Origin of the sequence: Microbacterium sp. LCT-H2, from assembly GCF_001866135.1 — a bacterium.
Classification (GTDB): Bacteria; Actinomycetota; Actinomycetes; order Actinomycetales; family Microbacteriaceae; genus Microbacterium.
Window position 1 is genome coordinate 397,467 of the sequence record NZ_MODW01000002.1, and the last position, 225,708, is coordinate 623,174.

At 70.2% G+C, this 225,708-nt stretch carries 218 protein-coding genes, 3 tRNA genes and 1 other RNA gene (2 of these 222 running past the window's edge); 148 read left to right on the forward strand and 74 right to left on the reverse strand.

Annotated elements, in window-relative coordinates:
- On the reverse strand, positions 1-625 hold the 5' portion of the coding sequence (locus BK819_RS06285; protein WP_083391684.1) for a hypothetical protein. 2 nt of this gene lie to the left of the window's left edge; 625 of the gene's 627 nt are visible here — the first part of the coding sequence; it begins with the start codon at positions 623-625; its stop codon straddles the left edge of the window (only 1 of its three bases is visible, at position 1).
- An 81-nt stretch (positions 626-706) separates the two neighbouring features.
- Here BK819_RS06285 and ispG point away from each other — a divergent pair, with 81 nt between their 5' ends.
- Both ispG and BK819_RS06295 read left to right on the forward strand, forming a co-directional pair.
- Complete coding sequence (gene ispG / locus BK819_RS06290; protein ID WP_025103167.1) at positions 707-1,837, forward strand: flavodoxin-dependent (E)-4-hydroxy-3-methylbut-2-enyl-diphosphate synthase; 1,131 nt, start codon at positions 707-709, stop codon at positions 1,835-1,837.
- Positions 1,838-1,850: 13 nt separating this feature from the next.
- Positions 1,851-2,717, forward strand: coding sequence for a hypothetical protein (locus BK819_RS06295; protein WP_071328385.1), 867 nt, complete (start codon positions 1,851-1,853; stop codon positions 2,715-2,717).
- Positions 2,718-2,807: 90 nt separating this feature from the next.
- Here BK819_RS06295 and BK819_RS06300 read toward each other — a convergent pair whose 3' ends face one another.
- Positions 2,808-3,500 carry a nucleotidyltransferase domain-containing protein gene (locus tag BK819_RS06300; RefSeq protein ID WP_071328386.1) on the reverse strand — a complete coding sequence of 231 codons (693 nt, stop codon included), beginning with the start codon at positions 3,498-3,500 and terminating at the stop codon, positions 2,808-2,810.
- Positions 3,501-3,598: 98 nt separating this feature from the next.
- Positions 3,599-5,014 carry an RNB domain-containing ribonuclease gene (locus BK819_RS06305; protein ID WP_071328387.1) on the reverse strand — a complete coding sequence of 472 codons (1,416 nt, stop codon included), beginning with the start codon at positions 5,012-5,014 and terminating at the stop codon, positions 3,599-3,601.
- Between the two features lie 78 nt (positions 5,015-5,092).
- Between BK819_RS06305 and BK819_RS06310 the strand changes: the two genes are divergently transcribed.
- Both BK819_RS06310 and BK819_RS06315 read left to right on the forward strand, forming a co-directional pair.
- The gene (locus BK819_RS06310) at positions 5,093-5,863 is read left to right on the forward strand and encodes an isocitrate lyase/phosphoenolpyruvate mutase family protein (RefSeq protein ID WP_071328388.1); all 771 of its coding nucleotides are present in this window, start codon (positions 5,093-5,095) and stop codon (positions 5,861-5,863) included.
- 39 nt (positions 5,864-5,902) lie between these two features.
- Entirely contained in the window at positions 5,903-7,663 is a 1,761-nt protein-coding gene (locus tag BK819_RS06315) for a proline--tRNA ligase (protein WP_071328389.1), read from the forward strand.
- A gap of 18 nt (positions 7,664-7,681) precedes the next feature.
- Here the strand turns inward: BK819_RS06315 and BK819_RS06320 are convergent, their stop codons facing one another.
- Positions 7,682-8,185: a pyridoxamine 5'-phosphate oxidase family protein gene (locus BK819_RS06320; protein WP_071328390.1), complete on the reverse strand. Its 504-nt coding sequence runs from the start codon at positions 8,183-8,185 to the stop codon at positions 7,682-7,684.
- A gap of 135 nt (positions 8,186-8,320) precedes the next feature.
- Between BK819_RS06320 and BK819_RS06325 the strand changes: the two genes are divergently transcribed.
- From BK819_RS06325 to BK819_RS06345, 6 genes are all read left to right on the forward strand, one after another.
- Complete coding sequence (locus BK819_RS06325) at positions 8,321-9,361, forward strand: TIGR00730 family Rossman fold protein (RefSeq protein ID WP_071328391.1); 1,041 nt, start codon at positions 8,321-8,323, stop codon at positions 9,359-9,361.
- A 188-nt stretch (positions 9,362-9,549) separates the two neighbouring features.
- Positions 9,550-10,533, forward strand: coding sequence for a transcription termination factor NusA (gene nusA, locus BK819_RS06330; protein WP_071328392.1), 984 nt, complete (start codon positions 9,550-9,552; stop codon positions 10,531-10,533).
- A gap of 61 nt (positions 10,534-10,594) precedes the next feature.
- A complete protein-coding gene (locus BK819_RS16335; RefSeq protein WP_083391685.1) occupies positions 10,595-10,849 on the forward strand; it encodes a YlxR family protein in 255 nt (84 codons plus the stop codon).
- 94 nt (positions 10,850-10,943) lie between these two features.
- Positions 10,944-13,664: a translation initiation factor IF-2 gene (gene infB / locus BK819_RS06335; RefSeq protein ID WP_071328393.1), complete on the forward strand. Its 2,721-nt coding sequence runs from the start codon at positions 10,944-10,946 to the stop codon at positions 13,662-13,664.
- Between the two features lie 105 nt (positions 13,665-13,769).
- A complete protein-coding gene (rbfA, locus tag BK819_RS06340) occupies positions 13,770-14,195 on the forward strand; it encodes a 30S ribosome-binding factor RbfA (RefSeq protein WP_060923633.1) in 426 nt (141 codons plus the stop codon).
- A gap of 160 nt (positions 14,196-14,355) precedes the next feature.
- Positions 14,356-16,407 (forward strand): helix-turn-helix transcriptional regulator, encoded by a 2,052-nt coding sequence (locus tag BK819_RS06345; protein WP_071328394.1) that lies wholly within the window; start codon positions 14,356-14,358, stop codon positions 16,405-16,407.
- A gap of 4 nt (positions 16,408-16,411) precedes the next feature.
- Here the strand turns inward: BK819_RS06345 and BK819_RS06350 are convergent, their stop codons facing one another.
- The gene (locus tag BK819_RS06350; protein WP_371259817.1) at positions 16,412-17,305 is read right to left on the reverse strand and encodes an A/G-specific adenine glycosylase; all 894 of its coding nucleotides are present in this window, start codon (positions 17,303-17,305) and stop codon (positions 16,412-16,414) included.
- A 52-nt stretch (positions 17,306-17,357) separates the two neighbouring features.
- On the opposite strand from BK819_RS06350, the gene truB reads away from it, so the two are divergent.
- From truB to BK819_RS06380, 6 genes are all read left to right on the forward strand, one after another.
- Entirely contained in the window at positions 17,358-18,251 is an 894-nt protein-coding gene (truB, locus tag BK819_RS06355) for a tRNA pseudouridine(55) synthase TruB (protein WP_071328395.1), read from the forward strand.
- Complete coding sequence (locus tag BK819_RS06360) at positions 18,248-18,616, forward strand: hypothetical protein (protein WP_071328396.1); 369 nt, start codon at positions 18,248-18,250, stop codon at positions 18,614-18,616. Before truB ends, BK819_RS06360 begins: the two co-directional genes overlap by 4 nt.
- Positions 18,617-18,671: 55 nt before the next feature.
- The gene (locus BK819_RS06365; protein ID WP_083391686.1) at positions 18,672-19,109 is read left to right on the forward strand and encodes a hypothetical protein; all 438 of its coding nucleotides are present in this window, start codon (positions 18,672-18,674) and stop codon (positions 19,107-19,109) included.
- Positions 19,106-20,056, forward strand: coding sequence for a bifunctional riboflavin kinase/FAD synthetase (locus tag BK819_RS06370; protein WP_071328398.1), 951 nt, complete (start codon positions 19,106-19,108; stop codon positions 20,054-20,056). The genes BK819_RS06365 and BK819_RS06370 overlap by 4 nt, the downstream gene beginning before the upstream one ends.
- 201 nt (positions 20,057-20,257) lie before the next feature.
- Positions 20,258-22,402: a DEAD/DEAH box helicase gene (locus BK819_RS06375; RefSeq protein WP_071328399.1), complete on the forward strand. Its 2,145-nt coding sequence runs from the start codon at positions 20,258-20,260 to the stop codon at positions 22,400-22,402.
- Positions 22,403-22,606: 204 nt separating this feature from the next.
- Entirely contained in the window at positions 22,607-23,635 is a 1,029-nt protein-coding gene (locus BK819_RS06380; protein ID WP_025103187.1) for a 6-phosphofructokinase, read from the forward strand.
- Positions 23,636-23,894: 259 nt separating this feature from the next.
- Here the strand turns inward: BK819_RS06380 and BK819_RS06385 are convergent, their stop codons facing one another.
- Complete coding sequence (locus BK819_RS06385; protein ID WP_256209405.1) at positions 23,895-24,545, reverse strand: endonuclease domain-containing protein; 651 nt, start codon at positions 24,543-24,545, stop codon at positions 23,895-23,897.
- A 491-nt stretch (positions 24,546-25,036) separates the two neighbouring features.
- Positions 25,037-27,130, reverse strand: coding sequence for a S9 family peptidase (locus BK819_RS06390; protein WP_071328401.1), 2,094 nt, complete (start codon positions 27,128-27,130; stop codon positions 25,037-25,039).
- 154 nt (positions 27,131-27,284) lie between these two features.
- On the opposite strand from BK819_RS06390, the gene BK819_RS06395 reads away from it, so the two are divergent.
- The 4 genes from BK819_RS06395 to BK819_RS06410 are packed head-to-tail and all read left to right on the forward strand — an operon-like array spanning position 27,285 to position 31,474.
- Positions 27,285-28,649, forward strand: a complete 1,365-nt coding sequence (locus tag BK819_RS06395) for an inorganic phosphate transporter (RefSeq protein ID WP_071328402.1) — start codon at positions 27,285-27,287, stop codon at positions 28,647-28,649.
- Positions 28,646-28,981, forward strand: coding sequence for a hypothetical protein (locus BK819_RS06400; RefSeq protein WP_025103191.1), 336 nt, complete (start codon positions 28,646-28,648; stop codon positions 28,979-28,981). Before BK819_RS06395 ends, BK819_RS06400 begins: the two co-directional genes overlap by 4 nt.
- Positions 28,982-29,032: 51 nt before the next feature.
- Positions 29,033-29,962 (forward strand): phosphodiesterase, encoded by a 930-nt coding sequence (locus BK819_RS06405; RefSeq protein ID WP_071328403.1) that lies wholly within the window; start codon positions 29,033-29,035, stop codon positions 29,960-29,962.
- A 51-nt stretch (positions 29,963-30,013) separates the two neighbouring features.
- Entirely contained in the window at positions 30,014-31,474 is a 1,461-nt protein-coding gene (locus BK819_RS06410) for an aspartate ammonia-lyase (RefSeq protein WP_071328404.1), read from the forward strand.
- 64 nt (positions 31,475-31,538) lie between these two features.
- Here the strand turns inward: BK819_RS06410 and BK819_RS06415 are convergent, their stop codons facing one another.
- On the reverse strand, positions 31,539-32,408 hold the full coding sequence (locus BK819_RS06415; RefSeq protein WP_071328405.1) for a fumarylacetoacetate hydrolase family protein: 870 nt from the start codon (positions 32,406-32,408) through the stop codon (positions 31,539-31,541).
- An 89-nt stretch (positions 32,409-32,497) separates the two neighbouring features.
- Between BK819_RS06415 and BK819_RS06420 the strand changes: the two genes are divergently transcribed.
- The 3 genes from BK819_RS06420 (at position 32,498) to BK819_RS06430 (ending at position 35,115) form a co-directional block, all read left to right on the forward strand.
- Positions 32,498-33,799 carry a PrsW family intramembrane metalloprotease gene (locus BK819_RS06420; RefSeq protein WP_083391688.1) on the forward strand — a complete coding sequence of 434 codons (1,302 nt, stop codon included), beginning with the start codon at positions 32,498-32,500 and terminating at the stop codon, positions 33,797-33,799.
- 214 nt (positions 33,800-34,013) lie between these two features.
- Positions 34,014-34,382 (forward strand): FKBP-type peptidyl-prolyl cis-trans isomerase, encoded by a 369-nt coding sequence (locus BK819_RS06425; protein WP_071328406.1) that lies wholly within the window; start codon positions 34,014-34,016, stop codon positions 34,380-34,382.
- Between the two features lie 178 nt (positions 34,383-34,560).
- A complete protein-coding gene (locus BK819_RS06430; RefSeq protein ID WP_025103197.1) occupies positions 34,561-35,115 on the forward strand; it encodes a YceI family protein in 555 nt (184 codons plus the stop codon).
- A gap of 29 nt (positions 35,116-35,144) precedes the next feature.
- Here the strand turns inward: BK819_RS06430 and BK819_RS06435 are convergent, their stop codons facing one another.
- The gene (locus BK819_RS06435; protein WP_071328407.1) at positions 35,145-36,440 is read right to left on the reverse strand and encodes an MFS transporter; all 1,296 of its coding nucleotides are present in this window, start codon (positions 36,438-36,440) and stop codon (positions 35,145-35,147) included.
- A 185-nt stretch (positions 36,441-36,625) separates the two neighbouring features.
- Between BK819_RS06435 and rpsO the strand changes: the two genes are divergently transcribed.
- A complete protein-coding gene (gene rpsO, locus BK819_RS06440; protein WP_017203073.1) occupies positions 36,626-36,895 on the forward strand; it encodes a 30S ribosomal protein S15 in 270 nt (89 codons plus the stop codon).
- 99 nt (positions 36,896-36,994) lie between these two features.
- On the opposite strand, the gene BK819_RS06445 is transcribed toward rpsO, so the two are convergent.
- Positions 36,995-37,999 carry an isopenicillin N synthase family oxygenase gene (locus tag BK819_RS06445; RefSeq protein WP_071328408.1) on the reverse strand — a complete coding sequence of 335 codons (1,005 nt, stop codon included), beginning with the start codon at positions 37,997-37,999 and terminating at the stop codon, positions 36,995-36,997.
- A 152-nt stretch (positions 38,000-38,151) separates the two neighbouring features.
- Between BK819_RS06445 and efeU the strand changes: the two genes are divergently transcribed.
- Genes efeU through efeB form a run of 3 tightly spaced genes read left to right on the forward strand, consistent with a single transcriptional unit; the run spans position 38,152 to position 41,649 of the window.
- On the forward strand, positions 38,152-39,090 hold the full coding sequence (gene efeU, locus BK819_RS06450; RefSeq protein ID WP_071328745.1) for an iron uptake transporter permease EfeU: 939 nt from the start codon (positions 38,152-38,154) through the stop codon (positions 39,088-39,090).
- Positions 39,087-40,319, forward strand: coding sequence for an iron uptake system protein EfeO (gene efeO / locus BK819_RS06455; RefSeq protein ID WP_071328409.1), 1,233 nt, complete (start codon positions 39,087-39,089; stop codon positions 40,317-40,319). The genes efeU and efeO overlap by 4 nt, the downstream gene beginning before the upstream one ends.
- A gap of 25 nt (positions 40,320-40,344) precedes the next feature.
- Entirely contained in the window at positions 40,345-41,649 is a 1,305-nt protein-coding gene (efeB, locus tag BK819_RS06460; RefSeq protein WP_071328410.1) for an iron uptake transporter deferrochelatase/peroxidase subunit, read from the forward strand.
- 7 nt (positions 41,650-41,656) lie between these two features.
- Here efeB and BK819_RS06465 read toward each other — a convergent pair whose 3' ends face one another.
- Positions 41,657-42,544 (reverse strand): serine hydrolase, encoded by an 888-nt coding sequence (locus BK819_RS06465; protein WP_071328411.1) that lies wholly within the window; start codon positions 42,542-42,544, stop codon positions 41,657-41,659.
- Positions 42,541-43,671, reverse strand: a complete 1,131-nt coding sequence (locus BK819_RS06470) for an acyltransferase family protein (protein WP_071328412.1) — start codon at positions 43,669-43,671, stop codon at positions 42,541-42,543. Before BK819_RS06470 ends, BK819_RS06465 begins: the two co-directional genes overlap by 4 nt.
- A gap of 111 nt (positions 43,672-43,782) precedes the next feature.
- Between BK819_RS06470 and BK819_RS06475 the strand changes: the two genes are divergently transcribed.
- Complete coding sequence (locus BK819_RS06475) at positions 43,783-45,009, forward strand: LLM class flavin-dependent oxidoreductase (RefSeq protein WP_071328746.1); 1,227 nt, start codon at positions 43,783-43,785, stop codon at positions 45,007-45,009.
- 1 nt (position 45,010) lies between these two features.
- Positions 45,011-45,655, forward strand: a complete 645-nt coding sequence (locus BK819_RS06480; RefSeq protein ID WP_071328413.1) for an FMN reductase — start codon at positions 45,011-45,013, stop codon at positions 45,653-45,655.
- 71 nt (positions 45,656-45,726) lie between these two features.
- Here BK819_RS06480 and BK819_RS06485 read toward each other — a convergent pair whose 3' ends face one another.
- Positions 45,727-46,416: a response regulator gene (locus BK819_RS06485; protein ID WP_071328414.1), complete on the reverse strand. Its 690-nt coding sequence runs from the start codon at positions 46,414-46,416 to the stop codon at positions 45,727-45,729.
- Positions 46,413-47,693, reverse strand: a complete 1,281-nt coding sequence (locus BK819_RS06490; RefSeq protein ID WP_071328415.1) for an ATP-binding protein — start codon at positions 47,691-47,693, stop codon at positions 46,413-46,415. The genes BK819_RS06485 and BK819_RS06490 overlap by 4 nt, the downstream gene beginning before the upstream one ends.
- 142 nt (positions 47,694-47,835) lie before the next feature.
- Between BK819_RS06490 and BK819_RS06495 the strand changes: the two genes are divergently transcribed.
- On the forward strand, positions 47,836-49,272 hold the full coding sequence (locus tag BK819_RS06495) for a cation:dicarboxylate symporter family transporter (protein WP_071328416.1): 1,437 nt from the start codon (positions 47,836-47,838) through the stop codon (positions 49,270-49,272).
- Positions 49,273-49,323: 51 nt separating this feature from the next.
- On the opposite strand, the gene BK819_RS06500 is transcribed toward BK819_RS06495, so the two are convergent.
- Positions 49,324-49,503, reverse strand: coding sequence for a DUF5302 domain-containing protein (locus tag BK819_RS06500; protein ID WP_071328417.1), 180 nt, complete (start codon positions 49,501-49,503; stop codon positions 49,324-49,326).
- A gap of 226 nt (positions 49,504-49,729) precedes the next feature.
- On the opposite strand from BK819_RS06500, the gene BK819_RS06505 reads away from it, so the two are divergent.
- A complete protein-coding gene (locus BK819_RS06505; protein WP_256209406.1) occupies positions 49,730-51,631 on the forward strand; it encodes a GDSL-type esterase/lipase family protein in 1,902 nt (633 codons plus the stop codon).
- Positions 51,632-51,644: 13 nt separating this feature from the next.
- Here the strand turns inward: BK819_RS06505 and BK819_RS06510 are convergent, their stop codons facing one another.
- Positions 51,645-52,955 (reverse strand): UDP-glucose/GDP-mannose dehydrogenase family protein, encoded by a 1,311-nt coding sequence (locus tag BK819_RS06510; protein ID WP_071328418.1) that lies wholly within the window; start codon positions 52,953-52,955, stop codon positions 51,645-51,647.
- Positions 52,956-53,314: 359 nt separating this feature from the next.
- Between BK819_RS06510 and BK819_RS06515 the strand changes: the two genes are divergently transcribed.
- From BK819_RS06515 to BK819_RS06535, 5 genes are all read left to right on the forward strand, one after another.
- On the forward strand, positions 53,315-55,588 hold the full coding sequence (locus BK819_RS06515) for a polyribonucleotide nucleotidyltransferase (protein ID WP_071328419.1): 2,274 nt from the start codon (positions 53,315-53,317) through the stop codon (positions 55,586-55,588).
- A gap of 214 nt (positions 55,589-55,802) precedes the next feature.
- Entirely contained in the window at positions 55,803-56,831 is a 1,029-nt protein-coding gene (locus BK819_RS06520) for an aldo/keto reductase (RefSeq protein WP_071328420.1), read from the forward strand.
- Between the two features lie 73 nt (positions 56,832-56,904).
- Positions 56,905-57,507 carry a histidine phosphatase family protein gene (locus BK819_RS06525; protein ID WP_025103212.1) on the forward strand — a complete coding sequence of 201 codons (603 nt, stop codon included), beginning with the start codon at positions 56,905-56,907 and terminating at the stop codon, positions 57,505-57,507.
- A 55-nt stretch (positions 57,508-57,562) separates the two neighbouring features.
- Positions 57,563-58,303, forward strand: a complete 741-nt coding sequence (gene dapB / locus BK819_RS06530) for a 4-hydroxy-tetrahydrodipicolinate reductase (protein WP_071328421.1) — start codon at positions 57,563-57,565, stop codon at positions 58,301-58,303.
- A 23-nt stretch (positions 58,304-58,326) separates the two neighbouring features.
- Positions 58,327-58,737 carry a hypothetical protein gene (locus tag BK819_RS06535; RefSeq protein WP_371259820.1) on the forward strand — a complete coding sequence of 137 codons (411 nt, stop codon included), beginning with the start codon at positions 58,327-58,329 and terminating at the stop codon, positions 58,735-58,737.
- A gap of 12 nt (positions 58,738-58,749) precedes the next feature.
- Here the strand turns inward: BK819_RS06535 and BK819_RS06540 are convergent, their stop codons facing one another.
- The 3 genes from BK819_RS06540 to BK819_RS06550 form a co-directional block, all read right to left on the reverse strand.
- Entirely contained in the window at positions 58,750-59,175 is a 426-nt protein-coding gene (locus BK819_RS06540) for an OsmC family peroxiredoxin (protein WP_071328423.1), read from the reverse strand.
- Positions 59,176-59,259: 84 nt separating this feature from the next.
- Positions 59,260-59,832 carry a DUF4395 family protein gene (locus BK819_RS06545; RefSeq protein WP_071328424.1) on the reverse strand — a complete coding sequence of 191 codons (573 nt, stop codon included), beginning with the start codon at positions 59,830-59,832 and terminating at the stop codon, positions 59,260-59,262.
- Entirely contained in the window at positions 59,832-60,254 is a 423-nt protein-coding gene (locus BK819_RS06550; RefSeq protein ID WP_071328425.1) for a thioredoxin family protein, read from the reverse strand. The genes BK819_RS06545 and BK819_RS06550 overlap by 1 nt, the downstream gene beginning before the upstream one ends.
- A gap of 113 nt (positions 60,255-60,367) precedes the next feature.
- Between BK819_RS06550 and BK819_RS06555 the strand changes: the two genes are divergently transcribed.
- Genes BK819_RS06555 through BK819_RS06565 form a run of 3 tightly spaced genes read left to right on the forward strand, consistent with a single transcriptional unit; the run spans position 60,368 to position 62,411 of the window.
- Entirely contained in the window at positions 60,368-61,177 is an 810-nt protein-coding gene (locus BK819_RS06555; RefSeq protein WP_071328426.1) for a thymidylate synthase, read from the forward strand.
- Positions 61,174-61,650, forward strand: coding sequence for a dihydrofolate reductase (locus BK819_RS06560; protein WP_071328427.1), 477 nt, complete (start codon positions 61,174-61,176; stop codon positions 61,648-61,650). The genes BK819_RS06555 and BK819_RS06560 overlap by 4 nt, the downstream gene beginning before the upstream one ends.
- On the forward strand, positions 61,650-62,411 hold the full coding sequence (locus BK819_RS06565; protein ID WP_071328428.1) for an SDR family oxidoreductase: 762 nt from the start codon (positions 61,650-61,652) through the stop codon (positions 62,409-62,411). The genes BK819_RS06560 and BK819_RS06565 overlap by 1 nt, the downstream gene beginning before the upstream one ends.
- A 9-nt stretch (positions 62,412-62,420) precedes the next feature.
- Here BK819_RS06565 and BK819_RS06570 read toward each other — a convergent pair whose 3' ends face one another.
- Positions 62,421-62,774, reverse strand: coding sequence for an NUDIX domain-containing protein (locus BK819_RS06570; RefSeq protein WP_071328429.1), 354 nt, complete (start codon positions 62,772-62,774; stop codon positions 62,421-62,423).
- Positions 62,775-62,853: 79 nt separating this feature from the next.
- On the opposite strand from BK819_RS06570, the gene dapA reads away from it, so the two are divergent.
- From dapA to dapF, 13 genes are all read left to right on the forward strand, one after another.
- A complete protein-coding gene (gene dapA / locus BK819_RS06575) occupies positions 62,854-63,831 on the forward strand; it encodes a 4-hydroxy-tetrahydrodipicolinate synthase (RefSeq protein ID WP_071328430.1) in 978 nt (325 codons plus the stop codon).
- Positions 63,832-63,884: 53 nt separating this feature from the next.
- On the forward strand, positions 63,885-65,561 hold the full coding sequence (locus tag BK819_RS06580) for a ribonuclease J (RefSeq protein WP_071328431.1): 1,677 nt from the start codon (positions 63,885-63,887) through the stop codon (positions 65,559-65,561).
- A 91-nt stretch (positions 65,562-65,652) separates the two neighbouring features.
- A complete protein-coding gene (locus tag BK819_RS06585) occupies positions 65,653-68,373 on the forward strand; it encodes a DNA translocase FtsK (protein WP_071328432.1) in 2,721 nt (906 codons plus the stop codon).
- Positions 68,373-68,948, forward strand: a complete 576-nt coding sequence (gene pgsA, locus BK819_RS06590) for a CDP-diacylglycerol--glycerol-3-phosphate 3-phosphatidyltransferase (protein ID WP_071328433.1) — start codon at positions 68,373-68,375, stop codon at positions 68,946-68,948. Before BK819_RS06585 ends, pgsA begins: the two co-directional genes overlap by 1 nt.
- Positions 68,945-69,433: a CinA family protein gene (locus tag BK819_RS06595; protein ID WP_071328434.1), complete on the forward strand. Its 489-nt coding sequence runs from the start codon at positions 68,945-68,947 to the stop codon at positions 69,431-69,433. The genes pgsA and BK819_RS06595 overlap by 4 nt, the downstream gene beginning before the upstream one ends.
- Positions 69,434-69,574: 141 nt before the next feature.
- Complete coding sequence (locus BK819_RS06600; protein WP_025103227.1) at positions 69,575-69,883, forward strand: helix-turn-helix domain-containing protein; 309 nt, start codon at positions 69,575-69,577, stop codon at positions 69,881-69,883.
- Between the two features lie 18 nt (positions 69,884-69,901).
- Complete coding sequence (locus tag BK819_RS06605; protein WP_060921072.1) at positions 69,902-70,126, forward strand: DUF3046 domain-containing protein; 225 nt, start codon at positions 69,902-69,904, stop codon at positions 70,124-70,126.
- A gap of 260 nt (positions 70,127-70,386) precedes the next feature.
- Positions 70,387-71,433 carry a recombinase RecA gene (recA, locus tag BK819_RS06610; RefSeq protein WP_025103229.1) on the forward strand — a complete coding sequence of 349 codons (1,047 nt, stop codon included), beginning with the start codon at positions 70,387-70,389 and terminating at the stop codon, positions 71,431-71,433.
- A gap of 389 nt (positions 71,434-71,822) precedes the next feature.
- Positions 71,823-72,296 carry a regulatory protein RecX gene (locus BK819_RS16970; protein ID WP_256209408.1) on the forward strand — a complete coding sequence of 158 codons (474 nt, stop codon included), beginning with the start codon at positions 71,823-71,825 and terminating at the stop codon, positions 72,294-72,296.
- 49 nt (positions 72,297-72,345) lie between these two features.
- Entirely contained in the window at positions 72,346-73,890 is a 1,545-nt protein-coding gene (gene miaB, locus BK819_RS06620; RefSeq protein WP_071328436.1) for a tRNA (N6-isopentenyl adenosine(37)-C2)-methylthiotransferase MiaB, read from the forward strand.
- Positions 73,887-74,798 (forward strand): tRNA (adenosine(37)-N6)-dimethylallyltransferase MiaA, encoded by a 912-nt coding sequence (miaA, locus tag BK819_RS06625; protein ID WP_071328437.1) that lies wholly within the window; start codon positions 73,887-73,889, stop codon positions 74,796-74,798. The genes miaB and miaA overlap by 4 nt, the downstream gene beginning before the upstream one ends.
- A 34-nt stretch (positions 74,799-74,832) precedes the next feature.
- On the forward strand, positions 74,833-75,381 hold the full coding sequence (locus BK819_RS06630; RefSeq protein ID WP_071328438.1) for a dihydrofolate reductase family protein: 549 nt from the start codon (positions 74,833-74,835) through the stop codon (positions 75,379-75,381).
- Positions 75,382-75,390: 9 nt separating this feature from the next.
- Positions 75,391-76,263 (forward strand): diaminopimelate epimerase, encoded by an 873-nt coding sequence (gene dapF, locus BK819_RS06635; RefSeq protein WP_071328439.1) that lies wholly within the window; start codon positions 75,391-75,393, stop codon positions 76,261-76,263.
- Between the two features lie 21 nt (positions 76,264-76,284).
- Here dapF and BK819_RS06640 read toward each other — a convergent pair whose 3' ends face one another.
- On the reverse strand, positions 76,285-76,926 hold the full coding sequence (locus BK819_RS06640; RefSeq protein ID WP_071328440.1) for a class I SAM-dependent methyltransferase: 642 nt from the start codon (positions 76,924-76,926) through the stop codon (positions 76,285-76,287).
- 66 nt (positions 76,927-76,992) lie between these two features.
- Between BK819_RS06640 and hflX the strand changes: the two genes are divergently transcribed.
- A complete protein-coding gene (gene hflX / locus BK819_RS06645) occupies positions 76,993-78,504 on the forward strand; it encodes a GTPase HflX (RefSeq protein ID WP_071328441.1) in 1,512 nt (503 codons plus the stop codon).
- 10 nt (positions 78,505-78,514) lie between these two features.
- On the opposite strand, the gene BK819_RS06650 is transcribed toward hflX, so the two are convergent.
- Entirely contained in the window at positions 78,515-79,177 is a 663-nt protein-coding gene (locus tag BK819_RS06650; protein WP_071328442.1) for an SIMPL domain-containing protein, read from the reverse strand.
- 140 nt (positions 79,178-79,317) lie between these two features.
- On the opposite strand from BK819_RS06650, the gene ssrA reads away from it, so the two are divergent.
- Positions 79,318-79,687: a transfer-messenger RNA gene (gene ssrA / locus BK819_RS06655) on the forward strand.
- A gap of 211 nt (positions 79,688-79,898) precedes the next feature.
- Here ssrA and BK819_RS06660 read toward each other — a convergent pair.
- Entirely contained in the window at positions 79,899-80,243 is a 345-nt protein-coding gene (locus BK819_RS06660) for a hypothetical protein (protein ID WP_071328443.1), read from the reverse strand.
- 194 nt (positions 80,244-80,437) lie between these two features.
- Here BK819_RS06660 and BK819_RS06665 point away from each other — a divergent pair, with 194 nt between their 5' ends.
- On the forward strand, positions 80,438-80,752 hold the full coding sequence (locus tag BK819_RS06665) for a hypothetical protein (protein ID WP_071328444.1): 315 nt from the start codon (positions 80,438-80,440) through the stop codon (positions 80,750-80,752).
- 56 nt (positions 80,753-80,808) lie between these two features.
- On the opposite strand, the gene BK819_RS16775 is transcribed toward BK819_RS06665, so the two are convergent.
- From BK819_RS16775 to BK819_RS06675, 3 genes are all read right to left on the reverse strand, one after another.
- The gene (locus tag BK819_RS16775; protein ID WP_158698530.1) at positions 80,809-80,985 is read right to left on the reverse strand and encodes a hypothetical protein; all 177 of its coding nucleotides are present in this window, start codon (positions 80,983-80,985) and stop codon (positions 80,809-80,811) included.
- A gap of 90 nt (positions 80,986-81,075) precedes the next feature.
- Positions 81,076-81,627: a hypothetical protein gene (locus BK819_RS06670; protein ID WP_071328445.1), complete on the reverse strand. Its 552-nt coding sequence runs from the start codon at positions 81,625-81,627 to the stop codon at positions 81,076-81,078.
- 15 nt (positions 81,628-81,642) lie between these two features.
- Positions 81,643-82,440, reverse strand: coding sequence for an inositol monophosphatase family protein (locus tag BK819_RS06675; RefSeq protein WP_071328446.1), 798 nt, complete (start codon positions 82,438-82,440; stop codon positions 81,643-81,645).
- 155 nt (positions 82,441-82,595) lie between these two features.
- Between BK819_RS06675 and BK819_RS06680 the strand changes: the two genes are divergently transcribed.
- A tRNA-Lys gene (locus BK819_RS06680) sits at positions 82,596-82,668 on the forward strand.
- 199 nt (positions 82,669-82,867) lie between these two features.
- Here BK819_RS06680 and BK819_RS06685 read toward each other — a convergent pair.
- The 8 genes from BK819_RS06685 to BK819_RS06720 all read right to left on the reverse strand — a co-directional run bounded on the left by BK819_RS06685 (position 82,868) and on the right by BK819_RS06720 (position 87,753).
- Positions 82,868-83,143: a hypothetical protein gene (locus tag BK819_RS06685; protein ID WP_071328447.1), complete on the reverse strand. Its 276-nt coding sequence runs from the start codon at positions 83,141-83,143 to the stop codon at positions 82,868-82,870.
- A gap of 28 nt (positions 83,144-83,171) precedes the next feature.
- Positions 83,172-83,441, reverse strand: coding sequence for a hypothetical protein (locus tag BK819_RS06690; protein ID WP_143049257.1), 270 nt, complete (start codon positions 83,439-83,441; stop codon positions 83,172-83,174).
- A gap of 64 nt (positions 83,442-83,505) precedes the next feature.
- Positions 83,506-83,847 carry a hypothetical protein gene (locus BK819_RS06695; protein WP_025103253.1) on the reverse strand — a complete coding sequence of 114 codons (342 nt, stop codon included), beginning with the start codon at positions 83,845-83,847 and terminating at the stop codon, positions 83,506-83,508.
- Positions 83,848-83,991: 144 nt separating this feature from the next.
- Positions 83,992-84,684: an SOS response-associated peptidase gene (locus BK819_RS06700; RefSeq protein ID WP_071328449.1), complete on the reverse strand. Its 693-nt coding sequence runs from the start codon at positions 84,682-84,684 to the stop codon at positions 83,992-83,994.
- A gap of 82 nt (positions 84,685-84,766) precedes the next feature.
- The gene (locus tag BK819_RS06705) at positions 84,767-85,249 is read right to left on the reverse strand and encodes a YbaK/EbsC family protein (protein WP_071328748.1); all 483 of its coding nucleotides are present in this window, start codon (positions 85,247-85,249) and stop codon (positions 84,767-84,769) included.
- A 22-nt stretch (positions 85,250-85,271) separates the two neighbouring features.
- Positions 85,272-86,495, reverse strand: coding sequence for an MFS transporter (locus tag BK819_RS06710; protein WP_071328450.1), 1,224 nt, complete (start codon positions 86,493-86,495; stop codon positions 85,272-85,274).
- On the reverse strand, positions 86,492-86,929 hold the full coding sequence (locus BK819_RS06715) for a MarR family winged helix-turn-helix transcriptional regulator (protein ID WP_071328451.1): 438 nt from the start codon (positions 86,927-86,929) through the stop codon (positions 86,492-86,494). Before BK819_RS06715 ends, BK819_RS06710 begins: the two co-directional genes overlap by 4 nt.
- 35 nt (positions 86,930-86,964) lie before the next feature.
- The gene (locus BK819_RS06720; RefSeq protein ID WP_071328452.1) at positions 86,965-87,753 is read right to left on the reverse strand and encodes an IclR family transcriptional regulator; all 789 of its coding nucleotides are present in this window, start codon (positions 87,751-87,753) and stop codon (positions 86,965-86,967) included.
- A gap of 103 nt (positions 87,754-87,856) precedes the next feature.
- On the opposite strand from BK819_RS06720, the gene BK819_RS06725 reads away from it, so the two are divergent.
- From BK819_RS06725 to BK819_RS06735, 3 genes are read left to right on the forward strand one after another with little or no spacing between them, the layout of a single operon-like run.
- Positions 87,857-88,630, forward strand: a complete 774-nt coding sequence (locus tag BK819_RS06725) for a CoA transferase subunit A (RefSeq protein ID WP_071328453.1) — start codon at positions 87,857-87,859, stop codon at positions 88,628-88,630.
- Position 88,631: 1 nt separating this feature from the next.
- A complete protein-coding gene (locus BK819_RS06730; protein WP_177173802.1) occupies positions 88,632-89,300 on the forward strand; it encodes a CoA transferase subunit B in 669 nt (222 codons plus the stop codon).
- Positions 89,293-90,477, forward strand: coding sequence for an acetyl-CoA C-acetyltransferase (locus BK819_RS06735; protein ID WP_071328454.1), 1,185 nt, complete (start codon positions 89,293-89,295; stop codon positions 90,475-90,477). Before BK819_RS06730 ends, BK819_RS06735 begins: the two co-directional genes overlap by 8 nt.
- Positions 90,478-90,498: 21 nt before the next feature.
- Here BK819_RS06735 and BK819_RS06740 read toward each other — a convergent pair whose 3' ends face one another.
- A complete protein-coding gene (locus tag BK819_RS06740; RefSeq protein WP_025103262.1) occupies positions 90,499-90,798 on the reverse strand; it encodes a hypothetical protein in 300 nt (99 codons plus the stop codon).
- A gap of 206 nt (positions 90,799-91,004) precedes the next feature.
- Here BK819_RS06740 and BK819_RS06745 point away from each other — a divergent pair, with 206 nt between their 5' ends.
- The 8 genes from BK819_RS06745 (at position 91,005) to BK819_RS06780 (ending at position 101,140) form a co-directional block, all read left to right on the forward strand.
- Positions 91,005-92,261 carry an MFS transporter gene (locus tag BK819_RS06745; RefSeq protein ID WP_071328455.1) on the forward strand — a complete coding sequence of 419 codons (1,257 nt, stop codon included), beginning with the start codon at positions 91,005-91,007 and terminating at the stop codon, positions 92,259-92,261.
- A gap of 65 nt (positions 92,262-92,326) precedes the next feature.
- Positions 92,327-93,733 (forward strand): trehalose-6-phosphate synthase, encoded by a 1,407-nt coding sequence (locus BK819_RS06750; RefSeq protein ID WP_071328456.1) that lies wholly within the window; start codon positions 92,327-92,329, stop codon positions 93,731-93,733.
- A 42-nt stretch (positions 93,734-93,775) separates the two neighbouring features.
- Complete coding sequence (gene otsB, locus BK819_RS06755; RefSeq protein ID WP_083391691.1) at positions 93,776-94,573, forward strand: trehalose-phosphatase; 798 nt, start codon at positions 93,776-93,778, stop codon at positions 94,571-94,573.
- Positions 94,574-94,582: 9 nt separating this feature from the next.
- The gene (gene ilvD / locus BK819_RS06760; protein WP_071328457.1) at positions 94,583-96,301 is read left to right on the forward strand and encodes a dihydroxy-acid dehydratase; all 1,719 of its coding nucleotides are present in this window, start codon (positions 94,583-94,585) and stop codon (positions 96,299-96,301) included.
- Between the two features lie 70 nt (positions 96,302-96,371).
- Positions 96,372-98,171, forward strand: a complete 1,800-nt coding sequence (locus BK819_RS06765) for an acetolactate synthase large subunit (RefSeq protein WP_071328458.1) — start codon at positions 96,372-96,374, stop codon at positions 98,169-98,171.
- Between the two features lie 3 nt (positions 98,172-98,174).
- A complete protein-coding gene (ilvN, locus tag BK819_RS06770) occupies positions 98,175-98,684 on the forward strand; it encodes an acetolactate synthase small subunit (protein ID WP_025103268.1) in 510 nt (169 codons plus the stop codon).
- A 59-nt stretch (positions 98,685-98,743) separates the two neighbouring features.
- On the forward strand, positions 98,744-99,772 hold the full coding sequence (ilvC, locus tag BK819_RS06775) for a ketol-acid reductoisomerase (RefSeq protein WP_025103269.1): 1,029 nt from the start codon (positions 98,744-98,746) through the stop codon (positions 99,770-99,772).
- 102 nt (positions 99,773-99,874) lie between these two features.
- The gene (locus BK819_RS06780; protein WP_071328459.1) at positions 99,875-101,140 is read left to right on the forward strand and encodes an alpha-L-fucosidase; all 1,266 of its coding nucleotides are present in this window, start codon (positions 99,875-99,877) and stop codon (positions 101,138-101,140) included.
- Positions 101,141-101,159: 19 nt separating this feature from the next.
- On the opposite strand, the gene BK819_RS06785 is transcribed toward BK819_RS06780, so the two are convergent.
- Complete coding sequence (locus tag BK819_RS06785; RefSeq protein WP_071328460.1) at positions 101,160-102,311, reverse strand: ROK family transcriptional regulator; 1,152 nt, start codon at positions 102,309-102,311, stop codon at positions 101,160-101,162.
- Positions 102,312-102,510: 199 nt separating this feature from the next.
- On the opposite strand from BK819_RS06785, the gene BK819_RS06790 reads away from it, so the two are divergent.
- The 6 genes from BK819_RS06790 to BK819_RS06815 all read left to right on the forward strand — a co-directional run bounded on the left by BK819_RS06790 (position 102,511) and on the right by BK819_RS06815 (position 109,553).
- The gene (locus BK819_RS06790; protein ID WP_071328461.1) at positions 102,511-103,770 is read left to right on the forward strand and encodes an ABC transporter substrate-binding protein; all 1,260 of its coding nucleotides are present in this window, start codon (positions 102,511-102,513) and stop codon (positions 103,768-103,770) included.
- A gap of 43 nt (positions 103,771-103,813) precedes the next feature.
- Positions 103,814-104,719: a carbohydrate ABC transporter permease gene (locus BK819_RS06795; protein WP_071328462.1), complete on the forward strand. Its 906-nt coding sequence runs from the start codon at positions 103,814-103,816 to the stop codon at positions 104,717-104,719.
- Positions 104,709-105,623 carry a carbohydrate ABC transporter permease gene (locus BK819_RS06800; RefSeq protein WP_071328463.1) on the forward strand — a complete coding sequence of 305 codons (915 nt, stop codon included), beginning with the start codon at positions 104,709-104,711 and terminating at the stop codon, positions 105,621-105,623. Before BK819_RS06795 ends, BK819_RS06800 begins: the two co-directional genes overlap by 11 nt.
- Positions 105,620-106,594 carry an ROK family protein gene (locus BK819_RS06805; RefSeq protein ID WP_071328464.1) on the forward strand — a complete coding sequence of 325 codons (975 nt, stop codon included), beginning with the start codon at positions 105,620-105,622 and terminating at the stop codon, positions 106,592-106,594. The genes BK819_RS06800 and BK819_RS06805 overlap by 4 nt, the downstream gene beginning before the upstream one ends.
- A 65-nt stretch (positions 106,595-106,659) precedes the next feature.
- Entirely contained in the window at positions 106,660-108,207 is a 1,548-nt protein-coding gene (locus tag BK819_RS06810; RefSeq protein ID WP_292791018.1) for a M81 family metallopeptidase, read from the forward strand.
- The gene (locus tag BK819_RS06815) at positions 108,204-109,553 is read left to right on the forward strand and encodes an alpha-L-fucosidase (RefSeq protein ID WP_071328466.1); all 1,350 of its coding nucleotides are present in this window, start codon (positions 108,204-108,206) and stop codon (positions 109,551-109,553) included. The genes BK819_RS06810 and BK819_RS06815 overlap by 4 nt, the downstream gene beginning before the upstream one ends.
- Before the next feature lie 57 nt (positions 109,554-109,610).
- Here the strand turns inward: BK819_RS06815 and BK819_RS06820 are convergent, their stop codons facing one another.
- The gene (locus tag BK819_RS06820) at positions 109,611-112,445 is read right to left on the reverse strand and encodes an FAD-binding and (Fe-S)-binding domain-containing protein (protein WP_071328467.1); all 2,835 of its coding nucleotides are present in this window, start codon (positions 112,443-112,445) and stop codon (positions 109,611-109,613) included.
- A gap of 74 nt (positions 112,446-112,519) precedes the next feature.
- Between BK819_RS06820 and BK819_RS06825 the strand changes: the two genes are divergently transcribed.
- Positions 112,520-113,182, forward strand: a complete 663-nt coding sequence (locus BK819_RS06825; protein ID WP_071328468.1) for a GntR family transcriptional regulator — start codon at positions 112,520-112,522, stop codon at positions 113,180-113,182.
- Positions 113,183-113,184: 2 nt separating this feature from the next.
- On the opposite strand, the gene BK819_RS06830 is transcribed toward BK819_RS06825, so the two are convergent.
- Positions 113,185-114,135: a hypothetical protein gene (locus tag BK819_RS06830; protein ID WP_071328469.1), complete on the reverse strand. Its 951-nt coding sequence runs from the start codon at positions 114,133-114,135 to the stop codon at positions 113,185-113,187.
- A gap of 83 nt (positions 114,136-114,218) precedes the next feature.
- Here BK819_RS06830 and BK819_RS06835 point away from each other — a divergent pair, with 83 nt between their 5' ends.
- From BK819_RS06835 to serA, 3 genes are all read left to right on the forward strand, one after another.
- Positions 114,219-114,689 (forward strand): hypothetical protein, encoded by a 471-nt coding sequence (locus BK819_RS06835; protein ID WP_071328470.1) that lies wholly within the window; start codon positions 114,219-114,221, stop codon positions 114,687-114,689.
- Entirely contained in the window at positions 114,686-115,021 is a 336-nt protein-coding gene (locus tag BK819_RS06840; RefSeq protein ID WP_071328471.1) for a hypothetical protein, read from the forward strand. Before BK819_RS06835 ends, BK819_RS06840 begins: the two co-directional genes overlap by 4 nt.
- 131 nt (positions 115,022-115,152) lie before the next feature.
- Complete coding sequence (gene serA, locus BK819_RS06845; RefSeq protein ID WP_071328472.1) at positions 115,153-116,757, forward strand: phosphoglycerate dehydrogenase; 1,605 nt, start codon at positions 115,153-115,155, stop codon at positions 116,755-116,757.
- A 73-nt stretch (positions 116,758-116,830) separates the two neighbouring features.
- Here serA and BK819_RS06850 read toward each other — a convergent pair whose 3' ends face one another.
- Positions 116,831-117,373, reverse strand: a complete 543-nt coding sequence (locus BK819_RS06850) for a TetR/AcrR family transcriptional regulator (protein WP_071328473.1) — start codon at positions 117,371-117,373, stop codon at positions 116,831-116,833.
- Positions 117,374-117,469: 96 nt separating this feature from the next.
- Between BK819_RS06850 and BK819_RS06855 the strand changes: the two genes are divergently transcribed.
- From BK819_RS06855 to BK819_RS06900, 10 genes are all read left to right on the forward strand, one after another.
- A complete protein-coding gene (locus BK819_RS06855; RefSeq protein ID WP_071328474.1) occupies positions 117,470-119,005 on the forward strand; it encodes an MFS transporter in 1,536 nt (511 codons plus the stop codon).
- An 82-nt stretch (positions 119,006-119,087) separates the two neighbouring features.
- Positions 119,088-120,131 (forward strand): 3-isopropylmalate dehydrogenase, encoded by a 1,044-nt coding sequence (locus tag BK819_RS06860; RefSeq protein WP_071328475.1) that lies wholly within the window; start codon positions 119,088-119,090, stop codon positions 120,129-120,131.
- A gap of 62 nt (positions 120,132-120,193) precedes the next feature.
- Complete coding sequence (locus BK819_RS06865) at positions 120,194-121,294, forward strand: branched-chain amino acid aminotransferase (RefSeq protein ID WP_071328476.1); 1,101 nt, start codon at positions 120,194-120,196, stop codon at positions 121,292-121,294.
- A 196-nt stretch (positions 121,295-121,490) separates the two neighbouring features.
- Positions 121,491-122,471 carry a hypothetical protein gene (locus BK819_RS06870; RefSeq protein ID WP_071328477.1) on the forward strand — a complete coding sequence of 327 codons (981 nt, stop codon included), beginning with the start codon at positions 121,491-121,493 and terminating at the stop codon, positions 122,469-122,471.
- A 115-nt stretch (positions 122,472-122,586) separates the two neighbouring features.
- Complete coding sequence (locus tag BK819_RS06875) at positions 122,587-123,366, forward strand: fumarylacetoacetate hydrolase family protein (RefSeq protein ID WP_071328478.1); 780 nt, start codon at positions 122,587-122,589, stop codon at positions 123,364-123,366.
- Positions 123,363-124,622 (forward strand): MFS transporter, encoded by a 1,260-nt coding sequence (locus BK819_RS06880; protein WP_071328479.1) that lies wholly within the window; start codon positions 123,363-123,365, stop codon positions 124,620-124,622. Before BK819_RS06875 ends, BK819_RS06880 begins: the two co-directional genes overlap by 4 nt.
- Positions 124,619-125,383: a class I SAM-dependent methyltransferase gene (locus tag BK819_RS06885; RefSeq protein WP_071328480.1), complete on the forward strand. Its 765-nt coding sequence runs from the start codon at positions 124,619-124,621 to the stop codon at positions 125,381-125,383. The genes BK819_RS06880 and BK819_RS06885 overlap by 4 nt, the downstream gene beginning before the upstream one ends.
- Positions 125,384-125,412: 29 nt before the next feature.
- On the forward strand, positions 125,413-126,918 hold the full coding sequence (gene gltX / locus BK819_RS06890) for a glutamate--tRNA ligase (RefSeq protein ID WP_071328481.1): 1,506 nt from the start codon (positions 125,413-125,415) through the stop codon (positions 126,916-126,918).
- Positions 126,919-127,018: 100 nt separating this feature from the next.
- Positions 127,019-127,093: transfer RNA gene (locus BK819_RS06895), tRNA-Gln, on the forward strand.
- A 122-nt stretch (positions 127,094-127,215) separates the two neighbouring features.
- Positions 127,216-128,100 carry a hypothetical protein gene (locus BK819_RS06900; protein ID WP_071328482.1) on the forward strand — a complete coding sequence of 295 codons (885 nt, stop codon included), beginning with the start codon at positions 127,216-127,218 and terminating at the stop codon, positions 128,098-128,100.
- 40 nt (positions 128,101-128,140) lie between these two features.
- On the opposite strand, the gene BK819_RS06905 is transcribed toward BK819_RS06900, so the two are convergent.
- Entirely contained in the window at positions 128,141-128,992 is an 852-nt protein-coding gene (locus BK819_RS06905; protein WP_071328483.1) for a class II glutamine amidotransferase, read from the reverse strand.
- A gap of 89 nt (positions 128,993-129,081) precedes the next feature.
- Positions 129,082-129,873, reverse strand: a complete 792-nt coding sequence (locus BK819_RS06910) for a hypothetical protein (RefSeq protein ID WP_071328484.1) — start codon at positions 129,871-129,873, stop codon at positions 129,082-129,084.
- Between the two features lie 75 nt (positions 129,874-129,948).
- Between BK819_RS06910 and BK819_RS06915 the strand changes: the two genes are divergently transcribed.
- From BK819_RS06915 to pepN, 4 genes are all read left to right on the forward strand, one after another.
- Positions 129,949-131,235 carry an MFS transporter gene (locus BK819_RS06915; RefSeq protein WP_349680467.1) on the forward strand — a complete coding sequence of 429 codons (1,287 nt, stop codon included), beginning with the start codon at positions 129,949-129,951 and terminating at the stop codon, positions 131,233-131,235.
- A 9-nt stretch (positions 131,236-131,244) separates the two neighbouring features.
- Positions 131,245-131,751 (forward strand): hypothetical protein, encoded by a 507-nt coding sequence (locus tag BK819_RS06920; protein WP_071328486.1) that lies wholly within the window; start codon positions 131,245-131,247, stop codon positions 131,749-131,751.
- 73 nt (positions 131,752-131,824) lie between these two features.
- A complete protein-coding gene (locus tag BK819_RS06925) occupies positions 131,825-132,835 on the forward strand; it encodes a DNA topoisomerase IB (RefSeq protein WP_071328487.1) in 1,011 nt (336 codons plus the stop codon).
- Positions 132,836-132,884: 49 nt separating this feature from the next.
- Positions 132,885-135,368 carry an aminopeptidase N gene (pepN, locus tag BK819_RS06930; RefSeq protein ID WP_071328488.1) on the forward strand — a complete coding sequence of 828 codons (2,484 nt, stop codon included), beginning with the start codon at positions 132,885-132,887 and terminating at the stop codon, positions 135,366-135,368.
- A 22-nt stretch (positions 135,369-135,390) separates the two neighbouring features.
- On the opposite strand, the gene BK819_RS06935 is transcribed toward pepN, so the two are convergent.
- The 3 genes from BK819_RS06935 to BK819_RS06945 form a co-directional block, all read right to left on the reverse strand.
- A complete protein-coding gene (locus BK819_RS06935) occupies positions 135,391-136,314 on the reverse strand; it encodes a trypsin-like serine protease (RefSeq protein ID WP_071328489.1) in 924 nt (307 codons plus the stop codon).
- A 99-nt stretch (positions 136,315-136,413) separates the two neighbouring features.
- On the reverse strand, positions 136,414-136,956 hold the full coding sequence (locus tag BK819_RS06940; protein WP_256209409.1) for a GNAT family N-acetyltransferase: 543 nt from the start codon (positions 136,954-136,956) through the stop codon (positions 136,414-136,416).
- The gene (locus BK819_RS06945) at positions 136,953-137,591 is read right to left on the reverse strand and encodes an MBL fold metallo-hydrolase (protein ID WP_071328490.1); all 639 of its coding nucleotides are present in this window, start codon (positions 137,589-137,591) and stop codon (positions 136,953-136,955) included. Before BK819_RS06945 ends, BK819_RS06940 begins: the two co-directional genes overlap by 4 nt.
- 151 nt (positions 137,592-137,742) lie before the next feature.
- On the opposite strand from BK819_RS06945, the gene BK819_RS06950 reads away from it, so the two are divergent.
- Positions 137,743-137,815: transfer RNA gene (locus tag BK819_RS06950), tRNA-Glu, on the forward strand.
- 61 nt (positions 137,816-137,876) lie between these two features.
- On the opposite strand, the gene BK819_RS06955 is transcribed toward BK819_RS06950, so the two are convergent.
- From BK819_RS06955 to BK819_RS06970, 4 genes are all read right to left on the reverse strand, one after another.
- On the reverse strand, positions 137,877-139,118 hold the full coding sequence (locus BK819_RS06955) for an MFS transporter (protein ID WP_071328491.1): 1,242 nt from the start codon (positions 139,116-139,118) through the stop codon (positions 137,877-137,879).
- On the reverse strand, positions 139,118-139,666 hold the full coding sequence (locus tag BK819_RS06960) for a helix-turn-helix domain-containing protein (RefSeq protein ID WP_071328492.1): 549 nt from the start codon (positions 139,664-139,666) through the stop codon (positions 139,118-139,120). Before BK819_RS06960 ends, BK819_RS06955 begins: the two co-directional genes overlap by 1 nt.
- A gap of 64 nt (positions 139,667-139,730) precedes the next feature.
- Positions 139,731-140,819, reverse strand: coding sequence for a DUF4349 domain-containing protein (locus BK819_RS06965; RefSeq protein ID WP_071328493.1), 1,089 nt, complete (start codon positions 140,817-140,819; stop codon positions 139,731-139,733).
- Positions 140,816-141,373, reverse strand: a complete 558-nt coding sequence (locus BK819_RS06970; RefSeq protein WP_071328494.1) for an RNA polymerase sigma factor — start codon at positions 141,371-141,373, stop codon at positions 140,816-140,818. The genes BK819_RS06965 and BK819_RS06970 overlap by 4 nt, the downstream gene beginning before the upstream one ends.
- Before the next feature lie 266 nt (positions 141,374-141,639).
- Between BK819_RS06970 and BK819_RS06975 the strand changes: the two genes are divergently transcribed.
- A complete protein-coding gene (locus BK819_RS06975; RefSeq protein ID WP_071328495.1) occupies positions 141,640-142,647 on the forward strand; it encodes a TerC/Alx family metal homeostasis membrane protein in 1,008 nt (335 codons plus the stop codon).
- 27 nt (positions 142,648-142,674) lie between these two features.
- Here the strand turns inward: BK819_RS06975 and BK819_RS06980 are convergent, their stop codons facing one another.
- On the reverse strand, positions 142,675-143,988 hold the full coding sequence (locus BK819_RS06980) for an LLM class flavin-dependent oxidoreductase (RefSeq protein ID WP_071328496.1): 1,314 nt from the start codon (positions 143,986-143,988) through the stop codon (positions 142,675-142,677).
- Positions 143,985-145,280 carry an O-acetylhomoserine aminocarboxypropyltransferase/cysteine synthase family protein gene (locus BK819_RS06985; protein WP_071328497.1) on the reverse strand — a complete coding sequence of 432 codons (1,296 nt, stop codon included), beginning with the start codon at positions 145,278-145,280 and terminating at the stop codon, positions 143,985-143,987. The genes BK819_RS06980 and BK819_RS06985 overlap by 4 nt, the downstream gene beginning before the upstream one ends.
- Positions 145,281-145,467: 187 nt before the next feature.
- Between BK819_RS06985 and leuC the strand changes: the two genes are divergently transcribed.
- The 6 genes from leuC (at position 145,468) to BK819_RS07015 (ending at position 151,828) form a co-directional block, all read left to right on the forward strand.
- The gene (leuC, locus tag BK819_RS06990) at positions 145,468-146,904 is read left to right on the forward strand and encodes a 3-isopropylmalate dehydratase large subunit (RefSeq protein WP_071328498.1); all 1,437 of its coding nucleotides are present in this window, start codon (positions 145,468-145,470) and stop codon (positions 146,902-146,904) included.
- A gap of 2 nt (positions 146,905-146,906) precedes the next feature.
- Entirely contained in the window at positions 146,907-147,527 is a 621-nt protein-coding gene (gene leuD, locus BK819_RS06995; protein ID WP_071328499.1) for a 3-isopropylmalate dehydratase small subunit, read from the forward strand.
- Positions 147,528-147,588: 61 nt separating this feature from the next.
- Positions 147,589-148,956 (forward strand): UDP-N-acetylglucosamine 1-carboxyvinyltransferase, encoded by a 1,368-nt coding sequence (murA, locus tag BK819_RS07000; RefSeq protein WP_071328500.1) that lies wholly within the window; start codon positions 147,589-147,591, stop codon positions 148,954-148,956.
- 5 nt (positions 148,957-148,961) lie between these two features.
- Entirely contained in the window at positions 148,962-149,717 is a 756-nt protein-coding gene (locus BK819_RS07005; protein WP_071328501.1) for a 1-acyl-sn-glycerol-3-phosphate acyltransferase, read from the forward strand.
- Between the two features lie 7 nt (positions 149,718-149,724).
- Complete coding sequence (locus BK819_RS07010) at positions 149,725-150,846, forward strand: NAD(P)H-dependent glycerol-3-phosphate dehydrogenase (protein WP_371259824.1); 1,122 nt, start codon at positions 149,725-149,727, stop codon at positions 150,844-150,846.
- A complete protein-coding gene (locus BK819_RS07015; RefSeq protein WP_071328503.1) occupies positions 150,746-151,828 on the forward strand; it encodes a D-alanine--D-alanine ligase family protein in 1,083 nt (360 codons plus the stop codon). The genes BK819_RS07010 and BK819_RS07015 overlap by 101 nt, the downstream gene beginning before the upstream one ends.
- Positions 151,829-151,849: 21 nt before the next feature.
- Here BK819_RS07015 and BK819_RS07020 read toward each other — a convergent pair whose 3' ends face one another.
- A complete protein-coding gene (locus BK819_RS07020) occupies positions 151,850-152,332 on the reverse strand; it encodes a DUF3515 domain-containing protein (RefSeq protein WP_071328504.1) in 483 nt (160 codons plus the stop codon).
- 23 nt (positions 152,333-152,355) lie between these two features.
- On the opposite strand from BK819_RS07020, the gene thiL reads away from it, so the two are divergent.
- On the forward strand, positions 152,356-153,351 hold the full coding sequence (gene thiL / locus BK819_RS07025; RefSeq protein WP_071328505.1) for a thiamine-phosphate kinase: 996 nt from the start codon (positions 152,356-152,358) through the stop codon (positions 153,349-153,351).
- Here thiL and rsmD read toward each other — a convergent pair.
- Positions 153,321-153,935: a 16S rRNA (guanine(966)-N(2))-methyltransferase RsmD gene (gene rsmD / locus BK819_RS07030; protein WP_071328506.1), complete on the reverse strand. Its 615-nt coding sequence runs from the start codon at positions 153,933-153,935 to the stop codon at positions 153,321-153,323. The two genes, thiL and rsmD, sit on opposite strands and share 31 nt — an antisense overlap.
- A gap of 60 nt (positions 153,936-153,995) precedes the next feature.
- Between rsmD and BK819_RS07035 the strand changes: the two genes are divergently transcribed.
- The 6 genes from BK819_RS07035 (at position 153,996) to mutM (ending at position 159,101) form a co-directional block, all read left to right on the forward strand.
- On the forward strand, positions 153,996-156,170 hold the full coding sequence (locus tag BK819_RS07035; RefSeq protein WP_071328507.1) for an ATP-dependent DNA helicase RecG: 2,175 nt from the start codon (positions 153,996-153,998) through the stop codon (positions 156,168-156,170).
- Positions 156,171-156,201: 31 nt separating this feature from the next.
- The gene (coaD, locus tag BK819_RS07040) at positions 156,202-156,699 is read left to right on the forward strand and encodes a pantetheine-phosphate adenylyltransferase (protein WP_025103318.1); all 498 of its coding nucleotides are present in this window, start codon (positions 156,202-156,204) and stop codon (positions 156,697-156,699) included.
- Positions 156,700-156,835: 136 nt separating this feature from the next.
- Entirely contained in the window at positions 156,836-157,330 is a 495-nt protein-coding gene (locus BK819_RS07045) for a DUF177 domain-containing protein (RefSeq protein WP_025103319.1), read from the forward strand.
- A 2-nt stretch (positions 157,331-157,332) separates the two neighbouring features.
- Positions 157,333-157,542, forward strand: coding sequence for a 50S ribosomal protein L32 (gene rpmF, locus BK819_RS07050; RefSeq protein ID WP_013586329.1), 210 nt, complete (start codon positions 157,333-157,335; stop codon positions 157,540-157,542).
- Positions 157,543-157,552: 10 nt separating this feature from the next.
- Positions 157,553-158,245: a ribonuclease III gene (rnc, locus tag BK819_RS07055; RefSeq protein ID WP_071328508.1), complete on the forward strand. Its 693-nt coding sequence runs from the start codon at positions 157,553-157,555 to the stop codon at positions 158,243-158,245.
- The gene (mutM, locus tag BK819_RS07060; RefSeq protein ID WP_071328509.1) at positions 158,238-159,101 is read left to right on the forward strand and encodes a bifunctional DNA-formamidopyrimidine glycosylase/DNA-(apurinic or apyrimidinic site) lyase; all 864 of its coding nucleotides are present in this window, start codon (positions 158,238-158,240) and stop codon (positions 159,099-159,101) included. Before rnc ends, mutM begins: the two co-directional genes overlap by 8 nt.
- Positions 159,102-159,149: 48 nt before the next feature.
- Here mutM and BK819_RS07065 read toward each other — a convergent pair whose 3' ends face one another.
- The 4 genes from BK819_RS07065 to BK819_RS07080 all read right to left on the reverse strand — a co-directional run bounded on the left by BK819_RS07065 (position 159,150) and on the right by BK819_RS07080 (position 162,734).
- Entirely contained in the window at positions 159,150-160,469 is a 1,320-nt protein-coding gene (locus BK819_RS07065; RefSeq protein WP_071328510.1) for an FtsX-like permease family protein, read from the reverse strand.
- Positions 160,466-161,161, reverse strand: a complete 696-nt coding sequence (locus BK819_RS07070; protein ID WP_071328511.1) for an ABC transporter ATP-binding protein — start codon at positions 161,159-161,161, stop codon at positions 160,466-160,468. Before BK819_RS07070 ends, BK819_RS07065 begins: the two co-directional genes overlap by 4 nt.
- Positions 161,162-161,260: 99 nt before the next feature.
- Positions 161,261-162,340 (reverse strand): GNAT family N-acetyltransferase, encoded by a 1,080-nt coding sequence (locus tag BK819_RS07075; protein WP_071328512.1) that lies wholly within the window; start codon positions 162,338-162,340, stop codon positions 161,261-161,263.
- A gap of 109 nt (positions 162,341-162,449) precedes the next feature.
- Positions 162,450-162,734, reverse strand: coding sequence for a hypothetical protein (locus BK819_RS07080; RefSeq protein WP_071328513.1), 285 nt, complete (start codon positions 162,732-162,734; stop codon positions 162,450-162,452).
- A 520-nt stretch (positions 162,735-163,254) separates the two neighbouring features.
- Here BK819_RS07080 and smc point away from each other — a divergent pair.
- Positions 163,255-166,800 carry a chromosome segregation protein SMC gene (gene smc / locus BK819_RS07085; RefSeq protein WP_071328514.1) on the forward strand — a complete coding sequence of 1,182 codons (3,546 nt, stop codon included), beginning with the start codon at positions 163,255-163,257 and terminating at the stop codon, positions 166,798-166,800.
- 123 nt (positions 166,801-166,923) lie between these two features.
- Here the strand turns inward: smc and BK819_RS07090 are convergent, their stop codons facing one another.
- Positions 166,924-167,601, reverse strand: coding sequence for a hypothetical protein (locus tag BK819_RS07090; RefSeq protein WP_071328515.1), 678 nt, complete (start codon positions 167,599-167,601; stop codon positions 166,924-166,926).
- A gap of 28 nt (positions 167,602-167,629) precedes the next feature.
- On the opposite strand from BK819_RS07090, the gene ftsY reads away from it, so the two are divergent.
- Both ftsY and BK819_RS07100 read left to right on the forward strand, forming a co-directional pair.
- Complete coding sequence (gene ftsY, locus BK819_RS07095) at positions 167,630-168,502, forward strand: signal recognition particle-docking protein FtsY (protein WP_071328516.1); 873 nt, start codon at positions 167,630-167,632, stop codon at positions 168,500-168,502.
- Positions 168,503-168,545: 43 nt separating this feature from the next.
- Positions 168,546-169,046, forward strand: a complete 501-nt coding sequence (locus tag BK819_RS07100; RefSeq protein ID WP_071328517.1) for a DUF2004 domain-containing protein — start codon at positions 168,546-168,548, stop codon at positions 169,044-169,046.
- 10 nt (positions 169,047-169,056) lie between these two features.
- On the opposite strand, the gene lipA is transcribed toward BK819_RS07100, so the two are convergent.
- The gene (gene lipA / locus BK819_RS07105) at positions 169,057-170,046 is read right to left on the reverse strand and encodes a lipoyl synthase (RefSeq protein WP_025103330.1); all 990 of its coding nucleotides are present in this window, start codon (positions 170,044-170,046) and stop codon (positions 169,057-169,059) included.
- Complete coding sequence (gene lipB / locus BK819_RS07110) at positions 170,043-170,693, reverse strand: lipoyl(octanoyl) transferase LipB (RefSeq protein WP_025103331.1); 651 nt, start codon at positions 170,691-170,693, stop codon at positions 170,043-170,045. The genes lipA and lipB overlap by 4 nt, the downstream gene beginning before the upstream one ends.
- A gap of 87 nt (positions 170,694-170,780) precedes the next feature.
- On the opposite strand from lipB, the gene BK819_RS07115 reads away from it, so the two are divergent.
- A complete protein-coding gene (locus BK819_RS07115; protein WP_071328752.1) occupies positions 170,781-171,368 on the forward strand; it encodes a TetR/AcrR family transcriptional regulator in 588 nt (195 codons plus the stop codon).
- Positions 171,369-171,516: 148 nt separating this feature from the next.
- Positions 171,517-173,079 (forward strand): signal recognition particle protein, encoded by a 1,563-nt coding sequence (gene ffh / locus BK819_RS07120; protein WP_071328518.1) that lies wholly within the window; start codon positions 171,517-171,519, stop codon positions 173,077-173,079.
- Between the two features lie 12 nt (positions 173,080-173,091).
- Here the strand turns inward: ffh and BK819_RS07125 are convergent, their stop codons facing one another.
- Positions 173,092-174,000 carry an EamA family transporter gene (locus tag BK819_RS07125; protein WP_071328519.1) on the reverse strand — a complete coding sequence of 303 codons (909 nt, stop codon included), beginning with the start codon at positions 173,998-174,000 and terminating at the stop codon, positions 173,092-173,094.
- Between the two features lie 78 nt (positions 174,001-174,078).
- Here BK819_RS07125 and BK819_RS07130 point away from each other — a divergent pair, with 78 nt between their 5' ends.
- Positions 174,079-174,954: a LysR family transcriptional regulator gene (locus tag BK819_RS07130; protein WP_071328520.1), complete on the forward strand. Its 876-nt coding sequence runs from the start codon at positions 174,079-174,081 to the stop codon at positions 174,952-174,954.
- A 161-nt stretch (positions 174,955-175,115) separates the two neighbouring features.
- Here the strand turns inward: BK819_RS07130 and glpK are convergent, their stop codons facing one another.
- The 3 genes from glpK to BK819_RS07145 all read right to left on the reverse strand — a co-directional run bounded on the left by glpK (position 175,116) and on the right by BK819_RS07145 (position 179,224).
- Positions 175,116-176,630: a glycerol kinase GlpK gene (gene glpK / locus BK819_RS07135; protein WP_071328521.1), complete on the reverse strand. Its 1,515-nt coding sequence runs from the start codon at positions 176,628-176,630 to the stop codon at positions 175,116-175,118.
- Positions 176,631-176,666: 36 nt separating this feature from the next.
- On the reverse strand, positions 176,667-177,422 hold the full coding sequence (locus BK819_RS07140; protein ID WP_071328522.1) for an MIP/aquaporin family protein: 756 nt from the start codon (positions 177,420-177,422) through the stop codon (positions 176,667-176,669).
- A gap of 92 nt (positions 177,423-177,514) precedes the next feature.
- Positions 177,515-179,224, reverse strand: coding sequence for a glycerol-3-phosphate dehydrogenase/oxidase (locus BK819_RS07145; protein WP_071328523.1), 1,710 nt, complete (start codon positions 179,222-179,224; stop codon positions 177,515-177,517).
- A 102-nt stretch (positions 179,225-179,326) separates the two neighbouring features.
- Here BK819_RS07145 and BK819_RS07150 point away from each other — a divergent pair, with 102 nt between their 5' ends.
- The gene (locus BK819_RS07150) at positions 179,327-180,298 is read left to right on the forward strand and encodes a sugar-binding transcriptional regulator (protein WP_071328524.1); all 972 of its coding nucleotides are present in this window, start codon (positions 179,327-179,329) and stop codon (positions 180,296-180,298) included.
- Positions 180,299-180,310: 12 nt separating this feature from the next.
- Here BK819_RS07150 and BK819_RS07155 read toward each other — a convergent pair whose 3' ends face one another.
- Positions 180,311-181,462, reverse strand: coding sequence for a glutamate--cysteine ligase (locus BK819_RS07155; protein WP_071328525.1), 1,152 nt, complete (start codon positions 181,460-181,462; stop codon positions 180,311-180,313).
- A gap of 208 nt (positions 181,463-181,670) precedes the next feature.
- On the opposite strand from BK819_RS07155, the gene rpsP reads away from it, so the two are divergent.
- Genes rpsP through BK819_RS07185 form a run of 6 tightly spaced genes read left to right on the forward strand, consistent with a single transcriptional unit; the run spans position 181,671 to position 184,930 of the window.
- The gene (rpsP, locus tag BK819_RS07160) at positions 181,671-182,108 is read left to right on the forward strand and encodes a 30S ribosomal protein S16 (protein ID WP_071328526.1); all 438 of its coding nucleotides are present in this window, start codon (positions 181,671-181,673) and stop codon (positions 182,106-182,108) included.
- Between the two features lie 6 nt (positions 182,109-182,114).
- Positions 182,115-182,345, forward strand: coding sequence for an RNA-binding protein (locus tag BK819_RS07165; protein WP_025103341.1), 231 nt, complete (start codon positions 182,115-182,117; stop codon positions 182,343-182,345).
- Positions 182,329-182,946 (forward strand): ribosome maturation factor RimM, encoded by a 618-nt coding sequence (gene rimM / locus BK819_RS07170; protein ID WP_071328527.1) that lies wholly within the window; start codon positions 182,329-182,331, stop codon positions 182,944-182,946. The genes BK819_RS07165 and rimM overlap by 17 nt, the downstream gene beginning before the upstream one ends.
- 19 nt (positions 182,947-182,965) lie before the next feature.
- Positions 182,966-183,670: a tRNA (guanosine(37)-N1)-methyltransferase TrmD gene (trmD, locus tag BK819_RS07175; RefSeq protein ID WP_071328528.1), complete on the forward strand. Its 705-nt coding sequence runs from the start codon at positions 182,966-182,968 to the stop codon at positions 183,668-183,670.
- 46 nt (positions 183,671-183,716) lie between these two features.
- Entirely contained in the window at positions 183,717-184,451 is a 735-nt protein-coding gene (locus BK819_RS07180) for a class I SAM-dependent methyltransferase (RefSeq protein WP_071328529.1), read from the forward strand.
- Entirely contained in the window at positions 184,448-184,930 is a 483-nt protein-coding gene (locus tag BK819_RS07185; protein ID WP_071328530.1) for a pyrimidine dimer DNA glycosylase/endonuclease V, read from the forward strand. The genes BK819_RS07180 and BK819_RS07185 overlap by 4 nt, the downstream gene beginning before the upstream one ends.
- On the opposite strand, the gene map is transcribed toward BK819_RS07185, so the two are convergent.
- Positions 184,893-185,675: a type I methionyl aminopeptidase gene (map, locus tag BK819_RS07190; protein WP_071328753.1), complete on the reverse strand. Its 783-nt coding sequence runs from the start codon at positions 185,673-185,675 to the stop codon at positions 184,893-184,895. The genes BK819_RS07185 and map overlap by 38 nt on opposite strands.
- 109 nt (positions 185,676-185,784) lie before the next feature.
- Here map and BK819_RS07195 point away from each other — a divergent pair, with 109 nt between their 5' ends.
- The 9 genes from BK819_RS07195 to BK819_RS07235 all read left to right on the forward strand — a co-directional run bounded on the left by BK819_RS07195 (position 185,785) and on the right by BK819_RS07235 (position 192,823).
- Positions 185,785-186,273, forward strand: coding sequence for an MFS transporter permease (locus BK819_RS07195; protein ID WP_071328531.1), 489 nt, complete (start codon positions 185,785-185,787; stop codon positions 186,271-186,273).
- 169 nt (positions 186,274-186,442) lie between these two features.
- Positions 186,443-186,793, forward strand: coding sequence for a 50S ribosomal protein L19 (gene rplS, locus BK819_RS07200; RefSeq protein WP_025103348.1), 351 nt, complete (start codon positions 186,443-186,445; stop codon positions 186,791-186,793).
- Positions 186,794-186,912: 119 nt separating this feature from the next.
- Positions 186,913-187,638: a signal peptidase I gene (gene lepB / locus BK819_RS07205; protein WP_071328532.1), complete on the forward strand. Its 726-nt coding sequence runs from the start codon at positions 186,913-186,915 to the stop codon at positions 187,636-187,638.
- Positions 187,635-188,294 carry a ribonuclease HII gene (locus BK819_RS07210; RefSeq protein WP_071328533.1) on the forward strand — a complete coding sequence of 220 codons (660 nt, stop codon included), beginning with the start codon at positions 187,635-187,637 and terminating at the stop codon, positions 188,292-188,294. Before lepB ends, BK819_RS07210 begins: the two co-directional genes overlap by 4 nt.
- Before the next feature lie 56 nt (positions 188,295-188,350).
- The gene (locus BK819_RS07215; protein ID WP_017204525.1) at positions 188,351-188,677 is read left to right on the forward strand and encodes a DUF2469 family protein; all 327 of its coding nucleotides are present in this window, start codon (positions 188,351-188,353) and stop codon (positions 188,675-188,677) included.
- Between the two features lie 111 nt (positions 188,678-188,788).
- On the forward strand, positions 188,789-189,151 hold the full coding sequence (locus tag BK819_RS07220; protein WP_071328534.1) for a YraN family protein: 363 nt from the start codon (positions 188,789-188,791) through the stop codon (positions 189,149-189,151).
- Complete coding sequence (locus BK819_RS07225) at positions 189,148-190,677, forward strand: YifB family Mg chelatase-like AAA ATPase (RefSeq protein WP_071328535.1); 1,530 nt, start codon at positions 189,148-189,150, stop codon at positions 190,675-190,677. The genes BK819_RS07220 and BK819_RS07225 overlap by 4 nt, the downstream gene beginning before the upstream one ends.
- Positions 190,674-191,864, forward strand: coding sequence for a DNA-processing protein DprA (gene dprA, locus BK819_RS07230; protein WP_071328536.1), 1,191 nt, complete (start codon positions 190,674-190,676; stop codon positions 191,862-191,864). Before BK819_RS07225 ends, dprA begins: the two co-directional genes overlap by 4 nt.
- A 56-nt stretch (positions 191,865-191,920) precedes the next feature.
- On the forward strand, positions 191,921-192,823 hold the full coding sequence (locus tag BK819_RS07235) for a tyrosine-type recombinase/integrase (protein ID WP_071328537.1): 903 nt from the start codon (positions 191,921-191,923) through the stop codon (positions 192,821-192,823).
- Positions 192,824-192,844: 21 nt separating this feature from the next.
- Here the strand turns inward: BK819_RS07235 and BK819_RS07240 are convergent, their stop codons facing one another.
- Positions 192,845-193,390: a peptidoglycan DD-metalloendopeptidase family protein gene (locus BK819_RS07240; RefSeq protein WP_071328754.1), complete on the reverse strand. Its 546-nt coding sequence runs from the start codon at positions 193,388-193,390 to the stop codon at positions 192,845-192,847.
- Positions 193,391-193,756: 366 nt separating this feature from the next.
- On the opposite strand from BK819_RS07240, the gene rpsB reads away from it, so the two are divergent.
- The 9 genes from rpsB (at position 193,757) to BK819_RS07280 (ending at position 200,522) form a co-directional block, all read left to right on the forward strand.
- Positions 193,757-194,698 carry a 30S ribosomal protein S2 gene (gene rpsB / locus BK819_RS07245; RefSeq protein WP_025103356.1) on the forward strand — a complete coding sequence of 314 codons (942 nt, stop codon included), beginning with the start codon at positions 193,757-193,759 and terminating at the stop codon, positions 194,696-194,698.
- 41 nt (positions 194,699-194,739) lie between these two features.
- Entirely contained in the window at positions 194,740-195,567 is an 828-nt protein-coding gene (tsf, locus tag BK819_RS07250) for a translation elongation factor Ts (RefSeq protein ID WP_060922803.1), read from the forward strand.
- Between the two features lie 90 nt (positions 195,568-195,657).
- Positions 195,658-196,374, forward strand: coding sequence for a UMP kinase (gene pyrH, locus BK819_RS07255; protein ID WP_060922802.1), 717 nt, complete (start codon positions 195,658-195,660; stop codon positions 196,372-196,374).
- Between the two features lie 67 nt (positions 196,375-196,441).
- Entirely contained in the window at positions 196,442-196,996 is a 555-nt protein-coding gene (gene frr, locus BK819_RS07260; RefSeq protein WP_071328538.1) for a ribosome recycling factor, read from the forward strand.
- 5 nt (positions 196,997-197,001) lie between these two features.
- A complete protein-coding gene (locus tag BK819_RS07265) occupies positions 197,002-198,147 on the forward strand; it encodes a phosphatidate cytidylyltransferase (protein WP_071328539.1) in 1,146 nt (381 codons plus the stop codon).
- Between the two features lie 20 nt (positions 198,148-198,167).
- The gene (locus BK819_RS07270; protein WP_071328540.1) at positions 198,168-198,749 is read left to right on the forward strand and encodes a DivIVA domain-containing protein; all 582 of its coding nucleotides are present in this window, start codon (positions 198,168-198,170) and stop codon (positions 198,747-198,749) included.
- A 49-nt stretch (positions 198,750-198,798) separates the two neighbouring features.
- A complete protein-coding gene (locus BK819_RS07275) occupies positions 198,799-199,506 on the forward strand; it encodes a transglycosylase SLT domain-containing protein (RefSeq protein WP_256209412.1) in 708 nt (235 codons plus the stop codon).
- Between the two features lie 9 nt (positions 199,507-199,515).
- The gene (locus BK819_RS16975) at positions 199,516-199,803 is read left to right on the forward strand and encodes a hypothetical protein (protein ID WP_082750107.1); all 288 of its coding nucleotides are present in this window, start codon (positions 199,516-199,518) and stop codon (positions 199,801-199,803) included.
- A 2-nt stretch (positions 199,804-199,805) separates the two neighbouring features.
- Entirely contained in the window at positions 199,806-200,522 is a 717-nt protein-coding gene (locus tag BK819_RS07280) for an alpha/beta hydrolase (protein WP_071328756.1), read from the forward strand.
- Between the two features lie 18 nt (positions 200,523-200,540).
- Here the strand turns inward: BK819_RS07280 and BK819_RS07285 are convergent, their stop codons facing one another.
- Positions 200,541-201,602, reverse strand: coding sequence for an AI-2E family transporter (locus tag BK819_RS07285; RefSeq protein ID WP_071328541.1), 1,062 nt, complete (start codon positions 201,600-201,602; stop codon positions 200,541-200,543).
- 178 nt (positions 201,603-201,780) lie between these two features.
- On the opposite strand from BK819_RS07285, the gene BK819_RS07290 reads away from it, so the two are divergent.
- A complete protein-coding gene (locus tag BK819_RS07290; RefSeq protein ID WP_143049260.1) occupies positions 201,781-203,724 on the forward strand; it encodes a glycosyl transferase in 1,944 nt (647 codons plus the stop codon).
- Between the two features lie 5 nt (positions 203,725-203,729).
- Positions 203,730-204,656 (forward strand): tetratricopeptide repeat protein, encoded by a 927-nt coding sequence (locus BK819_RS07295; protein WP_371259836.1) that lies wholly within the window; start codon positions 203,730-203,732, stop codon positions 204,654-204,656.
- Positions 204,657-204,704: 48 nt separating this feature from the next.
- Here the strand turns inward: BK819_RS07295 and glgB are convergent, their stop codons facing one another.
- From glgB to glgX, 3 genes are all read right to left on the reverse strand, one after another.
- A complete protein-coding gene (gene glgB, locus BK819_RS07300) occupies positions 204,705-206,906 on the reverse strand; it encodes a 1,4-alpha-glucan branching protein GlgB (RefSeq protein WP_143049261.1) in 2,202 nt (733 codons plus the stop codon).
- Positions 206,903-208,972, reverse strand: coding sequence for an alpha-1,4-glucan--maltose-1-phosphate maltosyltransferase (locus tag BK819_RS07305; protein WP_083391693.1), 2,070 nt, complete (start codon positions 208,970-208,972; stop codon positions 206,903-206,905). Before BK819_RS07305 ends, glgB begins: the two co-directional genes overlap by 4 nt.
- A gap of 64 nt (positions 208,973-209,036) precedes the next feature.
- A complete protein-coding gene (glgX, locus tag BK819_RS07310; protein WP_071328545.1) occupies positions 209,037-211,109 on the reverse strand; it encodes a glycogen debranching protein GlgX in 2,073 nt (690 codons plus the stop codon).
- Between the two features lie 101 nt (positions 211,110-211,210).
- Here glgX and BK819_RS07315 point away from each other — a divergent pair, with 101 nt between their 5' ends.
- From BK819_RS07315 to ligA, 3 genes are read left to right on the forward strand one after another with little or no spacing between them, the layout of a single operon-like run.
- A complete protein-coding gene (locus BK819_RS07315; protein WP_071328546.1) occupies positions 211,211-212,386 on the forward strand; it encodes a cysteine desulfurase family protein in 1,176 nt (391 codons plus the stop codon).
- 9 nt (positions 212,387-212,395) lie between these two features.
- The gene (gene mnmA, locus BK819_RS07320) at positions 212,396-213,493 is read left to right on the forward strand and encodes a tRNA 2-thiouridine(34) synthase MnmA (RefSeq protein ID WP_083391694.1); all 1,098 of its coding nucleotides are present in this window, start codon (positions 212,396-212,398) and stop codon (positions 213,491-213,493) included.
- A 38-nt stretch (positions 213,494-213,531) separates the two neighbouring features.
- Entirely contained in the window at positions 213,532-215,847 is a 2,316-nt protein-coding gene (gene ligA, locus BK819_RS07325; protein WP_071328548.1) for an NAD-dependent DNA ligase LigA, read from the forward strand.
- Between the two features lie 3 nt (positions 215,848-215,850).
- Here ligA and BK819_RS07330 read toward each other — a convergent pair whose 3' ends face one another.
- Genes BK819_RS07330 through BK819_RS07340 form a run of 3 tightly spaced genes read right to left on the reverse strand, consistent with a single transcriptional unit; the run spans position 215,851 to position 219,937 of the window.
- The gene (locus BK819_RS07330; RefSeq protein WP_071328549.1) at positions 215,851-216,330 is read right to left on the reverse strand and encodes a GNAT family N-acetyltransferase; all 480 of its coding nucleotides are present in this window, start codon (positions 216,328-216,330) and stop codon (positions 215,851-215,853) included.
- 11 nt (positions 216,331-216,341) lie between these two features.
- Entirely contained in the window at positions 216,342-218,189 is a 1,848-nt protein-coding gene (locus tag BK819_RS07335) for a DEAD/DEAH box helicase (protein WP_371259827.1), read from the reverse strand.
- A gap of 47 nt (positions 218,190-218,236) precedes the next feature.
- Positions 218,237-219,937 carry a long-chain-fatty-acid--CoA ligase gene (locus tag BK819_RS07340; RefSeq protein WP_071328551.1) on the reverse strand — a complete coding sequence of 567 codons (1,701 nt, stop codon included), beginning with the start codon at positions 219,935-219,937 and terminating at the stop codon, positions 218,237-218,239.
- 64 nt (positions 219,938-220,001) lie between these two features.
- Between BK819_RS07340 and gatC the strand changes: the two genes are divergently transcribed.
- From gatC to BK819_RS07370, 6 genes are read left to right on the forward strand one after another with little or no spacing between them, the layout of a single operon-like run.
- Positions 220,002-220,301: an Asp-tRNA(Asn)/Glu-tRNA(Gln) amidotransferase subunit GatC gene (gatC, locus tag BK819_RS07345; protein ID WP_025103377.1), complete on the forward strand. Its 300-nt coding sequence runs from the start codon at positions 220,002-220,004 to the stop codon at positions 220,299-220,301.
- The gene (gatA, locus tag BK819_RS07350) at positions 220,298-221,815 is read left to right on the forward strand and encodes an Asp-tRNA(Asn)/Glu-tRNA(Gln) amidotransferase subunit GatA (protein ID WP_071328552.1); all 1,518 of its coding nucleotides are present in this window, start codon (positions 220,298-220,300) and stop codon (positions 221,813-221,815) included. The genes gatC and gatA overlap by 4 nt, the downstream gene beginning before the upstream one ends.
- Positions 221,815-223,329 carry an Asp-tRNA(Asn)/Glu-tRNA(Gln) amidotransferase subunit GatB gene (gatB, locus tag BK819_RS07355; RefSeq protein WP_071328553.1) on the forward strand — a complete coding sequence of 505 codons (1,515 nt, stop codon included), beginning with the start codon at positions 221,815-221,817 and terminating at the stop codon, positions 223,327-223,329. Before gatA ends, gatB begins: the two co-directional genes overlap by 1 nt.
- Before the next feature lie 48 nt (positions 223,330-223,377).
- Complete coding sequence (locus BK819_RS07360; protein ID WP_071328554.1) at positions 223,378-224,634, forward strand: DNA polymerase IV; 1,257 nt, start codon at positions 223,378-223,380, stop codon at positions 224,632-224,634.
- Between the two features lie 37 nt (positions 224,635-224,671).
- The gene (locus BK819_RS07365) at positions 224,672-224,989 is read left to right on the forward strand and encodes a hypothetical protein (protein ID WP_071328758.1); all 318 of its coding nucleotides are present in this window, start codon (positions 224,672-224,674) and stop codon (positions 224,987-224,989) included.
- The gene (locus BK819_RS07370; RefSeq protein ID WP_083391695.1) at positions 224,973-225,554 is read left to right on the forward strand and encodes a hypothetical protein; all 582 of its coding nucleotides are present in this window, start codon (positions 224,973-224,975) and stop codon (positions 225,552-225,554) included. Before BK819_RS07365 ends, BK819_RS07370 begins: the two co-directional genes overlap by 17 nt.
- Positions 225,555-225,560: 6 nt before the next feature.
- Here the strand turns inward: BK819_RS07370 and BK819_RS07375 are convergent, their stop codons facing one another.
- Positions 225,561-225,708: the 3' portion of a DUF2017 family protein gene (locus BK819_RS07375; RefSeq protein ID WP_071328555.1), read on the reverse strand. The gene runs 350 nt beyond the window's last position; only the last 148 of its 498 coding nucleotides appear in the window; its start codon lies off the right edge, out of view — the gene reads right to left on this strand; it ends in the stop codon at positions 225,561-225,563.

Consider the following 225,708-nt stretch of genomic DNA (forward strand, 5'->3'; position numbering starts at 1 on the left):
ACCAGAGAGAGCCGCCGGTTCCCGCTTCCTCGTCGTCGAGGCAGTGATCCACGAGCAGGCGCACGCCGCGCGCGATCTCCTCGTCGTCCAGGTGTGGAGCGCCGGCCGGCGCGGTGCTGCGGGACCAGGGCAGATGGACGAAGCCGGCGGGCACGTGCGCGGGGACGGCGGAGAGCGCCGTGTACAGCACGTGGTTGCACACGTACGAGCCCGCGGAGAGCGAGAGGCGTGCGGGGAGACCCGCATCGGCGAGCAGGCGCACGAGGCGCTTCACGGGGAGGGTGGCGAATCGGGCGGCCGGACCGTCCGGATGGCTGTGCTGGTCCACCGGTTGCACGCCGTCGTTGTCGGGGATCCGCGCGTCGATCAGGTTCAGCCCGACGCGCTCGACCGCGACCCGATCGCTTCCGCCGGCGAGGCCCGTGCACACGACCGCGTCGGGGGAGTGCTGGGCGATCCGCTCCCGCAGGAGCGCGGCCGATCGGGCGAACGACACCGGCAGCGTCGCGACGACCAGGTCGTGAGGGCCGTCGTATCCGGCGGCGACTGTCTCCACGGCCTCCGTCGAGGGATTGCGGGCTGCGCCGTCGAAGGGATCGAAGCCGGTGAGGAGGATGACCGCCATGTCCTCAGCGTAAGCGCCCGCATCCAGCCCTTCTGCATCCTGGCGGCGTAGGCTGGGATCGTGCCAGCAGTGAATCTTGGGATGCCGAAGGTCCCCGAAGTCCTCGCCCCGCGTCGCAAGTCCCGCCAGATCAAGGTGGGCAAGGTGCTCGTCGGCGGCGATGCGCCCGTCAGCGTGCAGTCGATGACGACGACGAAGACGACCGACATCAACGGGACGCTGCAGCAGATCGCGGAGCTCACCGCCTCGGGCTGCGAGATCGTGCGCGTCGCCGTTCCCTCGCAGGACGACGCCGATGTGCTGCACATCATCGCGAAGAAGAGCCAGATCCCGGTCATCGCCGACATCCACTTCCAGCCGAAGTACGTCTTCCAGGCGATCGACGCCGGGTGCGCGGCCGTGCGCGTCAACCCGGGGAACATTCGCAAGTTCGACGATCAGGTCGGTGAGATCGCGAAGGCCGCCAAGGACGCGGGCGTCTCGCTCCGCATCGGCGTGAACGCGGGCTCGCTCGACCGTCGCCTGCTCGAGAAGTACGGCAAGGCCACGCCGGAGGCCCTGGTCGAGAGCGCGGTCTGGGAGGCGTCGCTGTTCGAGGAGCACGACTTCCACGACTTCAAGATCTCGGTCAAGCACAACGACCCGGTCGTCATGGTCAAGGCCTACCGTCAGCTCGCCGAGCGGGGCGACTGGCCGCTGCACCTCGGCGTGACCGAGGCGGGCCCGGCCTTCCAGGGCACGATCAAGAGCGCGACCGCCTTCGGCATCCTGCTGGGGGAGGGCATCGGCGACACCATCCGCGTGTCGCTGTCCGCCCCGCCGGCCGAGGAGGTCAAGGTCGGTCACCAGATCCTCCAGTCCCTCAACCTCCGGGAGCGCAAGCTCGAGATCGTTTCGTGCCCGTCGTGTGGTCGGGCGCAGGTCGACGTGTACACGCTCGCGGAAGACGTCACCGAGGGGCTCAAGGAGATGACGGTGCCGCTGCGCGTCGCGGTCATGGGCTGTGTCGTGAACGGTCCGGGCGAGGCGCGCGAGGCCGATCTCGGCGTCGCATCGGGCAACGGCAAGGGACAGATCTTCGTCAAGGGCGAGGTCATCAAGACCGTCCCGGAGGCCGACATCGTCGCCACGCTCATCGAGGAGGCGAACCGCATCGCCGCCGAGATGGGACCGGACGCTCCGCTCGGTACCGCCCAGGTCGTCACCGCCTGATCCGAGGAGCGCCATGCCCACGCCCACGATCGTCACCTTCCCGGACGGCAGCCTCCGCGGAGACGCCGTCGTGACCCGTGTGACGGACGACGCGGACGGGACGGTGATCGTCGTCGACGGCACCCCGTTCCACCCCGTCGATCACACCTGGCCCGATCAGCCCGGCGATGCCGGCGCGATCTCCGGCGAGGACGGGTCCGTCCGCGTGACCGAGGCGCTCATGGCTGCGGTCTCGGACGACGGCGAGTTCGCCGTGGGCAGCGCGATTCCTGTCAAGCGCGGGACCGAGGGCTGGACCTGGCTGGTCGCTCACCGGCTGGAGGACGCGGCGCCGGCGTGGCTCGCAGAGGGGACTCGCGTGGTGCTCTCGGTCGACGGGGCACATCGTGCCGGCCTCAGCCGCGGTCACACCGCGTGCCACCTCGCCTCCCTCGCCCTGGATCTCGCGGTCGCCGACCTCTGGCGCAAGGACCCGGGGGAGGATGCGCTGGGAAACCCGGACTTCGAGGGACGCGCGAACCAGTCCAGCCGCATCCACGAGGGCGGTGCGGTCGACGAGTACCGGCTCGGCAAGAGCCTGCGCCGCGCGGGCTTCGACACCGAGACATTCGCGGCCACGCTGACGGACCGTGAGCAGCGCATCAACGCGCAGCTCGCCGCGTGGGTCGCCTCCGCTGCCGCGAGCCGCATCGAGGTGGACGGACCGACCATCGTCGACCGGCGGCACTGGCACTGCGACCTCCCCGAGGGTGAAGCCGTGATCCTCTGTGGCGGCACCCACGTCCGTTCCCTCGCGGAATTCGCCGCCATCACGGTGACCCTGGATCTGTCCGACCCGCAGCTCCTCGTGATGACGACGACCGCGACTCCCGCCGCCTGAGCTGTCGCCCGCCTCAGGCGCTCGCGCGAGGACAGGCGCCAGTCGCCGGTGTCGCCTGTTGTCGCGTGACTGCCTGTTCCCGCGACGTGGTCAGCGCTCGAACCCCGCCTGCACCCGACCCCCCGCGAGTTCCAGTTCCTCGCCGACCCGCGCCGCGAACCCCGGGATGTCTCCGGCGAGCAGCGGAGCGCTGAGCTGCTCCGCGCGCTCGGGACTCCACGCGCGCAGACGTCGGGGGAGCCACTTCCCGGAGCCGATCCACTGCCCGTCGGCCAGCAGCATCAGCTCTGCCATGCGCTCGAACAGCAGGCCTGCGACCACGCGCTGTTCGAGAGGATCCGTCGCGTCGCCCAGGTCGTCGAGGAGATCGGTGATCACGTACCGCCGGAACCGTGACTCGCGGTCTTCCATTGTGGGGCCGGCGGCGAGCACGGCGCCCCACCGGGCCCGCAGGTCGTCGAGCCCAGGCCCGGAGCGCACAGGCACGCCCTCAACGAGCATGCGCACGATGACAGGTCGGTGCTGTGCGACGCCGCGGTTCGCCCATGTCTCGAACCCTGCCGCCGTGTAGGCGAACACCTCGAAGATCTCGCCCTCGAACTCGAAGGTGGCGGCCTCGCTCGCCTGGGCGTCGTCGGCGAAGAGGTCGTCGTCGATGAGCAGGAGGTCGATGTCGCTCGTGTGCGTGCGCTCGTCGCGGGCCGTGCTCCCGGCGACGATCGCGGTGCGTGCGCGCGGATACCGCTCCACGAGGAAGCGCTCGACGCGCTCGGCCTGATCCATCTCGACAGGGTATCCGGCGGGGACACAGGCGATCGCGGCGACACAGGCTCTGGTGCCGGTAAGCGCCTGATCCGGCGTCCTCGCCTGACCCGGCGGAGTCAGACGGCGAGCTCGATCTCGCCCGCGGCGATGTCCACGCGCACGACGCGCAGCCGCACCACATCGCCGGGCTTCGTGTCGGGGGTCACCGGCGCGGTCGTCGTCACCGCAGGCTCCGCGATCTGGACAGCAGCCCGCTCGCCTCGGAGCTCGATGACCGTCGCCTCGACCGACTGTCCCACCAGAGGTGTGAGCAGCGCGGCCTCGACGCGGTTCACGGTGTCCGCGTCCAGCTGCGACGCCCGTCGGCCCGAGGCCTGCATGAGCGCGGGGAGGTCGCCGAGGGAGGAGCGCACCCACTCCGGCACCGGCTGTCCCGTCGACACGGCGAGGCAGATCGTGAGGACCCAGCGGTCGACGAGCCTCCGGAGGGGAGCGGTCGCGTGCGCGTACGGGGCTCCGATCGCGGCCTGCACGGCGTCGGCGGGCGGCTCCCCGTCGAACACGAGGTACCCGGCACCGCGGAACAGCGAGGCGGCGGCTTCCAGCACCGGCAGGGTCATCGGGTCGGAGCGGTCGAGGCCGCGGAGGTACTCGCCGTAGGTGCCGCCGGTCCATGGCCGCCCGAGCGCCTCCGTCTGGTGCCGGAAGGCCGCGAAAACCGTCTCGTCGGGTTCCGGCATCGTGCGGAGGATGCCGGCGCCCGCGTCGATCATGAGCGCCGCGGCCGCCATCCCGGTCATGAGCGACAGCTGCGCGTTCCACTCCTCGACGGGCAACGGGCTACGACGCTCGATCGCGTAGGAGCCGTCCTCGGTGCGCACGACCTCCTCGTCCGGGACGTTGAGGCTGGCTCCGCCCCTTCGGCGCTCCTGCTCGAGGCGGAGGGCACCGATCTCCGGCAGCAGCGCCGCGTGGCCGCCGTCGCCCCGGTCCAGCGCCTCCTGGGTGGAGGCGTAGTCGAGCTGAGCACGGGACCGGATGAGGGCGCGCTCCAGCCGGAAGTCGGTCACGGTGCCCGCGGCGTCCAGCGCGAACGTCCACACGAGTGCGGGACGGTCGACATCGGGGAGCAGGGAGACGCGGTCCTCGCTCAGCACCGGCGGATGCAGCGGGATCGTGCCGTCCGCGGCGTACAGGGTCTGTCCCCGTCGGCGGGCCTCCGCGTCCACGGCACCACCGGGGGTGACGAAACCCGGCACGTCCGCGATGGCGTACCGCACCCGATAGCCGTCGCCGTCGCGTTCGAGGTGGAAGGCCTGGTCGAGGTCACGGGCGCCCGTCGGGTCGAGGGTCGCGAACGGGATGTTCGTGAGGTCGAGATCCGGGGTCGTCGCCGAGGCCGCCTCCGCCTCGGCGAGCACGTCGGCGGGAAACGCGGTCGGTGTGTCCAGGTTCTCCCGGAGCGCCGAGAGCGCCGCGGCGAGGTCGGTCTGGGCGGCGGAGGGGGCGACATGCGAGCGGCGCTGGGGCATGCCGCCAGCCTAGGTCGACCGCCGCCCCGATCCGGGGCATCCGGCCCGCGTGCCCGCACCGGCCGCTAGCGTGGGGACATGACCACTGCTGCCAAGGCCCAGACCCTCGTCGGACTCTATGACGCCCCGGAGATCCTCCGTGTGGTGAACGTGTGGGATGTCGTCTCCGCACGCGCCGTCGCCGCGCTGCCGGAGACGAAGGCGATCGCCACCGCCGGTCACGGCATCGCCGCGTCGTTCGGCTACGACGACGGCGACACCCCGCGTGACGTCATGATCGACATGGTCGGCCGGATCGCGGCGGCCGTGTCGGTCCCCGTCACCGCCGACCTGGACGACGGGTACGGCGACGCGGGGGAGACCACCCGCCTCGCGATCGCGGCCGGCGTCGTCGGCGCGAACGTCGAGGACCGCCTCAAGCCGCTCGACGAATCGGTCGCCGTCGTCGAGGCCATCGTGAAGGCTGCGGAGGCCGAGGGCGTCCCGTTCGCCCTCAACGCCCGTACCGACGCCTTCGTGCGTGCCGGGTCGCGCCCCGTGGAGGAGAGCATCGCGGACGCGATCCAGCGCGGGCGTGCGTTCCTCGATGCGGGTGCCACCGCGGTGTTCGTCCCCGGCATCCTCGACGCGAACGTCACCCGTCAGCTCGTCGAGGGGATCGGCGAGCGCAAGGTCAGCGTGATCGGCATCCCCGGCGCGCTCGCCGCCTCCGAGTACGAGAAGCTCGGCGTGGCCCGCATCTCCTACGGTCCGCTGCCGCAGCGCGTGGCGCTCACGGCTCTGCAGGAGCTCGCCGAGAGCCTCTACGGCGGCGGTGTCGTGCCGCAGGGACTCCCGGCCCTCAACTGAGCGACGAGGCGGGTGACCGCGGCTCACTACACTTGAGCCGTGGTCACTCGTCTTTCGAACTTCTTCCTCCGTACGCTCCGCGAAGATCCTGCCGGTGCCGAGGTCGCCAGTCACAAGCTGCTGATCCGCGCCGGGTACATCCGACCGCAGGCGGCGGGCATCTTCGCGTGGCTGCCGCTGGGTCTGCGCGTCAAGGCGAAGATCGAGACCGTCATCCGCGAGGAGATGGCCGCCGCGGGTGCCCAGGAGGTGCACTTCCCCGCGTTGATGCCGCGCGAGGCGTACGAGGCCACCGGCCGCTGGGACGAGTACGGCGATCTGCTGTTCCGCCTCCAGGACCGCAAGGGCGGGGACTACCTGCTGGCGCCGACGCACGAGGAAGCGTTCACGCTGCTCGTGAAGGATCTGTACTCGTCGTACAAGGACCTGCCGCTGACGATCTTCCAGATCCAGGACAAGTATCGCGACGAGGCCCGGCCCCGCGCCGGGCTCCTCCGCGGCCGCGAGTTCACGATGAAGGACGCCTACTCCTTCGACTCCTCCGACGAGGGGCTGGACGCGAGCTACCAGGCGCAGCGGGACGCGTACGAGCGCATCTTCCAGCGGCTGGGCCTCGAGTACGCGATCGTGCAGGCCGACGCGGGGGCCATGGGCGGTTCGCGCAGCGAGGAGTTCCTGCACCCGACCCCCGTGGGCGAGGACACGTTCGTCCGCAGCGCCGGCGGCTACGCGGCCAACGTCGAGGCCTTCAGCACGCCCGTCCCGGCTCCGGTCCCGTTCGACGCCGACGGCGCCCCCGTGATCTTCGACTCGCCCGACACCCCGACCATCGAGACGCTCGTGGCGCACTGCAACCGTGAGCTCGACGGCGGGTACACCGCGGCCGACACGCTCAAGAACGTCGTCCTCGCCCTGAAGCACCTCGACGGCACCCGTGAGCTCGTGATCGTCGGCATCCCCGGCGACCGCGAGGTGGACGAGAAGCGCGCTGAGGTGGCGTTCGCCCCGGCGGAGGTCGAGACCGCCACCGCGGACGACTTCGAGAACAACCCGCTGCTGGTGAAGGGCTACATCGGTCCGTGGTCGCCCACGGGTGCCGTGCTGGGCGAGGAGTCCGCCACGGGCATCCGCTACCTCGTCGACCCCCGCGTGAGCGAGGGCACGAGCTGGGTCACCGGCGCGAACATCGACCAGAAGCACGCGCACTCGGTCGTCGCCGGGCGCGACTTCGAGGCGGACGGCATCGTGGAGATCGCGAACGTGCGTGCCGGCGACCCGGCGCCCGACGGCTCCGGTCCGGTCGAGCTCGCCCGCGGCATGGAGATCGGTCACGTCTTCCAGCTCGGGCGGAAGTACGCGGAGGCGCTCGGCCTCAAGGTCCTCAACGAGAACGGCAAGCTCGTCACGGTCACCATGGGGTCGTACGGCATCGGCGTCACCCGGATCCTGGCGATCATCGCGGAGCTGAACAACGACGACAAGGGCCTGATCTGGCCGGCCTCGGTCGCGCCGTTCGACGTGCAGGTCGTCGCCGCCGGTCGCGACCAGGTCGCCTTCGACGTCGCGGAAGACCTCTCGGCTCAGCTCGAGGCCGCAGGGCTCGACGTGCTGTACGACGACCGTCCGAAGGTGTCACCGGGGGTCAAGTTCGGCGACGCCGAGCTCGTCGGGGTCCCGAAGATCGTGATCGTCGGTCGCGGTGCCGCCGACGGCCAGGTCGAGTTCTGGGACCGTCGCACGGGGGAGCGCGAGGCGGTCTCGGTCGCCGAGGCCGTGGAGCGGCTCTCCGCCACGCGCTGAACCGGCGCTCCCGGTCGCTCAGCAAGTGACGCGGCCGTGGTTCATGATGTCGTCGTCCGGGGTGTCTCGGGTCACCAGCGCCTTGAGCGCCCCGGCGGCCATCGCGACCTTGCCCTTCGCCGGCTCCCAGAACTCGGCGACGACCGGGGTGACCGCGAGCAGGGCGATGCCGGGGGTCTCCAGCCCGTCCTCGAACCAGATGTCGAGGGAGGGGGAGTAGAGCTCCTCCATCTTCGCGCGATCGTGGACGACCTCGGCGGTGCCGGCGACGGACACATAGCGCATGCCCTTGGCGTCGCAGTACGCGAGACCGACATCATGGTGGCGGCGCGCCTCCTCGACCTTCTCCGTGTCCTCCGCGGTGAAGAACCAGATGGCACCCGCCTCGTCCATCTGCCTGGTCGACATCGGCCGGCTGACGAGGTTCCCGTCCGGGTCGGTGGTGGTGAGCATGGTGAAGTCGATGTCCTCCACGAGTTCCTTGATGCGGGCGAGGGCCTCGGGTCCGGTGATCTCTGTCATGTCGCCATGGTGGCGCCACCGCCGACCGAAGGCACGGGCGTTGACACCGCGTCCCGGCCGTGCTGCGGAGCGCGGGCGCGCGGATCCTCGGCGTTGCGTCCCGCCGCCTTGGTGCCGCGTGGGACGCTGGGGGGCATGACCGAGGAACCGCTGCCGGCCGCTCTGAGCGACGAGATCAACCATGTGCTCGACGAAGCGGGGGTGTCCTCGGACCGTCGGCTCGTGATGCGGATGCTCCGCACGGCGCTGCTCCTCGGTGAGGACGACACCGACCGCCTCGACCTCAAGATCGCCTCCGCCGCCCTGGCCGAGATGCGCGACGCGTTCCGCCTCTTCGCCCCGTTCCGCGGGGTGCCGAAGGTGACGGTGTTCGGGTCCGCGCGCACCCTCCACGACGACCCGCTGTACCTGCAGGCGCGCGATGTCGCCGCGGCGCTCGCGAACGACGGCTGGATGGTGGTGACGGGCGCCGGCCCCGGGATCATGCAGGCCGCCGCCGAGGGGGCGGGGCCCGCGCTGTCGCTCGGCGTCTCCATCCGGCTCCCCTTCGAGGAGAGGGCGAACAGTCTCGTCGCGGGAAGCGATCAGGTCGTCGCGATGAAGTACTTCTTCACCCGCAAGCTCATGCTCATCAAGGAGTCGAGCGGCTTCATCTGCCTTCCGGGCGGGTTCGGCACGCTCGACGAGATGTTCGAGCTGCTCACCCTGCAGCAGACGGGGAAGGCCGAGCCGACGCCGATCGTGCTGCTCGACGAGAAGGGCGGATCGTTCTGGCAGGGGATGCGGCGCTTCGTCGACGAGCACCTCGCGCCGATGGGGGTGATCTCCCCCGGGGACTTCGATCGCGTCGTCATCACCGACTCGGTCGAGGAGGCCCGGGCCGAGATCACCGGGTTCTGGCGCAACTACGACTCGCTGCGGTGGGTGGGGGACACGCTCGTGCTGCGACTCAAGGCCGAGCCGACGGACGCAGAGATCGAGGAGCTGAACACCGCCTTCGCGACGCTTCTGTCCTCGGGGCGCATCGAACGGACGGCTCCGCGTTCCCCGGAGGTGGCCGACGACGACCGGCTCGACCTCCCGCGCCTCGCCCTGCACCTGGATCAGCGTCAGGTGGGCAACCTCTTCCGCCTCATCGGCGCCCTCAACGCTCTCCCGTCCGCGCCGAAGGCCTGACCCCCGCGGGTTCTCACGACGCAACAGGCGTCCGCGCGGAGACAGGCTTCTCGCACACGGAGCGCGTGGTGTCGCGGGACTGCCTGTGCCCGCGAGGACTGGATGGCCCGGGGGTGCGGCACACGGTATCGTTGTACGGATGTCGCGCGTGCATTCGGGCGCGACGAGAGCTGAATAGGGAGGCCGTCATGGACATCGAACTGAGTCTGCTGCGAGGGATCGAGAAGGAGAAGGCGATCCCGTTCGACGAGCTCGTCGCGATCATCGAGCAGGCGATCCTGACCGCGTACTCCAAGCACGTCTCGCCCGACGGTGCCACGCCCGAGGGTGTCCGCGTGCACCTCGACCGCAAGACCGGCCACGTCGCCGTCCTCCAGGTCGTCCGCGACGACGAGGGCGCGATCATCGGCGAGGAGGAGACGACCCCGGACGACTTCGGTCGCATCGCCGCGTTCGCCGCCAAGCAGGTGATCAGCCAGCGCCTCCGGGACATCGCCGATGACGCCGTCCTCGGGGAGTTCAAGGGCAAGGAGGGCGACATCGTCGCCGGCGTGATCCAGCAGGGGCCCAACCCGCGCATGATCCACGTCGACCTCGGCACCGTCGAGGCGATCCTCCCGCCCGAGGAGCAGGTACCCGGCGAGGAGTACACGCACGGGTCTCGTCTCCGCGTCTACGTGACCAGCGTCGCCAAGGGGCTCAAGGGCCCGCAGATCACCGTCTCGCGCACGCACCCGGGTCTGGTCCGCAAGCTCTTCGCGCTCGAGGTGCCGGAGATCGCCGCGGGGCTCGTCGAGATCGTGGCGCTCGCGCGCGAGGCGGGCCACCGGACCAAGATCGCTGTCAAGGCGAACGACCCGGCGATCAACGCCAAGGGTGCCTGCATCGGTGAGATGGGCCGCCGTGTGCGTGCTGTCACCGAGGAGCTGGCGGGGGAGAAGATCGACATCGTCGACTACGACGCCGACCTGCCGACGTTCGTGGCGCACGCGCTGTCGCCCGCGAAGGTCACGAGCTCGTTCGTGCTCGATGCGAGCACCAAGGCCGTCCGCGCCCTCGTGCCGGACTACCAGCTGTCGCTCGCCATCGGCAAGGAGGGCCAGAACGCGCGTCTGGCTGCCAAGCTCACGGGCGCCAAGATCGACATCCAGCCGGACAGCGTCCTCGACTGATCCCTGTCCGTCCTCGCGCCACGCCCGGCGGCGGCGAGGACGGACGGAACGCAGGTGTAAGATGGAACCCGTACGAACGTGCGTCGGTTGCCGCACGCGTGCTCCCCGGTCCACTCTGCTCAGGGTGGTTGCCCAGAACGACACTCTCATCCCCGATGAGCGTGCTGTCCTGCCGGGGCGCGGCGCGTGGGTGCATCCGACACCCGAGTGCATGGAAGCCGCTCTGCGGCGTCGAGCTTTCGGAAGAGCACTGCGTGTGACCACTCAGCTGGACACACGGACCTTCGAACAGCACCCACCAAGAAACAAAGGCTGAACAGCTATGGAAACAAAGTGAACGGCTCGAAATGAGACCCGTCCGCGACTAGTGGTCTGCCCTGTCTGGGCAGACCGACCCAGACAGGAGAATTGTGGCTGGTAAACCACGCGTACATGAGATCGCCGCCGAACTCGGCGTCGACAGCAAGGTCGCTCTTGCGAAGCTCAAGGAACTCGGCGAGTTCGTGAAGAGCCCGTCGTCGACGGTCGAGCCCCCGGTGGCGCGCAAGCTGCGCGCCGCGATCGAGGCCGACCCGTCGCTCAAGGCGGGGTCTGAGCCCGCTGCCGCGAAGCCCGCGGCGAAGCCGGCACCGAAGTCCTCGGCGCCCACCCCCGGTCCGAAGCCCGGCCCCAAGCCGGGTCCCGCGGCTCCTGCCGCTCCGGCACCGGCACCCGCTCCCGCGGCGGAGAAGGCTCCGGCGCCCGCGAAGCCGTCGGCTCCGGCTCCGGCCGCACCGTCCTCCGGTGACGGCAACGCGCCGAAGCCCGGCGCGCCGCGTCCCGGCAACAATCCGTTCTCGTCCGCGCAGGGCATGGGCCAGCGTCCCGCCGGTCCTCGTCCCGGCAACAACCCCTTCGCCTCCGCGCAGGGGATGGGCCAGCGGCCGACCCCCGGCAACATCCCGCGCCCGCAGGCGCCCCGTCCCGGCGCTCCGCGCCCGGGTGCCCCTCGTCCCGGCTCGCCGCGACCCGGTGCACCCCGCGGCGGTCAGGGTGGTCGTCCCGGTGCTCCGTTCCAGCAGCGTACGGGCGGCCCCGGTCGTCCCGGCGGTGGTGGCGGTCCCGGTGCAGGTCCCCGTCCCGGCGGTGGTTTCGCCGGTCGTCCCGGTGGCGGCGGTGGCCGTGGCCGCGGTCCCGGCGGTGGTACCGCCGGCGCCTTCGGCAAGGGCGGTGGCAAGAGCAAGCAGCGCAAGTCGCGGCGGGCGAAGCGGCAAGAATTCGAGATGCGGAGCGCCCCGGTCGTCGGTGGCGTCAACGTCACCCGCGGCAACGGGGAGATCATCCGCATGCGTCGTGGCGCGTCCATCGCGGACTTCGCCGACAAGATCGAGTCCCTGACCGGCTACACCGTGCAGCCGGGCACCCTCGTCACGATCCTCTTCAACCTCGGCGAGATGGCCACGGCCACCGAGTCGCTGGATGAGGCCACGTTCGAGGTCCTCGGTGAGGAGCTGGGCTACAAGGTCCAGATGGTCTCGCCTGAGGACGAGGACAAGGAGCTCCTCGAGGGCTTCGGTCTCGACCTCGAGAAGGAGCTGGAGGAGGAGAGCGAGGACGACCTCGAGATCCGTCCCCCGGTGGTCACCGTCATGGGTCACGTCGACCACGGTAAGACCCGCCTTCTCGACGCGATCCGTCAGACCAACGTGATCGAGGGTGAGGCCGGCGGCATCACTCAGCACATCGGTGCCTACCAGGTCTGGACCGAGCACGAGGGCATCGAGCGGGCGATCACGTTCATCGACACCCCCGGTCACGAGGCGTTCACCGCCATGCGTGCCCGTGGTGCACAGGTCACCGACCTGGCGATCCTGGTGGTCGCGGCCGACGACGGCATCATGCCGCAGACGGTCGAGGCGCTGAACCACGCTCAGGCGGCGAACGTGCCGATCGTGGTCGCGGTGAACAAGGTCGACAAGCCCGAGGCCAACCCGGCCAAGGTGCGTCAGCAGCTCACCGAGTACGGTCTGGTGGCCGAGGAGTACGGCGGCGACGTCATGTTCGTCGACGTGTCGGCCCGGGCCAACACCGGTATCCAGGAGCTCCTGGACGCGGTGCTGCTCACGGCGGACGCCGGTCTCGACCTCACCGCCAACCCGAACAAGGCCGCTCGCGGTGTCGCCATCGAGGCGAAGCTCGACAAGGGCCGCGGTTCGGTCGCGACGGTGCTGATCCAGTCCGGAACCCTCCGGGTGGGCGATGCGATCGTGGCGGGCACCGCTTACGGCCGCGTCCGCGCGATGATCGACGAGAACGGCGAGATCGTCGAGGCGGCCGCGCCGTCTCGTCCGGTCCAGGTGCAGGGTCTGAACTCCGTGCCGCGCGCCGGCGACGTCTTCATCGTCACCGAGGAAGACCGCATGGCCCGTCAGATCGCGGAGAAGCGCGAAGCCGTCGAGCGCAACGCCCAGCTGGCCAAGGCCCGCAAGCGCATCTCGCTCGAGGACTTCACCCGTGCTCTCGAAGAGGGCAAGGTCGAGTCGCTCAACCTCGTCATCAAGGGTGACGTCTCCGGTGCCGTCGAGGCGCTGGAGGAGTCGCTCCTCAAGATCGAGGTCGACGACTCGGTGCAGCTGCGCATCATCCACCGCGGTGTCGGTGCGATCACCGAGTCCGACGTGAACCTGGCGACGATCGACAACGCGATCATCGTGGGCTTCAACGTCCGCCCCGACACGAAGGCGCGCGAGCGCGCCCAGCGTGAGGGTGTGGACATCCGCTTCTACTCCGTCATCTACAACGCGATCGAGGAGATCGAGAGCTCGCTCAAGGGCATGCTCAAGCCGGAGTACGAAGAGGTCCAGTCGGGTGTCGCCGAGATCCGCGAGGTGTTCCGCTCCTCGAAGTTCGGCAACATCGCCGGTGTCATCGTGCGGTCGGGGACGATCACGCGCAACGCCAAAGCCCGCGTCATCCGCGACGGCGTCGTCATCGCCGATGGCCTGGCCATCGAGTCGCTGCGTCGGTTCAAGGACGACGTCACCGAGGTGCGGACGGACTACGAGGCCGGTATCGGCCTCGGCAAGTACAACGACATCCAGGTCGGCGACGAGATCGAGACGACCGAGATGGTGGAGAAGCCGCGCGGCTGATCCGCACGACTGCGGCGGCTGCCTCCTCCTCCCGTGACGGGGGAGGGGGCAGCCGCCTCCGCGGTTCGCTGGGAGCCGCGATGCACAGAGGTGGGAGAAGGAACTATGGCTGGTGAACGACAGGCCCGACTCGCGGATCGCATCCGCGTGATCCTCGCCGAGCGCTTGGAGAAGGGGCTGCGCGACCCGCGTCTCGGCTTCGTGACCATCACCGACGTGCGTGTGAGTGGTGATCTGCAGCACGCCTCCGTGTTCTACACGGTGCTCGGTACCGAGGAGGAGCGCCTCGCCAGCGGTGCCGCGCTCACGTCCGCGACCGGAATGCTGCGCAGCGAGGTCGGACGACAGCTCAGCACTCGACTCGTCCCCACGCTCGAGTTCATCCCGGACGCGCTCCCGGAGAACGCCGATCACATCACCGCTCTGCTGCGCGAGGCGCAGGAGCGCGACGCGGAGGTGGCCAAGCTGGCCTCGTCCGCGACCCACGCCGGTGAAGCCGACCCCTACCGGTCGGACGACGACGAGGACTGATCCCGTCTGATACCCTCAGGTCCGCGGCGGGACAACCGGTGGATCTGGGGGGATCGACATTCAGCCCACGAGCACGCCCGCGGGGCTCTTCGTCGCGCCTGCCGTCGTCGAGCCGTTGCTGGATGAGCTTCGACGGCGCGACCTGTGTTGCGCGCCGCACGTGGCGGCGCAGCTCGCGGCTTCTCTGCCCGAGGACGTCGACGCCGTCCTCGCGGTGGCCGCCGGCCTGACGCCCGAGCAGCGCCGCGGACTGAGTCGGCTCCCGTGGCCGCTGCCGTCTGCGGCGGTCCGGGCAGGCATCCGAGGGCTGGCGAGCCCCGACCGGCTGCTCCTGCTCACGGTGGTATTGGCGCTGGAGGACGAGCTGGAACCGATCCTCGCGGCCGCTGGGCGCAGTGTGGAGGAAGTGCGCGCGAGCGCCGCCGCGCCGCATCTGACGATCCACGCGGGCTCCATCCGGCTCACGGACCCGCGCACGGCCGTGGAGGTGCACGAGGCCGCGTCGCCGGCGGAGGTCGTGCTCGTGCACAGACGACTGGCCGACGTCGCGGTCGTCCGCGGAGATCGGACCGGCGCGGCGTGGCATCGCGCGCGGTCGTGTGCCGTGCGAGACCGACGAGCCGCTGTGCTCTTGACGGCCTGCGCCCGCCTCGCGGCCGACGCGGGGCTCACCGAGCGCGCGCTGCTCCTGGCCGCTGAGGCCGCCGCGCACGCGACCGGCGCCGTCGGCGAGGAGGCTCGGGTGCTCGCCGGCAGCGCGGCGCTCGCCTGCGGCCACGCCGCGGATGCCGAGGCGTGGCTGAGCGGTCTGTTCCCGGGCGCCGCGGAGCATCGACGGGTACGGGCGCTCGGCCCCTACCTCGCCGCCCGCACCCTTCGGCACGGCCACGTTCCCGCTGTCGATCCGCGGCGGCTCGCCTCCGGCTCCGATACCGACGCCACGGCCTGGGCACGATCCGCGGGGCTCGTCGCGATCCTGTGCGCGGAACGTCGCGACGGCGGGGCGGAGTGGCGCTGGCTCGCCCAGGTCCGCGAAGCCTCCCGCGCGGGGACGGACCGTGCGCTGCGTGATGCCGTGGTGGGGGTGTGCGCTCTCCTCGCCGGCGACGTCATGCCGGCTAGCGGGACCGCGGGCCTCGGGGGGCTCGGCGGCGTAGCGGCGGCGCTGCACACGGCATGCGCGGGCGACATCGACGAGGGCCTGCGGCTGCTGCGGACGGGAGGACTCCCCGGGGCGGAGGGGGATCCGGTGTTCCCCGGCTTCGAGAGCAGCCCGGTGGTGCGGGCCTACCGCGCCGTCACCGAGGTGCTGCTCCTCGTCTGGCGCGGAGACATCGGTCCGGCCAGGGAACTGCTCCGGCACGCGGCAGTGGAGCTGCCCGTCGCGATCCCGTTCGCCGGTCTCGGCGTCGTGCTGGCGCGACGGCTCGACCTGGCCGTCCTCGGCGCCCTGGGACCGATCGCGCGCGCTCTCACCGACGTGCTCCCTCCCGCCGTGGAGTCGGACGTGCTGGTCGATCGCGCCGTCGAGGCCTTTCTGGACGGGTCTTTCGAGGCGGCCGTCGGAGCCATGGGGCTGTGGCGGGACCGCGGCGCCCCGCAGCCGCTGTTCGCGGTGCCGGGAGTCGACGAGGCCGTGCTCTGGGTGCCGGGGGGATACCGGCCGGGGACCGTGCGCCCGCCGGAGAGCGAGGTCGCCGCGGCGTTGCGGCGGGCGGTCGTCGGTTCCGCCGGTCCCACATGGCGCACGGACCAGGAGGAGCTGCGGGCGGTAGCGAGCCGGCTTCGGTCTCCGTTCGCCCGAGGGCGGGTCGAGGCGCTGCTCGGGGTCCGATCCGGGCTGCACGGAGACGTGGTCTCGGCACGCGGGCACCTCGCGCAGGCCGAGCGGCTGTTCGAGGTCGCCGGAGCGCGGGCCTGGGAGCGCGCGGTGCGACGACGGCGGGAACGGCTCGAGGCGTCCGGGACCACGGCGGACGGGACGGCGGCCCTGCCCGCCTGCCGGAGCGCCTGGGGTCAGCGACTGACGCCCCGGGAACTCGAGGTGGCGATGCTCGCGGTCGGAGGGACGGCGAACCGCGCGATCGCGGAGCGGCTGTCGGTCTCCGTCCGCACGGTCGAGGTGCACCTCGGACGCGCGTTCGCCAAGCTGCACGTCCGCAGCCGCGTCGAACTGACCGTGCTGGCCCATCGCACCGAACAGCTCCTCTGAGCGCTCACCGTGGCAGGGAGAGGCCCTCCCCGTCGGCTTCCGCGAGCCCGTCGGCGATGAGGGAGTCGATCGCTCGATCCCGCTGATGCGCGTCGGGCCAGTCCGGGAGGACGGCGGTGAGCGGGACCGTGGCGGGGGCGGCACGCAGAAGCCGGAGCACGGCGCCGCGGGCCTGCCGGTCTGATCCCTCGTACGCGGCCTGTCGTCGCCTCCCATCCCCGGTGTCGGGCCGGCCGGCCGCGAGCCAGGCGCAGGCGTCCGCCAGCGGGCAGCGCTCGCACTGCGGTGCTCGGGAGGTGCAGACCGTCGCACCGAGTTCCATCGCCGCGGCGTTGATGACGGATGCGGCGACGGGGTCCTCGGGGAGTATCGCGGCCATGAGCGCGAGGTCGCGGCGGGAGGGAGACCCCGGTTGCGCTCGTCCCTCGATCGCCCGGGCCAGCACGCGCCGGGTGTTGGTGTCGACGACGGGATGACGGTCGCCGTACGCGAACACGGCCACCGCACGGGCGGTGTAGTCGCCGATCCCGGAGAGGGCGAGGAGGGCGTCGACGTCACGCGGCACGACGCCGCGGTGGCGCTCGACCACCTCGACGGCCGCACGGTGCAGCCACAGGGCGCGCCGTGGATAGCCGAGGTTCGCCCATTGCTGCACGACCTCCGCCGGAGAAGCGGCCGCCATCGCGCGGGGTGTGGGCCACCGCGTCAGCCACGCGTCGAGGTGCGGGATCACGCGGCTCACGGGCGTCTGCTGCAGCATGAACTCGCTCACCAGCACGCCCCAGGCACCGAAGGCTGCGTGGAAGTCCGGACGGCGCCAGGGGAGGTCGCGGGCGTGTTCGGCATACCAGCCGTGCAGGGGCGTCATCGTCGCGGGAGACGGTGCGGGCGCGGCCATCCCTCCACCCTAGGCGAGCGGGTACCGCTCCCGGTCTCGGTAGGCTGGAGGGATGGCGACCCCCGGCATCCTCCTCGTCGACAAGCCCGGCGGGCTGACCAGTCACGACGTGGTCGCCCGCACCCGACGGGCTTTCGGGACCCGCAAGGTCGGTCACGCCGGGACCCTCGACCCGATGGCCACCGGACTGCTCGTCATCGGCATCGAGGGCGCGACCCGCCTCCTCACCTACATCGTGGGAGCGGACAAGACCTACGAGGCGACCATCCGGCTCGGTGCCGTCACGTCCACCGACGACGCCGAGGGGGAGACACTGCGCCGCGCGGATCCCGATGCCCTCGCTGCGATCGCGGACGCGACGATCGACAGGGGAGTGGCCGCGCTCACGGGGGCGATCTCCCAGGTCCCCAGTGCGGTGTCGGCCATCAAGGTCGACGGCCGCCGCGCCTACGATCGTGTCCGTGCGGGCGAGGAGGTCGTCCTCGAACCGCGGGATGTCGTCGTCTCCCGGTTCGACGTCGTCGCGCGACGTCGCGACGACCACGCGATCGACCTCGATGTCGTCGTGGACTGCTCGTCCGGAACGTACATCCGCTCGCTGGCCCGCGATCTGGGCGCCGCCCTCGGCGTGGGTGGTCACCTGACCGCCCTCCGCCGCACCCGCGTCGGCCCGTTCGCCGTGCGCGACGCCGTGACGATCGACGCCCTGGAGGGCGCCCCCGTGCTCACCCCCGGCGAGGCTGCCGGCCGCGTCCTCCCCGTCCTCCGCGTCTCGGCGGAGGAGGCGCGTGATCTGCGACACGGCAAGCGATTGGCCGGCGTCGCTGCGCGGCTGGACGGCCCGCTCGCGGCCGCCATCGAAGACGACGGCGGCCTGGTGGGGATCGTCGAGAAGCGCGGCGCCGATGTGAAGAGTGCCATGAACATGCCGGAGGTCTCCCGATGATCCTGTGGTTCACGATCGTCCAGATCGTCGTCGCCCTCGCCGCGGGGCTCTTCTGCCTCGGCGCGGGATTCGCCGGTCGGCGCCCCAGTGACTTCTCCGTCGGAGCGCTCGCTCTCGTCGAGGTGCTGCTGATCGTGCAGATCGTCGTCGCCATCGTCGCGCCGCTCGTGGGGAACCCACCCACCGGGGACCTGCTGGAGCTCTGGGTGTATCTCGTCTCGGCGGCCCTGCTGCCCGTGGGCGCGGTGCTCTGGGCCCTCATGGAACGCAGCCGGTGGAGCACGGTCGTCCTCGGCGTGGCCGCCCTCGCGATCGCGATCATGCTCTGGCGCATGCAGGTCATCTGGACCGTGCAGGTCGCCTGAGGAGCACCCGGAGCGGACGCCGCGGAGCCCACTCGGCTCTAGGATGGAATGCGCTATGAGCTCCACCGCCCCCTCCACTCGGATGACTGGTATCGGTCGTGTCCTGGTGATCGTCTACGCCGTGATGGCGCTGGCGGCCACCGGGCGCAGCTTCGTGCAGATCGTCCGTCGGTTCGACGAGGCCCCGTTGGCCTACAGCCTCTCGGCGCTCGCCGCGGTCGTGTACGTCCTGGCGACGCTCGCGCTCGTCTTCGCGCGTCGTCGCGGCTGGTACACCGTCGCGTGGGTGGCGATCGTGTTCGAGCTCACCGGTGTGCTGGTCGTCGGCGCGCTCAGCCTCGTCCTGCCCGACCTCTTCCAGCACGAGACCGTCTGGTCGCTGTTCGGGCGCGGCTACCTCTTCATCCCCCTGGTCCTTCCGATCTTCGGGATCTGGTGGCTGCGCACGCACCGGCCCGTCGACGCCGCGCCTCCGGTCGAGGTCGCCGCGTGATCGTGTTCCGGAGTCCGGACGAGGTGCCGGAGGACTTCGGGCCCAGCGTCGTCGCCATCGGCAAGTTCGACGGCGTGCACGAGGGGCACCGCGCCGTCATCCGCCGCCTGGAGGAGGCTGCCGCGGCCTCGGGGAGCCGGGCCGTCGCCGTCACGTTCGACCGCAACCCCCTCGCCGTGATCCGCCCCGACCGGTGTCCCGAGAACGTCGTGACCGTCGACCGCAAGCTGGAGCTCCTGGGCGAGCTCGGGCTCGACGCGACCCTCGTGCTGACCTTCGACGAGACGCTTGCGGCCCTCAGCGCGGAGGACTTCGTCGCCGATATCCTCGTCGGCGCGCTGCACGTGTCCACCGTCCTCGTGGGCGCCGACTTCCGCTTCGGACACCGGGGCGCGGGCACCCCCGACCTGTTGCGCGATCTCGGTCCCCGGTACGGCTTCACCGTCGAGGTCGTCGACGACGTCTACCTTCCGGGGTCGAGCCGCCGGGTCTCGTCGAGTTGGATCCGCGAGCTCCTGATGGCCGGCGATGTCGTGGAGGCGACTCGCGCCCTCGGGCGGTATCCCGACGTGCGCGGCGTCGTCGTCCACGGGCTGAAGCGCGGACGCGAGCTCGGGTTCCCGACTGCCAACCTCTCCACGATCGTCGATGCGTTCGTGCCGGCCGACGGCGTCTACGCCGGCTGGCTCGTCGACCACGACACGGGCATCCGGCATCCGTCGGCGATCTCGGTGGGCACGAACCCGACGTTCGACGACGTGCTCGTGCGGCAGGTCGAGGCGCACGTGCTGGGGGAGACCGGACTCGATCTCTACGGTCACGACGTGACGGTGGAGTTCGTCGCGCGGCTGCGCGGCATGGTCGCCTTCGAGGGCATCGAGAAGCTGATGACCCAGATGGCCGCCGATGTGACGCAGGCCGCGACGATCCTGGACGTGTCCGCGTAACACGACGGCGCCGCGTTCCTGCGGCCGGTGCTCGCGATGACATAGAATGGGATCAGGCTCCCGCCGGTCCCGCACTCATCGCGTGCTCCGGAGGGAACACCGATCCACAGTCCGCACGGTCCTGGCTCACGCCACACGCGGACGACGAGAACGGCTCGCGGCTCCCCGGAGGCGCCGGAGCCCTTCAGGCTCAGGAGGAGCATGCCGACCACGGCAACCGCCGCCCCGCGGCGTAAGAAGACGTCCCGTCGCGACGACGAGGCACCGCTCATACCGATCCTCGCGCGCAAGGTGCGCGAGATCGAGGCGAAGTCCCAGCGCGGCAAGCTGGGCCCCACGAACCGCACGAAGTTCCAGGTGATCGCCTTCCTGGTGCGCGAGGAGCGCGCCCGCGTGAAGGCCGATCCCGAGATCACCGACGCGGCCCGTGCCGAGCTGCTCAAGCGCCTCGACGGCGTCGCGACGATCCTCGCGAAGACGGCCGCACGGGACACCTCGCTCATCCAGCTGCTCGAAGCAGACCAGGCCACGTCGCCCGTCGCGAAGCGGATGCGGCGCGACTGGCTGCTCGAGTCCGGCGCGGAGCTCCCGCCGGAGGAGCTCATCATCGCCGACCCGGCGCCCGTGCAGACGCCCGTGGTGCCCGCGGCCATCGCGGAGCGTCAGGTCACCCCGCCCTCGGTGGAGGCCCGTCAGCTCGCCAACCCGTTCCTCGCGCCCGACCTGACCCCGCGACCGGCCAGCACGCCCCGCCGCCGCCTCGATGGCTGGGAGCTCATGGGGCCGCTGTACAAGGCCTTCGAGACCGGCGCGGGCGGTGCGGCGGCCTCGATGGAGCTTCCGCCGGCCCCGGAGTTCGACCACATCTCGCCCAAGGGGCGCGAGGTCATGGTGCACCAGTCGCGTTTCCTCGAGGCTGTGCGCGCCGGCCACCGCAGCTTCCTGCTCGCCGACGAGCCGGGCCTCGGCAAGACGGCGCAGTCGGTGCTCGCGGCCTCCGTCGCCGGCGCCTATCCGCTGCTCGTCGTCGTGCCCAACGTCGTGAAGATGAACTGGGCGCGCGAGGTCGAGCGGTGGACGCCGCAGCGTCGTGCCACGGTCATCCAGGGCGACGGCGACGACATCGACGCCTTCGCCGACGTGTTCATCGTCAACTACGAGATCCTCGACCGTCACATGTCGTGGCTCGCGTCGATCGGCCTGCGCGGCATGGTCGTCGACGAGGCGCACTTCATCAAGAACCTCTCGTCGCAGCGTTCCCAGAACGTGCTGTCGCTCGCGGCGCAGGTGCGTGAGCGCACCCCGGGGCATGATCCGCTCATGCTCGCCCTCACGGGTACCCCGCTCATCAACGACGTCGAGGACTTCGACGCCATCTGGCGTTTCCTCGGCTGGACGAATGGGGAGAAGCCCGGACCCGAGCTCATGGAGAAGCTCGACGCGACGGGACTCACGCCGGCGGACAAGGCCTTCTACCCGGAAGCCCGCGACGCGGTGATCTCGATGGGGATCGTGCGACGGAAGAAGAAGGACGTCGCCGCCGACCTGCCCGACAAGCTCGTCGCCGATCTGCCGGTGCAGCTCGACGACGAGTTCGGCCGCAGCATCCGCCAGGCCGAGCGCGAACTGGGGGAGCGGCTGGCCGCCCGCTACCGTCGCATCATCGAGGCGCGGGGCGACCGAGGACTCGCGCCGGGAGAGATCGACGACGACATCGTCCGCCTCGTGGCGCAGAACGAGCTCGAGGAGTCGAAGGCCGCTGGGACCGGGGGAGACAACGTCTTCACCATGGTGCGCCGCATCGGCCAGGCCAAAGCCCTCCTGGCGGCCGACTACGCCGCGCAGCTGCAGCGGTCGGTCGGCAAGGTCGTGTTCTTCGCGAAGCACATCGACGTCATGGACCAGGCGGAGGCGCACTTCGCCTCGGCGGGCATCCGCGCGGTATCCATCCGCGGTGACCAGACGAGCACGGCGCGGCAGCAGGCCATCGACGATTTCAACGGCGACCCCGAGGTCGGCATCGCGGTGTGCTCGCTCACGGCGGCCGGCGTCGGACTCAACCTGCAGGCGGCGTCGAACGTCGTCCTCGCGGAGCTGTCGTGGACGGCGGCCGAGCAGACGCAGGCCATCGACCGTGTGCACCGCATCGGGCAGGACGAGCCGGTCACGGCGTGGCGGATCATCGCTGCCCACACGATCGACACGAAGATCGCGGAGCTCATCGACCAGAAGCAGGGCCTTGCGGCCCGCGCCCTGGACGGCGAGGCGACGGAGGAGGCGGCGAGCGAGTCGGTGCAGCTGGCGGCGCTCATGCATCTTCTTCGCGAGGCTCTGGGCGGCCGCTGAGACGGCGTCAAGAACGCGGCTTCTTAACGTCGTTCCGCCCGCGACATCCTGTCGCGGCGCGAACTTCGACGGAATCGCTCGTCGTGGCCGTCAAGATCGCCGGTTTTCGACGCGCTCGAATGGCCACGCGAGGGGGCGGCGCGCTAGTGTCGATCGCAGGCACTGTCGCCTCACCCCCATCCCTCGACCTCCGAAGGCAGCAGCATGAAGATCGGCATCCTGACGAGCGGCGGCGACTGCCCCGGACTCAACGCGGTCATCCGCGGCATCGTGCTCAAGGGCACCACGACCTACGACCTCGAGTTCGTCGGCATCCGTGACGGGTGGCGCGGCGTCGTCGAGGGCGACTTCATGCCCCTGACGCGGCATGAGGTGAAGGGCCTGTCCAAGGTGGGTGGCACGATCCTCGGCACATCCCGCACCAACCCGTACGAGGGGGAGCGCGGAGGTGCAGACAACATCGCGAAGACCCTCTACGGGCACAAGATCGACGGCATCGTCGCCATCGGCGGCGAAGGGACCCTCGCCGCGGCGGACCGCCTCGCGAAGGACGGCATCAAGGTGCTCGGCGTCCCGAAGACGATCGACAACGACCTCCGTGCCACCGACTACTCGTTCGGCTTCGACACCGCCGTGAACATCGCCACGGACGCCATGGACCGGCTCCGCACTACGGGCGACTCCCACCAGCGCTGCATGGTCGCCGAGGTCATGGGTCGTCACGTCGGCTGGATCGCCCTGCACGCAGGCATGGCCGCCGGTGCGCACGTCATCTGCATCCCCGAGGTGCCGATGTCGCTGGACGAGATCACTGCTCTGGTCACGAGCGCCCACGATCGCGGTCGCGCACCGCTCGTCGTCGTCTCCGAGGGCTTCAAGCTCGCCGGCATGGACGAGGCCTACAGCGACAAGGGTCTGGATGCGTTCAACCGCCCGCGGCTCGGCGGCATCGGCGACCTGCTCGCCCCCGAGATCGAGCGGATCACGGGCATCGAGACGCGCGCCACGATCCTCGGGCACATCCAGCGCGGCGGCTCGCCGTCGGCGTTCGATCGCGTCCTCGCGACTCGGCTGGGACTGCACGCCGCGGACGCGATCGTCGACGGCGCCTGGGGGCAGATGGTCGCGATGCAGGGCACCGATATCGTCCGCGTTCCGTTCGCCGATGCTCTGGGTGAGCTCAACACCGTGCCCCGCTACCGCTACGACGAGGCCGCCGCCCTCTTCGGCTGACCGCCTCCCGGCTTCAGGCTGACCCGCGGCTTCAGGCTGACGCGTGGCTTCAGGCTCTCGCTCACGTCGCGCAGCTTCAGGCTGACGCGTGGCTTCAGGCATCGTGCTGTCTTTCGTGCCTGAACTCCCGTGAGAGCCTGTGTCCGCGCGGCCGCCTGTTCTCACGGCCCGCGCTGTGTGAGGCCCTCGCGTGGCCTCAGGCATCCTGCTGTCTTTGTCGCCTGAACTCGCGCGAGTGCCTGGGCTTGTGCTCGATCTGCTACCAGCGAGCCGCCGGACGGCTCGCGCGATGGAGGCCCTGCGCGAGCGCGGCTAGGACGGTGTCCTCGACATGACTGTCGTCGACCATGACCTGGTGGTAGTCGAAGCGCAGGACGGTGTAGCCGCGGAGGGCGAGCCTCGCGTCGGCAGCGAGGTCTCGTCGCCGGTCGGCCGCAGCGCTGTGGTGGCGGAAGCCGTCGATCTGGATCGCGAGCCGTTCGCCGATGACACCGTCGAGCGGATGGCCGTCCACCCACACCTGCTGTCGCACGTCGATGCCGATCGCGCGCATCCGTTCGATGAAGACCGTCTCGGGGCCGGAGTCGGACCGGCCGCGGACGGTTCGAGCGAGGCGTTTCGCGGCGTCGCATCGCCATCGCACCCGCGCGAGCGTATCCAGCTCCACCGCCCCGTGGCGGATGGCGGATTCCCAGATCGCGCGGGCCTCGACGGGCGGCCGACATCGCGCGACCTGGAAGAGGACATTCAGGACGGGATCGATCGCCGCGTGCGGATGCGCCGGCACAGGCCCCTGGGCGCAGTGCACCTGGACGCCGCCGCGGTCGAACCGAGAAGCGGTACGGGGGAGGGCGACGTGTACGTCCGTGGCCCCGACATCCCACCATCCGGCGAGAGCCGCAGCGCTCACACAGGTGACTCTCCCGCCAACCGAAGCAGCCGCCCGGCGCCGTGGATCGACATCGGGGATGAGGAGCCACGACCGGCGCACGCGCTCGAGTGTGCCTTCCTGCACCGCGCGACGCATCTGGTACTCGGTGAAACCCGCCTCACGTACGCGCGACGAATGCGCGGATCCCCCCTGCTCTCGAACCCAGCTCTCGACCCTCGTGCGTCTCACCCCTCCACCCTGAGCACTCGCCCGGCCCCCTTCACCGCCGCACCATGCATGGGGATGAGCTTCGCGGGATCCTTGCCCTGTGCAGAACCAGTGGTCGCGTGTGGTCACCACAAGTCGCCGGGATCAGGCAGCGACAGCCCCTCGCGACTGATGTCGCGCGCTTGCCTGAGGCCGCGCGGAAGCCTGAGCCGACGCAGGACGCGTGAGCACAGGCGTCCGCGCGAGATCAGGCCAGGAGAACCGCGAGTGCCTGATGCCGCGCGAGGGCCTGATGCCGCGGGTCAGGCGAGGTGGAGGGTGTCGAGCAGCCAGGCGAGCTCGAACGCGCGCTCGCGCCAGGAGTTGTACCGCCCGCTCACGCCCCCGTGCCCGGCGACCATCTCGCACTTGAGCAGCACATCCTTCGCACCGGCCTCTCGCAGCCGGGCGACCCACTTCGCCGGCTCCACGTAGAGCACGCGGGTGTCGTTCAGCGAGGTCACCGCGAGGATCCTCGGATACTCCACGCCGTCGCGCACGTTCTCGTACGGCGTGTACGACTTCATGTACGCGTACACCTCGGGGTCGTGCAGCGGGTCGCCCCACTCGTCCCACTCGATCACCGTGAGGGGGAGCGAGGGGTCGAGGATCGTGGTCAACGCGTCGACGAACGGCACTCCCGCGAGGATCCCGGCGAACAGCTCCGGCGCGAGGTTGGCGACCGCGCCCATCAGCAGACCGCCCGCGCTCCCGCCTTCCGCGACGAGCTGGGCCGGGGTCGTCGTGCCCTGGTCCACGAGGTGCCGGGCGCAGGCGACGAAGTCCGTGAAGGTGTTCCGCTTGTGCAGGAGCTTGCCCTCCTCGTACCACTGCCGGCCCATCTCGCCGCCGCCGCGCACATGCGCCACGGCGAAGACGACTCCGCGATCCAGTTCCGAGAGTCGGGCGACGGAGAAGCCCGGGTCGATGGAGTGCTCGTACGAGCCGTAGCCGTAGAGGTGGACGGGCCGGGGCGTCGCGCCGGGCTCTCCGAAGGAGCGCTTCCAGACGAGCGAGATCGGCACGCGCGTGCCGTCCTCCGCCGTGGCCCATTCCCGCCGCTGTCCGTAGTCGGCGGGGTCGTAGTCGCCGAGCACCGTCACCTGCTTGCGCAGCACGAGCTCCCGCGTCGCGAGGTCGAGCTCGTACACCGTGCCCGGCGTGACGAACGACGTGTAGCCGAGACGCAGGAATGGGGCGTGCCACTCCGGGTTGCCGCTGACACCGGCGGAGTAGAGCGGCTCGTCGAACCGCAGCTCCTCCACCGCGTTCGTCGCGTAGTCCAGCAGTCCGACGCGTTCGAGGCCCTCGCTGCGGTACTCCACCGTGGCGAAGTCGCGGAACGCGTCCACCCCGAGCAGTCGTCGTCCCGGCTGATGCGCGACGACGACGCGGCGCTCGCCCTGCGGGTCGTCCGCCGCCACGGAGACGAGCTCGAAGTCGAGGGCGTCGTCGTTGTGCAGGATGAGGAGCCGGTCCTCGCCGTCGACCACCGCGTGCTCGAGCGAGTACTCCACGCCTTCGCGTCGCGGCCACACCGTGCGCGGCTCCGCGGTGATGTCGCCCGCGAGATCGACGAGGTACTCCTCGCTCGTGATGCTGGACCCCACGCCGATCACGAGGTAGCGACGGCTGCGGGTGATCCCGGCACCGAGCCAGAACTTCTCGTCGGGCTCGTGGAAGAGCGTGATGTCGTCCGACACCGGGGTCCCGAGCCGGTGCAGCCACAGGGTGTCCGGACGCCAGGCGTCGTCGCGGGTCGTGTAGAGGATGCCGGTGCCGTCCGGGGTGAAGAACGCGCCCCCGGTGTTCGGGATCTCGTCGTCGAGGGTGACGCCCGTCTCCAGGTCGCGGACGCGCACGGTGTAGAGCTCGTCGCCCTCGAAATCGGTCGACCACAGCAGCTTCGTCGCATCGTCGGAGGTGTCGAACGCGCCGAGCGAGAAGAACTCGTGCCCCTCCGCCTCGACGTTGCCGTCCAGCAGCACCACCTCGCCGGGCACCGGCACCCCCGGCTCGAGGCGCGGCGGCGTCCAGTCGCCTTCGACGGCGGCGGCGCGGCAGTGGATACCGTACTGCGCACCCTCCTCGGTGCGGCTGTAGTACCACCAGTCTCCGCGTCGCGTCGGCACGGAGAGGTCCGTCTCCTGGACCCGGCCCTTGATCTCCTGGAACAGCGTCTCCCGCAGATCGGCTAGGTGTGCGGTCTCGGCCTCGGTGTGCGCGTTCTCCGCCTCCAGGTGCGCGATGACCTCGGGGGAGTCCTTCGCGCGCAACCACTCGTACGGGTCGTCGACCGTGTCGCCGTGGTGCGTGCGGAGGGTGGAAAGGCGGGCGGCGATCGGGGCGTCAGTCACCGTCCCACGCTATCCCAGGTCGAGTTGACCGGCACGGGGGACGGTGGCAGGATTTACCGGGGCCGGTAAACGGAAGTCAAACCCACGGTGAACTCTTCGTTCGTCACGTCGATCCCGTCGACATCTCCCTCTTCCTCAAGACCGAAAGCGAACGGTGGAAACCGCAGCCCTCATCGTCGTGCTCGTCATCGCGCTGGCACTCTTCTTCGATTTCACGAACGGGTTTCACGACACCGCGAACGCGATGGCGACGCCCATCGCGACCGGGGCGCTCAAGCCCAAGACCGCGGTTCTCCTGGCCGCCCTGCTGAACCTCGTCGGCGCCTTCCTGTCGACGGAGGTGTCCAAGACCATCTCCGGCGGCATCATCCAGGAGGATGCGATCATCGCCGCAGGGGCGGAGTTGTTCCTCTCGCTGATCTTCGCTGGACTCATCGGCGCGATCACCTGGAACATGCTGACCTGGCTGCTCGGCCTTCCGTCCAGCTCCTCCCACGCCCTCTTCGGCGGTCTGATCGGCGCGACGCTCGTGGGTGCCGGCCTCGGGGGCATCGATTTCGGCGCCGTGCTGTCCAAGATCGTCCTCCCCGCTCTCATCGCCCCGATCACTGCCGGCATCATCGCGTACGTCGCGACGAAGATCGCCTACTCGGTCACCCGTCGTTATGACGGCAAGCCCGACGGGCGCGACGGCTTCCGCTGGGGGCAGATCTTCACGTCCTCTCTCGTCGCCCTGGCGCACGGCACCAACGACGCGCAGAAGACGATGGGTGTCATCACCCTCGCGATGATCACGATCGGCTGGCAGTCCGGTGCGCACCATGAGCCCGAACTCTGGGTCATCGTCGCCTGTGCCTTCACGATCGCCCTCGGCACGTATCTCGGTGGCTGGCGCATCATCCGCACGCTGGGCAAGGGCCTGACCGACGTCAAGCCGGCACAGGGCTTCGCGGCCGAGAGCTCGACGGCAGCGACGATCCTCGCCTCCAGTGCCCTCGGCTTCGCCCTCTCCACCACGCAGGTGGCCTCGGGATCGGTCATCGGATCGGGTCTCGGTCGCCGCGGCTCGACGGTCCGCTGGCGGACGGCCGGCCGCATCGGCGTCGGCTGGCTGCTGACACTGCCCGCAGCCGGAGGCGTCGGCGCCCTGGCGGCGCTGCTCGTCGTCTGGCTCGGTCCCTGGGGCGTGGCCATCGACGCCGTGCTCGCCGTGGTGATCATCCTCGGGCTGTACCTGCGTTCCCGGAGGAACGCCGTCACGCCGGCCAATGCCATGAGCGACGTCGCCGAGTCCCACCTCGCCGTCGAGGTCCCCGACACCCCGCCCCCCACGCGTCGTCAGCAGCGCATCGCCCAGGCGAAGGCCGAGGCGAAGGCCCGCGCCGAGGCCAAGGAGAAGGCGAAGGCCGAGGCCAAGGACAAGGCGAAGAAGAAGGCCAAGGCCAAGGCCGACGCGAAGGCCGCGAAGACCGGCAGCGTCTCCTCGTCCGATACGTCGCAGAACGGGGACTCGGCATGAACGTCACGATCGACTGGATCGCCTTCCTGCAGGTGTTCGCCGCCGCGCTCATCGGCGCCGCCGCCATCGTCACCTTCTACGCCCTGGGTCTGCGTCTGCTCGTGCGCAGCGGGCGAGCGCCCGTCGTGAGCCCCGCGGAGTTCACCGACGCCATCACGGTGATCTCCGAGAAGGAGCTTAAGCGGGCCGCCAAGCAGGCGGCGAAGGCGGCGAGGAAGAGCCCGCTCACCGAAGGGCAGAAGACCCTCGCCCTCGTGGGCGCCTACGGCTGCTTCGTGCTCTGCGGGGCCGCGGTCATCGCCGGCATCCTGCTCATCGTCGTCGGACACTGAGCGTCCGGCGCGCCAAGGAGGAGCGTCGGCGCCCGCCCCTAGGCTGAGGGCATGTCCGCACTCAACGGAACGCCCCCGGTCTTCGGCCGGTACGCCCCCGCGTCGCATGTCCTGATCCATGTCAGCGACCCGCACTTCCTGGCCGGCGGTGCCGCGCTGGGGGGACGGTACGACGTCGAGCGCACGTTCGCGCGGACGCTCGAGGCGATCCGCGCCGTGCATCCCGCTCCCTCCGCCATCGTGATCACCGGGGACCTCGCCGACCTCGGCGAGCCGGATGCGTACCGCCGGCTCCGGGCCGCGATCGAGCCGGTCGCCGCCGAACTCGGCGCACCCGTGGTCTGGGTCGCGGGCAACCACGACGAGCGTCCGGCGCTGCGCGAGGCCCTCCTCGACGCCGAGCCCACCGAGGAGCCGGTCACCGGGGTGTGGGATCTCGACGGGCTGCGCCTCGTGGCCCTCGACACCAGCGTTCCGGGCTGGCACCACGGCGACCTCGATCCGGCGCAGCTCGGGTGGCTCGCCGAGGTCCTCGCCGAGCCTGCGCCGCACGGCACGATCCTGGCGATGCATCACCCGCCGCTGCCCAGTCATCTGCCGCTGTTCGACATCCTCGAGCTCCGTCATCAGGACGAGCTCGCCGCCGTCATCCGCGGCACCGACGTCCGTGGCATCCTCGCCGGCCACCTGCACTACTCCGCACACGGTCTGTTCGCCGGTGTCCCGGTGAGCGTGGCGTCCGCGACCTGCTACACGATGAACGTCGCCCGTCCGGCGGCGGAGGTGAACGGCATGGACGCCGCCCAGGCCTTCCAGCTCGTGCACGTGCGGCCGGAGACCCTCACGCACACGGTCGTCCCGGTGGTCGACGCGCCGACCGGCGACTACTTCTCGGAGGAGTGGATCGCCCGGATGGCGGCGTTGACCCCGGAAGAGCGCCTGGAGGCGTTCTCCCGGAAATCCCCGCAGGGACCGGCGTAGACTGGTCGCATCCCCCACTTTTCCGTTCGCCACGACCCACGAGGATGTGACATGGCTTCTGCCGCGCCCGCCAATACACGCACTGAGACCGATTCGCTGGGGAGCATGGAGATTCCCGCCGACGCGTACTGGGGGATCCACACCGCCCGCGCCGACGCGAACTTCCCGATCACGAAGCGCCCCATCTCGGTGTACCCCGAACTCGTGATCGCGCTCGCGATGGTGAAGCAGGCCAGCGCCAGGGCCAACAAGGAGATCGGCGTCCTCGACGCCGAACGGGCCGACCTCATCGACCGCGCGGCGCAGCGCGTCATCGACGGCGAGTTCCACGACCAGTTCACAGTCGGCGTCATCCAGGGCGGCGCCGGCACCTCGACGAACATGAACGCGAACGAGGTCATCACCAACATCGCCCTCGAGATGGCCGGACGCGAGAAGGGCGACTACGCCTTCCTCTCTCCGATCGACCACACGAACCGCAGCCAGTCGACCAACGACGTCTACCCGACCGCGGTCAAGATCGGCCTTTCGCTGACGCTGCGCTCGCTGCTCGACGAACTGGACGCGCTGCGCGTCGCGTTCCTCGGGAAGGCGGGGGAGTTCCACGACATCCTCAAGGTCGGCCGCACGCAGCTCCAGGACGCCGTGCCCATGACGCTCGGCCAGGAGTTCCACGGTTTCGCCACGACCCTGGGTGAGGACCACAGCCGCCTCACCGAGAACGCCTCCCTCATGTTCGAGATCAACATGGGTGCGACCGCCATCGGCACCGGCATCACGACCCACCCCGACTACGCGCCGGCGGTGCTGAAGCACCTGCGCGAGATCACCGGGCTCGACCTCGAGACGGCGACCGACCTCGTCGAATCCACGAGCGACACGGGCGCCTTCATGTCGTTCTCCTCGTCGCTCAAGCGGAACGCCATCAAGCTCTCGAAGATCTGCAACGACCTGCGCCTGCTGTCGTCGGGTCCGCAGGCGGGCCTGGGCGAGATCAACCTGCCGGCGCGGCAGGCCGGCTCCAGCATCATGCCCGGCAAGGTCAACCCGGTGATCCCGGAGGTCGTGAACCAGGTGGCGTTCGCCGTGGTCGGCGCCGACATGACCGTGACCATGGCCGTCGAGGGCGGTCAGCTCCAGCTCAACGCCTTCGAGCCCGTCATCGCGCACTCGATCTTCCAGTCGATCACCTGGATGCGTCAGGCCATGTGGACGCTGCGCGTGAACTGCGTCGAGGGCATCACGGCCAACCGCGACCGCCTGGGCGCGATGGTCGGCGCGTCGGTCGGCGTCATCACGGCGCTCACGCCCTTCATCGGCTACGCGGCGGCCGCGGCTCTGGCCAAGACCGCTCTGCTGACCAACCGCAACGTCGCCGACCTGGTGGTCGAGGCCGGGCTCATGTCGCGCGACGAGGTGACCAAGCAGCTCTCTCCCGCCCGCCTGTCGGGGCTGGAGGCGGTCACCGCGGCCATCCCGATCGTCACCCCCGACGACCTCATCCAGATCTGAGCGTCGACCGGATACGCGAAGGGGACGGGAGCGCGCAGCTCCCGTCCCCTTCGTCGTGTCCGGGTCAGTCGAGGATACGGCAGTGCGTCGTGAGCTCGCCGATCCCGTCGATGCCGACCGTGACGGTCGAGCGGTCGCGGAGGAAGATCTGCGGATCGCGGGAGTAGCCGGCCCCGCCGGGGCTGCCCGTCGAGATCAGGGTGCCGGGCAGCAGCGTGAGCGACTGGGAGAGGTGGGCGATGAGCTTCGCCACCGAGCGCACCATCTGGTCGGTACTGGCGTCCTGCACGGTGTGTCCGTCGACGACGGTCCAGATGTGGAGGTCCTGCGGGTCGGCGATCTCGTCGGCGGTCACCACGAACGGGCCGGTCGGGGTGAAGCCGTCGAACGACTTGCAGCGGGACCACTGCGCCTCGGAGAACTGGATGTTCCGCGCGGTGATGTCGTTGACCACCGTGTAGCCCCATACGTGCGTCAGGGCGTCGGCCTCCGGGACGTCCTTCGCGGGGGTGCCGATGAGCACGCCCAGCTCGGCCTCGTAGTCGACGGCCTCGCTGAGGCTCCGGGGCCAGGAGGTCGTCTGGTCGTGCCCGGTGAGCGAGTTGGGCCACAGGGTGAAGACCGTCGGCGCCGCGTCGGTCTTCAGGCCGAGCTCACTGGAGTGCGCGGCGTAGTTGAGGCCGACGGCGAGCACGGCGGGCGGGCCGATCACCGCGGAGGCGAAGCCCCAGCCGTTCAGAGGGTGACGCGGAGCGTCGCCGTCGCGCAGGGCCGTGCGGAGCTCGTCGAGTCCGGCGTCTCCCCGCTCGATCAGCTGCTGCAGGGTGGCAGGCGTGTCGGACAGGAGATCGGAGACGAGGATGGCGTCCGAGCCCTCCACCACGGCGAGAACCGCACGAGGGGAGTCTGGACGGCGCAGGTGAGCGAACCGCATGCTTCTACGCTACCGGGTGCGTGCGGCTCGTCGGGTGGAGGAAGGCCCCAGAGCCCGGCGCGGATGCTTGTGCCCCATAAGCTTTGACCATGACCTTCGGAGGACCGTCCGACCCCCACCAGCCCGAGCGGTACACGCCCCCGTCCGCGCCACCCGCGCAGCCGAGCGCGTACTCCGCCGCGCAGTACGCACAGTCCCCGTACCTGCCGCCGTCGTTCGGACAGCAGCCGGGCTACGCCTCTGCGCTCGCGCAGCCGACGCCCTACACGCCGCCGGCCCCGGTCGCGCCGTCGCCCGCGGAGTCGCTCCCGGCTCTCCCGGTGCCGAACAGGAAGGGCCGCACGATCTCGCTGTGGCTGTTCGGCTTCCTCGGGTTCCTCCTTCTCGCGCTCATCGGCTACTTCGGCTGGGCGCTCGGACCGACCGCCTCGGTGATCGGGCTCGTCCTGGCGTTGATCCCGCTCACCGTCGTCTTCCTCGGGGTGCGCATGATCGACCGCTGGGAGCCGGAGCCCAAGCGACTGGTCGCGTTCGCGATCGCCTGGGGTGCCGTCGCCGCCGTCGGTCTCACGCTCCTCGTCGACATCGGCCTCACGATGCTTCTCGGCATCCGCTCCGAGGAGTTCTCGGCGGTGATCCAGGCGCCCATCGTCGAGGAGTTCTGGAAGGGCCTCGGGGTCTTCCTCATCTTCCTGCTCGCGCGACGGTCCTTCGACGGTCCGGTCGACGGCGTCGTCTACGGGGCGCTCGTCGGTGCGGGCTTCGCGTTCACCGAGAACATCCAGTACTTCGCCATCAGCCTGATCGAGGGCGGCGGAGAGCAGCTCGGCGTCACGTTCATCGTCCGGGCGGTGCTGTCGCCGTTCGCCCACGCGATGTTCACCTCGCTGACCGGGTTCGCCATCGGCCTCGTCGCCCGCCGTCATGCGTCCGCGGGTGCGGCGGCCGGAGCCGGCCTGCTCGGCATGGTCGGAGCGATCCTCCTGCACGGGTTGTGGAACGGGTCGGCGACCTTTGCCGACTTCTTCGGGCTCTACTTCACGCTGCAGGTGCCGCTGTTCATCGGCTTCATCCTCGGGATCATCGCCCTGCGCCGGGAGGAGGCCCGGCTCACCCGGGCGCGCCTGGCCGAGTATGCCGCCGCCGGCTGGTTCACGCCGGAGGAGGTCACCATGTTGGCGACGCCGTCCGGACGCAAGGCGGGGCTCGCCTGGGCGGCACAGCTGCGTGGTGATCGCCGGCCGCTGATGCGCGAGTTCATCAAGGACGCGACGGCTCTGGCCGCCGTCCGCCAGCGGGCGATCACCGGTCGTGACCCGCTCGCGGTCGAAGACGAGCGTGCCCTGCTGATCCGGACGAGGGCGACACGAGCGGCGCTGCTGGCCTACTGAGCGGCACGCCCGGAGACAGACTCAGCGCCCGGTGCTGCGGCGATGCCTGCATGTCTCCCGGGCGCTGAGTTGATCTGCCACCAGGGTGCACCCGGCCCCGGGGATGTGTCAAGAGCCTCCGCGCCGGGGCGGTGGAGGCGGCTCGACGAGGTGTTCGCTGTGAGCAGGTGCGGTCGCGTTGACCGCGCGCGCGACGGTCGGGTTGGATGGAGCCATGACTGATCGCACAAAGCCCGAGTTCGACGCCCCGACCGGCCCTGCGCCCGCAGAACTGGTCATCCGCGACCTCATCGAGGGTGACGGTGCCGAGGCCAAGCCCGGCGACACCGTCACCGTCCACTACGCCGGTGTGGAGTTCGAATCCGGCGAGGAGTTCGACTCGTCGTGGGGTCGCGGCGAGACCATCCAGTTCCCGCTCCGCGGCCTGATCCAGGGCTGGCAGGACGGCATCCCCGGCATGAAGGTCGGCGGTCGTCGCGAGCTGATCATCCCGCCGCATCTCGCCTACGGCCCGGCCGGGGGAGGGCACTTCCTCTCCGGCAAGACGCTGATCTTCATCATCGACCTCGTCGCCGTCGGCTGACGGCCTCGTTCGGAAGCGCCCCGCACCCTGTGGTGCGGGGCGCTTTCGATGTCTCCGGACTTTCTGCTCGACACGGGAATACATGCGAGTGAATGTATGTTGTGGGAAGGGTGCCGCGGACGATCGCGGCGCCATCCCTTTCGCCGCCACCGCGGCCGACGACTCCTGAGGAGCATTCATGAGCAGCATCGACATCCCCGGTTACCGCCCCGGCACCTGGGTCCTCGACCCGTCCCACAGCGAGGTGACCTTCAGCGTCCGTCACATGATGATCTCCAAGGTGCGCGGCACCTTCGGCGTGAAGAGCGCGACGCTCGTGGCCCCGGAGAACCCCCTCGACGCCAAGGTCGAGGCTTCCGTCGACGTGACCTCCGTCGACACGAAGGACGAGGGCCGTGACCAGCACCTGCGCTCCGCCGACTTCTTCGACACCGAGAACTTCCCGACCATGGACTTCGTCTCGACCGGCGCGCGCGTCGAGGGCGGCGACTTCCTCGTGGACGGCGACCTCACCATCCGCGGCATCACCAAGCCCGTCACCTTCGAGCTCGACTTCGGCGGCTTCGGCAGCGACCCGTGGGGCAACTACAAGGCCGGCGCCTCCGCCAAGACGGTCATCAACCGTGAGGACTTCGGCCTCACCTGGAACGCCGCGCTGGAGACCGGCGGCGTGCTCGTCGGCAAGGACGTCACGATCACGCTCGACCTCCAGGGTGCGCTGCAGCAGGACTGACGCGCAGACCTCTCCGAACCCCGGGCCCGTCAGGGCTCGGGGTTCTCTGCGTCGTAGGCGCGGAACCGGGGGTGTCGTCGGGCGAGGAGCGCGACGAGGGCGATCACCAGGATCCCGCCGAGCAGCGGGGGGAACCACAGCGAGGTCAGCGTCGCGAGCGTCCCGGCGTACAGGGCGCCGACGCGCGGACCTCCGGTCACCACCACGACGAACAGGCCCTGCAGGCGTCCGCGCATGGCGTCCGGTACCGCCGCCTGCATCATGGTGTTGCGGTAGATCGAGCTCACGTTGTCCGAGGCCCCGGAGAGGGCCAGCGCCATGCAGGCCGCGACGATCAGTGCGACGTGCGGCCGGTCCTCGCCGGCGGGTGTCCCGGAGAAGGCGCCGATCAGGAGGACGAGGCCGAACAGGGCGATCGCGGCGCCGTAGGCCTCGATCGCGCGGGCGATCCCACGGCCGTGCCACCGGTACTGCACCACACGGCCGGAGAACAGGCTCGAGGAGAAGGTGCCGACGGCGACCGCCGCCGTGAGGATGCCGGTCGTGAACGCCCCGCCGCCCAGGATCACGGTGCCCAGCGCCGGGAAGAGGACGAGCGGCTGCCCGAACGTCATGGCAGTGATGTCCATCACGTACTGCATCCGGATGTTGCCCGCCCGGCGGAGGAAGCGCCAGCCGTCGACGAGCGAGGCGAGGCCGGGGCGCACGATGTCGCCCTCGGGGCGCAGAGCGGGGAGGGTCCACAGGCCGAGGAACATCGACAGCATGAGCACGACGTCGATCGTGTAGGTCCAGCCGTATCCGGTGAGGGCCACGAGGAGCCCGGCCAGGGCGGGGCCGGCCATGACCGTGAGTCCGAAGGCGACGCCGTTGAGCGCGGACGCGGCCGCGAGCATCCGGCGGGGGATGAGTCGGGGGACGATCGCCGTCCGCGTGGCCATCCCGACGGAGTTCGCCGCCGAGTTCACGATGCTCAGCGCGTACAGCCACCAGATCGTCTCCGTCCCCGTCCACGTGAGCGCGGCGAGGAGCGCGGTGGAGGCGAAGGTCACGGTGGCCGCGATCAGCGCGACCCGCCGGCGGTCGAACGCATCGGCGAGCATGCCGCCGTAGAGGCCTGCGAGGACCATAGGGAGAAGGCCGGCGACGGCGATCATCGAGACGGCGAACGTGCTCGCAGTCAGATCGAACACGTGCAGCATCACGGTCACAATGGTGAGTTGACCGCCGATGCCGGCGAGGGTGGAGCCGATCCACATCCGGGCGAAGGCCGGACTCGCCTTCAGCGGGGTGAGGTCGATCAGATGGCCGCGGCGGGAGCTCACAGGGCGATCTTCTTCTGCACATCCCGAGCCTAGTTGACCGGTGCGCCTCGCTCCGGACCCCGTGTCCCGCCGTGGTCGTTCGGGCTGGTAGACTCGTCAGGTTGCCGTTCGATCGGCCGCGGATAAAGAGAGCTCACGCATCAGGCGTCGGGCGCCGCGCAACAAGCAGAGAGGGGATCGAATCTATGGCACTGGAAGCAGACGTCAAGAAGGCGATCATCGAAGAGTACGCGACGCACCCCGGTGACACCGGATCCCCCGAGGTGCAGGCCGCGATGCTGACGCAGCGCATCAAGGACCTCACCGAGCACCTGAAGGAGCACAAGCACGACCACCACTCGCGTCGTGGTCTGTTCCTGCTCGTGGGTCAGCGCCGTCGTCTGCTCGGCTACCTCCAGAGCGTCGACATCGAGCGCTACCGCTCGCTGATCGCACGCCTTGGTCTTCGCCGATAAGGCACCACGGACCCAGCGTTCAATCGCGCAGAACATTCTTGAGAAGGCCGCCCCACGGTGTGGGGCGGCCTTCGTCATTTACGCGCGGTGTGGATCCGCTCAGGCGGTCGTCTGCACCAGGTCGGGGTGGTGGATGGCTGCCACGTCGGGGTGCGCCCGCAGGCGGGACTTCATGGCGTTCTCGCCGTAGGTCGCGTGGATCGGATTGCTCGGGTCCTCGGTGACGCCGGTCGCCTCGGCGGCGAGCTCGGCGGGGAGCTCGAGGAGCGGCAGCTGCTGGTCGAGTGCGGGGTTGAAGAAGAACGGGATCGAGATCCGCTCCTCCGGCGCCCGCGGTGAGATCACGCGGTGGTTCGTGGCCTTGAGGTATCCGCCGGTGGCGTACTCCAGCAGCTCGCCGATGTTGACCACGAAGGCGCCGGGCACCGGGGGAGCCGACACCCACTCGCCGTCACGCTCGACCTGGAGTCCGCCCTTGCCGGGTTCGACCCAGAGCAGCGTCAGCACACCGGAGTCCTTGTGCGCACCCACCCCCTGCTGCGGCTCCGGCTCGTTCGTGCCCGGGTACCGCACGATCTTGATCAGGGTCGACGGCTCGCGGAACGGCTCGTCGAAGTAGGTCTCCTCCGCTCCGAGGGTGAGAGCCCAGGCGCGCAGGAGCTTGCGGGCGATCTCGGTCAGGGCGTCGTGCCACTCCGTGACGATCTCCTTCAGCTCCGGCTGCGCGGCGGGCCAGAGGTTCGGGCCGGTGAGGCGGTTGAAGACGGGCCCACCCTCGACCGGCTCACGTTCGGGGCCGATGTCGATCTGTTCGCGCCAGTCGACCTTGCCCTGGGTCCGCTCGCCGCCGATCCGGGTGTAGCCCCGGAAGTGCGGGCTGTTGACGTTCTCGATCGCGAGCTTGTCCTCCTCCGGCAGTGCGAAGAAGTCGAGGGCGGCCTGGTGCAGCCGCGCCTCCAGCTCCGGCGAGATCCCGGTGCCGGTCAGGTAGAAGAAGCCGACGTCGTGGGTGGCCGCGCGGAGGTCGTCGCGGAAGCGCGCCGCGGCCTCGGGGCCGTCGTCGAGCTGGGACAGGTCGAGGATGGGGAGCGAGAGTTCAGCCATGGACCGAGGCTATGTCGCGGATGAGCCCCGAGGATGCTCTGTTGCACTCCATTACTTCGGTCTGCGGTGTCGGGCGAGGGTCGGTCGCAGTGCTATAGTCTCGGTGGTAAGGGATGCCTTACCTCAGTCGCCCGTCAGAGAGTGTGTCTCCCGTGCTCGCCACTTTCCTCATCGGACTCCGCGAGGGTCTCGAAGCCGCGCTCGTCGTCGGCATCCTCGTCGCCTACCTCCGCCGGCTCGGGCGTCGCGACGCGCTGCCGCGGATGTGGGCGGGCGTCGGCCTCGCGATCGCTCTCGCCTTGGGCATCGGGGCGGTCCTGACCTTCGGGGCCTACGAACTGACCTTCCAGGCCCAGGAACTGATCGGCGGCGGTCTCTCGCTGGTCGCGGTGGCGATGGTGACGTGGATGATCTTCTGGATGCAGCGCGCCGGCCGCACCATGAAGGCGACGCTCGAGGGCGGCATCGACCGGGCGCTGACGGCCGGCGGACTCTGGGCGCTCGTCGCGATCGGCTTTGTGTCCGTCGCTCGCGAGGGCATCGAGACGACCCTGCTGCTGTGGTCGATGGTGCAGTCCTTCGGCGACGCCCCCTCGGCCCTCCTCGGCGCGCTCCTGGGACTCTCCGTGGCCGTCGTGCTCGGCTGGCTCATCTCCCGCGGGGCGCTGCGCCTGGATCTGCGGCGCTTCTTCGCCTGGACGGGAGGCTTCCTCGTGATCGTCGCGGCCGGCGTCCTCGCCTACGCGCTGATGGATCTGCAGGAGGCGGGCGCGCTTCCCGGCCCGTTCACCGCCGCCGCTCCGCTCGACCCGGTCACCGGCGCCGTCGCCGTGGGCGCGGCCGGCTTCCCGTTCGGCTGGGCGTTCGACGTGTCGGCGGCGATCGCTCCCGGCGGCGCGCTGGCCTCCGTCCTGCAGGCCACGGTCGGCTTCATGCCTGCCATGACCTGGCTGCAGGTGCTCGCCTGGGGCCTCTACCTCCTCGTCGTGGGCGGGCTCTACCTCCGCGGCCTTCGCTCGGCACGCCCTTCGACGCGCGGCGCCTCGGCCGCCACCCCGACCTCCTCCCTCACACAGCAAGGAGCAGCATGATCACCTCGCACCGGGTCCTCGCCGCGGCCGCCGCCGCTGGTACCGCCGTCCTCCTCCTCAGCGGCTGCGTCGCGAAGAGCGACGCCGCGGCGACCGGGGCGTTCGACGTGTCGTCCACCGACACCGATTGCGCCGTCTCGGGCTCCACCGCGAAGAGCGGCACGTTGACGTTCGACGTGAAGAACGACACCGACCAGGTCTCCGAGTTTTACCTGCTGGCCGAGGACGGTCTGCGCATCGTGGGCGAGGTGGAGAACATCGCCCCGGCCGCGTCCCGCACACTGACGGTCGTCGCGCAGCCCGGAGACTACTTCACGCTCTGCAAGCCGGGCATGGTCGGCGACGGGGTCGGCCGGGCCTCTTTCACGGTGACCGGAGACCGGGTGGCGGTGGACGGCCCTGATGCCGAGCAGAAGCAGAAGGCCGTCGATCTCTACGGGGCTTTCGTGAAGGATCAGGTCGGGCAGCTCGTACCGGCCGTGGAAGACCTCGTGGCCGCGTACGAGTCCGGTGACGACGAGGCCGCGCGCACGCTCTTCCCGCAGACGAGGGCCTTCTACGAGCGCATCGAGCCCGTCGCCGAGGCGCTCGGGGACCTCGACCCGCGGATCGACTTCCGAGAGGTCGATGCGGTCGCGGAGGGGCTGGACTGGACCGGCTTCCACCGCATCGAGAAGGACCTCTGGGTGCCGGCGAAGGACGCGTTGAACGCCGACGGCGAGACGCCGGCGTGGCAGGACTGGGCGCCGTCCACGCCGGCGGAGCGTGCCGACTACGGCGACCTGCTGCTGGCCGACGTGCAGGAGCTGTACGACTACGTGCACTCGGACGACTTCACCACCGCGCTGGCTGACCAGGGGATCGGCGGCATCTCCAACGGCGCGATCGCGCTGCTCGACGAGGTGGCCACGGGCAAGATCTCCGGCGAGGAGGACTGGTGGTCCGGCACGGACCTCTTCGACTTCGCCGCGAACGTGGAGGGCTCCAAGATGGCCTTCTCGCTCGTGCAGGACTTCGCCGCAGCACAGGGCGACGACGGTAAAGCGCTCGTCGCCGAGATCGAGAACGGCTACGCCGCCCTCGAGAAGTCCCTCGCCGCGCACGGCTCGCTCGCAGAGGGCTTCGTCGGCTACGGCGAGCTGACCGAAGCCGACAAGCGCGAGTTCACCGACCTCATCAACGCGCTCGCCGAGCCGCTCTCGCAGCTCACCGGCACGGTGCTCGACTGACGACGGCCCACGGAGGAGCACGGACGTGAACGAGTCGGAATCTGGCGCCCGGGAGGCGCCGGCGCCCCTGCCGTCGGAGCCCTCCGGCGGCGGCCTCAGCCGCCGCGGGCTGCTCGGGCTGGCCGTCGGCGGTGGCGTCGCCGGACTGGCCGTCGGGCTGGGGGCCGGGACGGCCGGCGGCGTGGCGCTCGGACGCGCACGAGCCGCGGAGGAGGCCGAGTCGCGGTACGAGTTCTTCGGCACGCACCAGGCGGGCATCACGACGCCCGTGCAGGACCACCTGCACTTCGCGAGCTTCGACATGATGCCCCGCACCGACAGGGACGACCTCCTCTCCCTGCTGCAGGACTGGTCCTACGCGGCGGCGCGGATGACGCAGGGGCTGGAGGTGAGTGCGAGCGGCGCGGTGAACGGTTCCGCCGACGCGCCCCCGGACGATACGGGGGAGGCGCTGGGGCTCCCCGCCGCGGGCCTGACTCTCACGTTCGGCTTCGGGCCGGGGCTGTTCGAGAACGAGGACGGCGATCGCTACGGTCTGGCCGCTCGGCGGCCGCCCGGTCTCGAACGGCTCCCCGCCTTCCTCGGGGATGATCTCGACCCCGAAGCGTCGCACGGCGACCTGTGCATCCAGGCTTGTGCCGACGACCCCCAAGTCGCGGTACACGCGATCCGCAACCTCAGCCGCATCGCGTTCGGACGGGCCCGCCTGCGCTGGTCGCAGCTCGGATTCGGCAAGACCTCGCGCACGACGGCAAGCCAGGCCACACCCCGCAACCTCTTCGGCTTCAAGGACGGCACGGCCAACATCCTCGCCGACGATACCGCGGCGCTCGCCGACCACGTCTGGGTCGCCGACGCTGACGAGCCGTCCTGGATGGCGGGCGGTTCGTATCTGGTCGCCCGGAAGATCGCCATGCTCATCGAGACGTGGGATCGGGTGCGCCTCGCGGAGCAGGACACGATCATCGGACGGGACAAGGGGGTGGGGGCGCCGCTCTCCGGAGGGGACGAGTTCACGCCACCGGACTTCCATGGCACGACGATCGATGCGAACAGTCACGTCCGGCTCGCGCATCCCGAGCAGAACGACGGCATCCGCATCCTGCGCCGCGGCTACAACTACGTCGACGGCAACAACACTCTGGGGCGCCTGGACGCGGGGCTGTTCTTCCTGTCCTACCAGCGTGATCCCGCGCAGTTCATCAGCCTGCAGCGACGGCTGTCGATCGACCGTCTGAACGAGTACATCCGTCACGTGGGCTCAGGGATCTGGGCCATCCCGCCGGGAGCGCGCCCGGGTTCGTACGTGGGGGCGGAGCTGTTCGCCTGAGCAGGACTCAGGGGGAGACCGCGACCTCTTCGAGGACAGCGACGATCGCGGCCGCGAAGGCGTCTGCCCCGGCGTGATCGTGCGCCGTGGCGGTCACGACGGCGTCGCCGAGGAAGAGGAGGAGCTGGCCATGGGCTCCGTGCAGCCGCCACGCCCGCCCCGGACCCTGCCAGCCCGCGAGCGCATAGCGGTCGTAGCCCGGGTTGACGCCCGCGACGACGCCGTGCTCGTGCATGGCGTCGATCCACTCCGGGGCGACGAGTCGACGTCCCTGCCAAGAACCGCGATCACGGATGAGCATCCCCAGGCGCGCGACCTCCTCGGTGCGGAGCGGCAGGCCGCCACCCGCCTCGATGCGGCCGTTCGGGCATCGCGACCAGCCCACGTCCTCGATGCCGAGCGGGGCGAAGAGGCGCGTCGAGAGGTAGTCGCCGACGTCGCCCACGCGGGCCGAGAGAGCGGTCATCGCGGTGTAGGTGCTCGCGTTGGAGTACTGGAACACCCGCCCCCGCGATGGCCGTCGCAGGAACTCCCGTGCCAGATCCGGCCAGTCCGTCATCAGCGTCTCGGACCACGGCAGGTCGATGCCGCTCGACATCGACAGCAGATGACGCAGGGTGACGCGAGCGACGCCCTCGCCGAGTTCGTGCTCCGGAAGGAGGGTGGCGACGGTGTCGTCCAGGTGGATCAGTCCGTCGTCGGCGGCGAGGGCGGCGGCCAGCACGCAGACGCCCTTCGCGATGGAGTGCACGTCCTCCCGGACGTCGGGCGTCCAACGGTGACCTGCGGTGTCGTCGCCGATGCGCACGTGGAGCCCGTGCGCGGCGAACCCCTGGGAGTCGGCGATCGCCACGAGCCGGTCCCGGACCTCGGACGCGGGGTGGGCGGCTGTCATCGCGGACGCCGGGAGCCGGTGGGATCGTTCCGGCGGCCTTCCCGCGAGGCGAGCTCGGGGTCGGCGAACAGCCACCGCGGCCGCGGCTCCACGAGCGGACGGAACACCCGCCGCACGGGCTTGGTGGCGAGCAGCAGCGCGAGGACCACCGACAGCGCCGTGACCGCAGGCAGCCAGAACCAGGTCGGCTCGAGATCGCGCAGCACGCCGCTCTCCCGGAACGGGTAGAGCACGAAGGAGTGCAGGAGGTAGACGTACATCGTGTACTGGCCGAACGTGGTCCACCAGTAGGAGCCGCGGGGGATGAGGGCGAAGAAGGCGGCGCACAGCACGACAGCCAGCAGCATGAGCAGGATGCGGATGCCACCGGCCCACCACTGGTCGCCGACGAGATCGACGTAGGAGTCTTCGTAGAACAGCCAGTGCCGCAGGTCGACCGTCTGCCACAGCGGCAGCCAGTTCCACGCCGCCCATCCGGCCGTGCCGAGGACGACGAGCGCGAGGACGCGGCTCCACCACGGGCGGACGTCGAGGAGGCGGAGGCGGTCGACGACGTTTCGCTCCCGGAGCCACCAGCCCAGGGTGAAGAACGGCAGCAAGCCCAGGGTCCGGGAGAGCGAGAACGTGCTGTCGACGTTCGGGAGGTAGCCGGCGCCGACCGAGATCACGACCGTCCACAGCAGCGGCCAGCGCAGCAGCGCGAGGTAGGGGAGGACGAGACGGAAGATCCCGAGCGCGAGGAGGAACCAGAGCGTCCAACTGGGCTGGGTCGGATTCGGGGTGGTCTCTCCCTCCACGAGCCACTTCGTGAGCGTCCAGAGCGCCTCGAAGATGACGTAGGGGAGGATGATGTCGGTGATGACGCGGGCCATCTGCGTCCGGGTGGGGGAGCCCGACTTGGAGAAGTAGCCCGAGATGATGGCGAACGCCGGCATATGGAACGCGTACAGCGCCAGGTAGAGGGCGAAGGCGATGTCCGAGTCGTAGCTGAGGCGCTGGATGGCGTGCCCCAACACCACGAGGACGATGCAGGCGTATCGCGCGTTGTCCCAGAAGGGCACGCGTCGGCGTTTGCGGGCGACCGGCCCTGTGTGGGGCCCCGTCGTCCCGACTCCGGTGGTGCTCATTCTCCGAGGCTACCGGCCGGGAATAAAGTTGCCCTGCACGCGTTGACCCAATTACATTCAAATGAATAGAACCGGATGTCCGACATCCGATTCGGAGAACACGGAGCAATCATGAGCGAGCAGTCAGGCGCGCAGGCGATGCAGTTCGGCATCATGTCGGTCAGCGACATCACCCGCGACCCCACCACGGGAGTCACCCCCAGCGAGCAGGAGCGGATCAAGGCGACGCTGGCCATCGCCACGCATGCCGAGGAGGTCGGCCTCGACGTCTTCGCCATCGGCGAGCACCACAACCCGCCCTTCTGGTCGTCCAGCCCCACGACGTTCCTCGCCGCGCTCGCCGCCCAGACCGAACGCCTCATCGTCTCGACCTCGACGACGCTGATCACGACGAACGACCCGGTGCGCATCGCCGAGGAGTACGCGATGCTGCAGCACGTCTCGGACGGCCGCATGGACCTCATGCTGGGCCGCGGCAACACCGGGCCGGTGTACCCGTGGTTCGGGCAGGACATCCGTCAGGGCCTGCCGCTCGCGATCGAGAACTACGCGCTGCTGCACAAGCTGTGGCGTGAGGACGTCGTCGACTGGGAGGGCAAGTTCCGCACCCCGCTGCAGGGCTTCACCTCCACGCCCCGTCCCCTCGACGGCATCGCCCCGTTCGTGTGGCACGGTTCGATCCGCACACCGGAGATCGCGGAGCAGGCCGCGTACTACGGCGATGGATTTTTCGCGAACAACATCTTCTGGCCGAAGGAGCACTACCAGCGCCTCATCGAGCTGTACCGTCAGCGCTTCGAGCACTACGGCCACGGCACGCGCGAGCAGGCGATCGTCGGTCTCGGCGGCCAGGTGTTCATGGCCGCGAAGTCGCAGGACGCGGTGAACCAGTTCCGCCCGTACTTCGACAACGCGCCCGTCTACGGTCACGGCCCCAGCATGGAGGACTTCACCGAGATGACCCCGTTGACCGTGGGATCGCCGCAGCAGGTGATCGACCGGTATGCGGCGATGCGCGAGCACTACGGCGACTACCAGCGCCAGCTGTTCCTCATCGACCACGCGGGTCTGCCGCTGAAGACGGTCCTCGAGCAGCTCGACATCCTCGGTTCCGAGGTCGTGCCGGTGCTTCGCAAGGAACTCGCGAAGGACCGCCCGGCCACGGTGCCCGACGCGCCGACCCATGCCGCGCGCGTGCAGGCGACGTACGGAGACGGGCCCACCCGGCAGGCGCGCCCCGGTGCGAACCGCGGAGACAACCTCACCGGGGATTCGCCCTACCAGGACACGCCGGCGCCCGCGGGTGCCGCCTTCGGACTCGGCCGGAAGGAGGCCTGACATGACCACGCGTCGTATCGCGGTCGTCTCGGCGGGGCTGTCCAACCCGTCGTCCACCCGGATGCTCGCCGACCGGCTGGCCGCGGAGACCGTGAAGGCGCTCGCGGAGCGCGACATCGAGGCCACCGTCGACGTGATCGAGCTGCGCGACCACGCGCACGACATCACGAACAACATACTGACCGGCTTCGCGCCTCCCGCACTCGAGACGGCGATCAACACCGTCGTCTCGGCCGACGCGCTGATCGCGGTCACCCCGATCTTCTCGACGAGCTACTCCGGGTTGTTCAAGTCGTTCATCGACGTGCTCGACCCGGACGCGCTCACCGGGAAGCCGGTGCTGATCGGAGCGAACGCGGGAACGCCGCGGCACTCCCTGGCGATCGACTATGCGATCCGACCGCTGTTCGCCTACCTGCATGCCGAGGCCGTCTCCACCGGCGTCTTCGCGGCGTCGAGCGACTGGGGCGGCGCGGGAGACGACGTCGCGCCGCTGGCGAAGCGGGTCGAGAAGGGCGCGAGGGAACTCGCCGAGGCGGTCGCGCGCCGGGATGCCACCGCGGTCGTCGACCCGTACGACCCCGCCACGTACCTGGGTGAGGGGCGCTCCTTCGGCCACATGCTCGGCGGTCTCGCCGGGGAGTGACCCGTCCCCGCTCCGGACATGCCGGTGCCCCGCGCCCACCCCGGGTGCGGGGCACCGGCATGTCCGGCGGGTCACCCGGAGAGGGCGCGTTCCCGCCAGGCGTACTCGGTCTCGGGACGCCCCCGCCCGCCGGGGCGGCCGCGGCGCACCGCGACACCTGTGAGGACGAGGTGCTCGAGGTACCGACGCGCGGACACACGGGACAGTCCCGTACGCTCGGCTGCTTCGCGCGCGGAGAGCGGTCCGCGCCGCCGCAACTCGGCGCGCACGCGCTCGAGGGACGAGGCGGACAACCCCTTGGGGAGGACGATGCTCCCGGTCGCCCGTCCCAGCAGCGCGTCGATCTCCTCCTGCGTGGCCGGTCCGCTGGTCGCCTGCGCGTGCGCGCGGTGGTCCCGATAGTCGTCGAGACGCTCCCGGAAGACCGCGAACGAGAACGGCTTCACGAGGTACTGGAACACACCGAGAGCGGCCATCTGCCGCACGACCTCCGCGTCCCGCACCGCCGTGACGGCGATCACATCGACGGCCGTGGCCCGAGCCCGCAGTGTGCGCAGCACCTCGAGTCCCGAACCGTCGGGCATCGTCACATCGAGCAGGACGAGATCGAACGCGTCCGCTCCGCCCTCTCGGAGGGCCGTCAGCGCTGCACGCGCGCCCGTGCACTCGCCGGCCACGGCGAAGCCGTCCAGACGCCCCAGATAGGTGCGATGGAGCTCGAGGGTCAGGGCATCGTCGTCCACGAGCAGGGTGCGGATCATCGGCGGCGTCTCCCGTCGCGCGCGGCCGGTAAGAGCACCCGGAAGGTCGTGGGCGGTCCGAGTACCGTCACCGAGCCTCCCGCGTCCGCCACGACAGACCGCACTAGGGCCAGGCCGACACCACGCCCCTCCGCTCCGGCCGGCTTCGTGGAGTACCCCGATGCGAAGATCCTCTCCCGCAGCTCGGTGGGGATCCCCGGACCGCTGTCTGCCACCTCGAGGAGGATCTCGTCGTCCGCGGTCGGCTCCAGGCGCACGGACACCCACCGCTCCTCTGCGCTCGCGGCCGCGTCGAAGGCGTTGTCGACGAGGTTGCCGAGGACGGCGACGGCATCCACGGCGGACAGCGGGGTACGGGGCGTGTCCGGCGCGATGTGCACCCGCCACTCGATGCCCCGCTCCTTGGCCTGGGAGGCCTTGCCGAGGAGCAGCGCGCCCACAGCGGGATCGCCGTGGCGCCGTGCCGTGACCTGATCCACGAGCGATTGACTCTGCCGGGCGGTGTCGGTGAGGATTCCGATCGCCTCGTCTGCACGCCCCAGCTCCATCAGCGCCACTGCCGTGTGCATCCGGTTGCCGTGTTCGTGCGTCTGGGCGCGGAGAGCTTCCCCGAGTGTCCGGATCGACTCGTAGGAGGAGACGGCATCGCGGACATCGCCGGGAGGGAGGTCTCCGGCGAAGCGGCGCGTGACGCGTCGGGCGAGGAGCGCTCCGCCGACGCCCAGCAGCACGAGCGCGCCCGTGAGCGCGAAGGAGAGGGGGAGGCGACGGACGAGCGTCTGCGCGATGGTCTCGGTGGTGACGCCTGCGGCCACCCACCCGACGGGGTGTCCGTCGGCGAGGACGGGCACGATCGTCCGGACGGACGGTCCGAGCGTCCCCCGGAACTCCTCGGTGAGCGGGCGAAGGGAGGACGGGACCGTCCCGAGGTAGCGCTCGCCGATCCGGTCCGGCTCGGGGTGCGTCACGCGCACGCCGTCCGTCGTCATCACGGTGACGAAATCGAGGTCGGCGGTGGTCAGGACCTCGCGTGCGTACGGCGCGAGATCGCGCGCCGCAGCCTCCCGGTCACCCGTCTGCAGGGCCGACGAGACAAGCGGGGAGGCGGCGATCGCGGAGGCGGTCGCCGCAGTCACGCGCTCCGCCTCTGCCCTGGCCGCCCGCTGGGCCTCCGCGACGAGGAACACGGCCACCAGGATCCCCAGAAGCACCGTCGTCACGAGGAGCAGCACGAAGACGCGAGAGGCGGCGCTGCGCTCGGGGTCAGGGGACGGCATCGTTCTCCTCGATCGTCGACGCTCGGGACCGTGACCAATACGACCACAAATAGGGCGGGGCCGCGACGCCGGGAGACCGTGGAGGAGCAGCGGCACCGGCGCCGCTGCCGCAGACGACGACGTCGACGATCGAGGAGGACGCATGGCGCTCACGACAGGATTCTCTCTTCCCGGATTCCACTGGAGGCGGGGAAAGCACGCCTGGGACCGGCACACCTGGCTCTACGTGTCGGTCATCATCGCGGTGGTGCTCGGCGCCGCCGTCGGCCTGCTGTGGCCCGAGGTAGGACGGGCGTTCGAACCGCTGGGCACGGCGTTCGTGTCGCTGATCAAGATGATGATCGCCCCGATCATCTTCTGCACCATCGTGGTCGGGGTCGGCTCGATCGCGAAGGCGGCGACCGTCGGCAAGATCGGCGGACTGGCGCTGCTGTACTTCCTCACGATGTCGACGTTCGCGCTGGCGATCGGCCTCGTCGTGGGGAACATCATCCATCCCGGTACCGGCCTCGACATGGCGAACGCGAGCTACGAGACGGAGTCGGGCGACGCGAAGACCACGCAGGAGTTCCTGCTCGGCATCATCCCGGCGACGTTCTTCTCGGCGTTCACCGGGGAGAGCGTCCTCCAGGTGCTCTTCATCGCTCTGCTCGTCGGATTCGCGCTTCAGGGCATGGGGGAGCGCGGGGCGCCGATCATGCAGGCGGTCACCCAGCTCCAGAAGCTTGTCTTCCGAATCCTCGGGATGATCCTCTGGTTGGCGCCCGTGGGTGCTTTCGGCGCCATCGCGGCTGTGGTCGGCAAGACAGGGGCGGCGGCGATCTGGAGCCTCGGCGTCCTGATGGTCGCCTTCTATCTCACGTGCATCGTCTTCATCGTGATCGTCCTCGGGCTCCTGCTCTGGGCGGTCACGCGGGTCAACATCTTCGCGCTCATGAAGTACCTTGCCCGGGAGTATCTGCTGATCGTGGGAACGTCCTCGTCGGAGTCGGCGCTTCCCCGGCTCATCGCGAAACTGGAGCACTTGGGCATCTCGAAGCCGGTCGTGGGCATCACCGTTCCCACCGGCTACTCCTTCAACCTCGACGGAACGGCCATCTACCTCACGATGGCGTCGCTGTTCATCGCGACGGGCATGGGGCAGCCTATGTCGATCGGGGAGCAGATCGGCCTCCTCGTCTTCATGATCATCGCGAGCAAGGGGGCCGCGGGGGTGACCGGCGCTGGTCTGGCGACGCTCGCCGGCGGCCTGCAGGCCTACCGGCCCGATCTGGTTGACGGGGTCGGGGTCATCGTCGGCATCGACCGGTTCATGTCGGAGGGGCGCGCCCTGACGAACTTCACGGGAAACGCCGTGGCCACCCTCCTCATCGGCACCTGGACGAAGCAGATCGACCGCGACCGCGTCGGCCGTGTGCTGTCCGGGGAGCTTCCGTTCGATGAATCGACCCTCGACGGGGTGGACCCGCATGCGGCCCCCGCGGCGGATGCTGTCGGCGTCCCGGAGCTGCAGGAGGCAGCGGTCACCGAGATGGCGGCGAAGGAGGAACGGGCCCGCCAGCGCACACTCGGTCGCTGATCTCGACGCAGAGGATGCGGGAGGCCGGACCGGGCTCCCGCATCCGGGCGGTCAACCGCTCTTGCGTCGGAACTCGCGTCGCGTCTGCGGGGCGTTGGCGGCGTGCACGGCGGAATCGCCGTCGAGGTGAGCCTCGCCCTGCCGGTGGTGCGCGTTCTTCTTCTCGAGCGCTTCCTTGAACTTGCGCTTCAGGTCCTCGGAGGAGGAGCCGGCGCCTTCTTCGGTGCTCATGCTCCCGAGCCTAGAGCACGGGCGGACGAGCGGCGAGGGCACCGCGTCGGTCGCGACCGGCCCCGAGGCGGTGAACGGGAAGCGATGCGCGGATAACCGGTGACGGGTGATCCAGCATCCGGTGAACATCCGGTGCCCGACGCCGATTCCCCTCGGCGGGGACGGGGAGCGGCGCCATCCTGAGGGGGTGAGAGTCGCGATCGTCACCGAGTCTTTCCTTCCGCACATGAACGGTGTGACCGGATCCGTGATGCAGATCCTCCGTCACCTGGAGCGCCGAGGGCATGACGCCCGTGTGCTCGCTCCGGCCGCGTTCGGCATCCCGGCAGAGCTGCACGGCGCGCCCGTCACCGCGATTCCCAGCGTCCCGCTCCCGGGGTACCGCGACGTGCGGGTGGGCGCGGCGACCACTCGGAGGATCGGCGCGGAGCTCGACCGCTTCCGTCCCGACGTCGTCCACCTGGCGTCGCCGTTCGCGCTCGGGTGGCGGGGCCTGCTCGCTGCAGAACGCGGCGGAGTCGGAACGGTCGCGGCATACCAGACCGACGTGGCTGCGTACACGGAGAGGTATCGCGTCGCGGTCACGACGGGAATCGCCCATGCCCACATCGCTCGACTGCATCGGAGGGCGACCCTTACCCTCGCGCCGTCCACCGAGTCGGCACAGCAGCTGAGCCGGCTCGGCATCGACCGCATCCGGTCCTGGGGGCGGGGTGTGGACGCCGAGCTCTTCCACCCTTCCCGGCGCAGCGACGCGCTCCGGGACGAGTGGGGAGCCGAGATCGTCATCGGCTACGTCGGACGCCTCGCCGCCGAGAAGCAGGTGGAGGATCTCGCCGCGCTGCACGGCATCCCTGACACGCGTCTCGTCATCGTCGGAGACGGCCCCCGGCGGGAGCGGTTGCAGGAGCAGCTTCCCGACGCCCTGTTCCGCGGGCGGCTCGAGGGGGAGGCGCTCGCCGCGGCGCTGGCCTCCTTCGACGTCTTCGTGCATCCGGGGGAGAGCGAGACCTTCGGACAGACGCTCCAGGAAGCGCATGCGAGCGGTGTCCCCGTGGTCGCGACAGGCAGAGGCGGCCCGCTCGACCTCGTCCGGCCCGGCGTCGACGGGTGGCTGTACCGACCAGGAGACCTCGCAGACCTCCGCCGTCGCGTGACCGATCTCGCCGGAGACGAGCGCCGGCGTCGGGCGTTCGGGGAGGCGGGCTGGAGGGCGGTGCAGGGCCGGAGCTGGGCGCACTTCGGAGATCAGCTCCTGGATCACTTCGAGGAGGCGCGGACGCTGTTCGCCGTGGACCGTCGTCTGCGCGCCCGCCGCCTCGTCCGGCCGGAGCCGGCCCCGCCCGCCCCCTCGCGCCGCTGGCGCCGGATCGTCGCCCTCGGCGATTCGGTGACCGAGGGGCTCTGCGACCCCGGACCCGACGGGGCGCTCCGCGGGTGGGCGGACCGGCTCGCACTGCTCCTCGCCGCGCGGGGAGGCCTTCACTACGCGAACCTCGCGATCCGCTCGAAGCGCGTGGCCGATGTCTGCGGCCGGCAGGTGGAGAGGGCGCTGGACCTCCGCCCCGATCTGGTCACCGTGCTGGTGGGCGCCAACGACCTCGTGAAGCACCGCGTCGACGTGGCCGCGCTCGCCGCGAGCCTGGAGACCGCGGTGCGGCGGCTGCGCGCGACGGGTGCCGACGTGATCCTGGTCACCCCGTTCCTGCCCGCCCGCCGCGCGGCGGTGCTGTACGCCCGGCGCTTCTCCGCCTTCGCCACGGCGCTCGCCGGGGTCGCTGCCCGGACCGGTGCGATCCTCATCGACACGGATCTGCATCCGGAGCTGGGGGAGCGGCAGCACTGGGGCGAGGACCTCGTGCACCTCGGCAGTCGAGGGCACCGCTTCCTCGCCTATCGCGTCGCGGAGGTGCTCGGGGTGCCGCACGCCGACGCGTTGGGAGCGCTGGATGCGGCGTTGCACGAGAACGAGCCGATCGGACGTGCCGCCTGGTGGCGGCAGTACGCGCTCCCGTGGGTGTGGCGACGACTGCACGGCCGCGCCGCGGGGGACGGACGTCGGGCGAAGCATGACGACTACGTCTACCTCGGGCGCTCGACTGCTCCGCAGGACGCCGGCGTGGTCTGACCGACGGGAGGCCTCAGCGTCGTCCCATCCCGCGGTATGTCCAGCCGGCAGCACGCCAGGCTTCGGCGTCCAGACAGTTCCGCCCGTCGATCACGATACGACCCCTCACGAGTCCGCCGGCGTGCTGCGGAGTGAGCTCGCGGCGGTACTCGTCCCACTCCGTGACGACGACGACCGCGTCCGCGTCCCGCAGGGCGTCGTCCCTGGACGCGGCGTACCCGAGTTGCGGATGCCGTGCGCGGGCGTTTTCGATCGCCGCGGGGTCGGTCACCAGGACGTCGGCGCCCAGTCCCCGCAACCGCACGGCCACCTCCAGAGCGGGAGAATCGCGGACGTCGTCGCTGAAGGGCTTGAATGCCGCGCCGAGGACGGCGATCCTCCGCCCGAAGACGAGGCCGCCGAGGGCATCCACCACCAGCCTCACCGCACGATCCCGTCGGCGGAGGTTGATGGCATCCACCTCGTGCAGGAAGCTGACGGACTGCCCGCGTCCGAGCTCTTCGGCGCGGGCCGCGAACGCGCGGATGTCCTTGGGCAGGCAGCCGCCCCCGAACCCGATCCCCGAGCCGAGGTAACGGCGGCCGATGCGCGAGTCGTGTCCGAGTGCTTCGGCGAGGAGGGTGACGTCCGCTCCGGCCGCCTCGGCGACTTCGGCCATGGCGTTGATGAACGAGATCTTCGTGGCGAGGAAGGCGTTGGCGGCCCCCTTCACGAGCTCCGCGGTGGCGAGGTCGGTCACGAGGAACGGCGAACCCGCGTCGATCGCCGCGGCGTACACGCGGCGGAGCAGATCGACGGCGGCGGCGCCCTGCGGGGAGTCCTCCGCGCCCACCACCAGACGGTCGGGGCGGAGGGTGTCATGGACGGCCCAGCCCTCCCGGAGGAACTCGGGGTTCCAGACGAGGGTCGCGCCGGACTCCGCGATCCGACGGGCGAGACGGGCGGCGGTGCCCACCGGGACCGTCGACTTCCCGGCTACCACCGCGCCCGGCCGCAGGTGGGGGAGCAGCCCGTCGATCGCCGCGTCGACGAAGCGGAGATCAGCTGCGGGGCCGGAGTCGGACTGCGGGGTGCCGACCGCGAGGAAGTGCACCTCCGACCCGGAGGCGGCCGCCGGATCCGCGGCGAAGCGCAACCGCCCTGACCGCACCCCGTCCTCCAGGAGCTCGGCGAGGCCGGGCTCGAAGAAGGGCGCGGCACCCGCGGTGAGGTCGGCGACCTTGCCCTCGTCCACGTCGATCCCCACGACATCGTGCCCGAGCGAGGCCATCGCCGCGGCGTGCACCGCCCCCAGATACCCGCATCCGATCACCGACATCCGCATGGGCTCAGCCCAGCCGAGCCGTCTCTCGCTCCGGCGCACGCACGATGAACGCGGGGTGACGGTCGAGTGTCGGGATCGCGCCGCGCGCGCAACCCTCGGGTCTTGACGGACACGCTGGTAGTGTGGTCGAGGGTGACTCCGGTCACCCGACAATTTCACATCGACTCATGGAGCGATCGGCGGAGAAGCTGGTCCCCTGTGGTGGGTTCCTCGGCGCATGTCGGGTGGCTTTCTACTGGTGGCCAGCGCAGGCGAGATTCGCGGGAGTGCCCGCGCGCCCGAACCCTTCCGTTCCGCTCCTTTGAACACGCTCGCGCGTCACACGGATTCGCGAGTCTAAACAAAGAAGGAGAGACCTCTTGGAAGGTCCTGAAATCACCGCCACCGAGGCCGTTCTCGACAACGGCCGCTTCGGCACCCGCACCATCCGCTTCGAGACCGGCCGCCTCGCGCAGCAGGCTCAGGGCGCCGTCGCCGCCTACCTGGACGGCGAGACCATGCTCCTTTCGGCCACGAGCGCGGGCAAGCACCCGCGTGAGGGCTTCGACTTCTTCCCGCTGACGGTCGACGTCGAGGAGCGCTCCTACGCCGCCGGCAAGATCCCCGGCTCGTTCTTCCGTCGTGAGGGTCGTCCCTCGACCGAGGCGATCCTGGTCTGCCGTCTGATCGACCGTCCGCTGCGCCCGTCGTTCGTCGACGGCCTGCGCAACGAGGTCCAGATCGTCATCACGGTCCTCTCGATCGCCCCGGGCGAGTTCTACGACGCCCTCGCGATCAACGCCGCGTCCGCGTCGACCCAGATCTCGGGTCTGCCGTTCTCGGGCCCCGTCGCCGGTGTGCGTCTCGCATTCATCCCCGGCCACGGTCAGCACGAGGACCAGTGGGTCGCGTTCCCGACCGCCGAGCAGGTCTCCGAGGCCGTGTTCGACCTGATCGTCGCCGGTCGCGTGGTCACCAAGGCCGACGGCTCCGAAGACGTCGCGATCATGATGGTCGAGGCCGAGGCGACCGAGGGCAGCTGGAACCTGATCAAGGCCGGTGCCACCAAGCCCGACGAGACCATCGTGGCCCAGGGCCTCGAGGCCTCGAAGCCGTTCATCGCCCAGCTCGTCAAGGCCCAGTCCGAGCTCGCCGCCACCGCGTCGAAGGAGCCGGGCGTCTACCCGGTCTTCCCCGCGTACAGCGACGAGGTCTACGACTTCGTGTCCGAGCGCGCGTTCGCCGAGCTGAGCGACGTCTACCAGATCGCCGACAAGACCGAGCGCCAGAACGCCGACGACGCGATCAAGGACCGCGTCAAGGCCGAGCTCATCGAGGCCACCGAGGCGGGTTCGCTCCCGGCCGCGGCCCCGCTGGAGTTCTCCGCGGCGTACAAGTCCGTCACGAAGAAGATCGTCCGCGGTCGCATCCTCACCGAGGGCACCCGAATCGACGGTCGTGGGCTGGCGGACATCCGTCCGCTCGACGCCGAGGTGCAGGTCATCCCGCGCGTGCACGGCTCCGCGATCTTCCAGCGCGGCGAGACCCAGATCATGGGTGTCACCACGCTGAACATGCTCAAGATGGAGCAGCAGATCGACTCGCTGTCGCCCACGACCAGCAAGCGCTACATGCACCACTACAACTTCCCGCCCTACTCGACCGGTGAGACCGGCCGCGTGGGTTCGCCGAAGCGTCGCGAGATCGGGCACGGCTTCCTCGCCGAGCGCGCTCTGGTGCCGGTGCTGCCGAGCCGCGAGGAGTTCCCGTACGCGATCCGTCAGGTGTCCGAAGCGCTGAGCTCCAACGGCTCCACGTCGATGGGCTCCGTCTGCGCGTCGACCCTCTCGCTGCTGAACGCGGGTGTGCCGCTGCGCGCTCCGGTCGCCGGCATCGCGATGGGTCTCGTCTCGGACGAGGTCAACGGGGAGACCCGCTACGCGGCGCTGACCGACATCCTGGGTGCGGAGGACGCGCTCGGCGACATGGACTTCAAGGTCGCCGGTACGAGCGAGTTCGTCACCGCCATCCAGCTCGACACGAAGCTCGACGGCATCCCGTCGTCGGTGCTCGCGGGCGCTCTGACCCAGGCCAAGGACGCTCGACTGACCATCCTCAACGTCCTGAACGCCGCGATCGACGCCCCGGACGAGATGGCGCCCACCGCGCCGCGCGTCATCAGCGTCCAGATCCCGGTGGACAAGATCGGCGAGCTGATCGGCCCGAAGGGCAAGACGATCAACGCGATCCAGGACGAGACCGGCGCGCAGATCTCCATCGAGGAGGACGGCACCGTCTACATCGGCGCGACCGACGGCCCCTCGGCCGAGGCCGCCCGTGCCCAGGTCAACGCGATCGCCAACCCGACCAACCCGGAGGTCGGCGAGCAGTTCCTCGGCACCGTCGTGAAGATCGCCACCTTCGGCGCCTTCATCTCGCTGCTCCCGGGCAAGGACGGTCTCCTGCACGTCACCGAGGTGCGCAAGCTCGCCGGTGGCAAGCGTGTGGAGAACGTCGAGGACGTGCTCTCCGTCGGCCAGAAGATCCTCGTGAAGATCACGAAGATCGACGACCGTGGCAAGCTGTCGCTCGAGCCCGTGCTCGACGACGCGCCCGCTGCGGACGAGGCTCCGGCTGAGGACGCCGCCGAGTAGGACACGGCTGACACGGAACCCGGGCTCCTCCGTCAGGAGGGGCCCGGGTTCCGTCGTCTGCGCCGTGATCGAAACGTTATGGGAAGTTTGCGTGGCGTTCCCCGGATTGGTCGGGACGTTCGCGCACGTCGCATACCCTCGAAGTACGCACCGGGGGGTGCCAGCGAAGCAGTGATGTCGATCGGCTCCGGCCGATCGCGGCGGGGGTGAGAGTATGCGGTTGTTCAGCGTAGGCGCAGGAACACCTGCTGAACGCGCCCCGCAGGAGCATGAGGACCACCCCTCCGCACCCATCCCGATCGTCGGTCCCGGCGTCGGGGAGTCCATCCGCGCCGCCCTCGGCGAGACCGGGTACGAGACGTTCCCGCTCATGCTCGGTGCCGCGGAGTTCGGATGGAACGTCGATCTCGAGACCAGCCACGGCATCCTCGACCGCTACGTGGAGTTCGGCGGCAACGCCATCCATACCGCAGACGGGTTCTCCGGCGGTCGGAGTGAGCACATCCTCGGACAGTGGCTGCGGTCGCGGGACCAGCGCGAGCGCGTGGTCCTGAGCGTGCGCATCGGCGCGCACGCCGACAACCCCGGTCTGGGCTCGGTCAACCTCGTCCGTGCGGTCGAGGGCTCGCTCACCCGGCTCGGCGTCGAGCGCATCGACGTGCTGTACCTGGATGCCACGTTGGATGCGACCACCAACCTCGAGGACACCCTGGCCACGGTCGAGTGGCTCATCGAGGCGGGGAAGATCGGGGCGCTCGGCGCGTACGGCTTCACTCCGGAGAGGCTCGTCGAGGCGCGCATCCTCGCGTCCGCGGGATACCCCAGGATCACGGTGATCGACACACCGTACAACCTCGTGCGTCGGCAGCCGTTCGAGGGCGATCTGCGGCTCGTCGCCGGCGCTCAGAACCTCGCCGTGACGCCGTCCCATGCGCTGGAGCACGGGTTCCTGTCGGGCCGTCATCGGACCAAGGCGATCGCCTCGCGTGGCGTCCGCGGCGAACAGCTGCGGGGTCACCTCAACCGCCGCGGGACCAAGGTGCTGCGGGCGCTCGATCAGGTGGCCGCGGAATTGGCCGTCCCCGTGGCGGCCGTCTCCATCGCGTGGCTGCTCGCGCAGCGTACGGTCGCCGCGCCGATCGTGAACACGTTCGCGACCGACCACGTCGACGAGCTCATGCAGGGCGCTGGTGTCACGTTGTCCCGGGTGCAGGTTGCCGACCTCACCCGCGCGGGCGCCTGAGCGTGCGTCGCCCGTGACATAGGGTGGAAGAGGAAGACCGGCGGATGCTGGCGATGAGGCGAGCGAGCGAGTTGTGACGCACTACATATATCTGGTCAGACACGGTGAACATCAGGATGCCGAGCACGGCCTCGCCGACGGACCCCTGTCGCCGCGCGGCCAGCGGCAGGCGGAGCTCATCGCGGACCGCCTGTCCGGCCTCCCGCTCGACGCCGTGTGGCATTCGCCGCTCCTCCGCGCCGCGGAGACGGCGCGTGCCATCGCCGGCCGGCTCCCGTCCGTGGATCCGGAGCCGTCCGCCCTGCTCTTCGACTGCGTGCCGACGGGGATGACGGAGGAGACGCCGGCGGTGTTCGAGCCCTTCTTCGGTTCTGTGACCGAGGCGGAGATCGAGGCGGGCCGCGCGCAGATGTCGGATGCTGTCAACGAGTTCCTCGTGCGGAAGACCGGCGACGTGCACGAGGTGCTCATCACTCACAACTTCGTGATCTCGTGGTTCGTGCGGGAGGTCCTCGCCGCGCCGGATTGGCGCTGGATGACTCTCAACCAGTCACATTGCGGTCTGACGGTGATCGCCCAGAAGCAGGGACGGCCGTGGACCCTGCTCACGCACAACGACACCGGCCATCTTCCGATGGAGCTGCGGACGGGCATCCCGGACGCGCTGCTGGTGTGATCGACGCCTCCGCGTGCCGCGACCTCCGCCCGACGCCCGGAAATAGACTGGACGCATGACCACGAAGGTAGCCCTCGTCGGCGGGACCGGAAAGCTCGGAACGATCATCGGCGCCGTGATCGCTGAGCTGGACGGCTTCGAGGTGAGCCGCGTCCTGACGTCGGCGAGCGACCTCTCGGAGCTCGCGGGTGCCGACCTCGTGATCGACGCTTCCACACCGCAGGTCAGCATCGACGTAGTGCGCACGGCGGTGGATCACGGTCTCAACATCCTCGTCGCCACCTCCGGCTGGTCGGCGGAGCGGATCGCCCTCGTCCGGCCGCTCGTCGAGGCCGCCGACACCGGGGCGGTCTTCATCCCGAACTTCTCCCTCGGCTCGGTTCTCGGCTCGGCCCTCGCCGCGGCCGCCGCACCCTACTTCGGTTCGGCGGAGATCGTCGAGGCGCACCGGGAGACCAAGGTCGACTCGCCGAGCGGGACGGCCGTCCGCACCGCGGAGCTCATCGCCGCCGCGCGTGCGACCCAGGGTCCGGTGAGTGCGCCGCATGCGGATCAGCGCGCCCGAGGACAGCAGGTCGGCAGCGTGCCCATCCACTCGCTCCGCCGTCCAGGGGTGATCGCCAAGCAGGAGGTCATCCTGTCCGGTCCGGGGGAGTCGCTGACCTTCACGCATGACACCACCGACCCGGCCCTGGCGTATGCGCCGGGGATCCGCCTGGCCGTGCCCTATGCGGCCACCGCCACCGGCGTCGTGGTCGGCCTGGAGAACATGCTCGACATCGGCCTCCGCTCGTGATGTCGCGGATCGGGGTCGGGCTGATGGCTGCGGCCCTCCTGCTCTACCTCGTCGTGGCGGGCTGGCTGGCCGTCATGTTCCTCGCCGTGGGGACGCCCGTCTCCATCGGGATGGGCATCACGCTCCTCGTGCTCGCACCTGTGGGTGGGTGGGCGCTGGTGCGTGAGATGCTCTTCGGGTTCGGTGCCGACCGCCTGGGCCGGCTGCTCGACGCCGAGGGCGGCATGCCGCCGGTCGAGACCGAGCTGACGCCCAGCGGACGCATCGCCCGCAAGGATGCGGACGCGCTCGTCGCGCGGTACACGGCGGAGGCGGAGGCGGCGCCCACCGACTGGCGGGCGCGCTATCGCCTCGGCGTCGTGCAGGACGCGGCCGGACGCCGCAAGGACGCCAGGGCGAGCATTCGGCGGGCGATCAGCCTGTCCCGCGCCTGACGTCGGACGGGTTCAGGCCAGCGTCGCCTCGAGCGTGATCTCGATGCCCGCGAGCGCCTGGGACACCGGGCATCCGGTCTTCGCCCCCTCGGCGATCTCCCGGAACTTCTCGGCGGTCAGACCCGGCACGGTGGCGTTGACGTTGAGGTGGCTGCCGGTGATGCCGACGCCGGGCTTGAACGTCACCGAGGCGCTGGTGTCGACGCGCTCCGGGGGCGTGCCGTTCTCGGCGAGCGCGTGCGAGAGCGCCATGCTGAAGCAGGAGGCATGGGCCGCGGCGATGAGCTCCTCCGGCGTCGTGGTCGTGTCGCTGCCCTCGCTGCGGGACTTCCAGTCGATCGGGAACGTGCCCAGATGCGAGGAGGAGAAGGCGACCGTGCCGGAACCCTCCGTGAGCGATCCGGTCCAGGTCGCGGCGGCTTCACTGGTGACGGGCATGATTCCTCCGGTTCTGACGCCACCGGGGGAGCGGCGTCGCTTGGTGGTCAGCCTACCGAGCGACCGGGCCGTCGGAAACCGGCGTCAGGCGGCGCGGCGCGGTCGTCCGGTGAGCCCGACGCGCTGCAGCAGCAGGTAGAGCTGGCAGCCCAGGCAGAAGGCGAACGCGGCGTTGAGGAAAGCGGCGAGGAACGCCGCGGCGGTCGCGATCGGAAGGGCCCACGGCACGCCGGCGAGGTGGAGCAGGAGGCCAAGCCCCACCACGACGAGGCCGACGCCCTGGGCGAACCGCGGGGGACGGGGGTCCTCCAGCTCGGCGGGTGGCGCGAGGCGCGGACGGACGAGGCGGCGGTAGAGGACGCCCCACGGTGCGGTGGCGGGAGAGACGACGCCCCAGAGGAACAGGAGCGCGATCAGCGTGGCGAGGAGGAAGCCAGGGTCGAGGACGCGCGCGACAGGCCCTGCGGCGGAGACCGCCCAGCCGCCTCCTCCGATGAACGCGAACTCCGACGATGCCGTGAGCGCGAACCAGCGATCGGCGGTCCGCGCGGTGGAGATCCCGATGAGGGCCAGGAACGTCGCGACGGCGAGCAGGACTGCGGTGATCCCGGCGGCGAATCGGGGCCCGCGCGGATCGATTCCGGGGGGAGGGGTCATCATCTGCTCCAGACGGCGGCGAGGGCGTGGGTCAGGCTCTCGCGAGCGGGTATGCCCGCAAACCGGGCCTTGACGCGCCCGGTAGGGTCAAGCACGAAGGTGGTCGGTGTCTGCAGCACACGGTAGCGCGCGGAGAGATCCGGACGGTGCATGAGATCGATCTCGATGTGCGCGAGGCCGGCGTCCCCGGACGCATAGGAGCCCAGAAGACGACGCACCTGGGGGCAGCGGGCGCAGGTCTCCGTGCTGAACTGCACGAGCGTCGCGGTGGCACCCAGCGCCGCGCCCTCCGCATCGGCCGGATCGAACCGCAGATCGCCGCCGTCGCGGCGGCGGCCCTCTCTCCCGCGGAGCACGAGACCGACCACGGTGGCGAGCACCAGAAGCGCTGCCAGGGCGGCGAAAGCGAGCGCGGGGGACATCCCTCGAGGCTAGAGCCGCGGCTGTGGAAGCGTCGCGATGTTTCAGTACGTGACGCGCGGATCGCGTCACGGTCACCGCCTCCGACGGGAGCGGGGCGGGTATCCTGACAACCATGAGCGCCGCTGTCCCGACTCCGTACGAAGACCTGCTCCGCGATGTGCTCGAGACGGGCACGCACAAGAGCGATCGCACCGGGACGGGGACCACGAGCGTGTTCGGTCGCCAGATCCGCTTCGACCTCGCGCAGGGGTTCCCCCTCGTCACCACGAAGCGCGTCCATTTCAAGTCGATCGCGTACGAGCTGCTCTGGTTCCTGCGCGGCGACTCCAACGTCCGCTGGCTGCAGGAGAACGGCGTCTCGATCTGGGACGAGTGGGCGGACGAGGACGGCGACCTCGGCCCGGTGTACGGCGTCCAGTGGCGGTCCTGGCCGACTCCCGACGGCGGCAGCATCGATCAGCTGACCGAGGTCATCGAGCAGATCCGGCGCTCACCCGACTCGCGGCGCCTGCTCGTCTCCGCCTGGAACCCCGCAGACATCCCCGATATGGCCCTCGCGCCGTGCCATGCGCTCTTCCAGTTCTACGTCGCCGACGGAAAGCTCTCCTGCCAGCTCTACCAGCGCAGCGCGGACATGTTCCTCGGCGTCCCCTTCAACATCGCCTCCTACGCGCTGCTGACGATGATGATCGCGCAGCAGGTGGGGCTGGAGCCCGGCGACTTCGTGTGGACCGGCGGGGACTGCCACGTCTACGACAACCACGTCGAGCAGGTGCGCGAGCAGCTCACGCGAGAGGCCTACCCGTACCCGACGCTGCGCTTCGCGCGGAAGCCGGAGTCGATCTTCGACTACCGGTTCGAGGACTTCGTCGTCGAGGACTACCAGCACCACGCACCGATCAGGGCGGCGGTGGCGGTATGACCTGGGTGGGGCTCATCTGGGCCGAGGCCGCCGGCGGCGTGATCGGCGCCGAGGGCGGCATGCCCTGGTACGTGCCGGAGGATCTGGCGCACTTCAAGGAGACCACGCAGGGCGCGCCGGTCGTCATGGGACGCAAGACCTGGGATTCGCTGCCCGAGCGATTCCGCCCCCTGCCCGGTCGCGACAATATCGTCGTGACCCGCCAGCAGGACTGGACCGCGGAGGGCGCCCGCCGTGCGGCCACGGTGTCCGAGGGCGTCCGCGGTCGGGAGAAGGTGTGGATCATCGGCGGCGCGGAGATCTTCCGCCAGGTGATCGCCGATGCCGACCGCCTCGAGGTCACGGAGCTCGACCTCGAGGTCGACGGCGACACCTTCGCTCCGCCGAAGACCGGATGGCGCGTGGTGGATGAGGGGGAGTGGCAGACCTCCCGCACCGGTGTCCGGTATCGCTTCCTGAGGTACGAGCGCTGATGCCCACCGCACTGATCACCGGAGCCAGCGCCGGGCTGGGCGCCGAGTTCGCCCGTCAGCTGGCTCGTCGGCGCGCCGATCTCGTGCTCGTCGCCCGCTCGGAGGAATCGCTGTCCGCTCTCGCGACGGAGCTGCGCGGCGAGTGGGGAGTCGCTGTCGAGGTCCTCCCGGCCGATCTGTCCGAGGAGGCCGGCGTCGAGCGCGTCGCGGCTCGACTCCGCGATCGGGACGACCCGATCGACCTGCTCGTGAACAACGCCGGGTTCGGGTTGCCGTTGCAGTTCGCCGACAACGACATCGAAGACGAGGTGCGGCACCTGCGCGTGCACGTCGAGGCCTCCATGCGCCTGATGCATGCGGCCCTGCAGACCATGCGGAGGCGGGGAGGCAGGATCATCAACGTCGCGTCGGTGGCCGGGTTCATCTCGCGGTCGACGTACTCGGCGTGCAAGGCCTGGCTCATCGACTTCAGCCGATGGGCGAACACGGCCTACGGTCCGGACGGCGTGAGCGTCACGGCGCTCTGCCCCGGTTTCACACACACTTCCTTCCACGAGCGGATGGGCCTCGCGGTCGGCGAGGAGGGCGTGCCGACCTTCCTGTGGCTCGATGCCCGCGATGTCGTTCGCGAAGGGCTCCGCGACGCCGCGCGCGGGAAGTCCGTGTCCATCCCCTCGCTGCGCTACAAGGCCGTCGTGGCCGCGACGAAGGTGCTGCCCCGATCCTTCACTGCGGCTATAGCCCGTCGCGGCCGGGTCTGACGCTTCCGGTCAGCGGAATCGCCCGAGGCGGATCCCGGCGAGAGCGAGCGTGCTGCCGAGGTGCTCCCACCGGTGCGCACGGTACCCGGACTCCTCCCGGAGCTCGCGTTCCGCGGCGGCACGCGGGTCCTCGCCGTCGGTGCCGCCGGCGGGCACCTCGACGGACGGGCCGATCGTGTAGCGATCGACGGTGACCAGGCAGACCCGGTCGTCGGCGTCCATCGCGACGATGAAGACCGCCGGGTTCTTGACCGTCATCACGCCGTAGACGCCCGGGCCGCCCGGCCTGGTGACGTCGTCCTCGCGGACGCGGATCCAGGCGTTCTCGTAGGTCGTGCGTGAGGCGTGCGCGATCCAACCCATCGTGCGAGCCTACGGCCGACGGAGCAGGAGCATGCGGACGCGTCCGCGACAGCGGCATCCGACCCGATACGCTGGACGCATGACGCACTCGGGCAACCCTTTCGGACAGGTTCTCGTCGCGCTCGTCACTCCGATGACGGCCGACGGCGAAGTCGACTGGCCCGCCGTCGAGAAGCACATCGATGACGTGATCACCGCAGGCGCGGACGGCATCGTCGTGACGGGAACGACCGGCGAGACCTCGACCCTGACGGACCCCGAGAAGCTCAAGCTCGTCGAGGTCGGCAAGTCCGTCTCCGCAGGCCGCGCGAAGATCATCACCGGCGGCGGATCGAACGAGACCGCGCACGCCATCGAGCTGTACAAGGCCAGTGAGAAGGCCGGCGCCGACGGCATCATGATCGTCACGCCGTACTACAACAAGCCGACGCAGGCGGGCATCCTCACGCACTTCCGGCTCGTCGCCGACGCCACCGACCTGCCGGTCATCCTGTACGACATCCCCGGGCGGACCGGGGTCCCGATCAAGTACGAGACGATCCTCCGGCTCGCGAAGCACCCGAACATCCTCGCGGTGAAGGATGCCAAGGGCGACTTCTCCGAGGTGAGCCGTGTGCTCAACCAGACCGACCTCATGTACTACTCCGGTGACGACGCGAACGTGCTGCCGCACCTGTCGATCGGGGCGACCGGCCTCATCGGCGTGACGGCGAACGTCGCCGCTGCTCCGTACCGGACCATCATCGATGCGGTGAACCGGGGCGACCTCGCCACCGCGACGGCCGAGCACAAGCGACTGGAGCCGCTCGTCCGGGCGGTCATGACCCACGTCCCCGGAACGGTCGCCGCGAAGTACATCCTGCACGGGCTGGGCCGTATCTCCAGTCCGCGTGTCCGCCTTCCCCTCGTCGGCCCGGAGGAGTGGGAGGCCGCCCTCATCGAGGACGAGCTCGATCTCGTCAGCGGCGTGCCGGGGGCGGACTTCTCGAACTTCCGGCCCGACCGCAACGCGGCCGCGGGCGGCGCCCTGCCGAAGGTGCACGGCACGACGCGCTGAGCCGCGTCACCATGAACGAACGGACGCGTGGAGTGTCCGACTGAGGAGACAGCATGTCCATTCCCCTGGCCGAACCGTCCGCTCTCGACGAAGGGACGCTCCGGGTCATCCCGATCGGCGGCCTGGGGGAGATCGGTCGCAACATGACCGTGTTCGAGTACGCGGGCAAGATCCTGATCGTGGACTGCGGGGTCCTCTTCCCGGAGGAGCACCAGCCGGGCGTCGACCTCATCCTCCCCGATTTCGAACCCATCCGCGATCGTCTCGACGACATCGTGGGCGTGGTGCTGACACACGGGCACGAAGACCACATCGGGGCCGTTCCCTACCTGCTGCGGCTGAAGAGCGACATCCCGCTGATCGGCTCCGGACTCACGCTCGCCCTCGTCGAGGCGAAGCTGAAGGAGCACCGCATCAAGGCCTTCACCCTGACGGTGAAGGAAGGTCAGCAGGAGAAGGTCGGACCGTTCGACCTCGAGTTCGTCGCGGTGAACCATTCCATCCCGGACGCGCTGGCCGTCGCGATCCGCACCCCCGCGGGCATGGCCCTCGCCACCGGCGACTTCAAGATGGACCAGCTGCCGCTGGACGGCCGCATCACCGATCTGCGCGCGTTCTCGCGCCTGGGGGAGGAGGGGGTCGACCTCTTCCTCGTCGACTCCACGAACGCCGACGTGCCCGGCTTCACGCCCACGGAGCGCTCCATCGGCCCTGTCCTCGACCAGGTCATCGGCAAGGCTCCGCGGCGGGTGATCGTCGCAAGCTTCTCCAGCCACGTGCACCGCGTGCAGCAGGTCATCGACGCCGCGCACGCGCACGGACGTCGGGTGGCGTTCCTCGGCCGCAGCATGGTCCGCAACATGACGATCGCGGAGCAGCTCGGCTACCTCAAGGTCCCGGCGGGGGTGCTGATCGACTTCAAGAAGGCGCGCGACCTCCCGGACGAGCAGATCGTCTACATGTCGACCGGTTCGCAGGGGGAGCCGATGGCCGTGCTGAGCCGCATGGCCAACATGGACCACGCCATCGAGGTGAGCGAGGGCGACACGGTCATCCTAGCGTCGAGCCTCATCCCGGGCAACGAGAACGCCGTCTACCGCGTCATCGACGGGCTCACGAAGCTGGGCGCGAACGTCGTGCACAAGGCCAACGCGCGGGTGCACGTGTCGGGGCACGCCGCGGCCGGCGAGCTGCTCTACTGCTACAACATCCTCCAGCCGAAGAACGTCCTCCCTGTCCACGGGGAGTACCGGCACCTGATCGCCAACGCCAAGCTCGCCCAGGACACCGGGATCCCCGAGCAGAACACGATCATCGCCTCCAACGGCACCGTGATCGACCTGAAGGATGGTGTCGCCCGGGTGGCCGGGCAGCTCGACCTCGGGTTCGTCTACGTCGACGGCTCGACCGTCGGCGAGATCACCGATGCCGACCTCAAGGACCGCCGCATCCTCGGTGAGGAGGGGTTCATCTCGGTCATCGTCGTGGTGGACGCCGCCACCGGGCGCATCATCTCCGGTCCGGAGATCCATGCCCGCGGTGTCGCCGAGGACGACGCGGTCTTCGACGACGTCGCACCGAAGATCGTCGCCGCCCTGAAGGAGGCGTCCGGCAACGGCGTGCGCGACACGCACGCGCTGTCGCAGGTGGTGCGTCGCACGATCGGCCGCTGGGTGAACCAGAAGCTGCGCCGTCGTCCGATGATCGTCCCTCTCGTCATCGAGGCCTGACCCTCGGATCACGGCGCGCCCTCGCGCGCCGTGATCGTCGAGTTCCGCGTGGTGACGCGGAGATGTCGGTCTCGGGTCGTACCGTGGAGGCATGGCCAGGAGCAGCACCAAGACCGAGCGCGCCTCGACGAGCGCCCCGTCGCGCCCCAAGCGGCAGGCGGCTCCGAAGGCGCAGCCCGCTCCGAAGAAGTACATCGACGAGGCGGACAAGCCGCCCATCGCCGCGCGCGCCTGGAACGGGCTCGCGCACGGCGTCGGCGGACTATTCCGGGCCTTCGGGCCCGAGACGCTGCAGAAGGACGACCGCAGAGACGGCTTCCCGTTCCTGCTGGTGATCCTGGCGGCGCTCGGCGCCGTCAACGAGTGGTTCTTCATCGGCAACCAGGTCGCGGCGAACATCAGCGCCTACTCGGTGGGGCTCTTCGTCGGCCGGGTGGCCTTCATCATGCCGGTGCTGCTGCTCCTTCTGGCGGGATGGCTGTTCCGGCACCCGTCGTCCGTGCACGACAACGGGCGCATCGGCATCGGCTTCGGGATGTTCGTGCTCGCTCTGGCGGGCATCTTCCACGTCGCCGGCCCTCGTCCCCACCCGAACCAGGGCATGCCCGCGCTGAGCGAGTCGGGCGGTCTGCTCGGGTGGCTCGTGGGGCAGCCACTGACGTACCTGACCGACATCCCGGCCTACATCATCCTCGGGCTCCTCGCCGCCCTCAGCATCCTCATCCTCACGAAGACCCCGCCGAACCGCATCGGTGCGCGCCTGGGAGACCTCTACGCGTGGATGTTCGACGCCGAGCGCCCGCAGAAGCCGGCGAAGGACACCGCGGACGCGGTCGACGAGGCCGATAAGGTCGACGATCCGGACGTGCTGCCCTGGTGGCGGCGCAACAAGACCGGTCGCGAGGAAGACCCCGACGAGGGGACCCTCGCCTCGGACGACATCACCGCGCTGCTGTCCACGAGCGAGGCCACCCCGGCGTACGACCAGGCCGTCACGGTGGCGAACCCCTACGACGCGGCGACCGAGGTGCTCAGCGACGTCCGCTCGGTGACCGACGCGCTCGCAGAGCAGCAGACGACTGCGCTCCTGGACGACGAGTCCGACACCGGCGAGATGCCGGAGCTCCCCGGACTCGACGGCTTCGGCACGGAGGGGCCCGGCGACCGCGGCCCGCAGGCGCCGGTGGCCCCGTACATCCTTCCGTCGCCCGGCGTGCTGTCCGAGGGACCGCCCTCGGTCGCGCGGTCCGAGGCGAACGACCGGATCGTCGAGCAGATCACGAGCGTCCTCGACCAGTTCAAGGTCGACGCCAAGGTCACCGGCTTCTCCCGCGGCCCGACGGTCACGCAGTACGAGGTCGAGGTCGGCCACGGCGTCAAGGTCGAGAAGATCCTCCAGCTCAGCAATAACTTCGCCTACGCCGTCGCCTCCAACGACGTCCGCATCCTCTCGCCGATCCCCGGCAAGAGCGCGATCGGCATCGAGATCCCGAACACCGACCGCGAGACGGTCGCTCTCGGCGACGTGCTGCGGTCGGCCGCCGCGCAGAAGAGCACGCACCCGCTCACGATCGGCGTCGGCAAGGATGTCGGCGGCAACTTCGTCGTCGCCAACCTCGCGAAGATGCCGCACCTCCTGGTCGCCGGTTCCACCGGCTCCGGTAAGTCCAGCTTCGTGAACTCGATGATCACGAGCCTGCTCATGCGGGCGCGCCCGTCCGACGTGCGCATGGTCCTCATCGACCCGAAGCGCGTCGAGCTGACCAGCTACGCCGGTGTTCCGCACCTGATCACCCCCATCATCACGAACCCGAAGAAGGCGGCCGAGGCGCTGCAGTGGGTCGTGAAGGAGATGGACATGCGGTACGACGACCTCGCGTCGTTCGGCTTCCGCCACATCGACGACTTCAACCGGGCCGTGCGTGCGGGCGAGGTGGAGGTGCCTCCGGGAAGCGAACGGGTGCTCAAGCCGTACCCGTACCTCCTCGTCGTGGTCGACGAGCTCGCGGACCTCATGATGGTCGCCCCGCGCGACGTCGAGGACTCGATCGTCCGCATCACGCAGCTCGCTCGCGCCTCCGGCATCCACCTGGTTCTCGCCACGCAGCGCCCGAGCGTCGACGTCGTCACCGGCCTCATCAAGGCGAACGTGCCGTCCCGTCTCGCGTTCGCTGTCACGAGCGTCACCGACAGCCGGGTGATCCTCGACAGTCCCGGCGCCGACAAGCTCATCGGCCAGGGTGACGCGCTCTTCTCGCCCATGGGCTCGTCGAAGCCGTTCCGACTGCAGGGTGCGTGGGTCGACGAGAAGGAGATCGACGCGGTCGTCAAGCACGTCACGCGTCAGGCGCGTCCCGAGTACCGTGCCGACGTCCAGGAGGCGATGGAGCCGGCGAAGAAGAAGGAGGTCGACGAGGACATCGGCGACGACCTCGAGCTCCTGCTCGCGGCCGCCGAGCTCATCGTCTCCTCGCAATTCGGATCCACTTCCATGCTGCAGCGCAAGCTGCGGGTCGGCTTCGCCAAGGCCGGACGCCTGATGGATCTCCTCGAGTCGCGTGAGGTCGTCGGCCCTTCGGAGGGCTCGAAGGCGCGCGATGTGCTCGCGACCCCCGAGCAGCTGCCGCAGGTCATGGCGAAGCTCCGCGGAGAAGACGTCCCGTCGGCTCCGTCGGCTCCGGCGGCTCCGGCTGCGCCCGCGGCCGCGGCGGTGCCTGCCGAACGTGATCCGTTGGAGGCGCAGTACGACGGCCTGCCGGTCGTCGAAGCGGAAGGCGACGAAGACGCCTGGGGCCTGACGGGACGCGACTGATGGCGATCCCTCGGCAGCTCCCCAACGCCATCACGGTGGCGCGCATCCCGCTCGCCGTCGTGTTCTTCGTCCTCCTGCTCCTCGGCGGGACGTACGGCCTCGCCGATCTCACCGTGCGCTGGATCGCCGCCGTCCTCTTCATCGTCGCCATCTCGACCGACTGGGTCGATGGCTACCTCGCGCGTCGATACGACATCGTCAGCGACTTCGGAAAGCTGTGGGACCCGATCGCGGACAAGCTCCTCACCGGCGCGGGATTCGTGGGGCTCGCGATCCTGGACGAGGTCTCCTGGTGGATCGTGGTGATCATCCTCGTCCGCGAGTGGGGGATCACCATCCATCGGCTGGTCGTCGCGAGCGAGCACGTTGTCGCGGCCGCCTGGATGGGCAAGATCAAGACGGCCTTCCAGGGCGTCGCCCTCGGCTGGGCTCTCCTGCCGCTGCACGTGTTCATCGGGCTCGGCCCGTGGACGGTCGTGACGACCGTCCTCATGGTGATCGTGCTCGTGCTCACCGTCGTCAGCGGGATCGACTACATCGTCGCGCAGGTGCGCGGCGCGCGTCAGAGCCGATGAGCGGCACGACGCCAGCCGAGGCTCTGGAAGCTCTGCGTGAGCGAGGCTGGACCCTCGGTGTCGCGGAGTCGCTCACCGGCGGTGCGGTGTGCGCGGCGCTCGTCGCGATTCCCGGCGCCTCCGCGGTGCTCCTCGGCGGCGTCGTCGCCTACGCCACCCCCGTCAAGCACACGCTGCTCGGCGTCGACACCGACCTGCTGGAGCGATACGGGCCGGTGTATCCGGAGGTCGCGCGGCAGATGGCTGCCGGAGTGCGCGGCGCCGTCGCGGTGGATGGTCTCCCCGCCGATGTCGGGGTGTCCACCACGGGGATCGCGGGCCCGGAGTCCCCGGATGGGCAGCCCGTGGGCACCGTCCACATCGGCGTGATCACCCCGACAGTGAGCCGGACCCGACCGTTCCACTTCGAGGGGGACCGCGAGGCGGTGCGAGCGCAGACGGTCGCGGCGGTCCTCGATGTGCTGGCCGCGGCGCTGCGGGAATAGCGACCCGCCGCGTCATGTTGATACGGATGTGCTCACATTTAAGCCACAGAGTGCAAGGGTAGATTCTGTGCAAGCCAGGAGGACTAGACTGGCCGTCTCTTCGAGGGAGACCTCGATTCATGAACTGCGGAGGAGGTTCCGATGATTCTTGTACGACAGGAGATCGGCGACGTGCTGAGGGACTTCCGTCTGCAGAAGGGGCGGACGCTCCGGCAGGTCGCGAGCAAGGCGTCCGTCGCCCTCGGCTATCTCAGTGAGGTCGAGCGCGGACAGAAGGAGGCATCGAGTGAGATCCTCGCTTCGGTCGCAGAGGCGCTCGACGTCCCCATCTCCACGATCATGCGCGAGGTCGGGGACCGCATCTCGGTGCTCGAAGGCATTCAGGTCTTCCCCGACGTGGTCCCGGACGACCTGGTCGCCTCCGTGGAGCCCGAGCTCTCGCTCCGCTGACACTCGGAGATCACCCTTATGCGACGCAGTGAGTTCCTGCGCGCCGTCGACGCCGAGTTCCATGCCCGAGCCTCTTCTCTGGTGAATGACCTCGTGCTCTCCGGCATGGGGGGACGAACGGCGCTCGAGGCTCTCGAAGCCGGGGTGCCTCCGCGCGATATCTGGCTCGCGCTCTGCGCCGACATGGACGTCCCCGAATCCCGTCGCCACGGCGTGGGGCGTCTGGAGCCGCGCGGCCGGTGACGGCGGCTTCCCGGGTGTGCGGAAGTCCGACACGCCCAACCGGCGTGTTGTCGAAAATCTGTTCGAACCAGGCGTAGTCTTCTGCACAAGTGGTCAGACGGTTCTGATCCCCACGATCCCCGGCTCCTCGACGCAATGTCGGAGGCCCGCCGTACCGTGAGGTCCAGGCTGAAAAGCCATACGCCTTGTCGGAGAGTTCCTTCCGCCGGAAGAGCCGCGACAGCCTACAGGCGGCAGCACACGCGCAGAAGGAGCACACCATGCCATCACCCGCCGACCGCGAGAAGTCCCTCGAGACCGCCCTCGCCCAGATCGACCGCCAGTTCGGAAAGGGCTCGGTCATGCGGCTGGGCAGCGATGAGCGTGCCCCTGTGGCCGTTATCCCCACCGGCTCCATCGCCCTCGACGTCGCCCTCGGCGTGGGAGGCCTGCCGCGTGGCCGCATCGTCGAGATCTACGGCCCGGAGTCCTCCGGTAAGACGACGCTGACGCTGCATGCCATCGCCAACGCCCAGCGGGCCGGCGGCATCGCGGCGTTCATCGATGCCGAGCACGCGCTCGACCCCGACTACGCCGCGAAGCTCGGCGTCGACATCGACGCTCTTCTCGTCTCCCAGCCCGACACGGGTGAGCAGGCGCTCGAGATCGCCGACATGCTCGTGCGTTCCGGAGCCATCGACCTCATAGTCGTGGACTCGGTGGCGGCCCTGGTGCCGCGTGCCGAGATCGAGGGTGAGATGGGCGACTCCCACGTGGGTCTCCAGGCCCGCCTCATGTCGCAGGCGCTGCGCAAGCTCACCGGTGGGCTGAACCAGACCAACACCACGATGATCTTCATCAACCAGCTGCGCGAGAAGATCGGCGTGTTCTTCGGCTCGCCCGAGACCACCGCCGGTGGTAAGGCGCTGAAGTTCTACGCCTCCGTGCGTATGGACATCCGCCGCATCGAGACGCTCAAGGACGGCACGGACGCGGTAGGTAACCGCACCCGCGTCAAGATCGTCAAGAATAAGATGGCCCCGCCGTTCAAGCAGGCGGAGTTCGACATCCTCTACGGCGTCGGTATCTCCCGCGAGGGCAGCCTGATCGACTTCGGTGTCGAGCACGGGATCGTCAAGAAGTCCGGATCCTGGTACACCTACGACGGCGATCAGCTGGGCCAGGGCAAGGAGAACGCGCGAACGTTCCTGCTCAACAACGCCGACATCGCCTTGGCGATCGAGAGTCAGATCAAGCAGAAGCTCGGTATCGGCGGCCCGGCCGCGGCTCCGGGTGCTGATGAGCTGGCTGAGCGTCGCCCGGCCTGATGAGTGATCAGCGTGGGGGCGATTCCGAGCGGATCGCCCCCATCATCCCTCTCTTCGGCGGAGCTGCGCGCACCGAGCGTCCGGCTGATAGCGGGGCAGACGACCCGTCGTCCGCTCGGCCTGTGCGGTCTGGGTCGCAGGCGGACGCTGCGGGACTCTGGCGCTCGACGTGGCACGAGCCCGCGCCCGCAGGGTCATCGTCGGCTGACGATGGTTCCCCCAGCGCCCGGCACCCCGCTCGTGGTGCCTCGACGCGAGCCGCTTCCGGGGGCGGGAAGACCACCAGGTTGCGCGCCGTCGGCGGCGTGTCCCGAGCGACAGAAGAGGGAACGGACGCAGAGAGCGACGCGTCGGCGGAGGAGATCCGAACGACGGCGGAGGAGTCGTTGGTGCGGAAGCTGCGAACGCGGTCGCTGTCGATCTCCGAGGCCCGGCTGGTGTTGAAGGGACACGGACTCGCCACGGACGCCATCGACGACGTGATCGACGACTTCGTACGGCGGGGTTACCTCGACGACGCCGTGCTCGCGGAGCTCCTCGTGACGTCCGGTGTCGAACGCAAGGGGCAGGGCCGGGTCGCCCTCTCCCGAGCGCTGTCGCAGCGGGGCATCCCCCGTGAGGTCATCGACGCGGCTCTCGACGAGCTTCCCGACGACGACGCCGAGCGGGCGCTGGAGTTCGCCCGGACCAAGGCCCGCTCCATGGGACGTCTCGATCCGGACGCGGCGCTTCGCCGATTGGTCGGACAGCTGGCTCGCCGCGGGTACGGGGGAGCGGTCGCCATGAACGCGGCGAAGACGGCGCTGCGGGAAGCCTCGTTCGGCGGGGGCCCCTCCGGCGTCCGGTTCGTGGATTCCGACTGACGGTTCGCACGCGATCGGCTCTCGGTGACGCTCGTACAATGGGAGCATCATGACTATCCCCCGCAGCGAACCGACGATCATCAGCGCGTCGTCGGCGGCCGTCGACGACGACGGGCGCCAGCGATCCTACGAAGTGCGCACCTTCGGCTGCCAGATGAACGTCCACGACTCCGAGCGTCTGTCCGGATCCCTGGAGAGCGCCGGCTACATCCGCGCTGAGGCCGGAGCCGAAGCCGACGTGGTGATCATCAACACCTGCGCCGTCCGAGACAACGCCGCCGGGAAGCTGTACGGCACCCTCGGGCACCTGGCCGCCGTCAAGCGCCGCAAGGCCGGGATGCAGATCGCCGTCGGCGGCTGCCTAGCGCAGATGGACAAGCAGGCCGTGCTTGACAAGGCTCCCTGGGTCGACGTGGTCTTCGGCACGCACAACATGGGGTCCTTGCCCGGTCTCCTGGAGCGCGCGCGCCACAACGGCGATGCCGAGCTCGAGATCCTCGAGTCCCTCGAGGTGTTCCCGTCGACCCTCCCCACCAAGCGCGACTCCGCGCACAGCGGCTGGGTGTCGATCTCCGTCGGCTGCAACAACACCTGCACCTTCTGCATCGTCCCGAGCCTCCGGGGCAAGGAGAAGGACCGTCGGCCGGGAGACATCCTCAACGAGATCCGCCTGCTGGTGGAAGACGGCGCCATCGAGGTGACGCTCCTCGGGCAGAACGTGAACTCGTACGGGGTGGAGTTCGGCGACCGTCAGGCGTTCGGCAAGCTCCTCCGTGCCGCCGGCGAGATCGAGGGCCTCGAGCGCATCCGCTTCACGAGCCCGCATCCCGCCGCCTTCACGGACGACGTGATCGACGCGATGGCGGAGACGCCCGCCGTCATGCCGCAGCTCCACATGCCGCTGCAGTCGGGGAGCGACCGGATCCTCAAGGCGATGCGCCGTTCCTACCGCAGCGAGCGCTTCCTGGGCATCCTCGACCGCGTCCGCGAGCGCATCCCGCATGCGGCCATCACGACCGACATCATCGTCGGCTTCCCCGGCGAGACCGAGGAGGATTTCGAGGAGACGATGCGCGTCGTCGAGCTGTCGCGCTTCTCCGGCGCCTTCACCTTCCAGTACTCGATCCGTGAAGGGACCCCGGCGGCGACCATGCCCGACCAGGTGCCCAAGGAGGTCGTGCAGGCGCGCTACGACCGGCTGATCGCGCTCCAGGAGCGCATCTCGCTCGAGGAGAACCAGAAGCAGGTCGGCCGTGAGGTCGAGGTTCTCGTGTCCACGGGCGAAGGCAAGAAGGACACGGAGACGCGTCGCCTCACCGGGCGGGCGCAGGACAACCGGCTCGTGCACTTCGAGGTCACTCCCGGGTCGGAGCTGCCGCGGCCGGGTGACGTCGTCACGGTGACGGTGACGCACGCCGCGCCGTTCCACCTCCTCGCCGACGACCCGACGGGTGCCCCGCTCCGCATCCGCCGGACGCGCGGTGGCGACGCCTGGGATCGGGGACAGGCCGAGTCGTGCGCCGTGCCGGCACCGAGCGACGGCGCTCCGCGCGCTGTCTCCCTCGGCCTGCCGACCCTCCGCGTCGGAGTGTGACCGCGCCTCGGCTCTGGGCCGTCGTCGGCGCGACCGGCACGGGGAAGAGCGATCTGGCGCTCGATCTCGCCGGGGAGCTCCGGCGGAGCGGCAACCCGGCGGAGATCGTCAACGCCGATGCCATGCAGCTCTACCGCGGCATGGACATCGGCACCGCGAAGCTGTCGGTCGCCGAACGTCGCGGCATTCCGCACCACCTCTTCGACGCGCGAGAGGTGACGCAGGACGCCGCCGTGGCCTGGTATCAGCCTCTTGCACGAAAGGCTGTGCAGCGGATCCACGCGGCAGGCGGCGACGCGATCCTCGTCGGCGGATCAGGACTCTACGTCTCGAGCGTCGTCTACGAGTTTCACTTTCCGCCTCGGGACCCCGCCATCCGCGCGCGTCTGGAGGAGGAACTGGATCGTGATGGTGTCGAGTCGCTGCTCCAGCGGCTGCGTGTGCGCGATCCGGAGGCCGCGGCGCGCGTGGACCCGCGCAACGGGCGACGCGTGGTCCGGGCCCTCGAAGTCGTCGAGCAGGGGAGTGCGACGCACGGAGCGGCACTGCCAGAGAGACCCACACTCTGGTATCCGCACACGCGTCTGATCGGGCTGCACGTGGATCGGGGCGAGCTCGTCGCCCGCCTCGATGCGCGCGTGCGTCGGATGTGGGAGCACGGCCTGGTGGCCGAGGTCGCCGGGCTGCGGGACCGCGGTCTGGAGCGGGGGACGACAGCCCCGCGGGCGATCGGATACGCGCAGGCGCTCGCACAGCTGGACGGACGCTCCACCGCCGAGGAGGCGATCGCCGAGACGCAGGCGCTCACGCGGCGCTACGCACGTCGGCAGGTGTCGTGGTTCAAGCGCTACCCGGAGCTGGAGTGGGTGACGCCACCCGTGGCCGTCGCCGACCTGTTGCGGGACTGACCGCGATGTCGGTGGCCCGTGCGAGCATGCGCGTATGGCCACTCACTACTTCACCGCGTCCAGCCTGGACGGCTTCATCGCCACTGCCGAGCATTCCCTGGACTGGCTGCTGAGCCAGGACATCGACATGGAGGGCCCGATGGCGTACCCCGCCTTCGAGAAGAGCATCGGTGCGCTCGTGATGGGGGCATCCACGTTCGAGTGGGTCATGCGCCACGAGGAGGGCCGCTGGACGTACACGCAGCCTACGTGGGTGCTGTCGCATCGTGATCTCACGGTGCCGGAGGGGGCCGATGTCCGGGTGACGAGTGCCGACATCCGCGACGTGCACGCGGCGATGCTCGACGCCGCGGGTGGCAAGGATCTCTGGGTGGTCGGTGGGGGAGACCTCGCCGGGCAGTTCGCCGACGCGGGGCTGCTGGACGAGGTCTGGGTGCAGTACGCACCGGTGACCCTCGGCAGCGGGGCCCCGCTGTTGCCGCGGCGACTCGATCTGGAACTGATCGAGGTGGCCCGCAACCGCAGCTTCCTCTGCGGGCGCTATCGCGTCGCAGGAGCCGCTGCTGGGCCTTCGGCTCCCTAGACTGGTCGCATGGTCGCATTCACCAAGGGGCACGGTACCGGCAACGATTTCATCATCATCGCCGACCCCGATGGCGGGCTGGAGCTGACCGCGGAGCAGGTCGCGGTGCTTTGCGATCGGCATTTCGGGATCGGCGCCGACGGGGTGCTGCGCGTCGTGCGATCCTCCGCTATCCCGGAGGGTGCAGCGGCCCTGGCAGAAGAGCCGGATGCCGAATGGTTCATGGACTACCGCAACGCGGACGGTTCCGTGGCCGAGATGTGCGGCAACGGGATCCGCGTCTTCGCCCACTACCTCGTCCGCTCCGGTCTCGCGGCGATCGAGCCCGGCAGCACGCTTCCGATCGGCACCCGAGCGGGGATCCGTGACGTCACGCGCAGCGTGAGCGGCTATCAGGTCGACCTCGGCGCGTGGAAGCTGTCGGGAGACGACCCGCTGGTGCGCGCGGACGGGCTGACCGTCACCCGTCCGGGCCTGGGGATCGACGTCGGGAATCCGCACGTCGTGGTGGCGCTCGCGTCCGACGCGGAGCTCGGCCTCCTCGAACTCACCCGCACGCCCGAGCTGGAGCCGGCTCCGCCCGCGGGAGCCAACGTCGAGTTCGTGGTGCCCGGTGAGCCCCTCGTGCGCGACGGCATCGGGCACGTGCGGATGCGTGTGTTCGAGCGCGGGGTCGGAGAGACGCTGAGCTGCGGAACGGGCGTCGCCGCCACGGCTCTCGCTGTGCGCTACTGGGCCGGCGCTCAAGCCCCGGACAACTGGCAGGTCGAGGTTCCGGGCGGCACACTGGGCGTCCGCATGTTCCCCGCCGAAGACGGGGAGCACGTCGCGCTGTCCGGGCCGGCGCAGCTCGTCTATCAGGGCGAAGTCGATCTCGCCTGAGGCCGCCGAGCGGCGGACCTCTCAGACGACGTCGATCGGCTCCGTGGGGGTCGTTCCGTGCTTTCGCACCTTGAGGATGCGGTAGCCCTTGCCGGTCGCCGTCCGGAAGACGCTGAAGCCGGGCTGGAAGGTCGCCGCGATCCAGCGCTGCAGGGAGTCGGCGCCGAGGTTCCGCTGCACGACGAGCCACGCATCGCTGCGCTCGTCGAGCCTCGGGATCCACTTCTCCAGCAGACCGTGCAGCTCGTTCTTCCCGACCCTGATCGGAGGGTTGGACCGGATCGTGCGAAACGTGACATCGGCGGGAACATCCTCGGGCAGTGCCGCGTTGACATTGGTGAGGCCGAGGGCGGCGGCGTTGCGACGCACGAGGTCCAGAGCCCGCTCATTCACATCGACCGCCCAGACGGTCGCGTGCGGTGCGGCCAACGCCATCGACAGGGAGATGGGCCCCCACCCGCTGCCGAGGTCGAGAAGATGACCTCCGGGAGGAACGGGAGGCATGTTGGCGAGAAGCACTGCGGTGCCGGCGTCGAGTCGATCAGGGCTGAAGACACCACCCGCGGTGGTCACTTCGAGCTCACGTCCTGCCAGGGATACGCGGATCTTGCGCAGGTTCTCGGGGCTAGCCGGGGCCGCAGTGAAGTAGTGGTCGGACCCCATACGGTGAGCGTACCGGACGGCGCGGGCTAAGGTTAAGGCTCGCGAGGAAACCAGAGACAGGAACGGATGACGGAGACGAAGACACCCTCCACCGACGACCAGACGGTCGACCGCGTGCTGGCGAACGCAGAGAAGCGCTCGGAGGTGCGGACGTTCGGTGCCGCGCAGGCGCTCCAGGACGAAGCCACCGCCGCACACTCGACGGCAGACGGCGACCAGTGGGACCTCGAGGATCGGCACGCGCTGCGGCGTGTGGGCGGTCTGTCGACGGAGCTCGAAGACGTCACCGAGGTCGAGTACCGTCAGCTGCGCCTCGAGAACGTCGTGCTTGTCGGCGTGTACCCGCAAGGGGCCCAGGAGGACGCGGAGAACTCCTTGCGCGAGCTCGCCGCCCTCGCGGAAACGGCCGGCGCCGTCGTGCTCGACGGCGTCCTGCAGCGCCGTCCGCACCCGGACGCCGCGACCTATCTCGGACGCGGCAAAGCGCAGGAGCTGAAGGACATCGTCGCGGCCGTAGGGGCTGACACCGTCATCGCCGACACCGAGCTGGCCCCCAGCCAGCGACGCGCGCTCGAAGACGTCGTGAAGGTGAAGGTCATCGACCGGACCACCGTGATCCTCGACATCTTCAGCCAGCACGCCAAGAGCCGGGAGGGCAAGGCCCAGGTCGAGCTCGCGCAGCTCGAGTATCTATTGCCGCGCCTGCGCGGTTGGGGCGAGTCGATGAGCCGACAGGCCGGTGGACAGGTCGGCGCCGGTGGCGCGGGCATGGGCTCGCGCGGTCCCGGTGAGACCAAGATCGAGCTCGACCGCCGACGCATCCGGACGAAGATGGCCCTCCTGCGCAAGCAGATCCGCGACTTCGCGCCCGCACGCGAGGCGAAGCGGGCCGAACGCAAGCGGAACACCATCCCCTCCGTCGCGATCGCCGGGTACACGAACGCCGGGAAGTCGAGTCTTCTCAACGCTCTGACGAGCGCGGGCGTGCTCGTGGAGAATGCGCTGTTCGCGACCCTCGATGCGACCGTCCGTCGGTCCGAGACCGAAGACGGCCGCGTGTACACGCTGACCGACACGGTCGGGTTCGTGCGCAACCTGCCGCATCAGCTCGTCGAAGCCTTCCGCTCCACGCTGGAGGAGGTCGGCGACGCCGACGTCGTGCTGCACGTGGTCGACGGGTCGCACCCCGACCCGGCGGGCCAGCTGCAGACGGTGCGGGACGTGATGGGCGACGTCGGCGTGCGCGACATGCCCGAGATCGTCGTCTTCAACAAGGCCGACCTCATTCCGGAGGACGAGCGGCTGGTGCTGCGCGGCCTGGAGCCCCGGGCACACTTCGTGTCGTCGCGTTCCGGAGAGGGCATCGTCGAACTCCGCGCGGCGATCGAAGAGGCTCTGCCGAAGCCGGCCGTGGAACTCCACGCCGTGATCCCGTACGACCGCGGCGACCTCGTCGCGGCGATCCACGAGACCGGCATGCTGTTGTCGGTCGAGCATCAGGAGGCGGGTACCGCCGTCCATGCGCACGTGTCCGAGCGCCTCGCCGCCGAGCTCGCGGCCTTCGTCGTCAGCGACTGACGGCGAAGGCTCAGCGAGCGAGGAAGCGTGCCTCGACGGTCGCCGTGAGGACGATGTCCTGCGGCTCGTACTCCATGGCCGGCGCGGTGTCGGCCGCGAAGGCGACCACCCCGCGTGACTTCCCCAGCGGAGCTCCGGGCGATGGCGCCGCGGAGAGCAGGCCCATGTCGGCGATCTCCAGGGGCGTCACCTCGGCGAGGCCGAGAGCGGTGGCGTAAGCCTCCGCTCTCGTCACCGCGACGCCGACCGCCTGTGCGGCGACCTCCCGTTCCACGCGGACGCGGGTCTCGAGGGTGAGGTGCCAATCGACCCCGCCGATCTCGACACCGTCCCACGCGGAGATGTCGGAGATCCAGAGGGAGAGCTCGGAGGCCTCCGCGAAGGTCGCGGTCAGGTCGATGCTCGCGTAGTACACCGCGGCGAGCCGCTTGCCATCGGCGTTCCAGGGGCGCTCGGCGCGCACGGAGAGCCGCGTGCTGCTCCAGTCGAGGGCGGAGCCCGCGTCCACGCGTCCCACGATGCTGCTGCGGACCGGCTCAGCCAGGCGCATGACGTGATCGACGACGGTCGCGCGCTCCGGACCCTCGGCGCGCACCGAGACGCGGATGGTCGCCCGTTCGGGCGCCAGGCGGGCTTCGTGTTCGCCGCGGACGGTGACTGTCACATCGCTCATGGGGCGACTCTACGCGACGGGCACGGCCGCCGGGAATGGCGGCGGAGGCGCAGACGTTGTAGTCTGTGATGCTCGGGCGCTCGTCGTCCGAGGCTGACAATTCCACAGCGTGACAGCGGCTCCTTCGAGAGAAGGACCACGGGGCTGATCGGTTTCGACAGCGCCTGTGAATCCACGAGAAGCGGGCCGAGGATGCAGAGTTATCTCGTAAACGCTCTCTGCAAAACAATAGTTGCCGAAACCAAGCGCAACGACTTCGCCCTCGCTGCCTAAGCGAGCCCGATAGTCCGTCAGACCGTAGGTGATTCCGATACGGATCCTGGCGTCATCTAGGAATCTTGCTGCGTGACGGCGTCTGGACGTCACGTGGGACTCCTCCCAGGCTGGGCTCGTCGACTTAGGTGTCTGTGACAAAGGTCGGAGCCGAGCAGAACGCTTCCACAGACTGCGCCCGGAGAAGGCGTGGAGACTCAGCGTTGGACGGGGGTTCGATTCCCCCCAGCTCCACCAGGTCGCTGTCACACAGAATGAGGCCCGCCCCCCTGGTGATCACCAGGGAGGCGGGCCTTTTCGCGTCGTGGGAACAGGAGGCCGAGACCCCCGCAGCGTGGGTGCTCGGCCGGCGGGGGGACCTCGCCACGAACGTGACCATCGCGCTGAGCTACGTCGGCGACGACGGGCGGACGTACGATAGGCTCCGCGGCGCGGCGACCGTGATCGTTTACGCGGTCACCCAGCGGACGCCGTCGGCGTCGGGGGCGAAGCGGCGTCCGCCGTCCGTCTCCAGCTCCTCCATGAGCGGGATGATGACGCTCCACAGCGCCCAGTGCTCCGGAGTTCCTTCGCCGCCTTGCGCCTTCCCTTCCCACCGGGCGGCCGCCGGAAGGGGAACGCGGAAGCCGAACCGGGTCCCCGTCGAGTCGGTGACCTCTGCGCTCAGCGACCCTGCTCCGGCTGCGAGCTCCGTCAACGTGAACTCCCGGGGGACGATGAGCGTTCCGCGCGCGCGATCCCAGGCCTGACGGACAGCCGTCAGGAACGGCCCCGCGATGATGTCGGTCGTCATCAGAAGTCTCCTTCCCCGATCGGCGGGACAGCGCCCACCCGTTCGACTCCCTCACTGCGATGATCGCAGGCGCGAGCGCCGGGTGTCTGTCCCCTCTTCGGGGGACGCGAACGGACACCAGGAGGGCGCTGGTTCAGGAATGCACGCGGTGGGCAGCCCTGGTGGCCGAGGCAGGCGAGGCCTAGCATTCGGTCATGGGGTTCATCATGTACGACAGCACGAGCCAGCTCCACATCGAGGACCGCGCGCTCGCGCACCTCAAGGTCGTGATCGCGACGAAGCTGCGACGCAACGAGAGCTTCACGGTGTCGTGGACCCACCCCGAAGGCGACGCATACGGACGCTCCACCATCTGGCTCCACCCGTCGATCCCGCTGCGCTTCACCTTCGAAGGGCGGGAGCCGCCGAAGCTCAATCCGAAGTGGATCGACGACCTCATGCAGTCGGCGAACTCGACCGGAGGCATCACGCTCGTCGACGAGATCGTCCAGAGTTCGACGACGGAGTGACAGTGCAGGAGCCCCACCTCGTGCGAGGCGGGGCTCCTGTCATCGGGACAGCGGGCTCAGTGCGAGCGGTCGGGGTCCTCGGCGAGCACGTCGTCGCCGTCGTCATCCGATCCGTCCGTGGGCGGAACGGTGCGCGGCTCGCCCTTGTTGTCCTCGGCGCCGAGGTTGTCGTTCTCCTCGGGGCCGGGGGAGGGCTCAGTGCTGATGTCGTTGCGGTCGCTGTCGTTACCCATGGGCGTTCCTTTCCTCGGATGCCTCCAGCCTCGTCGATCCGCGGCCGCGGGCCCAGCCGCTTGACAGCGCCGGCGGGATGGTGTGTGCCGTCAACTCTGTCCTTCGATGAGGAGGAGTCCCTGCTTCGTGTCGGCGACCTTCACCCAGCCATCGCCGAAGAGGTAGGTCATGCCGTACCCGTCTTCGTCCGTGCTCATGGCGAACTGCGGGTCTTCGGTGACGTACACGCCCTGCGCGTCTTCCTCGCTCCGCCAGCCCTCCTCCACGAGGCCAGCTTGTGCGCGCTCCGCATCCTCGGTGGACACGAGGGACCAGCCGTACATCTGACCATGGTCCGAGGGAACGCCGAAGTCGGCCCAGAAGCAGAGGAGTCCCTGGGTCAGCTCGACGCCCCCGACGCGGAACTCGCGTGGCTCGGCGGTCCACCCCGCGTCGGTGAGGGCCGCGACGGTGCCTTCGGAGATCATGGACTCGCACGTCAGCTCGTCGCCGCCCGGCGCCGTGCTCGCGCCGGCGTCTGCCGTGGGCATCACGGAGCCCTGCGACGGCGACGGACCAGGCGCGCCTCCACCGGTGCATGCGGTGAGGATCGAACCCGCGAGCACGAGACCGGTCAGGATCGCGAATCGTCGGGTGGTCATCGTGGCCTCGGAGAGTCAGTCGTGCAGGAGACGGAGGAAGTCGTCGTGAAGGGTGCCGTTGGTAGCGAGCGTCGAGCGGGCGGAGATCGTCTCGGAGCCGTCGAACGCGGTCATGCGTCCGCCCGCCTCCCGGACGATCGCCACGGCCGCCGCGATGTCGTACTCCTTCACATCGAACTCGGCTACTGCCTCCAGCCGTCCCTCGGCGAGCAGCATGTAGGCGTAGACGTCGCCGTACGCCCGATCCCGCCAGACACGCTCGCTCAGGCGCAGCAGGGCATCCAGCTGTCCGGCGTCGCGCCACTGGGTGATGCTCTGGAAGCTCACGCTGGCATCGTCCAGCGAGGAGACGGTGGAGGTGGTGAGACGGCGCTCGGTGCGGTCGCTCACCGTCCAAGCGCCGTGTCCTGCTGCGGCCCACCAGCGCCGCCCGAGGGCGGGCATGCTGACCACGCCGACACGGGGCACACCATCGATCGCCAGGGCGATCATCGTCCCCCACAGAGGGACGCCGCGGAGGAAGTTCGCGGTGCCGTCGATCGGGTCGATGATCCACTGCCGGGCGGTGCTGCCCTGAGCCCCGAACTCTTCGCCGAAGATGCCGTCGTCGGGACGTTCCTCCTCGAGGATCCGGCGGATCGCGCGCTCCGTCGCCAGGTCGGCGTCCGTCACGTGCGAGCGGTCCGCCTTCGTGGAGATCTCCAGGTCGGCGGCGTCGAAGCGGGGGAGGGACTGGGCGTCCGCGGCATCGGCGAGGCGAAGGGCGAGCTGCAGGTCGGCGCGCAGGTCGGCGGCATCGGGAGTGGCGGTCACGCTCTCAGGATAGTCGTCGCCCCGACCGCGCCCGCAGAGACCATCGGCCAGGATCGGCGGGCGAAACGCCCGGGCCACGCCCGGGCCGCGGCGGATTTCGTGTCGGCGCCAACCGCTGGTAATGTAATTCCTCGGTCGGGGTTATCCCGGGCCACGCACCTCTAGCTCAATCGGCAGAGCAACTGACTCTTAATCAGTGGGTTCAGGGTTCAAGTCCCTGGGGGTGCACGGAACAAGCCTCGGAGATCTCGCCATCTCCGGGGTTTTTTCTCTGCCTGCTTTGGGGTTGCATCGCTCCGGGCGAGATCGAAATCGTGCCTCTCGCGGCCAGGGAAGGCACGGTTTCGCACCCGCAGCGGGACAGACGCGACGGTGCGCGAGGCCGGATCGAGAATGCGCGCTGCGGGTGGGCGGGCGAGGCTGCGGGTCAGGCGCGGCGGACGGAGAGGAGCTGCCAGCCCTCGGGGACCTTCGCCTCGATGCCTGCTATGTCGTCGGCCTCGATCTGCTCGACGCCGTCGATGCGCTGGAACGTTCCCGTCGCCTCCATCTTCGCCTCGCCCTTGAGCATGCGCACCGGGGCGGACGTCAGAGCGTAGCCCGGCTCGCGCTGCGCATCGAGCTGAGTGTGGACGTCCTCCAGCGAGATGCCTGTGACGTCGACGGTCATGGATCCGCGGGGGCGGATGAGAGCGACGAGCATCCGTCCAGTCTACGAGCGAGTCGTGCCCTCAGAGATCCCAGTCGAGCGTGGAGCGGACATCGATGGGGGCGTCTCGTCCGGCGTCCTCGCGGATCAGGTAGACGATGACGCGGGACTGCGCGGTGATGAGCACGCTCGTGAGCGTGTCACCCGTCGCCAAGTCGATGAACGTCGGTTGCGAGCGCGCCGCCGCTTCGATCCGAGACATGAGGTCCGCGACATCCGTGCTGCGAGGCAGGAGGAAGTCGTGCCCATCGATCTCGATGTGCGTCGTCGTCATTCCCGTCTGGTTCCCCATGCGCTCCACGGTACGAATCACCTCAAGACCCGACAAGAGGGGTTGAACCCCGCAGGCGAGCGTGTTAGGACCGCGTGAGAGCGCTCTCGCTGCCGTCCGGCTGCTGCTGGTCCGCGGGCTCGGGGACGAGGTACAGACCGCTCGGGGCATTCGCGGTGAATGCGAGGGCCTCGATCCAGGCGCGGTTGACGCTGGGTTGGCGACTGCCATGGTACTTGTACACCAGTGAGCTTCCGGCATGGATCCAGACCGTCGTGCGGCCGCCGCCCATGCTGACGTCGTCCTTCCAGGTGAAGCCGAAGGGCTCGCCACGGCGGAGCTTCGCGGTCATGACCAGCTGGATGTGCGTGAGAGCGCGGTCTTCGATGTCGACCTTGACGCTGTTCTCGTAGATGAACTTGCCCATCGCAAGATTCCCTTCTCTCCACGGGAACCTGTGCTAAGAGGCGCGGCCGAGGTGACCGCTGGTGTGGGTGTGCTCAGCGTGTCACACATCCGCCCGATCTCCTATCCCACCGGGGTGTCGTGCGTCCGCGCGTGTCGCCGCGTTTCACCCGACCGGGGCGAGGAGCGTGGGATCCGTGGGATCGACGGTGCGCGTGTTGCTCACCTTGCGGTCCACGACGTAGCCGTGCAGCGTCGCGGCGACATCGGCGGAGGTGTGATCGAGCATCGCCAGCGTGTCGAGCTTGGTCTGCCCGGTGAGCTTCTCCGGTGCGAGCCAGGCGTCCCAGGTGTCGGGAGTCAGGAACGCCGGCATCCGGTCGTGCACCTCGCCGCCGGCGTCTCGCGCCTCTCGGGTGACGACGACGAAGCAGCGGACCTTCTCTCCCGCATGCTCCATCGACCAAGTGAGACCGGCCGCGGCGAGCAGGCCGTCTCCGTGGAGGAAATGCGGGGTCTTGTGCCCCTTCTCGCCCGTCCATTCGAAGTACCCGCGCATCGGTACAAGGCAGCGCGCCGCGGAGAACGCCGGCGCCCAGAACCCGGCGGCGAGCTTCTCCATCCGGGCGTTGATCAGCGGGGCGCGCTGCGGACGGTTGGGGGGACTCTGCCAATCCCATCGCACGAGTTCGAGGATGCGGCCCTCACCGCGGTCCCGGACGATCGGGGCGCTTTCGGTCGGCGCGATCGAGTAGGCGCCGTGCCAGGACTTCCACCAGTCCTCCGGCCGGCCGCCCTCGGCGACGAACTCCCGGATCAGCTCGTCCGTCGTCGCGTCGTTTGCGAATCGTCCGCACATGTCATCGCCTCCGTCTCGCCGGTCGCTCGCGCCGCGGCCCGCATCGCCTCCATCATGAGGCACGGCGCGGACATCCGGGGCGTCACACCACGTCGATCACGGTGCCGGCGGTCAGATCCGACAGCTGGACGAAGGTCAGCGGCATGACGGTGTGTGGATGACCCGCCGCCGCCCAGATCACGTCGTACGCCTGCAGGGCGCTGTCGATGAAGGTGGGGAGGGGCGCGGGGTGGCCGACGGGCGCCACCCCGCCGATCGCCTGCCCGGTGGCGTCGCGCACGGTGGCGGGTGGTGCCATGACGACTTCGCTCGCCTCCATGCTTCGCGCCAGGACGGCGAGATCCGCCCGGTGCCCGCCGCTGGTCATGACGAGGACGGGGCGGCCGTCGGCGAGGAAGACGAGGCTGTTGGCGATCGCGGCGACATCACAGCCGATGGCGGCGGCCGCCTCGGCGGCGGTGCGCGCCGAGTCCGGGAGGACCCGGATCTCGGTCTCGACACCGGCCGCGAGGAGGTGTTCCTGCACCCGTCGGCTGCGCTCGGGGAGGGGAGGAGCGTCGGTCATGACCCCACGGTAGCCGAGCGGGTCAGCCGGCGTCACCGACGAGGATCGCCGCCGCGTCCTCGGTGGTCGCGTCAGCCGGTTCGTCGTCGATGTGCGCGAGGACCTTCCGGCCGAGGAGGATCGTCAGTGCGGCCAGCAGGACGGCGGCGGCGGCGAAGAGATACGGCACGGTGGCGCTGAACAGGTGCCACAGCAGCGCCGCGATCGGCGGGGCCATCGCGCCGCCGAGGAAGCGGACCGCGGAGTAGGCCGAGGAGGCGACGGAGCGGGGGAGGTCTGTCGCCTCCATGACGGCCTCGGTCAGCACGGTGTTCATTACGCCCAGGAGCAGGCCGCCCACGATGATGCACACCACGAGAGCGGCAGGCTCGGCGACGACAAGTCCCGCGACCACGAGGTCGACGGCGAGCAGGGGCAGCACGGTGAGGATCACATGCGTCCTCGGCATCCGGCGCATCAGCACCGGCGCGACCCACACGCTGGTGATCGCGAGGGCGACACCCCAGCCGAAGAACGTCAGGCCGATGCCCATCGCTCCGAAGCCCAGGGGGAAGGGCGAGAACGCCAGCAGCACGAAGAATCCGATGTTGTAGAACAGGGCGGCCACGGCGAGGATCGCGAGCGCCGGACGGCGCAGGGCCGTGAACGGGGCGGAGAACTTCACCGGCGTGCGCTTCTCACCCGGACCCCGCAGCAGCACGAGCACCGCGATGAAGGCGATGGCCATCAGGGCCACGACGCCGAAGAACGGTCCTCGCCAGCTCTGCTCGCCGAGGATGCCGCCGAGCAGCGGACCCACGGCGATGCCGAGGCCGAGAGCCGCCTCGTACAGCACGATGGCCGCGCTGCTGCCGCCGGATGCGGCGCCGACGATCGTGGCCAGCGCGGTCGAGATGAACAGCGCGTTGCCCAGCCCCCAGCCGGCACGGAAGCCGATGACCGCGTCGACGCTGCCGCTGATCGCGCACAGGAAGGCGAACACGACGATCAGGCCGAGACCGACCAGGAGGGTCGCCTTGGCGCCGATCCGGCTGGAGATCCAGCTCGTGACGAGCATCGCGAGGCCGGTGACGAGGAGGTAGCTGGTGAAGAGCAGCTCCGTCTCGACCGGGGAGGCCTCGAGCGACTCCGCGATCGCCGGGAGGATCGGGTCGACGAGCCCGATCCCCATGAAGGCGACGACGCACGCGAAGGCGACGGCCCACACCTGGGCGGGCTGCCTCCAGACCGAGGGGGCGGTGTTCAACGGATCTCTCCTGTCCGATCTGCGGAGGTGCGGGCGGCGAGGATCTCGGCCGCACGGGTGAGGGCGTGCCAGTCGTCGTCGTCCAGGTCGGCGAACCGCGGTGCGATCGTCTCCCGGAACTCGGAGCGCCAGGCGGCCAGGGCTGCCGTGCCGTCGGGGGTCGCGGCGACGACGGTGGCACGGGAATCGTCGGGGTCGGGGGAGCGGCGGACGAGGCCCTCGCGCTCGAGGGTGCCGAGCAGCCGGGTCATCCCGGGCTGCGTCGTGCGGGCCGCCACGGCGAGCTCGCCGACGCGACGGGGACCTGACTGGTCGAGCAGGCTGAGCACACGCCACTGCGCGGCGGGGGCCTCGTTCCCCGCGTCCTGGGCGGCGATGCGACCCAGCGCGTAGCCCGACAGCACGAGGGACGGGATGACCTCGGAGCGATTCATACCAGAAAGTATATACCTCTTGGTATGTATCGAGTTCAGCGTCGGGCGTGCGCGATCCTCGCGGAGAGCTGATGGGCGTGCGCGAGGAGGATCCGGCCCAGCTCGGCCTGGCGCTCCGGGCCGAAGCGGAAGGCGACACCGGTGAGGCTGAGCGCCCACTCCGGGCGTCCGGCGCGGTCGAACACCGCCGCGCCGAGGCCCCAGCTCCCCTCGACGATCAGGCCGGGGTTGACGGCGAACCCGCGTTCCTTCGTCTCGGCGAGGCGCTTCCGCAGCGGGCGCTCGCCGTGAGCACGTCCCCAGTTCTCGACGAGCTCCGGATGGCGCTCCAGGTAGGCATCCACATCGTGGTCGGGGAGGAAGGCAAGGATCGCCAGGCCGGCGCTCGCCACGCCGAGCGGGAAGCGCACCCCCTCGCTGAGCACGAACGAGCGGATGGGGAAGGAGCCCTCTTCCCGCAGCAGGCAGACCGTCTCGTCCGCGCGCCGGACGGAGAAGAACGCGCTCTCCTCGGTCTTCACGGCGAGCGACCGCACGATGTCCCGGGCCAGGGCCGTCACGTCGTATCGAGCGGCGGCCACCGACCCCATGAGGAAGAGCTCGGGTCCCGGCATCCAGCGCGTGCTGTCGGCGTCGCGGTCGACGAGACCCTCCGCGCGCAGGGCGCTGAGCAGGCGATGCGCGGTGGGTCGGGAGAGCCCGGCGCGTGCCGCGAGCTCCTGCAATGTGGCGCCGTCGGTGCCGGCGGCCGTCACCAGCCGCAGGAGCCGCGCCGCCCGCGCGACCGCCTGAGTTCCGGGGACGGGATTCGTCGCAGTGTCCACATCGTGGACGCTAGTGGTGCGGGCGTCCACATCGCAAGAGGGTGCTGGCCGTGACTCCGCCGGGACGGGAGGCTGGAGGGGACACGGAACCGAAGGAGCAGACGTGATCGACAAGCAATGGGACTCCGCGGAGGCCGCCGTCGCCGACATCCCGGACGGCGCTTCGCTCGCCGTCGGAGGCTTCGGACTCTCCGGGAACCCGATCGCGCTCATCGAAGCGCTCCTCGCGCAGGGCACGACCGACCTGAGCGTCGTCAGCAACAACTGCGGAGTGGACGACTGGGGACTCGGCGTCCTGCTCGCCGCGCAGCGCATCCGGAAGATGACCTCGTCGTACGTGGGGGAGAACAAGGAGTTCGAGCGGCAGTTCCTGTCCGGGGAACTCGAGCTGGAGCTGACCCCTCAGGGCACGCTCGCCGAGAAGCTGCGGGCGGGAGGATCCGGAATCGCCGCGTTCTTCACCCAGACGGGCGTCGGCACCCAGGTCGCCGAGGGGGGCCTTCCTCGCCGGTACCACGCCGATGGCTCGATCGCGGTGGCCTCGCCGCCCAAGGACGTGCGCACGTTCGCCGTGCACGGTGAGCCCCGCGAGTTCGTGCTCGAGGAGGCGATCACCACCGACTTCGCCCTGGTGCACGCGGCCCGCGGCGACCGGCACGGCAACCTGGTGTTCACGAAGGCCGCGCGGAACTTCAACCCGCTCGCCGCGATGGCCGGCCGCGTGTGCATCGCGCAGGTCGAGCGGCTCGTCGAGCCCGGCGAGCTCGACCCGGATGCGATCCACCTCCCCGGGGTCTTCGTGCACCGGATCGTCGAGGTGGGCGAGGACATCCCCAAGCGGATCGAACGGCGGACCGTCGCCGCGGAAGGAGCCTGACATGGCGCTCGCGAGAGACCAGATGGCCGCGCGCGCAGCGGTCGAGCTGCCGGACGGCGCGTATGTGAACCTCGGCATCGGCCTGCCCACGCTCGTCCCCAACCACGTGCCGTCCGACGTGACCGTGGTGCTGCAGTCGGAGAACGGCATCCTCGGGGTCGGTCCGTACCCCCGGGAGGACGAGGTCGATCCGGATCTCATCAACGCGGGGAAGGAGACGGTGACCACGCTCCCGGGGGCGGCGTTCTTCGACTCCGCCCTCAGCTTCGGCATGATCCGCGGCGGGAAGATCGACGCCGCCATCCTCGGGGCGATGCAGGTCTCCGCCACGGGCGATCTCGCGAACTGGATGATCCCCGGCAAGATGGTGAAGGGGCCCGGAGGGGCGATGGACCTCGTGCACGGCGCGGGACGGGTGATCGTGCTGATGGAGCATGTCGCCAAGGACGGCTCGGCCAAGATCGTCGACGCCTGCACGCTGCCTCTGACCGGGCGCGGCGTCGTGGACCGGATCATCACGGACCTCGCGGTGATCGACGTGACGCCGGAAGGGCTGGTCCTGGTCGAGCTCGCCCCCGGCGTCACGGTGGAGCAGGTGCGGCAGGCCACGGAGCCGCCCCTCCGCATTGCCCCGGAACTGGACAACGGAAGGACCGAGATCAATGAGTGAGAACGATGTCGTCATCGTCGCCGCGGCGCGCACCCCGCAGGGTCGGCTGAAGGGGCAGCTCGCCGCGTTCACGGCGCCGCAGCTGGGGTCGTTCGCGATCCGCGGTGCCCTGGAGCAGGGCGGAGTGGACCCGGAGGACGTCGACGCGGTCATCGTGGGACAGGTGCTCGCCGCCGGATCCGGACAGAACGCCGCCCGGCAGGCGGCCATCGGCGCCGGGATCGGCTGGGACGTCCCTGCCCACTCCGTGAACAAGGTGTGCCTGTCCGGGCTCACGGCCGTGATCGACGCGGCGCGCATGATCCGGACCGGGGACGCCGAGGTCGTCGTCGCCGCCGGCATGGAGTCCATGACCCGCGCACCGCACCTGCTCATGGGATCGCGCGATGGCTGGACCTACGGCACCGTCGAGGTCCTCGACCACATGGCCTACGACGGGCTGACGGACGCCTACGACCGCGAGAGCATGGGCGCGTCCACGGAGCGCCACAACGCGCGGTACGAGCTCACCAGGGAGATGCAGGACCGGGTCGCCGCGCTCTCGCATCAGCGGGCCGCCGCCGCGCAGGAGAGCGGTGTGCTCGATGCGGAGATCGTCGCCGTCGAGGTGCCGCAGCGCCGGGGGAAACCCGTGCGGGTGACCCGAGACGAGGGGGTGCGCCCCGACACCACGGTGGAGACCCTCGCGGGACTGCGAGCCGCCTTCGCCGAGGGCGGCTCGATCACGGCGGGCAATTCGTCCCAGATCTCGGACGGCGCCTCCGCCGTGGTCGTCACCACGCGGGCGATCGCCGAGGCCAAGGGCTGGCCGGTGCTCGTGACCGTCGGCGCGAGCGGCCAGACCGCCGGCCCGGACAACTCGCTCCAGGCGCAGCCGGCCCGAGCGATCGAGCAGGCATGCCGGAAGCAGGGGATCACGCCGCAGGACCTCGATCTCGTGGAGATCAACGAGGCGTTCGGGGCCGTGGTCGCCCGCTCGCAGACCGAGCTCGGGCTGGACGATGAGATCGTCAACGTGCACGGCGGCGGCATCGCGATCGGTCATCCGATCGGCGCCTCCGGCAACCGTCTCGTGGTGCACGTCGCGCACGAGCTGGCCCGCCGGGGAGGCGGAACCGCGGCGGTCGGCCTGTGCGGCGGCGGCGGTCAGGGCGAGGCGCTCATCCTCACCCGTTGACGCGGGAGGCGCGGGGGCGCGTCAGGACCGCTTGTCCTGGGCGTGCCCCTGCGCGTCGGCGAGGGCCTTCTGCGAACGGAACTGCAGACGCTGCGCCTTCTTGGACTTCTTCACCGACTGCGGGGAGTCGGCGTCCACCGGCACGCCGTGGCGTTCGCGGCGCATGTCGACGACCGCGCCGACCGCGAGCGCCATGGTGATGCCCCAGCTCACCCACGACAGGAGCGAGCGCCAGGTGATGGGTTCGTTGCGGGTGCCGCGCAGCAGCGAGATCCCAGCCGAGATCGCGGCGACGAGTCCGGTGCTGAAGAGGTAGCGCATGCCCCTACGGTACCCGCAGCCGGGGTGCGGGGGCCGGAGCCTTGACAAGCCGGGGGAGAGGCTGGCAGGGCGCCCGCCCGGGGCACCGGATATCATGGGAGGGTCGCGGTTCGCCCGCGGCCGCAGAAACCGTGTATCTACCGGCCGTCGGCGTCTCCGGCGGACAGCGGCGGCACCCGACATCGCGTCGTCGACGCGCGAGAGCCATGACACACGCCAGCACCACGCCGGATACCGCCGAGCCGAGCCTCTTCCGCCTCGCCGGCCTGCCCTACTTCCTCATCGCGTTCATCGCGCGGCTGCCCTTCGCCATGATGGTCGTCGGTGTGCTGACCGTCGTCGTGTCGGCGCGGGAATCGCTGTCCCTCGGCGGGCTCACGTCCGCTGCGGTCGGTCTCGGCACCGCCTGCTTCGGCCCGCTCCTGGGCGCCGCGGCCGACCGGTTCGGTCAGCGCACGGTCCTCCTCGCACTCGCCGTGGGCAACGCGGCGATGCTCCTGCTCTTCACGGCGGTCGTCTACGGCCCGGCCGCCGACGGGTTCGTGCTTCTCGCCGCGATCGGCATCGGCGCGACGGCCCCGCAGGTGGCGCCGCTCTCGCGCTCCCGTCTGGTCACGATCATCGGCGAGCGGATGCCGGCGGAGCGCCGTGCCCGCACCGTCTCCGGCACGATGGCGTACGAGTCGGCCGCCGACGAGACCGTCTTCGTCTTCGGGCCCTTCATCGTGGGCGTGCTCGCCTCGGCGATCGCGCCCTGGGCCCCGCTGGTCGGCGCCGCCGTGCTGACCCTGGTGTTCGTCGGGGCCTTCGCGCTGCACCCGAGCGGACGTCACGTCTCCCAGGACCGCACCGACGACGGTCGGGCGCCGTCCGCCGTGTCCGAGCTGTTCCGGCCGCAGCTCCTCATCGTCGTCCTCGGCATCCTCGGCGTCGGCATCTTCTTCGGCACGATGCTCACCTCGCTCACGTCGTTCATGGCCGACCTCGGTGCCCCGGAGCAGGCGGGCCTGCTGTACGGCGTGATGGGCGTCGGCTCCGCGCTGCTGGCCCTGGGCGTCGCGTGGCTCCCCGCCCGGTTCTCGCTGCGTGCGCGCTGGCTGGTCTTCTCCGGAGTGCTGCTGGCCGGCTCGCTGCTGCTCGGCATCGTCGACTCGCCTGCGGGGATGATGCTCGCCCTGGCCATCATGGGCATCGGCATCGGGCCGACGCTCGTCACCCAGTACAGCTTCGGAGCGGCGCGGAGCCCCCGTGGCCGGTCGGCGACGGTGATGACGATGCTCGGCTCCGGCGTTATCGTCGGCCAGTCGATCGGCGCCGCGGTGGCGGGAGAGATCGCGGAGAGCCTCGGCACCTCCGCCGCCCTGGTCCTCCCGGTGATCGCGGCCGGCATCGCGTTCGCGGCGGGCCTCGGGAACTGGGCCCTCAGCGGTGTGCACCGCGCGACGTCCGCTGTCAAGGCCTGAGGGAGGACCGGCGGTCGGCGCGCATCCTCGATAGGTTGGAAGCTCCTGGACCGAGGAGTGCCCCTGTGACCGCTGCTGATTTCGTCGTCGTCGCCAACCGCCTCCCGGTGGACCGGGTCGTGGGCCCCGACGGCGAGGAGACGTGGCGGACGTCGCCCGGCGGCCTCGTCGCCGCCCTTGAGCCGATGATGCGCCGCGTGCACGGCGCCTGGGTCGGCTGGCCCGGTCAGCCGGACGTGGAGCTCGAGGCCTTCGACGCCGACGGCATCCATCTCATCCCGGTGGCATTGAGCTCCGAGGACGTCGCGGACTATTACGAGGGCTTCGCCAACGACACCATCTGGCCGCTCTACCACGACGTCATCGCACCGCCGCAGTATCACCGCGAGTGGTGGGACGCGTACGTGCGGGTCAACCGCCGGTTCGCGGAGGCCGCCGCGGCCGCCGCCGCCCAGGACGGCACCGTCTGGGTCCACGACTACCAGCTCCAGCTCGTGCCGCAGATGGTCCGCGAGCTGCGCCCCGACGTCACGATCGGCTACTTCCACCACATCCCCTTCCCGGCGCACGGCCTGTACGCGCAGCTCCCGTGGCGTGACCAGGTGCTCCGCGGGCTGCTCGGCGCCGACGTCATCGGCTTCCAGCGGGCACAGGATGCGACCTACTTCCTCACCGCCGTGCGGCGGCGGCTGCGCTACGAGGTGAAGGGGTCGAACATCACGGTCCCGGATCAGGGAGGCTCGCGGACGGCGATCGCCAAGGCGTTCCCGATCTCCATCGACACCGCCCCGTACCTCGAACTGGCCGCCAGGGAGGACGTGCGGGCGCGTGCCGCGGAGATCCGCGCCAGCCTCGGCAATCCCCAGCGCATCCTCCTGGGCGTCGACCGCCTGGACTACACCAAGGGCATCGGGCACCGGATCAAGGCCTACGGCGAGCTCCTCGAAGACGGCCGCCTGGACGTGGAGGACGTCACCCTCATCCAGGTGGCCAGCCCGAGCCGGGAGCGGGTGGACGCCTATGCGCACCTCCGGGACGAGATCGAGCTCGCGGTGGCCCGCATCAACGGCGACCATGACACGGTTGGCCACTCCGCGATCCGCTACCTTCACCAGGGGTATCCGCGCGAGGAGATGGTCGCCCTGTATCTCGCGGCGGACGTCATGCTCGTGACGGCGCTGCGGGACGGCATGAACCTCGTCGCGAAGGAGTACATCGCCACGCGGACGGACAACCGCGGTGTGCTGGTGCTCAGCGAGTTCACCGGAGCGGCGGACGAGCTCCGTCAGGCGGTTCGCGTCAACCCGCATGACATCGCCGGTCTCAAGGACGCCATCATGGAGGCGGTGGAGATGTCGCCCGCCGAGCAGGGACGCCGCATGCGGTCCCTGCGGCGACGGGTGCTGGACAACGACGTGAACGCCTGGTCGTCGTCCTTCCTCCAGGCTCTGGCGGACGTCCGCAGCCGCTGAGCGCCCTCCCTGCCCCCCTTCTTCCTCTCGATCGGAGACACCGTGACGCGCCCCTGGATCCCCGGAACCGCCGACGCCGACCTCACCGCCCTCGCGACGACGCCGCGGCTGGTGGTGGCCCTCGACTTCGACGGCACCGCCTCCCCGCTCGTGGTGGACCCCATGGCCGCACGCGCCCTGCCGGAGGTCGCCGCGCAGATGGACCGCCTCGCCGCGATGCCGAATACGGTCGTTGCCTACGTCTCCGGGCGCAGCATGCACGACCTCCGGGAGATCACCGAGCACACCGACGACTCCGTCGTGGTGCTCGCCGGCTCCCACGGCGCGCAGTACTGGTTCCCCGGTGAGGGGGCCGCCGACGCGCCGGGCGATGCGACCGAGAACGGGGCGCGGGAGGAGCTGTGGGCGGCCGCGCAGCCGATCATCGACCGCTACGAGGGGGCGGAGCTGGAGTCCAAGACCTTCGGAATGGGCGTGCACACCCGCCGCGCGGACCGGGACACCGAGGAGAAGGTCTTCGCCGAGATCGACGCCCTCGTCGCCGAGCGCTTCCCGCACTGGCGGCGGCGCGCCGGTCACCGGGTGCTGGAGTTCTCGTCGCGGAACGAGGGGAAGGACGCCGCGATGATCGCCCTCCGGCAGCGCTTCGACGCGACCGGGATCCTCTTCGCCGGCGACGACGTGACCGACGAGGATGCGATGCGCGTGCTGGAGGAGGGCGACCTCGGCGTGCGCGTCGGGCCGGGGGAGAGCGCCGCGACCCTCCGTGTGGACTCCCCACAACAGATCGCCGCGCTTCTGGAGACGCTCGCGAACGAGAGGGTCGTCGCGCAGGAATAGACTCTCGTCATGTCCTCGCATGATCCCTCCACCAGCGCGCCCATCGACATCAAGCCCCGCAGTCGCGTCGTCACCGACGGCATCGAGGCCACGACCTCCCGCGGCATGCTCCGCGCCGTCGGCATGGGGGATGCCGACTGGGACAAGCCGCAGATCGGCATCGCGTCCAGCTGGAACGAGATCACGCCCTGCAACCTGAGCCTCGACCGGCTCGCGCAGGGGGCGAAGGAGGGCGTGCACTCCGGCGGCGGCTACCCGCTGCAGTTCGGCACGATCTCCGTCTCGGACGGCATCTCGATGGGGCACGAGGGGATGCACTTCTCGCTCGTCTCCCGCGAGGTCATCGCCGACTCGGTCGAGACCGTGATGATGGCCGAGCGCCTCGACGGCTCCGTCCTCCTCGCCGGCTGCGACAAGTCCATCCCCGGCATGCTCATGGCCAGCGCGCGCCTCGACCTGTCCAGCGTGTTCCTGTACGCCGGATCGATCGCACCGGGCTGGGTCAAGCTCTCCGACGGCACCGAGAAGGACGTCACGATCATCGACTCGTTCGAGGCGGTCGGCGCCTGCCGTGCCGGTCTCATGAGCGAGGAGGACCTCAAGCGCATCGAATGCGCCATCGCTCCCGGTGAGGGCGCGTGCGGCGGCATGTACACCGCCAACACCATGGCCTCCGTCGCCGAGGCGCTCGGGCTCAGCCTCCCGGGCTCCGCTGCGCCGCCCGCTGCCGACCGCCGTCGCGACTACTTCGCGCACCGCTCGGGCGAGGCGGTCGTGAACCTGCTCCGCCAGGGGATCACGACGCGCGACATCCTCACCAAGGAGGCGTTCGAGAACGCGATCGCCCTCGCGATGGCCCTCGGCGGCTCGACCAACGTCGTCCTCCACCTCCTCGCGATCGCCCGCGAGGCCGAGGTCGAGCTGAGCCTGCACGACTTCAACCGCATCGGCGACAAGGTCCCGCACGTGGCCGACATGAAGCCGTTCGGCAAGTACGTCATGAACGACGTCGACCGCCACGGCGGCATCCCCGTGATCATGAAGGCGATGCTCGACGAAGGGCTGCTGCACGGCGACGCGCTCACGGTCACCGGCAAGACGCTCGCCGAGAACCTCGCCGAGCTCGACCCGCAGCCGATCGACGGCGAGGTCATCCACACCTTCGACAACCCGATCCACGCCACCGGCGGCCTGACGATCCTGCACGGATCGCTCGCGCCGGAGGGCGCCGTGGTCAAGACCGCCGGCTTCGACGCGGCCGTCTTCGAGGGCCCCGCGCGGGTCTTCGAGCGGGAGCGCGCCGCCATGGACGCGGTCGCCGAGGGCAGCATCGAACCGGGGACGGTCATCGTCATCCGGTACGAGGGTCCCAAGGGCGGACCGGGCATGCGCGAGATGCTCGCCATCACCGCCGCCATCAAGGGCGCGGGGCTCGGAAAAGATGTACTACTCTTGACGGACGGACGATTCTCAGGCGGCACAACCGGCCTGTGCATCGGCCACATAGCACCCGAAGCGGTGGACGCAGGTCCCATCGCCTTCGTGCGCGATGGTGATCTGATACGGGTCGATATCGCAGCTCGCTCTCTCGATCTACTCGTCGACGAGGCAGAGCTCGCCTCCCGCCGCTCTGGCTGGGAGCCGCTTCCCCCGCGCTACACCCGAGGCGTTCTTGCCAAGTACTCGCGCCTCGTGCGGTCCGCCGCCGAGGGCGCGACGACCGGCTGATCCATCGACCGGCTCAGCAACCGCTCGATCGGAGCGCCGGTGTCCCGCACAGTTCATCAGAAGGAAAGTCATGACTGCTGACTCCGTCTCGGCCGTGCCGAGGCCGCCCGCCCGTCCATCCGCTCCGGAGATCACCGGTGCAGAGGCCGTCGTCCGCTCGCTCGAGCTGCTCGGCGTCACGGACGTCTTCGGCCTTCCCGGCGGCGCGATCCTCCCGGTCTACGACCCGCTCATGGACGCCTCGCAGCTCCGCCACATCCTCGTGCGGCACGAGCAGGGCGCGGGCCACGCGGCCGAGGGCTACGCGTCCGCATCCGGCAAGGTCGGCGTGTGCATCGCCACGTCCGGTCCCGGAGCGACCAACCTCGTCACGGCGATCGCCGACGCCTACATGGACTCGGTGCCGCTGCTGGCGATCACCGGTCAGGTGTTCTCGACGCTGATGGGGACGGATGCGTTCCAGGAGGCCGACATCGTGGGGATCACGATGCCGATCACGAAGCACTCGTTCCTGGTGAAGGACGCCGCGGACATCCCCGGCGCGATCGCCGCGGCCTACGAGATCGCCGGCACCGGTCGCCCCGGTCCCGTGCTCGTGGACATCACCAAGGATGCGCAGCAGGCGACGGCGCCCTTCGTGTGGCCGCCGAAGATCGACCTCCCGGGGTATCGCCCGGTGACCAAGGCGCACGGCAAGCAGATCCAGGCGGCCGCCGCCCTCCTCGCGGAGGCGAAGAAGCCGGTGCTGTACGTGGGCGGAGGCGTTGTCCGCGGTCGGGCCGCGGCCGAGCTGCTCGAGCTCGCCGAGTCGACCGGCGCGCCCGTCGTGACGACGCTGATGGCGCGTGGCGCGTTCCCCGACTCGCACCCGCAGCACTTGGGCATGCCCGGCATGCACGGCACGGTTCCCGCGGTGCTCGCGCTGCAGGAGGCCGACCTCCTCGTCTCGCTCGGCGCCCGGTTCGACGACCGGGTCACCGGCAAGGCCGCCCTGTTCGCTCCGAACGCGAAGGTCGTGCACGTCGACATCGACCCGGCGGAGATCTCCAAGATCCGCACGGCCGACGTGCCGATCGTGGGCGATGTGCGCGACGTGCTCACCGACCTCGACGCCGCCTTCCGCGGAGCGACGGCCGACGCGAAGCCCGACATCGAGGAGTGGTGGTCCTACCTCGACGGACTGCGGAACGAGTTCCCGCTCGGGTACGCGCCGACGACCGACGGCCTGCTCGCCCCGCAGTACGTGATCCAGCGCATCGGCGAGCTCACCGGGCCGGAGGGCATCTTCGCGTCCGGTGTGGGGCAGCACCAGATGTGGGCCGCGCAGTTCATCAAGTACGAGCGTCCGAACGCCTGGCTGAACTCCGGCGGCGCGGGCACGATGGGCTACTCGGTGCCGGCGGCCATGGGCGCCAAGGTCGCGGAGCCGGAACGCCAGGTCTGGGCGATCGACGGCGACGGTTGCTTCCAGATGACCAATCAGGAGCTCGCCACCTGCGCGATCAACAACATTCCGATCAAGGTCGCGATCATCAACAACTCGTCGCTGGGCATGGTCCGGCAGTGGCAGACGCTGTTCTACGACGGCCGTCATTCCAACACCGACCTGAACACCGGGCACGGCACGATCCGCATCCCCGACTTCGTGAAGCTCGCGGAGGCGTACGGCTGCCTCGCGATCCGCGTGGAGAAGGAGGAGGAGGTCGACGCCGCCATCCAGCTCGCGCTGGAGACGAACGACCGCCCCGTGGTGATCGATTTCGTCGTGAGCGCCGACTCCATGGTGTGGCCGATGGTGCCGCAGGGGGTCAGCAACAGCTATGTCCAGTACGCGCGCGATCACGCGCCTGCGTTCGACGAGGAGGACTGAGCCATGTCGACCCACGTCCTGAGCCTGCTGGTGGAGAACACCCCCGGCCTTCTGACCCGCGTCGCCGGCCTGTTCGCGCGCCGGGGTTTCAACATCGACTCCCTCGCCGTCGGCGTGACCGAGGTGCCGGGAATCTCCCGTATCACGGTCGTCGTCGATGTGGAGGAGCTGCCGCTCGAGCAGGTGACCAAGCAGCTCAACAAGCTGATCAACGTCATCAAGATCGTCGAGCTCGACCCGGCGTCGTCCGTGCAGCGCGAGCACATGCTCGTGAAGGTGCGCACGGACAACGCCAGCCGCTCGAACGTGATCGAGGTCGTCAACCTCTTCCGCGCCTCGGTCGTCGACTACGCCGCCGATGCCCTCGTCATCGAGGTCACCGGAGACAAGGGCAAGGTCGAGGCGCTGCTGCGCGCTCTCGAGCCCTTCGGCATCAAGGAGATCGCCCAGTCCGGCCTCCTCGCGATCGGCCGCGGCGGCAAGAGCATCACCGAGCGCGTCCTGCGCGGCTGACCCTTCGACAGACTCTGGGACCGCGCGTCCCGCACAACCACAACCAAGGAGAGAAACCAGTGAGCACCGAGATCTTCTACGACGACGACGCCGACCTGTCCCTGATCCAGGGCAAGAAGGTCGCCATCGTCGGCTACGGCTCGCAGGGCCACGCCCACGCCCAGAACCTGCGCGACTCGGGTGTCGAGGTCGCGATCGCCCTCAAGGAGGGCTCGAAGTCCGCCGCGAAGGCCGAGGAGGCCGGCTTCCCCGTGAAGACCGTCGCCGAGGCGACCGAGTGGGCCGACGTCATCATGATCCTCGCGCCGGACCAGCACCAGCGCACGATCTACAGCGAGTCCATCGCCCCGAACCTGACGGCGGGCAAGACCCTGGCCTTCGCGCACGGCTTCAACATCCGCTTCGGCTACATCGACGCTCCCGAGGGCGTCGACGTGATCCTCGTCGCGCCGAAGGCTCCCGGCCACACCGTGCGCCGCGAGTTCGTCGCCGGTCGCGGCATCCCGGACATCATCGCCGTCGAGCGCGACGCGTCCGGCCAGGCCTGGGACCTCGCGCTGTCGTACGCGAAGGCGATCGGCGGCACCCGCGCCGGCGTCATCAAGACGACCTTCACCGAGGAGACCGAGACCGACCTGTTCGGCGAGCAGGCCGTGCTCTGCGGTGGCATGAGCCACCTGGTGCAGGCCGGCTTCGAGACCCTCGTCGAGGCGGGCTACCAGCCGCAGATCGCCTACTTCGAGGTGCTGCACGAGCTCAAGCTCATCGTCGACCTCATGTGGGAGGGCGGCATCGCCAAGCAGCGCTGGTCGATCTCCGACACCGCCGAGTTCGGCGACTACGTCTCCGGTCCGCGCGTGATCGACGAGCGCGTCAAGGAGAGCATGAAGGGCGTCCTGTCCGACATCCAGTCCGGCGCGTTCGCGAAGCGCTTCATCGAGGACCAGGACAACGGGGCCGAGGAGTTCCTCGCCCTCCGCGCCAAGGAGGAGCAGCACCCGATCGAGGCGACCGGCAAGGAGCTGCGTTCGCTCTTCGCGTGGAAGCAGCAGGACGAGGACTACGTCGACGGCAGCGCCGCGCGCTGATTCGACTCGCGAACGAACGGGCGTCCCTCCGGGGGCGCCCGTTCGGCGTTTCGCGTGCCATTCACCGACGCAGACATCGGATGTCTGTGCCAGGATGGACGCATGCGACAGGAATGGTTTGATGACGCCCGCTTCGGCATGTTCGTCCACTTCGGCCTCTACAGCGGGGCCGCGCGGCACGAGTGGGTGCAGAACTACGAACGCCTCACCGACGAGGAGTACCGCCCCTACTTCGACAACTTCGATCCCGACCTCTTCGACGCCGCGGCCCTGGCGAGGACAGCCAAGGAGACGGGGATGGGCTACGTCGTGCTCACGACGAAGCACCACGACGGCTTCTGCCTCTGGGACTCGAAGCTGACCGACTTCACCTCCGTCACGGCGGTCGGACGGGACCTCGTGCGCGAGTACGTCGACGCCCTCCGTGCCGAGGGGGTCCGCGTCGGCCTCTACCACTCGGTCATCGACTGGCATCACCCCGATTTCACGGTGGACTGGAACCATCCCCGACGCGACGACGAAAACGCGCACGCCCTGAACGAGGGGCGCGACATGGCCCGCTACCGCGAGTACTTGCACGGTCAGGTCCGCGAGCTGCTCACCGAGTACGGCGACATCGACTACCTGTTCTTCGACTTCACCTACCCGGAGTCCAAGGACGGCTGGGAGGGCAAGGGGCCGCAGGACTGGGACGCCGAGGCGCTGCTCGCGCTGTGCCGCGAGCTGCAGCCGGAGATGCTCGTCAACGACCGTCTCGGCATCCCCGCGGACTTCGTGACGCCCGAGCAGTACCAGCCGACGGCTCCGATCGTCCGCGACGGGGTGCCCCTCGTGTGGGAGGCGTGCCAGACGCTCAACGGCTCCTGGGGCTATCACCGGGACAACACCGACCAGAAGTCGCCGGTGCTGCTCGTGCAGATGCTCGTCGACTCGGTGTCGATGGGCGGCAACATGCTGCTCAACATCGGTCCGGACGGGCGCGGGGCGATCGCGCCCCGGGATGCGGCCACGCTCGCCGAGATCGGGGAGTGGATGCGGCTCCACGACCGCGCCGTGATCGGGGCCGGTCATGCGCCGTTCACGCCGCCCCGAGAGGGCGTGTACACGCTCCGCGGCGACCGGCTCTACCTGAGCCTGTTCAGCTGGCCGCTGGGCTTCGTGCATCTGCCCGGTCTTGCGGGCAAGGTCTCGTATGCGCGCCTGCTGAACGACGGGTCCTGGCTGCGTACGAGCGTCAGCGACCCGGACCAGCAGGCCGACCTGATGACTCCGGCGGGCGAGGCCGAGGGGACGCTCACGGTGCATCTGCCGGTGCGGCGTCCCGACGTGCTGATGCCGGTCATCGAGCTGCGCCTCACGGGGGAGTGAGGCGGGCGGTGGCGGCGGCTCAGGCCGTCGCCACCGGTATCTCCATGCCCTCCAGCGCGAGGCGGGCGGCGCCGTGCAGGATCGCGTCCGCGCCGGTGGCCGCGGCCTCGATCCGCAGGCGCTGGGTCGCGAGCGGGTGGCAGGCCTCGTAGACCCGGCTGCGCACCGCGGCGATGAACGGCTCGGAGGCGCTCATGCTCCCGGTGAGGAAGAGGGCGTGCGGGTTGAAGAAGTTCACGACCCCGGAGAGCGCCTGACCCAGGTGGGTCCCGGCAGTGCGGACGAGCGTCGTCGCCAGCGGGTCCGCGTCCCGTGCCAGTGTCAGCACGTCGGCCGTGGTGCGGACGTCGGTGTTGCCGCGCTCGCGCATCTGGCGGACGAGGCTCGCGCCGCTGGCCACGGTCTCCAGGCAGCCGGTGTTGCCGCAGGAGCAGGGGATGTCCCCGCTGCCGTCGATCCGCGTGTGCGTGATGTCGCCGGCTGCGGCGGTCGCTCCCCGATGGATGTGCCCGTCCACGATGATCCCGCTGCCGATCGCCGTGCCCGCCTTGACGGTGATGCTGTGCTGGGTGTGCCCGAGCTGGCGACGGTGTTCGCCGAGGGCGGCGAGATTGGCGTCGTTGTCGACGACGACGGGGACGCCGTGGCGCTCCGCGAGGTGCTCGCCGACGCGGAATCCGGGCCACCCCGGCATCCGCGATGGCTGGTCCACCGCACCGGTGGCGACGTCGACGGGGCCGGGCAGGCTCACGCCGATCGCGTGGACCCGCGTCTCGGCGAGCAGGCGCTCGAACACCTCCGACACTCTCTCCAGCGTGGCCTCCGGGCCGTCCGCGACATCGATCGCGATGGTCTCCGAGTGGAGCAGGCCGCCGCTGAGGTCGTGCCGCCCGATGCGGGCATGGCGCCCGCCGAGATCGGCGGACAGCACGATCCCGTCGCCGGCGATCCGGAGCACGCGCGGCCGTCGTCCGCCGCGGGAGGTGCCGGCCCCGGCCTCCTCCAACACCCCGGCATCGAGAAGCGCCTGCACGCGTAGGCCGACGGTGGAGGCGGCCACGCCGAGAGCGGAGGCGAGCTCCGAGCGGGAGCGGGCCTGCCCGCGCGCGACGAAGTCGAGGATGCGCCGGGTGTGCGGATCGTCGACGGGGGTGTCGGCGGGGTTCGTCATGGAGGCCCTTCGTCTCGGAGCATCGTCAGCGTAGCGGGGGTGTCGCATGTTTCGGGGGAGTGACGAATTATCACCACCCTATAAACATCGGATGTTCAGCTTGCGGCACCTTGCGAACTATGACAGCGTAACTTCATACGAAATCCTAATTGGTTAGTTCGAGTCTCGAAATAACCGTTCCCTTCTCAGGAGGCATTCAATGAAGAAGTTGCTTGTGGGGGCTGTCGCCGCTGTCGCGGGCGTGGCCGTGGCGATGACCGGTTGTGCGAGCAGCGGGGGATCCGGAGGCTCGGCCGACGGCGACACCATCGTCGTGGACATGTGGGCCGGCAGCGAGTCGGACGTCGACGCGCTGGAGGCGCAGATCGAGTTCGCGCAGAAGCAGAACCCGGACATCAAGATCAAGCTGCAGACCTCGCCGTGGAGCGACTTCTTCACGAAGCTCACCACCAACATGGCCAGCGGCAACATGGCCTGCATCACCGGCATGAGCGGTGCGCAGCTCGGCGGCTACACGGCGGGCTTCCGTCAGCTCAGCGACGAGGACCTCGAGACCGCGGGCATCGACTGGTCGGAGTTCAACCCGAGCGCCGACGGCATCCTCAGCTTCGAGGGCAAGGTCTACGGCGTGCCGTTCGACGTCGCCACCATGCTCGTCTACTACAACCAGGACATGCTGACGGCCGCCGGCGCCGCGACTCCGGAGATCGGCTGGACGTTCGACGACTTCGCCACGATCGCGGCCGACGCCACCAAGGACGGCAAGTACGGCTTCGGCATGGGTATGGGCGGCTACCAGTGGATGTCGATGCCGATCGCCTACTCCGCCACGCAGCCCGCCTCCGAGGACGGCACGCTGCACATCGACGATGAGGACTTCGTCGACGCGGCCTCCTGGTACGCGGGACTCGTCACGGAGAAGAAGGTCGCGGCTCCGGTCGCCTCCGCTTCCGACACGGGCTGGGGCGAGAACCAGTACACGGGCGGCAACGCGGCCATGGCCGTCGACGGCACCTGGAACGCGGTCAGCTACCTCAACAACGAGTCCGGCTTCGCCGCCGGCATGGTGCCGCTGCCCGCCGGCGTGGACGGCAACCCCGGTCCGATCCTCGGCTCCGGCTACGGCATCGCGGAGAACTGTAAGAACCCGGAGGCCGCGCTGAAGGTGCTCGGCTCCCTGGTCGGCGAGGACGCCCAGGACTACATCGCCTCGTCCGGCCGCTCGTACCCTGCCCGCATCTCGTCGCAGCCGCTGTACTTCGAGTCGATCGACGAGCAGTACCGGGACCAGGTCCAGTCGGTGTTCGAGGCCGCGTTCGGCGACACGGTGCCGCTCTACATGACCAAGAACTGGCAGAAGCTCGACAGCTACATCCAGCCCAACCTCGTCAGCGTCTACAACGGCCAGATGACGATGGAGGAGCTGTTGTCGAACGCCCAGGCACAGTTCGGCGAGTAAGCCGGATCCGGCCCGCACAGCAGTAACAGAGAAAGACAACGAGATGACGATCACGACGAGACGTCGAGGATCGCTCGCCAAGGTCGAGGGCCGCCAGGCGCTGGGTTTCGCAAGCCCGGCCCTGGTGGGCCTCGCCCTGTTCACGATCGTGCCCGTGGGGCTGTCGATCGTGATGAGCGTGTTCGACTGGCCGACCTTCGGCGAACGCACCTTCAACGGGGTGGACAACTACGTCAAGCTGTTCACCAGCAGCCCGGACTTCTGGCCCGCGCTGCGGAACTCGGCCGTGTACACGCTGCTGTACGTGCCGTTGAGCGTCGCTCTCTCGCTCGTGCTCGCCCTCGGACTCGGCCCCCGCATCCGCGGCCGCGGTGCCCTGCGCGTCCTCTTCTTCATCCCCGTCGTGACCCCGATGGTCGCGAACGTCCTGGTGTGGAAGATGATGCTGCAGCCGCAGGGGCTCTTCAACGGCCTCTCGGTCACCTGGTTCGGCATCGAGCTGCCGAACTTCCTCGCCGACCCCAACTGGGCGATGACCATGGTCGTCGTCATGAGCGTCTGGCAGGGTCTCGGCTACAACATGCTGATCTTCTCCGCGGCCCTCGAGCAGCTCCCGGAGAGCGTGCTGGAGGCCGCCAGTATCGACGGTGCGCAGGGGTTCCGGCGCGTCTGGAGCATCATCATCCCGATGATCTCGCCGTCGATCTTCTTCGCGACGATCATGACGATGATCACCTCGCTCCAGGTCTTCGTCCAGCCGCAGATGCTCACCGGAGGCGGCCCCGGCAACGCCACCAAGCCGCTCGTGATGTACATCTGGGAGCAGGGCTTCACCTTCGGCGACCTCGGGCTCGCCGCCGCCGCCGCATGGATCCTCTTCGCGATCATCATCGCGATCACGGGCATCCAGTTCGCCGCACAGAAGAAGTGGGTGCACTATGAGCACTGAGACCCTCCTCCGGCCCACCGGCACCGCCCCGCGGCGTCAGCGCGAGCGGGAGCGGGCCCGCGGCGCGGCGACCACGCCCGGCGCGCGTGCCCGGCTGATCCTCGCGCACGTCACCATCTACGTCGCGGCGCTCATCTTCATCGCGCCGCTCGTCTACGCGTTCTTCTCGGCCCTCAAGCCGAACTCCGAGATGTTCTCGATGCCGCCGACCCTGGTGGGCTCCGAGATCCGCTGGAGCAACTTCGTCGACGTCTTCGCCTACGGACCGTTCCTGACGTACATCATGAACTCGTTCATCGTGGCGATCGGTGGCACCCTGGTCGTGCTCGTGGTGTCCACCACGGCCGGATACGCGTTCGGGCGCCTGCGGTGGAAGGGCAGGGACGCGGTGTTCGTCCTCTTCCTCGCCACGCTGATGGTGCCTGCCGAGGTGCTCGTCATCCCCATGTTCCAGGTCATGCAGTGGTTCAACTGGGTCGACACCTATCAGGCGCTCATCCTGCCCTTCGCGTTCGGCGCCTTCGGCACGTTCCTGATGCGGCAGTTCTTCCGCGGCATCCCGTACGAGCTGGAGGAGGCGGCCCGCGTCGACGGCGCCGGCCCCGTCCGGTCGTTCCTGCAGATCATCCTGCCGCTGTCGAAGTCCGCGGTCGCGGTGCTCGCGGTCTTCACGTTCCTGTCCTTCTGGAACAGCTACCTCTGGCCCCTCATCGTCACGGTCGACTACAACGCGCACGGCACGCTGCCCGTCGGCCTGGCGAGCTTCGCCGGCCTCACCGGCACCCGCTGGGACCTGCAGATGGCCGCCGCGATCATCTCGATGATCCCCACCACTCTGCTCGTGATCGTGCTGCAGAAGCATCTGGTCAAGGGCATCGCGATGGCCGGGCTGGGCGGACGATGAGCGCGGTCGGGCAGCAGACGGACGACCCTCGACGAACGACCACGGGCCTCGGGTCCGACCTGGCGTTGGCGGGGGTGGACATCGGGGGCACGAAGATCGCGGCCCTCGTCGTGGATGCCTTCGGAGTCGTCCTCGCACGCGGAAGCGTGCCGGCGCCCGCGAGCGTCGGCGGCTCGGCGATGGCGGATACGGCGGCCGGTCTCGTCGCGCGGCTGGCGACCGAGGCCGGTGTCGCGGTCGCCGCGGTGGGGGTGGGTGCCGCGGGGGTCATCGACCACGAGAGCGGCACCATCCGCGCCGCGTCCGCCCTGTTCGCGGACTGGGCGGGTTTCCCGCTCGGCCCGGAGCTGGCGCAGCGCCTCGGCGTCCCGGTGCGGGTGGAGAACGACGTGAACGCCTTCCTCCTCGGAGAAGCCGCCGCGGCGGGTCCGAGCGTGCCCGATGTGCTCGGCGTGATGCTCGGCACGGGCGTCGGCGGCGCGCTGGTCATCGGCGGGGAGCTGCACCACGGCCCGCACGGCGCGGCCGGGGAGATCGGGCATACGCCCGGGTACAGCGACCTCGTCTGCACCTGCGGGCAGACCGGTCACCTGGAGACCCTGGCCTCCGGAACGTCGATCGCCCGGCGGTTCGAGGAGCGCACCGGGCGTCCGGTGGACGATGCCAGGGAGGTCGCGGAGGCCGCCAGGGCCGGCGACGCCGACGCGCGCGCGGTGTTCCACGACGCCGGGCGCGCGCTCGCCCTCGCCTGCGCGAGCGCCGCGACGCTCCTCGACCTGCCGACCGCCATCGTCGGCGGCGGGGTCACGGCGGCCTGGGACCTCCTGTCGCCGTCGATCGAGCAGACCCTGCGCACCGACGCCCCGGTGTCCGGCATCGCGCTGCGCATCGTCCCCGCCGTCCTCGGCGCCGACGCCGTCGCGCTCGGTGCCATCGAGAGCGCCCGGCGCGCCCTCGCCCCCGTTTCCTGACCACGACTGCGACCGCAGAGGAGAACAGCACCGTGACCGCACGTCCCGAAGCCCACGAGATCTGGATGGGGCCGCTGCCGCCGCTCGCCGAGGGCGGGCTCGCGCGACCCCGGATCGGCATCGGCGGCATCTCCATCGAGTCGAGCACCTTCTCCCCGCACATCTCGGGGGACGAGGCCTTCACGATCCGGACCGGCGATGCCCTGCGGGCGTACTACCCGTTCCTCGATGCCGGGCGTGAGCTCGCCGAGGCCGCGGAGTGGGTCCCGCTCACCCACGGCCGGTCGCTGCCCGGCGGCGCCGTGGATCCGGACACCTATCGTCGGATGAAGGACGCGCTCGTCGAGGGGATCCGCACACAGGGGCCGTTCGACGGCTTCTTCTTCGACATCCACGGCGCGATGAGCGTCGTCGGGATGGAGGATGCCGAGGGCGATCTGGCCCTAGCGGTGCGGGAGGCGCTCGGTCCGGACACCCTCGTCTCCACGTCGATGGACCTGCACGGGAACGTCTCGGAGACCCTGCGCGACGCGGTGGATCTGCTCACCTGCTACCGCATGGCCCCGCACGAGGACTGGCTGAACACGAAAGAGCGGGCGGTGTGGAACCTGCTCGACCGTCTCCGTGGCCCGCACGGCGGCGACGTGCAGGCGCGGCGACCCTTCACCGCCTGGGTGCCCGTTCCGGTGCTCCTGCCGGGGGAGAAGACGAGTACGCGGCTGGAGCCCGCGCAGAGCATCTATGCCGAGCTCCCCAAGATCGAGGCCCTGCCCGGTGTCGTCGACGCCTCGGTGTGGATCGGCTACGCGTGGGCGGACGAGCCGCGCTGCCAGGCCTACGTCGTGGTCACCGGGGACGACCGGGAGGTCATCGCCCGGGAGGCGGAGCGCGTGGCCCGGATGTTCTGGGAGGCGCGGGAGGACTTCGTGTTCGTCGCGAAGACCGGAAGCCTCGACGAGGCGCTGGAGGAGGCCCTGGCGTCCGGAGCCCCGCGTCCGTACGTGATCTCCGACTCCGGGGACAACCCGACGGCCGGGGGAGCGGGGGATGTGACCTGGACCCTCGCCCAGCTGCTCCGGCGACCCGAGCTCACCGACGGGACGCACACGACGCTGGTCGCCTCGATCTTCGATCCGCGGGCTGTCGCCGAAGCCGTGGAGGCGGGCGTCGGTGCAACGGTCACGCTGTCCGCCGGTGCCGCGGTCGATGCCGGGCCGCACGGACCGGTCGACATCACCGGCACGGTGTTCTCGGTCACCGACGGCGACCCGGACGCCGGCACCCAGGTGGTGATCGCTGTCGGCGGGCTGCACGCCATCGTGACCGCGCGCCGCAAGCCCTTCCACCATCTCTCCGACTTCCGGATGCTGGGGCTCGAGCCGACGACGGCCGACGTCGTGGTCGTGAAGATCGGCTACCTGGAGCCGGAGCTGTACGAGCTGGCGGCGGGATGGACGCTCGCGCTCACCCCGGGCGGGGTGGACCAGGACCTGCTCCGTCTCGGACACCATCGCCTGCGCCCCGGGGTGTTCCCGTTCGACACGACAGGCGACCCCGATCTGACCGCGGTGGTCGTGCGCCGCGGCGCCGACGAGGAGGACACGGCATCATGATGAACTTCGAGAAGCGCACCGGCCCCGACTTCGGTGCGGCGGCCCCGGTCTACCCCGCGAACGGCGTGCCGGACTGGTATCGCGACGCCAAGCTCGGCTTCTTCGTGCACTGGGGCCTGTACTCCGTGCCGGCGTGGGCCGTGCAGCACGGGGAGGGCGTGAACATCCCCACCGAGGACGCCTATGCGTGGCACCAGTACGCGGAGTGGTACGGCAACACGGTGCGCATCCCGGGCAGCCCGACGTGGGAGCGCCACCAGCGCACCTACGGCCCCGGGACCTCGTACGAGGACCTCGCCGACCGATGGGACGCCGACGCCTTCGATGCCGACGCCTTCGTCGGTGAGCTCGTGTCGGCGGGGGCGCGTTACGTCGTGCCCACGACCAAGCACCACGAGGGCTTCTGTCTGTGGGACACCGCCACGACGGGGTTCAATGCCGTCGCGCGCGGCCCTCGCCGCGACCTCATCTCCGAGTTCCACGACGCCACGCGGCGGGCCGGAGCCAAGTTCGGCGTGTACTACTCCGGAGCGCTCGACTGGCACGTGAGCGACTTCCCGCCGATCGAGTCGGACACCGACCTGTTCCGGTTCCGTCGCAACGACGCCCACTTCTCCCGGTACGCCGCTGCACAGCTCGAGGAGCTCGTGGAGCGCTTCGCGCCCGACGTGCTCTGGAACGACATCGAGTGGCCGGACGGCGGCAAGGGCACGGAGGACTACGCCGTAGCCGCACTGCTGCGGCGTTACTTCGACGCCGTTCCGGACGGCGTCGTCAACGACCGGTGGGGCGTGCCGTACCACGGCTTCCTCACCCGCGAATACACGGACATCCCGGACATCATCCCCGAGCCGTGGGAGTCGACCCGCGGGCTCGGCTACTCGTTCGGGTTCAACCAGGCGGAGGACGAGCGGCACTCGCTCTCCGGGGCGGCCCTGATCCGGCTCCTCGTCGACGTCGTCGCGAAGAACGGCAACCTGCTCATCAACGTGGGCCCCGCGGCGGACGGGTCCATTCCGGCGCTGCAGCGGAAGGCGATGCAGGAGCTCGGCGGCTGGCTGGCCGTGAACGGCGCGGCGATCTACGGCACGCGGCCCTGGACGCGGATGGGGGAGCGGACGGGGGCTCCTCGTCGCTACACCACCTCCGGGGCGACCGTGCACGTGCACGCGCTGGACCCGGCGGCAGGCGAGTTCGAGCTGCCGTCCGAGCTCGCGGGCGCTGCGCTGTCGTGGGCGGACGGGACTCCGGCCCAGACGTCCGCGGGCGGCGGTTCGACGCGCATCGTGATCCCGGCCGGACTCCGCGAGGCTCCGGTCGCCGTGCTCACCGCGCACGGCGCCTGACACCGGCTCCGCAGAAGGGCCCCCGTCGGTGATCCGACGGGGGCCTTCGTCGCTGAGCTAGGGGCGCGTGCGCTCCTCGAGAACCTCGATCACGTGGCGGTACGGGCGGCCGGTGGCGCGGGTCATGCCGATCTCGCACGTGCGGTTGGCCGACACGAAGGCGTCGAAGCCGCCGCGGGCCGCATCGGCCGCGGAGACCTCGGCCGATTCCTGCGCCGTCGCGCTCGCGGTGAGCTCGGGGTGCAGCATGCCGCGGTCGCCGGCGAACGCGCAGCAGCCCCAGCCATCGGGCACGAAGACCTCGTCGGCGACGGCGGCAGCGATCGCCGTCAGTGCCCCGGTCGCGCCGAGTGCGGTCGTCGAGCAGGTCGGGTGCACGGCGATCGAGGGGAGCTTCGCATCGACGGAGAGGCGCGGCAGCACCTCCCGCGCGACGAACGTGGTGGCGTCCTCGATGCGCAGTCCCGCGTACTCCGGGTGCGCGGCGACGGCCTGGGTGAGCATCACGTCGAGGCCCTCGGTGCAGGAGGCCGCATCGCAGACGACCGGGAGCTCCCCGTGGCGGCTGGCGTCCCAGAGCGAGGCCAGCACCCGGTCGGACATGAGGCGATAGCCGTCGAGGTGTCCCTTGGACTTCCATGGCGTCCCGCAGCAGAGCCCGCCGTTCTCCTCCGGGACCACGACGGGGATCCCGGCGCGGTCAAGCAGCGCGCGCAGGGCGTCGCGGGAGCCGGGCCCCTCGTCCTCCGGGCCGAACATCGTGCCGATGCAGGCGCCGAAGAAGACGGCCTGGGCATCGGGTGGCGAGACCGGCTGGGGCGGCGCGGTTCCGCCGCGGGGGAGGCCGCCGTCGTAGAGGGGCACGGTGTCGGCGCCGAGCACCGCCCGTCCGATCCGCGTCGCGCCGCGCACGAGCGGGACGGGGAGGGCGTCGGCCACCGTGAGGGCGACGCCCCCGGCGCGCGTGACGGTGCTCCAGTGCTTCGCCGCGGTTCCCCACGCGGCCCCCTCCACGGCGTTCTCCTGCTCGGCGCGGAGTCGGCGGACGAGGTCGCCGGTGTTGATGTCCACCGGACACGCGACGCCGCACATGCCGTCGACCGCGCAGGTCTGCACGCCGTCATAGTCGTAGTCCGCGCGCAGGTCGCGCAGCAGCGCCGTGTCGCCCTGCTCCTCGGCCCAGGCCATGTCCCGGCGCAGCACGATGCGCTGCCGCGGTGTGAGCGTGATGCTCTTGCTCGGGCACGTGGGCTCGCAGTAGCCGCACTCGACGCAGCGGTCCACCTCGCGCTCGACCGTGGGCACGCGCTTCAGGTCCTGCAGATACGAGTCCGGGTCGTCGGAGAGCACGACGCCGGGGTTGAGGATGCCGTCCGGATCGAACAGCCGCTTGATCTCCCACATCATGTCGGTGAGCTCGTCGCCGTACTGCCGCCGGACGAACGGTGCCATGATGCGGCCGGTGCCGTGCTCGGCCTTGAGGGATCCCTCCTGCGAGAGGACGAGCTCGACGAGGTCATCCGTGAAGCGGCGGTACCGCGCCACGCTGTCGGGGTCGTCGAAACGCTCGTTCAGCAGGAAATGGACGTTGCCGTCCTTCGCGTGCCCGAAGATGACGGACCCCTCGTAGCCGTGTTCCGCGAACAGCTCGATCAGGCGTTCGCAGGTGGCCAGCAGTCGGGGGACGGGGACGACGATGTCTTCGAGGAGGGCGGTCGTGCCGGACGGCCGCGCTCCGGCGACCGCCGTGTAGAGGCCCTTGCGGACGTGCCACAGCGCGGCGCGCTCTCCCGCGTCCGTGGTCAGTCGCGGGGCGACGGCGAGAGGAAGGGCGTCGAAGTGTGCCTGGGCGGTGGCGCTCGCGACGGTGAGGCTCTCGTCGTCGGCGGCGTGCACCTCGACGAGGAGGGCGGCGTGGCCCTGGACGTCGATCTCCGAGATCGCGGCGGGGACGTCGCTCAGACCCTGGGCGACGCGCAGTGAGGCGGCGTCCAGGAGCTCGATCGTCGCGAGTCCCAGCTCGGTGAGAGAGGGGAGCGCGGCCATCGCCGCCGACAGCGTCTCGAAGACGAGCAGACCGGTGGCGATCGCGGGGCGCACCTCGATGGTGCGGAAACGGGCCTCCGCGACGAAGCCGAGGGTCCCTTCCGATCCGATGAGGAGGTGTTCGAGGATCCGCACCGGGTCGTCGAAGTCGAGCAGGGCGTTCAGTCCGTAGCCCATGGTGTTCTTCATCGAGAACTGCTGTCGGAGGAAGGTGACGTTCTCGGGCGCGGCGAGCAGCCGCTCCCGGAGCGACGACAGTCCCGCGAAGAGCGCGGGTTCCGCGGCGCGGAGCACCTCCGCGGCATCCGCGCGTCCGGTGTCCAGGACGGTGCCGCTGGGCAGCACGACGACCATCGAGGTGATCGTCTGATACGAGTTCTCCGTGATGCCGCAGGCCATACCGCTGGAGTTGTTCGCGACGACGCCGCCGATCGTGCAGGCGATCTCGCTGGCCGGATCGGGTCCGAGCTTGCGGCGGTACCGGGCCAGTCGCGTGTTCACCTGCCGGACGGTGGCCCCGGGGCCGACCCGGACCGCGGCGCCGTCGTCCTCGACGTGGATGTCGCGGAAGTGGCTGCGCGTGTCGACGAGGATGTCGCCGCTGATGCCCTGTCCGGAGAGGCTGGTGCCGCCGGAGCGGAACGTGAGCGTTCGTCCGGCCGCGCGGACCGCCGAGAACGCGCGGGCGACGCCCTCCGCGTCCGCGGGCGACAGCACCGCGTCCGGGACGAGCAGGTAGTGCGAGGCGTCGTGGGCGCGGGCGAACCGGTCGATGGATCGGGCGTGGACCTGCGTCTCGGTCCCCAGCAGCGCGGGGTCGAGGGGGTGGTCGAGGGTGGTGGGCACGGTGCTCCTCTGCTCCGCTCGAAGATTGTCTGACAAGTGTACTGAACGACGGCCGCCTCACTAGACTGTTCCGCATGACCTCGATCGCGGAGCGCCCCCTCGGCGTGGTCGGCGTGGTCGACGCCGTGACCGGACAGCTGCGCAGCCGGATCCTCTCCGGCGAGATCCGCTCGGGGGAGCCGTTGACCGAGGCGGCCGTCTCCCAGGCCTACGGCGTCGCCCGACCCAGCGCCAAAGCGGCCATCGAGCAGCTCGTTGCCAGCGGGCTGCTCGTGCGGACGGCGCACCGCACGGCGCGCGTGGTCGGCATCGAGGCGGAGACCGTCCGCGACGTCTACCGCACGCGGATCCGGCTGGAGAGCGCGGCGCTGCGCGAGTTGGCGGAGAGCGCCGCCGTCCCGGCGGCCGCCGTAGCGGCGAACGCCGAGCTGCAGGCGATGGCACCGGGCCCCGATCCCGCGACGGTCGATCCCGACCTCCGTTTCCACACGGCGCTCATCGACGGGTTGGGCAGCGAGCGCACCAGTCGCATGTACCGGAGCGTGCTGGACGAGGTGCGGCTGTGCATGGCGCAGGTGCAGGGACGGCGTCTCCTCGACGCGGAACTCATCGCCGCGCAGCACGCGGAGATGCTCGAGGCCGTCGCCGCCGGGGACGCGGAGCGCGCGGCCGCGGTGCTGCGTGCACACCTCGCCTCGGCGGAGGACCGTCTCGTCGAGGCCCTGAGCGCCTCCTGACGTCAGCCTTCGTTTGCGGGCGCGTCCTGGATCTCGATGGGTGCGTCCGTCGTGTCGGCCCAGACCGGAGCGGGCAGAGGGGTATCGACCTGGCCGGCCTGGATCGCGCGGAGGGCTTCGGTGATCTCGTCGGCGTTCTCGGGCACCGCCAGGCCGCAGGTGCGCAGCTCGGACGCGAACTGCAGGGTGAGCCGGATCTTCCCCGCCTCGATGGCCTCGGAGGTGGTGCCGGTGCGGATCTCGCTGCCGGTCTGGATCGCGGGCACCTCGTCGCAGACGTGATAGACCTTGCCGCCGTCGACCCACACGACCTCGTCCGCTCCGAGGAGCTGGATCACAGCGGACTGGTCCGCGGTGTACTGCTCGACGGACGGCGGGGCGAAGCTCGTCCCGATGACCGCCGCGAGGACGGCCAGGACGATGCCGACGATGCCGGCGGTCGCCTTCTGTCCCTTGTCCATGTCCTTGTTCAGGAAGATGAGGATGACCAGGGGGAGGAAGGCGACGACCGCGATGATCGCGCCGAGCTGGTTCTGGACGAAGAACCGCGTCTTGTCCGCGCGTCGCGCCGGGTCGAGGGTGTTGGCCTTCTTCCACAGGATCGAGCCGATGATCGACAGCGCGGCGATCACGACCAGCAGGACGAGCAGGGCGATGAACGCCCACTGCGGGAACTGCGCCGTCGCTCCCTGCTCTTCCAGGAGACCGGTGTCCGGATCGCGGAGCAGCGTGCCGCCCTCGTCGACGAACTCGCGCTGGCGCAGGAGCCAGAAGATGCCGACGGCCTCGCCCGCGATCGCGAGCGCCCAGAGGACCGCGGCGATGATGCGGAAGCGCGTCGCGGAGGCCTTGGCCTCCGGGGTCGGCGTCCAGCCCGCGGGCGGTTCGCCGGTCGTGGCGCCGGTCGTGGGACGACGCGGCGCGGCGGAAGACGTCTGCTCGTTCTCGGCCATGGTTGTCCTTTCCCCCGAAAGTGCCCGGCGACCTCACCGAGGCATCCCCGAGCCTAGTGGCCGCGGTGTCCTACGCTGGAGAGATGACATCCGATTCGGACGACGCCCTGAGCTGGGAGGGCGACGACAGCGCGGAGCGACGCCCCCGGGACGCCGCACGGCGCTCCACGCCCGCTCCGGAACCGACGCCGGTCGAGGCCGTCGCGCCTGCGGCGCCCGCACCCGCGTCGGTGGACGAGACGACCGCGGCGCCCTCTGGTCTCAGCAACGCGATGCTGGTCCTCGTCGGGGTCGTCGGGGGCGTCTACCTGCTCTACACCCTGGGGTGGATCGCGGGCGGTCTCCGGCTGCAGCCGCTCGCCTCGTTCCTCGTCGCCGATTTCATGTTCCTGCCCTGGTTCGTGCTGGCCATCGCCGCCCCCGCGCTGTGGTTCCTCGCGACATGGGTGCTGACGCGGGGCCGGGCCTCCTGGATCCGTGCCGCCGTGCTCCTGGCGGGCGTCGTGCTGCTCGTGCCGTGGCCGTTCGTGACCGTGGGGGTGATCGGCTCATGACCGCTCCGAAGGCACCGTCCGCCGTGGCGACCGGCTCGCCGCGCTGGCTCGTGTGGACCGTCATCGCCCTCGCCGGCCTCTTCTACGCCTACGCGGTGTGGAACGCGGTCGCGCACCTCATCACCATGGCCCAGACCGGCCTCACCGGCACCGGATGGGCGACGCTCCTGTTCGGCGTGGTGTTCCCCGTCATCGTGTTCGGGTTCGCCTACGCGATCGGCCGGCGGCGGCGGGTGGGTGAGCTCGCCCTGACGTTCCTCGCCGGACTCGGGATCGTCGCGGTGTTCTGGATGAGCCTGCTCGCGCTGAGTCTGACGCTGCCCAGCGCCTGAGCAGGATCCGTCACGCCGTCACACGGCACGGAGCGGTCCCGGTGCTCGGGTAGAGTTGTCGCGATCGCGCCCCCGACGGTGTGCGGCGCATCGGCCCCTCCCGCCTGTCGCGCTGCCCCGAAGGATCCACTGTGCCGAAGCCTGTCGTGCTCATCGCCGAAGTACTCTCTCCCGCCACGATCGAGGCGCTCGGCCCCGACTTCGACGTCCGCCACGTCGACGGAACCGATCGCGAAGCGCTGTTCGCCGCCCTCGCGGACTCGGACGCGGTGCTCATCCGCTCCGCGACCCGCATCGACGAGGAGGCGCTGTCACACGCGCCGAAGCTCAAGGTCGTCGCGCGGGCCGGTGTCGGCCTCGACAACGTCGACATCAAGGCCGCGACCGCGGCCGGCGTCATGGTCGTCAACGCCCCGACGTCGAACATCGTCTCCGCCGCCGAGCTCACGGTCGGCCACATCCTCAGCCTCGCCCGCAGGATCCCGGCCGCGCACGCCTCGCTGTCCGCCGGCCAGTGGAAGCGCAGCTCCTTCACCGGTGCCGAGCTCTTCGAGAAGACCGTCGGCATCGTCGGACTGGGCCGGATCGGCGCTCTCGTCGCCGCTCGCCTCGCCGCCTTCGACATGCGCGTCGTCGCGTACGACCCCTACGTCACCTCGGCGCGCGCCCAACAGCTCGGCGTGCAGCTCCTCTCGCTCGACGAGCTCGTCGCCGAGGCCGACTTCCTCACGATCCACATGCCCAAGACCCCGGAGACGACGGGCATGATCGGCGCCGAGCAGTTCGCCGCGATGAAGCCGACCGCCTTCGTCGTCAACGTCGCCCGCGGCGGGCTCATCGACGAGGAGGCGCTGCACGAGGCGCTCGTCGCCGGCGAGATCGCCGGGGCCGGCCTGGACGTCTTCACCTCGGAGCCCCCGGCCGAGGGTGGCAGCGCCCGCGCGCTCCTCGATCTCCCGAACGTCGTCGTGACTCCGCACCTCGGTGCGAGCACGGAAGAGGCGCAGGAGAAGGCCGGCGTCTCGGTCGCGCGCTCGGTGCGGCTCGCGCTCGGCGGCGACCTCGTCCCGGATGCCGTCAACGTCGCGGGCGGCGTCATCGACCCGTACGTGCGTCCCGGCATCTCGCTCGTGGAGAAGCTCGGCCAGATCTTCGCCGCGCTGGCCACGTCGCCGCTCACGAGCCTCGACGTCGAGGTGCACGGCGAGCTCAACGACTACGACGTGAGCGTGCTCAAGCTCGCCGCCCTCAAGGGGGTCTTCACGAACATCGTGAGCGAGACCGTGTCGTACGTGAACGCGCCCCTCCTGGCGGAGCAGCGCGGCATCGCGGTGCGCCTGCTCAAGGACGATGTGAGCGAGGAGTACCGGAACGTCATCACCCTCACGGGGGCGCTGTCCGACGGATCGCAGCTCTCGGTGTCGGGCACGCTGACCGGACCGAAGCAGGCCGAGAAGCTCGTCGGCATCAACGATCACGCCCTGGAGCTGCCGATCGAGAAGCACCACGTCGTGATGCTCTACACCGACCGCCCCGGCATCGTGGCCGTCTACGGGCAGAAGTTCGGCGAGGCCGGGATCAACATTGCCGGCATGCAGATCTCGCGGCTCGCGGCGGGCGACCAGGCGCTCAGCGTGCTGACGCTCGACTCGCCCGTGTCCGAAGAGCTGCTGGACGACGTGCGGGGCGCCATCGACGCCGATCTCTTCCGTCAGATCGAGATCACCGAGGTCTGACACCGCAGAGCGGGGGAGAAGGGCGGGAGCGCAAGGCTCCCGCCCTTCTCCGTATCTGCGGCCTCATCCGGCGTCAGGCGGTGGCGCGCAGCACGAGCGCGATGAGATCCGCGAGCTCGTCGCTGCGCGGGACCAGGCGCTCCGGCCCGTGCACGTCGAGCGAGTTGTTGAAGTAGAGGCCGTCGCTCACGAGCATCACGAGGTCGAGGCTGGCGGTGTCGCGGACGTGTGGGCGGATCGTCTCCGCCCAGCGGCGCCGGGTCTCGCGGAGCATGTCGGACGCGGCGGTCGAGCCGCCCTGGGCCAGCCGGGTCGTGGCGATGAGCGCCCGATCGAGGGCGTCGTCCTCCATCACCGAGGTCCGGACGTAGTACGCGACGGGACCTTCGTCGGCGGTGCGCATGCGCTCCAGATCGAGGGTGGTCAGATGGTCGAGACGCTCCAGGAGCCCGGCCTCCAGATCGTCCTTGGAGCGGAAGTGATACAGCAGGCCGCCCTTCGACACCCCGGCGGCCTTCGCCGTGGCCTCGAGCGTCGCGGCGCGTTCGCCCTCGTCGATCAGGATCGCCTCGAAGGCGTCGAGGACCTTCTCACGGGCGAGGGGAGGGCGGGGCATCGGTCATCCTCTGAACGGGATCGGGAGGGCGGCATCTGTTACTATACCAGCCGGACGGTTTAGTAACGAGCGGTCCTCAGGAAGGAAAGGTGTTCCATGACCCGTACTGCGTCGATCCCGACGACAGAGACGGAAGCTCCCCGCGTCGGGGCTCGGGGGTGGGCGGCGCTCGTCGTCCTCATGCTCCCGGTGCTGCTGGTGTCGGTGGACAACACGGTGCTGAGCTTCGCGCTGCCCGAGATCTCGATCTCGCTCGCGCCGAGCGGGGCCGAGCAGCTCTGGATCATCGACGTCTATCCGCTCGTGCTCGCCGGACTCCTGGTGACCATGGGGACACTCGGCGACCGTTTCGGGCGTCGCCGCCTGCTCCTCATCGGGGCCACCGGGTTCGCCGTGGTCTCCGCGCTGGCCGCCTTCGCGCCGACCGCGGGCCTGCTGATCGCCGCCCGCGCCCTGCTCGGCTTCTTCGGCGCCATGCTGATGCCGTCGACGCTGTCGCTGCTGCGGTCGATCTTCCAGAACCGCGACCAGCGCCGCATGGCCATCGCGGTCTGGGCATCCGCGTTCTCTGCCGGATCCGCGCTCGGCCCTATCGTCGGCGGCTTCCTCCTCGAGCACTTCGCGTGGGGCTCGGTGTTCCTCATCGCCGTGCCGGTGCTCATCCCGCTGCTCATCGCCGCACCGCTGCTCGTGCCGGAGAGCCGTGACCCGAACCCCGGCCGCATCGACCCGCTCAGCATCGCCCTCTCGATGGCCGCGATGATCCCGGTCGTCTACGCGATCAAGTCCTTCGCGGTCGATGGTCCGTCGCTCTACGCCGGAGGATGGGCGCTGCTCGGTCTCGTGATGGGGACGCTGTTCGTGCGCCGTCAGCTCCGCGCCGACACCCCGATGCTCGACATGGCGCTGTTCCGCCGTGGCTCGTTCTCGGGCGCGATCCTGGTGAACCTGCTCAGCGTCGTGGCCCTCGTCGGGTTCCTCTACTTCGTGTCGCAGCACCTCCAGCTCGTGCTGGGGCTCTCGCCGATGGTCGCGGGCCTCGCTCTCGTGCCGGGGATGGCGGCGATGATCGTCGCCGGACTCACGGTGGTGCCGATCTCGCGGCGGGTGCCGCCGCACGTGCTCATCCCGGCGGCGCTGGTGTTCTCGGTCGCGGGCTACCTCATCGTCGCGTTCACGACGCACGAGCACGGCGTGGCTCCGCTGATCCTCGCCTTCGCCGTCCTCGGCATCGGCATCGGCGCGGCCGAGACCATCTCGAACGAGCTCATCCTGTCCAGCGCCCCCGCGGCGAAGGCCGGTGCCGCCAGCGCGGTGTCCGAGACGGCGTACGAGCTCGGTGCCGTGCTGGGGACCGCGATCCTGGGCGGCATCATCACCGCGTTCTACCGCGGCGCGCTGGTGCTGCCCGAGGGGCTTCCGGCGGGCGTGGCCCGCGCTGCGCAGGAGACGCTGGCGGGCGCCTACACCGCCGCCCACGAGCTCCCGGCCGCGCTCGGCGACGCCCTGTGGCAGGCGGCGGCCGACGCGTTCGGCTCGGGAGTCACGGTCACCTCGCTCATCGGGGCGGGCCTCGTCGTCGTCGCCGCGGTCATCGCGGCCGTCACACTGCGCAAGGCACCCACGCACTGACCACTACGCTGGGGGGACCGGCCCGTTCGACCCGCGGTCGCGCCGCGGTCGGTCCACCCCCGTGCAGTGCGCAAGGAGTCTCATGTCGCGTGTCGTGAAGCTGGCCGTCATCCCGGGTGACGGCATCGGTCCCGAGGTCATCGCCGAGGCGGAGAAGGTGCTCGACGCCGTCACCGCCGACAGCGACGTGACGTTCGACAAGACCCGCTTCTCGCTCGGTGCCGACCGGTACCTCGAGACCGGCGACACGCTCACCGACGACGACCTCGCCGCGATCGCCGCACACGACGCGATCCTCCTCGGCGCGGTCGGCGGCACGCCGGGCGACCCGCGGCTGAAGGACGCGAACATCGAGCGCGGACTGCTGCTGAAGCTCCGGTTCACCCTCGACCACTACGTGAACCTGCGCCCCTCGAAGCTCTTCACCGGAGCTCCTGGTCCGCTGTCGGACCCGGGGGAGATCGACTTCGTCGTCGTCCGCGAGGGGACGGAGGGTCCCTACGTCGGCAACGGCGGGGCGATCCGTAAGGGGACGCCGCACGAGGTGGCGAACGAGACCTCCGTGAACACCGCCTTCGGCGTCGAGCGGGTCGTCCGCTACGCGTTCGCGCTTGCCGAACGCCGCCGTCAGAAGCTCACGCTCGTGCACAAGACCAACGTGCTCGTGCACGCCGGTGCGATCTGGCAGCGAATCGTGAACGAGGTCGCTTCCGAGCACCCCGACGTCGCCGTCGACTACCTGCACGTCGACGCCGCCACCATTTTCCTCGTCACCGATCCCTCGCGCTTCGACGTGATCGTCACGGACAATCTCTTCGGTGACATCCTCACCGACCTCGCCGGCGCCGTCACGGGCGGCATCGGCCTCGCCGCCTCGGGGAACATCAACCCCGATGGCGCCTTCCCGTCGATGTTCGAGCCCGTGCACGGCTCGGCTCCGGACATCGCGGGTCAGCAGAAGGCCGACCCGACCGCCGCGATCCTCTCCATCGCGCTGCTGCTCGACCACCTCGGCCTGACGGTCGAGTCGGCGCGTGTGAGCGCCGCGGTCGAGGCGGACATCGCCGCTCGCAGCGGTGCCCGCACCACCGCGGAGATCGGCTCCGCGATCACTGCCCGTCTCTGAACGGCGGGCGTAGGCTGACAGGGCGCGAGGATGCGCCCACCCCACGAGGATTGGATGACGACATGACGACGATCGACGCTGAGACGAGCGTGGCTCCCCTGGAGTTCGCCGTGACGAAGAACCTGAACGCGGCCTCGCCGGCACGCGTCGCCGAAGTGCTGGAGAGCCCCGGGTTCGGGGTCGTCTTCACCGACCACATGGTCGACATCTGCTGGTCGGCCAAGGGCGGCTGGCACCGTCCGCGCGTGCAGCCCTACGGCCCGATCCCGCTCGACCCCGCGGCGTCCGTGCTGCACTACGCGCAGGAGATCTTCGAGGGCATTAAGGCCTACCGGCACGCGGACGGTTCGATCCACACCTTCCGGCCGGACCGCAACGCCGCGCGTCTGCAGGCGAGCGCCCGCCGCCTCGCGCTGCCGGAGCTGCCGACGGAGTACTTCATCCAGTCGCTGCGGGAGCTCATCGCCGTCGACGGCCGCTGGGTGCCCTCCGGTGCCGACCAGAGCCTGTACCTGCGGCCATTCATGTTCGCCAAGGAGGCGTTCCTCGGCGTGCGTGCGGCGCAGAAGGTCGCCTACTACGTGATCGCGAGCCCCGCCGGTGCGTACTTCACCGGAGGCGTGAAGCCGGTACGGATCTGGCTCTCCGAGGATTACGCCCGCGCCGGCCGCGGCGGCACCGGCAAGGCGAAGACGGGCGGCAATTACGCCTCCAGCCTCCTGCCGCAGGCCGAGGCCAGTGCGAAGGGCTGCGACCAGGTCGTGTTCCTCAACGAGAACCGCGACGTGGAGGAGCTCGGCGGCATGAACGTCGTGTTCGTGTTCAAGGACGGGCGCGTCGTCACGCCGGAGTCCGACAGCATCCTCGAGGGCATCACGCGCGACTCGCTGCTGCAGCTCGCTGAGGACCGAGGCTACACGGTCGAGAAGCGACCGATCTCGATCGACGAGTGGCGCGAGGGCGTGGCCTCCGGTGACATCGTCGAGGTGTTCGCCTGTGGCACGGCCGCGGTCGTGACTCCGATCGGCGCGCTCGTGGGTGAGGGCTTCGACGAGCCGCAGCCGCTGGGCGAGCTCGCGTTGTCCCTCCGCGAGGAGCTCACCGACATCCAGTACGGGCGCCGCGAGGACAAGCACGGCTGGCTGCTTCGCCTCGACGCCTGATTCGATTCCCCGAGACCCCGTCCTCCCGCCGACACCCCGCCGTGTCACCGCGTGGAAGGCGGGGTCTCGGCGTGTACCCGGGGGCTCGCGCGCTGGGACGCTTCCTGCACAATGCGGGGGGAGTGGGGGAAGAGGGGCGGGGGGGGTGGGGAAGGNGAAGAGGGGAGGGAGGGAGAACGCGGGGGAGAGTGAGGGGATGTCGCGGCGCCTCTCGTTCTCTGAAGGCTGGGATTTCGTGCGGTCGCGGGAGGAGGTCCTCGACGCGGGGGTCACGGAGCGGGAGCTGGAGGGGGCGGTCGCGCACGGCAGGCTGCGACGCGTGCACCGCGGGGCGTACGTCGACGCGGAGGTCTGGGACCAGCTGTGGCCCGAGGGAAGGCAGCTCGTGCGGGTGTGCGCCGTCCGTCGGGCCAGCCCGGGCGGAGGTCCGGTGTTCTCGCACCTCTCCGCGGCAGCGCTCTGGGGGCTCCCGCTCGTGGGGCCGATCCGGGACGACGTGCACACCGCGATCCGCAGCCGTCGGCACACCAGGACCGAAGCCGGGGTCGTCCGACACCAGATGGCGCTCGACGAGGGCGACATCGTCCGGCGGCACGGGCTCCGGTGCACGTCGCTGGCCCGTACCGTGTTCGACCTCGCCCGGCTGCTGCGCCCGGAGGCCGTCGTCGCGGCCGGGGACGCGGCTCTGCGGATGGTCTCGATTGACGGACACGAGGTCGACCACGATGAGGTCGACGCCTGGCGAGCCGAGGTCGACCGGCTGTGCGTGCCAGGGCTCCGGGGCGTGCGGCGCGCGCGATGGATCGGAGCCTTCGCGGATGGACGGGCGCAGCTCCCGGGCGAGAGCGTGAGCCGCCTCCAGCTCCACCGACTCGGCTTCCGGGACATCGATCTACAGGTTCCCCTCGTGGGCTCCGACGGTGCTCGGTATTTCGCCGACTTTGGGTTCCCGCGGTCGCGGGCCTTCGGGGAGTTCGACGGGGAGGACAAGTACCGGGATGCGGAGCTGCGGACGACGTCCACGGCGGCCGATGCGGTGCTGGCGGAGAAGCACCGCGAGGACGAGATCCGCGGGGTCACGGGGTGGCGCGTGGTGCGCTGGGGCTCCGCGCACATCCGCACCCCCGAAGATCTCGGACGACGGCTCGCCGCGTTCGGCGTCCGTCCTCCCGGCTGAGGTCGGTCGAGCCCCCGGGCTCGCGTCGAGACCCCGCCTCACCTGCGCGCGCGAGGCGGGGTGTCGACGAGAAAGCGGGGTCTCGGGGGTGGGGCAGGGGATCTAGGGTGGAGGGATGAAGATCGCCCGGTTCAGCCACGACGACGCCATCATGTACGGGATCATCGACGACCGCGAGCTCGTGGTCCTGGCCGGGGACCCGATGTTCTCCGGGTACGAGACCACCGGCGCCCGCGTCCCGCTGACCGAGGTCACGCTGCTCGCGCCCGTGATTCCGCGCTCCAAGGTCGTGTGCGTGGGGAAGAACTACCACGACCACGCCGCCGAGATGGGAGGAGTGGCCCCCGAGGAGCCGCTGCTGTTCCTCAAGCCGAACACCGCCGTGATCGGCCCCGACGACGCGATCGTGCGCCCCGTCGCACTCTCCGAGCGGACGGAGTACGAGGGCGAGCTCGTGGTCGTGATCGGGCGGATCGCCAAGAACGTGAAGGCGGAGAACGCCCTCGACCACGTGCTCGGCTACACCATCGGCAACGACGTCACGGCACGCGACCTGCAGCGCAAGGACGGGCAGTGGTCGCGGGCGAAGGGCTTCGACACGTTCTGCCCGCTCGGCCCGGTGATCGAGACGGACTTCGACCCCGCACAGGCCACGATCGAGACGCGGGTGAACGGCGAGGTGCGTCAACAGGCGCCGCTCACCGACATGATCCACTCGGTCGCCGCGATCATCGAGTACGCCTCCGCGGTGTTCACGCTGCTTCCGGGCGACGTCATCATGACGGGGACTCCCGCCGGCGTGGGCACGTTCGAGGCGGGCGACACGATCGAGGTCGAGATCTCCGGACTCGGCATCCTCCGCAACACCGCGCGCGACGCCGCTCCCGCATCATGACCGAGGTCGCCCTCACGGCGACGCAGCAGCAGGCGGTCCAGCGCCGCACCGTGCTCGTGCTGTCGCTGGGGCAGGTGCTCGGCGGCATCGCGTTCGGAGCCACCGTGTCGCTCGGTGCGCTGCTCGCCGCGGACATCTCCGGCAGCGACGCGCTCTCCGGGCTCGCGACGGCGTCGGTGACCTTGGGAGCCGCGGTCTGCGCGATCCCGCTCGCCCGGATGGCCGCGCGCCTCGGACGGCGTCGCGCTCTGACCCTCGGCAACCTCTTCGCCCTCATCGGCATCGCCGTGGTGATCCTCGCGGCGTCCGTGCGCGTCTTCCCGCTCCTGCTCGCCGGCATCCTGCTGATCGGTGCGGGGAACGCGGGCAACCTGCAGTCCCGGTTCGCGGCGACGGATCTCGCGGCGCCGCAGCATCGTGGGCGCGACCTCTCGATCGTCGTGTGGTCCACGACGATCGGCGGCGTGGCGGGGCCGCTGCTGCTCGGCCCGGGGGAGGTCGTCGGGCAGGCGATCGGCATGCCCCCGCAGACGGGTTCCTACGTCTTCTCGTTCGTCGCGCAGTGCGCGGCGCTCGTGCTCTACCTCGTCGCCCTCCGCCCGGATCCGCTGCTCGCCGCACAGAGACTCGCGCAGGCGGCGGCCGCCACGACGAGCGCCGCCGTGGCGGACCGCCCGCGGGTGGCCCGCTACGCGATCTTCGCGATCGCGGGCTCGCACGTGGTGATGGCGTCGGTCATGGCGATGACCCCCGTGCATCTGTCCCACATGGCGCACGGCGCCCACGGGGCGGCGGCGACTCCGGCCGACGTCTCGGCGCTCGTCGGCATCACCATCGCACTGCACGTCGGCGGCATGTACGCGCTCTCGCCGGTGTTCGGCGTGCTGGCCGACCGCTGGGGGCGGCTGCGCGTGGTGCTGCTCGGGCAGGCTCTGCTCGGCGGCGCCCTGGCCTTCGCCGTCTTCGCGGGCACCGCGGCGTGGGGCGTCATGGTGGCGCTCATCCTCCTCGGCCTGGGGTGGAGCGCCGCCACGGTCGCCGGTGCCGCCCTGCTCACCGAGGCGTCCGCACCCGACGTCCGCACGCGGCGACAGGGACGCAGCGACTCGCTGATGAGCCTGTCTGCCGCCGCCGGGTCGGTCCTCGCCGGCGTCGTGCTGGCCAACTTCCAGTACGCCGGGCTCGGCATCGCGGCCTCCGTGCTCGTCCTCGCGATCGTCGCGCTGTCGCCGCTCGCCCGGAGCAGCGCGCGGTGAAGGCCTGGGGCGGTGTCGGAGAGGCCTATGCCGCCTCGTACGCGGCCCTGTGCGCGGGGACTTTCGACGTTCTCGTCGCCGCCCTCGGACCGGCGGAGGGTCGCAGCCTCCTCGACGTCGGGGCGGGGGAGGGGGGCCTCGCGGTCCGCTTCGCCGGCCTGGGGTGGGACGTCACGGCCTGCGAGCCCGAGCCGACCATGCGCGCCGTCGCCCACCGGAGCCACCCGACGCTGCGCATCGTCGACGGCGGCCTGCCGACGCTGCCGTTCGCCGACCGTTCGGTCGACGTCGTCGTGGCGAACTTCGTGCTGAACCACGTCTCGTCCCCGCGGACCGCCGCCCGGGAGCTGGGTCGGATCGCACGGGAAGCGGTCGCCGCGACGACCTGGACCCGTTCCCCGTCGTGGTTCTGGAACGAGGTCGTCGAACGCGCGGGGCTGAAGCCGTCCGCGGGGGAGAGGTTTCCGGCCGAGGAGGACTTCGACCGCACGGCGGACGGCTTCGCGGCCATGCTCGTCGAGGCCGGACTCCCGGAGGTGTCGGTGAGCGAGCACACCTGGACCTGGCCCGCCGACCCGGACGCCCTGTGGGTCTCGGTCGAGGGCGGCGTGGCCGGCGCCGGGGCGCAGTATGCCGGGCTCTCCTCCGCCGAGCGATCCCGGTTCCGCGTGGGGTTCGAGGAGACCGTCGCGGCGCATCGGGTGGGTGCGGTGCTCCCGCTGGAGCACCGCGCGGCGGTCGCGGTCTCGCGCCGGGGCTGACCGGCCCGCACCCGTAGAATCGAAGGGCTATGGCTACTCCGCATCCCCTCACCACGACCGCCAGCGGCGCCGACGTCCGCGTCCGCTTCTGCCCCTCCCCGACGGGGCTGCCGCACGTCGGCATGGTCCGCACGGCTCTGTACAACTGGGCGTACGCCCGTCACAACGGCGGGAAGATGGTGTTCCGCATCGAGGACACCGACGCCGCCCGCGACAGCGAGGAGAGCTTCCGCCAGCTCGTCGACGCGCTCACGTGGCTGAAGATCGACTGGGACGAGGGCGTCGAGGTCGGCGGCCCGCACGCCCCGTACCGCCAGTCGGAGCGGCACGACATCTACCGCGAGGTCATCGACAAGCTCCTCGCGACGGGCGCGCTCTACGAGAGCTACTCGACGGCCGAGGAGATCGACGCCCGCAACGAGGCCAACGGCCGCGCGAAGCAGCTCGGCTACGACAACTTCGACCGTGACCTCACCGATGAGCAGAAGGCCGCCTTCCGCGCCGAGGGTCGGCAGCCCGCCCTCCGCCTGCGGGTGCCGGACGAGGACCTCACGTACGTCGACCTCATCCGCGGGGAGGTCACCTTCCCCGCGGGCTCCTTCCCGGACTTTGTCGTCGTGCGCCCCAACGGTGTGCCGCTGTATACGTTCGTAAACCCCGTCGACGACGCGCTGATGGGCATCACCCACGTGCTCCGCGGCGAAGACCTCATGCCGTCCACCGCGCGCCAGCTCTCGCTCTACGCGGCGCTCATCGACGCGGGTGTGACGACGTTCGTGCCGCGGTTCGCCCACATGCCGCTCGTGCTGGGGGAGAGCGGCAACAAGAAGCTCTCCAAGCGCGACCCGCAGGCCGATCTGTTCCTGCACCGGGAGCGCGGCTTCATCCACGAGGGCCTCCTGAACTACCTCGCGCTCCTCGGCTGGTCGATCGGCCCGGACCGCGACGTCTTCTCGCTCGACGAGTTCATCGCCGCGTTCGACATCGAGAACGTGAATCCCAACCCGGCCCGCTTCGACCAGAAGAAGGCCGAGTCGATCAACGGCGACCACATCCGCATGCTCGACGTGAAGGACTTCGCCGAGCGCACGGTGCCGTATCTCGCTGCGGCCGGCCTGTTCGACGAGCCGACCCACGAGCAGCTCGTCCTCGCGTTCCGTGCGGCTCCGCTGGTGCAGGAGCGCGTGCAGCTGCTGGGCGAGGTGCCGGGCATGCTCGGCTTCCTGTTCCGCGACGAGGTGTCGTATGACGCGGACGCGCTCAAGGGGCTGCCGGCCAACGCCGCCGAGGTGCTCGACGCCTGCGTCACCGCCCTGGAGCCGGTCACGGACTTCACCCCGGAGAAGATCCAGGAGGCGCTGTCGACGGCGCTCGTGGAGAACCTCGACCTCAAGCCGCGCGTGGCCTACGGGCCGCCGCGTGTGGCCATCACCGGGCGCCGCGTCTCGCCGCCGCTGTTCGAGTCGATGGAGCTGCTGGGCAAGGACGAGTCGCTGCGCCGCCTGCGCGCGCTCTCGGCGTTCCTCGCGAACTGATCCGCGACGCGCCCGAGCGGCGACACGGCACCGGTGGTTTTGGTGATCGGTCGCCGCTCGGGTAAGCTTGATTCTCGGTGCGAGGCTCCGGTTTCGCCCTTGGGGTATGGTGTAATTGGCAACACGGCTGATTCTGGTTCAGTTGTTCTTGGTTCGAGTCCAGGTACCCCAGCCAGTCAGAGAAGGCCCGGATTCACGGCGAAGAGCCGCGATCCGGGCCTCTGTCGTTCCCGGGCAGGACGGGGCCCACGAGGCGTCCGTGACGCGGATGAGGTTGCCGTTCCGTAGGCTGGAGGCATGGGATTCCGCGAGACCGTCCGCCGCCTGAACGACGCGAACAGCGTGACGCACGGGGTGGTGACCACTGTCCTCACGGCCGGCCTCGCGGCGATCGAACCGCGCCGACTCACGACCGGACGCCGGGTGGCTTATCGGAGCGCCATCGCCGCGCTGACCGCGTGGACCGTGTGGGCGAGTCTCCGGCCCGCCGACGAGCCGGACCTCCTCGGTCCGATCGGCCGCGGGGCGGTGGCCACGGGCGCCGGCGGCACTGCGTTCGGACTCGCCGAAGCGGGCGAGGCTCTCGACGCGCGCCTCCACGACGGTCTCGTCCGCGCCGGCGCGCGGCGCCCGCGGTTGTGGCTCGTCGCAGGACAGGCTCTTCTGTCGCTCGGATCCTGGTGGGTCGGCCGACAGGGCACGCGAGCCGATTCGGAGCGCACCGAGGATGCCGAGCCGGCGGATCACGTCGAGCTGACGGCGGAACTGCGTGCCCTCGCCGAACTCCTGCTGTCCGCAACGGATGATCACGGTGCTCCGGCGCTGCGTGCGCAGCTCGTCGACGCGCGGCTGGTGCGCGACGACCCTGAGGAGGCGTTCTGGCCCTGGCTGAGCCTGGAGACGCCGACCGAGGGGCCACGGGCCGTGCCGGGCACGGCGACCTTCCCGGTGCTCGGCCGGTACCGCACGCTCGACGACCGTTCGTTCGACGTGCGTCTGCGTGTCGAAGGCGGACGGATCGACGGCCTGCACATCGACGAGGGCGATGACTGGACGGACGAGCAACGGACGCGCTGGGATGAAGCGGACCTCGATCTGAGCGCTCTCGGGAGCTGGCCGACGGCGGACGCGCTCGAGCTCTTCATCGAGACCCCCGACGGGTATCGGTCGGCGGCGCAGTGAGGCTGTGCGCCGAGCCCGGTCGCCCTCGGCTGAGGAGCGCTCACGCGGCATCGAGGAAGGGCTCGTACCGGTAGCCCGTCTCGTCGAGGATCGACACCGTCGATTCGGGGACCTCGAGGAACGCGCCCGGCAGATCGTTCAGCGGCTCGGAGACGATCACGTGCGCATGCCGACCGAAGACGCGCAGACGATCCGCATCGGGGTACATCCCACGAAGCGTCTCGATGTCCGTGGAGTGGAAGAGGGAGCGGGAACGTCCGACGGTCGAGTAGCGGAAGGCCCACACGGTGGTGCCGTCGGACACCGCGAAGGTTCCCTGCACGGGGAATCGGACACCGTGCTCGTGCCCCACGCGCTCGGCCTCCCGAACCGCCGCCCGCATCCCCGCGATCGGATCGTCCTGCAGGCCGAGGGTCAGGGCGAGGTGGAACAGCACCTCAGAGTCGGTGGTGCCCTGGATCTCCGGGTAGAGGGAGGGATCGACGGCGAGGGTGAGGTCGCGTTTCACGGTCAGGAACTCCGCCACGCCGCCGTTGTGCATGAAGAGCCAGTTCGCGTGCCGGAACGGGTGGCAGTTGGTCTGCTGGACCGGCGGCCCGGCGGCAGCTCTCACATGGCTGAAGAACAGCGGGCTGCGTATCGTGCGGGAGATCTCGCGGAGGTTCAGGTCGTTCCAGGCGGGCTCCATGCTGCGGAACAGTGCAGGCATCGGAGGCTGCCCAGAGCCGTCACCGTTCGACACCGGATACCAGCCGAGGCCGAACCCATCCCCGTTCACGGTCTCCGCGCCGAGCGGCGAGTCCAGGGACTGCGCCACGAGGGAATGTCGCGCGTCGAGGATCACCTCCGACGGATGCAGCGGTTCTCCCACGTACGCCAGCCACCGACACATGTCGACACCTCGTCCCCGACCCGATCAGGTCTGTGCCCGACGATACGCCCGCTCGCCCTTCCCGGCGACAGCGGCGGATGGGGAACCGGCTACTCGCACTCCCCGAGGAACCCGAGATAGCACACGGCCTCATGCGTGACGGCCGGCTCGGCATCGTCGTTCGAGACCTGGCGCGTCGCCGTCTCCGGCGTCCGGGTGAGATGCCCGAAGTCGCCCAGGGAGGCCACGTACATCCCGTCCGCGTCCTCCGCGATCATCCGGTCGATCTCGGCGCGGTGCTGCGCGCACAGGTCCGCGGAGGCGGGGACGAGGTCGACCCCGGCGCACGCGCCCGCGTACTCGGCCTCCATGAGGCCGATGCAGTCGGTCCAGTCCTGGTCCACTGCGCACGGGCTCACGCCGTCGTCGGCGACGAGGTACTTGCCGGTCTCGTACTCCTCGCTGTGGAAGGTCTCGGGCTTCTCCGGCACGTCGATCTTGGTCCAGTGACGTGCTGTCGTGAGGGCGAACACCGTCACGATCGCGGCGATCAGGAGCAGCGCGCCCACGATGCCCAGCGTCACCCAGAGTCCGACCCGGCTCTTCCGCTCCGGGCTCTCCGCGGGCGCGGGGGCCCACGGGTCGGCCGCGGGTGCGGGCGGGGGTGCCGCGGCGAATCCTGGAGCGGCGGCGACGGGGAGCTCGTGTCCCCCGAGCGGTGCCGCTGCGGGCTCGGACGCCACCGGCGCCGTGGTCGCGAGGAGATAGTCGTACCAGGCCCGGCTCGCCTGCTCGTCCGCGGCGACCTGCTGCGCTTCGGCGTCGGTGAGCACGAGACCCCACGCGTCACGGGCCGGTGCATGGGGGAGGGCGGAACGGAATTCTTCGAACGACACGGGCATGCTCGCAGAATATCGGCTTCTTCCCCGCGACCCCGGCGGTCATCCGATGTCCCCGGCTCCTGGAACAATGACGAGGTGATCGGTATGAAGTCCTTCTGGAACGCGTTGCCCACCGAGGGGCGCTGGCTGCTGTCGACCGTGGCGATCCAGACCCTCGGGCGGGGGATGACGCTGCCCTTCACGATCATCTACCTCCACGAGGTCCGCGGATTCGACCTCGGGTTCTCAGGTGCCCTCATGAGCCTCATCGCGATCACGGGGCTCGTCGTCACCGGTCCCGGGGGCACGCTCATCGATCGCTTCGGCGCCCGGCGCGTGCTGATCGTGGGCCTGCTGGCGATGATCGCGGGGTGCACGCTCCTCGCCTATGCCACGCATCCCGCCGTCGCGACCGTCGCGGTCGTGCTCATCGGAATCAACTTCGGGGTCTCCTGGCCCGGCTTCAACGCGCTCATCGCCTCGGTGGTCGACGGCGAGGTCCGTCAGCAGTACTTCGGCGTGAACTTCGCCCTCGTCAACCTCGGCATCGGCGTGGGCGGGATCATCGGCGGCTTCTTCGTCGACGTGACGGAGCCGTCGACCTTCACCACGATCTTCCTCATCGACGCGGCCACGAGCCTCATCCCGCTCGCTCTGCTCCTCGGCCCGCTCCGGCACGTGCGCACGCAGCCGGACCCCGACCCGTCGGCCACCACCGAGGGCGGCTACCGGGAGATCCTGCGGCGCCCTGCGGTGCTCTGGATGACGCTGCTGACCTTCTTCTCCGTCTTCATCGGCTACGGACAGATCGAGGCGGGATTCCCCGCCTACGCCCGTCAGATCGCCCAGGTCTCGACCGCCGTCGTCGGCATCTCGTTCGCGGTGAACACGGCCGTCATCGTGCTGCTGCAGTTCGCCGTCCTCCGGCTCATCACCGGGCGCCGGCGCACCAGAGTCATGCAGGTCATGGCGCTCATCTGGGCCGTCTCCTGGGTCATGCTCGGCGCCGCGGGCCTGCTTCCCGACTCGGTCACGGCCGCGATCGCGGTGATCGCTTTCATGGGCGTGTTCGCGTTCGGCGAGACCATGATGCAGCCGACGATTCCGGCCATCTACAACGATCTCGCGACGGACCGCACCCGTGGGCGCTACAACGCCCTCAACTCCGCGGCCTTCCAGGGCGGGGCGATCCTCGGCCCGCTCGTCGCGGGGGTGCTCCTGGGGGTCGGCGTCAGTGGCTGGTTCATCGCGGTCATGGTCGCGGGCAGCCTCGCCGTCGGCGTGCTGGCGGTGGTGCTGGAGCGGGTGCTCCCGGCGGCGGCCAACGGCAGCAGCGCCGAGGTCCATCGAACGGACGAGGTCGAACGGACGCCGCCGGTCTAGGCTCCGAGTATGGCCCTCGAACCGCTCTTCCTCCGTCTCGACCGGATCGCGGGTGGGCGGCAGGCCGGTGTGCTGATCAGCGACGCCGGTCGCACCCATCCGCGGACCGTCCGTGCCTTCACCTGGATCCTCTGGCTCCTCGTCGCCGAACTGGTGCTCGGGGTGGGTGCCGTGGTGGTCGCCCTGGTGCTCGCCGCCGACGGCGACAGCGTGCCCTTCGCCGTGTGGATGCGCACCCTCGTGGTGCTGGCGATGACGGCGACGCTGTTCTACTTCGCGTGGCGCGCGCGCCGCGGATGGCGCTGGGCCTACCTCCGGCTGCGGTTGTTCGCGCAGATCTTCCCCGTCATCACACTCGTCATGGCGGCGATCCCCGGCCTCTACCCGGTGTGGATGGTCACCGAGCAGATCGTCTTCAGCCTGATCATGATCGGGATCGCGGACTTCCTCACCAGCGACCACATGCGGGCGGTCTTCGCGAAGGACGCCGACGCGGATAGCACGCCGGCGGGGTGAGACGCCACTCCCTACCCGCCGAGACTGCGGTCACTCCACACTCGGAGGAGCTGCACGGCGGGAGGAGAGACGCATGGCGCGACTGGTGCGAGTGGTACCCGGCCAGGACCCGGGTTTCACGCGGAAGCGGACGAGCTCGGGATTCCGGTACGTCGATCCGACGGGGGAGCCGGCGCCCGAGGCGGATCGCGAACGCATCAGCGACCTGGTGATCCCGCCGGCATGGCAGGACGTGTGGATCGCGGCCGACCCGCTCGCGCACATCCAGGCCGTGGGCATCGACACGGCCGGGCGCAAGCAGTACCTCTACCATCCGCTCTGGCGGGTCTCCCGCGACCGTCGCAAGTTCGTCCGTGCGCTGGACCTCGCCGCGGCCCTGCCCAGCGCCCGGGCGCAGGTCACCAAGGCTCTCAAGGAGGACGGGCAGACGAAGGAGCGCGCTCTCGCGATCGCCTTCCGCCTCCTCGACGACGCCGCGCTGCGGATCGGTTCGGAACGCTACCTGGCGCGCCACGGCAGCCGGGGCCTGACCACGCTCCGCCGCCGCGACGTCCGCATCGACGGCGGCGACGTCGCCCTCTCCTTCCAGGCGAAGAGCGGACAGACCGCCGCGATCGAAATCACCGACGAATCCCTTGCCGAAGCCCTCACCGACTTCGCGAGCGGCGCCTCGACCGCCTTCCTCCTGGCGTACCGCAAGGGTCGGCGGCGGGTGAAGATCACGCCCGCCGAGGTCAACACGTACCTCAAGGACGTGCTGGGTGCCAGCTTCTCCGCCAAGGACTTCCGGACGCTGCACGGCACGATCATCGCGGCGGACGCCCTCGCCCGCATCGGAGCCCTCGACCGCCGCGGTCACCGGAACCAGGCCGAACGCCTCGCGGTGCAGGCGGCGGCGACCGCCCTCGGCAACACGACCGCGGTCGCCCGCAACAGCTACATCGATCCCCGCGTGTTCCGGCAGTACGCTCGGGGGCGGACGCTCGATCTCGACGTGACCCCGGAGACCGCGATCCGGCGACTGCTGGGCGGACCGGAGACGTCGCGCAAGGTCAACCGGCGAGGAACTGGGCGGCGCGGCTGAACGCGCCGATGCTCCCCGGTCGCCCCCGGGAAGATGCCAGGATGGGGGGATGCACACCGCGAACCTGACCCGCGAGGAGACTGCGGCGCGATCCGCCGCGATCACCCTGCACCGCATCCGCGTCGAGCTGGACCTGACCGGAGCCCCGGAGTGGGCGCGCACGGGCTTCCCGACCACGACGGTCCTGGAGTTCGATGCGACCGTCCAGAGCACGTGGCTGGACTTCATCGGCGAGGAGGTCGTCCGCGTCGAGGTGAACGGCGAGGAGCGGGCCGTCGTCTATGACGGGGCGCGCCTCGCGATCGACGGCCTCGCGGCCTCGAACGTGGTCCTGGTCGAGGCGGTCGGTGCGTACAGCCGGTCGGGGGAGGGCCTGCATCGGTTCCACGACCCGGTTGACGACCGCACCTACCTGTACACCCAGTACGAGCCCGCGGACTCCCGTCGGGTGATGGCCTGCTTCGAGCAGCCGGACATGAAGGCGGAGTACACCTTCATCGTCGACGCACCGTCCGGGTGGGAGGTGCTCTCGAACCAGTCGCCGGCACACGTCGACCTCGGCGTCGGCGTGCAACGGGTGCAGTTCGCCCCCACGCTGCCGATCTCCAGTTACATCACCGCGGTCGCGGCCGGTCCCTATGCCCGCGTCGACGGGGAGTGGACCAGAGACGAGCAGCGGGTGGCCCTCGGGGTGTTCGTCCGCCGCTCGCTCGTCGACCACCTCGAGGCCGACGAGATCCTGGAGGTCACTCGACAGGGGCTCGACTTCTTCACCGACGCCTTCGCCTATCCCTACCCGTGGGGCAAGTACGACCAGATCTTCGTCCCCGAGTACAACCTCGGCGCGATGGAGAACCCCGGTCTGGTCACCTTCACGGAGGGCTATCTCTCGCGCGGTGCGGCCACCGAGGCGCAGCGGGCGGGCCGGGCCAACACGATCCTCCACGAGATGGCGCACATGTGGTTCGGCGACCTCGTCACGATGACATGGTGGGACGACCTCTGGCTCAAGGAGTCGTTCGCCGATTACATGGGCTCGCACGCCTCGGCGGTGGCCACCCGCTTCCACGATGCGTGGGTGACGTTCGCCATGCGTCGCAAGGCCTGGGCTTATCAGCAGGATCAGCTCCCCACGACCCACCCCATCGTCGCCGACATCCCCGATCTTGAGGCCGCGAAGCTGAACTTCGACGGCATCACCTACGCCAAGGGCGCCTCGGTGCTGAAGCAGCTCGTCGCTTTCGTGGGCGACGAGGCGTTCTTCGAAGGCGCCCGGCGGTACTTCGCCGCCAACGCGTTCGGCAACACCACCCTCGACGACTTCCTCGTCGAGCTCAGCGCGGTGTCCGGCCGGGACATGACCGACTGGGCCGCCGCCTGGCTGCAGACCACGGGCGTCTCGACGATCTGGACGGAGACCGACGCGGACGGAGGACACCACCTCGTGCAGGACGACGTCCGTCCGCACCGCCTGCGGATCGGGCTGTACGACCTCGTGGACGGCCGCATCGTGCGGCGGGAGCAGCGGGAGCTGGACCTGATCGGGGAGCGCGCGGACGTCGACCTCCCCGAGGCCGATCTCGTGCTGCTCAACGACGACGACCTCACCTATGCGAAGGCGCGCCTCGACGAGCGGTCCCTCCGCACCGTCGAGGAGTCGCTGTCCGACATCGAGGACCCGCTCGCCCGTGCGCTCGTGTGGTCGTCGCTCTGGAACGCCACCCGCGACGGCGAGCTCGACGCGGTCCGCTTCGTCGCGATCGTGCGGGCGCACGCCCCGCGGGAGTCGAACGGCGGTCTGCTGGCCGCGGCGCTCCTCGACGCTGCTTTCGCGCTGCGGCATTTCGTCCGCGACGACCGACGCGATGCGGAGCAGCGCGCCTGGACCGAGGCCACGTGGTCGGCGCTGCAGCAGGCGGAGGCCGGCAGCGACGCCCAGCTCTCCTGGGCGCGCGCTCTGGCGGCGGCTTCGGCTTTCGACGACGTCCACCACGCCGAGATCCGCGCCCTGCTCGACGGCGACGTGCCGGAAGGGCTCGTCGTCGATCCCGATCTCCGGTGGCAGCTGCTCACAGCCCTCGTCACGACGGGTCACGCCGACCTCGCGGACGTCGCGGCGGAGGAGCAGCGGGACGACACCGGGGACGGACGCACTGCGGCGCGCCGCGCCCGCGCCTCCGTCCCCGACGCGGCGGCGCGCGCGGCCGCCTGGACGGCCGCGTGGGACGACCGGTCGCTCACCAACGACCACCTCGATGCCGAGATCGGGGGCTTCCGCGCCGGCGGCCGCCGCGACCTCATCGAGTCCTTCGACGAGGAGTACTTCGATCGGATCGGAGCCGCGTGGACGGAGCGGAGCATCGAGATCGCTCGTCGACTGGTGATCGGTCTGTTCCCCGCGCGGTCTTCGTTGGACCTGGTCGATGCCTGGCTGTCGGCCAGCCCCGAGGCGCCGGCGGCGCTGCGACGACTCCTCATCGAGCAGCGAGACCACCTCGCGCGTGACCTGCGGGTACGGGGCGCTCAGGGCTGACCGACGGCGATTCCGGCAGTGGTCAGCGCCTCAGGCTCTTCGCGATGGCCTTGCCCTCGGAGGACTCTTCCAGCGTGTCCCAGAGGTCTGCGGAGCTCAGCGACACGTACACCCCTGGTCCGCCCTGCCCGCCGCAGTCGTCCCCGTAGGAGACGACGCCGATCTGATAGGCCGTGGCGCGCGCCGGAGGTTGGCGGAACAGCGGCCCGCCGCTGTCTCCCTGGCACGAGTCCTTGCCGACGACTCCGGCACACATGTTCACTCCCGGGCGGAAGGAGTCGTAGCTGAGCTCGCATTCCGCTGTCGCGAGCATCGGCACCTGGACCTGACGGAGCCGGTCCGGGAAGTTCCCGAGAGCGGGGTCGGTGTTGCCCCAGCCGATGACGGTCGCCGACTGTCCGGGACGAAGGAGAGCGTCCGTCCCCTTGGTGGGCAGCTTCACGGGCACGATGCCCGAGACCGGGCGGTCGAGCCTCACGAAGGCGAGATCGTAGGCGTCATCCCCCTGGAGGTAGCGCGGATGGACGATGACCGGGCCACCGGCGTCCGCGCCGGCGAGACCGCGATCCTGACCCTGACTGCCGTCGGACAGCACGGTGCGGCCGACTGTCACCGACACTCCGTCCACGGCGGGCACCGGCAGCCCGCTGAGAGGGTCGGCGTCCGTGACGCAATGCGCGGCGGTCATCACGAGGCGCGGCGCCACCAGCGAGCCACCGCAGAAGGCCTCGCCGGCGGACTGGAGAGAGGCCATGAACGGATAGGCGTCGTTCGGCACCGCCGTGCCGCCGATGATCCGCGAGGTGGCCCGTTCCTCGCGGTCGCTGGAATCGCCGTCCGCCCATGCCGCCGCCGGGGGACCGACGAGGCCGGACGCGACGAGGGCGGCGCCGGCGAGGGCGAGCCCGATCTTCTTCCTGCTCTGGTGAACTCCGGTCATCTTCATGGGGACTGTTCCTTTCGTGACAGGTAACACGTTACGAGCGGCCAAGTACAGCATCCGGTCGCGACCGGAGCAAGAGCGCGCCGGTATGCTGGCCCGTGGTCAGGAGGCGCGGTCGGCTGTCGCCTCCACAGTCATCCCCATCACCGTCCGCACGATCCACGGATGCGCATGGTCGTCGGCGATGTGGGTCATGCCGAGCTTCTCCGCGACCCCTCGTGACGCCTGGTTCTCGGGGTGGATGATGGCGGTGAGGAGTATCGGCGCGAACGTCTGGGCGACAAGGTCGACGCAGGCGCGCGCCGCTTCGGTCGCATAGCCGCGTCGCTGGCGGTCGGTGCGGACGTGATAACCGACTTCGAGCACGGGGGAGCCGTTTACCGACTGCCAGGTGAGACCGCAGTCGCCGAGGAACTCCCCGTCATGCGTCTCGATGATCCAGAGACCGTGGCCGTCCTCGCGGTAGCGCTGCTGCATGCGCGCGATCCACTCGGCGGCCTCCGTTCGCGACTTCGGTGCCGGGTAGTGGGCCATGACCTCCGGATCCCCGAGGAGCGCCGCCATCTCGTCGAGGTCGTCGGCGGTCATCTCTCGGAAGGCGAGCCGCGGCGTCGGGGCGGGCAGGAGGCGTCGCGGTGGGGTCACAGATCCACGGTGTCGCCGGGTTCGAGCACGAGGAACTCGCCGCCGCCCTGCTCGGTCGCCCACTGCAGTCGCTGGCGGTGCATGTTCTTGCCGATCACGGACAGGGTCATGTCGTGCGTGCCGAACGCCCGGCGGGGCTTCACGGCGAGCACGTAGTCGATGGCCTCCCCGATCTTGAGCCACGGGGCTCCGAGCGGCGCGGCGAGGGTGCCGACCTCGACGCCCTCGGGCACCGCATAGGAGTCACCGGGGTAGTAGAACGTGTCGTTGACGAGCACGCCCACGTTGTCGATCGTCGGGATCGACGAGTGGATCACCGCGTGCGTGCCGCCGAAGAAGCGCAGGGTGAAGGCGCCGACCTCCACGGTCTCGCCGGGGGAGACGACGGTGACCTCATAGCCCTGCGCAGCTTTCGCCACGCCCTCCGGCCCGAAGATCGGGGTCCCAGGGGCCGCGCGCAGAATCCGGTCGAGGTGCTCCGGCGTCCAGTGATCGGGGTGCTCGTGCGTGAGCACGATGGCGACCAGTCCGGTGAGATCGTGCAGCGGGGCGGTGAAGGAGCCCGGATCGATCAGGAGGGTGTCGTCGTTCTGGTCCAGACGAAGGGTGGCATGTTCGAACTTGGTGACGCGCATGAGTCGAGTCAACTCCTTCCCGGAGCCTGCGGCAAACAGAAATCGGCGCGCCACGCCCGGGATCACGGGTGGACCGGCCTCGATTTGGCGCAGCGAGAATCGCCGTGGCATACTTGAACGGTTGTCGCGGAACGGAAAAGTTCCGCAAGACGGCCCCATCGTATAGCGGCCTAGTACGCCGCCCTCTCACGGCGGTAACGCGGGTTCGAATCCCGCTGGGGTCACACAACACGACGATAGCCCTCCGGTTCTCCGGGGGGCTTTCGTCGTTCCGGAGCGTGCGCGTCAGTCGTCCGCGCGCAGCGACAGCGTACGGAACGCGCGAGCCCGGAGCGGCACGAGCATGAGCGCCATCATCGCGCCACCGGCCACGACGAACGGCACCCAGACGGTGCTGAGGGAGGCCAGCGCGCCGAAGCCCGCCATCGCGAGCGGCATCAGGCAGTCGTCGCCGAGCCGGGTGAGGGAGCCCATCCGACCGAGGAAGGCGGTGTCCACCGTCGCAGCGAAGGTCGCGCTCAGCAGCACGGAGGCGTAGCCCGCGGTGGCGCCGACGACGGTGGCGGCGGCGGCCACCGTCCAGGCGGGGCCGAACCCGAGCGCGACGATGCCCGCTCCCTGGACGACGAGCGCGCCGAACCCGCTCCGCGCCTCGTGGCGCGGCCGCCATCTCGCGACTGCGGCAGCCCCCACGGCGGCGCCGAGGCCGAGCAGGCCCTCGAAGAGGCCGACCGCGGGAGCCCCCCACCCCTCGTCGTGCGCCCGCAGAGCCAGGCCGATGCCGACGGCGGGTCCCACGGCGAGATTGAGTCCGGAGAGGGCGATGACGAGCGTGCGCGTCGTGGGGTTCGCGCCGAGGTGGGCGAACGCCGCGCCGATCGCGCGCAGGGACGACGTGCGCGGAGCCCGGGCGAGACGGAACCGCGGGCGGAGGGCGATCGCCAGGAACCCGACGACCAGGGCGAAGGTCACCGCGTTCGCCGACGCGCTCCCCGCGAGACCGGCCTGGGCGACGAGCAGGCCGCCCAGCGCGGCACCGCCCATCGTGCCGAGGCGGGACGCGGTCTGGATGACAGCCGCGTAGGAGGGGAGGTCGTCGGTGCGCACCAGCTGTCGCCCGATGGTGCCGGCCGAGGGTTCGTAGAACGCGTCGCACACCCCGAACGCCACGGCGGCGGCGAGCAGGACGGGCACGGTGGGCGCATGCGAGACCGTCCACACGGCAGCGGCGACGAGCACGCCCACACGCACCGCGTTGCAGACGATCATCACTCGGCGGGCGTCGGCACGATCCGCGATGACTCCGCCGAAGAGCAGGACCATGGCGCGCGGAATCGTGCCGGCGGCGACGATGAGTCCGGCGATGGCGGGGGAGGCGATCTGCACGGCCGTCCACGCCAACGCGATCGTCCACACGGCGTCGCCGGCGTCGGACAGAGCCTTGACGCCGATCCACGCGTGCACCATCCGGTCACGCCGGAACGGAGGGGGAGGGGAGAGCTCGACGGGCGGGGTGAGCGCGGTCATCACGGCTCCGTGGGGAACGCGTGGGCGAAGAAGAACACCGGCGTGCGCGCCTGGCCGTCGCCTTCGTCGATCGAGGTCTGCCACTCCCGCACCACGCGCAGCACGCGCGTGGAGAGGTCCCGCAGTTCCTCCGGGGTCGCCCACGCGGTGGTCTCCGTGTTGGAGGCGTCGTAGTCCGCGACGGCGGGGTCGCCTCGGCGGCGGTGCCAGCGCTGCAGACGGTCGATCTGCATGCGAATGCCCTGCCGCTGCGCCTCCCGGGCGAGGAGTGCATCGCCGGGGGAATCGGCGAAGTCCTCCACCGACCAGGTCAGGCCGCGCCGGGCGACCGTCCACCAGCTCGTGCGCCGATCGCCGGTCGGGTCGGCGGCGCGCTCGACGATGCCGGCACGCTCGAGCATCCGGAGGTGATGGCTGATGCTGCCGACCTGACTCTCGAGCGCGCGGGCGATCGCCGTCACCTGCGAGGTGCCGTACAGGAGGAGGTAGTCGTAGATGCGTCGTCGCAGCGGATGGTGCACGGCGGTGATCACGGAGATGTCTTCCACGCCCCGAAGGCTATGCAGCGGTTCGGAGACGCACAAGACTTCTTGTATACCGCGGGACGGCGGGCTACTCCTCCGTGCGCAGGGAAACGGCCGCCGCCTTCCGGCGCCGTCGGCCGCGACGGACGAGCCAGACGATCAGCACGACGACAGCGGCCACCGCGAGCCAGGGGAGGAGGAAGCCGAACGCGACCACCAGGGCGTTCAGCGAGACCACCAGACCGTTCCATCCGGCTCGCAGCCCGTCGCCGAAGCCCGCGGGGTCCGCCGCGGCCGGTGCGTCCGCCCTCGACAGATCCACGGTGAGAGACGACAGGGCCACCTGGTCCTCCAGCGCGGCGAGCTGCTGTTCGTACGACTCGAGCTGTGCCTGGCGATCGGTGAGCGCGACCTCGGCCTCGATGAGATCGGCGACCGTGCCCGACTGGCTCATGAGCTCCGTCAGCCGCTGCACCGAGGCGCGGGTCGACTCCACGCGGGCGCGGAGATCGATCGCGGTGGCGGTGACGTCCTGCTTCGTGACGGAGGACGAGAGCACCTCCCCGGTGTCGCCGAGGGCGGCGATCACCGTGGTCAGGTCGTCGGCGGGGACGCGGACCGTGATCCAGCCGTATCCGGAGTCGGCGGGGACCCGCTCGGCGGGAGCATCCGACGCGACCGCCTTGCCGACCTCGGTGCTCTCGACGTAGCCGCCGTGCTCGACAGCGAGGTCGCCGATGGCGGCGGCAGCCTCGGCGATGTCCTTCACCTGCATCGACGCCTGGGCCGAAGCGACGATCTCCCGGCCGTCTTCCGCGGATGCTGCCGCGTCCGATCCGACGGCACCGGGCAGGGTCGCCCCCTCGACAGCGCGGTCCGGCACGGCCGACCCCGCCTCGTCGGTCGACCAGCCCACGACTCCGTCCGCTGTGGACACGGAGGAGCCGCCCCCGCCCACGGCGCCGAGGATCGGCGGCGTCACCAGGACTCCGACGACGAAGGCCGCCGCGATCCCGCCGGCGGTGAGCCACCGGCGTCGACGTCTCCTGGCGCGCTCTGCGCGCGGCGAGACAGGTGGCCGTTCGCCCTGGATCTCGGTGAAGACGGCCTCCTCGATCCGTGCGATGGTCGCGTCGGACACGGGCGGGAGGCTCTGTTGCGGGGTCTGGTCGTTCATGCGTCCCTCACTTCCTTGACAGCGCCGCGCAGCTGGGTGCGCACGCGTGAGAGACGGTTCCGGACGACGGCGTGCGTCACACCGAGCTCGTCGGCGGCGGCCTGGTAGGCGTAGCCCTCGGACGCGCACAGCCGGAAGATCTCCCGGTCGAGCTCGTTCAGGGTGCCCACCTCCGCGGCGATCCTCGCGGCGAGCGCCGCCGTGATCACCTGGTCCTCGACGCTGACGACGTCGGGGAGCTGGTCGTCGGCCGCGTCCGCCGTGTGCGCCTGGTCGCGGCGGCGCTGGCGCAGTCGGTTCGCGGCCTGGAAGCGGCAGATCGTCGCGAGCCAGGGGAGGATCGACTCTCCCTGCAGCTCCAGGCCCGGAAGCTTGCGCCAGGCGACCACGAAGGTCTCCTGCGTCACGTCTTCCGCGTCGGCGACGACGCCGAGGATGCCATGGGCGATCCAGTACACGGGCCGCACGTGGGCGCGGTACAGGGCGCGGAAGGCGCTCTGATCGCCGGTCGCCGCCTGGGCGGCCCAGCGCTGGTCACTCGTCTGTCCGGGCATCCTGATTCCGTTCGGTGTCTCTCCTGGAGAGTGTCGGCGGATGTCCCATCGTCTCAGCACGGATTCGGATCCGCCGTCGTATGTCGACTTCCTCGTCCCGACGACCCCCACCTCCGGTAGCATGGCCCGGGCGAGAGGGAGTATCCCGAATCCGCGCGTAACGTCATCACGAGCACCGACATCGCTGCTCCGGGCGCGCGCCGCACATCTGCGGGGGAGAGACTTTCGACTCATTCCCGACCCCTCGCGAAAGGTGCACAGCGCCCGTGGACATCCCTGTCTGGTTCGAGATCACGTCGATGGTCGTCCTCACGATCATCCTGATCGCCGACCTGCTCCTCATCCGGCTGCGACCGCACATCCCCTCCACCAAGGAGTCGACGCTGTGGGTCGTGTTCTACGTGGGCCTCGCGCTGCTCTTCGCGGTGCTGTTGGGGAACGTGGGCGGATGGCAGAACGCCGGGGACTTCATCACCGGGTGGGCGCTGGAGTACAGCCTCTCCGTCGACAACCTGTTCGTCTTCGTGCTGATCATGGCGCAGTTCGCGGTGCCGCGACGCCTCCAGCAGCAGGTGCTCATGGTCGGCATCATCATCGCGCTGATCCTGCGCGGGCTGTTCATCCTCGTCGGCGTGACGATCATCGAGAACTTCTCGCCGATCTTCTACCTGTTCGGCGCCTTCCTCGTCTACACGGCCATCCGCCAGGCGATGCCGGAAGGCGAGCACGAGGACGACGTCAAGCGCGAGAACTTCATCGTCCGGCTGCTCCGCCGCCGGATCGACATCAGCGAGACCTACGACGGCTCGAAGATCCGCACGACCGTTGACGGGAAGCGGATGTGGACGCCGATGATCATCGTGTTCATCACGATCGGCGTCACCGACCTCATCTTCGCGATCGACTCGATCCCCGCGATCTTCGAGATCACGACCAACGGCTTCCTCGTCTTCGCCGCCAACATCTTCGCGCTCATGGGGCTGCGCCAGCTCTACTTCCTCCTCGGCGACCTCCTGGACCGCCTCCGCTACCTGCACTATGGCATCGCCGTGATCCTCGGGTTCATCGGCATCAAGCTGATCCTGCATGCGCTGCACATCAATGAGCTCCCCTTCATCAACGGCGGCGAGCACGTGGAGTGGGTGCCGGACATCGACAACATGGTGTCGCTCGCCGTGATCCTCGTCTCGATGACCGTGGCGACGATTGCGAGCCTGGTCGCGTCGTCCCGGGAGAAGCGCGCCGAGAAGCGCGCGGCCGCGATCCGGGACTGATCCGGCACTGATCCGGCGAGGCGCGGGTCAGAACGCCTGCAGATTGGCCTGCAGGCCGCCGTCCGCGTACTCGCGCCGGAGGAGCCCGCGACGGCGGAGGATCGGCACCAGCTCATCAAGGGTGCGGTGCAGGGTGACCGGATGGAAGTCACCCCAGAGGAGCACGCCGTCGTTGCCCCACTCGCCGAGCTCCTCGACGAGATCGGCGAACTCCTCCGCGGTGCCCACGAAGCCGCTGCGATCATGCAGGCGCCCGGTCCTGGCGAGTGCGGTCAGGTGCGCGCGGAGCGGGGCATCCTCCCCGCGATCCCCGATGAGCCGCTGGATGCTCCCGCGGGAGACGTGGGCTCCGAAGATCGAGGGGTCGAGCGGGCTGTCCAGATCGAGGGCCGTGAGGTCGGTCTCCAGGTCGCTGGACTGCTTCCGGGCGATCTGTGCGAGCGCGGCGTCGTCCGGGTGGGCGGAGGCGGCCACGATCCGGTCGGCCTCCTCGGCGGACGCCGTGATCACGGGCTGGATGGCGAAGAGGACCTTGACGTCCTCGGCCCGGCGTCCGCGGGCGAGAGCCGCGTCGTGCACCCGCTGGCGATACTCCCGCACCGCCTTCTCGTGCAAGGGGGCGAGCGCCAGCTGGACGTCGGAGTTCGCCCCCGCGAACGCCAGTCCGCGTCCGGAGCCGCCGGGGGAGACGATGGCCGGTTCGCCGTCGGTGAAGGGCAGGGCGTTCAGAGGGCCGTCGAAGTCGTAGTGGGCGCCGCGGTGCTGCACCGGACGCATGCGCGTGCCGTCCGCGTATACCCCGGAGACGGGATCGGCGACCAGTGCACCGTCGTCCCAGCTCCGCCAGAGCGCGCGGATGCCGGCGAGCCATTCCTCCGCACGGTCGTACGCCTCGTCGTGGCCGAGCTGCGGGGCCGCGGAGAAGTGCCGGGCGCTGCCGGTGTCGGTGACCACGTTGAGGCCGAGCCGGTGTCCGCTGAGATGCTGCAGGGTCGCGAACTGACGGGCCGACGTGTAGGGCAGCGAAGCCGCCGGGTTCACCGTGGGCACCACCCCGAGATGACGGGTCGCCTGGAAGAGGTACGGTGCGAGCAGCAGGGAGTCGTGCTTCGGGCCGCCGAACGCATGACGCACGCGCAGATCGATGGTGTCCGCCGACCCGAGCGAGGGGCTGTCCTCGATGATCACGAGGTCGAAACCGGCCTGCTCCAGGGTGCGCGCGGCCTCCTGGTAGACCTCCGGGCGCGTCCAGTCGTAGTCCCAGTCCAGGGACGGATACCCCCACCCCTGAGGGCCGAAGCCCCGGGCGAGGAACCATCCGAAGTGCTGCAGGCGGCTCATGCCACCGTCTCCCTGACGCTCTCGAGCACCCGCGCGAGGTCGCCGATCAGGTCGTCGACATCCTCGATGCCGATCGACAGCCGCAGGGTGCCGGGGCCGACACCGAGGGTCCGACGTTCCTCGTCCGTGCGCTGCGCGTGGCTGGTCGTGCCGGGATGCAGCACGAGCGACCGCACGTCGCCGATGTGCGTCATGTGCGTGAAGACGGACACCTCCTCCACGAAGCGACGGGCCGCGGAGAGACCGCCGCGCAGGGTGAAGGTGAAGATGGAGCCGAACCCGCCCTCGAGGTAGCGCAGCGCGGTCTCGTGGTGAGGATGCGAGGGCAGGCCGACGTAGTCCACGCTCTCCACGGCGTCGTGTGCGGCGAGCCAGCGTGCGACGGCGAGGGCGTTCTGCGACTGGCGCTCCACACGCAGGCCGAGCGTCTCGGTGCCCTGGCCGATGAGGAACGCGTTGAGGGGCGAGGGCGAGGCACCGAACCGCGGGGCCACCGACTCCCTGGCGTACCCGATGCGGGCGCGGCCGCCGTGTCGGGCGAAGGCGCTGGGTGCGCCGCCCCGCCCCGGCAGCACGAGGTGCGGGGCGTTGTGCCCGGCACGCTCGGCGTCGAACCGGCCGTCGTCGATCACCACGCCGCCGAGCACCGCGCCCTGGCCCGCGAGGAACTTCGACGCGGAGTGCACCACGATGGCCGCGCCGTGCTCCAGCGGCCGGAGGAGGGCCGGGGTGGCCAGGGTGTTGTCGACGATCAGGGGGACGGCGATCTCGTCGGCCACGGCACTGACCGCCGCCACGTCGAGGATGTCGTTCCGCGCATTCGCGAGCGACTCCGCGAACAGCGCCCTGGTCGTCGGGCGCACGGCGTCGCGCCAGGCATCCGGGTCCGCGATGTCATCCACGAACGTCGTCTCGATGCCGAGGCGGGCGAGGTTGTCCAGGAACAGCCCGCGGGTGCCCTCGTAGATGTGGGTCGAGGAGACGATATGGTCGCCGGCCCCCACGACCGAGAGCAGGGCGGTCGTCACCGCGGCCTGTCCGCTGGCCACGAGGACGGCGTCGGCACCGGATTCCAGACTCGCGAGCTGCCGCTCCACCGCATGCACGGTGGGGTTCCCGGTGCGCGTGTACCCGAATCCGGTGCCCGTGCCGAAGTGGTCGGCAGCGTGATCGAAGTCGTCGAATTCGAACCCGGCCGTCAGATAGATCGGGGTCACGCGGGAGGCGGCAGCGGCCCGGCCTCTCGCGGCGTGCACGGCGCGGGTGGCGAAACGGGCGGTGTCGGCGGTCATGCGGGGCCTCTCGGTCGGTCGGGTGAGCAACAGAGTGTCACGGCGTGTCTCGGCGTGTCCCAGCGGTGGTAACCTGACGTCATGCGGACCGTGCTCCTTCTTAGCGGCCGCGGCGAGACCTCGATCTGAGCCCCTCCTCGTCGCGGAGTCCATCGTGGGCCGAACCGCCATCCACAGGAGACACGCCATGACCACCACCGCCGGTGCGGATTCCGCACGCCCCAGGACCCTCGCCGAGAAGGTCTGGGATGACCACCTCGTCGTCAAGGGCGAGGACGGCCAGCCCGACCTCATCTACATCGACCTGCACCTCGTGCACGAGGTCACCAGCCCGCAGGCCTTCGACGGCCTCCGCAGCGCGGGGCGCCCGCTCCGCCGGCTCGACCTCACCATCGCCACAGAGGACCACAACACGCCGACGTGGGAGATCGACAAGCCCATCGCCGACCTGACCAGCCGCACGCAGATCGAGACGCTGCGCCGCAACGCCGCCGAGTTCGGCGTGCGTCTGCACTCGCTGGGGGACGCGGAGCAGGGCATCGTGCACGTCGTCGGCCCGCAGCTCGGCCTGACCATGCCCGGCATCACCGTGGTCTGCGGCGACTCGCATACGTCCACGCACGGTGCGTTCGGCGCGATGGCGTTCGGCATCGGCACCAGCGAGGTCGAGCACGTCATGGCGACCCAGACGCTGCCGCTGAAGCCGTTCAAGACGATGGCCATCACCGTCGAGGGCACGCTGCGTCCCGGCGTCACGGCGAAGGACATCATCCTCGCCGTGATCGCCAAGATCGGCACCGGCGGCGGTCAGGGCTACGTGCTCGAGTACCGCGGCAGCGCGATCCGCGCGCTCTCCATGGAGGGTCGCATGACGATCTGCAACATGTCCATCGAGGCGGGTGCGCGCGCCGGCATGGTGGCTCCGGACGAGACGACGTTCGCCTACCTCGAGGGCCGTCCGCACGCGCCGAAGGGCCAGGACTGGGACGACGCCGTCGCCTACTGGCGCACGCTGCCGACCGACGAGGGCGCCACGTTCGACGCCGAGGTCTTCATCGACGCCGACGAGCTGGAGCCGTTCGTGACGTGGGGGACGAACCCCGGTCAGGGCAGCTCGCTCTCCGCCACGGTGCCGAACCCGGCGGAGATCGCCGACCCGAACGAGCGGGCCGCGGCCGAGCGGGCGCTGGAGTACATGGACCTGACGCCGGGAACGCCCCTGAAAGAGGTACCGGTCGACGCGGTGTTCATGGGCTCGTGCACGAACAGCCGCATCGAGGACCTCCGGGCCTTCGCCTCCATCATCCAGGGCAAGAAGAAGGCCGACGGCGTCCGGGTGATGGTCGTTCCCGGCTCCGCCCGCGTGCGACTGGAGGCCGAGGCCGAGGGCCTGGATCAGGTCATCAAGGACTTCGGGGCGGAGTGGCGCTTCGCAGGGTGCTCGATGTGCCTGGGCATGAACCCCGATCAGCTCGCCCCGGGGGAGCGCTGCGCCTCCACCTCGAACCGCAACTTCGAAGGGCGCCAGGGCAAGGGCGGCCGCACCCACCTCGTGTCGCCGCTCGTCGCGGCGGCGACCGCCATCCGCGGCACCCTGTCCAGCCCGAGCGATCTGGAGGCCTGACCATGGAGAAGTTCACCACCCACACGGGCATCGCCGCGCCGCTGAAGCGGTCGAACGTCGACACCGACCAGATCATCCCTGCGGTGTTCCTCAAGCGCGTCACCAAGACGGGCTTCGAGGACGCGCTCTTCCACGGCTGGCGTCAGGATCCCGCCTTCGTGCTCAACCAGGCGCCGTACCAGGGAGCGTCCATCCTCGTCGCCGGCCCCGACTTCGGCACCGGTTCCAGCCGTGAGCACGCGGTCTGGGCCCTTCGCGACTTCGGCTTCAAGGTCGTGCTGAGCCCCCGGTTCGCCGATATCTTCCGCGGGAACGCGGGCAAACAGGGGCTTCTCGCGGCGACCATCTCCGAAGCGGACCTGGAACGGTTCTGGGCCTTCATGGACGCTGTTCCCGGTGCGCGGATGACCGTCGACCTCGAGGCGCGCACCGCCGCCATCGGCGACCCCACCGGGGGCGCGGAGGGTGGCTTCCAGGCCGACATCGGGATCGACGATTACACTAGATGGCGGCTCCTCGAAGGGCTCGATGACATCGGGCTCACGCTGCGCAACGAAGACAAGATCGCGCAGTTCGAGGCCCGTCGCGAGTCGTGGCGGCCGCGGACCCTCCCCGTCCAGTGAGACGGAGGGGGCGGGGGAGCCAGGGGTAAACCCGCCCCCGATGAACGAAGTGAGGCCCCGAATGACGACACCCGTGCGCGACGCTCTCTCCGACGACGTCCCCGCGCTGACCGGAGACGTCCTCGCCATCCGTGGAGGTCGTCCGCTGCGCGGACGCGTCGATGTGAAGGGCGCGAAGAACCTCGCCACCAAGGCGATGGTCGCGTCCCTGCTCGGGGAGACCACGAGCGTCCTGCGCGACGTGCCGGCCATCAGCGACGTCGCCGTGGTGCGCTCGCTGCTCGAGGTGCACGGGGTCCGGGTGTCGGAGGGAGACGAGCCCGGCTCGCTGGTCTTCGACCCCAGTGACGTCGAGTCGGCGCATTTCGAGGAGATCGACGCCCACGCGGGCGCCTCGCGGATCCCGATCCTCTTCTGCGGCCCGCTGCTGCACCGCCTGGGTCAGGCGTTCATCCCCGACCTCGGCGGCTGCCGCATCGGCGACCGTCCGATCGACTTCCACCTGGACGCTCTCCGCAAGTTCGGGGCGATCGTCGAGAAGCTGCCCAGCGGCATCCGCCTCTCGACGGGAGGGACCCGCCTGCACGGCGCGAACATCCACCTGCCCTACCCGAGCGTCGGCGCCACGGAGCAGGTGCTCCTCACCGCGGTGCGCGCCGAGGGCATCACCGAGCTCCGCAACGCGGCGATCGAGCCGGAGATCATGGACCTGATCGCCGTCCTGCAGAAGATGGGCGCGATCATCTCCTACGAGCCGAACCGCGTCATCCTCATCGAGGGCGTCGAGAAGCTCCGCGGCTATGACCACCGGTCGATCTTCGACCGCAACGAGGCGGCCTCGTGGGCGTCGGCCGCTCTGGCCACGGACGGCGAGATCTTCGTCGGCGGTGCCAAGCAGCAGGAGATGCTGACCTTCCTCAACGTCTTCCGCAAGGCCGGCGGCTGGTTCGACATCCAGGAGGACGGGATCCTCTTCCGTCGCGATGGCGACATCAAGCCGGTCGTGATCGAGACCGACGTGCACCCGGGCTTCATGACCGACTGGCAGCAGCCGCTCGTCGTCGCGCTCACCCAGGCCCACGGCCGCTCGGTCGTGCACGAGACCGTGTACGAGAACCGGATGGGCTTCACCGAGGCGCTGGTCAAGATGGGCGCCGACATCGTCGTGCACCCGCGCGGTCTGCAGGACGGGCCCCGGCGCGTGCCGCGTCGTGATCTGGAACAGGCAGCCGTCATCACCGGTCCCACGCCTCTGCACGGCGCCGACGTCGTGGTGCCCGACCTGCGCGGCGGCTACAGCCACGTGATCGCGGCCCTGACGGCCACGGGCGAGTCGAAGGTGTCGGGCGTCGACATCCTGAGCCGCGGATACGAGAAGTTCCTCGCCAAGCTCGACGCGCTCGGCGCCGACTTCGACGTCCTCCGGTGAGCCCCATGGCTTCCCGGTCTCCGGAGAAGACCCGGCCGAGCGTGTTCTGGCCGCTCGCGGCGATCGTCGTCCCGCTGGTGTCGCTGATCGCGAAGGTCCGCATCATCGGTGCGGAGAAGGTCCCGCGAGAGGGCGCGTTCGTCCTGGCCCCGAACCACTACTCGGAGTTCGACCCGCTGATCGTCGCTTTGGCGGTCTGGCGGATCGGGCGCGCTCCGCGGTTCATGGCCAAGGAGAGCCTCTTCCGCGTGCCGGTGCTCGGGTGGTTCCTGCGCAAGACGGGGATGATCCCGGTCGCACGCACCTCGTCGGCGTCGTCTGCGAAGCAGACGATGGCTCAGTCGGCTGCACTCGTGGAGCACGGCCGTGGCGTCATCGTGTACCCGGAGGGCACGCTCACCCGAGACCCCGACATGTGGCCGATGCGCGGCAAGTCGGGCGCGGTACGGCTCGCCCTCGCCGACGGCATCCCGCTGATCCCGATGGCCCAGTGGGGGACCCAGGCGATCATGGGCCGTTACCAGAAGGGGCTCAGCCTCTGGCCGCTCCGCAAGCCCGTCACCGTGATCGTCGGCGACCCCGTCGACGTCTCCGACCTCCGCGGTCGCGCCGGCGAGCCGGCGGCTCTCACGGAAGCCACCAACCGACTCATGAACGCGATCACCGCGCTGCTGGAGCAGGTGCGCGGCGAGAAGGCCCCCGCAGAGCGCTGGAACCCGGCGAGCCACGGCCAGAAGGAGACCGGACGCCTTGACCCCTAAGAGAACCGTGGCGGCCGGACCCCGCGTCGCCGTGATCGGCGCCGGCAGCTGGGGCACCACGTTCGGCAAGATCCTCGCCGACGGCGGCGCCCACGTGACGATGTGGGCGCGCCGTGCGGAGCTGGCGCATGAGATCGACGAGGCGAAGCGCAACTCCCGCTACCTGCCGGGCATCAATCTGCCCCGGACGATGGCGGCCACACACGAGCTGGCGACGGCGCTCGACGGCGTCGACCAGGTGTACCTGTCCGTGCCGAGCCAGTCGCTGCGGGAGAACCTCAAGGCGCTGCGCCCGCTGATCGCCGCGGGCGACGCCAAGATCGTCAGCCTCATGAAGGGCGTCGAGCGGGGCACCGGCCTGCGCATGAGCCAGGTCATCCAGCAGGAGCTGCAGTGCGATCCCGACCGGATCGCCGTGGCCTCCGGACCGAATCTCGCCCTGGAGATCGCGCGGGAGCAGCCGACCGCGGCCGTGATCTCGTCGCGCAGCCAGGAGACGGCGGACGTCGTGGCTCGGGCCGCGCGCAACTCCTACTTCCGGACGTTCGTGAACACGGACGTCATCGGCACAGAGTTCGGCGGGGTGCTCAAGAACCTCATCGCCGTCGCCATCGGAATCGTCGACGGCGTCGGCTACGGCGAGAACACGAAGGCGTCGATCATCACCCGCGGCCTCGTCGAGATGACCGACTTCGCAGTCGCGAACGGTGCCCAGCCGGAGACCCTGCAGGGGCTGGCGGGGCTCGGCGACCTCATCGCGACATGTCAGTCGCCGCTGAGCCGCAACAACACGGCCGGGCGGCTGCTCGGACAGGGCTACAGCTTCCAGGATGTGGTGAAGCAGATGCAGCAGACCGCGGAGGGTCTGGCCTCGGTCGCTCCCGTGCTGCAGCTCGCCCGCGAAGCCGATGTGCACATGCCGATCGTGGAGCAGGTGAAGATGGTGCTCGACGGCAAGATGGATCCCCGGGACATCGCCCCGCACCTCACGACGGACGACGACACCCCGCAGGGGGAGAGGACCAACCATGGACAAGCAGACGGTGGTGGTGCTCTTCGGAGGGCGCTCCAGCGAGCATTCGATCAGTTCCGCAACGGCGGGGGGAGTGCTGGGCGCGATCGATCGTGACCGGTATGCCGTGATCCCGGTGGGGATCACCCGCGAGGGCGCCTTCGTCCTGGAGGACGACGACCCGGCGAAGTTCCCGCTCGACGCCGCACATCTCCCGGAGGTCGTCGACAACGGCACCCGGGTGCTCTGGCCGGAACCCGGCGGCGATCGCACCCTGCGGGTCGTGCACCCGGGCGGCGAGACCGAGGGGCTCGGCGAGATCGACGTCGTGCTGCCGATCCTGCACGGACCCCACGGCGAGGACGGCACGATCCAGGGCTACTTCGACACGCTCGAGGTCCCGTACGCCGGCGGCGGCGTCCTCGACTCGGCGCTGTGCATGGACAAGCACTTCATGAAGATCGCCCTGCAGGCCGCTGGGATCTCGGTGGCGCAGGGCGTGACCGTGCGTCGCCGGGACTGGGACGCCGATCCTGATGCCCTCCGCGCCCGCGCTGCCGACCTCGGCCTGCCCGTCTTCGTGAAGCCGGCGCGCGCCGGGTCGAGCGTCGGCGTCTCGAAGGTGTCGGCGCCGGAGGAACTCGACGCCGCCCTCGCGATCGCGTTCGCCGAGGACGACAAGGTGCTCATCGAGGCCGGCGTCACCGGGCGGGAGATCGAGGTGGCTGTCCTCGAGACGGCCGACGGCGTCCGCGCCTCCCTCCCCGGCGAGATCGTGCTGAGCGACCGCGGCTTCTACGACTTCGAGGGGAAGTACCTCGGCGGTGACGGCGTCGAGGTGGTGTGCCCGGCGGAGCTGACCGACGCCGAGGTGGCCGCGGTTCAGGAGGCCGGCGTGCGGGCCTTCCGGGCGGTCGACGGTCGCGGCCTCGCCCGGGTGGACATGTTCCTCACCCCGACCGGCGAGCTCGTCGTGAACGAGCTCAACACCATGCCCGGCTTCACGCCCATCTCGATGTTCCCGAAGTGCTGGGTCGCCTCCGGACTGAGCTACGGCGACCTCATCACCGAGCTCGTCGAGGCGGGCCTGCGTCGCTGACGTGGACGATTCCCCGCGCGCTCAGCTCGCGGGGAACTCCACCCGGTCCGTGCACTGCGCGGTGGCCGGCGCGAGCCCGGACTGGATGTTCGACGAGAGGCTGTCGACGATCGATTGGAAGTCGACCTGCTCGCCGCGGCGGATGATCACCTCGACGGCCGGCTCGCGACCGTAGGTGACGAGGCGCTGGCGCTCTTCCTCCTGCTCCAGGACCAACCAGTCGACGCCGCCCAGAGTGGTGCAGACGAGGTCGGACGGAGCGGGCGGCTCCACCCCGCAGCGCAGGACGACCGTGGGATCCCCCCACGCGCCCGTGGCCTGCGCGTCGGTCCACACGCGCTCGTACCCGCCGACGGTGTCCGGCAGGAGCACGGAGACGTTCGCGCAGGCCGGGTCGTTCGCGTCGGCCGCCGGCTCGAGGTGCACGGTGGTGGAGCATCCGGTGAGTCCGGCGGCGAGGGCGATCGCCCCCGCGACGGCAGCGAGGCGGCGGGAACGAAGCATGTATCCAGGCTACCTTTGACGACATGCCCTCCCGACCCGACTCCGACGATCCGCGCCTGGGAGATCTCTCGGAGGGGCGCATCCTCCGCGCCATCCTCCAGCGCACTGCGCCGGGCGCGCACACGCTCCTCGGTCCCGGGGACGATGCCGCCGTGGTCGCCGCCCCCTCGGCATCGGTCGTCGCGACGACGGACACGCTCGTGCACGGTCCGGACTTCCGGCTGGCCTGGACGAGCGGGTACGACCTCGGCTGGAAGGCGGCGGCGGTCAACCTCGCCGACATCGCCGCCATGGGCGCACGCCCGACCGCGCTGCTCGTGGCTCTGGCCGTGCCGCGCGACCTCCGACTGTCGTTCGTGGAGCGCCTGGCCGACGGCTTCCGCGATGCCTGCGCGGCGCTCGCCCCCGGGTGCGCGGTGGTCGGCGGCGACCTCACGGTGTCCGAGGTGCTCACGGTGGCTGTGACGGCGCTCGGCGACCTCGAAGGGCGCTCGCCGGTGACCAGGGCGGGGGCGCGACCGGGTGATGTCGTCGCCGTCGCCGGAGAGCTGGGTCATGCCGCACACGGGTTGGCGGTGCTGTTCGGACGCTTCCGGGACGGCGAGACACCGGTGCCGGTCGATCCCGCGGCTCTCGCGTCCGGGGAGAGCGCTGCGGTCGAGGCGCAACTGCGACCGTCACCGCCCATCGGCCTCGGCGTGGTCGCGGCAGCGGCCGGGGCGACCGCGATGATGGATGTCTCGGACGGGCTCGCGCTCGACGCGCGTCGGCTCGCGGACGCCTCCGGGGTCACCCTCGCGCTGGACGGCGCAGCGCTCGGCGCGAACCCGCAGCGCGCGCTCGCGGGCGGGGAGGACCACGCCCTGCTCGCGACGTTCCCGGACGGCGTGCTGCCTCCGGGCTTCCGCGTCATCGGTGTCGTGCGTCCGCGCGGCGAGGTGGACCTGCTCTGCGACGACGGTCCCGTGGACGTCAGCGGCTGGGATCCTTACCGGGACTGGGACTCCGTCGCCGGCTGAGCCGTGGCGGAGGCGGTGTCCTCGCGGTCGGGCTCCGCCCACCAGAGGGTCGTGTCGCCGTAGGTCTTCTCCCGGAACACCCGGAGCCCGGCCGCGGCGAAGTCGGGTGTGGACGAACGCCGGGCGCGCTCCACGACCACGACGGCGTCGTCGCTGAGCAGCGGAGCCAGGGCGGCGAGGTCGCCGTCCATCGCCTCATCGTCGATGTCGTACGGCGGATCGGTGAACACGAGGTCGTACGGGCCGGTCGTCCGCCCGAGGAACGCCCGGACCGTCGCCTCCTGCACCCGGGCGGTCGCGGTGCCGGAGGCCTTCGCGACGGCCGCGACGTTGCGCCGCACGACGGCTGCGGCCTGCCGCCCGCGCTCGACGAGGTCGGCGCTCCGGGCGCCGCGGCTCAGGGCCTCGAGCCCGAGCGCCCCCGAGCCTGCGTAGAGGTCGAGCACCCGGGCGTCCGCGACCGCGTCGAGCGACTCCAGGGCGCCGAACAGCGATTCGCGCACGCGGTCGCTGGTGGGCCTGGTCCCGGCGCCGGGGACGTCGAGCCGGGTGCCGCGTGCCGTTCCGGCGATGATCCTCGTCACCCGTTCACGATACGACAGGCCGCGGACGGTCGTGTCCGTGCGGTTCCCTAGACTCGGAGCATGTCGCTCACGCTCGAATCCTCGCTGGAGGAGGCCCTCGGCGCGGCGTCGGCCAAGACGCTCGACCGGGCCTTCGGCATGAAGACCGTCGGCGACCTGCTCGCGCACTACCCGCGCCGGTACGCCGACCCGGGGGAGCTCACCCCCATCCGCGACCTCCCGATCGGGGAGACCGTCACGATCGTGGCCGAGGTGCTCTCGTCGAGCTTCCGCCGGATGCGCAACCGGCCGGGAGCCATGGTCGACGTCGTCATCGGCGACGGCGTCGGTCGCATGTCGCTGACCTTCTTCGCGAAGAACGTCGGCGCGGCGGAGTGGCGCTCCAAGGATCTGGCTGTCGGGCGCCGAGGGGTCTTCTCCGGCAAGGTCGGCGAGTTCAACGGGATGACGCAGTTCGCGCACCCGGAGTACGAGCTGTTCGACGACGAGGACGCGGCACGCCGGCGGGCGGATGCCAGGGCGGCCGTGCCGATCCCGATCTACCCGGCCACCTCCGCGATCCAGACGTGGCAGATCGCACGGCTCGTCGGGCGCGTCCTCGACGACCTCCCGACCGTCCCCGACCCGCTGACGCCGGAGATCCGCACCCGCGAGGAGCTGCTGACGGCGCGGGAGGCGTTGGAGGCGATCCACCGCCCGCGCTCCCGCAACGACATCGACCCCGCCGTCCGCACGTTGCGCATGCACGAGGCACTGACGCTGCAGACGGCCCTGCTCCAGCAACGCGACGCCGTGCGTGCCCTCGCCGCCACCTCGCGGCCGGCGGCACCTGGAGGGCTCCTGGAGCGCTTCGACGCTGCTCTGCCCTACACGCTCACGCCGGATCAGGAGACGGTCGGCGCCCAGATCGCAGACGACCTCGTCGGCTCCTGGCCGATGAACCGGCTCGTGCAGGGCGAGGTCGGTTCGGGCAAGACCCTGGTCGCCCTGCGGGCGATGCTCCAGGTCGCCGAGAGCGGCGGACAGGCGGCCCTGATCGCCCCGACGGAGGTCCTCGCGGGGCAGCATCTGCGTTCGATCACGAAGATGCTCGGCCCGCAGCTCGCCCCGCTGCTGATGCCGACGCTGCTCACCGGGCAGATGCCGGCGGCGGATCGCCGCAAGGCCGCGCTGCGCGTCGCCTCCGGCCAGGCGCTGATCGTGGTCGGCACCCACGCGCTCCTCGGGGAGAAGACCACGTTCGCCGATCTCGGTCTGGTCGTGGTCGACGAGCAGCACCGCTTCGGGGTCGAGCAGCGGGAGGCGCTGCGGGCGAAGGGGTCAAGCCCGCACGCGCTCGTCCTCACCGCGACGCCGATCCCGCGGACGGTCGCGATGACGGTCTTCGGCGACCTCGACACCTCGGTCATCCGCACGATGCCGGCGGGGCGCGCCGGCATCGAGTCGTACGTCGCGCCGTTGGCCGAGCACCCGGGCTGGTTCAACCGGGTGTGGGAACGGGCGGCGGAGGAGATCGCGCAGGGGCGGCAGGTGTTCGCGGTCTGCGCGGCCATCGACACCGCGGCGAAGACGGCCGAGGCGGGGGAGCAGGCGCTGCTCGCCCCGGAGGGCGGCAAAGGCCCTCGGTGGGGTGTCGTGCAGCTCGACGAGGCGCTGGCCACGCATCCGACCCTCGGCGGTCTGCGACGTGCGGTGCTCCACGGGAAGATGCCCTCGGAGGAGAAGGACGCCGTCATGCAGGCCTTCGCCCGCGGGGAGATCGACCTCCTGCTCGCGACGACCGTGATCGAGGTGGGCGTGGACGTCCCCAACGCCTCGACGATGATCGTGCTGGACGCCGACCGTTTCGGCGTCTCCCAGCTGCACCAGCTCCGTGGTCGGGTGGGCCGAGGAGGAGTCCCGGGGCTGTGCCTGCTCGTCACGGAGGCCGAGGCCGGATCGGTGGCCCGTGAGCGTGTCGACGCGGTCGCCGCCACCCTCGACGGGTTCGCGCTGGCCGAGGTCGACCTCGAACTCCGCGGCGAAGGCGACGTGCTCGGCGCGGCACAGGCCGGGGTGCGGTCGTCCCTCAAGCTGCTGCGCGTCGTCAAGGATGCCGCTCTCATCACCCGGGCCCGCGAGCTCGCGGAGGACATCCTCGCTGCCGACCCCGAGCTGGCCGCTCACCCCGGGCTCCGGGAGGCCATCGGACGGCGCGTCACCGACGAGGATCGCGCGGCGCTCGCGAAGAACTGATCGCCGTTCCGGGTGCCCTAGGCTGGATTCCATGAGCAGCCGGATCGCCGTCGTCCCGGGTTCCTTCGATCCGCCGACCCTGGGTCACCTCGACGTGATCCGGCGCGCGGCCGCCCTCTACGACGAGCTGCATGTGCTCGTGGTGCACAACCCGGGCAAGGAGGCGATGCTGCCGATCGCGCAGCGGCTCTCCCTCCTGGAGCGTTCGATCGCCGAGGACGGCATGGCGGGCAACATCGTCATCGGATCCTGGAGCATGGGACTCCTCGTCGACTATGCGCGCGACGTGAACGCCGGTGTGCTCGTGAAGGGCATCCGCTCGCAGGTCGACGTGGCGTACGAGTCGCCCATGGCGATCGTCAACCGGCACCTCGCCGACATCGAGACCGTCTTCCTGCTGCCCGATCCTGCGCATGCGATGGTCTCGAGCTCGCTGGTGCGTCAGGTCGCCGGTCTCGGGGGCGACGTCTCGCCGTTCGTCCCGCCGGCTGTCGCCTCGTTCCTGGACACCGGCGCGCGCGGGATCTGATCGGGGATCGCGGTCCCGTTCCCGGCGGTCTCCCGGCCCTCCTCACCGGTGACCCGGGTAGCATGGCGGGGTGCGTTCCCGACTCAACAGCCCTTTCGTCCTCCCCGTCCGTGACATCGTCCGGCGCCCGGGGGAGATGCGCGAGCACTCCTTCTCGGTGCCCCTGACGGAGCAGTGGGGGGAGGGCATCGTCTCCTTCGAGGCGGGCTCGGAACTCGATCTCGACGTGCGGCTGGAGTCCGTCCACGAGGGCATCCTCGTCACCGGAGAGGCGGAGGGCGAGTACGTCGGCGTGTGCGGTCGATGCCTCACCGACATCGCTCGGCCCGTCGAAGTCGAGTTCCAGGAGCTTTTCGCGTATCCTGGTGAGGAAGAAACTGACTTCGAGGTTCAAGACGACCACGTGGATCTTGAAACTCTCGTCAGGGATGCGGCCGTACTGGCCCTTCCTTTTCAGCCGGTGTGTCAGCCGGATTGCCTCGGGCTCGACCCGGTCACAGGCGAGAGGCTGACCGAGAGCACCGGAACGGAGCAGGCCGCTCCCATCGATCCTCGGTGGAGCGCGCTCCAGCAGATCACAGACCAGGACGGCACGGCAGAACGCGGTGCCGCCGAGAAAGAAGAGAGCTAGTCATGGCTGGTAACCCCCCGAAGCGCAAGGTCTCCCGTTCGAACACCCGCTCGCGCCGCGCGCAGTGGAAGGCCGAGGCCCCCGCGCTCGTCAAGACCATCGAGAACGGCAAGGTCGTCTACAGCCGTCCGCACCAGGCGAAGGTCGTCACCGACTCGCAGGGCACCGAGCTCTTCCTCGAGTACAAGGGCCGCAAGGTCGCCGACGTCTGAGTCGCGAACCGTGACGGAGGTCCCCGGGGGGACGAGGCCTCTCCCAGATAAGCTCCGCGTCGATATCGACGCGGAGCTTCTGGAGTTGGCCCTCACCCACCGCTCCTACGCGTACGAGCACGGCGGCATCCCGCACAACGAGCGTCTCGAGTTCCTCGGCGACTCGGTGCTGGGTCAGGCCGTGACCGTCATGCTGTTCACGCGGCACCCCGAGCTCGACGAGGGGGAGCTGGCGAAGCGCCGGGCGAGCGTCGTGTCGACGGTCGCGCTGGCGGAGGTCGCTCGCGGCATCGATCTCGGCAGCCACCTGCTGCTCGGGCGCGGTGAGGAGCAGACCGGTGGGCGCGACAAGGACTCGATCCTCGCGGACACCATGGAGGCCGTCATCGGCGCCACCTACCTGTCCGCTGGGCCCGAGGCCGCCACGGCGCTCGTCCTGCGACTGACTGAGCCGCTGCTGGCCGACCCCGAGCGGTACGGCGCGGCGATGGACCCCAAGACGAGCCTGCAGGAGCTCGCGGCCCGCCTCGGCGCCACGCCGCCGCAGTACTCCGTCGAGGCCAGCGGTCCCGACCACGACCGGCGTTTCACGGCGACCGTGGCGGTCGGCGACGTCCGGATGACGGGCACCGGCAGCAGCAAGAAGACGGCGGAGATGGCGGCCGCCCTCAGCGCCTGGCGCACGCTCAGCGAGCGTGCCTGAGCTCCCCGAGGTCGAGGTCGTCCGCTCCGGCCTCGCCCCTGCCGCGATCGACGCGGTCATCACGGGCGTCAGCGTCTTTGACGAACGCGCCCTCACCCGGCACACCGCCGGAGCCGCGGACTTCGTGCAGCGCTTGGAGGGTCGCCGTTTCACGGCGGCCGCGCGGCGCGGCAAGTTCCTCTGGCTGCCTCTCGATTCCGATGACTCCGCGCTGATCGCGCATCTGGGCATGAGCGGTCAGATGCTGCTCCGCGCGCCGGACGCGCCGTCCGAGCGCCACGAGCGGATCCGTCTGGGCATCGAGCACCCGCGACACGGGGAGCTCGCGATCGTGTTCGCGGATCAGCGCACGTTCGGATCGCTCGCCGTCGATGCTCTCGTCGCCGATGGTCCCTCGCAGGTCCCGACGCAGGTGGCGCACATCGCACGTGACCCGCTCGACCCGTTCTTCGACGACGGGGTCTTCCGGGCCGCGCTCGCCCGGCGGCACAGCGCGATCAAGCGGGTGCTGCTGGACCAGGGCGTCGTGAGCGGCATCGGCAACATCTACGCCGACGAGTCGCTGTGGGCGGCCCGCATCCATCCGGAGACGCCGGCCGACGCCCTGCCGACTCGGACGGTGAACCGCCTGCTCGCCGAAGTGCGATCCGTGCTGCAGAAGGCTCTCGCCGAGGGCGGCACGAGCTTCGACGCCCAGTACGTCAACGTCAACGGGCAGGCCGGTTACTTCGCGCACTCCCTGAACGCCTACGGTCGCGGAGGGAAGCCCTGCCCGCGCTGCGGCACGCCGATCACCCGTGCCGCGTTCATGAACCGCTCCTCGCACTTCTGCCCGCGCTGCCAGCGGAGGCGCTGACGGTGACCCCGCGCGTGGCGGGCCGGATGCACCCGGCCCGCCACCGTCTCACGCCGGGGCAAAAGCGCGATTCAGCAGCGGGCGAGTCGCCCAGGTGCTCGCCCACACGACGCCGATGCCGACGGCGACGACGGTCGCGATGGTCATCAGCGAGAGGGGCGCGACGATCAGCGCGATGCCCACCAACGGGAACACGAGCACCGCAGCGCACAGCGCGGATCCGACCGCCGTGACCAGCAGTGGCGACATGATCGCGCGACGGCGCGCGCGGTCCACGGTCTCGACCGGCATGCCCAGGTGGTGCAGGCTCTGGTGCAGGTCGTTCTTGTCGAGCACGTCCGAGGCCTGATTCACGCCGACGGAGGCGGCCACCATGAGGAACGACCCGATGAGGGTGATGATGAGACCGGTCCGGATGTCCTCTGCGAGCGCGATGCTGGAGGGATCGTCGCTCGCCCCGATCGTGTCGAGGAGCGCGACGCCGGTGCCCGCGAAGACGGCCATGAAGCTCGCCATCGCGATGCCGCCGACCTGACGCCAGGCCGCTTTCGGAGAGTCGAGAACGAGGCGAGCGGCGAGCAGCCGCTCCGGGCGCTCCGCCCGCCGGAGCTGGCGTCCCGCCGAGACTTTCAGCACCCACGGTCCCAGCAGGTTGAGCACCATGAGCGCGAGGGCGAACATCGCCGCGAGCACGGCGATGGTCGCCACGACCCCGCCAATCATGGGGAAGACCTGGATGAGCACGAACGCGGTGGCGATGCCCACGACCGCGATGACGGCGCGGATCCAGTGCACGTTCGTCGGCGCCGTGCGCGTGCGAACCCCGAGCGGCGAGATCACGACCCGACGAAGCCCCACCACGGCGCTGCCCGCGGCGAGCAGCAGGACGCCGCCCACGACGGCGGCGATCATAGCCGGAGGGAGCATGACCGCCTGCGTGCCGAGCGGTTCTCCCCGGAACGGGATGAGACCGATCACCGGGCTCAGGGCCAAGTGGCCGCCGATGCCGATGACGGCGCCGGCGGCGGCGACGAGGACAGACTCGACGACGGTGGCCGTCGTGACCCCTCCCGGGGTCACCCCGAGCAGGCGCAGCGTGGACAGCCTCTCGTCGCGGCGTCGAGCGGACAACCGGGCAGCGGCGCCGCCGAGGGAGGTCAGCGGCACCACGAGGAGGACGAGCGCGATGGCGGCGAGAGCCTGGTAGAGCACGGCATCATCGTCGGTCCAGGTCCAGAAGGCCTGGGCGCCGCCGATCACTGTGAGCACGAGGGTCGTGACCACGCCGAACGCGACGATCGGCAGGGCGAGGACGCTGCGCTGTCCGGGAGCCGGACGAAGAAGCAGGGCGAGGACGGAGAGATTCATGCGTTGACCGCCGAGCCGAGGATACGGCCGTCGCGGACGGCGACCGTGCGCGTGCAGCGTGCGGCGACGTCGGCGTCGTGCGTGACGACGATGAGGGTGCGGCCCTGCCCGGTCGTGGACCACAGGAGCGCGTCCATGACCTCGGCGGAGGTGTGCGAGTCCAGGGCCCCGGTCGGTTCGTCCGCGAAGACGAGGTCCGCACCCGTCGCCTGGGCCCGCGCGATCGCCACGCGCTGCGCCTGTCCTCCGGAGAGCTCGCCGATGCGCCGATCCTCCATGCCGCCGAGACCCAGCGCCGCGAGCCACGACGCCGCGTGGGGGAGGGCGTCCTTCTTGGCGACGCCGTTGATCATCGAGGCGAGGGCGACGTTCTCCACCGCCGTCAGCTCGGGGATCAGCAGTCCCTGCTGGAAGACGAACCCGAAGCGCTCGCGACGCAGCCGGGAGCGCGCCGCCTCACCCAGCGCGGTCACGTCGATGGCCGTGCCCGTCGAGGGCTGGAAGACCACGCGGCCGCTGTCCGGGGCGGTGATTCCCGCCAGCACGTGCAGGAGCGTCGTCTTCCCCGAGCCCGACGCGCCCATGATGGCGACGGACTCGCCACGGTGCACCGCGAGGTCGACACCGGCGAGGGCGTGGGTGACACCGTAGGTCTTGACGAGGGCGTGGGCTTCGATCACGGGTGTGTTCATGTTCCCAGCCTCGCCGTGGGGCCGTGCCGGTGTCGTCGGCCCGGCGGATGAAGCTGAGCGGTGGCCGTCATCCGGGAGGATGACGACCACCGCTCGTCGTCAGATCTTCTTCTGCCACGCCCCTGCGTACGACACGGGCACGAAGCCGATCGCCTCGTTGATGTCGAGCATCGGCCGGTTCTCCTCCGCATTGAACGTCGAGACCACGGTGGACCCCGGGACGAGCTCCCGCCAGCGCAGGAGGTTGGCGCATTTGACGATCGTGCCGAGGCGGTGACCGCGGTGATCCTTCGCGACCAGCGTCCCGAACTGGTGGGTGGTCCCGGTCTTCTCCGCGCTGATCAGCAGCTCGTTGTACGCGACCAGCGTGCCGGTGGGGACGTGCTCCACCACCACCACGGAGACCGTCTGCCCGGCTCCGGTGAGACGCGCATCGCGGCGGACCACCCGCTCCGCGTCATAGACCTCGGCGACGAAGTCCATGTCTCCGCTGGGGGCGTCGGTCGACAGCCGGGCGAGGATGTCGGCGTAGCCCGCGCGGAACTCGGGCGGAGTGGGGAGCTGCCACTCGACCACGCGATAGTCCGGTCCCGCCGCCGTGAGCGCGGCGTCCAACGCCCGGTGCAGGGGCTCCGGATCGGCGCGCAGGTCGAGCTCGCTGTTGCGCTCGACCTGTTCCAGCGTGAAGCCGTGCGCCTCGACGACGTCGCTCAGCGGTGTCGCCGGGACCCGTCCCCAGCCGGTCCGGGGCCGGAGCATGCGGTCGGCCTCCTCGGGCCGGTGCAGGGTCCAGATCTGGAGGACGCTCCGACCGCGCTCCCTCGCCTCGGTCTCGGCGCGGTCGAGCAGCGCGTCCTCGACACCGCGCCCGGTGTGGGCGGCCGGAACGAGGAGGTCGATCTCCGCGGCGCGCGCGTCCTTCTCCTGCGCGAAGGACAGGGTCACCATGCCGATGATGTCGTCCCCCTCCCGGGCGACGAATCCGAGATCCAGCGCATCGGAGTCGTCCTGCCAGTTCGGCAGCATCTGCGCGGCGTCCGGGGCGAGGTCGGGGAGACCGACCTGCTCGTCGCAGATCTGTCGGTTGAGGGCACCGTAGGCCCGGAAGTCCGCGGCGTTCGCATCGGTGAGGGTGGCCGGGACGATCAGCGGCGTGATCGTCAGTGCGGCGGTCGTCATGTCAGGTCCTTCGTGTCGGAGGGAGGTGGAGGTGCCGGGTGCCCCGGCGTCCGTCCGCAGGTGCACGGACGGACGCCGGGCCGGTGTCGAGGTGGTCGTCATCGCCCGGTCAGCGCATTCCGCGCTGCATGTCGTGCATGAGGAGGGCGTGCGATTCCGCGGCCGAGCGGTGACGCTGCTCTCCGACGAGGAACAGGTCGCCGGGATCGACGGTCCACGACCGGCGCGGACGACGGGGCCGCTGCGCCCGCTGGAACAGCCAGAGGCCGATCCGGAGCGAGAGGCGGTCCGCGATGCCGAGCTCACGGAGCTCGTCGTCGCGGGGGATCTGGAGGACCTCGCGGTCCTCGGTATCGGGCGGATGGGTGGTGCTGCGTGACAGCGTGATGTTCACGATGGTTCCTTCGAAAGGGATGGATGGGTGCGGAAGCACCACGCCAGGACCGAGTCGTCGGCCGCGGCGGGTGCGGACGAGAGCAGCGCCTGTGGCGCCGCGGAATGCGGAGGCCGGAGGCGGCGGGGATCCATGATCCAAGGGGATCAGAGGGTGGGTCGCGACAGAACAGGCGGGAGAAGACCCGGATCGGGCCTGCGTTCCCAGGCTGCGGTTCTAGCCGAGCGAGCCGTGACGGACGCCGGCGGTCACCGATGCCGCGAGGCGCGGCGCGGAGTGCGCGGGCGCGGCGAGGCCAAAGACCTCTGCGGTGTGCTGAGTGATCATCATCGGTAACCTCCTTTCGTGTGGCGATCCGGAGGCCACCGTAGCGAAACTCTCAGGAGATCGTCAAGCATTTCGTGGTAGCACCGGCGTGTCGCGATCGCACCGGGTCCGCGATGACCGCGCGGGATACCGGCCGTTCCGCGGGATTCCGGTAGCGTAGCGGCGTGAATCTCCCCGGACGAGCGGTCGCCCCATGCACCTGAAGAGCCTGACGCTCAAGGGGTTCAAGTCGTTCGCGCAGCCCACGTCCTTCGTGTTCGAGCCCGGCGTCACGTGCATCGTCGGGCCGAACGGCTCCGGCAAGTCCAACGTCGTCGACGCCCTCGCCTGGGTGATGGGGGAGCAGGGGGCGAAGACGCTTCGCGGCGGCAAGATGGAGGACGTCATCTTCGCGGGCACCTCGACCCGCGGACCCCTCGGGCGCGCCGAGGTGCAGCTCACGATCGACAATGCCGACGGCGCGCTGCCGATCGAGTACGCCGAGGTGACGATCAGCCGCACCCTCTTCCGCAACGGCTCCAGCGAGTACGCCATCAACGGCGAGAGCTGCCGTCTGCTCGATGTGCAGGAGCTGCTCAGCGACTCCGGCCTGGGCCGGGAGATGCACGTCATCGTGGGTCAGGGGCGGCTCGACACCGTGCTCCAGGCCTCGCCGGAGGATCGACGCGGCTTCATCGAGGAGGCGGCCGGCATCCTGAAGCACCGTCGGCGCAAGGAAAAGACGCTGCGCAAGCTCGACGCGATGGAGGCTAACCTCACCCGTCTGAGCGACCTTGCCGGGGAGATCCGCCGTCAGCTCAAGCCCCTCGGACGCCAGGCGGAGATCGCGCGCGAGGCGCAGACCATCGCCGCCGTCGTGCGCGATGCCAAGGCACGACTGTTCGCCGACGACGTCGTGGCGCTGCGCACGGCCCTCGCGGACCACACCCGGACCGAGCAGGAGCGGCACACGGAGCGTCTCGTGCTGTCCGACCAAGCCGAGACCGTGCGCGCCGGGATCGCTCGTCTGGAGAAGAACCAGAACTCGATCGCGGTCGACGAGGCGCGCAGCGTCGCGTTCGGACTCGAACAGGTGCAGGAGCGCATGCGGGGCCTGTACACGCTCGCCAACCAGCGCCTTGCGCTCCTCGGGTCCGAGGAGGACGACGCGGCCGTGACCGCGGTGACCGTCACACAGGCGACCATCGACGAGGCGAAGGAGGACATCGAGACGATCTCCTCCGGCCTCGGCGACGCTCAGGATGCCGCGGCTGCGGCCAGCCGCGAGGTCGTGAACGCCCGCGCCGAGCTCGACACGCTCGATGTCGACATCGCGGAGCAGAGCGCGCTCGTCTCCGAGTACGACATGCGGCTTTCGTCTCTCCGCGGGAACGCCGATGCGGCCGCGTCGGCATTGGCCGCGGTCCGCGGCGCGGTGCTGCGTCAGGAGAACGCGCTCGAGGCCGCGCACGCCCGACGACGCGAGGCCGAAGAGGCCCTGGACGCGATCGACGATGCGGAAGCTCCCGAGGGCACGGCCGTCGAGTACGCCGCCGCCTACGAGAGCGCCCAGCGTGCGGCGACGGCGGCGGAGGCGGAGCGCGAGAGCCTGCGTGAACGCCTGCACGCCGCGGAGCGCGAGGTCGACGCCCTCACGGCGAAGGCCGCTGCGTTGAGCAGTGCGCTGTCGCTGTCAGGAGGTGCCGCCGAGATCGTTGCGGAGGGCGGCCCCGGAATCCGCGGTCTCGTCGGCGATGCCGTGCAGGTGCGGGCGGGATACGAAGCCGCGATCGCGGCCGTGCTCGGTCCGCTGGCCGAGGGTGTGCTGGTCGGTTCCCCGGACGATGCCTTCGCCCTCGCGGCGGAGGCCGCAGAGCGCCGCCGGGGCGTGGTCGACTTCGTGGTCGCCGACGCCCCGAGGGAGAACCCCACCCCTCCGGACGTCGAGGGTGTGCTCGCCGCGACCGAGACGGTGACCGCGCCGGACGGCGTTCTCGGGATCCTGGCGCACGTGCTCATCGCCGTGGACCTCGATGCCGCGCGGGCCGCGCGGCGCGCTCTCGATGCTGCGGGCGACGCGTCGACTACGATCGTGACCACCGGAGGCGACGTCATCACCGCCCAGACCCTGCGGACCGGCTCCGGAGGGGAGCGCTCTCGCCTCGAACTCGCGGCCGAGCGCGATGCCGCGACCGAGCGGCTCACCGAGATCCAGATCGTCGTCGACTCCCTGCGCGAGGCGCGCCTCGACGCCGACGAGGCCGTGGAGGAGACGCGGCGGCAGGCGAAGGACGCGCTGCGCGCCCTTCGCGAGCACGACGCCGCCCTGGCGACGCACGCGGAGCAGGTCAACAAGGTGACCGTGCGCCATGAGGCCGCTGTCGCCGAATGCGACCGCCTCGAGACCGGTCTCGCCCAGGCGCAGGCCGCCGTGGCGGACGCGGAGGCGAAGGCGGAGACCGCGAAGGCGGAGCTCGACGCTGCCGTCGCGGCGCCGCGTCCGGTGCTCGACGCGTCGGCGCGGGATGGTCTGCTGGAGGCCCTGGAGCGGGCCCGCGAGGGCGAGGTCCGTGCCCGCCTGGAGGTCGAGACCCTGCGCGAGCGGGTCCGTGCCGCGCAGTCTCGGGTGACCGCGTTGGAGCGGCAGCGCGAGCAGGAGCGGGACGCGGCCGCGGAGGCCGCCCGCCGCGCCGTCATCCGCCGGGCGCAGCGCGAGGCCGCCTCCGGGGTCGTGGACGAGCTGCCGCGCATCCTCGACTCCCTCGACCGCTCGGTCACCGAGGCGCGGGTCGCGCTGGCGGAGGCGGAAGCCGCGCGGTCGGCGCAGAACGAGGAGCTCGTCGCGCTGCGCACCCAGGAATCGTCGCTGCGGGAGCGCCTTGCCGGGCTCACGGAGAGCGTGCACGGCCTGGAGCTGCAGATCCACGAGAAGAAGCTCCACCTGAACAGCCTGTTGGAGCGCGTGTCCTCGGAGCTCTCGCTGGACGAGGACGTGCTCGTCGCCGAGTACGGTCCTGATCAGCTCGTGCCGCGGGATCCCGGGACGGAGCCGGCCGACGGCGAACTGCTCGACGACACCGCGATCCCGTTCGACCGGCGCATCCAGCAGCGGCGCCTGGCGGACGCGGAGCGGAAGCTCGCCCAGCTCGGGCGGGTCAACCCGCTCGCGCTGGAGGAGTTCGCCGCCCTGGAGCAGCGCCACGCGTTCCTCACCACGCAGCTCGCGGACCTGACGCAGACCCGGCAGGACCTCTTGACGATCATCGCCGACCTCGACGAGCGCATGCAGACGATCTTCGCCAGCGCGTTCGAGGACACCAAGGAGGCGTTCGGTCAGGTCTTCCCCCTGCTGTTCCCCGGCGGCACGGGCAGCATCTCGCTGACCGATCCGGAGAACATGCTGACGACGGGGATCGAGGTCTCGGTCCGTCCCGTCGGGAAGAAGATCGAGCGGCTGTCGCTGCTGTCCGGCGGCGAGCGGTCTCTGGCCGCGGTGGCGCTCCTGGTGGCGATCTTCAAGGCGCGTCCCAGCCCGTTCTACATCCTCGACGAGGTCGAAGCGGCGCTCGACGACGCGAACCTCGGCCGGCTCCTCACGGTGTTCGAGCAGCTGCGCGAGAGCTCCCAGCTCCTCGTCATCACGCACCAGAAGCGGACGATGGAGATCGCGGACGCGCTCTACGGGGTCTCGATGCGCCAGGACGGCGTCTCCGCGGTGGTCGGGCAGCGCGTCGGCGACCGCGCTGCCGCCGCCGTCTGACTCCGGCTGCCTCCGTCCCCGGGCACGGCTTCGGAGATCGGAGCCTCCACCCGGCGTGTCGGCCGTCTGATCCGGCGCGTCGCCTGCGGTCTCCGAAGCTGTGCTCGGACGGACCAGGGCGGGTCACATCAGGAGGGACTGTTCGAATGCAGTGACGGCGGCGGGGAAGTCGGGGTGGTCCTGGGGACGGTGAGTGAAACCGGAGAGGACGATCTGCTCGGCCCCGACATCGACGAGTCGTCGGGCGATGAGCTCGTACTCCTCGTTCCAGCCGCCGGTGACCACGAGGGCCGGCACGCCAGCGAGGGAATGCTCCCGGATGCCGTGTCCCCACGGGAGATTCGCGGTCGCCCAGTGCTCCGCGACCGCGCGCTCGTCCGGCCAGGACGCGCGGTCCAGCGGGCCGCCGAACATGAGCGGACGGAACAGCGCCCAGAAGCCGTAGAGGTCGTCCTCGGCCGCGCGTGCTCGCGCCTCCGTGACCACGGCGATATGTCGCTCGATCGGCGCGTCACCGCGGGCGATGTCGTACAGGGCGGGCTCGACGAGGACGAGTCCGGACACCCGCAGACCGTCGGCGACGGCGCGGACGGCGGCGACCGCCTCGATGGAGTGGGCGAACAGGAGCGGCGTCCGGTCACGTTCTCCGGCGACGAGAGCGCCCGCCTGCGCTTCGACGGACGACCCCGGCGGGAAGCTGAGGAAGGTCCCCGACTCCGAAGCCTGGGAGGGCCAGGCAGCTGTGCCGCGTCTCCCGGCGCCGTGGAGGAACACCCGGTGCGGGAGCGGCGCGCGGTGCATCCCTGGATGCTACCCGTAGGCTGGACACATGGCAGAGAAGTCCTGGTCTCTCGGTCGCGCGCTGCGCGGCATGTTCGTGAAGCCCACCATCGACGAGACGACGTGGGAAGACCTGGAGACGGCGCTGATCACGGCGGACTTCGGCCCCGACATCAGCGAGCGCATCGTCGACGAGCTGCGCGACAAGGTCGCGAAGTACCGCACCACCGACCCCAAGGATCTCCAGCGCATGCTGCGGGAGACCCTGGAGGAGCACTTCGCGAAGTTCGACACCACTCTGAAGCTCACCGAGCGGCCCGCCGTGGTCCTCGTCGTCGGCGTGAACGGCGTGGGAAAGACGACGACGATCGGCAAGTTCACGAAGTTCCTCCGCGGTTACCAGCGGAGTGTGGTCGTGGGAGCCGCCGACACCTTCCGTGCCGCGGCCGTGGACCAGCTCGCCACCTGGGCGCAGCGCGGGGGAGCGGCCATCGTCCGACCGCAGCAGGAGGGCCAGGACCCGGCATCTGTCGCCTTCCAGACCGTGGAGTACGCGAAGCGCGAGGGCATCGAGATCGCGATCATCGACACGGCGGGACGGCTGCACACCAAGGGCGGTCTCATGGACGAGCTCGGCAAGATCCGCCGCGTCGTCGAGAAGCAGGCCCCGATCAGCGAGGTGCTCCTCGTCCTCGACGCCACGACGGGGCAGAACGGCGTCATGCAGGCGGAGACCTTCCTGCAGCACGCCGGCGTCACAGGTCTCGTGCTCACCAAGCTCGACGGCTCGGCCAAGGGCGGCTTCGTGCTCGCGGTGCAGGAGCGCACGGGCATCCCGGTGAAGCTCCTCGGGCAGGGCGAGGGCATCGATGATCTGACCGGTTTCACGCCGCACGTCTTCGTGCAGGCGCTGGTCGGCTGACACAGGGCTTCCGCCCCGAGCACCAGGCTGGTTTCATAGCGTTATGGCGATCGAACACGACTACTTCGGACTGCTGTCATCGGGCCCCGACGGCTCGATCTTCTGGTCGGAGACGGTCGAGCTCGGCGACCAGAGCGTGACCGTGGACCTGACGGCCCCGGACCAGGACGACGTCTCCGCCGACGCCCTCGACATCGCCGCCGGGCTCATCGCCGGCCTGGAGAACGTGGACGCGACCGCACGGCGCGGGATGCTCGCCGAGGTGGACGACCGCACGAGCGAGGTGACCGAGTACATCCTGCAGCAGCAGGAGGTGTTCGGCGACGACCTCCCCGACATCCTCATCGACGTGTCCGGAGACGCGGCCGTGGACATCATCCGATCGCTGCGCTTGATGAGCATGACGATCCTCGCGGACGAGCACGGCGGCTCCGAGCCGTTCGCGGTGCTGGAGTACGCGCTCGACGACAGCGCCACCGACGACGTGCTGCTCGTGAACCTGGGCTCCGACGGCAGCGTGCAGTCGGTCATGAGCGCCGACTGACCGCCGCTCGTCAGACCGCCTGTGCGAAGCCGAGGTCGGCGCTCTCCGCGATGTGCGCGAGGTGCGCGGGGATCTCCCGTCCCTTCGAGGTCATGGACTGCGCCCAGAGGCGTCCGGCCCGGTACGAGGAGCGCACCAGCGGACCGGCGAGCACCCCGAGGAAGCCGATCCGCTCCGCCTCCTCCTTGAATTCGACGAACTCGGCCGGCTTCACCCACCGCGACACCGGGAGATGACGCGGGGTCGGGCGGAGGTACTGGGTGATGGTGATGATGTCGCAGCCGGCGTCGTGGAGGTCCTGCAGCGCCTGCACGACCTCCTCCGGCTCCTCGCCCATGCCGAGGATGAGGTTCGACTTCGTGATCAGTCCGGCGTCGCGGGCCTGGGTGAGAACGTTCAGCGACCGCTCGTAGCGGAACGCCGGACGGATGCGCTTGAAGATGCGGGGCACGGTCTCCACGTTGTGCGCGAACACCTCGGGGCGCGCGTCGAAGATCTGGCCGAGGAAGGCCGGGTCGGCGTTGTGCTCGTTGGCCAGCAGCTCCACGCCGGTGTTCGGGTTGAGCTCATGGATCTTGCGCACCGTCTCGGCGTTCAGCCAGGCCCCCGTATCGGGCAGGTCGTCGCGGGCCACACTCGTCACGGTCGCGTAGCGGAGATTCATCCGCTGCACGCTCTCGGCGACGCGTCGCGGCTCGTCGGTGTCGTAGTCGGCGGGCTTGCCGGTGTCGATCTGGCAGAAGTCGCAGCGACGCGTGCACTGCGATCCCCCGATGAGGAACGTCGCCTCGCGGTCCTCCCAGCATTCGTAGATGTTCGGGCAGCCGGCCTCCTGGCACACCGTGTGCAGATCCTCGCTCTTAACGAGCGAGTGCAACGCGGAGTACTCCGGCCCCATCTTGGCCTTGGTCTTGATCCACTCGGGCTTGCGCTCGATCGGGGTCTCGGCGTTGCGGATCTCGAGGCGGAGGAGCTTGCGCCCCTCGGGTGCGGCGGTCATGCCGGGACTCCTGTCAGGTCGGGTGCGTGCGCGGTGCGGAAGGCGTCCTGCACGGCGTCGACGAGGTCGAGCGGGCCGACCACGCGGCCGGACACCTCGCTCACCGTGGTCACGCCGGCGTCGGTGATGCCGCAGGGGATGATGTCGCGGAAGGGGGCGAGACTGTTGTCGCAGTTGATGGCGAAGCCGTGCATGGTCACGCCCTGCTGCACCCGCACGCCGATCGCGGCCACCTTGTCCTCCGAGAGCGGTCGGCGCACCCACACACCGCTGCGCCCCTCGACCTGGTGCCCGTCGACCCCGAACGGACGCAGCACCTCGATGAGGATCCGCTCCAGACGCCGGACGTGTGCGACCACGTCCATCGGCTCCGGCAGCCGGAAGATCGGATAGCCGACGAGCTGTCCCGGCCCGTGCCAGGTGATCTTCCCGCCGCGGTCGACGTCGATGACCGGGGTCCCGTCCTGGGGGCGCTCGTGGTCCTCCGTGCGCTTGCCCGCGGTGTAGACGGCCGCGTGCTCGAGCAGGATGAGCGTGTCAGGGCGGGCACCGGACACGACGTCCGCATGCACGCGGCGCTGCAGGGCCCAGCCGTCGGGATAGGGGACAGGGGTCGGCATGAAGCCGGGGGTGAGGATGTCGAGCATGCGTCGTCGCTTCCCTCTAATACATGGATTGCGTCTAACAATACATCCCCGTCCGGAGTGTGGCGCGGCGCGCGGTACCGTGAAGTCATGAACCGGACTGGTCGCGCCGGCCGCCCGAAGGCCTCCTCGCGCGAGACCCTCGCCGAGGCCGCCTGCGAGCTCTTCCTGGAGCGCGGGTACGAGGCCACCTCCATCGCCGACATCACGCAGCGGGCGGGGGTCAGCCGTTCCAGCTTCTTCAACTACTTCACGTCCAAGAGCGATGTGCTGTGGTCCGGGATCGACGAGCGCATCGGCGTCGCGATCGCGGCGCTCGGCGATCTCGGCCGGGATGCCACAGGGGAGCGGGTGCGGCTGATCCTCCACGGCATCGTCCAGGACTTCGCGCCGGATCCCCTGGCTCTGGCCCTGCGGAATGCGGCGGCCATGGCGCTCGAGGATGAGCTGGTGCGCGAGACGGGGTTGCGGCTCGCCCGCCTGTCCGCCGCCGTCTCGCGCGCCGCCTGCGCCGCGGGGATCGACGTCATGCGCGCCGACGTGCTCGGGGCCGCGCAGGCCGCCGCTGTCATGTCGGCGCTCCGGGTGTGGGCGGAGGAGGGCGCGGGCCGCGGCACTCCGGACTCCGTGCTGCACGAGGCGCTCGCCCGCGTCCACGATCTCCCCTGGGGGGACTGACCGGCCTCGCGAGACCCCGGTTTCGCGCCGAGGCCCCGGTGTGCAGGCGCGCGCCGGGCGGGGTCTCGACAGCGAGGCGGGGTTTCGGCGAGTCGCCTTCGTGCCGCGCTGAGCGTGGAGGCTCCGCTCGCGTAGAATCGTACGCACCATGGCTACCTTTGGCACGCTCTCCGATCGGCTCACCGACACCTTCCGCAACTTGCGCACGAAGGGAAAGCTCACCCCCGCCGACGTCGACGGCACGGTGCGCGAGATCCGTCGTGCGCTGCTCGACGCCGACGTCGCGCTCGCGGTCGTCAAGGACTTCACCGCCAAGGTGCGCGAGCGCGCGCTCGGCGACGAGGTCAACAAGGCGCTGAACCCCGCGCAGCAGGTGGTGCAGATCGTCAACGAGGAACTCGTCCAGATCCTCGGCGGTGAGCAGCGGCGCCTGCAGTTCGCCAAGACGGCGCCGACCGTGATCATGCTCGCCGGCCTCCAGGGTTCGGGGAAGACGACGTTCGCCGGAAAGCTCGCCAAGCAGCTCGAGAGCGAGGGCCACACGCCGCTCCTCGTGGCCGCCGACCTCCAGCGCCCGAACGCGGTGAACCAGCTCCAGGTCGTCGCCGAGCAGGCCGGTGCCACGGTGTACGCGCCCGAGCCCGGCAACGGCGTCGGCGATCCGGTCAAGGTCTCGCGCGACGGCGTCGAGCACGCCCGCCGGCAGCAGCACGACGTGGTCATCATCGACACCGCCGGCCGCCTCGGCGTCGACGCCGAGCTCATGAAGCAGGCCGCCGACATCCGCAAGGCGGTCAACCCGGACGAGGTGCTCTTCGTCATCGATGCGATGATCGGTCAGGACGCCGTCAACACCGCCAAGGCCTTCCAAGAGGGCGTGGACTTCACCGGCGTCGTGCTCTCCAAGCTCGACGGTGACGCGCGAGGCGGAGCAGCTCTGTCGGTCGCCTCGGTCACCGGTCGTCCGATCATCTTCGCCTCGACGGGCGAGCGGCTGGAAGACCTCGAGCCGTTCCACCCCGACCGGATGGCGAGCCGCATCCTCGACCTCGGCGACATCCTGACCCTCATCGAGCAGGCCCAGCAGGCCTTCGACGAGGAGGAGGCACGCAAGGTCGCGGAGAAGCTCGCGAACGAGGCCTTCACCCTGGAGGACTTCCTCGAGCAGCTCCAGCAGATGAAGAAGATGGGCTCGATGAAGAAGATGCTCGGGATGCTCCCGGGCATGGGTCAGATGAAGCAGCAGCTCGAGGACTTCGACGAGCGCGAGATCGACCGCACCGAAGCCATCATCCGGTCCATGACGCCGGTAGAGCGTCGCAACCCCAAGATCCTCAACGGCTCGCGCCGTCTGCGCATCGCGCGCGGCTCCGGCATGACTGTCACGGACGTGAACCAGCTCGTTCAGCGCTTCGAGCAGGCCGCGAAGATGATGAAGACGGTCGCCCGTGGCGGCACGCCGAACATCCCCGGCATGGGTCCGGTGCCCGGCATGGGCAAGCCCGGCGCCTCGTCGAAGCGCGGCAAGAAGGGCAAGGGCGTCGGCGGCAACCGCTCCCGCTCCGGCAACCCGGCGAAGCGCGCGGCCGAGAACGCCGGCCTCGCGGCTTCCACGGCACCCACCGGCTCGGGCTTCGGCCTCGGCGGGGGAAGCGCAGCGCCCTCGGAGGCAGACCTCGCCGAGATCCAGAAGCTGTTCGGCAAGGGCTGAGCGGCCGGGAACTCAGCGCACGGCCACCGGCGCGGCGGAAGGATCGACCGTGGCCGCCGGCGTGCCTCGCGGTCGTGCCGCGAACTGCCCGCCGACGAGGGCGGCGAGCGTGATCACGATGCCCAGAAGCTGAACGAGGGTGAAGCTCTCGCCGGCGATGAGCACTCCGAGCACCGTCGCGACGATCGGCGAGAGCAGTGCGAGCAGGCCGGGCACGATCACGGGCAGCCGCTGGATACCGCGGAACCAGAGCGTGTAGGCGATGATCCCTCCCGCTGTCGCGAGCCAGAGGTAACCGAGGAGCGCCCCCGCGTCGAGGGCAGGAGGCGGGCCCTCGACCGTGAAGGTGAGGGGGAGGAGCAGCAGTCCGCCCGCACTCAGCTGCCAGCCCGCGTAGGCCACGGGGCCGACGCCGGCGGGGCGTCCCCAGCGCTTGGTGAGGATCATCCCGAGACCGGTGGCGGTCACGCCGCCCAGAGCCGCGATGAGGCCCCACAGGTCCGGCGCGGCGGCAGGGCCGAGGACGACGAGGGCGACGCCCCCTGCCCCGAGCACGGCGGCGGCGCCGGACACCGGGCGGATACGCTCCCCGAGCACGAGCGCTCCGATTCCCAGGACGATGAGCGGCTGCGCTCCGGCGACGGCCGCGGCGACCCCGCCGGGGAGGCGTTCGGCCGCGAGGAACAGTAGCGGGAAGAAGGCGCCGATGTTGAGGGCGCCGAGCACGAGGACCTTTCCCCACCAGGCGCCGTGCGGCAGGCGCCGGGCCAGCAGCACCGCGAGGAGACCCGCAGGAAGCGAGCGGAGGAGGCCGGCGAGGAGCGGATGCCCGGCGGGGAGCAGCTCCGTCGTGACCAGGTAGGTCGTACCCCACGCCGCGGGGGCGAGCGCCGTGACGAGGGTGAGGGTGAAGCGGTTCATGCTCCCAGCCTGCGCGCGACATCGCGATGAGTCCAACGCATTGTTGTCACACCATCCATGAAGGGCGATCATGGATACATGGAACTACAGCACCTGCGATATGTCGTCGCCGTGGCGGATACCGGGTCCTTCACCCGCGCGGCGGACCGCTGTCACGTGACGCAGTCGGCGCTCAGTCATCAGGTCGCGTCACTCGAACGCGAGCTGGGGGTGCGGCTGTTCGCGCGCACCAGTCGCAGCGTCCGTGCGACCGAGTCGGGAGAGGCGTTCCTCCGTTCCGCGCGGCTCGCCGTGCGCGCCGCGGATCAGGCGCGGGAGGATGCGGCGGCGGCGAGCGGGGAGGTGGTGGGGACCCTGCGACTGGGCGTCATCCCCACGGTGACCGCTGTCGACGTCCCTGCGCTCCTCGTGGCCTATCGCACCGCGCACCCGGCCGCCCGCGTGGAGCTCCGCGAGGGGAACAGCGACGGCCTCATGGCGTCGATCCGTCAGGGCGATCTCGACGTCGCCTTCCTCGGGCTTCGGGAGGGAGCGGAACCAGGAGGGGTGGCATCCCGCCCGTTACCCCACGAGCCGCTCGTGGCGGTACTGCCTCGCGGGCACCACCTCGCCGCGAAGCGGAAGGTACGGCTGAGCGATCTCGCGGACTCCGCATTCGCCGACTTCCCCGCCGGAACATCGGGACGCGCGCAGAGTGACGCGGCGTTCCTGGCCGCGCGACTCGAGCGGGACGTGGCTTTCGAATCCGACACGGCTGCGAGTCTGATCGGCCTGGTCGCTGCGGGCCTCGCCGTCACGCTGCTCGCGCCCGGGGTGGTGCGGGGCTATCGAGACGTCGTCGACACGGTGGAGGTCCAGGACGGGCCGATCCGTGTCGAGCACCTGGCCTGGGACGCCGCGGCACCGCGCAGCGCCGCGCGCGCCTTCCTCGACATCGTCCCGGCAGCCTCCTGAGACCCTGCTCCGGCTGCACGACCCGGGAGCAGATGCACGACGGAATCCTCGGAACGGGTGGGCCACCGAATCCGGATCGTGCAGGCGACTCCGCAGAAGCTTGAGCTGGAGACGACGAAGCGGGCCCGGGAAGAACCCGGACCCGCCTCGTCGTGTGGCGATCAGCGCACGTCGTCGTCGACCCAGTCCATCGACTTCGTGACGGCCTTGCGCCACAGGCGCAGCTGGCGGTCGCGCTCGGCCTCGTCGAGCGAGGGCTCCCAGCGGCGGTCCTCCTGCCAGTTCGCGGACAGGTCGTCGAGGCCGCTCCAGAAGCCGACCGCGAGGCCCGCGGCGTAGGCCGCACCGAGCGCGGTGGTCTCCGCCACGACCGGCCGCACGACCGGGACGCCGAGGATGTCGGCCTGGAACTGCATGAGCGCGTCGTTGGCGACCATGCCGCCGTCGACCTTGAGCTCGCTGAGGTCCACTCCGGCGTCCGCGTTGACCGCGTCGAGCACGTCGCGGGTCTGGAAGGCCACGGCCTCCAGCGCAGCGCGCGCGATGTGGTTCTTGTTCGCGTAGCGGGTGAGGCCGACGATCGCGCCACGGGCGTCCGGACGCCAGTAGGGGGCGAAGAGACCCGAGAACGCGGGGACGATGTACACGCCGCCATTGTCCTGGACCTTCTCGGCCAGCTCCTCGACCTCGGGAGCGGAGGAGATGATGCCGAGCTGGTCGCGCAGCCACTGGATGAGCGATCCGGTGACGGCGATCGACCCCTCCAGCGCGTAGTGCGTGGGCTGGTCGCCGAGCTTGTAGCCGACGGTGGTGAGCAGCCCGTTCTTCGAGCGGACGATCTCCTCGCCCGTGTTGAAGATGAGGAAGCATCCCGTGCCGTAGGTGTTCTTGCTCTCGCCCTTCTGGAACGCGGCCTGTCCGAACGTCGCCGCCTGCTGGTCGCCGAGGATGCCGGCGATCGGCGTCTCGCGGAGCAGCGACGAGCTCTCGGCCGCGCCGTAGACCTCGGAGGAGGAGCGGATCTCCGGCATCATCGAGCGCGGCACGCCGAACGCCTCGAGGATGTCGTCGCGCCACTCCAGCGTCTCGAGGTCCATGAACATCGTGCGCGAGGCGTTGGTGACGTCTGTCGCGTGCACGCCGCCGTCGACGCCGCCCGTGAGGTTCCACAGGACCCAGGAGTCGGTCGTGCCGAAGAGCAGGTCTCCGGCCTCGGCCTTCTCGCGGGCACCTTCGACGTTCTCCAGGATCCAGGTGATCTTGGTGCCGGAGAAGTAGGTCGCCAGCGGGAGGCCGACGATCGACTTGAACCGGTCGACGCCTTCGTCGCCCGCGAGGCGGTTGACGATCTCCTGCGTACGGGTGTCCTGCCAGACGATGGCGTTGTAGACCGGCTTGCCCGTGGTCTTGTCCCACACGACGGCGGTCTCGCGCTGGTTCGTGATGCCCACGGCGGCGATGTCGTGGCGGGTGAGATCGGCGCGCCCGAGGGCCAGACCGATCACCTCCTGGACGTTGCGCCAGATCTCGGCGGCGTCGTGCTCCACCCAGCCGGCCTTGGGAAGGATCTGCTCGTGCTCCTTCTGGCCGGTGGCGACGATGCTGCCCTTCTTGTCGAAGATGATCGCGCGGCTCGACGTCGTTCCCTGGTCGATCGCGATGATGTAGTCAGCCATGTGTTCTCCTTTGAATTCCCGAGGGGTTGAGGGGGATCAGCCGGCGAGGCTGAGCAGGCCGGGGGCGGCGAGGGCGGCGATGACACCACCGATGAGCGGACCGACGACGGGCACCCACGAGTAGGACCAGTCGCTGGAACCCTTGCCCTGGATGGGGAGGATCGCGTGGGCGATGCGCGGACCGAGGTCACGAGCCGGGTTGATCGCGTAGCCGGTGGGGCCACCGAGCGACGCACCGATCGCGACCACCAGGAGGGCCACCGGAAGGGCGGTGAGCGGGCCGAGGCCACCGGGCGTGCCGACCTCAATGTCGCCGTAGTCCGCGAACGCGAAGATGACGAACACGAGGACGAACGTGCCGATGATCTCGGTGACGAGGTTCCAGCCGTACGAGCGGATGGCGGGGCCGGTGGAGAAGACGCCGAGCTTGTTGGCGGCCTCCGGCTCCTGGTCGAAGTGCTGCTTGTAGGCGAGCCAGACCACGATCGCCCCGATGATCGCGCCGAGGAGCTCCGCGGCGGTCGCGGTGAGGAACATCGCGAAGGTGATCTTGCCGGCGACCAGTAGGCCGATGCCGACGGCCGGGTTCAGGATGGCGCCGGAGTACGCCGAGACGAGCACACCCGCGAACACCGCGAGACCCCATCCCCAGTTGACCATCAGGAAGCCGCCGCCGAAGCCCTTGTTCTTCGCCAGGGCGACGTTCGCGACCACACCACAACCGAGCAGGACCAGCATGGCGGTGCCGACGAGCTCGGAGAGGAAGTAGAGACCGAGATTGACGTCAGTCATGTCTTCGTTGACCTTTCTTGCGGGTCGGGGCCCCTCTGCCCCGACCCCTTATGGGGTAGCACCGCGAGGAGGGCGCGGTGGTCGGGGCCCCGTCAGCCGCGGGCGCGGGACGGGATGTGGAGTCCGTGTCGCTCGTTGAGCAGCACCCGCGTCTGCTCCACCTCGGCGTCGTGACGCTCGCGGTCCCAGCCGAGGAGTGGAGCCAGGGCGTCGGCGATCTCGTCGAGCACCTCCGCTCGGGCGCCGCCGGTGAAGGCGATGCTCGTGCGGCGGAGGATGACGTCCTCGAGACGGGTGACCATCTCCTCGTTCACCATCCACTCCAGCTCGCGGGTCGAGAGGTCGCCGCCGGCGAGGGGCGCGTCGTCCCCCTGCTCGACGAAGGCCCACACGGCCGCTGCCCGGGTGCCGTAGCGCGCGAGGAGCTGGTCGGCGCGAGTGCCGGCGCCGGGGAGGTTCTCCTGGATCCAGATCCGCTTCGCCTTCTCGGTACGCGGGAACTCACGTCCGCCGCCGATCGCACGACCCGCCGTGGACACGGTGCGCGTGCGGCCGAGGAGGCCGAGGACAGTGTCGGAGAGGGATTCGCCGAGCGCGCGGAACGTGGTCCACTTGCCGCCCACGAGGCTCACCAGCGGAACGGCGCCCTGGCGGTCGACCTCGACGCGGTAGTCGCGGGAGACGAAGCCGGGAGCGGTGTCCTCGTGGCGGGGGAGCGGCCGGATGCCGGAGAAGTTGTAGACGATCTGCTCACGGGTCACCGAGATCGACGGGAACACGTGGTGGATGAGGTCGAAGAAGTAGTCGATCTCCTCTTCCGTGCACACCGGCACCTCGCGCGGGTCGGCGTCGATGTCCGTCGTGCCTACGAGGACGCGCCCCTTGAGCGGGTAGATCAGCACGATGCGACCGTCGGAGTGCTCGAAGAAGATCTCGCGTCCCCGCGTGGCCTCCAGCAGCTCGGGGTGGTCGAGCACGATGTGCGAGCCCTTGGTGCCGCCCATGAAGCGGGTGTCGGTGCCGAGGGCGTCGTTCGTGAGGTCGGTCCACGGGCCGGAGGCGTTCACGACGACATCCGCGGTCACGGTGAACTCGGTGCCGCTCTCCCGGTCGCGGAGGGTGATCTGCTCGCCGTCGCGGCCGATCGCCTCGACGTAGTTCAGAGCCACTGCGCCGGGGTGGCTCGCGCGGCCGTCCTGCAGCACATCGAGCGCGAGGCGCTCGGGGTCGTGCATCGACGCGTCGTAGTACGTCGCGGTGTACTTGATCTTCGGGTCCATCGACGGCAGCTCGGCCAGCGACTTCTTGCGGCCGAGGAAGCGGTGCCGGGGCACGGTGCCACCGTCGCGCGAGAACGTGTCGTAGATGGTGAGGCCGACCTTGATGAGGAAGGCGCCGCGCTCCTTCGGCTTCCCGCTCTTGTGCGTGAGGAAGCGGAGGGGAGCGGAGAGGATGCCCGAGAACGTCGAGTAGATCGGGATCGTGGTCTGCAGCGGCTTGACGTAGTGCGGAGCGATCTTGAGCAGCCCGTTGCGCTCCTCCACCGACTCCCGGACGAGGCGGAACTCGCCGTTCTCCAGGTAGCGGATGCCGCCGTGGATCATGTGGCTCGACGCCGCGGAGGCGCCGGAGGCGAAGTCGCCGCGCTCGACGAGGACGACGTCGACGCCCTGCAGGGCCAGGTCGCGGAACGTGGAGATGCCATTGATGCCGCCGCCGATGACGAGGACACTGGTGCGCCCGGATTCGCGGAGCGCGCGGACCGCGTCCCGCTCCGGGGACGTGTGGGTGGAATCGATCATCGTCGACCCTCTCTTCCTTGCTTGCCACCAGCATCGACCTCTGTGACGCCGCGCGCAAGCTGGCTGCACATATGTGCAAGGATCGAGGGAGAGGAGGTCATCATGGCGGAATCCGGAGCGCCTTCGCGCGACGGGAAGCTGATCGCCGCGCTCACGGCTGCGCAGCTCTACTACATGCAGGACAAGACCATGGAGGTCATCGCGCAGGAGCTCGGAACCTCGCGATCGTCCGTGTCGCGGCTGCTCAGCTTCGCGCGCGAGAGTGGCCTCGTCGACATCCGGATCAACTCGCCGCTGGAACGCCTCGGGATGCTCGAGCAGCGCATCAGGGATCGCCACCGCGTCGTTGCGCACGTGGTTCCGATGGCCGAGATCGTGAGTGAGGTCGAGCGCCTGGAGCGGGTGGCGCTGACCGCCGGGCGACTGCTGTCCCAGTTCGTGGACTCGAACATGATCGTCGGCGTCGCCTGGGGGTCGACGATCAGCGCGGTCAGCCGCGGGCTCACCCAGAAGGAGACGCACAACACGACATTCGTGCAGCTCAACGGCGCCGGGAACACCCAGACCAGCGGTGTGGAGTACTCCAGTGACATCCTGCAGCGCTTCGGCAGTGCGTTCGGGGCGCAGGTGCAGCAGTTCCCGGTCCCGGCGTTCTTCGACGACCCCGCCACCCGCGAGGCGATGTGGCGCGAGCGCAGCACCCGGCGCGTCCTGGACCTGCAGGCGAAGATGGACATCGCCGTGTTCAGTCTCGGCTCTCCGGCGGCAGAGGTGCCCAGCCGGGTCTACGTCGGCGGCTATCTCGGTCGGGAGGACTACCGCAGTCTGCGGGAGGACCACGCGATCGGCGACGTGGCGACGGTCTTCTTCCGCGCCGACGGCTCCTGGCGCGACATCCGGCTCAATGCACGGGCGACCGGCCCTGGACTCGACCGGCTGCGCCGCGTTCCCCGACGCGTGTGCGTCGTCTCCGGCGTGCCGAAGCTCGCGAGCCTGCGTGCGGCGATCGCCGCCGAGCTCATCACCGACGTCGTGCTGGACGAGGGACTCGCACGCCGCCTCGTCGAGGACTGAGCGGCGCGGGGATCACTCGCCTTCGATGGACGACTGCGGCCCCGTCCGGAACTCGCGGATGAGGTGCTGGACGACAACGCGGAGATCGCCGTCCGTGGCGTCGGCGACCGCGAGCTGACGGGCGTAGCTCGCGCCGCCGTCGAGGATCGTCCCGATGCTGCCGAACTCACGGACGCATCCGAGCTCGACCGCGACCGGGGTGAGTTCCTCGATCTTCTCGGCGAGATGCTCGCGCACGGGGCGCTGCGTGCCGATCGTGTCGACGATGACCCGGGCGTCCAGGCCGTATCGGGCCGCGCGCCACTTGTTCTCGCGGTGGAACCACGCGGGGAGGTCGGGGAGGGCGGCCCCTTCGTCCAGGAGCCGGGAGAAGTGCTCGACGAGGACCTGCACGAGCGCGGCCACCGCGGCCATCTCGGAGAGGGTGGACAGGCCGTCGCACGCCCGGACCTCGATCGTGCCCCAGCGCGGAGCGGGACGGATGTCCCACCGCACCTCCGTGGCGTCGGCCATGACTCCGGTACGGACCATGTCGTCCAGGTAGCGCTCGAACTCCGACCAGTCGCGCAGCGGCCAGGGAAGGCCGGCCGTGGGCAGCTGCTGGAAGACGAGAGCGCGGTTGGAGGCGTACCCCGTGCGTTCCCCGGCCCAGAACGGGCTGGACGCCGACAGCGCCTGCAGGTGGGGGAGATAGGCCGACAGTGCGTTGATGATGGGGAAGACCTTGCGCTGCTCGTCGACGCCCACGTGCACGTGGATGCCCCAGATCATCATGTTGCGCCCCCACCACTGGGTGCGCTCGATCAGGCTGTGGTACCGCGTCTTGTCGGTCACCGACTGGTCGTACCACTGGGCGAACGGGTGGCTTCCGGCGGAGAGCAGCTCGATCCCTGCCGGGTCGGTGGCCGACCGCACCGCCGCGATCGCGTTCGCGATGTCGTCGACGGCGTGGGCCACGGAGTCGCCGATCCCGCTGGTCACCTCGATGGTGTTGGTGAGGAGCTCGCCGGTGACGGTGTGGCGTTCGTCTTCGCTCTCCGCCTCCAGCGCGGCGAGGAGCTCAGGCGCGCGACCGACGAGATCACCGGTCTCGGGATCGGCGAGCATGATCTCCCACTCGAGACCGACGGTGGAGCGGGCCGAAGCGGCGAAGTCGAGCTGCACGGGGACAGTCTGACACGGGGCCGGGCCTGCTCCGCAACGCCGTGTCGCCGGGTTTCGCACCCGGCGCACGCATCTGGCAGAATAGAGGGTCGGACGACGTGCTCGACCCTCTATCCAGCGCTCGTCCTCCTCATTTGAGCTTCCGCCGGGTGTGCACCCCACGCTCCAGGCGACCGGTTCGTTTCCTTCCACACCATTCAGGAGAATCGTGGCTGTCAAGATTCGTCTCAAGCGCATGGGCAAGATCCGCGCGCCGTACTACCGCATCGTCGTCGCCGACTCGCGCACCAAGCGCGACGGTCGTGTGATCGAGGAGATCGGCAAGTACCACCCCACCGAGGAGCCCTCGTTCATCGAGGTCGACTCCGAGCGCGCGCAGTACTGGCTCTCTGTCGGCGCGCAGCCGACCGAGCAGGTCACCGCGATCCTCAAGATCACGGGCGACTGGGGCACCTTCAAGGGCGACAAGGACGCCAAGTCCACCCTCAAGGTCGCCGGCGAGAAGGTCGCATTCGAGGCCGACGCCTCGAAGAAGTCGGTCATCAAGCCCAAGGCGGAGAAGAAGGAGGAGGCCCCCGCTGCGGAGGCCCCCGCCGCCGACGCCGACGCGGAGGCCTCCGAGGCTTCCGCCGCCGACGCCGAGTAATCCATCGTGCTCGCCGCCGCGCTCGAACACATCGTCAAGGGGATCGTCGATCACCCCGAAGACGTGCGCATCCACGAATCGTCGTCGCCGCGAGGCGACCTGCTCGAGGTGCGTGTGCACCCGGACGACCGTGGTCGCGTGATCGGGCGCGGCGGCCGCACGGCCAAGGCCCTCCGTACCCTCGTCAGCGCTCTCGCCGACGGGCGTCGTGTCCGCGTCGATGTCGCGGACGACTGACGTGGTGTCGCAGGACCGCACCCAGGGCCGTAATCAGCTGCGCGTCGGGCGCCTGGTCAAGGCCCACGGGCTCAAGGGCGCCCTGAAGCTCGAGCTCTACACCGACAACCCGGAGCGGCGCTTCGTCCCCGGGGCCGCGTTCACGTTGCAGGTGCCCGAGGCATCTCCGTGGCACGGCAAGGAGATCGTCGTCCGCGAGTACCGCGTGATGAACGGGAACCCCGTCGTCTTCTTCGAGGACGTGGACGACCGGAATGCCGCCGAGAGCCTCGTCCGCGCCATCCTCTGGATGGATCAGGACGAGGACGAGACCGAGGACAACGCCTGGTTCGACCACCAGCTCGTCGGTCTCGACGTCGTCCGCGACGAGGTGGTCATCGGCCGCGTGGTCCGGGTCGAGCACCTGCCCGCGCAGGACCTCCTGATCGTCAAGCCCACGTCGACCGGCAGCACGGACGAGGTGATGGTCCCGTTCGTCGAGGCCATCGTCCCCGCCGTCGAGGTCGCCGCCGGGCGCATCATCGTCACCCCGCCGGCCGGGCTCTTCGAGGAGCTTCCCGAGTCGGAGGATGAGACCACTCCCTCCGACACCGCCGAGTGACCGCTGATACGGTTCCCCCGTGCGCATCGACGTCGTCTCCATCTTCCCGTCGTACTTCGACGGACTGACGCTCTCCCTGCTCGGCAAGGCCCGGGGCTCGGGCCTGCTCGACCTCCGGGTGCACGATCTCCGCGACTGGACCCACGACCGGCATCGCACCGTCGACGACACCCCCTACGGCGGGGGAGCGGGCATGGTCATGAAGCCGGAGCCGTGGGGTCTCGCGCTCGATGAGCTCACGGCGGATGCCACCCCCGCGCCGACCATCATCTTCCCGTCGCCGGCCGGGGAGGTCTTCACCCAGGCGACCGCGCGCGAGCTCGCGGGGCGCAACCATCTCGTGTTCGGCTGCGGCCGCTACGAGGGCATCGACGAGCGCGTCTTCGAGTATGCCGCCGAGCGTGGCGAGGTGCGGCTGCTGAGCCTCGGCGACTACGTCCTCAACGGCGGCGAGGTGGCGACGATGGCGATGATCGAGGCCATCGGCCGTCTGATCCCGGGTGTCGTCGGCAATCCGGAGAGCCTGGTCGAGGAGTCGCACGAGGACGGCCTCCTCGAGTACCCGTCGTACACGAAGCCGTCGGTGTGGCGGGAGCGCGCGGTCCCCGATGTCCTCCTCAGCGGCAACCACGGTGCGATCGCGGCATGGCGTCGCGAGCAGCAGTTCGTCCGCACCCGCCTGCGACGGCCTGACCTGCTTCCGGACGCGCCGACCGGCGACTGACCCGGCCGCACCCATCCGCCGTGACGACCGTTGTTAGCGTCGAGGCATGGTGGATGTGACACGCGCGCGATCGTTCGAGGGCATCGGTGAGGAGTATGACCGCTACCGACCGGGGTTCCCGGAGCGTGCGGCCGACATCATCGTTCCGGACCGGGTGGCCACGGCGCTCGACCTCGGTGCCGGCACTGGGAAGTTCACGGGCTTGCTCGTCGCGCGCGCGGCGCGGGTGATCGCGGTCGAGCCCTCCGCGCCGATGCTCGCCGTGCTCGCGCGGACGTTGCCGACGGTCGATGCGCGGCCGGGGACCGCGGAGAGCATCCCCGTGCCGGACGGCTCCGTCGATGCCGTCAGCGTCGCGCAGGCGTTCCACTGGTTCGATCGGGACGCGGCGGCGGCCGAGATCGCCCGCACGCTCGTCCCTCACGGCACGCTCGGGCTGCTGTGGAATCGTGCCGACCCCGCCTGTGCCTGGGATCTCGCGTGTCACCGGGTGGCCCATCCTGCGGTCGGCGCAGACGACGACACCTCCGCGTCGGCCGCGGATCTCCCCGGTTTCGTCCTGGATGTCCACGAGGAGGTGCGCTGGACGGAGCGGATCTCCCGCGAGGACTACCTCCGACGGTGGGGCACGGTGAGCAGCTTCCTCGTGGCGGACGATGCGGAGCGTGCGGCGATGGTGGCAGACCTGGAGGCGGTGCTGGACGGCGCGGACGAGACGCGGGGAGAGGCGGAGTTCGATCTGCCCCACCTCACCGACGTGTTCCGCTACCGCCGGGCATGAGGATCTGGTCGCTGCATCCGGAGTACCTCGACCGTCAGGGGCTCGTCGCCTGTTGGCGGGAGACCCTCCTCGCCCAGGCGGTGCTCGCCGACGCCACGAAGGGGTATCAACGGCATCCGCAGCTCGAGCGCTTCCGGGCGACGGCCGATCCCGTGGCCGCGGTGGGCGCGTACCTGGCAGGTGTCGCTGACGAGGCGGACGAGCGCGGCTACCGTTTCGACCGCACGCGTATCCGGCGCGCGGAGTCGGCGGTGCCGTCGATCCCGGTCACCGCGGGTCAGCTGGCACGCGAGTGGGAGCATCTGCGGGCGAAGCTCGCCGAGCGCAGCCCGGACGTGCTCCGCCGACACGGGTCTGTGGAGCTCCCGGAGGCGCACCCGCTGTTCGTCGTCGTGCCCGGGCCGGTCGCGTCCTGGGAGCGCGCCGACCCCGCGACCGGAGTCAGTCGACGCCGAGGAACGAGCGATCCGTCAGGATGATCGGACCGTCCTCGGTGATGGCGATGGTGTGCTCGGAGTGCGCGCCGCGGGAGCCGTCCGCGCTGCGCAGCGTCCACCCGTCGGGGTCGGTGATCAGCTCGTCCGTCGTCGCGAGGAACCACGGCTCCAGGGCGAGCACGAGGCCGGCTCGGAGCGGGAAACCGCGTCCTGCGCGGCCGTCGTTCGCCACATGAGGGTCGCCGTGCATCGTGCGGCCCACGCCGTGCCCGCCGAAGTCGGTGTTGATGGAGTACCCCTCGCCGTGGGCGACGTCCGCGATCGCGGCGGAGATGTCGCCGATGCGGTTGCCGACCACCGAGGTCTCGATCGCGGCGGCCAGCGCGCGCTCCGTGGTGTCGATGAGGCGCAGGTCCTCCTCCTTCGGCGTGCCGACCACGAAGGAGACGGCGGAGTCCGCGACCCAGCCATCGACCGAGACGGCGAAGTCGAGGGTGACGAGGTCGCCGTCCCGGAGCGTGTAGTCGTGCGGGAGGCCGTGCAGCACGGCGTCGTTCACCGAGGTGCAGATGACCTTGCCGAAGGGGCTCGCCCCGAAGGAGGGGTGGTAGTCGATGTAGCAGGACTCGGCGCCGGCCTTGCGGATCATGTCGTGGGCCCGGCGGTCGATCGCCAGGAGGTTGGTGCCGACCTTCGTCTCGTCGCGCAGGGTCGCCAGCGTCTCGGCGACGAACCGGCCTGCCGCGCGCATCTCATCGATCTCGGCAGGGGTGCGCAGTTCGATCATCAGTGTCCTCTCGTCGTCCTCCATTCTCCCTGATCGCACAGGTGCCAGGCGCCTGCCGCTCTCAGCGAACACCCGTGACGCGCCGCCGCGGTCGCCGTAGCATCGGAGCATGTGGATCCGACAGGCCTTCTTCCGCTGGCTGCTGCCGTCGGCGTTCCTCCTGCCGCTGTGGCTTCTCATCGGCTGGGCCGTCTTCCAGGGCGGCTGGTCGATCCTCTGGGTACTGCTCATCGCGATGCCCTCGGTGTTCGTAGGACAGCTCCTGCTCACGCTGCTGACGCGCTCCCGCCCGTCCGTCCGCGCCGAGCGCGCCGTGTCGTGGTGGGACGTCGCCGGGTTCGGGCTCTGGCACGCGCTCACGATCGCGGTCGGCTTCTTCATCGACGGGGCTTTCGGCTGGCTGCTCGCGGCCGCCATCGTCGTGGGCATCGCTCTGGTCTGGCTGCAGCTGTGGCAGCTCTGGAACGAGGTGCGGGGGAGCGGGTCGCGGATCCGCGAGACCATCTCCTGGTCGACGATGACGCCGCCGCGCGCCGAGCGCCCGCAGACGAGCGTGCATGAGGTCATCGTGGTGCGGGAGACCGACGATCGGCTCTGACCTGACGTTTTGGCTGGGCCTGCCATCCGTGGCAGAATGGTTGTTTGTGCCGTGACCGGCTCTGCCCCAGGGGAGCCCGCGGACGCGTCAGCGCCGTTCGGCACACTCCCATTCTTGTTCCTTCCTAATCCGTGCATCCGACCTGAGGCGAGTGCAGAGAGAGACGATCATGCAGATCCTCGACGCCGTCGACGCGGCTTCGCTCCGTTCCGACATCCCCGAGTTCTTCCCCGGTGACACCGTCAAGGTGCACGTCAACATCACCGAGGGCAACCGCTCCCGTATCCAGGTCTTCCAGGGCGTCGTCATCGGCCGCCAGGGTGACAGCGTCCGCGAGACCTTCACCGTCCGGAAGATCAGCTTCCAGGTGGGTGTCGAGCGTACCTTCCCCGTGCACTCCCCGGTGATCGACCACATCGAGGTCGTCACCCGCGGTGACGTGCGTCGCGCCAAGCTCTACTACCTGCGTGAGCTCCGCGGCAAGAAGGCGAAGATCAAGGAGAAGCGCGTCAACAACTGACGCGAAGCTTCTTCACAGCACCCCGGGACACGATGTCCCGGGGTGCTTTCGTTCCGCCCCCGGTGTGCGAACCTTGTTACTGCCGTGCGCTCGCGGTGCACTCTTCGAGAAGGAACCAGATGACTGACTCTCCGTCCGCACGCCCGACACGACGGCGGCGCGGGTTCCTGGTCTTCCTCCGCGACGTTCTGGTCATCGTGGTCATCGCCGCGCTGGTGTCCTTCGTCATCAAGACGTTCGTCGTGCGCTCGTTCTACATCCCGTCGGCCTCCATGGAGCGGACGCTGCTGATCGACGACCGCATCCTCGTCGACGAGCTGACGCCGCGCTGGACCGGCTACGAGCGCGGCGACATCGTCGTCTTCAAGGACCCGGGGGGCTGGCTCGACCCGATGCCGCAGACCCCGGCACAGCCGCCGCTGGTCCAGGCCGTCGACTGGGTGCTCACTTTCGTGGGCATCTCGGCCACCGACACGCAGGACCATCTCGTCAAGCGGGTGATCGGGGTCGAAGGCGATCACGTGGTGTGCTGCAACGCGTTGGGGCAGATCACCATCAACGGGGCGCCGATCGACGAGTTGAGTTACCTGAATCTCCCCGAGGGCGACACCGCGGCCTCGAACGAGCCGTTCGATGTCGTCGTCCCCGAGGACTCCGTGTGGCTGCTGGGTGACAACCGCGACCGGTCCCGTGACGCGCGCGCACATCAGGAGTTGCCCAGCGGCGGATTCGTCCCCGTGTCGAACATCGTGGGCAAGGCGTTCCTGACGACGTGGCCGCTCGACCGATTCGGACCGATCGACGGCCATCACGAGATCTTCAACGGGGTCCCGGATCCCGAATGACCGTCATCACGCCCCGACTGACCCTGGAGCGGAAGCTCCTGGGGGAGTGCGACCTGATCATCGCCCTCGATGAGGTCGGCCGCGGCGCATTGGCGGGACCGGTGGCCGTCGGGGCAGCCGTGATGGACGCCAAAGGCGCCCGCCGTCGGGTTCCGGAGGGCCTGCGCGACTCGAAGCTGGTCCCCGAGCGTCGGCGCCCCGACGTCGCCGCCCGGGCGGCCTCCTGGGTGCAGGCCTCGGCCGTCGGCTGGGCGACCGCGGCGGAGATCGACGAGGTCGGGATCATGCGGGCCCTGGGCCTTGCCGCCTCGCGGGCCGTGGAGGCGGTCGTCGCGCAGGGGGCGACGGTCGAGAACACCCTGGTCCTGCTCGACGGCAACCACGACTACGTCTCGCGGGTGCATCCGGTGCCGCTGCGGGTGCGCCCCGTCATCAAGGCCGACCGCGACTGCGCCTCGGTGTCCGCGGCCTCGGTGATCGCGAAGGTCGCGAGAGACGGTCTCATGGCGGAGCTGCACGAGGACCATCGCGACTATCAGTGGGACCGCAACAAGGGGTACGCGAGTCCCGAGCACCGGGAGGCGATCCGCTCGTTCGGCCTCTCGCCGTTCCACCGGTCCTCCTGGGCGATCGCCGACGCACCGACGCTCTTCTGAGCGGTCGCGGCCGGGATGCCGCGCCCAGCGTCCGGCGACCATAGGATGGACTCATCATGGATGAGGAAGCCTTCGACGACTACGACCGCGAGCTCGAGCTCGCGCTGTTCCGCGAGTACCGCGACGTCGTCTCTCAGTTCCAGTACGTCGTGGAGACCGAGCGTCGCTTCTACCTGGCCAACGAGGTCAACGTCGTGCGACGGGACACCGAGCACGACTTCTACTTCGAAATCTCCATGAGCGACGTGTGGGTGTGGGACATCTACCGGGCCGACCGCTTCGTCAAGGCCGTCCGGGTGCTCACGTTCAAGGACGTGAACGTCGAGGAGCTGCAGCGCCGCGAGTTCGAACTGCCGCAGGAGCTCTCCCTCGACGGAGAGTGACGCGGCACGCTGTTCCTGCACAGCGGCGGCATTTTTCGTCGTTTCCACAACCTCTGAACTGTTCGCGTGGGACCACGACGGTGACGGAGTGCTGACGTCCATCCTGTCGGGATGGCAGCGAAAGACGACCTCGGGCGAGCCGGGGAGCAGCAGGCAGCGGATTATCTGACGAAGCGCGGGTATCGGATCGTCGACCGCAACTGGCGGTGTCCCCAGGGGGAGCTGGACATCGTCGCGATCATCGGCCCCCATGTCGCGGTGGTCGAGGTCAAGACGCGGCGGTCAGCGGCGTTCGGGCACCCGTTCGATGCAATCGACGACCGCAAGCGGCGCCGGCTGTGGCGACTCGCCTATGCCTGGCGTGCGGCACACCCCGAGCTGGCGCGCGGACGGACCCTCCGGGTGGAAGCGGTCGGCATCATCGGCGCGTCCTCGGCGACGGCCTCGATCGAGCACCTCGAGGACATCGCATGAGAACGGCGCGTACCTGGTCCGTGGCGCTCACCGGGGCCGAGGGGCATGTCGTCGAGGTCGAGGCCGACCTCTCCGCGCAGACGCCGGAGTTCCGGATCATCGGCCTCCCGGACAAGTCCCTCGGCGAGGCCGTGCAACGCGTGCACAACGCCTGCGAGAACTCCGGCCTCCCGCTGCCGCGGCGACGGCTGACCGTCAACCTCTCGCCGGCGAGTCTGCCGAAGCACGGGGCCGCCTTCGACCTGGCGATCGCGGTGGCCTGCCTCGCCGCTGGCGACGCGATCGCCCATCGCGCGGTCCGGCAGACCGTGCATCTGGGAGAACTCGGGCTGGACGGGAGGCTGCGTCCCGTGCCGGGCGTGCTGCCGGCCGTCTTCGCCGCCGCTCGCGCTGGCTTCCACCGCGTGATCGTGCCGCACGGCAATGCGGCCGAGGCGATTCTCGTCGCCGGCGTGGAGGTGCGTGCCGCCGCGTCGCTCGCGGAGGTCGCCGCCTGGCACGGCGCGGACGTCGAGGTGCCCGATGTCGAGCCGGTTCCGGGGCCACAGCCGCCGGAGGAGAAGGCGGACGAGCGCGACCTGAGTGACGTCCTCGGGCAGGAGGAAGCCGTCGAGGCGCTCATCGTCGCTGCCGCCGGTGGCCACAACATGCTCCTGAGCGGTCCGCCGGGAGCAGGGAAGACCATGCTCGCGGGGCGCCTGCCCGGCATCATGCCGCCGCTGACCGAGGAGGAGGCGATCGAGGTGGCCTCGGTCCGCTCCCTCTGCGGCGAGGCCGTGACCGGACTCGACCACCAGCCCCCGCTGGTCGCTCCGCACCACAGCGCCTCGGTGGCGGCGATGGTGGGAGGCGGATCGCGGACGGCACGTCCCGGCGCGGTCGCCCGGGCGCATCGGGGCGTCCTCTTCCTGGACGAGGCGGCGGAGTTCCCGCGGGTGGCCCTGGACGCGCTCCGTCAGCCCCTCGAGACGGGGTTCGTCGATGTGCATCGCTCCGGCTTCGTCGTGCGATTTCCGGCGCGTTTCCAGCTGCTCCTGGCGATGAATCCGTGTCCCTGCGGCAACCGGGGCGTCCGTGATGGCGACTGCATCTGCCCGCCTCAGGCGCTACGACGGTATGCCACGCGGCTCTCCGGACCGTTGCGCGATCGGCTCGACATCGACCTTCCGGTCACCCGCGTCGCGGCTTCGCGCTCGGTGACAGAGGAGCGGTCCGGTGTGACGACGGTCGAGGCCCGGAACCGCGTCGGCACGGCGCGCGCACGGGCGGAGCATCGATGGCGCGGCACGCCGTGGCGTCGGAACGCGGAGATCCCCGGCACTGTGCTCCGGCATGGCGGCTACCGTCTCCCGTCGGACGTGCGGGCCGGGCTCGATCGGGCCTTGGAACGCGGGGCGTTGACACTGCGTGGTTACGACCGCGTCCTCCGGGTGGCATGGACCATGGCTGATCTGGCCGGACGCGACCGCCCCGGCACGGACGAGGTCGGGCGGGCGCTGCTCCTGCGGACGGGGGTGGCACGATGATCGACGGACTCCTCTCCCAAAAGGACGCTCTCGACGCGGCGCGAGGCGTGCGCGGAACAGAGGAGGTGACGGAGGCGCTGGCGCGAGTCGCCTGGTCCGTCATCGCCGACCCCGGGGACGCCGTCGCCGCGACGCTCGTGCGAGAGTTCGGACCGGCCGACGGGCTGCGCTTCGCGCTGGACGGGGCGGGACGGCCGTGGCCGGTGGTCCGGGCCGTGGGGGCACGACGGGCCCTCGACGACGCGCGCGCCCGGTGGCGGCAGCGCGCCGATCCGGCGGCGGTGATCGGCGCCCTCCGTGGCGCGCGGAAGACGGGTGCGAAGCTGCTGCTCCCCGGAGACGCCGACTGGCCGCTGTCTGTCGACGATCTCGATGCGGAGGCGCCGATGGTGCTGTGGGTGCGCGGGCGCAGCGACCTCCTGACGAGCGCTGCGCGCGTTGCGATCGTAGGAGCCAGGGCGGCCACCGCCTACGGGGAACGTGTTGCCGCCGACATTGCCGGAGACCTGGCTGTCGGGGAGACGGCGGTGGTGTCCGGCGGCGCGTACGGCATCGACGGCGCAGCACATCGCGCCGCGTTGACCGTCGGCGGAGGCACGATCGCGGTGCTCGCCGGGGGAGTCGATCGTCCGTACCCCGCCGGTCATCGGAACCTTCTGTCGCGCATCGCCGTCGACGGGGTCGTCGTCAGCGAGGTGCCGTGCGGGACGGCCCCGACGCGCTGGCGCTTCCTCGCGCGCAACCGGCTGATCGCGGCGCTGGGGCAGGCAACCGTCGTCGTCGAGGCGGGATGGCGCAGCGGCTCCCTCAACACGGCGGGGCATGCGGCGACGCTCGGTAGGCCGCTCGGCGCGGTGCCCGGTCCCGTCACCTCCGCCTCGTCGGCCGGCTGTCACCGGCTGCTGCGCGAATACGACGCGGTGTGCGTCACCTCCGCGGCGGAGGTGGCCGAGATGCTCCCGGCCGGCGCGCGGTCGCAACGGGGACACGATGCGACGGACGACGCGCGGGTCGTGCTCCTCCGTGCGCTCAGCACCCGAGCCACTCGCACGGAGGCGGAGCTCGCCCAGCGCGCGGATCTCACCGTCGAGCGGACGAGGGCCCTGCTCGGACTGCTCGACCTCGACGGACTCGCGCGGCGCGACGGGGACGGCTGGCGCGGCGTGGGCGCGGCACGCACGTCGTAGACAGGCTCTCGGCGGGGCGCGTCGCTCTGCAGGCGGGGGAGCGGCAGGCTGGGGATATGGACTTCGCGGTCGCTGTCGAGGCGTTCGCCGACCACCTCGAGAAGGTGCGCCGGCTCTCGTCGGCGACCGTGAAGGCGTACCGCTCCGATCTGCGAGACCTCGGGGCGAGCGTGGGGGGCGGCCCGGTCGACCGGATCGACCTGGAGATGCTGCGCGAATGGCTGTGGCAGGCCACCCAGCGCGGCGACGCCCGTGCGACGCTGGCCCGACGCGCGGCCACGGCGCGAGCGTTCTTCGGGTGGGCGCGCGAGCAGGAACTCATCCCTGTCGACCCCAGCCTGCGGCTCGTGGCGCCGAAGCGCGCGAAGACGCTGCCGACGGTGGCGTCGAAGGACGCGATGTCGGAGCTGTTGGAACGACATCGGCAGGCGGCGGTCTCGGGTGACCCCACCGCCCTTCGGGACCACGCGGTGCTGGAGCTCCTCTACGGAGCCGCGGTCCGCGTGTCCGAGCTCTGCGGCCTCGACATCGACGACCTGGATCTCGATCGGGGGACGGCCCTCGTGCGGGGCAAGGGCGACAAAGAGCGCGTCGTCCCGTTCGGCGCGCCGGCGCGGGATGCGCTCACCGCCTATCTGCGTCGCGCTCGACCGGCTCTGCTCGCGCGGTCCGGCGCCGCTTCGCCCGCCGTCTTCCTCGGCAGTCGCGGGGGACGTGTCGGTCCGCGGACGGTCTACGAGGTGGTCGCCCGTGCGCTCGCGCCCGTCGTCGGCGCCGAGACCGTCGGGCCGCACGCCCTCCGCCACACCGCCGCGACCCACTTGCTGGACGGCGGTGCCGACCTCCGCGCGGTGCAGGAGATCCTCGGTCACGCGAGCCTGGGGACCACGCAGATCTACACGCACGTGTCGGCGGAGCGACTGACGGCGACGTATCGCCTGGCGCACCCCCGGGCCTGAACGCGGAGCCCGCCCGTCGGATCATCCGTCGCAGCAGGGCAGGAGGCGCGCCCGCAGGAGACCGCCGAACAGGAGCATCGGGTTGATGTACTCGCCGTCCCGTCGCACGCCGACGTGCACCGAGTCGGGGGGAGTGTGGCCGCCCATGGCGATCCGGCCGATGTCCTGGCCTCGGTGGACCGCATCCCCCGGGCGCAGGGGCGACTCCACGGGTTCGACCGTGCTCACGAGGCCATCCGCGTGGCGGATCGTGAGCAGCGGACGATCAACGACGACGCCCTGGAACGCGACGACTCCCTCCGCCGGGGCGACGACGGTGCCGCCCGCAGCCGCGGCGACATCCATCCCGCGGTGGCCGGGGCCATAGGCATGCGCCGGCGCACGGTAGGCGACGCTCACGCGGCGCGTCCCGTCGACGGGCCACTGCCACGGAACGTCGGAGACGAACTCCTCGGGCACGAGCGCGGGGCCGTGTGCCGCCGACGCCGCTCGCGCGACGGGAGACGGCGCGAACGGAGCGCCGCCGCACAGCAGGACCACTGCGGCGAGCACGGCGGTGATCGTCACCCGGAAGGCGGGAGCGGAGTGCCGACGAGAGCGAGGCCGAGAAGGAGGGGACGGAGGTGTCATCACGCGAGTGTGCGCCAGGGTGGCGGCGGGGGTGCAGTATCCGCCCGCCGCGCCCCGGTGCCAGGGGAGAAGGTCGAGGATCGCGCGGCTGTGGAGGACGAGCTGGCGCCGCATGATCCTGTATGCTGGACGAGCACCTCGATCTCGGGGTGACTACGCGTGCCCAGAGCGACTCCGTCGTGGCTTCCACTCCCGCAGGTCCCGTTTCCGAACGGGTGGGTGTGAGCCGGGCACCAGGATGTCCGACCGTCCGGTCGGCATGACAACCTCAACGGCGCCCCGCGCCAGAATCAGGAGACGACCATGGCTGTGGTCACCATCCGCCAGCTGCTCGACAGCGGCGTGCACTTCGGACACCAGACCCGTCGGTGGAACCCGAAGGTGAAGCGCTTCATCCTCACGGAGCGCAGTGGCATCCACATCATCGACCTCCAGCAGTCGCTTGGCTACATCGACAAGGCGTACGACTTCGTCAAGGAGACCGTCGCTCACGGCGGCACCATCCTCTTCGTCGGCACGAAGAAGCAGGCGCAGGAGATCCTCGCGGAGCAGGCCACGCGCGTCGGCCAGCCCTACGTGAACCAGCGCTGGCTCGGCGGCCTCCTCACCAACTTCTCCACCATCGCGAAGCGTCTCGCCCGCATGAAGGAGCTCGAGGAGCTCGACTACGAGAACCCGTCCGCCTCCGGCTTCACGAAGAAGGAGCTGCTGCTCAAGAAGCGCGAGCTGGACAAGCTCCACAAGTCGCTCGGTGGTATTCGCAACCTCACCAAGACGCCGTCCGCCCTCTGGGTCGTCGACGCCAAGCGCGAGCACCTCGCCATCGACGAGGCCAAGAAGCTCGGCATCCCGGTGATCGGCATCCTCGACACCAACGCCGACCCGGACGACTTCCAGTACCCGATCCCCGGCAACGACGACGCCATCCGTTCGGTGTCGCTGCTGACGCGCATCATCGCCGACGCCGCCGCCGAGGGCCTGCAGCAGAAGCACAACCCGGAGTCGGGCGACGCGGAGCCGCTGGCCGAGTGGGAGAAGGAGCTTCTCGAGGCTCCCGTGCAGGAGTCCGCTGACGCTGCCGAGGTCGTGACCGCGGACGACGAGGCCGCTGTCGTCGAGACCCCGGCCGCCGACGCCACCGCCGCCGACGAGGCCGGTGCCCAGGCGCACGACGAGGCGATCGCCGCCGCTTCCGGTGAGGAGACCGCCGAGGTCGCCGCCGCCGAGGCCGCAGACGCCAAGTAATCCCTCGTACACCCACACAACGAAGCAAGGAGCCACCACACATGGCCAACTTCACCATCGCCGACCTGAAGGCGCTGCGTGAGCAGCTCGGCACGGGAATGGTCGACACCAAGAAGGCGCTCGAGGAGGCTGACGGCGACGTCGAGAAGGCCACCGAGATCCTGCGTCTGAAGGGTGCGAAGGGCAACGCCAAGCGCGCCGACCGTTCGACCAGCGAGGGCCTCGTCGTCGCTCGCGAGCAGGACGGCGCCGTGACGCTCGTCGAGCTCGCCTGCGAGACCGACTTCGTCGCGAAGAACGAGCGCTTCATCGCGCTGGCCGACAAGGTCGCCGACGCCGTCGCCGCCGTGAAGGCCGACTCGGTCGAGGCCGCCCTCGCCGCTCCGGCGGGCGACAAGACCGTCGAGCAGCTCATCTCGGAAGAGGCCGCCATCATCGGTGAGAAGGTCGAGCTCCGTCGCGTGCGCACCGTCTCCGGTGACAGCGTCGAGGTCTACCTCCACCGCACGAGCAAGGACCTGCCGCCGCAGATCGGTGTCGTCGTCGCCTACACGGGTGACGACGCCGAGACCGCGCGCAGCATCGCCCAGCACATCTCGTTCGCGAACCCGTCGTACCTGTCCCGCGAGGACGTGCCGGCGGATGCGGTCGAGAAGGAGCGCGAGATCGTCACCGAGATCTCCCGCAACGAGGGCAAGCCCGAGGCCGCCCTGCCGAAGATCGTCGAAGGCCGCGTCTCCGCGTTCATCAAGCAGGTCGCCCTGCTGGAGCAGGACTACGCCAAGGACAACAAGCTCTCTGTCGCCCAGGTGGCGAAGGACGCCGGTATCACCGTGACGGACTTCGCGCGCTTCAAGGTCGGCGCGTAGCACTGTCGAAGGGGTTCGGATCGCTCGATCCGAACCCCTTCTTCATGCCCACCAGGCACTATCTTGAATCGGGACGAGAGGACATCCCCCATGACTGAACGCACCGGACGCCGTCGCGTCCTCCTCAAGCTCTCCGGAGAGGCGTTCGGCGCCGGTCAGCTCGGCGTCAACCCCGACGTGGTCAGCCAGATGGCGCGGGAGATCGCCGCCGCGGTCGACCGGGTCGAAGTGGCGGTCGTCGTCGGCGGCGGCAACTTCTTCCGCGGCGCAGAGCTCAGCCAGCGGGGTATGGACCGCGGGCGCGCCGACTACATGGGCATGCTCGGCACCGTGATGAACGCCCTGGCCCTGCAGGACTTCCTCGAGCAGGCGGGTGCCGCGACGCGTGTGCAGTCCGCGATCTCGATGACCCAGGTCGCCGAGCCCTACATCCCGCGTCGGGCGGAGCGGCACATGGAGAAGGGCCGCGTCGTCATCTTCGGCGCCGGCGCAGGCCTGCCGTACTTCTCCACCGACACGGTCGCCGCGCAGCGCGCACTGGAGATCGGCGCGCAGGAGGTCCTCGTGGCCAAGAACGGCGTCGACGCGATCTACACCGCGGACCCGAACAAGCACGCCGACGCGGAGCGCATCGACCGCGTGACCTATCGCGATGCGCTGCAGCAGGGGCTCAAGGTCGTCGACTCGACGGCGTTCAGCCTGTGCATGGACAACAACATGGACATGCGCGTCTTCGGCATGGAGCCGGCGGGCAACGTCACCCGGGCGCTCCTGGGCGAGCCCATCGGCACGCTCGTCACCGCCTGAGCGCCTGCACGGGACGGGAGCCCGCTCCCGATAGAATTTCCAGAACACCCCGACGATAGGAGCCACCGTGATCGCGGACGTCCTCGCTGAAACCACCACCCGCATGTCCCGGGCCGTCGAGGCTGCCAAGGAGGACTTCTCCACGGTGCGCACCGGTCGTGCGAACCCGCAGCTGTTCCAGAAGGTGCTGGTCGACTACTACGGCACGCCGACGCCGCTCGCGCAGCTCGCCTCGCTGGCGAACCAGGAAGCGCGCACGCTCATCATCACGCCGTACGACAAGTCCGCGCTCAAGGCGATCGAGCAGGCCATCCGCGACATGCCGAACCTCGGGGCGAACCCCACGAACGACGGCAACCTCGTGCGCGTCACGATGCCGGAGCTCACGGCGGAGCGCCGCAAGGAGTACGTGAAGCTCGTGAAGTCGAAGGGCGAGGACGCGAAGGTCCACGTCCGCGGCATCCGCCGGAAGGCGAAGGACGAGCTGGACGGCCTGAAGAGCGAGCTCGGCGAGGACGAGATCGCCCGCGGCGAGAAGGAGCTCGACGCGCTGACCCGTCAGCACGTCGATCTCATCGACGACGCGCTCAAGCGCAAAGAGGCCGAACTCCTCGAGGTGTAGCTCGTATGTCCGATGAATCGCGCGGCGCTGAGGAGGGCACTCCGGTGACGCGCCGGGAGGAGCGGCCGGAGGCTGCTCCCGACGGCGGCGTGCCGCTCGGCGACGCCGCCTTCCCGGCGTTCGACGCGGATCGGGTGCCACCGCGGCCACCGCTCCCGGCGCCGCCGGGGGCAGCTCCCGTCACCGCAGACCGCCTCGACACCGCCGACCACAACGCGATCCGCGAGCAGTGGCGTCAGGCGCGCGATGAGTTCGGCACGCATGTCTCTCATGCGCGCGATCAGCTCGATCAGGCGAACGAGCGCATCAAGCAGCGCACCGGTCGCGATCTGATCCTCGCGATCCTCATCGGACTCGCTTTCGGCGCGGCACTGCTTGGTTCGCTGCTGTTCATCAAGGCGCTGTTCGTGCCGTTCGCGTTGGCTGCGGCACTCCTCGGCGTGTACGAGCTCTCCCGCGCCCTGCGAGCGGCCGGACGTCGGGTCGACGTCGTCCCGCAGCTGATCGCCGCGACGTTCCTGGTCCTGTCCGCGTACTTCGCCGAGCCGTGGCTGAGCTGGGTCATGCTGTTCGTCTCCGTGGCCTTCGTCATCGTTTGGCGCCTGCTCGCCCAGATGGTCGCCAAGGATGGCCGAACGTACGGAGATGTGCTCACCGACGCCGTGATCGGCGGGTTCGTCCAGGTGTACGTCCCGTTCCTCGCCGGCGTGGCCCTCATCCTGCTCGAGCAGGAGGGCGGGCAATGGTGGGTGCTCAGCTTCATCGCGATCGCCGTCGCCGCGGACACCGGTGCGTATGCGGCCGGACTCGCCTTCGGGCGGCACCCGATGGCACCGCGGATCAGTCCCAAGAAGACCTGGGAGGGCTTCGCCGGCGCCGTGGTCGCGTCGCTCGTGGCGGGCGTGCTGCTCGCGATCTTCCTGCTCGACCTGCCCTGGTGGGGCGGCGTGATCTTCGGGGCCGCGATCCTGCTGTCCGCGACGCTCGGGGACCTCGGCGAGTCGATGTTGAAGCGCGACCTCGGGATCAAGGACATGAGCTCGTGGCTCCCGGGGCACGGAGGGCTCCTCGACCGGCTGGACAGCATCCTGCCGTCGACGATCCCCGCCCTCTGCCTGTACTTCCTCCTCTCTCCCTGGTTGGTGCTGTGATGAACGACAGTGGTGCTGTGATGGATGACGACCGCCGCGAGGCTACCGTGCAGAACACGGCCAAGCCGGCGTTCGCGCTCACGACCGGGCGCGCGAAGGGGTATCACCGCGCCGCGGTGGACGAGTTCCTCGCGTCGGCGCGACAGGCGTTCGAGAGCGGTGCGGACGACCTCACGGCCGAGGACGTGCGCACCGTCTCCTTCCCGCTCGTCAAGGAGGGCTACATGGTGGCAGACGTCGACGCGGCCCTCGGACGCGTCGAGGATGCCTTCGCCGCGCGCGAGAGGGAGCGCGCCGTGCGCGCCCTCGGAGCGGGCGCATGGGTGGAGCAGGCGAGGGCTGACGCGCAGGTGATCCTGGACCACCTGGCGCGTCCGCGTCGCCACCGGTTCGCCCGCACCGGATTCCTCACCTTCGGCTATCGCGTCGACGAGGTCGATCACGTCACCTCCCGCATCGTCCGCTACCTGCGGGACGGCGATGCGCTGTCGGCCGAGCAGTTGCGGTCCGCCGCGTTCCGCATGCAGCGCGGCGGCTACCGCGAAGAGCAGGTCGACGCGCTCCTGGACGCCACCATCGACGTGATCCTGGCGGTCCGCTGAGCACGTCTGATGGCCTCTTCAGGCAGGTATGCGTAAACTGTCCTCCATCGTGAACTCCCGAAACGACATGATGCCCGAACGTAACGACGCCCCGCTGGTACCCGCAGCGACGTCCGCGTCGGCCTCCCGCGGTACCCGCCGCTGGTCTCGCCGTCGCGGTGTCGTCGGAGTCTTCAGCTCTCTCGCGGTCGTCGGATTCGCCGCCGCGATGGTCGCGCCCACCGGGGTCGCCCTGGCGCAGCCCATGGCCACGGAGGCGCCGGACTCCGTGTATGCGGTGGCACTGGCGGACACGCAGAACCTCACCGTCACGGTGGAAGGGGCGGCGATCACCCCGGTCGAGCGCGGGTCGTTCGACATCTACGTCAAGCCCAAGCCCAAGCCGAAGCCCAAGCCGGCCCCGGCGACCACGTCCTCGTCGTCCGACGACTCGCAGGGCGGATCCTCCGGTGGCGGTGGGCTCCCGCCGTACAGCGGCGGCGGCGCTCCCGCGGAGTGGATGGCTGCCGCCGGGATCGCGCAGGGCGACTGGCAGTACGTCGACTACATCGTCTCGCGGGAGAGTGGCTGGAACCCCAACGCGACCAACTCGTCCTCCGGCGCCTGCGGCCTCGTCCAAGCGCTGCCCTGCAGCAAGGTGCCGGGCAACGGCTACAACCCGGTGGACAATCTCCGTTGGGCCACCGGATACGCCACCGGTCGCTACGGCAGCTGGGCAGGCGCGTACAACTTCTGGGTCACGAACCACTGGTGGTGAGGCGGCACCATGCCCCGCTCACGCCGACGTCCTTCCGCGCGCCCTGAGGGCGATGACTCGTTCGAGCGCCTCCTCGCCGGCTGGAAGCGCACTGAGGTCCGCCGAGGCGTGGAGTGGACGGTGCAGCCCGTCTCCGCGCTCCAGGCGCAGAAAGCGTATGTCTGCCCGGGCTGCGGACGGTCCGTCGAACCCGGGACCGCCCACCTCGTCGCCTGGCGCGCGGACGGTGTTCTCGGCGACGCCGCAGCTCTCGCCGACCGCAGGCACTGGCACAACCACTGTTGGAGGATCGCATGACCATGGAGATCCGGGGACCGCTGGAGCTTCCGGCGCGTCGCGAGGACATCGAGCTGCACACCGCGGACGGACTGACGCTCGTCGGCGAGCTCGCAATGCCGGAGGCCGCCGCCCCGGTCGCGACCCTGGTCACGCTGCACCCGCTGCCGACTGCCGGCGGCTTCATGGACTCGCACATCATCCGGAAGGCATCCGCGCGGCTGCCGGCACTGGCCGACCTCGCGGTACTGCGGTTCAACACCCGTGGCACCACATCGCCGCGCGGCACCAGCGAGGGAACGTTCGACGGCGGCGCGGCGGAGCAGTTCGATGTCGCGGCCGCCATGGGCTTCGTCCGTGACCGCGCGTTGCCGCGTCCGTGGCTCGTCGGGTGGTCGTTCGGGACGGAACTCGCCCTCAAGTACGGTGCCGACCACGACATCGAGGGCATCATCCTCCTCTCGCCGCCGTTGCATCGCACGACGGCGGAGGAGGTCGCCGCCTGGGGGAAGACGGGCCACCGCGTGGTCATCCTGGTACCCGAGTTCGACGACTACCTGCGCCCAGCGGAAGCACGGGAGCGCTTCGCGACGATCCCGCAGGCGCAGCTGATCGCCGTCGAAGGAGGCAAGCATCTGTGGGTGGGGGAGACGCAGACGCGCCGGGTGCTCACAGAGATCGTCGCCGCGGTCAATCCGTCGGCCTTGCCGCTGCCGACCCACTGGTCGACCGAGGACTGACGCCGCGGGCGGCCCTGGTCATCGTTCGTTCATACGCGGGACGAGCACCTGGCGGTAGAGGATCAGGATGCTGGCGGCCACCGGGATCGCGATGAGCGCCCCGAGCAGGCCCAGCAGGCTGCCTCCCGCGAGGGCAGCCACCACCACGACGGCGCCGGGCACGGAGACCGCGCGGCTCATGATGCGCGGAGAGATCACGTACGCCTCGATCTGCATGTAGATCAGGTAGTAGATCGCCGCCGCGAGGGCCGTGCCGGGGGAGCCGAGGCCGGGGATGAGGCAGACGAGGACGATGATCGTCGAGCCGGTCAGGGTGCCCACCAGCGGGATGAGCGAGAAGAAGAACGCGACGACCGCGAGAACGGCGGGGAACGGCGCGTCGATGATCGTCAGGTAGATCGCGCTGAGGACGCCGTTGATCACGCCCTGGCTGACCTGGCCCATGACGTAGTACCCGACCGAGTCGGTGATCTGCTCCGAGAGATCGATGAAGCGATCCCGCTTGGACGCCGGGACGAGCTGGTACACCGCGCGCTTGAGCGAGGGCGTCGAGGCCGTGAGATAGATGGTCAGGATGAGGACGATGAACGCGCCGAACACACCGCTGAGCACGGCGCCGCTGGCGATCAGCACGCCCTGACCGATCGACCCGCCGATCTCTGCGAGGTTGGTCGTCAGCCAGTCCTCCACGTACGCGAAGACGTCGTCGACGAGGAGGTTGGGGAACGTCTCCTGGATCCAGCTCCGCAGGTCCTCGATGGCCGTTCCGCGCTGCACGATCGCCGTTATCTGGGCGATGAGCTGCGAGATCTGGTCGACCAGCACCGGCAGCACGATGAGGATGATCCCGACGAAGACGGCCAGCACGGCGACGATCGTCACGAGGACCGCGAGCCAACGGGGCAGGCGTCGACGCTCGAGGAACGTGACCAGGGGATCGAGTCCGAGGCTGAGGAAGAGCGCGGTGCCGATGTACAGCAGCACGGTCGACAGCGTCTGCACGCTGCTGATCAGGACGATCCCGAGGCCCACGCCCAGTGTCGCCACGAGGGCGGTGCGGAACGGGTTGTGGATCTTCATGCGGGCTCCTCGGTACGGCTGCAGCAAGGCTACCCATGCCGCGGCTCCACGCGCCGCCGACGTGCCGCGCGACGGAGGAGGGAGAGCCCTCGTGGTCAACACACAGGTGACTTCGCTAGTCTGAAATGTCGAGTATGGCGTCGCGGGCGGGAAGCCGCGATGCGTGAGGAGACTATTCGTGCGTTTCGTATGGGCCGTGGTGGCCTTCGTGCTGGCTGCCGTGCTGATCGGTGCGGGGATCGCCCAACGCACCATCTTCGTCGGCCCTTCGTCTGAGGAAGCCCGCGTCGACATCGAGGAGCCTGCGCCCTTCGTGCTCCTGGACGGCGATGTCCTGCGGATCAACGCCGGCGCGCAGAAGCTGCTCATCCGCGGCGAGGGCGAGATCTTCACCAGCTACGGACGCACGGCCGACATGGAGGCCTGGCTCTCCGACTCGGAGTACAACCATGTGACCGTCGGGGACGACGACGAACTCGTCGTCGACCACGTCGCCCCCGCGGACGACGAGGGGTCGACCGAGACACCGGCGCCCGAGGCCACGGCGACTGCGTCGCCGGAAGCCGACGCCGATGCACCCGCGGGTCGCAACCCCGCCGGCTCCGATCTGTGGCTCGACTCCTTCACCGATGAGAACTTCCTTTCCACCGACAACATGCAGCTCCCGGAAGGGACCAGCGTGCTGATCGCCTACGACGGCACCAAGGACGCGCCGGACGACATCGTCGTCTCCTGGCCGCTGGACACCCGGACGCCGTTGGCGGGACCGCTCATGGCGGCCGGCGGCCTCGTGCTCCTCGTGGGGCTTGTCCTCTACGTGCTCGCGATCCGCCACCAGCGCCGTGGTCGGGGTCCGCGCCGGAAGGGTCCGGGACCGCTTCCCTCGACGCAGCCGATCGACGTGGCGGCCCTTCCGCCGTCCGAACGGGATGCCCTGGAGGCAGCGGACGAGGCGCAGTCGCCGACACCGGCGGGGAAGGACGACGTGGAGGACGCGGAGATCGTCGACGAGAAGGAGCAGGACGGGAAGAGCACGATGCGAGCCGAGCGCCCGAGGCGTCGTCGGCGCCTGCTCGCCCTCCCCGCCATCGGTCTGACCGCGCTGCTGGCCTCGGGCTGCACAGCCGACTCCTGGCCGGAGTTCGGGGACGCCTCCGCATCGCCGTCTCCGACGCCGACCGTGATCGCCCCCGAGAACCAGAAGCCGCCGGCGGTCACCGAGACACAGGCCGAGCGGATCCTCCGCGAGGTCTCCGAGACTCTGGTGCAGGCCGACGAGGCGAAGGACCTCGACCTCGCGGCGACCCGTCTCGACGGCGCTCCGCTGACGACGAGGACCACCGACTACGCCCTGCGCGCCAAGCTCCCGGATCGTGCCGCGCCCGCCGCGATCCCCACCGACGACGTCGAAGTTGTGCTCCCCGAGGCGACGGACCGCTGGCCGCGCACCGTCCTCATGCTCTCGAAGAGCACGGGTGACGACACCGTGCCGCCGGTGGTGCTCACCATGACGCAGGCCGACCCCTGGTCCAACTACAAGGTGACCACCATGGCGGAGATGTCGGCGGATGCGGTGTTCCCTGAGGTGGCCGCGAGCTGGCTCGGGACCTCGCTGGTCCCGGCAGACTCGGCCTTCCTGTCCGTGCCGCCGAACGAGGTCGCGGCGGCGTTCGCCGATGTCGTCGACAAGGGCGAGAAGAGTGCCTCGTACGGGCAGTTCGACGACTTGGCGCTCAATCTTGCCACGTCGATCAGGGACAGCAGGCAGAACCTGGTGCAGGGACTCGCTGATGCCGGCGCCGCGAAAACGTCCAAGGCGGCGTTCGACATGAAGCCGACGACGGCGGAACCGGTCTCGATGACGACGCTGGACAGCGGCGCCATCGTCGCGGTCTCCGTCCTCGACGTCGAGACGATCACCCCCACGTCCTCCGACGTCGTCATCCGTTTCGGTGACAACAAGGAGGCCAAGGCGCTCACCGGGGCCAATGAGTCCGCGAAGGGCGCCCAGACCACCTATGAGTTCCAGCTGTTCTTCGCCGTCCCGTCCCAGGGGTCGAGCGAACCGATCCGTCTCCTGGCCTCTCGTCAGGATCTCGTGTCCGTGAAGGTGATCAAGTGAGTGAGATGTCTCCCGCGGCCCTGCGTGGTGCCGTCGATCTGTCCAGCCTGCGCAACCGTCCGTCCGCGCCGGCGAGCGGTACGGCTGCCCCCTCGAGTTCCCCGGTGGCCGATGTCGTGATGGATGCGACAGACGAGAACTTCGGCCAGGTGCTCGAGCTGTCCCGCACCGTCCCCGTGGTCGTCGATCTCTGGGCCGAGTGGTGCGGGCCGTGCAAGCAGCTGAGCCCGATCATCGAGAAGGTGACCAGGGAGCTCGGCGGTCGTGTGCTCCTGGCCAAGGTCGACGTCGATGCGAATCCGCAGCTCGCGCAGAGCTTCCGCGCGCAGTCGATCCCGATGGTCGTCGCCCTCATCGCAGGCCAGCCGGTGCCGATGTTCACGGGCGCCGTCCCCGAGCAGCAGGTGCGTGAGGTCTTCGCGCAGCTGCTGCAGGTGGCCGCGCAGAACGGCGTCGCGGGGATGCTCCCGGTCGGCGACGCCGAGGCAGGGGAGGCTGAACCTCCCGCCGAGCCCGAGCTGCCGCCACTGCACGCGGAGGCGTTCTCCGCTATCGAGCGCGGTGACTACCGCGCGGCCATCTCCGCCTATGAGAAGGCGCTCGCGGAGAACCCGCGTGACGAAGACGCCATCGCCGGCCTGGGCCAGGTCCGCCTGCTGGACCGTGTGCAGGGACTCGACCTGCAGACGGCTCGGGCCGAGGCCGCCGCGGCTCCGCTGGACGTGCAGGCCCAGTTCGACGTCGCGGACCTCGACCTCGCCGGCGGGCATGTGGACGACGCCTTCGGCCGGCTCCTGGACCTGTTCGCGCAGCTGCCGTCCGACCAGCGCACTCCCGTGCGTGAGCGTCTCGTCGAGCTCTTCGGCCTCATCGGCGCGAGCGATCCGCGCGTGATCGCGGCTCGCAACCGACTCTCCTCGCTGCTGTTCTGATCGATCTGCGCGGACTCACGCGCGCAGATCGATCGTTCCGGTCGCTCGTCAGCCGTTGTTCACGGTGGGGACGTGCGGCTCCGGCTGATGACGGAGCCAGAGCGTGGACAGCGCGGGCAGCGTGATCGAGGCCGTCGGAGCGCCTCCGTCCCCGAGCTCCGCGATCACCATCCCGAGGTTGCCGGAACCGCGTCCGCCGTAGACGGCGGCGTCGGAGTTGAGGATCTCCTGCCAGACGCCTTCGCGCGGGAGCCCGAGACGATACCCGGTGCGCTCCACGCCGGCGAAGTTGCTGACGACGACGAGACGGCCGCCGTGCGCGTCCCGCCGTTCGAAGGCGATCACGGACGGGTCCCAGCTGGGGGCCCCGAGGCGCGTGAACCCCGAGCCGTCGCTGTCGCGCTCCCAGAGCGGCGCCTGCGCCCGGTACACCCCGTTCATCGCGGCGACGAAGTCCTGCAGCTGGGCGTGGGAGGGCTGCTCGCGGAGCCACCAGTCCAGTTCACGCCCTTCGGACCACTCCGCGAGCTGTCCGAACTCCTGTCCCATGAACAGCAGCTTCTTGCCCGGGTGTCCCCACATGTAGGCGAGGTAGGCGCGGACGTTCGCGAGCTTGTGCCAGTGGTCGCCCGGCATCTTCGACAGCAAGCTGCCCTTGCCGTGCACGACCTCGTCGTGGCTGATCGGCAGCACGTAGTTCTCGCCGAATGCGTAGACGAACGAGAACGTCATCTCGCCCTCGTGGTGCGCTCGGTACATCGGGTCTCTGCCGATGTACTGCAGCGAGTCGTTCATCCACCCCATGTTCCACTTGAACCCGAACCCGAGTCCGACATGATCCGTCGGCGCTGTGACGCCGGGGAAGCTCGTGGACTCCTCGGCGATCATGAGGATCCCGGGGTGGAGCCGGTAGGCCGTGGCGTTGACCTCTTGAAGGAAGCGGATCGCCTCCAGATTCTCGCGTCCGCCGTGGATGTTCGGCTCCCACTCGCCCTCGCGGCGCGAGTAGTCGAGGTAGAGCATCGACGCCACGGCATCGACCCGGAGGCCGTCGACGTGGAACTCCTCGAGCCAGTACAGTGCGTTCGCGACGAGGAAGCCGCGGACCTCGGGCCGGCCGTAGTCGAAGATGAGCGTGCCCCAGTCCTGATGCTCGCCACGGCGAGGGTCGGGGTGCTCGTACAGAGGCTGGCCGTCGAAGCGCGCCAGGGCGAAGGCGTCCTTGGGAAAGTGCCCGGGGACCCAGTCCATGATCACGCCAATGCCGGCCTGGTGCAGGCGGTCGATGAGGTACCGCAGGTCGTCGGGGGAGCCGTACCGGCTCGTCGGCGCGTAGTAGCCGCTGACCTGATAGCCCCACGATCCGCCGAACGGATGCTCGGCGAGCGGCATGAACTCGACGTGCGTGAAGCCCGTCTCCTGCACGTGCGCGATCAGCGGATCGGCCAGCTCGCGGTACCCCAGGCCCCCGCGCCAGGAGCCGACGTGCACCTCGTACACGGACAGCGGCTGCGCGACGGCATGGGTCGCGGCACGTCGGGTCATCCACGCGCCGTCCGCCCAGACGTAGGACGACGCGGTGACGACAGACGCGGTCTCCGGGGGTACCTGTGCCGCCAGAGCCATCGGGTCCGCTTTGAGGATCCAGGCGCCGCTCCGCGTACAGATCTGGTACTTGTACCGGGTGCCGACGGGGAGGTCAGGGATGAAGAGCTCCCAGACGCCGCTGGCCCCGAGCGAGCGCATGGCGTGGCTCTCGCCGTTCCAACCGTTGTGGTCGCCCACAACCCGGACGGCCGATGCATCGGGAGCCCATACCGCGAAGGAGACGCCGTGCTCGTCGCCCTGGGTGCGGGGATGGGCACCCAGCGCCTCCCAGAGCCGCTCGTGCCGGCCCTCGGCGATGAGGTGCAGGTCGAGATCGCCCAGCGTCGGGGCATGCCGGTACGGGTCACCGGAGACCGTCTCCTCCTCGCCGCGGTAGCGCGTCGCGATGCGATACGGGAGGGGCGGTCCGGGGTGCGTGCCCTCCCAGACGCCGTGCGCGACGTGGGACAGGGCGAGCCTGCTCCCGTCGCCGAACACGGCCTCGACGGTCTCGGCGAGCGGCCGGCGGGCGCGGACGGCGGTGACCGTACGGCCGGCAGCGTCCTTGGCGGGGTGCGCCCCGAGCACGGAGTGCGGGTCGTGATGCTGAGCGGCAGCGACCGCTTCCCACTCGGCGTCGGCGGTGTCCTCGATGCGGCTCATGCGCGCTCCCTCACCTTCAGGATGTGGACGGGCTCGTCGAAGGCGTCGAGCCGGACGTAGTTGTGGTCGCTCCAGGTCCAGACACTGCCGGTCAGGAGATCCTCCACCTCGAAGGTCTCGCCGAGCGGGATGCCCCAACGCGTGGTGTCGAGGTGGACGGTGGTCTCGCGCACCGAGTGCGGGTCGACGTTCGCCACGACGATGAGGGTGTCCGGCCTGCCGGTGCCGGTGAAGGCAGCGTCGAGGTGCTTGCTGAACACGAGGACGGCGTCGTCGTCGCTCCAGTGCAGTTCGAGGTTGCGGAGCTGCCGCAGCGCCGGATGTGCCGCACGGATCTCGTTCAGTCGCCGGAGCAGCGGAGCCAGGGACTCCCCGCGTTCCTCGGCCCCCGCCCAGTCCCGGAACTTGTACTCGTACTTCTCGTTGTCGATGTTCTCCTCGGAACCTGGGCGGGCCACGTTCTCGATGAGCTCGTAGCCGGCGTAGACGCCGTACACGGGCCCGGCCATCGCGGCGATGCAGGCACGGATGCGATACGCCGCGCGACCGCCGAACTGGAGGTACTCGGTGAGGATGTCGTGCGTGTTCACGAAGAGGTTCGGACGCATGTAGTCGGCCGTCTCGTGGGAGATCGAGGTGAGGAACTCCTCCAGCTCGGGCTTGGTGTTGCGCCAGGTGAAGTAGCTGTAGCTCTGCTGGAAGCCCACCGCGGCCAACGCACGCATCACGGCGGGTCGGGTGAACGCCTCGGCGAGGAAGATGACGTCAGGATCCGTCTCATTGACCGTCGCGATCAGCCACTCCCAGAACTGCAGCGGCTTGGTGTGCGGGTTGTCCACGCGGAAGATCCGGACGCCCTCGCCCACCCAGTGCCGGACGATCCGGAGCATCTCGGCCGCGATGCCTTCCGGATCGTTGTCGAAGTTCAGCGGGTAGATGTCCTGGTACTTCTTGGGCGGGTTCTCCGCGTAGGCGATGCTCCCGTCCGGCAGGGTCGTGAACCACTCCGGGTGGTCGCGGACCCACGGGTGGTCGGGGGAGGCCTGCAGGGCGAGATCGAGGGCGACCTCCAGCCCTTCCTTCCGGGCGGCGCGCACGAAGGCGCGGAAGTCCTGCGGGGTTCCGAGGTCGGGATGGATCGCGTCGTGTCCGCCCTCCGCCGCTCCGATCGCGTATGGCGAGCCCGGATCGCCCGGTTCGGCGACGAGGGTGTTGTTGCGACCCTTGCGGTTGGTGGTGCCGATGGGGTGGACCGGGACGAGGTAGATCACCTCGAATCCCATCCGGGCGACCTCGGGCAGGCGCTTCGCGGCGGTGCGGAACGTGCCGCTGCGCACCGTGCCGTCCGTGAGGCGACGGGCACCCTCGGAGCGGGGGAAAAACTCATACCAGGAGCCGACGCCCGCGCGGGTGCGCTCGACGCGGAGGAGCTGCTCCGTGGAGGCGGAGCGCAGGGTCGTGACGGGACGGTCGCGGAAGATCGCCGCGAGTTCAGGGTCGACCGCCGACGCAGCGGTCGTGGCGGCGTCACCTCTCCGGAGCTCCTCGGCTCGGGCGCGCAGCCGCGTGCGCTGAGCCGCGGGGCGGTCCTTCTCTGCGGCGGCGCGCTGCAGGAGCTCGGCGCCCAGGGCGGCCATCACCTCGACATCGACTCCCGCGGCGATCTTGAGGTGCGCAGCATGAGCCCAAGTGGCGAAGTCGTCCGAGAATCCCTCGAAGCGGTACCGCCAGACGCCCTCCGCGTCGAGCGCGATCGCGGCTTCCCAGCGATCGGTGCCGTCCGCGAGGGCGGTCAGCCGGTGCAGGCTCTCCTCGCCGGTCGGAGACGTCAGTCGCACGTGCACGCCGATGAGATCGTGCCCTTCTCGGAAGGCCACGACGCGGAAGGGGACGACCTCGCCTGCGAAGGCCTTGGCCGGGAACCCGCCGGGGACCGCAGGGGTACCGTCGAGCAAGGGGATCCGGGTCGTCCGCAGGGCTCCGGGGAGATCCGCGTCGGCGGCGCGCGTCGGGATCTGAACGGGGCTCCGGAGAGCCGTGGGTCGGGTTCCAGCACGTGCAGTCACATGCCGAATCTACCGCTCGGGCCTGTCGGAACCTACCGCTCGACCCCGGCGCCGAACCGTGCTATCACTCGACCCGGAACAGGCGCATGGACGTGCCGGGGATCGGCAGGACATCGCCCGGCGCGAACGTGTCCTCCACCTCCGACGGGCGCTCGTCGGCGCTCGACCAGAGGGAGACGAAGCGCGTGGCGTCATCGATCTCCTCCGGCAGCCGCACGTCGATCGGCGCCTCCGTCCCGTGCACGATCAGCAGGATGCGGTTGGCGGGTTCCTTGTCCGGCGTGGACGCGGCGACGTACTGCAGGGTGCGGTTGCCGGGATCCGTCCACTGGTTCGGTTCCATCGTCGCGCCGTCCTGGTCGTACCAGTCCATGACCGACGCGTTCGGGATGTGCTCGCCCAGGCGCGCGTACCGGCTCGGACGCAGCGCCGGGTTCTCCTGACGCAGCCGCACCAGGCGCGCGACGTGCGCCCGGAGGTCTTCCTGCCAGGGCTCGAACTCCCAGGACAGCCACGACAGCGGCGAGTCCTGTGCGTAGGCGTTGTTGTTGCCGCGCTGGCTGCGGCCCACCTCGTCCCCGGCGGTGAGCATCGGGATGCCGGCCGAGAGCAGCAGGGTGCCGAGCAGGTTGCGCATGGCCTTCCGCCGGGCGGCGAGGATCGCTGGATCGTCCGTGGGGCCCTCCACGCGGTGATTGAAGGATCGGTTGAGGTCGGCGCCGTCGCGGTTGTGCTCGCCGTTGGCCTCATTGTGCTTGACGTCGTACGAGACGAGGTCGTGCAGCGTGAACCCGTCGTGCGCCGTGACGAAGTTGATGCTCGCGAGGGGTCCGCGCTCCTCGCTAAAGGTGTTCGACGATCCGGCGAGGCGGGTGGCGAAGCCCCCGATCCCGACCGGTGCCGAGGCCCGCCGCGCGTAGTCGATGTCGCTGAGCCAGAAGTTGCGCACCCGGTCGCGGTACCGGTCGTTCCACTCGTGCCACCCCGCGGGGAAGTTGCCCGTCTGCCAGCCCCCCAGACCGACGTCCCAGGGTTCCGCGATGAGCTTGGTCTCCGCGAGGACGGGATCGGCGGCGATCGCCTGCAGAAGCGGATGGTCTGGGGTATAGGTGTGTGCGCCGTCGCGGGCGATCGCCGTCGCCAGGTCGAAGCGGAACCCGTCGATCTGCATCTCCTCCGCCCAGTACCGGAGCGAGTCCAGCACCAGCCGGGCTCCGGCATCGGTCGCGGTGTTAAGGGTGTTGCCGCATCCGGTGGTGTCGACGTACACGCCCGCGTCGTCCTGCCGGTAGTACCGGGCGTTGTCGATCCCGCGGAGGCTGGAGCGCGGTCCGCCGATCCCCTCCTCCGACGTGTGGTTGTAGACCACGTCGAGGATCACCTCGAGGCCGGCCTCGTGCAGCAGCCTGACCATGCCCTTGAACTCGGCGATGATCGCCTCTGGTCCCCGCTTCCGGGCGTCCTCCGTCGCGTAGGCGGCGTGCGGGGTGAAGAAGTTGAGCGTGTTGTAGCCCCAGTAGTTCGTCAGCCCCCGCTCCAGCAGTCGCGGTTCCGGGACGAAGGCGTGGACGGGGAGCAGCTCCACCGACGTCACCCCGAGGGTGTGGAGGTGCTCGATCATGGCCGGATGCGCGAGCCCCGCGTAGGTGCCGTGCAGCGCGGGCGGGATGTCGGGGTGCCGCTTGGTCAGTCCCTTCAGGTGGCCCTCGTAGATGACGGTGCGGTCCGTCGGGACGCGCGGTTTCGTCGAATCGCCCCAGTCGAAGCCGTCCTCGATGACCACGGCCCGCCACTCCTGGTAGCCGTGTCCCTGGGCGAGGCCCCGCGCATACGGGTCGAGAAGCAGCGTCTCCGGGTTGAACGTGTTGCCGGGCCCGTGCGGGCCCTCGACGCGGAGCGCGTAGCGGACTCCGGGCTGCAGCAACGGCGTCGTGACCTCCCAGACGCCCCCGGGCCGCCGTTCGAGCGGGGCCTGGTCGACGACCCAGTCGAGGTCCGTCGCGTCGAAGACGACGAGCTCGACGGCGGAGGCGTTCTGCGACCAGACCCGCAGCGTGCCGATGCCGTCGTGCAGCCGGACGCCGAGGTTGTCGAGGATCGCCCCACCGGGCACGACGGAGTCGAGGGACGAAGACATGGATACACCCTAAACGTGTTGCATTTCAGTCTCATGACAGGACGCACCCGGTCTCACGCGCAGACGGACCGTTCGGGGCACGGATCGGGGAGAATCGAAGCATGCGGCACTATCTCGACCACGCGGCGACCACCCCGCTGCGCCCGGAGGCCAGGGACGCGTGGCTGGAGGCATCGGTCGTCGTCGGCAACGCCTCGTCGACGCACGGCGCCGGGCAGGACGCGCGCCGGGTGCTGGAGGAGTCGCGGGAGCGCGTGGCGGCGGTCCTCGGGGCCGACCCGATCGAAGTGGTGCTGACCTCCGGCGGTACCGAGTCGATCAACCTCGCCCTCCAGGGACTGTGGCACTCGCGTCGTCCGGAGACGACCGCTGTCGTGGTGCCGGACGGCGAGCATCACGCGACGATGGACACGGTCGCAGCCCTGGTGGCGGATGGCGCCGAGGTGCGCGCGGTTCCGCTGTCTCCGCAGGCGCGGATCGACGAGGGCCGCTTCGCAGCGGCCCTTCCCGGGGCAGCACTCGCGACGGCGCTCGTAGCGAACAACGAGACCGGAACCATCAACGACGCGTCCGCCGTCGCTGCTGCGGCCGCGCACGCCGAAGTCCCGCTGCACCTCGACGCGGTCGCCGCGCTCGGACACCTGCCGCTGTCCTTCCGGGATCTCCGCGGCCATGCGGACGACGGCGTGGGCCTCGTGGCGCTCAGCATCGCCGGACACAAGGTCGGAGCGCCGGTCGGCGTCGGGGCGCTGGTGGTGGCGCGGTCGGCCCGGCTGACACCACTTCTGAGGGGTGGCGGCCAGCAGCGGGGTCTGCGCGCGGGCACCCAGGACGTGCCGGGAGCGGCGGCGCTGGCGACAGCGCTCGAACTCGCCGAGCGTGAGCGGGCCGCCGAGGGCGTCCGGGTGGGCGACCTGCGTGACCGCCTGGTCGAGGGCATCCGTGCGCGGGTGCCGGCGGCCGAGCTCCTCGGCGACCCCGATCACCGCCTCCCCGGCACGGCTCATCTGCTCTTCCCCGGCGCGGTGGGGGAGAGTCTGTTGTTCCTGCTGGACGTCGCCGGGGTGTCCGCCTCGACGGGTTCCGCCTGTCAGGCGGGGGTCGCCGAGCCCTCACACGTCGTGATGGCGATGGGGCGCAGCGAGACGGACGCCCGGAGCGTGCTGCGTTTCTCCCTGGGGCGCACCTCCACTACCGAGGATGTGGATGCGGTGCTCGCCGCGATCGGCGAGGCCTACGCGCGCGCATCCGGGTCCCGCGCAGCCAGGCGCTCGTAGACTGGACCCATGCGAATCCTTGCGGCCATGAGCGGTGGTGTGGACTCCGCCGTCGCGGCCGCGCGTGCCGTCGAGGCGGGGCACGACGTCGTCGGCGTGCACCTGGCGCTCTCCCGCGCCGGGGGGACGCTGCGCACAGGGAGCCGGGGCTGCTGCACGATCGAGGACGCCCTCGACGCGCGCCGGGCCGCCGACCTCCTGGGGATCCCCTTCTACGTGTGGGACTTCTCCGAGCGCTTCCGCGATGACGTGATCGACGACTTCGTCGCGGAGTACCGCGCCGGCCGCACCCCGAACCCGTGCATGCGGTGCAACGAGAAGATCAAGTTCGCCGCCCTGCTGGAGCGAGCTCTGGAGCTCGGCTTCGACGCCGTCTGCACCGGGCACTACGCGACCCTCCTCGATGGCCCGGACGGGCTCGAACTGCACCGCGCCTCGGACAACGCGAAGGACCAGTCGTACGTGCTCGGCGTCCTCACGGCCGATCAGCTCGCGCACACCTATTTCCCGCTGGGCACCACGCCGTCGAAGGCGCTCGTGCGGGCGGAGGCCGAGCAGCGCGGTCTCAGCGTCGCCCAGAAGCCGGACAGCCACGACATCTGCTTCATCCCGGACGGCGACACCCGGGGCTGGCTGGCCGAGAAGGTCGGCACGGCCACCGGCGAGATCGTCGACCGCACCGGTGCCGTCGTCGGTGCGCACGAGGGCGCCCACGCCTTCACGGTCGGTCAGCGGCGCGGACTCAAGCTCGGCGTCCCGGCGGCGGACGGCAAGCCGCGCTTCGTGCTCGAGGTGCGCCCCGTGTCGAACACGGTGGTCGTCGGCCCGAAGGAGGCTCTGGCGATCGCCGAGATCGCGGGGGAGCGGCTCAGCTGGGCCGGCGCCGCGCCGACCGCGTCGGTGTTCGCGTGCGACGTGCAGATCCGTGCGCATGCCGAGCCGGTACCCGCCACCGCCACCGTCACGACGGAGGGCGTCCGCGTCGTGCCCGATTCTCCGCTTGACGGTGTCGCCCCCGGGCAGACCGCCGTGCTGTACATCGGCACGCGCGTGCTCGGGCAGTTCACCATCGATTCCACCGTCTCCGCGGTCCCGGTCGGCGTCTGATCCGGGCGGATGTCGGTCGCCGCTCCTAGACTGACGGAGTGCCGGAGAACATCTCACTGGAAGACGCCCGCCGCGAGGCCGAGGAGCTGACCACCCGCATCCTCGAGGCGAAGGACGCGTACTACGGCCGCGATACCTCACTCGTCGACGATGCCACGTACGACGGCTGGATGCGGCGCCTGGAAGAGCTCGAGCGCCTGCACCCCGAGTTGCAGGGGCAGGACTCGCCGACGCAGATGGTCGGCGCCGCGGAGGCGACCGGGCTCGCGACGATCGAGCACGCCGAGCGGATGCTCAGCCTCGACAACGTCTTCTCCATCGAGGAGCTGCGCGAATGGGCGCAGAAGACGCGGGCCGCCGCCGGGCGGGACGTCGACTGGTTGACCGAACTGAAGATCGACGGCCTCGCGATCAACCTGCGGTATGAGAACGGCGTGCTGACATCGGCCGCGACCCGTGGCGACGGCCGGGTGGGCGAGATCGTCACCGAGAACGCGCTCCGGCTCCCGGAGATCCCCGAACGGCTCGCCGGGGAGGGGCACCCGCCGATCGTCGAGGTCCGCGGAGAGGTCTTCATCCCGGTCGCCGCGTTCGAGCGGCTGAACGCGGCGCAGGCGGCGTTCCGAGACCGCGCGTATGCGGACGCCCTCGCGCGCTGGGAGGCCAGGGGTGGCGCGAAGAAGCCGTTCGACGAGGAGAAGGCGCGCACCGCGGCGGCACGGCGTTTCCCAGCCTTCGCGAATCCCCGCAACGCGGCCAGTGGCGGCCTGCGGCAGCAGATCGACAAGAAGGACGGCTTGGAGCTGGAAGCGGGGCTGCTGCGCATCGAGTCGCTCGCGCTGTACGTGCACGGCATCGGTGCCTGGACGAACCCGCCGGTCGCGGCCCAGAGCCAGGTGTACGAGCTGCTATCGGCCTGGGGCCTGCCGACCAGCCCGCACACGAAGGTGTGCCGGAGCATCGACGACGTCGTCACCTTCGTCGAGTACTACGGCGAGCATCGGCACGACATCGAGCATGAGCTCGACGGCATCGTGGTCAAGGTCGACGAGCTCGACCTGCATGACGAGCTGGGAGCGACGAGTCGGGCGCCCCGCTGGGCGATCGCGTACAAGTATCCGCCGGAGGAGGTGCAGACGAAGCTCCTCGACATCGTCGTCTCCGTCGGTCGCACCGGTCGTGCGACGCCCTTCGCGGTGATGGCGCCGGCGCACGTCGCCGGATCCGTGGTCCGTCAGGCGACGCTCCACAACAAGGACGTGGTCAAGGCCAAGGGCGTCCTCATCGGCGACACCGTGGTGCTGCGCAAGGCAGGCGACGTGATCCCCGAGGTGCTCGGCCCCGTGGTCGAGAAGCGGGACGGGACCGAGCGGGAGTTCGTCATGCCCGTCGATTGCCCCGAGTGCGGCACGCCGCTGCGCGCCATGAAGGAGGGGGACATCGATCTCCGGTGCCCGAACGCCCGCTCGTGCCCCGCCCAGGTGCGCGGACGCGTCGAGCACATCGGCTCGCGGGGAGCCCTCGATGTCGAGGCGCTGGGCGAGGTGACGGCGGCGGCCCTGACCCAGCCCACGTCCCCGGCGGAGCCTCCCCTGATCACGGAAGCGGGGCTGTTCGCCCTGACCCTGGAGCAGCTCGTGCCGATCGAGGTCGTCGTGCGCGATGCGGAGACGGGTCTGCCGCGCGAGGACGAGGACGGCCTCGTGAAGACCCGCGCGCCGTTCCGACGGAACCCGACCGCGGCCGAGAAGAAGTCGGGTCTGGAGGGTCCGCAGCCGTCTTCCCAGGCGCTGACCCTGCTGGCGGAGCTGGAGAAGGCGAAGACCAAAGACCTCTGGCGGCTCCTCGTCGCGCTCAACATCCGGCATGTCGGACCGGTCGCCGCGCGGGCGCTCGCGCAGTGGTTCGGGTCGCTGGATGCGATCCGTGCCGCGTCGCGCGAGGAGCTGGCGGCGGTCGAGGGCGTGGGCGGCATCATCGCCGACTCCCTGCGCGCCTGGTTCGAGGTCGACTGGCACCAGGAGATCGTCCAGCAGTGGGCGGAGGCGGGCGTGCAGTGGGCGACACCGGGCCACCCGGGACCGGGAGCGGCGGTCGCGGCCGGGGGAGTGCTGGAGGGACTCACCGTGGTGGCCACGGGCTCTCTCGACGGGTACACCCGCGAGGGGGCGCAGGAGGCGATCATCAAGGCCGGCGGAAAGGCGGCCTCGAGCGTGTCGAAGAAGACGGACTTCGTGGCCGCGGGGCCGGGAGCCGGCTCCAAGCTTGCGAAGGCGGAGGAGCTCGGTGTCCGCATCCTCGACGCCGCGCAGTTCCACGTCCTGGTCACCGAGGGGCCTGCGGCGCTGGACTGAGGATCAGGCGCTCTCCGGCGCCGCCGTGGTGGGAGCGAGGAACTGCCGCAGCCGTGGGGAGTCCGCGAACCCCAGCTCCTGATAGAGCCCGACGGCTGCTTCGCTCGAGTGCACGGTGATCCGTTCGGCGCCCACGGAGACTGCGTGAGCGCAGGCCGCGGCGATGAGACCGCGCCCCGCTCCTCGTCCCCGATGCTCGGGAAGGACGAAGACGCTCTGGATGTCCGCGGAGAGGCGGTGCGGAGCACCCGGCCGCGGCACGCGAGGCACGAGGGCGACCCACGCCGCGCCGACGATGCGGTCGTCGTCATCGCCACGCGCGACGAAGGCCACGTGGGTGCGGTCGTGGGCCCGCCACCAGTCGCCCAGCTCGGCGGTGAAGGCGTCGAGCGACCGACCGGCCGTCAGGTCCGCGGGCACGTCCTCCCACTTGAGCTGGGCGAGCGCGGCCAGATCCTCCCTGCCGGCGCGGTCGATGCGCATTGTCGGTCCGCTCAAGCCTTGTGGCGGGGCTTACGGAAGGGCTTCTCCTCGCGGTCGCGGGGCGCCGGGCGATCGTGGCGGTCGCGCCGATCGGTCCGGTCGTAGCGGGGCGGTCGGCCACGGCCGTCGCCGTCGCGCGAGGACGACCCGCGGCGCGCCCCGGGCCCACGGTCGGGGGCGATCTCGATCAGGCGTCCCGAGATGCGCGTGTCGCGGAGCTTGTCGAGGACGGCGGAGTCGAGGTTCGCCGGGAGCTCGACGATCGAGAAGTCGGGACGGATGTTGATCGCGCCGAAGTCGTCGCGTCCCAGGCCGCCTTCGTTCGCCAGCGCGCCGACGATCTGCCGCGGTTCGACGCGGTGCCGCCGTCCCACCTCGATCCGGTAGGGGGTGTAGTCGCCGCGCCCGCGACGCTCCCGGGGCTCCCGCGGCTCCCGCGTCTGCCGCTCGCGCGGAGGACGGTTGTCGGCGGCGACCGCCTGCGACAGGGCGTCGTCTGCGGGGTCGAGGAGCAGCGGCGTGGAGCCCTGGGCGACCACGGCGAGAGCGGCCGCGACGTCGCCCTCCGGCACGTCGTGGTGCCGGACGTAGTGGGCGATGATGTCGCGGAACGCGTCGATGCGCGACGTCTCCGACAGTGCGGTCGTGATGGCGTCGTCGAAGCGGGCGAGCCGCGTCGTGTTCACGTCCTCGGTGCTCGGCAGCTGCATCTGCGTGGGCTGCTGACGCGTCGCCTTCTCGATGTGCTTGAGCAGGTAGCGCTCGCGCGGGGTGATGAAGCTGATCGCGTCGCCCGTCCTTCCGGCCCGTCCGGTCCGTCCGATGCGGTGCACGTACGACTCGGTGTCGGTGGGGATGTCGAAGTTGACGACGTGGCTGATGCGCTCGACGTCGAGGCCGCGGGCGGCGACGTCCGTGGCGACGAGGATGTCGAGCTTGCCGTCCTTGAGCTGGTTGACGCTCCGCTCGCGCTGCACCTGCGGCACGTCACCGTTGATCGCGGCGGCGGAGTACCCGCGGGCGCGGAGCTTCTCGGCCAGGGTCTCGGTCTCGTTCTTCGTGCGGACGAAGACGATCATCCCGTCGAAGTTCTCCACCTCGAGGATGCGGGTCAGCGCGTCCACCTTCTGCGCATACGAGACGACGAGGTAGCGCTGGGTGATGTTCGTGTTGGTCGCGGTCTTGGACTTGACCGTGATCTCCTCCGGGTCGCGGAGGTACTGCTGCGCGAGGCGGCGGATCTGCGCAGGCATCGTGGCCGAGAAAAGGGCGACCTGCTTCTCCTCCGGCGTCTGAGCGAGGATCTGCTCCACGTCCTCCGCGAAGCCCATCTTCAGCATCTCGTCGGCCTCGTCCAGCACGAGGTACTGGAGCTCGGAGAGGTCGAGGGTGCCCTTGGCCAGGTGGTCCATGATGCGGCCGGGGGTGCCGACCACGACGTGCACGCCGCGGCGGAGGGCGGACAGCTGCACACCGTATCCCTGACCGCCGTAGACGGGCAGCACGTGCACGCCCTTCATGCGGGAGGCGTAGGACTCGAACGCCTCGCAGACCTGCAGCGCGAGCTCACGGGTCGGTGCGAGGACGAGGGCCTGCGGCGTCTTCTGCGCGACGTCGAGCCGCTCCAGCACGGGCAGGGCGAAGGCGGCGGTCTTGCCGGTTCCGGTCTGCGCCATGCCGACGACATCGCGGCCGGCGAGGAGGGTGGGGATGGTCGCGGCCTGGATGGGCGACGGGGTCTCGTAGCCGAGATCCTTGATGGCCTTGAGGACCGGCCCAGTGATGCCGAGGTCCTCGAATCCGGGGGTTGCAGGGGACTCGTCGGGGGCGTCGGCGGGGGTCACTTCTTCAGGGGTCACTTCCCAAGGGTAGCGCGCCCGCCCACCCGGTACCTGTGCGGCCCCGTTCAGCCGCCCGCGGTGAGTGCGAGCAGCTTCTCCTTCACCTGCCGGCGCAGCACCTTGCCGATCAGCGACTTCGGCAGCTCCTCGACGATGAACACGCGGCGCGGCACCTTGTACGGCGTGAGGATGCTGCGCGCATACTCGCGGATCGCCTCCACGTCGACGTCGGCACCGGGATCGACGACGATGGCCGCGACGACCTCTTCGCCCGAGTGGTCGCTGGGCAGCCCGACGACCGCCGCGTCGGCGACCGACGGATGCTGGCGCAGCGCGTTCTCCACCTCGGTCGGGGCGACGTTGAAGCCGCCGGTGATGATGAGCTCCTTGATGCGGTCGACGATGCGCACGAAGCCGCCGTCGTCGATCGTGACGATGTCGCCCGTCCGGTACCAGCCATCGACGAACACAGCCTCGGTCTCCTCGGGCTTGCCGTAGTAGCCGGAGAACACCTGCGGGCCTCGCACGATGAGTTCGCCGGCGGAACCGGCCGGGACGTCCTCGGTGGGATTCTCCGGATCGACGACGCGGCACTCCGTGCCCGGGAGAGGGAGTCCTACGGTGCCGGGAACCCGGTTGTCGGCGACCGGGTTCGCCATGAGGACGGGCGAGCACTCGCTCAGCCCGTAGCCCTCGACGAGGTAGCCGTGCGTGGCGGCCTCGAACGGGACGACGAGCTCGTGCGGCAGCGCCATCGCGCCGGAGATCGCGACCTCGATGCCCTCGAGGGAGACGCCCTTGGCGTTCGCGGCGGCGAGAAGCCGGTCGGCGATGGGTGGGACGAGCGGGAGGAACGTCGCCGGATGCTTCTTGACGACGTCGAGCACGAGGTCCGGGTCGAACTTCGGGAACAGCACCAGACGCGCGCCCATCGACATCGCGAAGGTGAGGCAGAGCGTCAGTCCGTAGGCGTGGAACATGGGCAGCACGGCGTACACGACGCAGCCCTTGCCGCGCTGGATCGACGGCACCCAGGCCTGGGACTGTGCGGCGTTGGCGAGGAGGTTGCGGTGCGTGAGGGCGGCGCCCTTCGGCGTGCCGGTGGTCCCGGACGTGTACTGGATGATCGCCAGGTCGTCCGTGCCCGGCTGGGGATGCGAGGCGGGGATCGGGTCACCGGCGAGCACCGACTCCCAGAGCACGGTGCCGCGGACGCGCTCGGTCAGCGCAGCCCGCGACTCCCTCGCCTTCGCGACCGGCAGCCGGAGGGCGAAGCGGGTGAGGGCCGGCATCGCGCGCGTGACGTCCACGGACACGAGGGTCGAGACGGCCAAGTCGCTCGGGAACTCCTGGACTGTCGCGACGACCTTGTTCCAGACGATCGCGTGCTTGGCCCCGTGGTCCTCGAACTGCTTGCGCAGTTCGCGAGGGGTGTAGAGCGGGTTGTGCTCGACCACGACCGCACCGAGCCGCAGCACGGCGTAGAACGCGATGATGTGCTGCGGGCAGTTCGGCAGGACGATGGCGACCGGGTCACCGGCGCGGACGCCGAGATCACGGAGCCCCGCCGCGGCGCGATCGATCGCCTCCTGCAGCTGCGCGTAGGTGGTCTCCCGGCCGAAGAACTGCAGGGCCGGGGCATCCGGGTAGTCCCTGGCTGATGCGGCGACGATGTCCACGAGGGAGCCGCTGACGGGGGCGAGGTCCTCCGGAACGCCGTCGGCGTAGCTGGCGATCCACGGGCGAGGGGGCTGGAACGTGCTCACGCGCCCAGCTTAGGCGGGCCGCGCCGCGCCGAGCGGCGGGCGGCTCGCCAACTAGACTGGGGGCGTGTCTGAAATCACCCCTGATCTTGTGCGCCATCTCGGCGTGCTCGCGCGCATCCAGCTGAACGACGACGAGGTGACGCGGCTCACGGGCCAGCTCGACGCCATCGTCGACAACATCGCCAAGGTGTCCGAGGTCGCGACCGCCGATGTCGCCGCGACCAGCCACCCGATCCCGCTGAGCAACGTGTTCCGTCCCGACGTGGTCGGCGAGACGCTCACGCACGAGCAGGTGCTGCAGAACGCCCCGGACCAGGCCGACGGCCGGTTCCGCGTCACCGCGATCCTGGGAGAAGAGCAGTGAGCGACATCATCCGGCTGACCGCGGCGGAACTCGCCGACAAGCTCGCGACGCGGGAGGTCTCCAGCGTCGAGGCCACGCAGGCGCACCTCGACCGCATCGCCCAGGTCGACGACGACGTCCATGCGTTCCTGCACGTCAACGAGCATGCCCTCGGCGCGGCGGCAGACATCGACGCTCGTCGCGCCGCGGGGGAGGACCTCGGGCCGATCGCCGGTGTCCCGCTCGCGATCAAGGACGTGCTCGTCACGACGGATCAGCCGACCACGAGCGGCTCGCGGATCCTCGAGGGGTACCGCTCGCCGTACGACGCGACAGTCGTGGCCCGCTCCCGAGCTGCCGGCCTCATCGCGCTCGGCAAGACGAACATGGATGAGTTCGCGATGGGCTCCTCGACGGAGCACTCCGCCTACGGCCCGACCCGCAACCCCTGGGACCTCGACCGGATCCCCGGCGGCTCGGGTGGGGGCTCTGCCGCCGCCGTCGCCGCCTTCGAGGCACCGCTCGCCCTCGGCTCCGACACCGGCGGATCGATCCGCCAGCCTGCGCACGTGACCGGCACGGTCGGCGTGAAGCCGACCTACGGCGGCGTCAGCCGCTACGGTGCCATCGCGTTGGCGTCGAGCCTCGACCAGGTCGGCCCGGTCACCCGCACGGTGCTCGATGCGGGTCTGCTGCACGACGCGATCGGCGGCCACGACCCGAAGGACTCCACGTCGCTCGACGAGCAGTGGCCGTCCTTCGCGGCGGCTGCACGCGAGGGTGCGCGCGGGGACGGCCTCAAGGGTCTCCGCGTCGGCGTCATCCGCGAGCTTCCCGACAGCGGTTTCCAGCCGGGCGTCGCGGCCTCGTTCCGCAGCGCGCTGGCGCTGCTCGAGGCGCAGGGCGCCGAGATCGTCGAGATCGGTGCACCGCACTTCGAGTACGGCGTCGCGGCCTACTATCTGATCCTGCCGGCCGAGGCCTCGAGCAACCTGGCCAAGTTCGACTCGGTCCGCTTCGGCCTCCGGGTCACCCCGGCGGGCAACCCGACGGTGGAGGACGTGATGTCCGCGACCCGCGACGCCGGTTTCGGCGACGAGGTCAAGCGCCGCATCATCCTCGGCACCTACGCTCTGTCGGCCGGATACTACGACGCGTACTACGGCAGCGCGCAGAAGGTCCGCACGCTCATCCAGCAGGACTTCGCCGCGGCCTTCGCCGATGTCGACGTCATCGCCACGCCGTCGGCCCCGACCACGGCCTTCAAGCTCGGCGAGAAGATCGACGACCCGCTGCAGATGTACCTGAACGACATCACCACGATCCCGGCGAACCTCGCCGGTGTCCCCGGCATCTCGATCCCGAGCGGTCTCTCGGATGACGACGGGCTGCCCGTGGGCATCCAGTTCCTCGCTCCCGCGCGGGAGGACGCCCGCCTCTACCGGGTGGGTGCCGCCCTCGAGACGCTGCTCGTGGACTCCTGGGGCGCGCCGCTGCTGTCCCGTGCCCCCCAGCTGGAAGGAGGCGCGCGCTGATGGCCGCCGCCAAGCTCATGGACTTCGACAAGGCGCTCGAGCTGTTCGAGCCGGTCCTCGGATTCGAGGTGCACGTCGAGCTGAACACGAACACGAAGATGTTCTCCGACGCTCCCAACCCCGCGAACGAGGCGTACCACGCGGCGGAGCCGAACACGCTGATCGCCCCCGTCGACCTGGGACTGCCCGGTGCGCTGCCGGTCGTCAACGAGACGGCCATCCGCTCGTCGATCAGCCTCGGCCTCGCGCTCGGCTGCTCGATCGCGGAGTCCAGCCGGTTCGCCCGGAAGAACTACTTCTACCCGGACCTCGGCAAGAACTACCAGATCTCCCAGTACGACGAGCCGATCGCCTTCGAGGGGTCGGTCGAGGTGGAGCTCGAGGACGGCACCATGGTGACGATCCCGATCGAGCGCGCGCACATGGAGGAGGACGCCGGCAAGCTCACGCACATGGGCGGCTCGACCGGCCGGATCCAGGGCGCCGAGTACTCGCTCGTCGACTACAACCGCGCCGGCGTCCCGCTCGTCGAGATCGTGACGAAGACGATCTTCGGCACCGATCACCGGGCTCCCGAGGTCGCCAAGGCGTACGTCGCCGCGATCCGCGACATCGTCCGCGGACTCGGCATCTCCGAGGCTCGGCTGGAGCGCGGCAACCTGCGGTGCGACGCCAACGTCTCGCTCCGTCGTCGGGGTGAGGAGAAGCTCGGCACGCGCACGGAGACGAAGAACGTCAACTCCATGCGATCCGTGGAGCGCGCGGTGCGGTACGAGATCCAGCGTCAGGCGCAGATCCTCGCCGACGGCGGCACCATCATCCAGGAGACCCGGCACTGGCACGAGGACACCGGGACCACCTCTCCCGGACGTCCGAAGTCGGACGCCGACGACTACCGGTATTTCCCCGAGCCGGATCTGCTTCCGGTGCAGCCGCCGCGCGAGCTGATCGAGGAGCTGCGCGCCGCCCTGCCCGAGCAGCCCGTCGCCCGTCGGCGCCGACTCATGGACGAGTGGGGCTTCACCCCGCTGGAGTTCCAGGACGTGCGCAACGGCGGTCTGCTCGATGTCGTCGAGGCCACGATCGCCGCCGGGGCCACGCCGGCCGCGGCACGGAAGTGGTGGACGGGGGAGATCACCCGCCTCGCCAATGCGCAGGAGGAGGATGCGGTCGACCTCGTCAGCCCGGAGAACGTCGCGGCGCTGCAGCAGCTCGTCGACGCCGGGACGCTGACCGACAAGCTCGCACGCCAGGTGCTGGAGGGCGTGATCGCCGGTGAGGGCACGCCGCAGGAGGTCGTCGACGCACGCGGTCTCGCCGTGGTCTCGGACGACGGTGCGCTCATCGCGGCGATCGATGAGGCTCTCGCCGCCCAGCCCGATGTGATGGCCAAGATCCAGGACGGCAAGGTCCAGGCCGCGGGTGCCATCATCGGTGCGGTCATGAAGGCCATGAAGGGCCAGGCCGACGCCGCCCGCGTCCGCGAACTCATCCTCGAGCGCGCCGCGCAGTGATTCTCGCCCCTGGGCCTCCATGTCGGAGGCCCAGGGGACAATGGATTCATGGGACACGGTGATGGCAGAGGCCGCATGGTGTCCTCGGCCGATGCCGACGACTCCGGTACGCGCATCCTCCACGTCGACATGGACGCGTTCTATGCGGCCGTCGAAGTGCTGGACGACCCGAGTCTCCGCGGACTGCCGCTGATCATCGGGGCTCCGGACGGGCGCTCCGTGGTCTCCAGCGCCTCCTACGAGGCGCGACGCTACGGCGTCCGTTCGGCCATGCCCGTGTCGCAGGCTCTCCGACTGTGCCCCACGGCACGGATCGTCCCGCCGCACTTCCACCGGTACCAAGAGGTCTCGCGGCAGGTGATGGCGATCTTCGAGTCGTTCACGCCGCTCGTGGAGCCGCTGTCGGTGGACGAGGCGTTCCTCGACGTACAGGGTGTGCGCCGGCTCTGGGGGAGCCCCGCCGGGATCGCGGCCCAGATCCGTGAGCGCGTCCTCGCGGAGGTCGGCATCACGTGCAGCGTCGGCGTGGCCGCGACCAAGCATGTGGCGAAGATGGCGTCGACCATGGCCAAGCCGGACGGGATGCTCGTGGTCGCGGAACACGACACTCTCGCCTTCCTCGCGCCGCGCCCCGTGCGAGCGCTGTGGGGCGTGGGGCCGAAGGCGGCGGAGGCACTGGAGGCCCGCGGCCTCCGCACGATCGGCGACCTCCGCACCGCATCGCCCGAGATGCTGGACCGCGCCGTGGGGCCGGCGCTGAGCGCGAGGCTCGCGCAGCTGGCGCGGGGGGAGGACGCGCGTGCGGTCGACACGGAGCGCGTGGAGAAGAGCATCGGACACGAGGAGACCTTCGACCACGACGTCGCGGATCGTGCCTTCCTCCGCGCCGAGCTGCTGCGGCTGGCCGATCGCGTGGGCGCGCGCCTGCGCCGGGCCGGGTGGGAGACCGCCACGGTTGCGATCAAGATCCGCTTCGACGACTTCCGCACCGTCAGCCGCTCCCAGACATTGCCGGAGCCGACCGCGGTCGGCCAGCGCATCGGCGAGGCAGCGCAGGGCCTGTTCGCGCTCATCGAGCGTCGTGATCCCATCCGCCTTGTGGGCGTCCGTGCCGAGAACCTCCGGCCCGCAGGAGGCAGCGCGCTGGCGCTGTGGGACGAGGACGAGGACTGGCGCAAGGTCGAAGGGGCCGTCGACGAGGCCATGGCGCGGTTCGGTTCGGCGACGATCAGCAGGGCGCGCCACATCGGACGCGGTGAAGGACGGGGCGCCGCGCGGCATCCGAAGGACCACGGCGTCGATTGACCGCGCGCCGCAGGCCGCCGTCGGCTACCGTGGGAACATGCCGAACATTGCACTGGAACTCGGGAATCAGGTCGCGTCTTTCGGCGTGAAGAGCGCGTACGGGGAACCGCAGGAGATCGATGGCGTCACCGTCACTCCGGTGGCGTTCACCTACGCGGGCTTCGGCGGAGCCAGCGGGGACGGCGGAGAAGGTGGCGGAGGTGGCGGCGTCTCGGTGCCGGTGGGCGTCTACGTCCGTCGTGAGGAGGGCCTGCGCTTCGAGCCGAACATCGTGACGCTCCTCGTCGTGGCCGTGCCCTTCGTCTGGGTCACCGGTCGGGCCCTCACGCGCATCATCCGTGCCCTCAAGAAGTGACGATGCGGTCGCAGCCGCCCTCTCGCAGGCCGCGACGCTGATCGTCGAGGACGTGCGCGCACTCGCGGCGTCCAATCCTGTCGTGATCATCGACGGCGGAAGCGGCGCCGGCAAGACCTCCCTGGCTGCGCGCGTGGCACGCGCCTGGCCGGTCGCCGGTCGTGTGCAGGTGATCGCGCTGGATTCCCTGTATCCCGGATGGGACGGGCTGGACGGCGGCGCGGAGCGGGCCCTCGATGGCATCCTCCGGCCGCACGGGCGCGGCCTTCTCGGGGCCTGGCGTCGATGGGACTGGGAGCGCGGCGAGGAGGCGGAGACGCATGCGGTCGATCCCGCACTCGGCGTCATCGTCGAGGGCAGCGGGATCCTGCGTCCGTCCACCGCACGGCTGGCCGACGTCCGCGTCTGGGTGGAGTCCGGGGAGCACTCGCGCAAGTCGCGGGCTCTCGCGCGGGACGGAGACACCTACCGCCCGCACTGGGACCGGTGGGCGGCGCAGGAGCGCCGTCACGTCGAGCGGGACAGCCCCCGCGAACTCGCCACGCGGGTGGTCGAGGTTCCCTGAGCGCACTCAGCGGAGGGCGTCGGCGTCGCTCTCATCCACGGCTTCGATGAGGAGTTCGAGGCGGTATCCCAGCCAGTCGTACACCGCCTGACCGTCGCCGCCGACGTCGGGCGCGTCGTCGGTGATGCCGAGGCGCGTCGCGATCACGAGGCGG

Bases quoted from the DNA above. Each gene is read 5' to 3' on its own strand.
- BK819_RS07150 (WP_071328524.1), top strand. From the start codon at position 179,327: ATGGCGGAATCCGGAGCGCCTTCGCGCGACGGGAAGCTGATCGCCGCG.
- recA (WP_025103229.1), top strand. From the start codon at position 70,387: ATGCCATCACCCGCCGACCGCGAGAAGTCCCTCGAGACCGCCCTCGCC.
- BK819_RS07130 (WP_071328520.1), top strand. From the start codon at position 174,079: ATGGAACTACAGCACCTGCGATATGTCGTCGCCGTGGCGGATACCGGG.
- BK819_RS07075 (WP_071328512.1), bottom strand. From the start codon at position 162,340: ATGACGACCGCCGCACTGACGATCACGCCGCTGATCGTCCCGGCCACC.
- BK819_RS06780 (WP_071328459.1), top strand. From the start codon at position 99,875: ATGCGACAGGAATGGTTTGATGACGCCCGCTTCGGCATGTTCGTCCAC.
- tsf (WP_060922803.1), top strand. From the start codon at position 194,740: ATGGCCAACTTCACCATCGCCGACCTGAAGGCGCTGCGTGAGCAGCTC.
- BK819_RS06740 (WP_025103262.1), bottom strand. From the start codon at position 90,798: ATGCGCTACCTCTTCAGCACCGGACTCGTCGCCGCGATCTCGGCTGGG.
- BK819_RS06690 (WP_143049257.1), bottom strand. From the start codon at position 83,441: ATGGGGAACCAGACGGGAATGACGACGACGCACATCGAGATCGATGGG.
- BK819_RS06880 (WP_071328479.1), top strand. From the start codon at position 123,363: ATGACCGAGGTCGCCCTCACGGCGACGCAGCAGCAGGCGGTCCAGCGC.
- BK819_RS06325 (WP_071328391.1), top strand. From the start codon at position 8,321: ATGACCGAGGAACCGCTGCCGGCCGCTCTGAGCGACGAGATCAACCAT.
- BK819_RS06765 (WP_071328458.1), top strand. From the start codon at position 96,372: ATGACTGCTGACTCCGTCTCGGCCGTGCCGAGGCCGCCCGCCCGTCCA.
- BK819_RS07045 (WP_025103319.1), top strand. From the start codon at position 156,836: ATGCGCGAGCACTCCTTCTCGGTGCCCCTGACGGAGCAGTGGGGGGAG.
- glpK (WP_071328521.1), bottom strand. From the start codon at position 176,630: ATGGCTGACTACATCATCGCGATCGACCAGGGAACGACGTCGAGCCGC.
- BK819_RS06875 (WP_071328478.1), top strand. From the start codon at position 122,587: ATGAAGATCGCCCGGTTCAGCCACGACGACGCCATCATGTACGGGATC.
- BK819_RS06465 (WP_071328411.1), bottom strand. From the start codon at position 42,544: ATGACAGCCGCCCACCCCGCGTCCGAGGTCCGGGACCGGCTCGTGGCG.
- BK819_RS06985 (WP_071328497.1), bottom strand. From the start codon at position 145,280: ATGACCGCCGACACCGCCCGTTTCGCCACCCGCGCCGTGCACGCCGCG.
- BK819_RS06785 (WP_071328460.1), bottom strand. From the start codon at position 102,311: ATGACGAACCCCGCCGACACCCCCGTCGACGATCCGCACACCCGGCGC.
- rpsO (WP_017203073.1), top strand. From the start codon at position 36,626: ATGGCACTGGAAGCAGACGTCAAGAAGGCGATCATCGAAGAGTACGCG.
- BK819_RS06535 (WP_371259820.1), top strand. From the start codon at position 58,327: ATGGCTGCGGCCCTCCTGCTCTACCTCGTCGTGGCGGGCTGGCTGGCC.
- rpmF (WP_013586329.1), top strand. From the start codon at position 157,333: ATGGCTGGTAACCCCCCGAAGCGCAAGGTCTCCCGTTCGAACACCCGC.
- BK819_RS07140 (WP_071328522.1), bottom strand. From the start codon at position 177,422: ATGACTGACGTCAATCTCGGTCTCTACTTCCTCTCCGAGCTCGTCGGC.
- BK819_RS07330 (WP_071328549.1), bottom strand. From the start codon at position 216,330: ATGCGCATCGACCGCGCCGGCAGGGAGGATCTGGCCGCGCTCGCCCAG.
- BK819_RS06850 (WP_071328473.1), bottom strand. From the start codon at position 117,373: ATGCCCCGCCCTCCCCTCGCCCGTGAGAAGGTCCTCGACGCCTTCGAG.
- ilvN (WP_025103268.1), top strand. From the start codon at position 98,175: ATGTCGACCCACGTCCTGAGCCTGCTGGTGGAGAACACCCCCGGCCTT.
- coaD (WP_025103318.1), top strand. From the start codon at position 156,202: ATGAGCAGCCGGATCGCCGTCGTCCCGGGTTCCTTCGATCCGCCGACC.
- murA (WP_071328500.1), top strand. From the start codon at position 147,589: ATGACGACACCCGTGCGCGACGCTCTCTCCGACGACGTCCCCGCGCTG.
- BK819_RS06420 (WP_083391688.1), top strand. From the start codon at position 32,498: ATGACCTTCGGAGGACCGTCCGACCCCCACCAGCCCGAGCGGTACACG.
- BK819_RS06715 (WP_071328451.1), bottom strand. From the start codon at position 86,929: ATGAATCGCTCCGAGGTCATCCCGTCCCTCGTGCTGTCGGGCTACGCG.
- truB (WP_071328395.1), top strand. From the start codon at position 17,358: ATGGCGACCCCCGGCATCCTCCTCGTCGACAAGCCCGGCGGGCTGACC.
- BK819_RS06430 (WP_025103197.1), top strand. From the start codon at position 34,561: ATGAGCAGCATCGACATCCCCGGTTACCGCCCCGGCACCTGGGTCCTC.
- BK819_RS06795 (WP_071328462.1), top strand. From the start codon at position 103,814: ATGACGATCACGACGAGACGTCGAGGATCGCTCGCCAAGGTCGAGGGC.
- BK819_RS07090 (WP_071328515.1), bottom strand. From the start codon at position 167,601: ATGCACCGCGCGCCGCTCCCGCACCGGGTGTTCCTCCACGGCGCCGGG.
- BK819_RS06840 (WP_071328471.1), top strand. From the start codon at position 114,686: ATGACCGCTCCGAAGGCACCGTCCGCCGTGGCGACCGGCTCGCCGCGC.
- BK819_RS06595 (WP_071328434.1), top strand. From the start codon at position 68,945: ATGAGCGGCACGACGCCAGCCGAGGCTCTGGAAGCTCTGCGTGAGCGA.
- BK819_RS07235 (WP_071328537.1), top strand. From the start codon at position 191,921: ATGGACTTCGCGGTCGCTGTCGAGGCGTTCGCCGACCACCTCGAGAAG.
- BK819_RS07280 (WP_071328756.1), top strand. From the start codon at position 199,806: ATGGAGATCCGGGGACCGCTGGAGCTTCCGGCGCGTCGCGAGGACATC.
- BK819_RS07365 (WP_071328758.1), top strand. From the start codon at position 224,672: ATGCCGAACATTGCACTGGAACTCGGGAATCAGGTCGCGTCTTTCGGC.
- BK819_RS06965 (WP_071328493.1), bottom strand. From the start codon at position 140,819: ATGAACGACCAGACCCCGCAACAGAGCCTCCCGCCCGTGTCCGACGCG.
- BK819_RS06375 (WP_071328399.1), top strand. From the start codon at position 20,258: ATGCCGACCACGGCAACCGCCGCCCCGCGGCGTAAGAAGACGTCCCGT.
- BK819_RS06805 (WP_071328464.1), top strand. From the start codon at position 105,620: ATGAGCGCGGTCGGGCAGCAGACGGACGACCCTCGACGAACGACCACG.
- BK819_RS06900 (WP_071328482.1), top strand. From the start codon at position 127,216: ATGGGATTCCGCGAGACCGTCCGCCGCCTGAACGACGCGAACAGCGTG.
- BK819_RS06905 (WP_071328483.1), bottom strand. From the start codon at position 128,992: ATGTGTCGGTGGCTGGCGTACGTGGGAGAACCGCTGCATCCGTCGGAG.
- nusA (WP_071328392.1), top strand. From the start codon at position 9,550: ATGGACATCGAACTGAGTCTGCTGCGAGGGATCGAGAAGGAGAAGGCG.
- dapB (WP_071328421.1), top strand. From the start codon at position 57,563: ATGACCACGAAGGTAGCCCTCGTCGGCGGGACCGGAAAGCTCGGAACG.
- BK819_RS06810 (WP_292791018.1), top strand. From the start codon at position 106,660: ATGGGGCCGCTGCCGCCGCTCGCCGAGGGCGGGCTCGCGCGACCCCGG.
- BK819_RS07360 (WP_071328554.1), top strand. From the start codon at position 223,378: ATGGGACACGGTGATGGCAGAGGCCGCATGGTGTCCTCGGCCGATGCC.
- efeO (WP_071328409.1), top strand. From the start codon at position 39,087: ATGATCACCTCGCACCGGGTCCTCGCCGCGGCCGCCGCCGCTGGTACC.
- BK819_RS06970 (WP_071328494.1), bottom strand. From the start codon at position 141,373: ATGCCCGGACAGACGAGTGACCAGCGCTGGGCCGCCCAGGCGGCGACC.
- BK819_RS07295 (WP_371259836.1), top strand. From the start codon at position 203,730: ATGTCTCCCGCGGCCCTGCGTGGTGCCGTCGATCTGTCCAGCCTGCGC.
- BK819_RS07285 (WP_071328541.1), bottom strand. From the start codon at position 201,602: ATGAAGATCCACAACCCGTTCCGCACCGCCCTCGTGGCGACACTGGGC.
- rpsB (WP_025103356.1), top strand. From the start codon at position 193,757: ATGGCTGTGGTCACCATCCGCCAGCTGCTCGACAGCGGCGTGCACTTC.
- miaB (WP_071328436.1), top strand. From the start codon at position 72,346: ATGACTATCCCCCGCAGCGAACCGACGATCATCAGCGCGTCGTCGGCG.
- gatB (WP_071328553.1), top strand. From the start codon at position 221,815: ATGGCCGCCGCCAAGCTCATGGACTTCGACAAGGCGCTCGAGCTGTTC.
- BK819_RS06495 (WP_071328416.1), top strand. From the start codon at position 47,836: ATGGCGCTCACGACAGGATTCTCTCTTCCCGGATTCCACTGGAGGCGG.
- BK819_RS06560 (WP_071328427.1), top strand. From the start codon at position 61,174: ATGACCTGGGTGGGGCTCATCTGGGCCGAGGCCGCCGGCGGCGTGATC.
- hflX (WP_071328441.1), top strand. From the start codon at position 76,993: ATGACGGAGACGAAGACACCCTCCACCGACGACCAGACGGTCGACCGC.
- BK819_RS06580 (WP_071328431.1), top strand. From the start codon at position 63,885: ATGTCCATTCCCCTGGCCGAACCGTCCGCTCTCGACGAAGGGACGCTC.
- BK819_RS06300 (WP_071328386.1), bottom strand. From the start codon at position 3,500: ATGGATCAGGCCGAGCGCGTCGAGCGCTTCCTCGTGGAGCGGTATCCG.
- BK819_RS06415 (WP_071328405.1), bottom strand. From the start codon at position 32,408: ATGCGGTTCGCTCACCTGCGCCGTCCAGACTCCCCTCGTGCGGTTCTC.
- BK819_RS06910 (WP_071328484.1), bottom strand. From the start codon at position 129,873: ATGCCCGTGTCGTTCGAAGAATTCCGTTCCGCCCTCCCCCATGCACCG.
- thiL (WP_071328505.1), top strand. From the start codon at position 152,356: ATGCCCTCCCGACCCGACTCCGACGATCCGCGCCTGGGAGATCTCTCG.
- ftsY (WP_071328516.1), top strand. From the start codon at position 167,630: ATGGCAGAGAAGTCCTGGTCTCTCGGTCGCGCGCTGCGCGGCATGTTC.
- BK819_RS06920 (WP_071328486.1), top strand. From the start codon at position 131,245: ATGGCCCTCGAACCGCTCTTCCTCCGTCTCGACCGGATCGCGGGTGGG.
- BK819_RS06500 (WP_071328417.1), bottom strand. From the start codon at position 49,503: ATGAGCACCGAAGAAGGCGCCGGCTCCTCCTCCGAGGACCTGAAGCGC.
- BK819_RS06565 (WP_071328428.1), top strand. From the start codon at position 61,650: ATGCCCACCGCACTGATCACCGGAGCCAGCGCCGGGCTGGGCGCCGAG.
- BK819_RS16975 (WP_082750107.1), top strand. From the start codon at position 199,516: ATGCCCCGCTCACGCCGACGTCCTTCCGCGCGCCCTGAGGGCGATGAC.
- BK819_RS06660 (WP_071328443.1), bottom strand. From the start codon at position 80,243: ATGACGACCGACATCATCGCGGGGCCGTTCCTGACGGCTGTCCGTCAG.
- BK819_RS07215 (WP_017204525.1), top strand. From the start codon at position 188,351: ATGGATGAGGAAGCCTTCGACGACTACGACCGCGAGCTCGAGCTCGCG.
- BK819_RS06790 (WP_071328461.1), top strand. From the start codon at position 102,511: ATGAAGAAGTTGCTTGTGGGGGCTGTCGCCGCTGTCGCGGGCGTGGCC.
- BK819_RS06550 (WP_071328425.1), bottom strand. From the start codon at position 60,254: ATGTCCCCCGCGCTCGCTTTCGCCGCCCTGGCAGCGCTTCTGGTGCTC.
- BK819_RS06630 (WP_071328438.1), top strand. From the start codon at position 74,833: ATGGCCACTCACTACTTCACCGCGTCCAGCCTGGACGGCTTCATCGCC.
- BK819_RS07265 (WP_071328539.1), top strand. From the start codon at position 197,002: ATGTCCGATGAATCGCGCGGCGCTGAGGAGGGCACTCCGGTGACGCGC.
- BK819_RS06405 (WP_071328403.1), top strand. From the start codon at position 29,033: ATGTCCGCACTCAACGGAACGCCCCCGGTCTTCGGCCGGTACGCCCCC.
- BK819_RS06490 (WP_071328415.1), bottom strand. From the start codon at position 47,693: ATGCCGTCCCCTGACCCCGAGCGCAGCGCCGCCTCTCGCGTCTTCGTG.
- glgB (WP_143049261.1), bottom strand. From the start codon at position 206,906: ATGAGCCGCATCGAGGACACCGCCGACGCCGAGTGGGAAGCGGTCGCT.
- BK819_RS06955 (WP_071328491.1), bottom strand. From the start codon at position 139,118: ATGACCGCGCTCACCCCGCCCGTCGAGCTCTCCCCTCCCCCTCCGTTC.
- pyrH (WP_060922802.1), top strand. From the start codon at position 195,658: ATGACTGAACGCACCGGACGCCGTCGCGTCCTCCTCAAGCTCTCCGGA.
- BK819_RS06745 (WP_071328455.1), top strand. From the start codon at position 91,005: ATGACACACGCCAGCACCACGCCGGATACCGCCGAGCCGAGCCTCTTC.
- BK819_RS06305 (WP_071328387.1), bottom strand. From the start codon at position 5,014: ATGCCCCAGCGCCGCTCGCATGTCGCCCCCTCCGCCGCCCAGACCGAC.
- BK819_RS07220 (WP_071328534.1), top strand. From the start codon at position 188,789: ATGGCAGCGAAAGACGACCTCGGGCGAGCCGGGGAGCAGCAGGCAGCG.
- rbfA (WP_060923633.1), top strand. From the start codon at position 13,770: ATGGCTGGTGAACGACAGGCCCGACTCGCGGATCGCATCCGCGTGATC.
- BK819_RS06700 (WP_071328449.1), bottom strand. From the start codon at position 84,684: ATGTGCGGACGATTCGCAAACGACGCGACGACGGACGAGCTGATCCGG.
- leuC (WP_071328498.1), top strand. From the start codon at position 145,468: ATGACCACCACCGCCGGTGCGGATTCCGCACGCCCCAGGACCCTCGCC.
- BK819_RS06485 (WP_071328414.1), bottom strand. From the start codon at position 46,416: ATGATCCGCACCCTGCTCGTGGACGACGATGCCCTGACCCTCGAGCTC.
- map (WP_071328753.1), bottom strand. From the start codon at position 185,675: ATGATCGAACTGCGCACCCCTGCCGAGATCGATGAGATGCGCGCGGCA.
- BK819_RS06665 (WP_071328444.1), top strand. From the start codon at position 80,438: ATGGGGTTCATCATGTACGACAGCACGAGCCAGCTCCACATCGAGGAC.
- BK819_RS06555 (WP_071328426.1), top strand. From the start codon at position 60,368: ATGAGCGCCGCTGTCCCGACTCCGTACGAAGACCTGCTCCGCGATGTG.
- BK819_RS06480 (WP_071328413.1), top strand. From the start codon at position 45,011: ATGACCACGCGTCGTATCGCGGTCGTCTCGGCGGGGCTGTCCAACCCG.
- BK819_RS06310 (WP_071328388.1), top strand. From the start codon at position 5,093: ATGACCACTGCTGCCAAGGCCCAGACCCTCGTCGGACTCTATGACGCC.
- BK819_RS06400 (WP_025103191.1), top strand. From the start codon at position 28,646: ATGAACGTCACGATCGACTGGATCGCCTTCCTGCAGGTGTTCGCCGCC.
- BK819_RS06835 (WP_071328470.1), top strand. From the start codon at position 114,219: ATGACATCCGATTCGGACGACGCCCTGAGCTGGGAGGGCGACGACAGC.
- smc (WP_071328514.1), top strand. From the start codon at position 163,255: ATGCACCTGAAGAGCCTGACGCTCAAGGGGTTCAAGTCGTTCGCGCAG.
- lipA (WP_025103330.1), bottom strand. From the start codon at position 170,046: ATGACCGCCGCACCCGAGGGGCGCAAGCTCCTCCGCCTCGAGATCCGC.
- BK819_RS06730 (WP_177173802.1), top strand. From the start codon at position 88,632: ATGGCGCTCGCGAGAGACCAGATGGCCGCGCGCGCAGCGGTCGAGCTG.
- rimM (WP_071328527.1), top strand. From the start codon at position 182,329: ATGTCGCGGACGACTGACGTGGTGTCGCAGGACCGCACCCAGGGCCGT.
- BK819_RS06825 (WP_071328468.1), top strand. From the start codon at position 112,520: ATGACCTCGATCGCGGAGCGCCCCCTCGGCGTGGTCGGCGTGGTCGAC.
- BK819_RS06830 (WP_071328469.1), bottom strand. From the start codon at position 114,135: ATGGCCGAGAACGAGCAGACGTCTTCCGCCGCGCCGCGTCGTCCCACG.
- BK819_RS06365 (WP_083391686.1), top strand. From the start codon at position 18,672: ATGAGCTCCACCGCCCCCTCCACTCGGATGACTGGTATCGGTCGTGTC.
- BK819_RS06350 (WP_371259817.1), bottom strand. From the start codon at position 17,305: ATGGCCGCGCCCGCACCGTCTCCCGCGACGATGACGCCCCTGCACGGC.
- BK819_RS06870 (WP_071328477.1), top strand. From the start codon at position 121,491: ATGTCGCGGCGCCTCTCGTTCTCTGAAGGCTGGGATTTCGTGCGGTCG.
- BK819_RS06705 (WP_071328748.1), bottom strand. From the start codon at position 85,249: ATGACCGACGCTCCTCCCCTCCCCGAGCGCAGCCGACGGGTGCAGGAA.
- BK819_RS07065 (WP_071328510.1), bottom strand. From the start codon at position 160,469: ATGAATCTCTCCGTCCTCGCCCTGCTTCTTCGTCCGGCTCCCGGACAG.
- ispG (WP_025103167.1), top strand. From the start codon at position 707: ATGCCGAAGGTCCCCGAAGTCCTCGCCCCGCGTCGCAAGTCCCGCCAG.
- BK819_RS06475 (WP_071328746.1), top strand. From the start codon at position 43,783: ATGAGCGAGCAGTCAGGCGCGCAGGCGATGCAGTTCGGCATCATGTCG.
- BK819_RS06855 (WP_071328474.1), top strand. From the start codon at position 117,470: ATGACCCGTACTGCGTCGATCCCGACGACAGAGACGGAAGCTCCCCGC.
- ilvD (WP_071328457.1), top strand. From the start codon at position 94,583: ATGTCCTCGCATGATCCCTCCACCAGCGCGCCCATCGACATCAAGCCC.
- BK819_RS07180 (WP_071328529.1), top strand. From the start codon at position 183,717: ATGGTGGATGTGACACGCGCGCGATCGTTCGAGGGCATCGGTGAGGAG.
- BK819_RS16775 (WP_158698530.1), bottom strand. From the start codon at position 80,985: ATGGGTAACGACAGCGACCGCAACGACATCAGCACTGAGCCCTCCCCC.
- BK819_RS07115 (WP_071328752.1), top strand. From the start codon at position 170,781: ATGAACCGGACTGGTCGCGCCGGCCGCCCGAAGGCCTCCTCGCGCGAG.
- BK819_RS06425 (WP_071328406.1), top strand. From the start codon at position 34,014: ATGACTGATCGCACAAAGCCCGAGTTCGACGCCCCGACCGGCCCTGCG.
- BK819_RS07125 (WP_071328519.1), bottom strand. From the start codon at position 174,000: ATGAACCGCTTCACCCTCACCCTCGTCACGGCGCTCGCCCCCGCGGCG.
- dprA (WP_071328536.1), top strand. From the start codon at position 190,674: ATGATCGACGGACTCCTCTCCCAAAAGGACGCTCTCGACGCGGCGCGA.
- BK819_RS06980 (WP_071328496.1), bottom strand. From the start codon at position 143,988: ATGAGCCGCCTGCAGCACTTCGGATGGTTCCTCGCCCGGGGCTTCGGC.
- BK819_RS06640 (WP_071328440.1), bottom strand. From the start codon at position 76,926: ATGGGGTCCGACCACTACTTCACTGCGGCCCCGGCTAGCCCCGAGAAC.
- BK819_RS06685 (WP_071328447.1), bottom strand. From the start codon at position 83,143: ATGCTCGTCGCTCTCATCCGCCCCCGCGGATCCATGACCGTCGACGTC.
- BK819_RS06605 (WP_060921072.1), top strand. From the start codon at position 69,902: ATGCGACGCAGTGAGTTCCTGCGCGCCGTCGACGCCGAGTTCCATGCC.
- dapF (WP_071328439.1), top strand. From the start codon at position 75,391: ATGGTCGCATTCACCAAGGGGCACGGTACCGGCAACGATTTCATCATC.
- glgX (WP_071328545.1), bottom strand. From the start codon at position 211,109: ATGTCTTCGTCCCTCGACTCCGTCGTGCCCGGTGGGGCGATCCTCGAC.
- BK819_RS16335 (WP_083391685.1), top strand. From the start codon at position 10,595: ATGGAACCCGTACGAACGTGCGTCGGTTGCCGCACGCGTGCTCCCCGG.
- BK819_RS06735 (WP_071328454.1), top strand. From the start codon at position 89,293: ATGAGTGAGAACGATGTCGTCATCGTCGCCGCGGCGCGCACCCCGCAG.
- BK819_RS06410 (WP_071328404.1), top strand. From the start codon at position 30,014: ATGGCTTCTGCCGCGCCCGCCAATACACGCACTGAGACCGATTCGCTG.
- BK819_RS06925 (WP_071328487.1), top strand. From the start codon at position 131,825: ATGGCGCGACTGGTGCGAGTGGTACCCGGCCAGGACCCGGGTTTCACG.
- BK819_RS06935 (WP_071328489.1), bottom strand. From the start codon at position 136,314: ATGAAGATGACCGGAGTTCACCAGAGCAGGAAGAAGATCGGGCTCGCC.
- dapA (WP_071328430.1), top strand. From the start codon at position 62,854: ATGACGCACTCGGGCAACCCTTTCGGACAGGTTCTCGTCGCGCTCGTC.
- BK819_RS07070 (WP_071328511.1), bottom strand. From the start codon at position 161,161: ATGAACACACCCGTGATCGAAGCCCACGCCCTCGTCAAGACCTACGGT.
- BK819_RS06540 (WP_071328423.1), bottom strand. From the start codon at position 59,175: ATGCCCGTCACCAGTGAAGCCGCCGCGACCTGGACCGGATCGCTCACG.
- BK819_RS06865 (WP_071328476.1), top strand. From the start codon at position 120,194: ATGACGACGATCGACGCTGAGACGAGCGTGGCTCCCCTGGAGTTCGCC.
- BK819_RS06380 (WP_025103187.1), top strand. From the start codon at position 22,607: ATGAAGATCGGCATCCTGACGAGCGGCGGCGACTGCCCCGGACTCAAC.
- leuD (WP_071328499.1), top strand. From the start codon at position 146,907: ATGGAGAAGTTCACCACCCACACGGGCATCGCCGCGCCGCTGAAGCGG.
- BK819_RS07020 (WP_071328504.1), bottom strand. From the start codon at position 152,332: ATGCTTCGTTCCCGCCGCCTCGCTGCCGTCGCGGGGGCGATCGCCCTC.
- gltX (WP_071328481.1), top strand. From the start codon at position 125,413: ATGGCTACTCCGCATCCCCTCACCACGACCGCCAGCGGCGCCGACGTC.
- BK819_RS06650 (WP_071328442.1), bottom strand. From the start codon at position 79,177: ATGAGCGATGTGACAGTCACCGTCCGCGGCGAACACGAAGCCCGCCTG.
- BK819_RS07225 (WP_071328535.1), top strand. From the start codon at position 189,148: ATGAGAACGGCGCGTACCTGGTCCGTGGCGCTCACCGGGGCCGAGGGG.
- BK819_RS06470 (WP_071328412.1), bottom strand. From the start codon at position 43,671: ATGAGCACCACCGGAGTCGGGACGACGGGGCCCCACACAGGGCCGGTC.
- BK819_RS07145 (WP_071328523.1), bottom strand. From the start codon at position 179,224: ATGATCGATTCCACCCACACGTCCCCGGAGCGGGACGCGGTCCGCGCG.
- BK819_RS06860 (WP_071328475.1), top strand. From the start codon at position 119,088: ATGTCGCGTGTCGTGAAGCTGGCCGTCATCCCGGGTGACGGCATCGGT.
- lepB (WP_071328532.1), top strand. From the start codon at position 186,913: ATGACTGACTCTCCGTCCGCACGCCCGACACGACGGCGGCGCGGGTTC.
- pepN (WP_071328488.1), top strand. From the start codon at position 132,885: ATGCACACCGCGAACCTGACCCGCGAGGAGACTGCGGCGCGATCCGCC.
- BK819_RS06695 (WP_025103253.1), bottom strand. From the start codon at position 83,847: ATGGGCAAGTTCATCTACGAGAACAGCGTCAAGGTCGACATCGAAGAC.
- BK819_RS06545 (WP_071328424.1), bottom strand. From the start codon at position 59,832: ATGACCCCTCCCCCCGGAATCGATCCGCGCGGGCCCCGATTCGCCGCC.
- BK819_RS06360 (WP_071328396.1), top strand. From the start codon at position 18,248: ATGATCCTGTGGTTCACGATCGTCCAGATCGTCGTCGCCCTCGCCGCG.
- BK819_RS06510 (WP_071328418.1), bottom strand. From the start codon at position 52,955: ATGCGGATGTCGGTGATCGGATGCGGGTATCTGGGGGCGGTGCACGCC.
- BK819_RS06520 (WP_071328420.1), top strand. From the start codon at position 55,803: ATGCGGTTGTTCAGCGTAGGCGCAGGAACACCTGCTGAACGCGCCCCG.
- BK819_RS06505 (WP_256209406.1), top strand. From the start codon at position 49,730: ATGAACGGTGTGACCGGATCCGTGATGCAGATCCTCCGTCACCTGGAG.
- BK819_RS06570 (WP_071328429.1), bottom strand. From the start codon at position 62,774: ATGGGTTGGATCGCGCACGCCTCACGCACGACCTACGAGAACGCCTGG.
- BK819_RS07015 (WP_071328503.1), top strand. From the start codon at position 150,746: ATGGACAAGCAGACGGTGGTGGTGCTCTTCGGAGGGCGCTCCAGCGAG.
- BK819_RS06670 (WP_071328445.1), bottom strand. From the start codon at position 81,627: ATGACCACCCGACGATTCGCGATCCTGACCGGTCTCGTGCTCGCGGGT.
- BK819_RS06800 (WP_071328463.1), top strand. From the start codon at position 104,709: ATGAGCACTGAGACCCTCCTCCGGCCCACCGGCACCGCCCCGCGGCGT.
- pgsA (WP_071328433.1), top strand. From the start codon at position 68,373: ATGGCGATCCCTCGGCAGCTCCCCAACGCCATCACGGTGGCGCGCATC.
- BK819_RS07270 (WP_071328540.1), top strand. From the start codon at position 198,168: ATGGATGACGACCGCCGCGAGGCTACCGTGCAGAACACGGCCAAGCCG.
- BK819_RS07210 (WP_071328533.1), top strand. From the start codon at position 187,635: ATGACCGTCATCACGCCCCGACTGACCCTGGAGCGGAAGCTCCTGGGG.
- BK819_RS07185 (WP_071328530.1), top strand. From the start codon at position 184,448: ATGAGGATCTGGTCGCTGCATCCGGAGTACCTCGACCGTCAGGGGCTC.
- BK819_RS06815 (WP_071328466.1), top strand. From the start codon at position 108,204: ATGATGAACTTCGAGAAGCGCACCGGCCCCGACTTCGGTGCGGCGGCC.
- BK819_RS06320 (WP_071328390.1), bottom strand. From the start codon at position 8,185: ATGACAGAGATCACCGGACCCGAGGCCCTCGCCCGCATCAAGGAACTC.
- lipB (WP_025103331.1), bottom strand. From the start codon at position 170,693: ATGCTCGACATCCTCACCCCCGGCTTCATGCCGACCCCTGTCCCCTAT.
- BK819_RS06585 (WP_071328432.1), top strand. From the start codon at position 65,653: ATGGCCAGGAGCAGCACCAAGACCGAGCGCGCCTCGACGAGCGCCCCG.
- rplS (WP_025103348.1), top strand. From the start codon at position 186,443: ATGCAGATCCTCGACGCCGTCGACGCGGCTTCGCTCCGTTCCGACATC.
- BK819_RS07315 (WP_071328546.1), top strand. From the start codon at position 211,211: ATGCGGCACTATCTCGACCACGCGGCGACCACCCCGCTGCGCCCGGAG.
- BK819_RS06445 (WP_071328408.1), bottom strand. From the start codon at position 37,999: ATGGCTGAACTCTCGCTCCCCATCCTCGACCTGTCCCAGCTCGACGAC.
- ffh (WP_071328518.1), top strand. From the start codon at position 171,517: ATGGCTACCTTTGGCACGCTCTCCGATCGGCTCACCGACACCTTCCGC.
- BK819_RS07005 (WP_071328501.1), top strand. From the start codon at position 148,962: ATGGCTTCCCGGTCTCCGGAGAAGACCCGGCCGAGCGTGTTCTGGCCG.
- BK819_RS06600 (WP_025103227.1), top strand. From the start codon at position 69,575: ATGATTCTTGTACGACAGGAGATCGGCGACGTGCTGAGGGACTTCCGT.
- BK819_RS06295 (WP_071328385.1), top strand. From the start codon at position 1,851: ATGCCCACGCCCACGATCGTCACCTTCCCGGACGGCAGCCTCCGCGGA.
- BK819_RS07195 (WP_071328531.1), top strand. From the start codon at position 185,785: ATGTGGATCCGACAGGCCTTCTTCCGCTGGCTGCTGCCGTCGGCGTTC.
- BK819_RS06945 (WP_071328490.1), bottom strand. From the start codon at position 137,591: ATGCGCGTCACCAAGTTCGAACATGCCACCCTTCGTCTGGACCAGAAC.
- BK819_RS07100 (WP_071328517.1), top strand. From the start codon at position 168,546: ATGGCGATCGAACACGACTACTTCGGACTGCTGTCATCGGGCCCCGAC.
- mnmA (WP_083391694.1), top strand. From the start codon at position 212,396: ATGCGAATCCTTGCGGCCATGAGCGGTGGTGTGGACTCCGCCGTCGCG.
- BK819_RS07035 (WP_071328507.1), top strand. From the start codon at position 153,996: ATGTCGCTCACGCTCGAATCCTCGCTGGAGGAGGCCCTCGGCGCGGCG.